Origin of the sequence: Streptomyces sp. NPDC007264 (assembly GCF_042869095.1) — a bacterium.
Taxonomy (GTDB): domain Bacteria; phylum Actinomycetota; class Actinomycetes; order Streptomycetales; family Streptomycetaceae; genus Streptomyces.
Window position 1 is genome coordinate 1 of the sequence record NZ_JBIAFD010000004.1, and the last position, 230686, is coordinate 230686.

General features: G+C 72.5%; 189 protein-coding genes, 4 tRNA genes, 4 pseudogenes and 1 riboswitch. Of the genes and pseudogenes, 94 read left to right on the forward strand and 103 right to left on the reverse strand.

What is annotated here, in order from left to right; genetic code table 11:
* Positions 1–90: 90 nt before the first annotated feature.
* Positions 91–348 (reverse strand): annotated as a pseudogene (locus tag ACFYMU_RS07235) (helix-turn-helix domain-containing protein); the annotation flags it as partial.
* A 116-nt stretch (positions 349–464) separates the two neighbouring features.
* Here ACFYMU_RS07235 and ACFYMU_RS07240 point away from each other — a divergent pair.
* Both ACFYMU_RS07240 and ACFYMU_RS07245 read left to right on the forward strand, forming a co-directional pair.
* Positions 465–683, forward strand: coding sequence for a hypothetical protein (locus ACFYMU_RS07240; protein ID WP_388369182.1), 219 nt, complete (start codon positions 465–467; stop codon positions 681–683).
* Complete coding sequence (locus tag ACFYMU_RS07245) at positions 683–898, forward strand: hypothetical protein (RefSeq protein WP_388369185.1); 216 nt, start codon at positions 683–685, stop codon at positions 896–898. Before ACFYMU_RS07240 ends, ACFYMU_RS07245 begins: the two co-directional genes overlap by 1 nt.
* A 31-nt stretch (positions 899–929) precedes the next feature.
* Here ACFYMU_RS07245 and ACFYMU_RS07250 read toward each other — a convergent pair whose 3' ends face one another.
* Positions 930–2393 carry an MFS transporter gene (locus ACFYMU_RS07250; RefSeq protein WP_388369189.1) on the reverse strand — a complete coding sequence of 488 codons (1464 nt, stop codon included), beginning with the start codon at positions 2391–2393 and terminating at the stop codon, positions 930–932.
* An 86-nt stretch (positions 2394–2479) separates the two neighbouring features.
* Between ACFYMU_RS07250 and recO the strand changes: the two genes are divergently transcribed.
* Positions 2480–3226: a DNA repair protein RecO gene (gene recO, locus ACFYMU_RS07255; protein ID WP_388369192.1), complete on the forward strand. Its 747-nt coding sequence runs from the start codon at positions 2480–2482 to the stop codon at positions 3224–3226.
* Between the two features lie 44 nt (positions 3227–3270).
* On the forward strand, positions 3271–4104 hold the full coding sequence (locus ACFYMU_RS07260; RefSeq protein WP_388369195.1) for an isoprenyl transferase: 834 nt from the start codon (positions 3271–3273) through the stop codon (positions 4102–4104).
* A gap of 46 nt (positions 4105–4150) precedes the next feature.
* On the opposite strand, the gene ACFYMU_RS07265 is transcribed toward ACFYMU_RS07260, so the two are convergent.
* The 4 genes from ACFYMU_RS07265 to ACFYMU_RS07280 all read right to left on the reverse strand — a co-directional run bounded on the left by ACFYMU_RS07265 (position 4151) and on the right by ACFYMU_RS07280 (position 7392).
* Positions 4151–4573 carry a Fur family transcriptional regulator gene (locus ACFYMU_RS07265; RefSeq protein WP_388369198.1) on the reverse strand — a complete coding sequence of 141 codons (423 nt, stop codon included), beginning with the start codon at positions 4571–4573 and terminating at the stop codon, positions 4151–4153.
* Positions 4574–4745: 172 nt separating this feature from the next.
* Complete coding sequence (locus ACFYMU_RS07270; RefSeq protein ID WP_388369200.1) at positions 4746–5648, reverse strand: metal ABC transporter permease; 903 nt, start codon at positions 5646–5648, stop codon at positions 4746–4748.
* Positions 5648–6415: a metal ABC transporter ATP-binding protein gene (locus tag ACFYMU_RS07275; RefSeq protein WP_388369203.1), complete on the reverse strand. Its 768-nt coding sequence runs from the start codon at positions 6413–6415 to the stop codon at positions 5648–5650. The genes ACFYMU_RS07270 and ACFYMU_RS07275 overlap by 1 nt, the downstream gene beginning before the upstream one ends.
* A gap of 17 nt (positions 6416–6432) precedes the next feature.
* On the reverse strand, positions 6433–7392 hold the full coding sequence (locus ACFYMU_RS07280) for a metal ABC transporter substrate-binding protein (protein ID WP_388369206.1): 960 nt from the start codon (positions 7390–7392) through the stop codon (positions 6433–6435).
* 197 nt (positions 7393–7589) lie between these two features.
* Here ACFYMU_RS07280 and ACFYMU_RS07285 point away from each other — a divergent pair, with 197 nt between their 5' ends.
* Complete coding sequence (locus ACFYMU_RS07285; protein ID WP_388369209.1) at positions 7590–8972, forward strand: glycine--tRNA ligase; 1383 nt, start codon at positions 7590–7592, stop codon at positions 8970–8972.
* Positions 8973–9110: 138 nt separating this feature from the next.
* Here the strand turns inward: ACFYMU_RS07285 and ACFYMU_RS07290 are convergent, their stop codons facing one another.
* A complete protein-coding gene (locus ACFYMU_RS07290) occupies positions 9111–9323 on the reverse strand; it encodes a hypothetical protein (protein ID WP_388369212.1) in 213 nt (70 codons plus the stop codon).
* A gap of 467 nt (positions 9324–9790) precedes the next feature.
* The gene (locus ACFYMU_RS07295) at positions 9791–11218 is read right to left on the reverse strand and encodes an MFS transporter (RefSeq protein WP_388369215.1); all 1428 of its coding nucleotides are present in this window, start codon (positions 11216–11218) and stop codon (positions 9791–9793) included.
* A gap of 111 nt (positions 11219–11329) precedes the next feature.
* On the opposite strand from ACFYMU_RS07295, the gene ACFYMU_RS07300 reads away from it, so the two are divergent.
* The gene (locus ACFYMU_RS07300) at positions 11330–12232 is read left to right on the forward strand and encodes a helix-turn-helix transcriptional regulator (RefSeq protein ID WP_388370301.1); all 903 of its coding nucleotides are present in this window, start codon (positions 11330–11332) and stop codon (positions 12230–12232) included.
* 52 nt (positions 12233–12284) lie between these two features.
* Here ACFYMU_RS07300 and ACFYMU_RS07305 read toward each other — a convergent pair whose 3' ends face one another.
* Positions 12285–13736 carry an MFS transporter gene (locus tag ACFYMU_RS07305; RefSeq protein WP_388369217.1) on the reverse strand — a complete coding sequence of 484 codons (1452 nt, stop codon included), beginning with the start codon at positions 13734–13736 and terminating at the stop codon, positions 12285–12287.
* Positions 13737–13856: 120 nt separating this feature from the next.
* Here ACFYMU_RS07305 and dusB point away from each other — a divergent pair, with 120 nt between their 5' ends.
* Positions 13857–15005 (forward strand): tRNA dihydrouridine synthase DusB, encoded by a 1149-nt coding sequence (dusB, locus tag ACFYMU_RS07310; protein ID WP_388369220.1) that lies wholly within the window; start codon positions 13857–13859, stop codon positions 15003–15005.
* A gap of 11 nt (positions 15006–15016) precedes the next feature.
* Here dusB and ACFYMU_RS07315 read toward each other — a convergent pair whose 3' ends face one another.
* From ACFYMU_RS07315 to ACFYMU_RS07325, 3 genes are all read right to left on the reverse strand, one after another.
* Complete coding sequence (locus ACFYMU_RS07315) at positions 15017–16675, reverse strand: CDP-alcohol phosphatidyltransferase (RefSeq protein ID WP_388370304.1); 1659 nt, start codon at positions 16673–16675, stop codon at positions 15017–15019.
* A gap of 1079 nt (positions 16676–17754) precedes the next feature.
* A complete protein-coding gene (locus ACFYMU_RS07320; protein WP_388369223.1) occupies positions 17755–18459 on the reverse strand; it encodes a response regulator in 705 nt (234 codons plus the stop codon).
* Positions 18456–19328 (reverse strand): sensor histidine kinase, encoded by an 873-nt coding sequence (locus ACFYMU_RS07325; RefSeq protein WP_388369226.1) that lies wholly within the window; start codon positions 19326–19328, stop codon positions 18456–18458. The genes ACFYMU_RS07320 and ACFYMU_RS07325 overlap by 4 nt, the downstream gene beginning before the upstream one ends.
* 139 nt (positions 19329–19467) lie before the next feature.
* On the opposite strand from ACFYMU_RS07325, the gene ACFYMU_RS07330 reads away from it, so the two are divergent.
* Together ACFYMU_RS07330 and ACFYMU_RS07335 are read left to right on the forward strand one after the other, a co-directional pair.
* Positions 19468–20172: an ABC transporter ATP-binding protein gene (locus ACFYMU_RS07330; protein WP_388369229.1), complete on the forward strand. Its 705-nt coding sequence runs from the start codon at positions 19468–19470 to the stop codon at positions 20170–20172.
* Positions 20169–22481 (forward strand): ABC transporter permease, encoded by a 2313-nt coding sequence (locus ACFYMU_RS07335; protein WP_388369231.1) that lies wholly within the window; start codon positions 20169–20171, stop codon positions 22479–22481. The genes ACFYMU_RS07330 and ACFYMU_RS07335 overlap by 4 nt, the downstream gene beginning before the upstream one ends.
* An 80-nt stretch (positions 22482–22561) precedes the next feature.
* Here ACFYMU_RS07335 and ACFYMU_RS07340 read toward each other — a convergent pair whose 3' ends face one another.
* A complete protein-coding gene (locus ACFYMU_RS07340) occupies positions 22562–24499 on the reverse strand; it encodes a glycogen debranching N-terminal domain-containing protein (RefSeq protein ID WP_388369234.1) in 1938 nt (645 codons plus the stop codon).
* Positions 24496–26052 carry a trehalase family glycosidase gene (locus ACFYMU_RS07345; RefSeq protein WP_388369236.1) on the reverse strand — a complete coding sequence of 519 codons (1557 nt, stop codon included), beginning with the start codon at positions 26050–26052 and terminating at the stop codon, positions 24496–24498. The genes ACFYMU_RS07340 and ACFYMU_RS07345 overlap by 4 nt, the downstream gene beginning before the upstream one ends.
* 120 nt (positions 26053–26172) lie before the next feature.
* Here ACFYMU_RS07345 and ACFYMU_RS07350 point away from each other — a divergent pair, with 120 nt between their 5' ends.
* Positions 26173–27393 (forward strand): ROK family protein, encoded by a 1221-nt coding sequence (locus ACFYMU_RS07350; RefSeq protein WP_388369238.1) that lies wholly within the window; start codon positions 26173–26175, stop codon positions 27391–27393.
* Positions 27394–27822: 429 nt separating this feature from the next.
* A complete protein-coding gene (ppdK, locus tag ACFYMU_RS07355; protein WP_388369241.1) occupies positions 27823–30564 on the forward strand; it encodes a pyruvate, phosphate dikinase in 2742 nt (913 codons plus the stop codon).
* Between the two features lie 103 nt (positions 30565–30667).
* Here ppdK and ACFYMU_RS07360 read toward each other — a convergent pair whose 3' ends face one another.
* The 6 genes from ACFYMU_RS07360 to ACFYMU_RS07385 form a co-directional block, all read right to left on the reverse strand.
* Positions 30668–31648, reverse strand: coding sequence for a hypothetical protein (locus ACFYMU_RS07360; protein WP_388369244.1), 981 nt, complete (start codon positions 31646–31648; stop codon positions 30668–30670).
* Positions 31649–31829: 181 nt separating this feature from the next.
* A complete protein-coding gene (locus ACFYMU_RS07365) occupies positions 31830–32594 on the reverse strand; it encodes an SDR family NAD(P)-dependent oxidoreductase (protein ID WP_388369246.1) in 765 nt (254 codons plus the stop codon).
* Between the two features lie 134 nt (positions 32595–32728).
* Positions 32729–33313 (reverse strand): TetR/AcrR family transcriptional regulator, encoded by a 585-nt coding sequence (locus ACFYMU_RS07370; RefSeq protein ID WP_388369249.1) that lies wholly within the window; start codon positions 33311–33313, stop codon positions 32729–32731.
* A 55-nt stretch (positions 33314–33368) separates the two neighbouring features.
* Positions 33369–33719 carry a nitrite reductase small subunit NirD gene (gene nirD / locus ACFYMU_RS07375; protein ID WP_388369251.1) on the reverse strand — a complete coding sequence of 117 codons (351 nt, stop codon included), beginning with the start codon at positions 33717–33719 and terminating at the stop codon, positions 33369–33371.
* Positions 33716–36325: a nitrite reductase large subunit NirB gene (gene nirB / locus ACFYMU_RS07380; RefSeq protein ID WP_388369254.1), complete on the reverse strand. Its 2610-nt coding sequence runs from the start codon at positions 36323–36325 to the stop codon at positions 33716–33718. Before nirB ends, nirD begins: the two co-directional genes overlap by 4 nt.
* Entirely contained in the window at positions 36325–37560 is a 1236-nt protein-coding gene (locus ACFYMU_RS07385; protein WP_388369257.1) for an NAD(P)/FAD-dependent oxidoreductase, read from the reverse strand. Before ACFYMU_RS07385 ends, nirB begins: the two co-directional genes overlap by 1 nt.
* 179 nt (positions 37561–37739) lie before the next feature.
* Here ACFYMU_RS07385 and ACFYMU_RS07390 point away from each other — a divergent pair, with 179 nt between their 5' ends.
* Positions 37740–38522 (forward strand): sulfite exporter TauE/SafE family protein, encoded by a 783-nt coding sequence (locus tag ACFYMU_RS07390; protein ID WP_388369259.1) that lies wholly within the window; start codon positions 37740–37742, stop codon positions 38520–38522.
* 122 nt (positions 38523–38644) lie between these two features.
* Here the strand turns inward: ACFYMU_RS07390 and ACFYMU_RS07395 are convergent, their stop codons facing one another.
* Complete coding sequence (locus ACFYMU_RS07395; protein WP_388369262.1) at positions 38645–39331, reverse strand: class F sortase; 687 nt, start codon at positions 39329–39331, stop codon at positions 38645–38647.
* A 110-nt stretch (positions 39332–39441) separates the two neighbouring features.
* Complete coding sequence (locus ACFYMU_RS07400; RefSeq protein ID WP_388369265.1) at positions 39442–39966, reverse strand: hypothetical protein; 525 nt, start codon at positions 39964–39966, stop codon at positions 39442–39444.
* Between the two features lie 328 nt (positions 39967–40294).
* On the opposite strand from ACFYMU_RS07400, the gene ACFYMU_RS07405 reads away from it, so the two are divergent.
* Positions 40295–40912, forward strand: coding sequence for an NADPH-dependent FMN reductase (locus ACFYMU_RS07405; protein WP_388369268.1), 618 nt, complete (start codon positions 40295–40297; stop codon positions 40910–40912).
* A gap of 204 nt (positions 40913–41116) precedes the next feature.
* Here the strand turns inward: ACFYMU_RS07405 and ACFYMU_RS07410 are convergent, their stop codons facing one another.
* On the reverse strand, positions 41117–42007 hold the full coding sequence (locus tag ACFYMU_RS07410; protein ID WP_388369271.1) for an aminoglycoside phosphotransferase family protein: 891 nt from the start codon (positions 42005–42007) through the stop codon (positions 41117–41119).
* Between the two features lie 183 nt (positions 42008–42190).
* Positions 42191–43840: a M4 family metallopeptidase gene (locus ACFYMU_RS07415; RefSeq protein WP_388369273.1), complete on the reverse strand. Its 1650-nt coding sequence runs from the start codon at positions 43838–43840 to the stop codon at positions 42191–42193.
* 231 nt (positions 43841–44071) lie between these two features.
* On the opposite strand from ACFYMU_RS07415, the gene ACFYMU_RS07420 reads away from it, so the two are divergent.
* Both ACFYMU_RS07420 and ACFYMU_RS07425 read left to right on the forward strand, forming a co-directional pair.
* Positions 44072–44482, forward strand: coding sequence for a gamma-glutamylcyclotransferase family protein (locus ACFYMU_RS07420; protein WP_388369276.1), 411 nt, complete (start codon positions 44072–44074; stop codon positions 44480–44482).
* A gap of 334 nt (positions 44483–44816) precedes the next feature.
* A complete protein-coding gene (locus ACFYMU_RS07425) occupies positions 44817–45782 on the forward strand; it encodes an intradiol ring-cleavage dioxygenase (protein ID WP_388369279.1) in 966 nt (321 codons plus the stop codon).
* Between the two features lie 33 nt (positions 45783–45815).
* Here the strand turns inward: ACFYMU_RS07425 and ACFYMU_RS07430 are convergent, their stop codons facing one another.
* From ACFYMU_RS07430 to ACFYMU_RS07440, 3 genes are all read right to left on the reverse strand, one after another.
* Positions 45816–47993 (reverse strand): molybdopterin oxidoreductase family protein, encoded by a 2178-nt coding sequence (locus ACFYMU_RS07430; RefSeq protein ID WP_388369281.1) that lies wholly within the window; start codon positions 47991–47993, stop codon positions 45816–45818.
* Positions 47994–48106: 113 nt separating this feature from the next.
* Entirely contained in the window at positions 48107–49576 is a 1470-nt protein-coding gene (locus ACFYMU_RS07435; protein ID WP_388369284.1) for a membrane-associated oxidoreductase, read from the reverse strand.
* Between the two features lie 2 nt (positions 49577–49578).
* Complete coding sequence (locus ACFYMU_RS07440) at positions 49579–50274, reverse strand: vancomycin high temperature exclusion protein (protein ID WP_388369286.1); 696 nt, start codon at positions 50272–50274, stop codon at positions 49579–49581.
* Between the two features lie 231 nt (positions 50275–50505).
* On the opposite strand from ACFYMU_RS07440, the gene ACFYMU_RS07445 reads away from it, so the two are divergent.
* From ACFYMU_RS07445 to ACFYMU_RS07465, 5 genes are all read left to right on the forward strand, one after another.
* Positions 50506–51399, forward strand: a complete 894-nt coding sequence (locus ACFYMU_RS07445; protein ID WP_388369288.1) for a sirohydrochlorin chelatase — start codon at positions 50506–50508, stop codon at positions 51397–51399.
* 84 nt (positions 51400–51483) lie between these two features.
* On the forward strand, positions 51484–52821 hold the full coding sequence (locus tag ACFYMU_RS07450; RefSeq protein ID WP_388369290.1) for a deoxyguanosinetriphosphate triphosphohydrolase: 1338 nt from the start codon (positions 51484–51486) through the stop codon (positions 52819–52821).
* Between the two features lie 121 nt (positions 52822–52942).
* Complete coding sequence (locus ACFYMU_RS07455; RefSeq protein ID WP_388369292.1) at positions 52943–54208, forward strand: NAD(P)/FAD-dependent oxidoreductase; 1266 nt, start codon at positions 52943–52945, stop codon at positions 54206–54208.
* 119 nt (positions 54209–54327) lie between these two features.
* The gene (dnaG, locus tag ACFYMU_RS07460; protein WP_388369295.1) at positions 54328–56235 is read left to right on the forward strand and encodes a DNA primase; all 1908 of its coding nucleotides are present in this window, start codon (positions 54328–54330) and stop codon (positions 56233–56235) included.
* Positions 56236–56426: 191 nt separating this feature from the next.
* Positions 56427–57725, forward strand: a complete 1299-nt coding sequence (locus ACFYMU_RS07465) for a sigma-70 family RNA polymerase sigma factor (protein WP_388369298.1) — start codon at positions 56427–56429, stop codon at positions 57723–57725.
* 44 nt (positions 57726–57769) lie between these two features.
* Here the strand turns inward: ACFYMU_RS07465 and ACFYMU_RS07470 are convergent, their stop codons facing one another.
* The 4 genes from ACFYMU_RS07470 to ACFYMU_RS07485 form a co-directional block, all read right to left on the reverse strand.
* Complete coding sequence (locus ACFYMU_RS07470) at positions 57770–59698, reverse strand: ABC transporter ATP-binding protein (protein WP_388369301.1); 1929 nt, start codon at positions 59696–59698, stop codon at positions 57770–57772.
* Entirely contained in the window at positions 59698–61431 is a 1734-nt protein-coding gene (locus ACFYMU_RS07475) for an ABC transporter ATP-binding protein (protein WP_388369304.1), read from the reverse strand. Before ACFYMU_RS07475 ends, ACFYMU_RS07470 begins: the two co-directional genes overlap by 1 nt.
* Before the next feature lie 316 nt (positions 61432–61747).
* On the reverse strand, positions 61748–63202 hold the full coding sequence (locus ACFYMU_RS07480) for an FGGY family carbohydrate kinase (RefSeq protein WP_388369307.1): 1455 nt from the start codon (positions 63200–63202) through the stop codon (positions 61748–61750).
* A 63-nt stretch (positions 63203–63265) separates the two neighbouring features.
* Positions 63266–63571, reverse strand: a complete 306-nt coding sequence (locus ACFYMU_RS07485; protein WP_388369310.1) for a YtxH domain-containing protein — start codon at positions 63569–63571, stop codon at positions 63266–63268.
* Between the two features lie 164 nt (positions 63572–63735).
* Here ACFYMU_RS07485 and ACFYMU_RS07490 point away from each other — a divergent pair.
* From ACFYMU_RS07490 to ACFYMU_RS07500, 3 genes are all read left to right on the forward strand, one after another.
* Positions 63736–63808: transfer RNA gene (locus ACFYMU_RS07490), tRNA-Asn, on the forward strand.
* Between the two features lie 5 nt (positions 63809–63813).
* Positions 63814–63886 (forward strand) — tRNA-Asn (locus ACFYMU_RS07495).
* Between the two features lie 169 nt (positions 63887–64055).
* A tRNA-Ile gene (locus ACFYMU_RS07500) sits at positions 64056–64132 on the forward strand.
* Between the two features lie 136 nt (positions 64133–64268).
* On the opposite strand, the gene ACFYMU_RS07505 is transcribed toward ACFYMU_RS07500, so the two are convergent.
* The gene (locus ACFYMU_RS07505) at positions 64269–67136 is read right to left on the reverse strand and encodes a BTAD domain-containing putative transcriptional regulator (RefSeq protein WP_388369313.1); all 2868 of its coding nucleotides are present in this window, start codon (positions 67134–67136) and stop codon (positions 64269–64271) included.
* Positions 67137–67278: 142 nt separating this feature from the next.
* Between ACFYMU_RS07505 and ACFYMU_RS07510 the strand changes: the two genes are divergently transcribed.
* From ACFYMU_RS07510 to ACFYMU_RS07525, 4 genes are all read left to right on the forward strand, one after another.
* Positions 67279–68529, forward strand: a complete 1251-nt coding sequence (locus ACFYMU_RS07510; protein ID WP_388369317.1) for an MFS transporter — start codon at positions 67279–67281, stop codon at positions 68527–68529.
* Between the two features lie 7 nt (positions 68530–68536).
* On the forward strand, positions 68537–70264 hold the full coding sequence (locus ACFYMU_RS07515) for a prolyl oligopeptidase family serine peptidase (RefSeq protein ID WP_388370306.1): 1728 nt from the start codon (positions 68537–68539) through the stop codon (positions 70262–70264).
* A gap of 276 nt (positions 70265–70540) precedes the next feature.
* On the forward strand, positions 70541–72460 hold the full coding sequence (locus ACFYMU_RS07520; RefSeq protein WP_388369320.1) for a RiPP maturation radical SAM C-methyltransferase: 1920 nt from the start codon (positions 70541–70543) through the stop codon (positions 72458–72460).
* 27 nt (positions 72461–72487) lie between these two features.
* Positions 72488–73153, forward strand: coding sequence for a DUF5825 family protein (locus ACFYMU_RS07525; RefSeq protein ID WP_388369323.1), 666 nt, complete (start codon positions 72488–72490; stop codon positions 73151–73153).
* A 143-nt stretch (positions 73154–73296) separates the two neighbouring features.
* On the opposite strand, the gene ACFYMU_RS07530 is transcribed toward ACFYMU_RS07525, so the two are convergent.
* Positions 73297–74388 (reverse strand): sensor histidine kinase, encoded by a 1092-nt coding sequence (locus ACFYMU_RS07530; RefSeq protein WP_388369326.1) that lies wholly within the window; start codon positions 74386–74388, stop codon positions 73297–73299.
* The gene (locus tag ACFYMU_RS07535; RefSeq protein ID WP_388369329.1) at positions 74378–75043 is read right to left on the reverse strand and encodes a response regulator transcription factor; all 666 of its coding nucleotides are present in this window, start codon (positions 75041–75043) and stop codon (positions 74378–74380) included. The genes ACFYMU_RS07530 and ACFYMU_RS07535 overlap by 11 nt, the downstream gene beginning before the upstream one ends.
* 447 nt (positions 75044–75490) lie before the next feature.
* On the opposite strand from ACFYMU_RS07535, the gene ACFYMU_RS07540 reads away from it, so the two are divergent.
* The 6 genes from ACFYMU_RS07540 (at position 75491) to ACFYMU_RS07565 (ending at position 85091) form a co-directional block, all read left to right on the forward strand.
* The gene (locus ACFYMU_RS07540) at positions 75491–80482 is read left to right on the forward strand and encodes a multicopper oxidase domain-containing protein (protein ID WP_388369332.1); all 4992 of its coding nucleotides are present in this window, start codon (positions 75491–75493) and stop codon (positions 80480–80482) included.
* Positions 80483–80622: 140 nt separating this feature from the next.
* Positions 80623–81174, forward strand: a complete 552-nt coding sequence (locus tag ACFYMU_RS07545; protein ID WP_388369335.1) for an RNA polymerase sigma factor — start codon at positions 80623–80625, stop codon at positions 81172–81174.
* Positions 81171–82025: a zf-HC2 domain-containing protein gene (locus ACFYMU_RS07550; protein WP_388369338.1), complete on the forward strand. Its 855-nt coding sequence runs from the start codon at positions 81171–81173 to the stop codon at positions 82023–82025. Before ACFYMU_RS07545 ends, ACFYMU_RS07550 begins: the two co-directional genes overlap by 4 nt.
* Positions 82022–82888, forward strand: coding sequence for an ABC transporter ATP-binding protein (locus ACFYMU_RS07555; protein ID WP_388369341.1), 867 nt, complete (start codon positions 82022–82024; stop codon positions 82886–82888). The genes ACFYMU_RS07550 and ACFYMU_RS07555 overlap by 4 nt, the downstream gene beginning before the upstream one ends.
* Complete coding sequence (locus tag ACFYMU_RS07560) at positions 82885–84411, forward strand: ABC transporter permease (protein ID WP_388369344.1); 1527 nt, start codon at positions 82885–82887, stop codon at positions 84409–84411. The genes ACFYMU_RS07555 and ACFYMU_RS07560 overlap by 4 nt, the downstream gene beginning before the upstream one ends.
* On the forward strand, positions 84408–85091 hold the full coding sequence (locus ACFYMU_RS07565) for an ABC transporter (RefSeq protein ID WP_388369347.1): 684 nt from the start codon (positions 84408–84410) through the stop codon (positions 85089–85091). The genes ACFYMU_RS07560 and ACFYMU_RS07565 overlap by 4 nt, the downstream gene beginning before the upstream one ends.
* 637 nt (positions 85092–85728) lie before the next feature.
* Here ACFYMU_RS07565 and ACFYMU_RS07570 read toward each other — a convergent pair.
* Positions 85729–86949 (reverse strand): MFS transporter, encoded by a 1221-nt coding sequence (locus tag ACFYMU_RS07570; RefSeq protein ID WP_388369349.1) that lies wholly within the window; start codon positions 86947–86949, stop codon positions 85729–85731.
* Positions 86950–87223: 274 nt separating this feature from the next.
* On the opposite strand from ACFYMU_RS07570, the gene ACFYMU_RS07575 reads away from it, so the two are divergent.
* From ACFYMU_RS07575 to ACFYMU_RS07620, 10 genes are all read left to right on the forward strand, one after another.
* The gene (locus ACFYMU_RS07575; RefSeq protein ID WP_388369352.1) at positions 87224–88798 is read left to right on the forward strand and encodes an amino acid adenylation domain-containing protein; all 1575 of its coding nucleotides are present in this window, start codon (positions 87224–87226) and stop codon (positions 88796–88798) included.
* A gap of 56 nt (positions 88799–88854) precedes the next feature.
* Entirely contained in the window at positions 88855–90327 is a 1473-nt protein-coding gene (locus ACFYMU_RS07580; RefSeq protein ID WP_388369355.1) for a citrate/2-methylcitrate synthase, read from the forward strand.
* Complete coding sequence (gene acnA / locus ACFYMU_RS07585) at positions 90324–92867, forward strand: aconitate hydratase AcnA (protein WP_388369357.1); 2544 nt, start codon at positions 90324–90326, stop codon at positions 92865–92867. Before ACFYMU_RS07580 ends, acnA begins: the two co-directional genes overlap by 4 nt.
* Positions 92864–94246, forward strand: a complete 1383-nt coding sequence (locus tag ACFYMU_RS07590) for a DUF6025 family protein (RefSeq protein ID WP_388369360.1) — start codon at positions 92864–92866, stop codon at positions 94244–94246. The genes acnA and ACFYMU_RS07590 overlap by 4 nt, the downstream gene beginning before the upstream one ends.
* Positions 94243–95250: a mandelate racemase/muconate lactonizing enzyme family protein gene (locus ACFYMU_RS07595; RefSeq protein WP_388369363.1), complete on the forward strand. Its 1008-nt coding sequence runs from the start codon at positions 94243–94245 to the stop codon at positions 95248–95250. The genes ACFYMU_RS07590 and ACFYMU_RS07595 overlap by 4 nt, the downstream gene beginning before the upstream one ends.
* 1 nt (position 95251) lies before the next feature.
* On the forward strand, positions 95252–96211 hold the full coding sequence (locus tag ACFYMU_RS07600; RefSeq protein ID WP_388369365.1) for a D-2-hydroxyacid dehydrogenase family protein: 960 nt from the start codon (positions 95252–95254) through the stop codon (positions 96209–96211).
* A gap of 78 nt (positions 96212–96289) precedes the next feature.
* Complete coding sequence (locus ACFYMU_RS07605; RefSeq protein WP_388369368.1) at positions 96290–97639, forward strand: LLM class flavin-dependent oxidoreductase; 1350 nt, start codon at positions 96290–96292, stop codon at positions 97637–97639.
* Positions 97636–98133 carry a flavin reductase family protein gene (locus tag ACFYMU_RS07610; RefSeq protein ID WP_388369371.1) on the forward strand — a complete coding sequence of 166 codons (498 nt, stop codon included), beginning with the start codon at positions 97636–97638 and terminating at the stop codon, positions 98131–98133. The genes ACFYMU_RS07605 and ACFYMU_RS07610 overlap by 4 nt, the downstream gene beginning before the upstream one ends.
* 5 nt (positions 98134–98138) lie before the next feature.
* Positions 98139–99395, forward strand: coding sequence for an acetyl-CoA carboxylase biotin carboxylase subunit family protein (locus ACFYMU_RS07615; protein WP_388369373.1), 1257 nt, complete (start codon positions 98139–98141; stop codon positions 99393–99395).
* 23 nt (positions 99396–99418) lie between these two features.
* Positions 99419–100672, forward strand: a complete 1254-nt coding sequence (locus ACFYMU_RS07620) for an ATP-grasp domain-containing protein (RefSeq protein WP_388369376.1) — start codon at positions 99419–99421, stop codon at positions 100670–100672.
* Positions 100673–100726: 54 nt separating this feature from the next.
* Here ACFYMU_RS07620 and ACFYMU_RS07625 read toward each other — a convergent pair whose 3' ends face one another.
* The 3 genes from ACFYMU_RS07625 to ACFYMU_RS07635 form a co-directional block, all read right to left on the reverse strand.
* Positions 100727–101395 carry a response regulator gene (locus ACFYMU_RS07625; protein ID WP_388369379.1) on the reverse strand — a complete coding sequence of 223 codons (669 nt, stop codon included), beginning with the start codon at positions 101393–101395 and terminating at the stop codon, positions 100727–100729.
* A complete protein-coding gene (locus ACFYMU_RS07630) occupies positions 101392–102024 on the reverse strand; it encodes a sensor histidine kinase (protein WP_388369382.1) in 633 nt (210 codons plus the stop codon). The genes ACFYMU_RS07625 and ACFYMU_RS07630 overlap by 4 nt, the downstream gene beginning before the upstream one ends.
* A 294-nt stretch (positions 102025–102318) precedes the next feature.
* Positions 102319–103959, reverse strand: coding sequence for an FAD-dependent oxidoreductase (locus tag ACFYMU_RS07635; protein WP_388369384.1), 1641 nt, complete (start codon positions 103957–103959; stop codon positions 102319–102321).
* A 321-nt stretch (positions 103960–104280) separates the two neighbouring features.
* On the opposite strand from ACFYMU_RS07635, the gene ACFYMU_RS07640 reads away from it, so the two are divergent.
* On the forward strand, positions 104281–106017 hold the full coding sequence (locus tag ACFYMU_RS07640; RefSeq protein WP_388369387.1) for an adenosine deaminase: 1737 nt from the start codon (positions 104281–104283) through the stop codon (positions 106015–106017).
* A gap of 79 nt (positions 106018–106096) precedes the next feature.
* Here the strand turns inward: ACFYMU_RS07640 and ACFYMU_RS07645 are convergent, their stop codons facing one another.
* From ACFYMU_RS07645 to ACFYMU_RS07655, 3 genes are all read right to left on the reverse strand, one after another.
* Positions 106097–107134 (reverse strand): rod shape-determining protein, encoded by a 1038-nt coding sequence (locus ACFYMU_RS07645; RefSeq protein WP_388369390.1) that lies wholly within the window; start codon positions 107132–107134, stop codon positions 106097–106099.
* Between the two features lie 244 nt (positions 107135–107378).
* A complete protein-coding gene (locus ACFYMU_RS07650; RefSeq protein ID WP_388369393.1) occupies positions 107379–108743 on the reverse strand; it encodes a carboxyl transferase domain-containing protein in 1365 nt (454 codons plus the stop codon).
* A complete protein-coding gene (locus ACFYMU_RS07655) occupies positions 108736–110184 on the reverse strand; it encodes an acyl-CoA synthetase (protein WP_388369396.1) in 1449 nt (482 codons plus the stop codon). The genes ACFYMU_RS07650 and ACFYMU_RS07655 overlap by 8 nt, the downstream gene beginning before the upstream one ends.
* Positions 110185–110623: 439 nt before the next feature.
* Between ACFYMU_RS07655 and ACFYMU_RS07660 the strand changes: the two genes are divergently transcribed.
* Entirely contained in the window at positions 110624–111352 is a 729-nt protein-coding gene (locus ACFYMU_RS07660; RefSeq protein ID WP_388369398.1) for an SDR family oxidoreductase, read from the forward strand.
* Between the two features lie 69 nt (positions 111353–111421).
* On the opposite strand, the gene ACFYMU_RS07665 is transcribed toward ACFYMU_RS07660, so the two are convergent.
* From ACFYMU_RS07665 to ACFYMU_RS07680, 4 genes and pseudogenes are all read right to left on the reverse strand, one after another.
* Positions 111422–112783: a hypothetical protein gene (locus ACFYMU_RS07665; protein ID WP_388369400.1), complete on the reverse strand. Its 1362-nt coding sequence runs from the start codon at positions 112781–112783 to the stop codon at positions 111422–111424.
* 47 nt (positions 112784–112830) lie between these two features.
* Positions 112831–113272: pseudogene (locus ACFYMU_RS07670) on the reverse strand (MerR family DNA-binding transcriptional regulator).
* A gap of 75 nt (positions 113273–113347) precedes the next feature.
* Positions 113348–114889 carry an MFS transporter gene (locus tag ACFYMU_RS07675; RefSeq protein WP_388369403.1) on the reverse strand — a complete coding sequence of 514 codons (1542 nt, stop codon included), beginning with the start codon at positions 114887–114889 and terminating at the stop codon, positions 113348–113350.
* 141 nt (positions 114890–115030) lie between these two features.
* On the reverse strand, positions 115031–115771 hold the full coding sequence (locus ACFYMU_RS07680; RefSeq protein WP_388369406.1) for a 2OG-Fe dioxygenase family protein: 741 nt from the start codon (positions 115769–115771) through the stop codon (positions 115031–115033).
* A 313-nt stretch (positions 115772–116084) separates the two neighbouring features.
* Between ACFYMU_RS07680 and ACFYMU_RS07685 the strand changes: the two genes are divergently transcribed.
* Positions 116085–116966: a RimK family alpha-L-glutamate ligase gene (locus ACFYMU_RS07685; protein ID WP_388369409.1), complete on the forward strand. Its 882-nt coding sequence runs from the start codon at positions 116085–116087 to the stop codon at positions 116964–116966.
* Here the strand turns inward: ACFYMU_RS07685 and ACFYMU_RS07690 are convergent.
* The gene (locus ACFYMU_RS07690; protein WP_388369412.1) at positions 116950–117555 is read right to left on the reverse strand and encodes a hypothetical protein; all 606 of its coding nucleotides are present in this window, start codon (positions 117553–117555) and stop codon (positions 116950–116952) included. The genes ACFYMU_RS07685 and ACFYMU_RS07690 overlap by 17 nt on opposite strands.
* A gap of 99 nt (positions 117556–117654) precedes the next feature.
* On the opposite strand from ACFYMU_RS07690, the gene ACFYMU_RS07695 reads away from it, so the two are divergent.
* From ACFYMU_RS07695 to ACFYMU_RS07710, 4 genes are all read left to right on the forward strand, one after another.
* Positions 117655–118428: an IclR family transcriptional regulator gene (locus ACFYMU_RS07695; protein WP_388369415.1), complete on the forward strand. Its 774-nt coding sequence runs from the start codon at positions 117655–117657 to the stop codon at positions 118426–118428.
* Entirely contained in the window at positions 118425–119270 is an 846-nt protein-coding gene (locus tag ACFYMU_RS07700; RefSeq protein ID WP_388369418.1) for an SMP-30/gluconolactonase/LRE family protein, read from the forward strand. Before ACFYMU_RS07695 ends, ACFYMU_RS07700 begins: the two co-directional genes overlap by 4 nt.
* Before the next feature lie 35 nt (positions 119271–119305).
* Positions 119306–120832: an alpha-N-arabinofuranosidase gene (locus ACFYMU_RS07705; protein WP_388369420.1), complete on the forward strand. Its 1527-nt coding sequence runs from the start codon at positions 119306–119308 to the stop codon at positions 120830–120832.
* A 161-nt stretch (positions 120833–120993) separates the two neighbouring features.
* On the forward strand, positions 120994–121725 hold the full coding sequence (locus ACFYMU_RS07710) for a hypothetical protein (RefSeq protein WP_388369423.1): 732 nt from the start codon (positions 120994–120996) through the stop codon (positions 121723–121725).
* 146 nt (positions 121726–121871) lie between these two features.
* On the opposite strand, the gene ACFYMU_RS07715 is transcribed toward ACFYMU_RS07710, so the two are convergent.
* The 4 genes and pseudogenes from ACFYMU_RS07715 to ACFYMU_RS07730 form a co-directional block, all read right to left on the reverse strand.
* Positions 121872–124820, reverse strand: a complete 2949-nt coding sequence (locus tag ACFYMU_RS07715; RefSeq protein WP_388369426.1) for a beta-galactosidase — start codon at positions 124818–124820, stop codon at positions 121872–121874.
* Between the two features lie 147 nt (positions 124821–124967).
* Entirely contained in the window at positions 124968–125216 is a 249-nt protein-coding gene (locus ACFYMU_RS07720; RefSeq protein WP_388370336.1) for a hypothetical protein, read from the reverse strand.
* Between the two features lie 58 nt (positions 125217–125274).
* Positions 125275–125553 (reverse strand): annotated as a pseudogene (locus ACFYMU_RS07725) (substrate-binding domain-containing protein); the annotation flags it as partial.
* A gap of 245 nt (positions 125554–125798) precedes the next feature.
* A pseudogene (locus tag ACFYMU_RS07730) lies at positions 125799–126053 on the reverse strand (multiprotein-bridging factor 1 family protein); the annotation flags it as partial.
* A 145-nt stretch (positions 126054–126198) separates the two neighbouring features.
* On the opposite strand from ACFYMU_RS07730, the gene ACFYMU_RS07735 reads away from it, so the two are divergent.
* A complete protein-coding gene (locus ACFYMU_RS07735; protein WP_388369429.1) occupies positions 126199–126681 on the forward strand; it encodes an ATP-binding protein in 483 nt (160 codons plus the stop codon).
* Between the two features lie 23 nt (positions 126682–126704).
* Here the strand turns inward: ACFYMU_RS07735 and ACFYMU_RS07740 are convergent, their stop codons facing one another.
* The 8 genes from ACFYMU_RS07740 to ACFYMU_RS07775 all read right to left on the reverse strand — a co-directional run bounded on the left by ACFYMU_RS07740 (position 126705) and on the right by ACFYMU_RS07775 (position 137113).
* A complete protein-coding gene (locus tag ACFYMU_RS07740) occupies positions 126705–128372 on the reverse strand; it encodes a pyridoxal phosphate-dependent aminotransferase (RefSeq protein ID WP_388369431.1) in 1668 nt (555 codons plus the stop codon).
* Between the two features lie 163 nt (positions 128373–128535).
* Positions 128536–129681, reverse strand: coding sequence for an aldose epimerase family protein (locus ACFYMU_RS07745; RefSeq protein ID WP_388369434.1), 1146 nt, complete (start codon positions 129679–129681; stop codon positions 128536–128538).
* A 184-nt stretch (positions 129682–129865) separates the two neighbouring features.
* Positions 129866–131110: a multiple monosaccharide ABC transporter permease gene (mmsB, locus tag ACFYMU_RS07750; RefSeq protein ID WP_388369437.1), complete on the reverse strand. Its 1245-nt coding sequence runs from the start codon at positions 131108–131110 to the stop codon at positions 129866–129868.
* A complete protein-coding gene (gene mmsA / locus ACFYMU_RS07755; RefSeq protein WP_388369440.1) occupies positions 131107–132657 on the reverse strand; it encodes a multiple monosaccharide ABC transporter ATP-binding protein in 1551 nt (516 codons plus the stop codon). Before mmsA ends, mmsB begins: the two co-directional genes overlap by 4 nt.
* Before the next feature lie 44 nt (positions 132658–132701).
* Complete coding sequence (gene chvE / locus ACFYMU_RS07760; protein WP_388369443.1) at positions 132702–133811, reverse strand: multiple monosaccharide ABC transporter substrate-binding protein; 1110 nt, start codon at positions 133809–133811, stop codon at positions 132702–132704.
* 57 nt (positions 133812–133868) lie between these two features.
* A complete protein-coding gene (locus ACFYMU_RS07765) occupies positions 133869–134834 on the reverse strand; it encodes a hypothetical protein (protein WP_388369446.1) in 966 nt (321 codons plus the stop codon).
* 120 nt (positions 134835–134954) lie between these two features.
* Complete coding sequence (locus ACFYMU_RS07770) at positions 134955–135959, reverse strand: zinc-binding dehydrogenase (protein ID WP_388369449.1); 1005 nt, start codon at positions 135957–135959, stop codon at positions 134955–134957.
* Entirely contained in the window at positions 135956–137113 is a 1158-nt protein-coding gene (locus tag ACFYMU_RS07775) for a mandelate racemase/muconate lactonizing enzyme family protein (RefSeq protein WP_388369452.1), read from the reverse strand. Before ACFYMU_RS07775 ends, ACFYMU_RS07770 begins: the two co-directional genes overlap by 4 nt.
* A gap of 268 nt (positions 137114–137381) precedes the next feature.
* Between ACFYMU_RS07775 and ACFYMU_RS07780 the strand changes: the two genes are divergently transcribed.
* Positions 137382–138173: a hypothetical protein gene (locus tag ACFYMU_RS07780; protein WP_388369454.1), complete on the forward strand. Its 792-nt coding sequence runs from the start codon at positions 137382–137384 to the stop codon at positions 138171–138173.
* Positions 138174–138213: 40 nt separating this feature from the next.
* Here the strand turns inward: ACFYMU_RS07780 and ACFYMU_RS07785 are convergent, their stop codons facing one another.
* Positions 138214–138648, reverse strand: a complete 435-nt coding sequence (locus ACFYMU_RS07785) for a MarR family winged helix-turn-helix transcriptional regulator (protein ID WP_388369457.1) — start codon at positions 138646–138648, stop codon at positions 138214–138216.
* Positions 138649–138753: 105 nt separating this feature from the next.
* On the opposite strand from ACFYMU_RS07785, the gene ACFYMU_RS07790 reads away from it, so the two are divergent.
* Positions 138754–139776, forward strand: coding sequence for an NADP-dependent oxidoreductase (locus ACFYMU_RS07790; protein WP_388369459.1), 1023 nt, complete (start codon positions 138754–138756; stop codon positions 139774–139776).
* A gap of 103 nt (positions 139777–139879) precedes the next feature.
* Here ACFYMU_RS07790 and ACFYMU_RS07795 read toward each other — a convergent pair whose 3' ends face one another.
* Complete coding sequence (locus ACFYMU_RS07795; RefSeq protein WP_388369461.1) at positions 139880–141040, reverse strand: serine hydrolase domain-containing protein; 1161 nt, start codon at positions 141038–141040, stop codon at positions 139880–139882.
* A gap of 100 nt (positions 141041–141140) precedes the next feature.
* Between ACFYMU_RS07795 and ACFYMU_RS07800 the strand changes: the two genes are divergently transcribed.
* Positions 141141–141938 carry an EI24 domain-containing protein gene (locus ACFYMU_RS07800; protein WP_388369464.1) on the forward strand — a complete coding sequence of 266 codons (798 nt, stop codon included), beginning with the start codon at positions 141141–141143 and terminating at the stop codon, positions 141936–141938.
* Positions 141939–141974: 36 nt separating this feature from the next.
* Here the strand turns inward: ACFYMU_RS07800 and ACFYMU_RS07805 are convergent, their stop codons facing one another.
* Positions 141975–143276 carry a pyroglutamyl peptidase gene (locus ACFYMU_RS07805; protein WP_388369467.1) on the reverse strand — a complete coding sequence of 434 codons (1302 nt, stop codon included), beginning with the start codon at positions 143274–143276 and terminating at the stop codon, positions 141975–141977.
* Positions 143277–143365: 89 nt separating this feature from the next.
* Positions 143366–144337: a LysR family transcriptional regulator gene (locus ACFYMU_RS07810; RefSeq protein WP_388369470.1), complete on the reverse strand. Its 972-nt coding sequence runs from the start codon at positions 144335–144337 to the stop codon at positions 143366–143368.
* 49 nt (positions 144338–144386) lie between these two features.
* On the opposite strand from ACFYMU_RS07810, the gene ACFYMU_RS07815 reads away from it, so the two are divergent.
* Together ACFYMU_RS07815 and ACFYMU_RS07820 are read left to right on the forward strand one after the other, a co-directional pair.
* On the forward strand, positions 144387–144773 hold the full coding sequence (locus ACFYMU_RS07815; RefSeq protein ID WP_388369473.1) for a RidA family protein: 387 nt from the start codon (positions 144387–144389) through the stop codon (positions 144771–144773).
* Positions 144774–145009: 236 nt separating this feature from the next.
* Complete coding sequence (locus tag ACFYMU_RS07820; RefSeq protein ID WP_388369476.1) at positions 145010–145966, forward strand: hypothetical protein; 957 nt, start codon at positions 145010–145012, stop codon at positions 145964–145966.
* Between the two features lie 35 nt (positions 145967–146001).
* Here the strand turns inward: ACFYMU_RS07820 and ACFYMU_RS07825 are convergent, their stop codons facing one another.
* On the reverse strand, positions 146002–146976 hold the full coding sequence (locus ACFYMU_RS07825; protein ID WP_388369478.1) for an aldose epimerase family protein: 975 nt from the start codon (positions 146974–146976) through the stop codon (positions 146002–146004).
* A gap of 9 nt (positions 146977–146985) precedes the next feature.
* On the reverse strand, positions 146986–147876 hold the full coding sequence (locus ACFYMU_RS07830; protein ID WP_388369481.1) for an SGNH/GDSL hydrolase family protein: 891 nt from the start codon (positions 147874–147876) through the stop codon (positions 146986–146988).
* 241 nt (positions 147877–148117) lie between these two features.
* On the opposite strand from ACFYMU_RS07830, the gene ACFYMU_RS07835 reads away from it, so the two are divergent.
* A complete protein-coding gene (locus tag ACFYMU_RS07835; RefSeq protein WP_388369483.1) occupies positions 148118–148612 on the forward strand; it encodes a DUF3145 domain-containing protein in 495 nt (164 codons plus the stop codon).
* A gap of 190 nt (positions 148613–148802) precedes the next feature.
* On the opposite strand, the gene fabF is transcribed toward ACFYMU_RS07835, so the two are convergent.
* The 5 genes from fabF to ACFYMU_RS07860 all read right to left on the reverse strand — a co-directional run bounded on the left by fabF (position 148803) and on the right by ACFYMU_RS07860 (position 153803).
* Positions 148803–150074: a beta-ketoacyl-ACP synthase II gene (gene fabF / locus ACFYMU_RS07840; RefSeq protein ID WP_388369485.1), complete on the reverse strand. Its 1272-nt coding sequence runs from the start codon at positions 150072–150074 to the stop codon at positions 148803–148805.
* A 120-nt stretch (positions 150075–150194) separates the two neighbouring features.
* Positions 150195–150443 (reverse strand): acyl carrier protein, encoded by a 249-nt coding sequence (locus ACFYMU_RS07845; RefSeq protein WP_381079638.1) that lies wholly within the window; start codon positions 150441–150443, stop codon positions 150195–150197.
* Positions 150444–150544: 101 nt separating this feature from the next.
* Entirely contained in the window at positions 150545–151576 is a 1032-nt protein-coding gene (locus ACFYMU_RS07850) for a ketoacyl-ACP synthase III (protein ID WP_388369488.1), read from the reverse strand.
* A 17-nt stretch (positions 151577–151593) separates the two neighbouring features.
* Positions 151594–152508, reverse strand: a complete 915-nt coding sequence (locus ACFYMU_RS07855; protein ID WP_388369490.1) for an ACP S-malonyltransferase — start codon at positions 152506–152508, stop codon at positions 151594–151596.
* A gap of 89 nt (positions 152509–152597) precedes the next feature.
* Positions 152598–153803, reverse strand: a complete 1206-nt coding sequence (locus ACFYMU_RS07860) for a PucR family transcriptional regulator (RefSeq protein WP_388369493.1) — start codon at positions 153801–153803, stop codon at positions 152598–152600.
* A gap of 84 nt (positions 153804–153887) precedes the next feature.
* On the opposite strand from ACFYMU_RS07860, the gene ACFYMU_RS07865 reads away from it, so the two are divergent.
* The 3 genes from ACFYMU_RS07865 (at position 153888) to ACFYMU_RS07875 (ending at position 157765) form a co-directional block, all read left to right on the forward strand.
* Positions 153888–154556, forward strand: a complete 669-nt coding sequence (locus ACFYMU_RS07865; RefSeq protein WP_388370309.1) for a pirin family protein — start codon at positions 153888–153890, stop codon at positions 154554–154556.
* A gap of 183 nt (positions 154557–154739) precedes the next feature.
* Positions 154740–157337 (forward strand): DUF6185 family protein, encoded by a 2598-nt coding sequence (locus tag ACFYMU_RS07870; RefSeq protein WP_388369496.1) that lies wholly within the window; start codon positions 154740–154742, stop codon positions 157335–157337.
* A 107-nt stretch (positions 157338–157444) separates the two neighbouring features.
* Positions 157445–157765: a hypothetical protein gene (locus tag ACFYMU_RS07875; protein ID WP_388370311.1), complete on the forward strand. Its 321-nt coding sequence runs from the start codon at positions 157445–157447 to the stop codon at positions 157763–157765.
* A 51-nt stretch (positions 157766–157816) separates the two neighbouring features.
* On the opposite strand, the gene ACFYMU_RS07880 is transcribed toward ACFYMU_RS07875, so the two are convergent.
* On the reverse strand, positions 157817–158035 hold the full coding sequence (locus ACFYMU_RS07880; protein ID WP_388369499.1) for a DUF397 domain-containing protein: 219 nt from the start codon (positions 158033–158035) through the stop codon (positions 157817–157819).
* A gap of 254 nt (positions 158036–158289) precedes the next feature.
* Between ACFYMU_RS07880 and ACFYMU_RS07885 the strand changes: the two genes are divergently transcribed.
* A complete protein-coding gene (locus tag ACFYMU_RS07885) occupies positions 158290–158457 on the forward strand; it encodes a hypothetical protein (RefSeq protein WP_388369502.1) in 168 nt (55 codons plus the stop codon).
* Complete coding sequence (locus ACFYMU_RS07890; RefSeq protein ID WP_388369505.1) at positions 158454–158597, forward strand: hypothetical protein; 144 nt, start codon at positions 158454–158456, stop codon at positions 158595–158597. Before ACFYMU_RS07885 ends, ACFYMU_RS07890 begins: the two co-directional genes overlap by 4 nt.
* A 29-nt stretch (positions 158598–158626) precedes the next feature.
* Here the strand turns inward: ACFYMU_RS07890 and ACFYMU_RS07895 are convergent, their stop codons facing one another.
* Together ACFYMU_RS07895 and ACFYMU_RS07900 are read right to left on the reverse strand one after the other, a co-directional pair.
* Positions 158627–159451, reverse strand: a complete 825-nt coding sequence (locus tag ACFYMU_RS07895; protein WP_388369508.1) for a serine hydrolase domain-containing protein — start codon at positions 159449–159451, stop codon at positions 158627–158629.
* A 10-nt stretch (positions 159452–159461) separates the two neighbouring features.
* The gene (locus tag ACFYMU_RS07900; RefSeq protein ID WP_388369510.1) at positions 159462–159941 is read right to left on the reverse strand and encodes a GNAT family N-acetyltransferase; all 480 of its coding nucleotides are present in this window, start codon (positions 159939–159941) and stop codon (positions 159462–159464) included.
* Between the two features lie 96 nt (positions 159942–160037).
* Here ACFYMU_RS07900 and ACFYMU_RS07905 point away from each other — a divergent pair, with 96 nt between their 5' ends.
* The gene (locus ACFYMU_RS07905; RefSeq protein ID WP_388369512.1) at positions 160038–160511 is read left to right on the forward strand and encodes a MerR family transcriptional regulator; all 474 of its coding nucleotides are present in this window, start codon (positions 160038–160040) and stop codon (positions 160509–160511) included.
* Positions 160511–161527, forward strand: a complete 1017-nt coding sequence (locus tag ACFYMU_RS07910) for an aldo/keto reductase (protein ID WP_388369515.1) — start codon at positions 160511–160513, stop codon at positions 161525–161527. The genes ACFYMU_RS07905 and ACFYMU_RS07910 overlap by 1 nt, the downstream gene beginning before the upstream one ends.
* 247 nt (positions 161528–161774) lie before the next feature.
* Here ACFYMU_RS07910 and ACFYMU_RS07915 read toward each other — a convergent pair whose 3' ends face one another.
* Complete coding sequence (locus tag ACFYMU_RS07915) at positions 161775–162968, reverse strand: MFS transporter (RefSeq protein WP_388369518.1); 1194 nt, start codon at positions 162966–162968, stop codon at positions 161775–161777.
* Between the two features lie 401 nt (positions 162969–163369).
* Between ACFYMU_RS07915 and ACFYMU_RS07920 the strand changes: the two genes are divergently transcribed.
* Positions 163370–164257, forward strand: coding sequence for a LysR family transcriptional regulator (locus ACFYMU_RS07920; RefSeq protein WP_388369520.1), 888 nt, complete (start codon positions 163370–163372; stop codon positions 164255–164257).
* 361 nt (positions 164258–164618) lie between these two features.
* Here ACFYMU_RS07920 and ACFYMU_RS07925 read toward each other — a convergent pair whose 3' ends face one another.
* From ACFYMU_RS07925 to ACFYMU_RS07935, 3 genes are all read right to left on the reverse strand, one after another.
* Complete coding sequence (locus ACFYMU_RS07925; protein WP_388369523.1) at positions 164619–165473, reverse strand: DUF4429 domain-containing protein; 855 nt, start codon at positions 165471–165473, stop codon at positions 164619–164621.
* A gap of 66 nt (positions 165474–165539) precedes the next feature.
* Positions 165540–166757: an alpha/beta hydrolase gene (locus tag ACFYMU_RS07930; RefSeq protein WP_388369526.1), complete on the reverse strand. Its 1218-nt coding sequence runs from the start codon at positions 166755–166757 to the stop codon at positions 165540–165542.
* Positions 166758–167010: 253 nt separating this feature from the next.
* On the reverse strand, positions 167011–167652 hold the full coding sequence (locus ACFYMU_RS07935; protein WP_388369529.1) for a TetR family transcriptional regulator: 642 nt from the start codon (positions 167650–167652) through the stop codon (positions 167011–167013).
* 253 nt (positions 167653–167905) lie between these two features.
* Between ACFYMU_RS07935 and ACFYMU_RS07940 the strand changes: the two genes are divergently transcribed.
* Positions 167906–169393: an MFS transporter gene (locus ACFYMU_RS07940; protein WP_388370314.1), complete on the forward strand. Its 1488-nt coding sequence runs from the start codon at positions 167906–167908 to the stop codon at positions 169391–169393.
* Positions 169394–169604: 211 nt separating this feature from the next.
* Here ACFYMU_RS07940 and ACFYMU_RS07945 read toward each other — a convergent pair whose 3' ends face one another.
* Positions 169605–170375, reverse strand: coding sequence for a potassium channel family protein (locus tag ACFYMU_RS07945; protein WP_388369532.1), 771 nt, complete (start codon positions 170373–170375; stop codon positions 169605–169607).
* Positions 170376–170457: 82 nt separating this feature from the next.
* The gene (gene aceE, locus ACFYMU_RS07950; protein WP_388369534.1) at positions 170458–173205 is read right to left on the reverse strand and encodes a pyruvate dehydrogenase (acetyl-transferring), homodimeric type; all 2748 of its coding nucleotides are present in this window, start codon (positions 173203–173205) and stop codon (positions 170458–170460) included.
* A 455-nt stretch (positions 173206–173660) separates the two neighbouring features.
* Between aceE and ACFYMU_RS07955 the strand changes: the two genes are divergently transcribed.
* From ACFYMU_RS07955 to ACFYMU_RS07980, 6 genes are all read left to right on the forward strand, one after another.
* Complete coding sequence (locus tag ACFYMU_RS07955; protein ID WP_388369537.1) at positions 173661–174098, forward strand: DUF3052 domain-containing protein; 438 nt, start codon at positions 173661–173663, stop codon at positions 174096–174098.
* Positions 174099–174270: 172 nt separating this feature from the next.
* Positions 174271–174729, forward strand: coding sequence for a peroxiredoxin (locus ACFYMU_RS07960; protein WP_388369540.1), 459 nt, complete (start codon positions 174271–174273; stop codon positions 174727–174729).
* A gap of 118 nt (positions 174730–174847) precedes the next feature.
* Positions 174848–175423: a TerD family protein gene (locus ACFYMU_RS07965; RefSeq protein ID WP_388369543.1), complete on the forward strand. Its 576-nt coding sequence runs from the start codon at positions 174848–174850 to the stop codon at positions 175421–175423.
* A 737-nt stretch (positions 175424–176160) separates the two neighbouring features.
* Complete coding sequence (locus ACFYMU_RS07970) at positions 176161–176736, forward strand: TerD family protein (RefSeq protein ID WP_388369547.1); 576 nt, start codon at positions 176161–176163, stop codon at positions 176734–176736.
* Positions 176737–176922: 186 nt separating this feature from the next.
* Positions 176923–178071 (forward strand): DUF475 domain-containing protein, encoded by a 1149-nt coding sequence (locus ACFYMU_RS07975; RefSeq protein ID WP_388369550.1) that lies wholly within the window; start codon positions 176923–176925, stop codon positions 178069–178071.
* A gap of 99 nt (positions 178072–178170) precedes the next feature.
* Entirely contained in the window at positions 178171–178905 is a 735-nt protein-coding gene (locus ACFYMU_RS07980) for a Tellurium resistance (RefSeq protein ID WP_388369553.1), read from the forward strand.
* A 17-nt stretch (positions 178906–178922) separates the two neighbouring features.
* Here the strand turns inward: ACFYMU_RS07980 and ACFYMU_RS07985 are convergent, their stop codons facing one another.
* Positions 178923–179789 (reverse strand): TerD family protein, encoded by an 867-nt coding sequence (locus tag ACFYMU_RS07985; protein ID WP_388369556.1) that lies wholly within the window; start codon positions 179787–179789, stop codon positions 178923–178925.
* Positions 179790–179984: 195 nt separating this feature from the next.
* Between ACFYMU_RS07985 and ACFYMU_RS07990 the strand changes: the two genes are divergently transcribed.
* The 3 genes from ACFYMU_RS07990 to ACFYMU_RS08000 all read left to right on the forward strand — a co-directional run bounded on the left by ACFYMU_RS07990 (position 179985) and on the right by ACFYMU_RS08000 (position 184532).
* Complete coding sequence (locus ACFYMU_RS07990) at positions 179985–181151, forward strand: HpcH/HpaI aldolase/citrate lyase family protein (protein WP_388369559.1); 1167 nt, start codon at positions 179985–179987, stop codon at positions 181149–181151.
* 127 nt (positions 181152–181278) lie between these two features.
* Positions 181279–183723 carry a phosphoribosyltransferase gene (locus tag ACFYMU_RS07995; protein ID WP_388369561.1) on the forward strand — a complete coding sequence of 815 codons (2445 nt, stop codon included), beginning with the start codon at positions 181279–181281 and terminating at the stop codon, positions 183721–183723.
* Entirely contained in the window at positions 183720–184532 is an 813-nt protein-coding gene (locus ACFYMU_RS08000) for an HAD family hydrolase (protein ID WP_388369564.1), read from the forward strand. Before ACFYMU_RS07995 ends, ACFYMU_RS08000 begins: the two co-directional genes overlap by 4 nt.
* A 48-nt stretch (positions 184533–184580) precedes the next feature.
* On the opposite strand, the gene ACFYMU_RS08005 is transcribed toward ACFYMU_RS08000, so the two are convergent.
* Entirely contained in the window at positions 184581–184808 is a 228-nt protein-coding gene (locus ACFYMU_RS08005) for a zinc ribbon domain-containing protein (protein WP_388369566.1), read from the reverse strand.
* A gap of 564 nt (positions 184809–185372) precedes the next feature.
* Here ACFYMU_RS08005 and ACFYMU_RS08010 point away from each other — a divergent pair.
* The 3 genes from ACFYMU_RS08010 (at position 185373) to ACFYMU_RS08020 (ending at position 190084) form a co-directional block, all read left to right on the forward strand.
* A complete protein-coding gene (locus ACFYMU_RS08010) occupies positions 185373–187703 on the forward strand; it encodes a transglycosylase domain-containing protein (protein ID WP_388370317.1) in 2331 nt (776 codons plus the stop codon).
* A complete protein-coding gene (locus ACFYMU_RS08015; protein WP_388369569.1) occupies positions 187594–188796 on the forward strand; it encodes a hypothetical protein in 1203 nt (400 codons plus the stop codon). The genes ACFYMU_RS08010 and ACFYMU_RS08015 overlap by 110 nt, the downstream gene beginning before the upstream one ends.
* Before the next feature lie 184 nt (positions 188797–188980).
* Positions 188981–190084, forward strand: coding sequence for an amidase domain-containing protein (locus ACFYMU_RS08020; RefSeq protein ID WP_388369572.1), 1104 nt, complete (start codon positions 188981–188983; stop codon positions 190082–190084).
* 31 nt (positions 190085–190115) lie between these two features.
* Here ACFYMU_RS08020 and ACFYMU_RS08025 read toward each other — a convergent pair whose 3' ends face one another.
* Together ACFYMU_RS08025 and ACFYMU_RS08030 are read right to left on the reverse strand one after the other, a co-directional pair.
* A complete protein-coding gene (locus ACFYMU_RS08025; protein ID WP_388369575.1) occupies positions 190116–191612 on the reverse strand; it encodes a hypothetical protein in 1497 nt (498 codons plus the stop codon).
* A gap of 145 nt (positions 191613–191757) precedes the next feature.
* Positions 191758–192579, reverse strand: coding sequence for a DUF4097 family beta strand repeat-containing protein (locus ACFYMU_RS08030; RefSeq protein ID WP_388369578.1), 822 nt, complete (start codon positions 192577–192579; stop codon positions 191758–191760).
* A gap of 215 nt (positions 192580–192794) precedes the next feature.
* Between ACFYMU_RS08030 and ACFYMU_RS08035 the strand changes: the two genes are divergently transcribed.
* Positions 192795–192869 (forward strand) — tRNA-Val (locus ACFYMU_RS08035).
* 231 nt (positions 192870–193100) lie between these two features.
* Here the strand turns inward: ACFYMU_RS08035 and ACFYMU_RS08040 are convergent.
* Positions 193101–193442, reverse strand: a complete 342-nt coding sequence (locus tag ACFYMU_RS08040; RefSeq protein WP_388369581.1) for a hypothetical protein — start codon at positions 193440–193442, stop codon at positions 193101–193103.
* Between the two features lie 409 nt (positions 193443–193851).
* Between ACFYMU_RS08040 and ACFYMU_RS08045 the strand changes: the two genes are divergently transcribed.
* Positions 193852–194919 (forward strand): LysR family transcriptional regulator, encoded by a 1068-nt coding sequence (locus ACFYMU_RS08045; protein WP_388369584.1) that lies wholly within the window; start codon positions 193852–193854, stop codon positions 194917–194919.
* On the opposite strand, the gene ACFYMU_RS08050 is transcribed toward ACFYMU_RS08045, so the two are convergent.
* Positions 194904–195815, reverse strand: coding sequence for a ketopantoate reductase family protein (locus tag ACFYMU_RS08050; RefSeq protein ID WP_388369587.1), 912 nt, complete (start codon positions 195813–195815; stop codon positions 194904–194906). The genes ACFYMU_RS08045 and ACFYMU_RS08050 overlap by 16 nt on opposite strands.
* Before the next feature lie 413 nt (positions 195816–196228).
* On the opposite strand from ACFYMU_RS08050, the gene ACFYMU_RS08055 reads away from it, so the two are divergent.
* From ACFYMU_RS08055 to ACFYMU_RS08065, 3 genes are all read left to right on the forward strand, one after another.
* Positions 196229–196876: an RNA polymerase sigma factor gene (locus ACFYMU_RS08055; protein WP_388369589.1), complete on the forward strand. Its 648-nt coding sequence runs from the start codon at positions 196229–196231 to the stop codon at positions 196874–196876.
* Entirely contained in the window at positions 196873–197955 is a 1083-nt protein-coding gene (locus ACFYMU_RS08060; RefSeq protein WP_388369592.1) for a CU044_5270 family protein, read from the forward strand. The genes ACFYMU_RS08055 and ACFYMU_RS08060 overlap by 4 nt, the downstream gene beginning before the upstream one ends.
* Positions 197956–198025: 70 nt before the next feature.
* Entirely contained in the window at positions 198026–198190 is a 165-nt protein-coding gene (locus ACFYMU_RS08065) for a Cys-every-fifth RiPP peptide CefA (RefSeq protein ID WP_388369596.1), read from the forward strand.
* Here the strand turns inward: ACFYMU_RS08065 and ACFYMU_RS08070 are convergent.
* A complete protein-coding gene (locus tag ACFYMU_RS08070) occupies positions 198174–198653 on the reverse strand; it encodes an SRPBCC domain-containing protein (protein ID WP_388369598.1) in 480 nt (159 codons plus the stop codon). The genes ACFYMU_RS08065 and ACFYMU_RS08070 overlap by 17 nt on opposite strands.
* Positions 198654–198755: 102 nt before the next feature.
* On the opposite strand from ACFYMU_RS08070, the gene ACFYMU_RS08075 reads away from it, so the two are divergent.
* Positions 198756–199463, forward strand: a complete 708-nt coding sequence (locus ACFYMU_RS08075; protein ID WP_388369601.1) for a TetR family transcriptional regulator — start codon at positions 198756–198758, stop codon at positions 199461–199463.
* Positions 199464–199517: 54 nt separating this feature from the next.
* On the opposite strand, the gene ACFYMU_RS08080 is transcribed toward ACFYMU_RS08075, so the two are convergent.
* Positions 199518–200315, reverse strand: coding sequence for an MBL fold metallo-hydrolase (locus tag ACFYMU_RS08080; protein WP_388369604.1), 798 nt, complete (start codon positions 200313–200315; stop codon positions 199518–199520).
* A gap of 89 nt (positions 200316–200404) precedes the next feature.
* On the opposite strand from ACFYMU_RS08080, the gene ACFYMU_RS08085 reads away from it, so the two are divergent.
* A complete protein-coding gene (locus tag ACFYMU_RS08085; RefSeq protein WP_388369607.1) occupies positions 200405–200626 on the forward strand; it encodes a DUF2277 family protein in 222 nt (73 codons plus the stop codon).
* A gap of 38 nt (positions 200627–200664) precedes the next feature.
* Here the strand turns inward: ACFYMU_RS08085 and ACFYMU_RS08090 are convergent, their stop codons facing one another.
* From ACFYMU_RS08090 to ACFYMU_RS08105, 4 genes are all read right to left on the reverse strand, one after another.
* The gene (locus ACFYMU_RS08090; RefSeq protein ID WP_388369610.1) at positions 200665–201267 is read right to left on the reverse strand and encodes a DedA family protein; all 603 of its coding nucleotides are present in this window, start codon (positions 201265–201267) and stop codon (positions 200665–200667) included.
* Between the two features lie 161 nt (positions 201268–201428).
* On the reverse strand, positions 201429–201875 hold the full coding sequence (locus ACFYMU_RS08095) for a DoxX family protein (protein ID WP_388369613.1): 447 nt from the start codon (positions 201873–201875) through the stop codon (positions 201429–201431).
* Between the two features lie 294 nt (positions 201876–202169).
* A complete protein-coding gene (locus ACFYMU_RS08100) occupies positions 202170–203819 on the reverse strand; it encodes an alkaline phosphatase D family protein (protein ID WP_388369616.1) in 1650 nt (549 codons plus the stop codon).
* Between the two features lie 69 nt (positions 203820–203888).
* Positions 203889–204533, reverse strand: a complete 645-nt coding sequence (locus tag ACFYMU_RS08105; protein WP_388369619.1) for an HNH endonuclease family protein — start codon at positions 204531–204533, stop codon at positions 203889–203891.
* Positions 204534–204983: 450 nt separating this feature from the next.
* Here ACFYMU_RS08105 and ACFYMU_RS08110 point away from each other — a divergent pair, with 450 nt between their 5' ends.
* A complete protein-coding gene (locus tag ACFYMU_RS08110; RefSeq protein ID WP_388369622.1) occupies positions 204984–205565 on the forward strand; it encodes a TMEM165/GDT1 family protein in 582 nt (193 codons plus the stop codon).
* Between the two features lie 189 nt (positions 205566–205754).
* Positions 205755–206414 carry an HAD-IA family hydrolase gene (locus tag ACFYMU_RS08115; protein ID WP_388369625.1) on the forward strand — a complete coding sequence of 220 codons (660 nt, stop codon included), beginning with the start codon at positions 205755–205757 and terminating at the stop codon, positions 206412–206414.
* A gap of 24 nt (positions 206415–206438) precedes the next feature.
* Here the strand turns inward: ACFYMU_RS08115 and ACFYMU_RS08120 are convergent, their stop codons facing one another.
* Positions 206439–207635 carry a peptidoglycan-binding protein gene (locus ACFYMU_RS08120; protein WP_388369628.1) on the reverse strand — a complete coding sequence of 399 codons (1197 nt, stop codon included), beginning with the start codon at positions 207633–207635 and terminating at the stop codon, positions 206439–206441.
* A gap of 234 nt (positions 207636–207869) precedes the next feature.
* Here ACFYMU_RS08120 and ACFYMU_RS08125 point away from each other — a divergent pair, with 234 nt between their 5' ends.
* Positions 207870–209966, forward strand: a complete 2097-nt coding sequence (locus ACFYMU_RS08125; protein WP_388369631.1) for an MDR family MFS transporter — start codon at positions 207870–207872, stop codon at positions 209964–209966.
* A gap of 100 nt (positions 209967–210066) precedes the next feature.
* Here the strand turns inward: ACFYMU_RS08125 and ACFYMU_RS08130 are convergent, their stop codons facing one another.
* Both ACFYMU_RS08130 and ACFYMU_RS08135 read right to left on the reverse strand, forming a co-directional pair.
* Positions 210067–210558 carry a GNAT family N-acetyltransferase gene (locus ACFYMU_RS08130; protein ID WP_388369634.1) on the reverse strand — a complete coding sequence of 164 codons (492 nt, stop codon included), beginning with the start codon at positions 210556–210558 and terminating at the stop codon, positions 210067–210069.
* A gap of 83 nt (positions 210559–210641) precedes the next feature.
* Complete coding sequence (locus tag ACFYMU_RS08135; protein ID WP_388369637.1) at positions 210642–211046, reverse strand: DUF1992 domain-containing protein; 405 nt, start codon at positions 211044–211046, stop codon at positions 210642–210644.
* Between the two features lie 118 nt (positions 211047–211164).
* On the opposite strand from ACFYMU_RS08135, the gene ACFYMU_RS08140 reads away from it, so the two are divergent.
* Positions 211165–211560, forward strand: a complete 396-nt coding sequence (locus ACFYMU_RS08140; protein WP_388369640.1) for a hypothetical protein — start codon at positions 211165–211167, stop codon at positions 211558–211560.
* 14 nt (positions 211561–211574) lie between these two features.
* Here ACFYMU_RS08140 and ACFYMU_RS08145 read toward each other — a convergent pair whose 3' ends face one another.
* Complete coding sequence (locus ACFYMU_RS08145; protein ID WP_388369643.1) at positions 211575–212249, reverse strand: O-methyltransferase; 675 nt, start codon at positions 212247–212249, stop codon at positions 211575–211577.
* 527 nt (positions 212250–212776) lie between these two features.
* On the opposite strand from ACFYMU_RS08145, the gene ACFYMU_RS08150 reads away from it, so the two are divergent.
* Positions 212777–214957, forward strand: a complete 2181-nt coding sequence (locus ACFYMU_RS08150; protein ID WP_388369645.1) for a bifunctional glycosyltransferase 87/phosphatase PAP2 family protein — start codon at positions 212777–212779, stop codon at positions 214955–214957.
* Positions 214958–215194: 237 nt separating this feature from the next.
* Here ACFYMU_RS08150 and ACFYMU_RS08155 read toward each other — a convergent pair whose 3' ends face one another.
* The gene (locus ACFYMU_RS08155; protein WP_388369648.1) at positions 215195–216430 is read right to left on the reverse strand and encodes a cytochrome P450; all 1236 of its coding nucleotides are present in this window, start codon (positions 216428–216430) and stop codon (positions 215195–215197) included.
* Positions 216431–216691: 261 nt separating this feature from the next.
* Here ACFYMU_RS08155 and ACFYMU_RS08160 point away from each other — a divergent pair, with 261 nt between their 5' ends.
* Positions 216692–217861 carry a steroid 3-ketoacyl-CoA thiolase gene (locus ACFYMU_RS08160; RefSeq protein WP_388369651.1) on the forward strand — a complete coding sequence of 390 codons (1170 nt, stop codon included), beginning with the start codon at positions 216692–216694 and terminating at the stop codon, positions 217859–217861.
* Between the two features lie 254 nt (positions 217862–218115).
* Here the strand turns inward: ACFYMU_RS08160 and ACFYMU_RS08165 are convergent, their stop codons facing one another.
* The 7 genes from ACFYMU_RS08165 to ACFYMU_RS08195 form a co-directional block, all read right to left on the reverse strand.
* Positions 218116–218529, reverse strand: a complete 414-nt coding sequence (locus ACFYMU_RS08165; RefSeq protein ID WP_388369654.1) for a transglycosylase SLT domain-containing protein — start codon at positions 218527–218529, stop codon at positions 218116–218118.
* Between the two features lie 525 nt (positions 218530–219054).
* Positions 219055–219930, reverse strand: coding sequence for an ECF transporter S component (locus ACFYMU_RS08170; protein ID WP_388369657.1), 876 nt, complete (start codon positions 219928–219930; stop codon positions 219055–219057).
* Positions 219927–221948: an ATP-binding cassette domain-containing protein gene (locus tag ACFYMU_RS08175; protein WP_388369659.1), complete on the reverse strand. Its 2022-nt coding sequence runs from the start codon at positions 221946–221948 to the stop codon at positions 219927–219929. The genes ACFYMU_RS08170 and ACFYMU_RS08175 overlap by 4 nt, the downstream gene beginning before the upstream one ends.
* A complete protein-coding gene (locus ACFYMU_RS08180; RefSeq protein ID WP_388369662.1) occupies positions 221945–223033 on the reverse strand; it encodes a CbiQ family ECF transporter T component in 1089 nt (362 codons plus the stop codon). The genes ACFYMU_RS08175 and ACFYMU_RS08180 overlap by 4 nt, the downstream gene beginning before the upstream one ends.
* A 2-nt stretch (positions 223034–223035) precedes the next feature.
* Entirely contained in the window at positions 223036–223692 is a 657-nt protein-coding gene (locus ACFYMU_RS08185) for an SCO2322 family protein (RefSeq protein WP_388369664.1), read from the reverse strand.
* Positions 223689–224927 carry a prenyltransferase/squalene oxidase repeat-containing protein gene (locus ACFYMU_RS08190; RefSeq protein ID WP_388369667.1) on the reverse strand — a complete coding sequence of 413 codons (1239 nt, stop codon included), beginning with the start codon at positions 224925–224927 and terminating at the stop codon, positions 223689–223691. Before ACFYMU_RS08190 ends, ACFYMU_RS08185 begins: the two co-directional genes overlap by 4 nt.
* 110 nt (positions 224928–225037) lie before the next feature.
* A riboswitch (cobalamin riboswitch) is annotated at positions 225038–225172 on the reverse strand.
* 95 nt (positions 225173–225267) lie between these two features.
* On the reverse strand, positions 225268–226380 hold the full coding sequence (locus tag ACFYMU_RS08195; RefSeq protein WP_388369670.1) for an ABC transporter substrate-binding protein: 1113 nt from the start codon (positions 226378–226380) through the stop codon (positions 225268–225270).
* A 289-nt stretch (positions 226381–226669) separates the two neighbouring features.
* Here ACFYMU_RS08195 and ACFYMU_RS08200 point away from each other — a divergent pair, with 289 nt between their 5' ends.
* Entirely contained in the window at positions 226670–227305 is a 636-nt protein-coding gene (locus tag ACFYMU_RS08200) for a hemerythrin domain-containing protein (protein WP_388369673.1), read from the forward strand.
* 126 nt (positions 227306–227431) lie between these two features.
* On the opposite strand, the gene ACFYMU_RS08205 is transcribed toward ACFYMU_RS08200, so the two are convergent.
* On the reverse strand, positions 227432–228460 hold the full coding sequence (locus ACFYMU_RS08205; protein WP_388369676.1) for an MBL fold metallo-hydrolase: 1029 nt from the start codon (positions 228458–228460) through the stop codon (positions 227432–227434).
* Positions 228461–228639: 179 nt separating this feature from the next.
* Here ACFYMU_RS08205 and ACFYMU_RS08210 point away from each other — a divergent pair, with 179 nt between their 5' ends.
* Together ACFYMU_RS08210 and ACFYMU_RS08215 are read left to right on the forward strand one after the other, a co-directional pair.
* A complete protein-coding gene (locus tag ACFYMU_RS08210; protein WP_388369679.1) occupies positions 228640–230100 on the forward strand; it encodes an aldehyde dehydrogenase in 1461 nt (486 codons plus the stop codon).
* A gap of 3 nt (positions 230101–230103) precedes the next feature.
* Complete coding sequence (locus ACFYMU_RS08215) at positions 230104–230337, forward strand: ferredoxin (protein WP_388369682.1); 234 nt, start codon at positions 230104–230106, stop codon at positions 230335–230337.
* Positions 230338–230686 lie beyond the last annotated feature (349 nt).

Below are 230686 nucleotides of genomic sequence, written 5' to 3' on the forward strand. Positions count from 1 at the left end.
CAGCCCGCCCCCTTGCGCGTACCGCATGAGACCGTCGTACCGCAGGGATCACACCCCGTCACCACCCCGGACATCGCGCATTCAACCTGAGTAATCCGCATACCGCTTGTCGTCGATCAGCTGTCGCCACGTGCGCTCGAAAAAACCCTCGGTTTGCAGGACGTCGTCGATCCGCTGGGCCACGTCCAACTGAGGTTTTCTGATTGCCTGTTCGAATTGACCGATGTAGCCGCCGGAGACGAAAACCCGGGTGCCCAGCTCCACTTGCGTCAATCCTGTGTTCTCCCGCCGCCGTTTCAGCTCCGCGCCGAAGAACTCCCACGCCGCTTGGCGCGAACCGTTGGCCATAGCGCAACGCCCCCTTACTGCCGCTCACCTGTAGTGCGTGAACATCTGCCGAAGTGTAGATGCAGAGCGTCACCATGGAGATGCGAAGCGTAAAACCTGGAAAGGAAGGGGAGCACATGTCTGCGGCACATTGCGTCGAAGAGGCGGAGGGCATCGTGGAGGAATTGCGGGCGGCGCTCGCGAGCGCCGGAATCCTGCTGCCGTCGCTCCGGCTCGACCCGGCGAGCCTTGCGCGTGAGGTGCCCTGTCCGCTGGTGGAACTGGGCGGCTGTTCCGTCGACGTCGCCGCCCGTCTCGCGGCGGCCCTGCGCACCGAGCGGGTCGCGGAGGTGTGATGAGGCCGCCGATCGGGTCGTACGCCGTCGACGTCCGTACCGGACGGGTGGGCGTGGTGATGGGCTACGAGGGGCCGTACGTGCAGCTGAGACCGTACGGCGGGGGCAGGGAGTGGGACGCGGAGCCGGGGGCGGTACGCATCGCGACCCCGGCGGAGCGCCTGAGCGCGGCGACCGCCTACGCCAACGCCCGCAGTCGGGGCGAGGTGCCGTGAACGCGCTCTTTCCGGGCGGGCTTCCCCGGTCTCAGCCGGCGCGGTGGCGGGCGACGGCCCGCAGCAGGGAAGCGACCGTCGCGATCAGGGTGACGAACACGGCCGTGACGGTCACCATCCCCGTGCCGGCCGAGCGCAGGTCGGGGCCGGCGGTGGCGAAGAAGAGCATGCCGAACACGGTGACCCCCAGGGAACTGGCGAACTGCTGAGTGGTGCTGAGCGTGCCGGAGGCGGACCCCGCCTCCGGCGGGTCGACCCGGGCCAGCGCGAAGCCGATCAGCGGCGGCAGCAGGAGGCCGTTGCCGAGGCCGATGAGGGCGAGCGCCGGCATCAGGGCGGGGCCGGTGACGTCGTGCCCGGCGACGACGAGGTGCGCGGCGAGGGCGGTCAGACCGGTGATGATCAGTGCGGCCCCGGTGGCGGGCACGGCCGTCCCGTACCGGGCCGTCAGTCGTCCGCTGAGCAGCGAGGCGGTGCTGAACAGCACGGCCTGGGGGACGAAGACCACGGCCGCCGTGACGGGGCGGGCGCCGAGCCCGCCCTGCAGGAGGAGGGCGAGGGTGAACAGGTAGGCGCCGAAGTAGGACTGGAAGAGGCCGATCGCGAGGAGCACGGTCGTGAACGGGCGGTTGCCGAGCAGCCCGGGATGCACCACGGGGTCGCCGCCGCGCTCCCGCAGGGTCCGCTGCCAGCGCAGTGTCAGCCGTCCGGCGGGGATGGCGGCGGCCGGGCAGACCCAGGTCCACACCGGCCAGCCCTCCTGGCGGCCCAGTGAGAGCGGCGCCAGGACCAGGGCCAGCGTGAGCGTGACGCCGACCGCGCCCAGCGGGTCGAACCGCCGGTCCGTCCGGTCCCGTGCGGGCGGCGGCAGTACGAGGAGGGCGAACCCGGCGGCGATCAGGCCGACCGGCACGTTCACCAGGAAGACGGTGCGCCAGCCCAGCCCGAGGACGTCCGCTTCCAGCAGCAGTCCGCCGAGCAACTGCCCGGTGACCGCGCCGATCCCGTTGACGGCGCCGTACCACGCGGTGGCCCGGCCCCGGTGCGCGGCCGGGAAGTGGGTCGTGACCAGCGAGAGCACCTGGGGCACCATGACGGCGGCCGCGAGGCCCTGCGCCAGCCGCGCGGCGATCAGTTGGGCGGGGGACTGGGCGAGCCCGCACAGCAACGAGGTCACCGTGAAGGCGGACAGTCCGGTGACGAACATCCGCCGGTACCCGTACCGGTCGCCGAGCCTGCCCCCGGTCACCAGGCCCGCCGCGTACGCGAACCCGTACCCGGCGACGACGAGTTCCAGCGCCGCGTCGCTCATGCGCAGATCGGTGCGGAGCGCCGCCGCGGCGATGTTGACCACGAAGAGGTCGAAGCTCGCCATGAAGGTGGCGCTCAGCGCGACGGCGAGCATGCGCCACGCGCGGGGATCCGGTACGGCGGCCGCCGCGGCGGCCGGTGACGGGGCGGCGGGCGGACCGGGGCGGGCGTGGGCTCGGGTCATGAAAAACATCGATATCACCGATATGTCCATACGGTGGTCTTCGGCTCGCCCGCCGGCCGGGCGCGCAGGAGGGCAGAATGGGCCCCATGAGTCTGTTCCGCGACGACGGCATCGTGCTGCGCACCCAGAAGCTGGGCGAGGCGGACCGGATCATCACCCTGCTCACGCGCGGTCACGGACGCGTACGCGCCGTGGCCCGCGGGGTGCGGCGGACCAAGTCGAAGTTCGGGGCCCGGCTGGAGCCCTTCTCCCATGTGGACGTGCAGTTCTTCGCGCGGGGGAGCGAGCTGGTGGGACGCGGGCTGCCCCTGTGCACACAGAGCGAGACCATCGCCCCCTACGGCGGCGGCATCGTGACCGACTACGCGCGCTACACGGCCGGTACGGCGATGCTGGAGACCGCCGAGCGGTTCACCGACCACGAGGGGGAGCCCGCGGTGCAGCAGTACCTGCTGCTGGTCGGCGGACTGCGCACCCTCGCCCGGGGCGAGCACGCGCCGCACCTGGTGCTGGACGCCTTCCTGCTGCGCTCCCTCGCCGTCAACGGCTACGCGCCCAGCTTCGGCGACTGCGCGAAGTGCGGCATACCCGGCCCGAACCGCTTCTTCTCCGTGGCGTCCGGCGGGGCCGTCTGCGGCGACTGCCGGGTGCCCGGCAGCGTCGTGCCCTCGCCGCAGGCCCTCGAACTGCTCGGCGCGCTGCTCACCGGAGACTGGGAGACCGCGGACGCGTGCGAGCCGCGGCACGTCCGGGAGGGCAGCGGACTGGTGTCGGCGTATCTCCACTGGCACCTGGAGCGCGGACTGCGCTCGCTCCGGTACGTGGAACAGTAGGCGGAACAGCAGAACAGCAGCAGATCGAGGGAGACGAGAAGCACATGGCCGTACGCGGGTTCCTGGGGCGCCAGCGCCGCGAGTACAAGACGCCGGAGCCGCACCCGTCCGGGGCCCGCCCGCCGAAGCTGCCCGGCGAGCTGGTGCCGAACCACGTGGCGATCGTCATGGACGGCAACGGCCGCTGGGCCAAGGAGCGCGGCCTGCCGCGCACGGAGGGGCACAAGGTCGGCGCCGAGCGCGTGCTGGACGTGCTGCAGGGCGCGGTCGAGATCGGCGTGCGGAACATCTCCCTGTACGCGTTCTCCACGGAGAACTGGAAGCGCTCGCCGGACGAGGTGCGCTTCCTGATGAACTTCAACCGTGACTTCATCCGCAGGACCCGCGACCAGCTCGACGGGCTCGGCATCCGGGTGCGCTGGGTGGGCCGGATGCCCAGGCTGTGGAAGTCGGTGGCCAAGGAGCTCCAGGTCGCCCAGGAGCAGACCAAGGGCAACGACCTGCTCACGCTGTACTTCTGCATGAACTACGGCGGCCGTGCCGAGATCGCCGACGCGGCGCAGGCCCTCGCGCAGGACGTGAAGGCGGGCAGGCTCGACCCGTCGAAGGTCACGGAGAAGATCCTCGCGAAGTACCTGTACTACCCGGACATGCCGGACGTGGACCTGTTCCTGCGGCCGAGCGGCGAGCAGCGCACCTCCAACTACCTGCTCTGGCAGAGCGCCTACGCCGAGATGGTGTTCCAGGACGTGCTGTGGCCGGACTTCGACCGGCGCGACCTGTGGCGGGCGTGCCTGGAGTTCGCCTCCCGCGACCGCCGCTTCGGCGGGGCGATCCCGAACGAGGAACTGCCGGCCATGGAGGGCAAGCAGGAATGACCCGGAGTGCGCCGTCGCACGCCGACGGCGCACGCCCTGCCGGGCGTCAGCCCTCGGTCGTGGCGCTCGCGCAGGCCGCGCACGTGCCGAAGATCTCCACCGTGTGCGCCACGTTGACGTAGCCGTGCTCGGCCGCGATCGCCTCGGCCCACTTCTCCACCGCCGGGCCCTCGACCTCGACCGCCTTGCCGCAGACGCGGCAGACCAGGTGGTGGTGGTGCTCGCCCGTCGAGCAGCGGCGGTACACCGACTCACCGTCGGACGTGCGCAGCACGTCGACCTCACCGGCGTCGGCGAGGGACTGCAGGGTGCGGTAGACGGTGGTGAGGCCGACGGAGTCGCCCTTGTGCTTGAGCATGTCGTGGAGTTCCTGCGCGCTGCGGAACTCGTCCACCTCGTCGAGCGCCGCCGCCACGGCGGCGCGCTGGCGGGTGGATCGTCCCCGTACGGGCGGGCCGGCGGTCGTCACCGTTGCCTCCTTCGTGCTGGCTCGCTCGCCTGTGGGCGCTGTGAGCCGGTGTCGAGAGCGCGAGCGCGCGGAGGCCCCAAGGGCCCTCCCGGCACCCGCGAGCCCCTTCGGCTCTCCCACGGCTCACGTCTGCGCCTTGCCGGGCCATTGTGCCAGCCCGGCCGCTGCGGGGTCAGACTCCGACCCCGTCGGCGGCCTCCCGGCCGGCCGGGATCGCACACTCCACGGGGTCCCCGGCCGTCTGCGCGGCGGCCAGTGCCCGCGCGCGCCGCCGGGCGAGCGGCGTCGCCAGCGCGGTGAGCGCGATGAACGCGGCGATCGTCAGCAGCACGATCGTCGCACCGGGCGGCACGTCCTGGTAGTACGACGTGATCGTGCCGCCGATGGTCACGGTCACCCCGATGGCGACCGCGAGGGCGAAGGTCGCGGCGAAGCTGCGGCCCAGCTGCTGCGCCGCCGCCACCGGGACCACCATCAGAGCGGACACCAGCAGCAGACCGACCACCCGCATCGCGACGGTCACCGTCACCGCCGCCGTGACCGCCGTCAGCAGGTTCAGCGCCCGCACCGGCAGGCCGGTCACCCGCGCGAACTCCTCGTCGTGGCTGACCGCGAAGAGCTGGCGGCGCAGTCCGACGGTCACCAGGACCACGAACGCCGCCAGCAGGCAGATCGCCACGACGTCCGAGGGGGAGACCGTCGACAGCGATCCGAAGAGGTACGACGTCAGGTTCGCGTTGGAGCCGCCCGGCGCGAGGTTGATGAACATCACACCGCCCGCCATGCCGCCGTAGAAGAGCATGGCGAGCGCGATGTCGCCGCGGGTCCTGCCGTACCAGCGGATCAGCTCCATCAGGACCGCGCCGAGCACCGAGACGGCGGTCGCCATCCACACCGGTGACGCCGACAGCAGGAAGCCCAGCCCGACGCCGGTCATCGCCACATGGCCGATGCCGTCGCCCATCAGGGCCTGGCGGCGCTGTACGAGGTAGATGCCGACGGCCGGCGCGGTGATGCCGACCAGGACGGCGGCGAGCAGGGCCCGCTGCATGAAGGCGTAGTTCAGGAGTTCCATCAGCTCAGCAGTCCCGTGCGCGTCGGTTCGGCGCCCGCCGTGGTGTGCGGGTGCACATGGTCGTGGCCGGGCAGCGCGTGCTGGCCCACGGCCTTGGGCGGCGGCCCGTCGTGCAGCACGCAGCCGTCGCGCAGCACGACCGCCCGGTCGATGAGCGGCTCCAGGGGGCCCAGCTCGTGCAGCACCAGCAGGACGGTCGTGCCGGCCGCCACCTGGCTCCGCAGGGTCCGGGCGAGCACCTCCTGGCTGGCCAGGTCGACACCCGCCATCGGCTCGTCCATGATCAGCAGCTCGGGTTCGCAGGCGAGCGCGCGGGCGATCAGCACGCGCTGGTGCTGGCCGCCGGAGAGCGCGTTCACGGAGTCCCTGGCCCGGTGCTCCATGCCGACGAGTTCCAGCGCCCGCCGTACGGCCTCGTGGTCGGCCCTGCGCAGGATGCCGAGGCGGGCGCGGGAGAGCCGGCCGGAGGAGACCACCTCGGTCACCGTGGCGGGCACGCCGCCCGCGGCGGTCGTGCGCTGCGGTACGTATCCGATGCGGTGCCAGTCGCGGAAGCGGCGCCGCGGCGTGCCGAACAGTTCGATCTCCCCGGCGTGGGTCTGCACCTGGCCGATGACGCTGCGCACGGCGGTCGACTTGCCCGAGCCGTTCGCGCCGAGCAGCGCGACGACCTCACCGCGGCGCACGGTGAGGTCGATGCCGCGCAGGACGGGGCGCGCGCCCAGGTCGGCGCGTACGCCGCGCAGGGATATGACGGACTCGCCCATCGCGTCCTCCGTAACGATCACTTGGTTCCCAGGGCCTTCCGCAGGGCGTTCAGGTTGGACTCCATGACCTGGAAGTAGTCGCGGCCGCGGGACTTGGCGGTGATGCCCTCGATCGGGTCGAGGACGTCCGTCGTCAGGCGTGCGTCCTTGGCGATGGTCTTCGCGGTCCTGTCGCTGACGAGCGTCTCGTAGAAGACCGTGGAGACGCCGTCGGCGCGCGCCATCTTCTCAAGGTCCTTGACCCGGGCGGCACTCGGCTCGGCCTCCGGGTCCAGGCCGCTGATGGCCTCCTCGGTGAGGCCGTAGCGCTCGGCGAGGTAGCCGAAGGCGGCGTGGGTGGTGATGAAGACCTTGGTGCGGGTGTTCCGCAGGCCCTCGGTGAACTGCGTGTCGAGGCCGCCGAGCCTCTTGACCAGCGCGTCGGTGTTCTTCCGGTAGGTGTCCGCGTGGTCCGGGTCCGCCTTCTCGAACGCCTTGCCGACGCCCTTGGCGACCTCGGCGTAGCGCACCGGGTCGAGCCAGATGTGCGGGTCCTTGCCGCCGCTCTCTTCGCTCGTGCCGTCGTCGTGGGCGGCGGCGTGCCCGCCGACCTCGTTGCCGTGGTTCTCCAGGCTGGTCAGGGAGGCGGCGTCGATCTTCGTCCCGATCCCGGACTGGGCCACCGCGTCGTCGATGGAGGGCTGGAGGCCCTTGAGGTAGAGCACCGCGTCGGACTCCTCGAGCTGCGCGGTCTGCCGGGCGCTGATCTCGAGGTCGTGCGGTTCCTGTCCGGGCTGGGTGAGACTGGTGACGTGGACGTACGTCCCGCCGATCCGCTCGGCGAGGAAGGCCATCGGGTAGAACGACGCGACGACGTCGAACTTGCCCGTGTCGCCGCCCGCGGCGCCGGCGGAGGAGCAGGCGGAGGTCGCTGCGAGGGTCAGGGCGGTGATCCCGGCGAGGGCGGCCCCGGGTATGAGGCGTCGGCGTGCGTTCATGACAGTCATTTTCAACAAATATGGAAACCGTTGTCAACAAGCCTCGGGGTCGAGGACTCCTCGGGCCCGGGTACCGGCTTCCGGTGCCGACCGATTTGATTGGAGGGGAGCCCCCGCCGGTAACCTGAAGCATTCGCTCTGAAGCAATGCTCTGAAGCAGTCGCTTCGTCGCCCGTCGTCGTAATGAAGAGAGCACCGTGGCCGCCGACAAGATCGACACCATCGTCAACCTGAGCAAGCGCCGTGGCTTCGTATTCCCCTGCAGCGAGATCTACGGCGGTCAGCGGGCCGCCTGGGACTACGGACCTCTGGGTGTCGAGCTCAAGGAGAACATCAAGCGCCAGTGGTGGCGCTACATGGTGACGTCACGCGAGGACGTCGTCGGTATCGACTCGTCGGTGATCCTGGCGACCGAGGTCTGGGTCGCCTCCGGCCACGTCGCCACCTTCACCGACCCGCTCACCGAGTGCACCTCCTGTCACAAGCGTTTCCGCGCGGACCACCTCGAGGAGGCGTACGAGGCCAAGCACGGCCGCCTCCCGCTCGGCGGCCTCGCGGACGTCAACTGCCCCAACTGCGGTACCAAGGGCCAGTTCACCGAGCCCAAGCAGTTCTCGGGTCTGCTCTCCACCCACCTCGGCCCGACGCAGGACAGCGGTTCCGTGGCCTACCTGCGCCCCGAGACCGCGCAGGGCATCTTCACCAACTTCCTCCAGACCCAGCAGACCTCGCGCCGCAAGCCGCCGTTCGGCATCGCGCAGATGGGCAAGTCGTTCCGCAACGAGATCACGCCGGGCAACTTCATCTTCCGCACCCGCGAGTTCGAGCAGATGGAGATGGAGTTCTTCGTCAAGCCGGGCGAGGACGAGAAGTGGCAGGAGTACTGGATGCAGGAGCGCTGGAACTGGTACACGGGCCTCGGCCTGCGCGAGGAGAACATGCGCTGGTACGAGCACCCGAAGGAGAAGCTCTCCCACTACTCCAAGCGCACGGCCGACATCGAGTACCGCTTCCAGTTCGGCGGCTCGGAGTGGGGCGAGCTGGAGGGCGTCGCCAACCGCACCGACTACGACCTCTCCGCGCACTCCAAGGCCTCCGGCCAGGACCTGTCCTACTTCGACCAGGAGGCGGGCGAGCGCTGGACGCCGTTCGTCATCGAGCCGGCGGCGGGCGTCGGCCGCACGATGCTGGCGTTCCTCCTGGACGCGTACGTCGAGGACGAGGCGCCGAACGCCAAGGGCAAGATGGAGAAGCGCACGGTGCTGCGCCTGGACCACCGTCTGGCGCCGGTGAAGGTGGCGGTGCTCCCGCTGTCGCGCAACCCCGAGCTGTCCCCGAAGGCCAAGGGCCTGGCCCAGGCCCTGCGCGGGCACTGGAACATCGAGTTCGACGACGCGGGCGCCATCGGCCGCCGCTACCGCCGTCAGGACGAGATCGGCACGCCGTACTGCGTGACCGTCGACTTCGACACGCTGGACGACAACGCGGTGACGGTGCGCGAGCGTGACTCGATGAAGCAGGAGCGGGTGTCCCTCGACCAGATCGAGGGCTACCTCGCGGGCCGCCTCGTCGGCTGCTAGTCGTCTCGCGGGGCCGTCTCGCGCGGACGCCGGTGCTCGAACGCCGGGTGAGCCGGAGCAGATCCGGCCCACCCGGCGTTCGCCGTCCGGGGCGACCCGCCCGTCCCGGGCGCGGCGGACCGGAGGGGCCGCCCGGGCTCAGCCCTTGTCGTCCGCCGGTTCCACCGTGGCCTGATGGGCCTCCGCGAGGTGTTCCTCGGCCTTCAGCCAGGGCAGGAACTGGGTGCTCCGGGACCAGCCGCACGTGTCGCAGCTGATCGTGCGCTGCGCGCCGGTCCGCTGCACCCGCACGACGTGTTCGCGCCCCTGCCGGTCCCGTCGGCTGACCTTGCTCCTGTCGATCTGCGGCATGACGCCTCCAGGCAGTACCCGTCCGCTCGCGCAGCAAGGAGTGTGCAGCAACGGGAAGATCAACAGGGCGTTCCGCGGCGACGAGTCGGCGGATCGGGCGCCGTGTGCCGTGCTCGGCGCCCGATTTCCGGTGCTCGGCTCCCGGCGTGCGGTGTCCGGCGCCCGGCTCCGGCTCCTGGTTTCGGCGTCCGGCGTCCGGCGTCCGGCTCTGGCTCCTGGTTTCGGCGTCCGGCGCCCGGTGTCCGGCGCCCGGCTCTGGCTCCTGGTTTCGGCGTCCGGCGTCCGGCGTCCGGCGTCCGGCGTCCGGCGCCCAGCGCCCAGCGCCCAGCGCCCAGCGCCCAGCGCCCAGCGCCCAGCGCCCAGCGCCCAGCGTCCGGTGGTCCCGCGTCGTGCCGGGCGGGGGCTCGGGCCCGCGGCGAGCGGTCTCGGGGAAGTGCGGCACGCGTCCGCGCCGCTTCCCGCGCCGCTCAGCCGACCGCGCGCGGCAGCCGCAGGCTCAGCGCCGTCGTCACGGCCACTCCCGCCAACTGGGCCAGGAGCGTGACGAGCAGCGCGTCCCGCATGCCCGTGCCGGGCACCAGCGCCAGGAAGAGCGAGCCGAGCGTCGCCACACCCAGCGCCAGCGCCGACTGCTGGATGGTGATCATGACTCCGCTCCCGACGCCCGCCCGGGCCGGCGGAACCTCGGAGAGGATGATCCGGAAGAGGACGGGAAGTTGCAGCGCCTGGCCCGCCCCGGCCACCGCCGCGCCCGGCAGCAGTTCCACCACGCCCAGGTCCGGCCACGCCCGCCACGCGGCCAGCGCGATCAGCGCCACTCCGACCGCCTGGATCAGGCCGCCGGCGGTCACCACCCGGGTGCCGTGGCGGGCGATCAGGCGCGGCCCGCACAGCGAGACGGCGAAGAAGACGATCGCCATGGGCGCCAGCGCCAGCCCCGCCGCCACCGGCCCCCTTCCGGCACCACGCTGCAACGCCACGGCGATGACGAACATGAAGCCGCTGAAGCCGATGGAGAACGGCACCACCATCACCAGGCCGCGGCGCAGCGACACCAGTGCGAACAGGCTCGGCGGCACCAGCGGCGTACGCCCCTCCCGGTCCGCGCGCCGCTCCACCGCGTAGAACGCCCATGCCGCGAACGGGAATGCGGCGAGCGACAGCCAGGTCCACCACGGCCAGCCCGCCGCCCGGCCCTCGGTCAGCGGCGCGAGCAGGGTCAGCAGGGAGGCGGCGAGCAGGACCGTGCCGGGCGCGTCCACCGGCTCCGGGCGGGGGGAGCGGGTCTCCGGCACGGCGCGCGCGGCCAGGACCAGGCCGACGAGCACCACCGGCACGTTGACGAGGAACACCGAGCGCCAGCCGGTGCCCAGGACGTCCGCGGCCACCAGCACGCCGCCGAGGATCTGCCCGGCCACCATCGACAGCCCGGCCGTCGCGCCGTACAGGCCCATGGCCCGGGCGCGGCGCTGTCCGCCCGTCGCCGCCTGGATGGTGGCGAGCACCTGCGGCAGCATCGCCGCGGCCGCCGCACCCTGGGCCACGCGCGCCGCCACCAGCGTCCAGGCGTTCGGGGCGAGCCCGCACGCCAGCGAGGTCAGCCCGAAGGCCGCCATCCCGCCGAGGAAGAACGTGCGCCGGCCGAAGAGGTCGCCCAGCCGGCCGCCGAGCACGAGCAGGACGGCGTACGAGAGCCCGTACCCGGCGACGACGAGTTCGAGGACGGCCTCGCTCGCGTGCAGGTCCCTGCCCATCGTCGGCAGGGCGACGTTGACGATGAAGAAGTCGATGAGGGGCAGTGCCGCCGCGAGCAGCACCGTGAAGAGTCCGAGCCCGCCCAACTGCGGTGCGGCCACCGGGGAGCGGACGGTACGGGAAGTGAGAGTCTCGGTCACGCACTCGAGCCTCCGACGGTTCCCAGCGTGGTACCAGAGTGTCTTTATCCTGGTACAAGCACTACCTGGAAACAGGTTCCGGCAGGCGGCAGGCTGGGGGGCATGGCGACCATGGTGCAGGAGACGGCGACGGCACGGGAGCCCCGGGACGCGGACGGCCCCGGGACGCGGGCGTCCGAGATCCGGCGGCACGAACTGGCCGCGTTCCTGCGGCACCGCCGCGAGCACATCACGCCCGAGCAGGTCGGGCTGCCCCGTGGCCGGCGCCGCCGCACTCCGGGGCTGCGACGCGAGGAGGTCGCACAGCTCTCCGCGGTCGGCGTGACGTGGTACACCTGGCTGGAACAGGCGCGGGACATCCAGGTCTCCGTACAGGTCCTCGACGCCCTCGCCCGCACCCTGCTGCTGGACTCCAGCGAGCGGGCGCACCTGTTCAACCTCGCCGGGGCCGTCGACCCCGTGCCCGGCACGAACTGCCCCTCGGCCACCAAGGCCCAGCGCATCCTCCTGGACCAGCTGGAGCCGATCCCCGCCTGCATCCAGAACAGCCGGTACGACATCATCGCCTACAACCGCACCTACGGGCTGCTGCTGGGCGACCTGGACGCCGTGCCGCCGGAGGACCGCAACGTCATGCTGCTGTGCTGCACGAACCCCGACTGGCGGACGGCGATCGTGCAGCTGGAGGAGACGATGCGGCTGATGGCCGCCAAGTTCCGCGCCTCGATGGCCGACCATCTGGCCGAACCCGCCTGGAAGATGCTGCTCGAGCGGCTGACCACCGAGTCGGCGGAGTTCCGTGCGGCATGGGAGCGGCACGAGGTGGTGAGCTCCCGCAGCAAGCGCAAGGAGTTCCGCAACGCCCATGTCGGGACGCTGGCGGTGGACCACACGGATCTGTGGCTGGGGCCGCACAACGGGGCGCGGATGGTGACGTACGCGCCGGCGGACGAGGACTCGCGGGAGAAGCTGGAGAAGCTGCACACGATCGCGCTGGAGCGGCGAGGGGCCTGAGCGGCAGGGGACCTGAGCGGACCGACGGGCGCCCCCGGGCGGTGCGGCGCGGCTAACCAGGTGTGCCGATGCCCGCCGCCTGCCGCACCTCCGCCTCCTCCAGCCGCTCCGCCGTGCGCTCGGCCGTCCGGCGGCCCCAGCGGCCCGTCGTCAGTGCGCCCAGGGACAGCACGGCGAGACCGCAGGCGGTGAGGATCCACCAGCCGTGGCGGGCGGCGGGGACGAAGGCGTCGCGGTAGGGCGACGAGCCCACGCCCGAGGCCAGCACGGCGCCGACCACCGCGACACCGAGGGTCTGGCCGAGCTGGCGGCTGGTGGAGGCGACGGCGGCGGCGACACCGGCCTGGGCGCGGGGCATGCCGGAGACGGCGGTGTTGGTGACGGGTGCGTTGAGGAAGCCGAAGCCGACGCCGAACAGGACGTATCCGAGGGCCAGCGTGGCGTCCGACGTCTCCGCCTCGAAGGCCGCGAACAGCACGGCGCTCGCGGTCATCGCGCAGCCGGCGATCAGCAGCGGCAGGCGGGGGCCGCGGGTGCCGACCAGGCGGCCGGACAAGGGCGCGCACAGGAAGGTCGGGGTCGCCATCGGGAGCATCCACAGACCCGCGTGCAGGGCGTCCAGACCGCGCACGCTCTGCAGGTAGAGCGTGGACAGGAACAGGAAGCCGCCGAGGGCCGCGAAGCCGCAGATCGCGATCACCGTGGCGCCGCTGAACGGGGCCGACCGGAAGAAGCGCAGGTCGATCAGGGGTTCGGCGCGACGGGGCTCGTAGCACAGCAGGCCGAGCAGGGCCATGAGCGCGATGCCCGCGAAGAGCAGGACCGTGGCGGGGCCGGCGTTCGGCGCCTCGATGATCGCGTAGGTCAGGGAGCCGAACAGGGCGACCACCAGCAACTGGCCGACCGGGTCGGGGCGGCGGGCCCGGGGGGCGCGGGACTCGGGGACGTAGCGGAGGGTGAGCAGCAGGGCGGCCAGCCCGACCGGCAGATTGAGCCAGAAGATCGAGCGCCAGCCCACGGACTCCACCAGCAGCCCGCCGACCAGCGGGCCCCCGGCCATGGATATCCCGACCACGGCACCCCACACGCCGATCGCGCGGGCCCGCTCCCGCGGATGCGTGAAGGTGTTGGTGATGATCGACATCGCGACCGGGTTGAGCATCGAACCGCCGACCGCCTGCACCATGCGGAACAGCACGAGCAGGTTCAGGTCAGGGGCGAGCGAGCACAGCAGCGAGCCGGCACTGAAGACGACCAGGCCCGCCATGAAGACGCGCTTGCGGCCGATCCGGTCGGCCGTGGAACCCGCGAGCATCAGCAGTGCGGCCAGGACCACGGTGTACCCGTCGATCGTCCACTGCAGGCCCGCCACGGTGGCGTGCAGCTCCTTCTGCATCGAGGGGAGCGCGACGTTCAGGACGGTGATGTCGAGACTCACGATCAGCAGGCTCATGCAGCAGATCGCGAGCACCAGCAGGCGCCGGCGGTGGCTGAGCTCGGACATGGTCGTCATCGTACGCCGATTTGAATAGTGCGTCTAACTAATTACCCATGCACGGTCACGTCCACCGGGTACCCCGAGCGTGCGTGACCCGGGTCCCCCGGCGTGCGTGACAATGGAGCAATGCCCACGCCCTCGATGACCCCGACGCTGCAGATCGGTCCGCACACCGTCCAGCCGCCCGTCGTGCTCGCGCCCATGGCCGGGATCACCAACGCGCCCTTCCGCACGCTGTGCCGAGAGTTCAGCGGGGGCAAGGGGCTGTTCGTCAGCGAGATGATCACGACCCGGGCGCTGGTCGAGCGCAACGAGAAGACCATGCAGCTGATCAGGTTCGACGAGAGCGAGCAGCCGCGCTCCATCCAGCTGTACGGCGTGGACCCGGCGACCGTCGGCAAGGCCGTCCGCATGATCGCCGAGGAGGACCTGGCCGACCACATCGACCTGAACTTCGGCTGCCCGGTGCCCAAGGTGACCCGCAAGGGCGGCGGGTCCGCCCTCCCGTACAAGCGGAACCTGCTGCGGGCGATCCTGCACGAGGCCGTCGGCGGCGCCGGCGACCTCCCGGTCACGATGAAGATGCGCAAGGGCATCGACGACGACCACCTCACCTACCTGGACGCCGGCCGGATCGCCGTCGAGGAGGGGGTGGCGGCCATCGCGCTGCACGGCCGCACGACCGCCCAGCACTACGGCGGCACGGCGGACTGGGACGCCGTCGCACGGCTGAAGGAGCACGTGCCGGAGATCCCGGTGCTCGGCAACGGCGACATCTGGTCGGCCGAGGACGCCCTGCGGATGGTGCGCGAGACGGGCTGTGACGGCGTCGTGGTCGGCCGCGGGTGCCTGGGCCGGCCGTGGCTGTTCGCTGACCTGGTGGCGGCCTTCGAGGGGCGGACCGGGGACCTCGTGCGTCCGGCGCTGCGCGAGGTCGCCGACGTCATGGTCCGGCACGCCACGCTGCTCGGCGAGTGGATCGGCGACGAGTCGCGCGGCGTGATCGACTTCCGCAAGCACGTGGCCTGGTACCTCAAGGGCTTCGCGGTCGGCTCGGAGATGCGCAAGCGGCTCGCGGTCACCTCCTCGCTGGAGGAACTGCGCTCCGGGCTCGACCGGTTGGACCTCGACCAGCCCTGGCCGTCCGGCGCCGACGGGCCCCGCGGCCGTACGTCCGGCAACAACCGGGTGGTGCTGCCGGACGGCTGGCTGAGGGACCCCTACGACTGCGCGGGGGTCGGCGAGGACGCGGAACTGGACACCTCCGGCGGCTGACCCCGCGCGGGTCAGCGCTTGGACGGGTGCGGGGTGGAGCCGTACGCCGTCAGGAAGCGGTCACGGAACGAACTCATCTTCCACACCGGGGCGTTGTGCGCGGGCCGCAGGCCGTCCGTCCACCCCCAGCCGGCGATCTTGTCGAGCACCTTCGGGTCCTTGGCGACGATCGCGCAGGGCACGTCACGGCTGGCGTGGTTGCCGCTGACCCGGGCGATCGGCTGGTGGTCGCCGAGGAAGACGAGCACCGTGTTGTCGTTGCCGTAACGCTCGAGCCACTGGGTCAGGGCGGTCAGCGAGTACTGGACGGACTTGCCGTACTCCTCCTTCGAGCGGGCGGAGTCGGTGATGATGTCCGCGGGGTTGTTGCCCGCCTTCTCGATGGCGTCGAAGACCGAGCCGTCGCCCAGCTGATCCCAGCCGACCATCTTGGGGATGGGGGCCCAGGGCTGGTGGCTGGAGGTCAGGATGATCTCCGACATCAGCGGCTTGTCGCGCTTCTTGCTGTGCTCAAGGCGCTGGAACGCCTCCAAGGCGTACTGGTCGGGCATCGTCGACCAGCTGAACTTCGGGCCCTTGTAGCCCACCTGGAAGGCGTTGTAGACCTTGTCCAGACCGTAGAACTTCTGCTCAGGCCAGCCCTTCTGCACACCGGGCATCACGCCGACGGTGTCCCAGGCACCCGTCTTCGCGAACGCCTTGGTGAGGGTGAGGTGGTCGCCGGCGGTCACGGTGCGGTAGCGGTTCTGGTTGTCGACCCACAGGCCCGACAGGAACGTGGAGTGGCCGAGCCAGCTGCCGCCGCCGTACGTCGCCGAGGTCAGCCAGCCGCTCTTGGCGTGGAACCCCGCCCCGGCGAGCGCGGCGGTGCTGTCCTTGAGGGTCCTGTCGACGCCGGGTGCCATGACCGGGTCCTCGATCGCACTGCGGCCGTAGCTCTCGATGAACGTGAAGATCATGTCCTTGCCGCGCAGATCGGGCACGAGCTGCGAGCCCGGCGTGGCGCCGAAGGCGTCGGCCTTGGCGGTCCGCGCGAACTCCCGCTCGTCGCGGAGGGTCTGGCGGAGGAGGACGGTGCGGTACTTGACCATCGTGACGGTGCCCTCGGAGGCGAGCGGCACGCCGCCGTTCTGGAGGCCGAGGGCCGTGCACATCATCCACACCATGCTGAGGACGAGCACCGCGCGGGTGGTGGCGGTCCGGTTCCGGACCAGGACGTTGCTGACCCGGACGACGGCGAGCGCCGAGAGGACGGGGACGAGGAGGACGATCGCGATCGCCGCGGCCACCACACCGAGGGCGCCCGCGTGGCCCAGCGTGTCCTCCAGATAGGACTCCGCGTCGTTGAAGAGGGGCCAGTCGAGGATGACGTTGAAGCCGCGGCCGAGGTACTGGTTGAAGCCGATGTCGAGCAGGTTGAGGAGGGTCAGCACACCGAGCGTGATCCCGCCGAGCCAGGCCGCGACCAGCCGCGACCGCCGTGGCAGCGCGGTCAGCACGACGGCGCCGATGAGCGCCTCCACCGGTATGCGCAGGAAGTAGGCGAGCCTGAGGTTCTCGGCCCTGTTGGGCAGCACGAGCGAGACGACGACGAGAACGCCGGCGAGGACGGTGACGGTGAGGGCGAGCACCCGCCCGGCACCCGGATGCCGGGCACGCCAGGCGCGCAGGCGGCGACGCGGGCGTTCGGAGCCGGCCGCGGCGACATCGGCGACATCGGTGGTGTCCGCGGCCTCCGCGGCCTCCGCGGCCTCCGCGGGTGCGGCGGCGTCCGTCGGCTCGGTGGCCTCGGACGCGGCGGGCTCGGCTCCGGCTCCGGCTTCGGCTTCCGCTCCGGCTTCCGCTTCGGCTTCCGGGGACTTCGTGGCCTCGGGGGCCGTGGGGGCGGCGGGTTCGGCTCCGGCCTCCGTGACCGGCGCGGGGGACTCGGCGTCGTCGTCGGCCGCGGTGCCGGTGCCGGTGCCGGTGTCAGTGTCGGCGTCGGGGGAGGCGGTCCTGTCGGCCGGGGCACTGTCGGCGGAGCTTTCGGCGTCCTGCGGGTCGTCGACGGAGCCCTCGGCGTCCTGCGGGTCGTCGGTCGGGCTTTCCGTGCCCTGCGGGTCGTCGGTCGGCGGGGCCGGGGCGCCGGCCGACTCGGGGGCCGCCGGCGCGGCGTCCGGGTCGGGGTGAGGCGTGGCGTCGTCGTCGGCGGGCTCGGTTCCGTCGGCCGCGCCGTGCGGCTCGTCGGACGCCGGTTCGGAGCCGTTCGCCGTCGGTTCGGAGCCGTTCGCCGTCGGCTCGGCGGGCTCGTCCGGGCCCGGCCGGGCCGTGGCGTCGGCAGACGCCGTTCCCTCGGCGGCCGCAGGGGCGGGGCTCGCCGGCTCCGGCGGCTCCTGCGCCGCCGCCGTCACGGCGACCCCGGTGTCCGGTTCCCGCTCCGCGGGACGCGTCCCCGCCGGCTCGGCGGTGGTCGGCGGTGCGGCGGCCGCTCGCTCCTCCGGCTCCGCCGGCGGGACCTCGTCCGTGGCCGCCCCGGGCTGGTCCGTCGTGTCTCGTGAGCGTGTGTTGAGAGGCAACCCGAAGGGTCCTTCCGTGCGAAGCCCGTGGCGGAGAGCGGCGGGCCACGCTGGGGGAGGCCGGGCCCGCCGCCATCCCGTACGCGCAGCCGGGTGCGTACGTTCAACAGCGAAGCGCCAGCACCCGGCAAACACCCGGCAAATCCCAGGTCAACCGGCTCCCCGCGCAGGCGTGGCACGGCCCTGGGAGAGCCTCACCGGTCCGGGGGCCCGTCCGCGTCGAAGTCGCCCGGCCTGACCAACCCGGTCTCGTACGCGAGCACGACGGCCTGGGCGCGGTCGCGGAGGGCCAGCTTGGCGAAGATCCGGGCCACGTGGGACTTCACCGTGGCTTCGCTCAGGATCAGTTCGGCGGCCAGTTCCGTGTTGGACAGCCCCCGGCCGAGCAGGCTCAGGACCTCCAGCTCGCGGGGCGTCAGGGCCGCCAGGTCCGCGTGCACGGCCGGCGGGCGGGTGCCGCCCGAGGCGAAGCGCTCCACCAGCCGTCGCGTGATCGACGGGGCCAGCAGGGCGTCGCCCGTGTCGACCAGCCGGACGGCGGCCGCCAGATGGTCCGGGGTGACGTCCTTCAGCAGGAAGCCGCTGGCCCCGACCGCCAGCGCCGTGTACACGTAGTGGTCCAGGTCGAAGGTGGTCAGGATGAGTACCCGGCAGTCCGGCAGCCGTTCCAGGATGCGGCGGGTGGCATCCAGGCCGTCCATGTTCGGCATGCGGATGTCCATCAGCACGACGTCCGGCCGCAGTTCGCGCGCGGCCGCCACCGCCTCCGCACCGTCGGCCGCCTCGCCCACCACCTCGATGCCGCGGGCGGTCAGGATCAGCCGGAAGCCGGTCCGGATCAGCGTCTGGTCGTCGGCGATGAGCACGCGGGGAGCCCTCTCGGTTCCGGGCGCCGTCACGGGCGGTCCAGGGGGATGCGCGCCCGGACCCGGTAGCCGCCGCCCAGCCGCCGCCGGGCGTCCAGGTCTCCTCCGTACACCGCGACCCGCTCACGCAGACCCAGCAGCCCGCGGCCCGCGCCCTCCCGGTGCCGCGGGACGGCCCGTGCCGGCTGTGGCGGGGCACCGCCGGTCAGCACGCTCCGGCCGGTGTTCAGCACCTCCACGCGCAACGCGTGGTCCGAGTACCGCACCGTCACCTCGGCCTTGCCGCCGTCACCGTGCCGGAGCGCGTTGGTCAGCGCCTCCTGGACGATGCGGTAGGCGGTCACGTCGACGCCCGGGGGCAGCGGGCGCGGTTCGCCGGAGATCCGCACCTCGACGGGCAGCCCGGCGAACGATATCCGGTCCACGAGCGTCCCCAGCCGGTCGAGGCCGGGCTGCGGTGGCTGCACCGCGGCGTCACCGCCGCCTCCGTCGGCCGCGCCCTCGGAGTCCGCGTCGTCGCCGTTCGGCGAGGGTGCCAGCAGACCCAGCAGGTGCCGCAGATCGGTCATCGCGCCACGCCCCGCGTCCTCGACGGCACGCAGCGCCGCCGCGGCCTCGTCCGGCATGGTGCCCAGCACCTCACGGGCGGCCCCGGCCTGCACGACCATGAGGCTGACGGTGTGGCTGACGATGTCGTGCAGTTCCCGGGCGATACGGTCGCGTTCGGCCGCCACCGCGGCGCGGGCCGCGCTCTCCCGCTCCCGCTCCAGCAGCCAGCCGCGTTCCCCCACGGCCGCCCGCCACCGGCGTTGCGTACGCACCAGCTCCGCCGTCAGCCACACGACGGCCGCGCACGCCGCCCCCAGCACCAGCACCGGCCCGCCCGGCCCCCACTCCCGCACGAGGCCACCTTCGCAGACCGCAGTCCGGTCCGCATCGACCCGTGGATGCAGCGCCCTGCATCCCGGGGATGAGGCGCGGGCCGGTTTGCCATCCGGGGACGGATGCCCGGGCCTCCGGTCCGCACCTACCGTCCTGGGCATGGTCACCGAGGACAGCAGGGAAGAAGCAGTCGTACGGCTCGACGGCGTACGCAAGGAGTACGGCGAGACGACGGCGCTGGACGGCGTGTCGCTGGAGATCCGGGCCGGGGAGGCGGTCGCGGTGATGGGACCCTCCGGGTGCGGCAAGTCCACCCTGCTCAACATGATCTCCGGCCTGGACCGTCCGACGCACGGCACGGTCGTCGTGCACGGCGAGAACGTGGGGGAGCTGAGCGAGAAGCGCCTCGCCCTGTACCGGCGCCGCCGCATCGGCATGATCTTCCAGTTCTTCAACCTCATCGACGACCTGTCCGCGCTGGACAACGTCGCCCTGGCCGCGCAGCTGACCGGCACCCCGGCCCGGCAGGCCCGCCGCCGCGCGCTGGAACTCTTCGACGAACTCGGCATCGCCGGCCGCAGGAACGCCTATCCCGCGGTGCTCAGCGGCGGCGAGCGGCAACGCGTCGCCGTGGCCCGGGCGCTGATGAACCGTCCCGCCCTGCTGCTGGCCGACGAGCCGACCGGCGCCCTCGACAGCCGTGCCGGCGAGCAGGTGATGGACCTGCTGCTCGACCTCAACCAGATCGGCCAGACGCTGGTCCTGGTGACGCACGACGACCACCTCGCGCGGCGCTGCGCCAGCCGGCTGGTCGAACTCGCCGACGGCCGGGTGACCGGCGAGCACACGCTGGAGTCCGCATGAGCGCGGTGTGGCGGGCCGCGCGGGCGGCCGTACGGCGGCGCAGGCTCCAGACGGCCGTCATCCTGCTGGTCACGCTGGTCTCGACCGGGGCGATGGTGGTCGCGCTCGGTCTGGTCGACTCGGCCTCGGCTCCCTTCGACAAGACCTTCGGCAGACAACGCGGTCCGCACGTGATCGCCGAGTTCGACCCCGCAAGGGTCTCGGAAGCACAGGTGGCGCGGGCAGCCAGGCAGCCCGGTGTGGAGGCGGTCGCCGGGCCCTTCGCCCAGGCGACGGTCGATCTGACGAGGGGGCGGGGAGACTACGGCCTCGGCGACCAGATCACGGTCGTGGGCCGCTCCGGACCCGGAGGCCCGGTGGACCGCGTGGACCTCTGGGCGGGCCGCTGGGCCACCCGGCCGGGCGAGATCGTCGTGAACCGTCAGCCGGACTGGACCGCGGACGACCTGGGCAAACGGATCCGGCTGCCCTCGGGGCCGACGCTCACCATCGTCGGGTTCGCCTTCGAACTCAGCGGTTCGGCCAACGCCTGGGTCGCGCCCGGCCAGATCCCGGCCCTGCACCCGACCGCCACCCAGGTGCTCTTCCGCTTCACGGACGCGTCGTCGCAGGCCCGGCTGCGCGCCCGGATGGCCGCCGTGACCCGGGCGCTGCCGAAGAACGCCCTGACCGCCTCCCAGTCGTACCTCACCCTCAAGCACCGCACGGGAGGGCTGGCCCGGGCCTACGCCGGCTACCTGCTGGCTTTCGGGATCCTCGGTGTCGTGGTGTCGGTGCTCATCGTGGCCAACGTGGTCAGCGGCGCCGTGATCTCGGGCTCCCGGCACATCGGGATCCTCAAGGCCCTGGGCTTCACCCCGGGACAGGTGGTCGCCGTCTACCTCACCATGGTCTGTCTCCCCGCGGTGGCCGGGTGCGCGCTCGGCACCGCCGTGGGCAACCTCGTGTCGCGTCCCTTCTTCGCCTTCGTGTTCACCGGGCCCGACTCGGGCGTCTTCCACCACGACGTGGGGGTCGCGCCCTGGGTGAACTCCCTGGCCCTGCTGGGCATGCCCGTCGTCTGCGCCCTCGCCGCGCTCGCACCCGCGGCGCGCGCGCACCGCCACTCCGCGGCCCGGGCGATCAGCGCGGGCAGCGCCCCGCGCGCCGGGCGGGCGCTCGGCGTCCAGCGCCGGCTGGCGAGCAGCAGGCTGCCGCGGCCGGTGAGCCTGGGAGTGGGCCTGCCCTTCGCCCGGCCGGGCCGCAGCGCCCTCACGCTCGCCGCCGTTCTGCTCGGGGTGACGACGGTGACGTTCGCGACCGGCCTGGCCACGACGATGATCCGGTTCGGGACTGCGGGGCAGGACGCCTTCCAGGTCACCGTGTACGCGAGCAGCATCAGAAACGGCGAGGAGATCGGGCCCGAGCACGGCGACCGGGAACTGCAGTCCCTGCTGCGCTCGTTGCCCGGGGCGCGTGAGGTCACCGCCAGGGCGGACGTCGAGGTCCACATGACCGGCGCGGCACAGAGCATCATGATCGAGGGCCGTCGGGGCGACCTGCCGCAGCTGGACAGTGTGCTCACCCGGGGCCGGTGGACGCACCGGGCGGGCGAGATCGTGGCCGGTTCGGCCTTCCTGCGCCGGTACGGCGTGCGGATCGGCGATCACCTCACCCTGCAGAAGAACGACCGCCGGGAGGTGGTGGTCGTCGTCGGAGAGGCCATGCAGGACAACGGCCGCGTGGTCGTGGGTGACTGGTCGACGATGACGGCCCTGTCCCCCGGGGAGAAGCCGATCGCCTACCACGTCAGGCTCCGTGACGGGGCGGACCCGGCCGCCTACGCGCGCGCGGTCAGGGCCGCCGACCGCGGGACCGGCCCCACGGTGCACACCCCCAACGCCGCCGTGCAGACCATCATCGGTTCCGCGGTGGTGCTCACCGTGATGCTGGCGGTGGTCGCCTCGCTCGGTGTCTTCAACACGGTCGTCCTCAACACCCGCGACCGCCGCCGCGATCTGGGCATGTTCAAGTCGATCGGTATGACGCCGGGCCAGGTCACGGTGATGATGGTGATGTCGATGGCCGTGCTCGGCGCGGTCGGCTCCCTGCTCGGTGTACCGCTGGGCATCGTGGGCTACCACCTGGTGGTGCCGCGGATGACGGATGCGGTGGACATCGCCCTGCCCTCGTACATGACGGACGTCTGGCAGGCCCGGGTGCTGGCCGGGCCGGCCCTGGCGGGCATCGCGATCGCGGTCCTGGGCGCGTTCGTCCCGGCACGGGGCGCGGCTCGGCTGACGGTCGCGGAGGCACTGCACAACGAGTGAGGCGGTCCGGGGCCGTGCGACCCCGGACCGCCGAGAGGGGAGGAGGATGCGGCGGCGCCGCTGCCCCGGGAGCGCAACGGCTACGCCCCGCCCACCGCCGTCAGCAGCGCGAGCGGTGTCGCCGCCGAGCGGGACTCGCGGACGCAGGCGTGCGGGTACGGCACCGGCTCGGGATGCGTGTCGCGGCCGTACCCGGCGAGCACCTCCGGCAGCCGGTGGCCCGTCGCCGTCGCGGCGTCGACCAGCGCGTGGGCCACCGTCCGGGCCTCGTCGTGCAGCCCGTATCGCGCCAGCCCCAGCGTGATCAGCGCGTTGTCGTGCGGCCAGACCGAACCGCGGTGGTACGACATCGGGTGGTACGCCGCCTGGTCCGCGGCCAGGGTGCGCACGCCCCAGCCGGAGAAGAAGTCGGGCTCCAGCAGGCGCCGGCCGACCAGTTCCCCGTACTCCTTGTCGAGCAGGCCCGACCACAGCAGATGGCCCGCGTCCGACGCGAGCGCGTCCACCTGGCGGCCCTCGCCGTCCAGCGCCAGCGCCGGGAAGGCGTGGTCGTCCATCCAGAAGTCCCGCTGGAAGCGGTCGCGCAGGTCCCCGGCCGCCTGCTCCAGCAGCGCCGCGTACACCTCGTCGCCCCACACCGTGCGGGCCAGGTGCGCGGTGCGGCGCAGCGCGTCGTACGCGTACCCCTGCGCGCCCGCCGCCATCACCGGCCCGGTGGGGCGGCTGCCGTCGGCGGAGCAGATCGCGCCGGGGGAGTCCTTCCAGTTCTGGTTGGCGAGACCGCCCTGGTCGGCGCGGTAGACGAGGTAGCCGCGGGAGGTGAGCCCGCCGTGGTCCAGCATCCAGCCGATCGCCCCGCGGGCGTGGGATTCGAGGCGCTGGGCCGTCGCCACGTCGCCGGTCTGCTCGACGTACGCCCCGAGCAGCACCAGGAAGAGGGGTGTCGCGTCGACCGAGCCGTAGTACCGCCCGTAGGGCACCTGCCCGAAGTGGGCCAGTTCCCCGTGCCGCACCTCGTGCACGATCTTCCCCGGCTGGGCCACGGACCGCGTGCCGACCTCGGTCGCCTGCGTCGCGGCGAGCGCGGCCAGCGTGGCCGCGGCCGGCCCGGGCCGGTAGGGCAGGGCGAAGAGCGAGGTGAGGAGAGCGTCGCGGCCCAGCAGCGTGAGGAACCAGGGGGCGCCGGCCGCGGGGACGCGCAGGCCCTCGCCGTCCGGACCCGTCGCCGGCACCTGGAGCGCGGCCAGGTCGGACAGGCCCCGCGCACAGGCCGCGGCCAGCTCGGGCCAGCCCATGGGGAACGCCACGCCCTCCATGAACTCGCCCTCCAGGGCGAGGAGCCGCTCGCCCGCGGCGGCGGGGGAGGACGGGACCACCGGGTCCTGCACCGCCCCGTGCGGCCGGGCGGCGACCCGCAGGGCCAGCTCCGCCGAGCCGTGCGGCTCCAGCTCCAGCGTCCACACGAGGCGGCGGGCGCCCGTCCCGGTCTCCTCCACGCCGTCCGGCGCGGGGTCGGCCGTGACCGTCGTACGGGAGTGCCACTCGCCGCGCCGGTAGCCGAACTCCACGCCGTCGTCGAGGACCCGGCGGGAGCGGACGGCACCCGTCTTGGCGTAGGTGCGGTGGTCGGAACGCAGCTCGAACTGGTCCGCGAAGTCGGCGTCCGCGGTGACCGCGACGCGGACCGTGGTAGGCACCGGACGGTTGTTGGTGACGTGCACCGACTCCACGAACGCGCTCTCGGCGACGGCCTGTTCACGGAAGACCGTGTAGGCGGGCGGCTCCTGCCGGCCGCCGCGCGGCACCAGCACGCAGCGGGCCGCGTCGCTGTCCGCGACCGGTGTGAGCGTCTCGGGCACGGCGCCGTCGACGGTGAGCTGCCACCGGCTCAGGTGCCGGGCGTCGCGTACGAACAGCCCGGCCGGAAAGCCGCCGCCCCGCACCCCGCTGATGTCCCCGCCGTCTCCCACGGCGGCGAACGTCGTGCCGTGTACGAGCAGATGATGCCGGTCCGTCATCGCCGGCCCCCTCCCTTGTCACTGCTGTCGAACGTGTCGGCGCCCCCTGGGGACACGCCGTGTCCGGGGCGCCGGTGGAGCAGGTCGAGCGTGAGCGCGGCGGTCCAGCTGAAGCCGAGCGTCCCGCACGCCTCGCCCGTGTACGGGTCGACGTACTCCGCGAAGTCCGTGGCCAGCGCCGTCCGGAGCAGCTCCGTGCGCAGCGCGTCGGCCCGCGCCCGCTCCCCGTGCGTGCGCAGGCCGCGCTCCACCAGCCAGCCGGTGTTGAACCAGGCGGGCCCGCGCCAGTACCGGTGCGGATCGAAGGCCCCGCCGAGCAGGTCGTAGCTCGGCACGAGCCGGGTGGCCCCGCCCAGCCCGAAGTGCGGCCCGTGCAGCGTGCGGACGAGCGCGGCCGCGACGTCACGGGGGAGCGCGGGCAGCAGCAGCGGAATCAGACCGGAGACGGTGCGCTCGGGGACGAGGGCGCCGCCGCGCACGTCCCGGCAGAAGAACAGGCCCTCGGCGGGGTCCCAGAGGCGGTCGACGAGGGCCGCGGTCAGGCGTTCGGCGCGGGCGTGCCGGGCGGTGCCCGTCGCGCCCAGCTCGTGCGCGATGCGGGCCAGCGCGTGCTCCGACGCGATCAGCAGCGCGTTGAACGAGGGGTCCTCCACCGCGAACCCGCCGTCGACCGAGGGGTCTTCCACCGCGAACCCGCCGTCGACCGAGGTTCTGCGGGTCACCCCGCCGTCGGCGTATCCGCGGTCGCGGTAGTCCGCCGCCAGCCGCACGTACCGCCCGTAGTCCAGGTCGGTCGGGCGGTCTTCGGGCGCACCGTGGTCGAGGTCGGCGCGGCGGAAGGAGCGGGCCGGGGCCGGGGCGATGCGGGACAGCGGCGCGTCCCAGGCGGGGCTGTTGTCCATGCCCTGCTCCCAGGGGTGCACCACCGAGGCGAGACCGCCGCCGCCCAGGTCGCGGCGGTGCAGCAGATAGCGGTGCCAGGCGGCGAGGCGCGGGTAGACCCGGGAGAGGAAACCGCGCGCCCGGGACAGCCCGGGGTCGGCGCGGTGCACCAGCCAGGCGGCGAGCGCGTGCACCGGTGGCTGGACGATGCCCGAGGTCTGTACGGTGCGCGGGGCGCCCGCAGCGCGCCCCGCGGTCGAGGAGCGCCAGAAGTCGGGGCTGGGGAAGTACGCGTCGAGCGGTACGGAGGGGTTGAAGACGATGTGCGGGACACGCCCGTCCGCCCACTGGGCGTCGAGCAGTGTCTCCAGCTCCGTCTGCGCCCGTAACGGTGACAGGTGGCGCAGCCCGATCGCGATGAACGCCGAGTCCCACGACCACTGGTGCGGGTACAGGCCGCGCGACGGCACCGTCGACGTCCCCGTCCAGTTGTCCTCCAGCACCCGCGCCGCCCTGACGTGTGGCTTTCCCGTCGCCGTGCCGACCGGATCGTATACGTCGCGCTCGGGGCGGACGGTCTCCCGCGGTCCGGGACGCGGCGGTGAGCCGGTGGTGCGCAGGGAACCCGCGAGTTCCGTGGGGCGGGCGGTGAGTTGGGTAGTGCGGTCCACTCAGGTCTCCCCGAAAGACGTCCGGCCGACCAGTTCGGCAGTAGGTACCGTAGGGTTACGTCTATTTAACACGCAAAACTCAATATGTAATGCAGGGTTGGTGAACGCAAGGGGGTGTGCATGACCGGACGAGCCGGGAGAGCGGGCGCGCAGGCCGGAGCCGGAGATCTGCTCCAACTGGTCCGCAGCGGCCGCGCCACGACCCGCGGCGCCCTCCAGCAGGCCACGGGGCTGTCCCGGGCCACGGTCGGCCAGCGCCTGGACCGCCTCTTCCGGGCCGGCTGGCTGCGGGAGGGCGCGGGCGGTCCGGTCGGCTCGCCCCTCGGCGGCCGTCCCTCGATCACCCTCGAGTTCGACGACGCCCACGCGGTGGTCCTCGCCGCCGACCTCGACACCCGGCACGCGCGCGCCGGGGTCCTCTCCCTGTCCGGCGAGATCCTGGCCGAGCGTGCCGGGACCCTGGTCGTCGAGGACGGGCCGGAGACCGTGCTCGGCGAACTGGGCGTCTGGTTCGCCGGGTTGCTGGAGAAGGCGGGCCACCGGGCGCACGAGGTGTGCGGGATCGGGCTCGCGGTGCCCGGCCCCGTCGACAGCGACACCGGCCGGGTCGTCCAGCCGCCGATCATGCCGGGCTGGGACGGCTACGACATCAGGGGGCGGCTGCGGCGGGCCTTCGCGGAGCATGCGCACGGTGCCGCGGACGTGCCGGTGCTGGTCGACAACGACGCGAACCTGATGGCGTACGGCGAACAGCGCACCGGGCACCCGGACTGCTCGGCGTTCGTGCTGGTCAAGGTCTCCACCGGCATCGGCGCGGGTGTGGTCGTCGGCGGCCGGGTCTACCGCGGCATCGACGGCGGCGCCGGGGACATCGGGCACATCCGGGTCCCCGGGGGAGCCGGCGCGCTGTGCCGGTGCGGTTCCTACGGCTGCCTGGCCGCGGTGGCGAGCGGAGGCGCCGTCGCACGCCGGCTCGCGGAGGCGGGGGTTCCGGCCGCCTCCGGCTCGGACGTACGGGACCTGCTGGCCGCCGGGCATCCGGAGGCGGTGGCGCTCGCACGGGAGGCCGGGCGGCAGGTCGGGGACGTCCTCGCGACCGTGGTGACGCTGCTGAACCCGGGGGTGCTGATGATCGCCGGGGATTTGGCCGGAACTCACTTCCTCACGGGGGTGCGGGAGCTGCTGTACCAACGGGCGCTGCCCCGCTCCACCGCGCACCTGGACGTGGTGACCTCGCGGCTCGGCGAGCGGTCGGGGCTGGTCGGGGCGGGTGCGTCGGTCGTCGAGTACCTGTACGCCCCGGAGCGGGCGGAGGAACGGCTGCTCGCGCTCGGTGTGTGAGGGGCGGGCGGCCTTGTCCGTGTGACGGCCGCGTTTCGGCCCGGTGGTGCGTCCGGATGGTGGAATCGGAAGCTTCCTCAGCGCGTGATTCTCGCCACCTCTGATAAGGGCTGCGCTCAGATGAGCGGATCTTGGGTGGATGCACTTCTCCAAGCAGTGGCACTCGGTGCCACCGTTTGATCGTTCATCGATCGAAATCAGACGTGCTCAATCCCGCTCACATGAGCGCCATGGGTCATGGCCCGGTCCTTGTTCGTTCAAGAAGTGAAAACATCCGCGCGTCATGAGTTGCAAAGCCTTGACTTTCAATCCAGTGGCGGACGGGTGGTTACGGGCGCATGACGCGCAAGTAGACGTACCCAGGCGCCTTCGATCTGGGTATGTTCCTCGCCGTCAGGGCAGCCATCGCGTCCTCGAGGAGTCGAGACCGTGTCGGAAAACAAAGATCCCCACGTAACGGAGAACGCCGTGGAAGGCGTGAAGTTCGTTTACGACTTCACCGAGGGCAACAAGGACCTCAAGGACCTTCTCGGTGGCAAGGGCGCGAACCTCGCGGAGATGACCAATCTGGGTCTCCCCGTCCCTCCCGGCTTCACCATCACCACCGAGGCGTGCAAGGTCTACCTCGGCAGCGGCGAGGAGCCGGCGGCACTGCGTGACGAGGTGAGTGCGCACCTCACCGCGCTCGAGGAGCGGATGGGCAAGAAGCTCGGCCAGGCCGACAACCCGCTGCTCGTCTCAGTCCGTTCCGGGGCGAAGTTCTCCATGCCCGGCATGATGGACACCGTCCTCAACATCGGCCTCTCCGACAGGTCCGTGCAGGGGCTGGCGAAGCAGGCCGGCGACGAGCGCTTCGCGTGGGACTCCTACCGCCGTCTCATCCAGATGTTCGGCAAGACGGTCCTCGGCGTCGAGGGCGAGCTCTTCGAGGACGCGCTCGACGCGGCCAAGAAGGCCAAGAAGGTCACGGTCGACACCGAGTTGGACGCCGCGGACCTCAAGAAGCTGGTCACCAAGTTCAAGAAGATCGTCAAGACCGAGGCCGGGCGCGACTTCCCGCAGGACCCGCGTGAGCAGATGGACCTCGCCATCAAGGCGGTCTTCGACTCGTGGAACGGCGACCGCGCGAAGCTCTACCGTCGCCAGGAGCGCATTCCGCACGACCTGGGCACCGCGGTCAACGTCTGCTCCATGGTCTTCGGCAACCTCGGCCCCGACTCCGGTACGGGCGTGGCGTTCACCCGCGACCCGGCCTCCGGCCACCAGGGCGTCTACGGCGACTACCTGCAGAACGCGCAGGGCGAGGACGTGGTCGCGGGCATCCGCAACACGGTCCCGCTCGCCGAGCTGGAGCAGATCGACAAGAAGTCGTACGACCAGCTGATGCAGATCATGGAGACGCTGGAGAACCACTACAAGGATCTCTGCGACATCGAGTTCACCATCGAGCGCGGCCAGTTGTGGATGCTGCAGACCCGTGTCGGCAAGCGCACGGCGGGCGCGGCCTTCCGCATCGCGACGCAGCTGGTGGACCAGGGCCTGATCGACGAGGCGGAGGCGCTGCAGCGGGTGACGGGCGCCCAGCTCGCGCAGCTGATGTTCCCGCGCTTCGACGAGCAGGCGAGGGTCGAACAGCTCGGCCGGGGCATCGCGGCGTCGCCGGGTGCGGCCGTCGGCAAGGCCGTCTTCGACTCGTACACGGCGGTCAAGTGGTCGCGTTCGGGCGAGAAGGTCATCCTCATCCGCCGCGAGACCAACCCCGACGACCTGGACGGCATGATCGCGGCGGAGGGCATCCTCACGTCCCGCGGCGGCAAGACCTCCCACGCCGCGGTCGTGGCGCGCGGCATGGGCAAGACCTGCGTGTGCGGCGCCGAGGAGCTGGAGGTCGACACCAAGCGGCGGCGCTTCACCGCACCGGGCGGGGTGGTGGTCGAGGAGGGCGACCTCATCTCCATCGACGGCTCGTCGGGCAAGGTGTACCTGGGCGAGGTCCCGGTCGTGCCGTCCCCGGTCGTCGAGTACTTCGAGGGCCGGATGCACGCGGGCGCGGACGACGCCGACGAACTGGTGGCGGCCGTGCACCGGATCATGGCCTTCGCGGACCGCAAGCGCCGGCTGCGGGTGCGGGCGAACGCGGACAACGCCGAGGACGCGCTGCGGGCACGCCGCTTCGGCGCCCAGGGCATCGGCCTGTGCCGCACGGAGCACATGTTCCTCGGTGACCGCCGTGAACTGGTGGAACGCCTGATCCTGGCGGACACGGAGGCGGAGCGGGAGGACTCCCTCAAGGAGCTGCTCCCCCTCCAGAAGAAGGACTTCGTGGAGCTGTTCGAGGCGATGGACGGGCTGCCGGTCACCATCCGGCTCCTCGACCCGCCGCTGCACGAGTTCCTGCCCGACATCACCGAGCTGTCGGTGCGCGTGGCGCTGGCGGAGGCCCGCCAGGAGCCGCACGAGAACGAGCTGCGCCTGCTGCAGGCCGTGCACCGCCTGCACGAGCAGAACCCGATGCTGGGCCTGCGCGGGGTGCGCCTCGGCCTGGTCATCCCGGGCCTGTTCACGATGCAGGTACGGGCGATCGCGGAGGCGGCCGCCGAGCGCAAGGCCGCCAAGGGCGACCCGCGTGCCGAGGTCATGATCCCGCTCGTCGGCACGGTCCAGGAGCTGGAGATCGTGCGCGAGGAGGCGGACCGGGTCATCGCGGAGGTCGAGGAGGCCACGGGGACGCGGCTGAAGCTGGCGATCGGCACGATGATCGAGCTGCCGCGCGCCGCGCTCACGGCGGGTCAGATCGCGGAGGCGGCCGAGTTCTTCTCCTTCGGCACCAACGACCTGACCCAGACGGTGTGGGGCTTCAGTCGGGACGACGTGGAGGCGAGCTTCTTCACGGCCTACCTGGAGAAGGGCATCTTCGGCGTCTCCCCCTTCGAGACGATCGACAAGGACGGCGTGGGCTCCCTGGTCAAGGCCGCCGCCCAGGCCGGCCGCGCCACCCGCCCCGACCTCAAGCTCGGCGTCTGCGGCGAGCACGGCGGCGACCCCGAGTCGGTGCACTTCTTCCACGAGGTCGGACTGGACTACGTCTCCTGCTCCCCCTTCCGGATCCCGGTGGCCCGCCTGGAAGCGGGACGCGCGGCCTCCTCCTCGGAGGGCAGCGACCACCGCTGACACAAGACCCCGGGACCGTTGCCGGCCAACCTGACCCTCGCCGACGCGGCGACGGTCCCGGCCTACCAGGAGGGGCGGCACCCTGTGCGGGGGTGCCGCCCTTTCACTCCGTCGGTGTGCCGTGCAGTCGGACCGTGCTGAGGATCTTCATGACGGTCGCCGTGGGAACCTCGTCACGGACGCCCTTGGCGCCGTAGAAGTTCCACGACACGAAGTCACCGGCCGAGTTCTTGAAGCCGAACGAGAGTGCCTTGCCGTCGCTCGCGCACTTGCCCCTCTGGGGCGTGTCGGTCGACCGGGCCCAGGCGATGCTCCCCCTGACTCCCGCAGCGGTCGTGTAAGGCTGGGCCTTCTCGTCGATGGTGAAGCTCTTCTTGTCCGGCTGCGTATAAGGGGCGTAGACCCACCAGCCCACCGTGTTCAGCGCCACCTGGTCGGTGTTCTTGGCGCCGCCCGCGCCCTTGGTGCCGGTCGCGGCCAGTGCCGTGTCCTCTGTCCGGCCGTCCTTGTCGTCGTCGGACGTGCACCACTTCGGCTTGTCATAGGCGATGCCCGACATGTACGCGATCGGCTTGCCCGTCTTCTGGTCCGCGTAACCGATGGCGGTGCTCGGGGGCTCCACCTCCCAGTCCGCCGGCACGTCGAAGGCGATCCCCCACTTGGCGTTGACGGTGACCTTCCAGCCGGGGACGGTCGGCTTCTCGGCCCCGACGCCTCGCGCGTCGTCGTCCGACCCGGATGCCGAAGCCGTCGGGCTCTGCGGTGCACTGGCCGACGTCTTGGGCTCGCCTCCACCGGCGGCGTCGTCCTTGTTGCCGCCCAGGACCAGGAAACCGGTGACGCCGGCGGCCACCACCACGACCGTGGCCGCCCCGATCGCGACCATCTTGGTCCGGTTCCCTCCGCCGCTCGGCGGCCGGGGCGCCCCCACGGGCGCGGGTGCGCCCCACTGCGGTTGCTGCCCTGGCTGCTGGTAGGGATTCGGCTGCTGATGGCCCGTGTACCGGTACGGGTTCGGCTGCTGGTAAGGGTTCTGGTTCTGCGGGTTCTGCTCGCCCCCGGGCGGCTGCTGTCCTGGCCACATGTGCGGTAACCCTAGCCCCGGCCCCACCAGGCCAGTTCGGCGGGGAAGCGGCCGTGGGCGCGCGGCGGCCGAGACGGAAACCGAGACGGAAACCGAGGCGGGCGCGGTCGAGGCGGCAGGCTTCTCCCCGCCATGTGAGAGCGGGACGCGCGGCCGGGTGGTGACCCGCGTGCGGTCCGGCTCAGAGCGCGGCGCCGCCGTCGATCACCAGGTCCGTGCCGACGAGCGGCGCGGCGTCGTCCGAGGCCAGGTACAGGATCGCGGCGGCCACCTCCGCCGGGTCGGAGAGGCGGCCGAGGGGCAGGGCGTCGCGTACGCGGTCGGCGCGTTCCGCCTCCGTCTCGCCGGGGCGCAGCGACATGGCCGTGGCGGTGGCGCCGGGACTGACCACGGTGATCCTGACGCCGTCGCGGACGTGGTCCAGGGCGGCGGCCCGGCTGAGCGCGGTGACGGCCGCCTTCGAGGCGGCGTACGCGGCGAGTCCGGGCACGTGGGTGTGCGCGCCGATGTTGGAGGCGACGTTCACGATCGCGCCGCCGGACGGCTGGGTGCGCATCTGCCGGATCTCGGCCTGGAGCGCCAGGAAGACGCCGGTGACGTTGATGTCGAGCTGGGCGCGCCAGTCCGTCTCGGGGAAGTCGGCCAGGGGGCCGCCGGCGCGCAGGACCCCCGCGTTGTTGACAGCCACGTCGAGCGAGCCGAAGCGGTCCACCGCGGCCCGGACGAGCGCCTCGGCGTCGTCGGCGCGCGAGATGTCGGCGCGCACCGCGAGCGCCTTGCCGCCCCGCCCCTCGATCAGCGCGACCGTCTCGTCGAGCGGGGCGGCCCGGCGCCCGGCGGCGACGACGTGCGCGCCCTCGGCGGCGAACGCCAGGGCGGTGGCCCGTCCGATGCCGGAGCCCGCGCCGGTGACGAGGGCGGTCCTGCCGGAGAAGCGGGTGGTCATGGGCTCCCCTGTTCTGGCCGTGGCGCCGACACCGGCCGCGTTCCTGAACGATGTGAACGATTTTCTGGACCGATCGATCTAATATCGCGGCATGTGGAAGGCGCCGTCCGCACGGCGTAGCCCGCCCGGGCCGCTCAGTCGAGCAGCGCCAGCGCCTGCTCCGCCGCGTCCCGTACGCGGGCCGGGTCCGGCGACGCCTTGCCGACCACCCGCAGGCCCTGCATCAGCACCAGCAGCATGCGGGCGAGCGCGCGCGGGTCGCGGCCGGCGGGCAGTTCGCCCTGGGCGCGGGCGCGGACGAGCGCGGAGTGCAGCAGGGTCTCGACGTGATCCCAGCTCAACTCGACCCGGCGGGCGGCGGCCGGGTCGTGCGGGGCCAGTTCGGCCGCCGTGTTGGTGACGAAGCAGCCGGTCAGCCGGGCGCCGTCGGTGGCCGCCTCGGCGGCGAACCGGCGCACCACCGCCCGTACGGCGGGCAGTGCGGGACCCGGCTGCGACAACTCGTGCAGCAGCAGCGGGTCCCGCGTCTCCCGGTAGCGGTCCAGTGCCCTCAGATACAGCTCGTGCTTGCTGCCGAAGGTCGCGTAGATGCTGGCCCGCCCGATGCCGAGGTGCGCGACGAGGTCGGCCATCGACGTCGCCTCGTAGCCGTGCCGCCAGAACAGCTCCAGGGCCGACTGCAGCGCGGCGTCCGGATCGAATTCCTTGGTCCTGGCCACGCGGGGAGCCTAGGCTTTTCCGGAATGATCGGTCAAGTTAGGTCGGGTGGTTCGGCTAGGCGGTCCGCACCTCGTGCACCGTCACCCGCACCGTCTCGTCGTCCAGGCACTGCCCCGTCTCCAGGTCGAAGCGCTGCTTGAGCAGCGGGGAGGCGACGAACGGGCGGCCCCGGTGGGTGCCGGTCAGGCCGCGGGAGAGCACGGCGGCACCGGTGAACGGGTCCCGGTTGTCGATCGCGTGGACACGGCCCGCACGGTCGAGGAAGACGGCGGCCTGGCGGCCGTCCGGCAGCAGGGCCGCGACCCCGCGGCCCGGGACCAGCCGGGACAGGTCACAGACCGTCAGCCAGCCGTTGTGCAACCGTAGTTCGATCCTCAGGTCGAGCTTCTCGGGTGCCAGCGTCATCGTGAGGCGCTTCCTTCCAGGGGACGGGTGCCGATGGTCAGCAGCGGCAGGTCGGGCTTGATCTGGTCGCGCTCGGGGACGAAGCCGACGACCGGATCGGGGGTGTCGGGGGCGTTGACGAAGGACACGAACCGGGCGAGCTTCTCGGGGTCGTCGATGGTCTCGGCCCACTCGTCGCGGTAGCCCGCGACATGGGCCGCCATCAGGGACTCCAGCTCCGCGCAGATGCCGAGCGAGTCATGGACGATCACGTCGCGCACATGGTCCAGGCCGCCCGGGATCCGCTCCAGCCACACCGAGGTGCGCTCCAGGCGGTCGGCCGTGCGGATGTAGAACATCAGGAACCGGTCGATCAGGCGGACGAGTTCGGCGTCGGACAGGTCCTGGGCCAGCAGGTCCGCGTGGCGCGGGGTGGCGCCGCCGTTGCCTCCGACGTACAGGTTCCAGCCGCCCGCCGTGGCGATCACCCCGAAGTCCTTCGACTGGGCCTCGGCGCACTCGCGGGCGCAGCCGGACACGGCCGACTTCAGCTTGTGCGGGGACCTCAGCCCCCGGTAGCGCAGCTCCAGGTCGATCGCCATGCGGACGGAGTCCTGGACGCCGTAGCGGCACCAGGTGTGGCCCACGCAGGACTTCACCGTGCGCAGCGCCTTGCCGTAGGCGTGGCCCGACTCGAAGCCCGCGTCCACCAGCCGCGTCCAGATCAGGGGGAGTTGCTCCACCCGGGCGCCGAACATGTCGATCCGCTGACCGCCGGTGATCTTCGTGTAGAGGCCGAAGTCCCGGGCGATCTCCCCGATCACGATCAGCTTCTCCGGGGTGATCTCACCGCCGGGGATGCGCGGCACGACCGAGTACGAGCCGTTCTTCTGCAGGTTGGCCAGGAAGTGGTCGTTGGTGTCCTGGAGGGCCGCCTGCTCGCCCTCCAGGACGTAGCCGTCGGCGCCGATCGCCGGGGCGAGCGAGGCGATGACCGAGGCGATCGCCGGCTTGCAGATCTCGCAGCCCTCACCGCCGCGCGCGTCCTCGCGCCCGTAGCGGTCGAGCAGTTGCCGGTAGGAGGTGATGCGCAGGGCGAGGACGATCTCGTACAGCTCCTCACGGGTCTGCGTGAAGCAGCCGCACAGGCCCTTGTCGACCTCGACTCCGCTCGCCTCCAGCTCGTCGTTGACCAACTGGGTGAGCACCTTGACGCAACTGCCGCAGCCCGTACCGGCCTTGGTGCACTTCTTCACCTCGGGCACGGTGGTGCAGCTGTGCTCGGTGACCGCGCCGCGGATCGTGCCCTTGGTGACGTTGTGGCAGGAGCAGATGACGGCCTCGTCCGGCAGCGCCGAGGGCCCGAGCTGCGCCGGGGCGCCGGCCCCCGCGGGCAGCACCAGCTGCTCGGGCGCGACGGGCGGTACGGACCCGGTGAGCGCGCGCAGCGTGCCGTAGGCGTCCGCGTCGCCGACCAGGATGCCGCCGAGCAGTTCGCCGTCGCGGCCGATGACGAGCTTCTTGTACGTGCCCGAGCGCGAGTCCGCGTAGACGACGTCGAGGCAGTCCGCGGTGGCGCCGTGCGCGTCGCCGAAGGAGGCCACGTCGACACCGAGCAGCTTCAGCTTGGTGGACAGGTCCGCGCCGGTGAACGCGGCCTCGTCGGCGGCGATCGTGGCCGCGGCCGTCTCGGCCATCTCGTAACCGGGTGCGACCAGGCCGTACACCCGCCCGTCCGACGCCAGCGCGCACTCGCCGATCGCGAAGACGTGCGGGTCGGAGACGGTGCGGCACTGCTCGTCCACCGTGACGCCGCCGCGCTCGCCGACGGCGAGCCCGCAGGCGCGGGCGAGTTGGTCGCGGGGGCGCACCCCGGCGGAGAAGACCACCATGTCCGTGGCGAGTTCGGACCCGTCGGACAGCTTCATGCCTGTCACCGCGCCGTCCCCGCCCGCGACGATCTCCTGGGTGCCGGTGCCGGTGTGCACGGTCAGGCCCATCTCCTCGATGGTGCGCAGCAGCGCCGCACCACCGCCCTCGTCGACCTGCACCGGCATCAGGCGCGGCGCGAACTCCACGATGTGCGTGGCCAGTCCGAGGCCCTTGAGCGCGCCGGCCGCCTCCAGCCCGAGCAGACCGCCGCCGACCACGGCGCCAGTGGCGGCCCGCGTCTTCGCGTACTCCTCGATGGCGAGCAGGTCCTCGATCGTGCGGTAGACGAAGCAGCCCGCGGCGTCCTTGCCGGGCACCGGCGGCACGAAGGGGTACGAGCCGGTGGCGAGCACGAGCGTGTCGTAGGCGACGGTGAGCCCGGAGCGCGCGGTCACCGTGCGGGCGTCCCGGTCGATCGTCTCCGCCGGGTCGCCGATGTGCAGTTCGATTCCCTGCGCCTTGATGAACTCCTCGTCCGTCATGGACAGTTCCTCGGGTGTGGTGCCCGAGAAGTACGAGGTGAGCCGGACCCGGTCGTAGGCGGGGCGCGGTTCCTCACAGAGCACGACCACGCGGTGCGTGGCGGTCAGGCCGCGCTCGGCGAGCGCTTCGAGGAAGCGCTGGCCGACCATGCCGTGGCCGACGAGCACGATCGTGGGGCGGGGGCCGGTCCCCACCAGTGCGGTCGTGGACATCAGGAGCCTCCATCGTTGGTGATCAGGTGGAGCAGCGGGGCACCGTCCACGGGGAGCGGCTCTGCTCCCTCCCAGGCGCGGGCGAGCGCGCCGACGGTGCCGAGTTCGCCGACGAGCACGCCGCCGACCAGGCGGTCCTCGCGCACGACGACCTTGCGGTAGGTGCCGCGGGTGGCGTCGGTGAGCTGCACGACGTCGTCGCCGGGGCGGGGGTCCGTCTCGCCGAAGGCGGCGAGGTCGAGGATGTCCTGCCCGGCGAGGGTGAGCCGGGTCAGGGACCGGGTTCCGGTGTAGCGGGCGGCGGGGTCGCCGACACCGCCGGCCTCGCTCGCGATCAGTTCGGCGAGCACGTCGGCCTGTTCCAGGGCCGGGGCGGCGAGCCCGTACACGGTGCCGGCGTACTGGGTGCAGTCGCCGATCGCCCGGATGCGCGGGTCCGAGGTGCGCAGTTCGTCGTCGACGAGGACGCCCTTGTGGACGGCCAGGCCGGCCTCGTGGGCCAGGCCCACCCGGGGGTGCACCCCGCAGGCCAGCACGACGAGGTCGGTGTCGAGGGCGTAGCCGTCGGCCATCTCCACGGACCGGACCGCGCCGCCGAGCGTGCGCACCCCGCGGACCCGGGTCTCGGTGTGGACCTCGACGCCCAGGCCGGTGAGGTGGCGGTGCACCAGCCGGGAGGCGGACGGGTCGAGCTGGCGCTCCATCAGGCGCTCGGCCTGCTGGGCGAGCACCACCTGGGCGCCGCGGGCGGCGAGCGCGCGGGCGGCGGAGACGCCGAGCAGTCCCCCGCCGATGACGACGGCGCGCACCCCCTCGCGGACCGCCTTGGCGAGGCCCAGGCAGTCGTCCATCGTGCGGAACGCGTGGACGCCTTCCGGCAGTTCGCGCCGGTCCGGGGTGAGCAGACCGCGCAGGGGCGGCAGCACCGGGTTCGAGCCGGTGGCCAGCACGAGCGTGTCGTATGCGATCAGCGAGCCGTCGTGGCAGTGGAGCGCGCGGGCCGCGCGGTCGATCCGGGTCACCCGGGCGCGCACGAGGCGCTCCGGGGCCGGGAGGGAGATCACCTCGGGGGCGTAGCGGCCGGCCAGGACGTCGGCGAGCAGGACACGGTTGTAGGGGGCGTGCTCCTCCTCCCCGACGAGCAGGGCGGGCCTACCGAGCTCGCCGAGCCGCCGGGCGAGACGGGCGCCCGCGAGTCCGGCGCCGATCACCACCACACGCGTATTCGAGGTCATGCAACGCAGCGTGCGATGCCGACGTTACCCGGCCGCATCACGACTGTTTCCCACGGGGAACGCTGCCCTCAGCCGACCCGGGGCCGGGGTGTGAGGACGGAGATCCGCGGTCCGCGCGAACCTCAGAAGACCCTCAGGTCGATGGACGGCGCATCCGTCCCCTCCCTAGGGTCGCGATCATGCCCGACATATCGCTGACCATGACTGTCGTCCTCTGCCTCACCGCTCTCGCGGCCGGCTGGATCGACGCCGTGGTGGGCGGCGGCGGGCTTGTGCTGCTGCCCGCGCTGCTGCTCGGCCTGCCCGGCGGCACCCCGGCGACGTACGCCCTCGGCACCAACAAGGCCGTCGCGATCGTCGGCACCACGGGCGCGGCCGTGACGTACGCGCGCAGGACACCGGTCGACGTGGGCACGGCGGTGCGGATCGGACTGGCGGCCCTCGCCGGGTCCACGGCCGGGGCGTTCGTGGCGGCGGGGATGAGCACGGACGTCCTCAAGCCGGTCGTCATGGTCGTACTGCTCGGGGTGGGCACCTTCGTGATCCTGCGGCCCGCGTTCGGCACCGCCCCCTCGACCGCGCCGGTCTCCGCGCGGCGTGTGCTCGCCGCGATCGGGCTCGCCGGTCTCGGCATCGGCTTCTACGACGGTCTCGTCGGCCCCGGCACGGGCACGTTCCTCGTGCTGGCGCTCACCGCCGTCCTGCACCTCGACCTGGTGACGGCCTCCGCCACCGCCAAGATCGTCAACTGCTGCACCAACGCCGGCGCCCTCGCCACCTTCGCCTGGAAGGGCACCGTCTTCTGGCAGCTGGCCGTGCTGATGGCCCTCTTCAACCTGGCCGGCGGCACCGTCGGGGCGCGCACCGCGCTGAAGAAGGGCAGCGGGTTCGTCCGCATCGTGCTGCTGACGGTGGTCTTCGCGCTGGTCGCGAACCTGGCCTACCAGCAGTGGGTGGCCTGAGAGGGGAGCGGCGCACCGGGGAGCGGGGCGGCGTCCGGGGCCGCGGGTCGGGGGGCGGCCGGTCGGCGTACGGCGGGTCAGGGTGCGGCGGGTCAAGGTGCGGCCGGCCGGTGTACGGCGGGTCAGGGTGCGGCGGGTAGGCGTACGGCGGTGAGGTGCGCGAAGACGACCACGTTGCCCTGGTAGCCCGTCGCCTTCGAATAGCCGCCCCCACAGGTGATCACCCGTAGTTCGGGGCGGTGCGCCGCCCCGTAGACCCTGTCGTTGGGAAAGCTCTTCGCCTCGTAGACCTCCACCGCGTCCACCGTGAACACGGCCGTCGAGCGGTCACGGCGGTCGACCTCGACGGTGCTGCCCTTCGCCAGGGCGCCGAGGTCGTAGAACACGGCCGGGCCCCTGTCGTTGTCCACATGCCCGGCGACGATCGCGGTGCCCGTCTCGCCGGGCTTGGTGCCGGCCTCGTACCAGCCCGCCAGGTTCGTCTCCTCCGTGGGCGGGGCATCCAGGCCGCCGCTGTCGGTCAGGCCCAGCCCGGTCAGGGGGGCGTCGACGCGGATCGCGGGTATCCGGATCCGGACGGGCGGCGAGGGCGGCAGCGGGGAGGTGGCGGACCCCTCGCGATCGGGGTCCGAGGCCGCCTGAGCGGCCGACGGCTGCGGTGGCGGATGCGACGGTGAGCCGCTGCCGAGCAGCCACCCGCCGGAACACAGGGCGACCACGGTGACGGACGCTATGGCGGCGTCGCCGACGGTGCCGGGCCTGCCGGCCTTGCGCACGTGAGCCTCCTTCGTGGATGCCGGGCCCGGCATCCCAGGCCCGGCCGGGGGCGCCTTCCGGACCCCCTCCGGGCCGCGAGGGGCATCGGACCCGGAGGGGGAGGGGACGGCGGTACCGGCGGACGGACGGCGGAGGACGTCCGTCACATCCCGTCGCCTCTCGCACGGCGATGCAGGAGCCAGGTACCGCCCGCGGCGGCGACGGCGAGAGCCGCCACACCGGCCGCGGTCCGCACGGGGTCGGGGCCGAGTGCGCCACCGACCCCCGTCTTCACGCTTCCTCGCGGCCGCGTCCGGTCGTCGGCCGCGGCGAGGGTCACCTTCAGGTCGCCCGTCACCTTCGTGTGCCGGCCGCCGGAGCACTTCGCGACGATCTCGTAGGTGCCCGGCTGTGCGCCCGGCGGCACCCGGAACCGCCCGATCGCGTCCTGTTCATGCGTGCTGGGGGCGAGCGCGAAGGCGCCGGCGCCGACCGCGGTGGCGTCGCCCGCCGCCGAGCCGTCCGACCCGCACGCCGCCGTGTTGACGGTGACCTCGCTCCCGGGTGCGACGGTGGCGGGGAAGACCTCCAGCCCTCGGGTGTCACCGGCGTGCGCGGGTACGGCCGCCACGAGGCCCGCCGCGACGGCGAGCGCGGCATCGGTCAGCAGACGGGACGTACGTCGCATGGGGTGCACCTCCGGGAGGGCACGGCCCGCGGCACCCCCAGTGTGCCGCTGCGTCGGTCGTGCCCCTGCTCTGTCGAGGTAAGTGGCAAGCGGGCGCGCCCGCTTGCCGACATGCCGTCGGACGTACGGTGAACGGGTGTCCCGGGACTGGCCCGTCCGGGCGGTCCCGACGGCCTTTCAGCAGGTCATCGCCGTACGGGCGTCGGGGGGCGCGGGAGGGGGCCCGAAGGGGGGAGCCGCGGGCCGTGAACGGGTGACCGGGGCGGCGCGGCGGAAGCGCGGGACACGACTTGACCTCAACAAAGGTTGAGGTATGAGGCTGTGCGTCATGACCACAGCCACGGATGTCTCCGCTTCCGCCCCCGCCGCCGCCCTCACCGCCGTGCGCGTCGCCGTCGTGATCGGCAGCAACCGGCACGGCCGCTTCGGCCCCGTCGTCGCCGAGTGGCTGCTCGATCGCCTCCGCGAACGGGACGACCTCGTGCCCGTCGTCGTGGACGTGGCCGAGATCCCGCTGCCCACGACCCTGGCCCCGTCACCGGAGGCGACGGCCGCGCTCGCCGGGGTCAGCCCGAAACTCGCCGGCGCCGACGCGTTCGTCGTCCTCACCCCCGAGTACAACCACTCCTTCCCGGCCGGCCTGAAGAACCTCATCGACTGGCACTACACCGAGTGGCGCGCCAAGCCCGTCGCCCTCGTCTCCTACGGCGGCATGTCCGGCGGCCTGCGCGCGGTGGAACACCTCCGCCAGGTCTTCGCGGAGCTCCACGCGGTGACGGTGCGGGACACGGTGTCCTTCCACGGCGGCCGCGCCGCCTTCGACGAGGCGGGCCACCCGCGCGACACGTCCGGCCCCACCGCGGCGGCCAAGGTGATGCTGGACCAACTGGTCTGGTGGGCACAGGCGTTGCGCGAGGCGAAGGAGAGGCGGCCGTACGGGGGGTAGCCGGCGCGGCGGTCACGGCGTCGCCGCCGGGCCGGTGCGGGAAGGCGCCCGTGAGGGGCGGATCCGTCCCACGCGGACCCTTGGCAGGACCTCGCCACGGCCCCCGGACGTGGGACGGACACGCCGACCGTCGTCGTTCCGGGGGCAGCAGCCGCAGCCGCAGCCGCAGCCGCAGCCGCCGCCGCAGCCGCGGCCGTCCCGGCCTCAGTCGGCGAGTGCCTCCGTGACCGCGCGGTGGCCCACCGCGGCCAGGACCGGATTCGTCTCCCGGTAGTAGTGCTCCGCCGTCAGGCCGAAGCACAGCGCCCAGCCCCGCCCCCGCGCCCATGTCGCGTCGTCGACCTCGACCGCCTCGCGGAACGGTTCACGCGTGCCGGACGTGAGGACCGTCCACGCGGCCAGCGTGTCGGCCGCCGGGTCGCCCACTCCCAGGCCACCGAAGTCGATCACCGCGGTGAGCCGGCCCGCCTCGGTGAGCAGGTTCCCGGGCAGCAGGTCGCCGTGCAGCCAGACCGGCTCGCCGTCCCACTGGGGAAGCCGGACGACCTCCTCCCAGAGTGCGGTCGCGGCGGCCGCGTCCACGGTGCCGTCCGCGCCGAGGTCGCGGATCGCGGCGCGGACGTACGGGTCGTTCGCCGCCACCGGGCCGCCGCGCCAGGACGCCGGACCGCCGGTGGCGTCGGCTCCGCGCAGCGCCACCACGAAGCGGCCCAGGTCCACGGCGGCGCGGGCGGGATCGGCGACGGGTGCGTCGTAGGCGTTCTCACCGGGCAGCCAGCGCAGCACCGACCACGGCTGTTCGTACCCGGGTGCCGGCTCGCCCCTGCCGAGCGGCACCGGGACGGCCAGCGGCAGCCGTGGGGCGAGCCGCGGCAGCCAGCGCTGCTCCTTGGCCACCTGCCGGGCCCCGTCGGGCCGCCTGGGCAGGCGCACGACCATGTCGTCGCCCAGCCGGAACATGGCGTTGTCCGTCCCCGCGGAGGGCACCTCGGTGACGGGCAGCCCGGCCCACCGCGGGAACTGCTCCGCGATCAGCCGGCGCACCAGCGCGCTGTCGACGTCCAGTTCGTCGGGGTGCATCTTCGCGGTGGGCATGGACCTCTGTGCGTCGGTCCGGCGCCGGGGCCGGGCGGGTGAGTCGGGCGGCCGGACAGCCGGACAGCTGGACAGTCAAACAGCCGGATGGCCGGATGGCCGGATGGCCGGACAGCTGGACCGTCAAACAGCCGGGTGCCGGAGCCTAGGCGCCCCGGCACCCGCATCGCCACGGCTTTTCGCTCAGCCGACGTTCACCGCGCTCCACGCCGCCGCCACGGCGTTGTACTCCGCGCTGCCCGCGCCGTAGAGGTCCTTCGCGGCGTTCAGCGTCGCCGTCCGCGCGCCCGCGTAGTTCGTCGACGAGGTCATGTAGACCGTCAGGGCCCGGTACCAGATCTTGCCGAGCTTGTCGCGGCCGATGCCCGTCACCGTGGAGCCGTTGCAGGTGGGGGAGTTGTAGGAGACCCCGTTGAGCGTCTTCGCGCCGCTGCCCTCCGCGAGCAGGTACGCGAAGTGGTTGGCGACGCCCGACGAGTAGTGGACGTCGAGGTTCCCGACCGACGAACTCCAGCAGTCCGCCGAGTTCCCGTCCCTGGAGGGCTGGTCCATGTACCGCAGCGCCGGCTCGCCGAAGCCCGAGCGGACGATCCTCTCGCCGATGAGGTAGTCACCCGGGTCCGAGGGGTTGTTCGCGTACCACTCGACCAGCGTCCCGAAGACGTCCGAGGTCGCCTCGTTCAGACCGCCGGACTCACCGGAGTACGTCAGCGCCGCGGTCGTCGAGGTCACGCCGTGGGACATCTCGTGGCCGGCCACGTCCAGCGCCACCAGCGGGCCGAACGTCGTCCCGTCGCCGTCGCCGTACGTCATGCAGAAGCAGCTGTCGTCCCAGAAGGCGTTGTTGTAGTTGTTCCCGTAGTGCACGCGGTTGTACGAGCCCTTGCCGTCGCCCGCGATGCCGGTGCGGCCGTGGACGTTCTTGTAGTAGTCCCACGTCTCGTCGGTCCCGTACTGCGCGTCCACCGCCGCCGAGGAGCGGTCCGCGGTCGTGCCGGTGCCCCAGTGGTTGTCGGCGTCGGTGAACAGGGTGGCGGGTGCGCGGCTGAAGCAGATCCCGAAGATGCACAGGTCCGTCTTGTTCTCGGCGTCGCCCGTGTACGTGTTCCCGCGGGTGGGGTCCTTGAGCTGGTACGTGGACCCGGACTGCGTGGTCTCCAGCGGGACCGTGCCGCCGTACAGGGACTTCCCGTCCCCGGTCGCCGTCTCGATGCTGTCCCACGCGTCGATCTGGCGGCCGGTGCGGGCGTCCGTGAGGACGGTGCGGGCGACCGGGTTGCCCAGCGAGTCCTGCCCCACCGCGTCGGTGCGCCAGGCCAGCCGGGGCGCGCCGTGCAGGGCGTCGACGACGAGCTGCGGCTTGGCGGTCACGCGCTTCAGCAGTTCTCCGGCGTTCGCGGCGCGCAGCGCGGCGGCGGCCAGATCGGCCGCCCGGGGTGCCTTGACCGTGGGGGTGGTCGTGGGCACGGAGACGGCGCGCCTGGTGGCCCGGTCCGCGCCGCGGTAGGAACCGCCCGGGGCGAGGTGGACGACGAAGTCGCCGCCCAGGACGGGGAGCTGACGGTACGTCCGGTCGTAGCGCACGTGCTGGCCGCCGTCCGCGTCGACGACGACGTCACGGACGGTCGTGCCCTGCGCGGAGGACAGGCCCAGCAGGGTGGCCTGCTGCCGCAGCACGGCGGTGGCGTTGGCGATCGCGGTGGCCCGGCTGGGTCTCGCGGCCGCGCCGGCGGCGGGTGCGGGGGCGAGGGCGGCGGCCAGCAGGGCCGCGGTGGCCACGGCGGTACCGGCCGCGGCGAGACGGGAATCTCGGATGTGCCGTATCCGACTCATCGGTCTCCTCGGAGAGGCGCCTGGGAGCGCGTGGGGGGAATCGGGGGCGACGGCCCCGACGTCGCTTCGATTTAAGGGTTCATGACATGTCATGTCCATAGCGCATTCACGAAGATGTGTGTGGGGTGAGAATCGTTTCTGCAAGGCTTCGGTGAGGGGTGAGGGGCGGATGAGCTCGACCATGACTGCGGTGAACGGTGGGACCGTCCGGACCACCGGAGGAGCAGGCGCGTGAGACTGCCGTTCTTCGTGTACGGGACCCTGCGCCCCGGCGAGCACAACCACGACCTCTTCCTGCGCGGCCGCACCCGGTCCGAGGAACCGGGGCTGCTGCAGGGCGCCGTGCTCTACGACGGTCCCGGATACCCGTACGCCGTCGAGCAGGCCGGCGGCACGATCAGCGGCGAGATCGTCACCGCGCGGCCGGAGGCGTACGGGGAACTGCTCGCCGCCCTCGACCTGCTGGAGGACTGTGTGCCGGGCGATCCGCGCAGCCTGTACGAGCGGGTGGCCCGGGACGTGACGGCGGCGGACGGCGGCACGGTACGGGCGTGGGTGTACGTCGCCGCGCCCGCCGTGGCGGCGCGGCTGCGGGCGCACGGCCGGCTGATCGAGGGCGGGGACTGGCTCGCCCACCGCTGAGGCCGCGCCGCACGGACACGTCCCGCATCGCGTGCGGCATGGTCGTGTGCCGTGTGCCGTGTGCCGTGTGCGGCCTACCGCGTGTCGTGCGTCGCGTGCGGTGCGTCGCGTTCAGCGTGTCGCGCGTTCCGCCTCGTGCGTCGCGGTCGGCGTGCCGCGCGGTCACCCTCGTGCTGCGCGGTCAGCCTCGTGCTGCGCGTTCCGCCTCGTGCTGCGCGTCGTCCTGCCGAACCCGGCGCCGTGGGCGGGCGGTCGGCCGCCCGTGTCGCCCGTGCGGGCGACCGCCCCGTGCGCCCCCGTCCCCGGTCGCCCCACCGCGCCTAGGGTCCCGCCCATGACGGACAGCGACATCACCCGGCGGCGTGCGCTCGCCCTGGGGGGCGCCGCGGCCGGAGTCGTCGTGGGACTCGGCGTCGGCTCCTGCTCCTTCCCGGGCCGCGGCCCCCGGGGGCCGGACGCGGGCAAGGCCCCGGACGCGGCCCGCGGCGCCGAGCTGTGCGTGCTCGGCCCGAGCGTCTCGGAAGGGCCCTACTACCTGGAGGGCGCGCCCCTGCGCAAGGACGTCACCGAGGGCAAGAAGGGCGTCCCGCTCACGGTGCGCCTGACCGTGCGCGACCAGCCCCACGCCTGCGCCCTCCTCCCGGACGCGGCCGTGGAGATCTGGCACTGCGACGCCTGGGGGTACTACTCGGGCTACACGTCACTGCCCCCCGGCGGCAGGGCGCCCTTCGCGGACAGCGACACCAGCGGTGCCGACCCCCGCACGTTTCTGCGCGGCTACCAGACGACCGGTGCCGACGGCGTCGCCGAGTTCACGACCGTCTTCCCCGGCTGGCACGGCTCCCGCGCCCCCCACATCCACGTGAAGGTGCGCACCGGCGGTGCCAGGACCGGCCGCACCTACGGAGGCGGCCGGCTCAACTGGACCGGCCGGCTCTACGTCCCCGACCGATACGCCGACGCCGTGTACGCGACCGCCCCGTACACCGGGCACACCGGGAAGCGCACCCCTCTCGCCGAGGACAGGGAGTACCGCGGGGACGGCGCGCCGGACGGGCTCATGGACGTCACCGGGGACGTGGTCCGCGGACTCGTCGCCACACTGACGGTCGGCATCGACCCGACCAGGGAGAGCACCGGGGCGGGCACGGGCGGCGAGACCTCGCTGCCGCCGCCGGGCGCGGCGCCGCCGAAGGGGCTCCCCGAGACGCCGTCGCCGGGCCCTCCGCCCGGCGGCGCGACCCCGTACACACCGCCGCCGGACAGTGCGGCGAGCGCCTCGCGGACCGCCGCTCGGTAGCCGCCCCCGCGATGGAAGCGCCCGCGGCCGGGTTCACGGCCGCCGTTCCCGCCCGGCCGCCGCCTCCTGCCCGACGCGCTCCAGCCGCACCGCGCACACCTTGAACTCCGGCATGCGGGAGGTGGGGTCGAGGGCCGGGTTGGTGACGGTGTTGGCGCGGCCTGCGCCCGGCCAGTGGAACGGCATGAAGACGGTGTCGGGCCGGATGGCGCGGCTGATCCGCGCGGGCGCGACGGCCCGCCCGCGCCGCGACACCACGGCGACCGCGTCCCCGTCCGCCGCGCCCAGCCGCTCGGCCAGCCGCGGGTGCATCTCCACGTACGGCCCGGGGGCGGCGGCGTTGAGTTCCTCGACGCGCCGCGTCTGAGCACCGGACTGGTACTGCGCGACGACCCGCCCGGTGGTCAGCAGCACCGGGTACGTGGCGTCGGGTTCCTCGGCGGCGGTCCGGTACGACACGGCGGCAAACCGCGCCCGGCCGTCCTCGGTGGCGAACCGGTCGAGGAAGAGGCGCGGGGTGCCCGGATGGACCGGCCCGGCGGAGGGCGGTCCGGCGGAGGGCGGCCCGGCGTCGCCCGACGGGTCGTCGGGCCGGTCGTCGTCCGTCGTCCCCGGGCACGGCCAGAACACCCCGTTCTCCTCCGCCAGCCGCCGGTAGGTGACGCCCGAGTAGTCCGCCGGGCCCCCGGCGCTGGCGCGGCGGAGTTCGCCGAAGACCTCCTCCGGGTCCGTGGGGAAGCCCTTCTCCACGCCCAGGCGGGCGGCCAGTCCGTGCAGTACCTCCAGGTCGCTGCGGACCCCTTCCGGAGGGCTGATCGCCCGGCGGCGCAGCAGGACCCGGCCCTCCAGGCTGGTCGTCGTGCCGGTCTCCTCCGCCCACTGCGTGACCGGAAGGACGACGTCGGCCAGCGCCGCCGTCTCGGAGAGGACCACGTCGCACACCGCCAGGAAGTCCAGCGCGCGCAGCCGCTCCTCGACATGGGCGGCGCGCGGGGCCGACACCACCGGGTTGGACCCCATCAGCAGCAGCGAGCGGATGTCCCCGCCCAGCGCGTCGAGGAGTTCGTACGCGCTCCTGCCCGGCCCCGGCAGCGTGTCCGGGTCGACCCCCCACACCCGGGCCACGTGCCGCCGTGCCGCGGGATCCGTCAGCTTGCGGTAGCCGGGCAACTGGTCGGCCTTCTGGCCGTGCTCGCGACCGCCCTGTCCGTTGCCCTGGCCGGTGAGGCAGCCGTAGCCGGAGAGCGGACGGCCCGCCCGGCCGGTCGCCAGGCACAGGTTGATCCACGCGCCCACCGTGTCCGTACCCTTGGACTGCTGCTCGGGCCCGCGGGCGGTCAGCACCATCGCGGTCTCCGGCTCGCAGAACAGCCGCACCGTCTCCCGCAGCTGCGGAACGGACACCCCCGTGATCCGCTCCACGTACTCGGGCCAGTACGCCATCGCCGCCGCCCGTGCCTCCTCCCAGCCGCTGGTGCGCTCCTGGAGGTACGCCTCGTCGGTGCGTCCCTCGGCGACGATCAGGTGCAGCAGGCCGAGCGCCAGCGCGAGGTCCGTGCCGGGCCGGGGCGCCAGATGCAGGTCCGCCTGCTCGGCGGTCCGGGTGCGGCGCGGGTCCACGACGACCAGCGTGCCGCCGTTCTCCTTGAGCTCCGTCAGGTACCGCAGCGCCGGCGGCATCGTCTCGGCGAGGTTGGAGCCGACGAGGATCACGCACCCGGTGCGCGGAACGTCCTCCAGCGGGAACGGCAGCCCCCGGTCGAGGCCGAACGCCTTGACCCCCGCGGCCGCCGCGGACGACATGCAGAACCGCCCGTTGTAGTCGATCTGCGAGGTGCCGAGGACCACGCGGGCGAACTTCCCCAGCGCGTACGCCTTCTCATTGGTGAGGCCGCCCCCGCCGAACACCCCCAGGGCGTCGGGACCGTGCTCGGCGCGCGTGCGGGCGAGCCCCTCGGCGACGCGGTCCAGGGCCTCGTCCCAGCCCGCCGGCCTGAGCACGCCGTCCGAGCGCACCCAGGGCGAGGTCAGCCGCACCCGTGACGACAGCAGTGCCGGCGCGGTACGGCCCTTGCCGCACAGCGCGCCCCGGTTGACGGGGAAGTCCGTGCGCTCGGTCACCTCGACGCCCCCCTCCGGCGCGGGCGACAGGTTCATCCCGCACTGCAGGGCGCAGTACGGGCAGTGGGTGGGCGTCGAGGTGGTCTTCATGCAGATCAGCGTGATTCGGCCGTGTTACGTGCCGTGACCGGTCCCTGTTACACGGCCGGGACGGTGACCTCCCCGCCGCCCGCCGGCCGTCGTGAGGCCGCCGGGCGCCCCGCCTACTGGCGGTTCAGCGAGCGTGTGATGCCCGCCGCGATCGTTGTTGCCAGCACCCAGCCGGTGGCGATCAGCAGATACGACAGCCACTGGTACCAGCCGCGCGGCGCGAACGCCCCCTCCTGGCCGAAGCCGATGATCGGCAGCAGCAGGTCGAGCGTGTAGAAGGGCGGGTTGAAGGCGGGCGCCTCGCCGGGCTTGAGCGCCGGCGGATGGTGCAGGGCGAAGGCCAGGGTGCCCACGCACAGCAGCAACAGCAGCCAGCCGGCGGCCCGCATCGGGCGGAAGCCGTAGCCGACCGCCGCGTCCTGCACATGGCCCCACAGCCGGGCGTACCACGGCAGGGTGCGGCGGTGCCGGCGCAGCTTGGCCAGCTGGACGGTGCGTGCCCCGGCGTCGTCTCCCGCCGTGCGGTAGGCCGCGGCCAACTGCTCGTACGCGTACGGGAGGTAGCCCTCCGCCTCCCGCTCCAGCAGCGGGAGACGCTGCTCGGCGGGGAGGTGGGGGGTCAGCGCGCGGTAGCTGAGCCCGTCGAGGCTGACCCGCTCGGGCCACACCTCGGGCGGCACGTGCAACAGGTCCACCTGGGCGCGGCGCATGTTGACGACGCCCTCGACCGGCGCGGCGCCCCGCAGCCACAGTTCGCCGATCACGCAGCTGCTCAGGCGCAGGGCCTGGCCGCCCGGGTTGGACAGGCCCGCGTGGGCGAACTCGAGCTGGCGGGGAATGCGGGCGCCACTGAGGTTGACCCGGCCACGGGCCCGCAACCGCATGGCGTGCAGGTCGGTGCCCACCACCAGGGTCTCGGCGTGCAGGGCGGTCGCACCGGGCGCGTGCAGTTCCGCCTCGTTCAGGTTCACCTGCCCGCCGACCGTGGCCCCACCGAGCAGGACCGTGCCGTGGGTGACGAGCCCCACGGCCCACACGTCGGTGCCCACCTCCGCGTGGTTGAGCTGCAGGGCCGGTTCCCCGGCGGCCCCGCCGGGGACGCCGAGCCGCGCCCCGTCGGCGAACAACGCGCCGGACAGCCGCGCGCCCTGGAGCCGTACGGGACCGGTGACGCGGCAGCGGCTGATGCGTACGACGCCCTCCGCACGCAGCGTGCCCGCCGTGAGCCCGGGCAGCACCGAGTCGCTCAGGACCAGGGCGCGGACCTGGGCCCCGTACAGGTCCGGTGCCTCCTCGAAGTGGCAGGACCGCAGCCGGACGGGGTGCGCCACCGTCCCGTACTTGAGGTCGAGCCGCCCCGTGACGCGGGCCCCGGTCACCTTCAGCCCGGCGATCCGCCCCTCCCGCACCGGACCGTCCAGCAGCAGCGCCCGCAGCACCTCGGCGCGCACGGTCCGCTCCGGGCCCCAGGCCGCGCCCGCCGCCGGGTCGTCGTCGGCGCCGTCGCGGAGGTCGACGCCCTCGCCCAGCGGGAACGCCGCCAGGACGCGCCGCTCGGCCGGCGTCGGATCCGTGATCTCCATCCTCACTCCCGTGCCGCCGCGAGCGCTTTCACGACGCCTTGTTCCTTCGGGCCGAGGAAGGTCGGGTCCGGGTGGAACAGCGCGTCCAGGGCGGCCTTGCCCGCGGCGAACACCTCCCGGGTGCCGCCGTAGTACCAGGTCACGTCGTGCTCGGCGTCGACCCCGACGCCGTACGAGGTCACGCCCGCCGCCTGGCACAGGGCGACCGCGCGGCGGATGTGGAAGCCCTGGCTGATCAGCACGGCCCGGTCCACGCCGAAGATCTTCTTCGCGCGGACGCAGGAGTCCCAGGTGTCGAAGCCCGCGTAGTCGCTCACGATCCGCCCGTCCGGCACGCCGTGCCTGGTCAGGTAGGCGCGCATCACGTCCGGCTCGTCGTAGTCCCGGCGGCTGTTGTCGCCGGTGACGAGGACGACCTCGATGCGGCCCGCCCGGTACAGCCGGGCCGCCGCGTCCAGGCGGCGGGCGAGGTACGGCGAGGGCTCGCCGTCCCACAGACCGGCTCCGAAGACGACGGCGACCTGCGTGCGCGGCACGTCCGACGCCGTGCGCAGCCGGCCGTCCGTGGCCACGAACATCCATGTGGCCGGCAGCAGCGCCAGCACGCACAGCAGCATCAGCCCCTGCACGGCCCTGCGCTGCCCGGCGCGCGTGCGCGGCAGTCTCGGTCGGCGGATCCTCAGGCGCGGCAGGCCCATCGGGACGCGTCCCCCAGGTCGGTGGCTTCGATGGTTCCGGCGGCACGGGTGCCGTCGGCGTCGTCAGTGAGGACGCCGTGCGTGGTGATCCGGTTCGCGGGGAACGGGCGGGGGCGCGCGAAACGACCCCCGCGCCCCCTCACACCCCCCGCCCCCCTGCCGTGAAACCCCGGAAAACACCCGTCACGGTCGCGCAACGGCGCGGCAATCTCGCCCCGTCAGGATCGGTTCATGACGGCGTCGAACCCTCCTCGCGACGAGCCCCACCCCCGCCCCGGCGGCCGGCCCCCCGGCGGCGCCCACCTCGACAGTACGGCGCAACTCATGAACCGGATCACCAGCCAGCTCGGCAGGCAGCTCAGCCTCGTCTCCCGCAACGGCGCCCGGCGCCCCGCCCCGCCCTCGCTGGTCCTCGTCGCGCACGGCAGCCGCGACCCGCGCGCCCCGGCCACCGTGCGCGCCCTGCTGGAAACCGTCCGCGACCTGCGCCCGCACCTGTCCGTGCACCTCGGCCACATCGAGCTCGACGATCCCCTGCTGCCCGACACCCTGGCCTCCCTGGGCGACGGCCGCGCCGTCCTCGTGCCGCTGCTCCTCGGCCGCGGTCACCACGTCAAGCGGGACATCCCCGAAGCCGCCGCGGCGGCCCGGGCGGACACGAGCGTGGCCGCCCCGCTCGGGCCGCACCCGCTGCTCGTGGACACCCTCCACGACCGCCTCGTCGAGGCCGGCTGGCGCACCCGGCCGGGCGAGGTCCGGCACCGAGCCGACGCGGTCGTGCTCGCCGCCGCCGGGTCCCGCGACCCGGACTCCGCCCTCGACACCCGCCGCACCGCCCGGCTCCTGGCCGAACGCCTCGGCGTCCCCGTCCTCCCGGCCTACGCCTCCGCCGCCGCACCCACCGTGGCGGACGCGGTGCGCGCGCTCACCGCCCGCGGCCACCACCGGGTCGCCGTCGCGTCGTACTTCACCGCGCCCGGCCGCTTCGCCGCCGAGTGCGCGGCGGCCGCCCCCTGGATCGCGGCGGCCCCGCTCGGCGCCCATCCGGCCGTGGCCCGTCTCGTCCTGCACCGGTACGACCAGGCGGTGGCGGCCCGGGAGGCGGGGGCCCTGGCCTCGGCCTGAGCGGGCGGCGGGCGGCGCGAAACGCACCGCCGGGAAGGGGACGCGGACATCCCGATCGTCATCCGCTGCGTTTACTGTCGGGTCATGGAAGGGACCGCACCACAGGCACACGAGGCCCCCGCGCGGTGGGAGAGCGGCGCGCCGGGCCCTTCGGCGTACGACGCGTCCGACGTCGAGCGCTGGGCGGTCGAGCCCGACAAGCGTCCGGGCCGCACCGCCTTCCAGCGCGACCGGGCGCGCGTGCTGCACTCGGCCGCCCTGCGCCGTCTGGCGGGCAAGACCCAGGTCGTCACCCCGGGCACCCGGAGCCAGGCGTGGGACGCCAGTCCCCGCACCCGGCTCACGCACTCCCTGGAGTGCGCCCAGGTGGGCCGCGAGCTGGGCGCCGCGCTCGGCTGCGACCCCGACCTCGTCGAGGCCGCCTGCCTCTCCCACGACCTCGGCCACCCGCCGTTCGGGCACAACGGCGAACAGGCGCTGAACGAGTTCGCGCGGGACTGCGGCGGATTCGAGGGCAACGCCCAGTCGCTGCGCCTGCTCACCCGCATCGAGCCCAAGCGTTTCGTCCGGTCCGGACGGACGGGCGAACCCGTCAGCGTGGGCCTGAACCTGACGCGTGCCGTCCTCGACGCCGCCACCAAGTACCCCTGGCCGCGCGGCGCCCACCCCACCGACCCCGCGTCCCCGAAATTCGGGGTCTACGAGGACGACCGCCCCGTCTTCGACTGGGTCCGCAAGGGCGCTCCCGGCCACCGCACCTGCTTCGAGGCCCAGGTCATGGACTGGTCCGACGACGTGGCCTACTCGGTGCACGACGTGGAGGACGGCCTGCACGCCGGTCACATCGACCCCGACCTCCTGCGCGTCGGGTCCGAACGCCGGGAGGTCTTCGCCGTCGCCGTCGGGCGGTACGTCCCGGCGGACACCGACCCCGACGAACTCGCCGAGGCGCTCGACCGGCTCCTCGGCCACGAGTGGTGGCCGCACGGGTACGACGGCTCGGCCGTCGCCCAGGCCCGGCTGAAGGACGCCACCAGCCAGCTCATCGGCCGCTTCTGCCTGGCCGCCGAGGGCGCCACCCGGGCGGCGTACGGCAGCGGGCGGCTGACCCGGTACGCCGCCGAACTCGTGGTACCGCGAAGCACCCGCATGGAGTGCGCGGTCCTCAAGGCGGTCGCCGACCGGTACGTGATGCAGCGCGCCGAGCAGGAGCGCCTGCGCGCCGACCAGCGCGTCGTCGTCGCCGAGCTGGCCGACGCCCTCACCGCCCGCGCGCCCGACGGGCTAGACCCCCAGTTCAGGGCACTGTTCGAGGAGGCGGCCGACGACCGCGCCCGCAAGCGCGTCCTCGTCGACCAGATCGCCTCCCTCACGGACGCCTCGGCGCGCTCCCTGCACGCACGGCTGACGGGGCCCGGATGACCGATGACACGGAGGGACCCGGAGGTGACCCGGCGTGGCCTGATCGGGCCACTCCCCCTTCCCGCACCACGTTCCGTGCGGGACGCTCGCATGTGGCGACATCCTTACGAGGAGGCATCAAGTGGTCGACGCGGATCAGACATTCGTCATCGTCGGGGGAGGGCTCGCCGGCGCCAAGGCGGCCGAGACGCTGCGAGCGGAGGGCTTCACCGGCCGGGTGATACTGATCTGCGACGAGCGGGACCATCCGTACGAGCGACCTCCCCTCTCCAAGGGCTATCTGCTCGGCAAGGAGGAGCGCGACAGCGTGTTCGTCCACGAGCCCGCCTGGTACGCGCAGAACGACATCGAGCTGCACCTCGGCCAGACCGTCGACGCCATCGACCGGGAGGCGAAGACGGTCCACTTCGGGGACGACGGCACACTCGTCCACTACGACAAGCTGCTCCTCGCCACCGGCGCCGAGCCGCGCCGTCTCAACATCCCGGGCACGGACCTCGCCGGCGTCCACCATCTGCGCCGCCTCGCCCACGCCGAGCGCCTCAAGGGCGTGCTCGGCGCACTGGGCCGGGACAACGGGCATCTCGTGATCGCCGGGGCCGGCTGGATCGGTCTGGAGGTCGCGGCGGCGGCCCGGGAGTACGGCGCGGAGGTCACCGTCGTCGAGCCCGAACCGACCCCGCTGCACGCCGTCCTCGGCCCCGAGCTGGGCAACCTCTTCGCCGAGCTGCACAGCGAGCACGGCGTCCGCTTCCGCTTCGGCGTCCGGCTCGCCGAGATCGTCGGCCAGGACGGCATGGTGCTGGCCGCCCGCACCGACGACGGCGAGGAGCACCCCGCGCACGACGTGCTCGCCGCGATCGGCGCGGCCCCGCGCACCGGGCTCGCCGAGGCGGCGGGCCTCGAGATCGCCGACCGCGCGCAGGGCGGGGGGATCGTGGTCGACGAGCGGCTGCGCACCTCCGACCCCGACATCTACGCGGCCGGCGACATCGCCTCCTTCCACCACCCCCTCTTCGGCACCCGGCTGCGCGTGGAGCACTGGGCGAACGCGCTGAACGGCGGCCCGGCGGCGGCCCGCGCCATGCTCGGCCGTGAGGTGACGTACGACCGGGTGCCGTACTTCTTCTCCGACCAGTACGACGTGGGGATGGAGTACTCGGGGTGGGCTCCGCCCGGGTCGTACGACGAGGTGGTGATCCGGGGCGATGTCGGCAAGCGGCACTTCATCGCGTTCTGGACGAAGGAGGGCAGGGTGCTGGCCGGGATGAACGTGAACGTGTGGGACGTCACGGAGCGGATCCAGTCCCTGATCCGGGCCAGGACGGCGCTGGACCCGGAGGCGCTGGCGGACCCCGGAGTGCCGCTGGAGGACCTGTCGGCCTAGGCGCGCGCGGAGCGGCGGGCGTGGGCTTGAGCCGCAGGTGCGGGCGGAGCCGCGCCCGTGCCGCGGCCCCACGCCGCTTCGGGCGCGGGGCTGTCGGCGTGCCACCGTAGAATTCACGCGTGGCCGGACGGATCAACGACGAGGACGTGAAGGCGGTACGGGACGCGGTCCCGATCGACTCCGTCGTGTCCGAGTACCTCCAGCTGCGCAACGCGGGCGGCGGCAACCTGAAGGGCCTGTGCCCCTTCCACGACGAGAAGTCCCCGTCCTTCCAGGTCAGCCCGGCCAAGGGGCTGTTCCACTGCTTCGGCTGCCAGGAGGGCGGCGACACCATCACCTTCGTGATGAAGGTCGACCACCTCTCCTTCTCGGAGTCGGTCGAGCGCCTGGCCGCCCGCGCCGGCATCACGCTGCGCTACGAGGAGGGCGGGTACAACCCCACCCACCAGCGGGGCGAGCGCATCCGCCTGGTCGAGGCCCACAAGCTGGCGGCGCAGTGGTACGCGGAGCAGCTCGACACCAGCCCCGAGGCCGGCACGGGACGGATGTTCCTGGCCGAGCGCGGCTTCGACCACGCCGCCGCGCTCCACTTCGGCGTCGGCTACAGCCCCCAGGGTTGGGACCACCTCACCCGCCACCTCCGCGGCAAGGGCTTCTCCGACAAGGAGCTGCTGCTGTCGGGCCTGTCCCAGGAGGGCCGCCGCGGGCCCATCGACCGCTTCCGGGGCCGGCTGATGTGGCCGATCCGCGACATCGGGGGCGATGTCGTCGGCTTCGGTGCGCGCAAGCTGTACGAGGCGGACACCGGCCCCAAGTACCTGAACACCCCCGACACCGCGATCTACCGGAAGTCGCAGGTCCTCTACGGCATCGACCTGGCGAAGAAGGAGATCGCGAAGACGAGCCGCGCCGTGGTGGTCGAGGGCTACACCGACGTCATGGCCTGCCATCTGGCGGGGGTCACCACCGCCATCGCGACGTGCGGGACGGCCTTCGGCGGCGAGCACATCAAGATCCTGCGGCGGCTGCTGATGGACAACGGCTCGGCGCGGGTGATCTTCACCTTCGACGGTGACGCGGCCGGCCAGAAGGCGGCCCTGCGTGCCTTCGAGGACGACCAGAAGTTCGCGGCCGAGACGTACATCGCGATCGCGCCGGACGGCATGGACCCGTGCGAGCTGCGGCTCGCCAAGGGCGACGACGCGGTCGCCGACCTGGCCGAACCCCGCACGCCCCTCTTCGAGTTCGCGCTGCGCCAGATCGTCGGCCGCTACGACCTGGAGACCCCCGCGGGCCGCGCCGCCGCCCTGGACGAGGCGGCCCCGATCGTCGCCCGCATCAAGAACAGCGGCGCCCAGCACGAGGTCGCGGTCCAGCTGGCGGGCATGCTCGGCATCCTCGACACGCAGTTCGTGGTCAAACGGGTGGCACAGCTGGCCCGTTGGGCCCGCGACCGCGGCGGCAGGGGCCCGGCGCCGGCCGGGCAGCGCCCCCCGCAGCCGTATCAGGCGGCCCCCCGCCCGGCCGCCTCCGGCCCGGCGCTCAACCTCCGCAACCCGGTCTACGCGACCGAGCGGGAGCTGCTCAAACTGGCCCTTCAGCGGCCGGAGCTGGTGTCCCCGGCGTTCGACGCCTACGGAGTCGACGAGTTCACCGCGGCGCCGTACGCGGCCGTGCGCCAGGCGATCATGGACGCGGGCGGCGCGGAGTACGGCGCCCACGACCCGCAGGAGTATCTGATCCGGGTCCGCGAGGTAGCCCCCGACGACACGGTCCGCGCCATGGTCACGGAGCTGGCGGTCGAGGCGATCATGCTGCGCAAGGAGGTGGACGAGACCTACGCCGGCGCCCAGCTGGTGACGGTCCGCCGCCGCGCGGTCGAGCGCCGTGTCCGCGACGTCCAGAGCACCCTGACCCGCCTGGGCTCCCACGCGGACCCGGCCCACGTCTCCGCGGTCCAGAACGAGCTGTGGGTACTGCAGCAGTACGACCAGGCGCTGCGGGAACGCGGGGCGGCGGCGCTGTGAGAGCCGCCGCTCGTGCGGCTACGCCTCCGGGGGCGTTTCGGGCGGCCTGATCCGGAGGCGGTTCAGCACCGCGCGCCGCCCGGAGACCACGTGGTCAAACGAGCTGAGTAACCGCCCGGTCACGGACCGGACCCAAAAAGTGGCCGCACGCCCCTCGTGGCGGCGATGTGTCGTACCCCACACTGGGGGCGGTGCCTGAGTCCTCGGAGCGCGGCCGGACCGCCCACGGCGGGTCCGACACCCCCGCGGTTCCGCTCAATGACTACGGGATGGCCGGCGGGCGGACCGCCGACCCCATCCCCGACGTACCGCTGCCGCATGCCTCAGCAGCGACACTCCTGGAGGTCGCCCCCGTGCAGACCCAGACCCTCACTCAGACCGAGACCGCCGCCGGTGAGCCGGACACGGAGCCCGGCGTCCTGCAGGCCATGCCCCCGCAGGGCCGGCTCCCGCACCACCCGGAGGCGGACGCGGAGCCGGAGGGCGCCGCGGAACCGGTGGAGCCGCCGGCGGGCGAGATGGAGGCCACCGAGGCGCCCGAGCCCGTCGAACCGCTCCGCGCCCGCATCGACACCGGCAGCCCCTCCGCGGACCTGTTCCGCCAGTACCTGCGCGAGATCGGCCGCATCCCCCTGCTGACGGCCGCCGAGGAGGTCGAACTCGCCCGCCGTGTGGAGGCCGGACTGTTCGCGGAGGAGAAGCTCGGCAACGCCCCCGACCTGGACACCGAACTCGCGCTCGACCTGGACCGGCTGGTGGTCATGGGCCGGATGGCCAAGCGGCGGCTGATCGAGGCCAACCTGCGGCTCGTCGTCTCCGTCGCCAAGCGCTACGTCGGCCGCGGCCTGACCATGCTCGACCTCGTCCAGGAGGGAAACCTGGGCCTGATCAGGGCCGTCGAGAAGTTCGACTACGCGCGCGGCTACAAGTTCTCGACGTACGCGACCTGGTGGATCCGCCAGGCCATGTCCCGTGCCCTGGCCGACCAGGCCCGCACCATCCGCGTCCCGGTCCATGTCGTCGAGCTCATCAACCGCGTCGTCCGCGTCCAGCGCCGCATGCTGCAGGAACGCGGCTACGAACCGACACCGGAAGAAGTCGCCGCCCACCTGGACCTGCCCCCCGAGCGGGTCGGCGAGGTGCTGCGGCTGGCCCAGGAGCCCGTCTCGCTGCACGCGCCCGTGGGCGAGGAGGAGGACGTGGCCCTCGGCGACCTCATCGAGGACGGCGACGCCACGAGCCCCGTCGAGTCCGCCGCCTTCCTGCTGCTCAAGGAGCACCTGGAAGCGGTCCTGTCCACCCTCGGGGAACGGGAGCGGAAGGTCGTGCAACTGCGCTACGGCCTGGTCGACGGCCGTCCCCGCACGCTGGAGGAGATCGGCCGCATCTTCGGCGTGACCCGCGAGCGGATCAGGCAGATCGAGTCGAAGACCCTGAACAAGCTGAGGGACCACGCGTTCGCCGACCAGTTGCGGGGATACCTCGACTGACGGGGAGGGGCCGCCCACCGCCCTTCGGGAGCGGCCCCGCCGGCTCAGTCGACCTCGGCCACGGCCTGCGCGAACTGCGCCTTGTACAGACGGGCGTACGCCCCGTCGGCCGCGAGCAGTTCCGCGTGCGCGCCCTGCTCGACGATGGCGCCGTTCTCCATCACCAGGATCGTGTCCGCGTCCCGGATCGTCGACAGCCGGTGGGCGATGACGAACGACGTCCGCCCGTGCGCCAGCTTGGCCATCGCCTTCTGGATCAGCACCTCGGTGCGGGTGTCGACCGAACTCGTCGCCTCGTCGAGGACCAGGATCACCGGGTCGGACAGGAACGCCCGGGCGATCGTGATGAGCTGCTTCTCACCCGCGCTCACCCCGGTGCCCTCGTCGTCGATCACGGTGTCGTAGCCGTCCGGCAGCGTACGGATGAACCGGTCCGCGTGCGCCGCGCGCGCCGCCTCCTCGATCTCCCCGCGCGTCACCTTCCGCGCGGCCCCGTACGCGATGTTCTCCGCGATCGTGCCCCCGAACAGCCAGGTGTCCTGGAGCACCATCCCTATCGCGGCCCGCAGCTCGTCCCGGGACATCTTGGCGATGTCGACCCCGTCGAGGGTGATCCGCCCGCCGGTGACCTCGTAGAACCGCATCAGCAGGTTCACGAGCGTGGTCTTGCCCGCTCCCGTCGGACCGACGATCGCCACCGTGTGGCCCGGCTCCGCCTTCAGCGACAGGTTCTCGATGAGCGGCTTGTCCGGCTCGTACCGGAACGACACGTTCTCCAGTGCGACCCGGCCGCGCAGCGCCTCCGGCCGCAGCCCCGGCTCGGGATCCGTCTCCTGCTCCTCGGCGTCGAGCAGGTCGAAGACGCGCTCCGCCGAGGCGACGGCCGACTGCACCAGGTTGGCCATCGACGCGACCTGCGTCAGCGGCATCGAGAACTGCCGCGAGTACTGGATGAACGCCTGGACGTCACCGATGGACAGCGTGCCGGACGCCACCCGCAGACCGCCGACCACCGCGACGAGCACATAGTTCAGGTTCGACACGAACATCATCAGCGGCTGCATGACCCCGCTGTTGAACTGCGCCCGGAACCCGGCCTCGTACAGCGCGTCGTTCTGCTCCGCGAACTGCCTCGCGGACTCCTTCTGCCGACCGAACACCCTCACCAGCGTGTGCCCGGTGTACATCTCCTCGATGTGCGCGTTGAGCTTGCCGGTGGTGCGCCACTGCTGCACGAACTGCGGCTGCGACCGCTTGCCGACGCGGGTGGCCACGACGAAGGAGAGCGGCACGGTCACCAGCGCGACCAGGGCCAGCAGCCACGACACCCAGAACATCATGGCCAGCACGCCCACGATCGTCAGCAGCGAGTTGACGAGCTGGCCCAGCGACTGCTGCAGCGTCTGGCCGATGTTGTCGATGTCGTTGGTCGCGCGGCTGAGCACCTCGCCGCGCTGCCGCTTGTCGAAGTACGACAGCGGGAGCCGCGACAGCTTCCCCTGCACGTCCTCCCGCAGGCGGTAGACCGTCTTGTTGATGGCCCTGTTGGACAGCCGGGTGGCCACCGCCATCAGCAGGCCGGCCACCAGGAACGTGGTCAGCGCGAACAGCAGGACGCCGCCGACGGCACCGAAGTCGATGCCCTTGCCGGGGGTGAAGTCCGTACCGGAGAGCATGTCGGCGACGCCCCCCTCGCCGTGCTCGCGCATGGACCGAAGGACCTGCTCCTTGCTCGGTCCCGCAGGCATCCCGCGGCCGACGATCCCGGCGAAGACGAGGTCGGTCGCCCGGCCGAGGATCTTCGGTCCGGCCACGGACAGGCCGACACTGAGCACACCGAAGGCCAGCATCCCCGTCATGGTGGTGCGTTCGGGCTTGAACTGGGCGAGCAGCCGCTTCCCGGACCCCTTGAAGTCCATCGAGCGCTGGTCGGGGCCGCCGCCGGCCATCATGCGTCCCATGGGCCCGGCCATCAGGCAGCCTCCGCTTCCGTCAGCTGGGAGAGCACGATCTCCCGATAGGTCTCGTTGTCCGCCATCAGGTCGCGGTGGCGTCCGGTGCCGACGACACGGCCCTCGTCCAGGACCACGATCCGGTCGGCGTCCCGGATCGTCGCCACACGCTGCGCGACGATCACCACGGTCGCCTCGGCGGTCTCCCGCGACAGCGCCGCGCGCAGCGCCGCGTCGGTGGCGTAGTCGAGCGCGGAGAAGGAGTCGTCGAAGAGGTAGATCTCCGGGCGCTGCACCAGGGTGCGGGCGATGGCCAGCCGTTGCCGCTGGCCGCCGGAGACATTGGTGCCGCCCTGGGCGATGGGGGAGTCGAGCCCGTTCTCCAGCGCCTCGACGAACTCCTTGGCCTGCGCCACCTCCAGCGCGTGCCACAGTTCCTCGTCGGTCGCGTCGGGATTGCCGTAGCGCAGGTTGGTGGCGACCGTCCCCGCGAACAGGTACGGCTTCTGCGGGACGAGCCCGACCGTCCTCGCCAGCAGCTTCGGTTCGACCTCGTGGACGGGCACGCCGTCCACGAGCACCTCGCCCTCGGTGGCGTCGAAGAGGCGGGGGATCAGCCCGAGCAGGGTCGACTTGCCGCTGCCGGTCGACCCGATGACGGCCGTGGTCTCGCCGGGCCGCGCCACCAGGTCGATGGCCTTGAGCACCGGTTCCTCGGCACCGGGATAGCGGAACCCGGCACCGCGGACCTCCAGGTGGCCGTGGCGCCGCAGCTCCACGACGGGCGCGGTGGGCGGCACGACGCTGGACTCGGTGTCGAGCACCTCCTGGATGCGCTCGGCGCACACCTCCGCGCGCGGCACCATCATGAACATGAAGGTGGCCATCATCACGGACATCACGATCTGCATGAGGTAGGCGAGGAACGCGGTCAGGTCGCCGATCTGCATGCCGCCGCTGTCGATGCGGTGCGCGCCGAACCAGACCACGGCGATCGACGAGAGGTTCACCACGGTCATCACCAGGGGGAACATCAGCGCCAGGGTGCGGCCGGTGTTGAGGGACACCTCCGTCAGATCGGTGTTCGCCTCCCGGAACCGGCCCTTCTCGTAGTCGTCGCGCACGAAGGCGCGGATGACGCGGTTGCCGGAGATCTGCTCGCGCAGCACCCGGTTGACCGTGTCGAGCCGGACCTGCATGGCGCGGAACAGCGGCCGCAGCCGCCGCACGATCAGCGTCACGCAGATGCCGAGCACGGGCACCACGGCGACCAGGACGCCGGACAGCGGCACATCCAGGCCGAGCGCCATGACGATGCCGCCCACGCACATGATCGGCGCCGACACCATCAGGGTGAACGTCATCAGGGTGAGCATCTGGATCTGCTGCACGTCGTTCGTGGTGCGGGTGATCAGCGACGGTGCCCCGAAGTGACCCATCTCACGCGAGGAGAAGGACTGCACCCGGTCGAAGACGGCCGCCCGCAGGTCCCGGCCGATGGCCGAGGAGGTGCGGGCACCGAAGTAGACGGCGCCCATGTTGCACACGACCTGGCCCAGCGAGACCGCGATCATGAGGCCGCCGAAGGCCAGGATGTAGCCCGTGTCCCCCTTCACGACACCGTTGTCGATGATGTGCGCGTTGAGAGTGGGCAGGTAGAGCGTGGCGCAGGTCTGCAGGAACTGCAGCAGCACCAGCAGCGCGACGGGTTTGGTGTACGGGCCCAGATGGGCCCTCAGAAGTCGTATGAGCACGCGTGATCTCTCGGAGTCGGCGACGGCGGGGGCGGTCGGTGGTGCACCAGCCCCTATCGTCGGACACTCCACCCGCGTTACCTCAAGCGATTAAGCCGATGACGGACCAAGTGCGGACATGGATTCAGCCTCGCGACGTAGGCCGACGACCACCTAGTGCTGTGACCGGGAAGGTTCACCGGCTCGCGACGCCCGGCACGGCACCTCGCCGCGTTGTCGCATCACCCGCGTACATCCAGTACGCGGGCGACACTCCGCCTTGCGATGCACCGCACCGGACGCCGCGAGCTTCCGGCAAACCTTCCCGGCCACAGCACTAGACCCTGAACGCCCCCGGATGCGTCTGCTCGCGCACCGACACGTACTGCTGGCGCACGGCCTGGCCCACCGCCAGTTCCTCGCCCGGCTCCAGGACCTGCACGGCCGCGCCCTGCCAGACGGGCGGGGTGCGCGGGTCGAGGGTGCCCCGGGAGGCCCCGAGCGACCAGGCCGCCTGCCGGGCCGCGCCGATCGCCGCGTAGTCGGCGGGCTGCGGGACCATCACCTGCACGCCGAACAGCGCCGGCGCCACCGCCTGCACGGCCGGCAGCTCCGCGGCGGCGCCGAGCAGGAAGATCCGCCGGACCTCGACCCCGCGTCCGCGCAGCACGTCCAGGGCGTCCGCGAGCCCGCACAGCATGCCCTCGAACGCGGCCCGCGCCAGGTGCTCGGGCCTCATCGACTCGCGCCGCAGCCCGGACAGGGTGCCCGCGGTGTGCGGCAGGTTCGGGGTCCGCTCGCCCTCCAGGTACGGCAGCATGACGAGCCCGTGCGAGCCCGGCGTCGACTTCATCGCCAGGTCGGAGAGGGACTCCAGGTCGGGCAGCCCGAGCAGTTCGGCGGCGCCGCGCAGGGTGCGCACCGCGTTGAGGGTCGTCACCACCGGCAGGTGCAGCCCCGTGGCGTCCGCGAGCGAGGTGATCATCCCGGTGGAGTCGACGAGCGCCTCGGGGTGCACGGCCATCACGGACCCGGAGGCGCCGAGCGAGACGACCGCGTCCCCCAGCCCGATGCCCAGGCCCAGGGCGGCCGCCATGGTCTCACCGGTGCCCGCGGAGATCAGCAGCCCCTCCGGCGTCGTCCCCGCGGCCTCGGACGGGCCGAGCACCTCGGGCACCATGACCTGGTGCCCCAGCGCCAGCTCGACGAGGTCGCCGCGGTACATCCCGGTCGCCGCCGACCAGTACCCGGTCGCCGAGGCGCCGCCGCGGTCGGTGGTCCGGCGCATGGGCCGCCCGAGCAGCTGCCACACGATCCAGTCGTGCGCCTGCATCAGCACCGCGGTGCGCAGCGCGTTGTCGGGCTCGGTCCTGGCCAGCCAGCGCAGCTTGGTCACGGGCAGCGCGGCCTGCGGCACGCAGCCGACGGCCTCGGCCCACGCCTGCCGCCCGCCGAGCGCGTCGATGAGGTCGGCCGCCGCGACCTGCGCCCGCTTGTCGCCGCCCACCAGCGCGGGCCGCACGGTGGCGCCCTGGGTGTCGAGCGGGATCAGCGCGTTCTGCTGCGCGGAGACGCCGATGGCCTGCACGCCCTCGAGGAGACCGCCGCCGGCCGCCTCCCCCAGGGACAGCAGCCATGCCTGCGGATCGACGTCGGAGGGGCGGCCGCCCCCCTCGGGGCCCTCCACCGGATGCGGCGCATACCCCTGCCTGAGCACGGCCCCCGTGTCCGTGTCACAGACGACGATGCGAGTGAAATCGGGCGAACTGTCCAACCCGGCGACTATCCCCATGGCGGAATTCTGCCGCACGGCGGGCGGTGGCCGCGTCGCCGAGGGCGGGCCGTCGAGGCGGGGTCAGGTGTTGCTGGTGCCCCAGTCGTCCTCGCCGCTGCCGTTCGTGTTCCGTTCCCGCAGCGAGCGGACCCGGACGGCGACCGAGTCGGGCATCCGGTCGCCGACCTTGGTGCTCATCGCGTGGAAGGCCCGGCCCGCGTATTCGCGCCCCTGCTGGGCGGCCGACTCGGCGGTGTTGCGCACCGCGGGGTTCTCGGCGATCTGCCGGGCCGACTTCTTCAGCTGCTCGTACCGCTCGCGTCCGGCCCGTGTGCCCAGCACATAGCCCAGAAGAAGACCGGCGACGAACGTGAGCCGATAGCGCATGGCGGCCACCCTTCCCTTGCGTCTGCATCGTCCCTTGCGTGGGCGTCGGTCGCGGCGCGAACCGATTGGCGGAGCACCCCCCTGCTTGCGCTAATGTATGTGTCGCAGCGAGCGCGCGCCCCCTGGCGGATACCCAGGTAGGTACGTTCGATGCAACGAGACGTTCCTCCGTAGCTCAATTGGCAGAGCAGCCGGCTGTTAACCGGCAGGTTACTGGTTCGAGTCCAGTCGGGGGAGCTCGGTCCTCCGTAGCTCAATTGGCAGAGCAGCCGGCTGTTAACCGGCAGGTTACTGGTTCGAGTCCAGTCGGGGGAGCACGCTGAACGAGGACCCCGCCGGGGTCCTTTTTCATGTGCCCGGGAACCGCCCGCGCCCACGACGGAGTCCCCGAGGTCGGACGAAGCCGGCCACGCGAAGCAGGAGATCGTATGAGCGGCTATGCTGCGGCAGACGGCGCGCACACATGTGCGCGACGCGCCGTAACGGGGCGGTAGCTCAGCCGGTTAGAGCAGCGGACTCATAATCCGTCGGCCGTGGGTTCGAGTCCCACCCGCCCCACCAGTGCAGGTCCCGCCGGCTGCGAGTAGGCGGACAGCAGCGTACGCCACGGCATGTGCCACGTCTCCGGCGCGCACCGAAGAGTCTGAGTCGCACACCTGCGAAATCGTCATGGATCGGCGTTGATCGGCAAGGGCCGTCAAGATCCTCCAGGCGCTCGGCCGCCGCCGGGTGACGGACCGGCGGCTCGGAGGGATGTCCCGCTCGCCTCGTCCGGCAGGGCGAGCAGGTTCAGGCCGTTCAGGACTGCCGCGCGCAGCGGATCGGTGTCGGGCAGGCCGAGCTGGTCGGTCAGGGCCAGGGCGTGGTCCAAGGCGTCGCGGGCGGCGTCGGGGTGTGCGGAGCGCCGGCAGGCCTCGGCCAGACAGGTGAGCCCCCTGACCGCGCTCAGCCGGTCGCCGGTCTGGCGGAACAGGCCGACGGCCCATCGGTAGTGGGCCGCCGCCGCCTCGTACGCCCCGAGCCGCAGGTGCACGTACCCGAGACTGTCCTGGATGTGCGCCTGCCCGTTGAGGTCACCCGCGTCCTCTGCCAGGGCCAGCGATGCGCGGCAGTGGACCAACGCCCGGTGGTGATCGCCGAGCTGCGCGAGGAGCCAGCCGATGTGGTTGAGGGCGGCGGACTCCCCGGCGACGTCCTTGTCCGCCCGGTAGTGGTTCAGACTGCGCCGTGCGTGGGTGAGCGCCCGCCGGTGGAGGCCTTCGGACTCGAAGAGCCGGGACAGGTGCTGATGCACCCGGGCCCGGCCCGAGTGGCTGCCGAGTTCGCGGTAGAGGGCGAGCGCCCGGAGGTAGTGGTCGTGGGCCTCGGCGCGGTGTGCCAGCCGGTCGAGGGCGAGTCCCAGGCCTCGGTGCGCGTCGGCCACGGCCGCGGTGTTCCCCTGCTGTCGGGCGGCTTCGAGCGCCGTCGTCTGGGCGGTCGCCAGGGCCTGCCAGTGCCCGTTGCGGTCGAGGAAGGTGACGAGCGTCGAGGCCAGTTCCCAGGTGTCCGGAGCGGGGGACCCGGCCACGAGGGCGAGCATGATCGGGTACTCGGCCGTGAACCAGTCCTGCGCGTCCTGGTGGTCCACGAGTGGCTGCGCCGTGGCCTCGGCCGGGGCGGCCCGGGGCGTCAGCAGGGCGTCGGCTCTTCGGGCCGTGGCGAGATAGTGGTCGCGCATTCGGCGGGTGGCCCGCTCGCGGTCGGTGTCCTGGGCCTGGGCGAGCTCGGCGGCGTAGGCGCGCAGGAGGTCGTGCGCGGTGTAGCGGCCGGGTATGTGCTCGGTGAGCAGGTGCACGCGGGTCAGGTCGGCCAGCCGGGACCGGGCCGTGGGCACGGGGACGTCGGCCAGCGCGGCGGCCGCCTGAACCGCGAGGTCGGGCCCGGGATGAAGTCCCAGCAGGCGGAACATGCGGGCCGTGTCGGCGTCCAGGGCGCGATACGACCAGAAGAACACGGCGCGCACCTGGGTGGCCGGGTCGCCCGCGTCCAGGGCGTCGAGGCGGCCACCGTCGGCGCGCAGTTCCTCCGCCAGCAGGGCGAGCGGGAAGTGCGGCCGTGCGGCGGCGCGGGCGGCCACCACCGCCAGCGCGAAGGGCAGCCCCGCGCAGCGGGCGGTGATCTCCCGCACGGCCGTCGGCTCGGCGGCGATCCGGGGACCGCCGAGCCGGGCCGTGAGCAGCGCGCGGGCCTGGTCGGAGGTGAGCGGGTCGACGGTGAGGAGCCGCGCGTCCTCGGTCACGGCCAGGCTCGTGAGGCGGTTGCGGCTGGTCACCAGCGTGAAGGTGCCGGGGACGCCGGGCAGCAGGGGGCGCACCTGCTCCGCGTCGCGGGCGTTGTCGAGGAGGATCAGGACCTTCCGGCCGGCCAGCAGACTCCGGTACAGGCCGGTCTGCTCCTCCAGGCCGGCCGGCACGCGGTCCGGCCGGACTCCGAGGGCGACGAGAAAGCCTCGTACCGCCTCCGCCGGATCCGTCACGGTCGCCGACGGGTCGAACCCACGCAGGTTCGCGTACAGCTGCCCGTCGGGGAAGGCATGGCGTGCCCGGTGCGCCCAGTACACGGCCAGCGTGGTCTTGCCGACACCCGCGATGCCGGACAGAGCGGCGATGCCGGACGTGCCGGCCAGTTCGTCGAGTCGGGCCAGTTCGCGGTGGCGACCGGTGAACGCGGTCATGGGCGCCGGAAGGTGGGCCGGTGGGGTGCCCGCCCCCTCGAGCCGGGCGGTCGTCGCCGGCGCCGGCGACGGGGCGGACCGGTCCGGTACCGGAGCGGACGTCCGCCTCATGGGCGGTGCGGGGGCCGGGCCCAGGACGGTGGCCTGGATCCGCTGCAGCGCCGGTCCCGGTTCGATGCCCAGTTCACGGGCCAGCCGGCGTCGTACGTGCTGGTAGTGGGCGAGGGCCTCGGCGGTGCGGCCACTGCGGTGCAGGGCGAGCATCATCTGTCCGGCGAGACGTTCGTCCAGGGGGTGCGCGGCGGAGCGTGCCCGCAGGCCGGGGAGCGACTCGGCGTGCCGCCCCAGGCGTAATCGAAGGTCGTCGAGGTCCAGTTGGGCCGCGAACCGTTCCTGGTCGAGGGTGTCGCGCACCGAGTTGAACCAGGGTGTGTCGAGCGAGCCGAAGGCTTCGCCGGTCCACCGGGCCAGGGCGTCCTCCAGCAGGGCCACGGCCTTCGGGTCGTCGGTCTCGCGGGCCTCGGTGACCAGGCGGCGGAAGTCGTGCACGTCCACCGTGGCCGTGGCGGCCAGGGCGAGGACGTAGCCGCCCGCCTGCCGGGTGATCGCCACCTCGGCGGTGTCGGAGAAGGCCTGCCGCAGGCGGGAGACGTAGCCGTGGAGGGTGGCGCGGGCCTGCCGTGGCCGGTCCTCGCCCCAGACGCGTTCGACGAGTTCCCCGGTGGTGACAGGCCGCCCGGTGTCCACGAGGAGCGCGGCGAGGACGCTGCGTTGCCGGGAGTGGCCGAGCGGCGCGGGCCTGCCGTCGACATACGACTCGATACCGCCGAGCACCGTGAGATACACCGCCATGACCACCAACCTGCCAAATGTCGGGTCCGCCCCCTTGTCCTACCTGCCCGGCAAGACCGATTCAAGGTTCGTCCCAGGGTTTCCCTGGACCCGTCGGACACAGTGAGGGGCCCTGGAGCCGACGTCGTGATCGGGGGACGCGTTGAGCAGGCCACGAGCTGGGGAACCGCAGCGACGCCGTGACTTCCGCCTGTACTGGCTGGCCGGCGTGACGGACCGGCTGGGTACGCACGCCGCCGATCTGACACTCGTACTGCTCGTGCTGACGGTCGGCGGGAGTCCGGCGATCGCGGGCCTGGTGGGGACGGTCGCGCTGGCCGTCCCGACCGCGCTCGGGCCGGTCGCGGGCGTGCTGGCCGACCGTTGGTCACGGCGGCGGCTCATGCTCTCCTCGGCGGCGGTCGCGTTCGTCGCGTTCGGGGTGCTGACCTCGGCGGTGTTCCTCGACCTGGTCACGCTGCCGCTGCTGTTCGCCGTGACCGTGGTGGAGAGCGCCGCGGGGGCGGTCTATGCGGCGGCGGCCCGCGGCGCGATCCGGGCGGTGCTGCCGCCGGACGATCCGAGCGGCGCGGTGGCGGCGCTCCAGGCCCGCGATCAGGGGGCCGCGCTGCTGGGCCCGTTCCTGGGCGGAGTGCTCTATCAGCTGGCCCGATGGGCGCCGTTCGCCGCGAACACCCTGTCGTACGCCGGGGCCGCGCTGTGCGTCCGTGCGATCCGTACGGAGCTGTCGGCGCCGGACGGTCCGGACCGGGCGACATCGTTCCGGGACTCCGCCCGGGAGGGGCTGAGCTTCCTGTGGCACCAGCCGTTCCTGCGGTTCGCCCTGGTGTGGGGCGCAGGCGTCAACGCCGTGTTCACCGCCGCGTACTACTTCGTGCTCATCACGGCCCGGACGCACGGCGCCTCGCCCGCGTCGGTCGGGCTGATGCTCGGCCTGGCCAGCGGGTGCGGTCTGGTGGGCGCTCTGGTGACGCCCCGGGTGCTGCGCCGGGTGCCCGCGGGACGGCTCGTCGTCGGCTGTTCGCTGGCCATGGTGGTGCTGGTCGCGCCGCTCGGCGCGGTGCGCTCCGTCTGGGCGTACGGCGTGCTGTTCGGCGCCGCGCTGTTCGTCGGGCCGGTGCTGAGCGTGCTGTTCCAGACGCGGGCGATCGCGCTCGTCCCGTCCGAGCTCCAGGGCCGCAGCGGTGCCGCGCTGGAGAGCGTCGCGAACGCCGTCCAGCTCGTCGCGCCCGTCACGGCGGGCCTGTTGACCGGACTGCTCGCCCCGGCGGCCGTCGGAGTGCTGCTCGCGGCACTCCTGCTGGTCCTGGCCGGATACGCGCACGGCGGCCGCAGGCACCTCGACGACATGCCGCCCGCACCGGTTCCGACCCCCGTGTCACAAGGAGACTGACGTGGAGATGCAGTTGCTCGTGGCGCCGTGCACGCTCCCCTCGATCGCCGAACTCGCCCCGGACCGGGGGTGTTTCACAGGCGCGGCCGACGACCGGTGTGAGATCTTCGCCTGGGACGTGGCGCGGGGTACGGCACGGCGGGTGACCGACCGGCCGGGGCTCGGCACCGACGTCGCGGACGTGGAACCGGGCGGCGAGTTCCTGTGGTGGTTCGACGACGACCGTGCAGGACGCGGGAGTTGGCGGATACAGCCCTGGGCGGGCGGCGCGGACCGGCCGGCGCTGCCGGGCACGGCGCCCGCACTGAACGCGGGGCTGGCGATGGCCGCCGACGGCACCGCCGCCGTCGGGCTGATCGACGAGCGCGGGTTCTCCGTCCACCTGCGTTCGCCGGGCGGGAAGGCGCGCACCGTCCTGGCGGCGGAGGGCGGCGGCGAGCTGATCGACCTGTCGCCGGACGGCTCGCTGCTGGCGGTGGAGCAGGAGACGTCCGTCCGCGTGCTGGACCGCTCGGGGACCACGGTCGCCGAACTCCCCGGCCCCCTCTGGTCGCCGGGCTTCCGGCCGGCCGCCGGCCCACCCCTGCTCCTGCTGCTGGCCGAGGACGACGACGGCTATGTGCTGCGGACCTGGACGCCGGAAGAGGGACCGCGGCCGGTCGAGTGGTGCCGGTTCGAGTCGGAGGTGTCGGCCGGCTGGTCTCCCGACGGCCGGGTGCTGGTCCGGCAGGACCGCCGGGGTCGCAGCGATCTCTTCCTGGTCGATCTCGCCCGACAGCGCTGCGCCGCGCTGCCCGTGCCGGCCGGGACCGTGCTCGACGCCAGGATGCAGCCGGGCGACGACCTGCACCTCGTGTGGACGGACACCAGGACACCGCCCGCGCTGCGGACCTCGTCCGGCCGCCGGCCGCCCAGCACGCCTGAACTCCCGCCCATGGAACTGCCGTTGACACTCGGCGACCGGTGGACCGAAGGACCCGGGGGGCGAATCCACACCCTCCTCACCACCCCGACGGACCGGCCGGGGCCGTGGCCGACGGTGTTCCTGGTGCACGGCGGCCCGTTCCAGCACGACCGGGACGCCTACGACCCGGCCGTGGTCCTGCTGACGGCCGCCGGGTTCGCGGTCGCGCGGGTCAACTACCGCGGTTCGACGGGATACGGGCCGGCCTGGCGCAACGCCTTCGACGCCGGCGTGGGCCTGCCCCAGGTCGCGGACCTCGCGGCGGTCCGCGCCGACCTCGTCCGCGAGGGCCTCGCCGAGCCGGCCCGGACCGGGCTGGCTGGCTGGTCCTGGGGCGGCTATCTCACCCTCCTCGCCCTCGGCACCCAGCCCGAGCTGTGGCGGGCGGGAGCGGCGGTGTACCCCGTCGCGGACAGCGCCGCCGCGTTCCGGGCGGGCACACCCGCGCTCCGGTCCCTGGACGCCCGGCTCTTCGGCGGTACCCCCGACGAGCAGCCGCACCGTTACGCGGAGGCCTCCCCGATGACGTACGTCGACGCGGTGCGCGCCCCGGTGCTGCTGGTGGCCGGCGGCAGCGACGTCAAGTGCCCGCCGGAGCAGGTGGTCCGGTACGCGCGGGCGCTGCGCGCACGGGGGCTCGCCCCCCAGCTGCTGGAACTGGACACCGGGCACGAGAGCCGCCTGGCGGACGAGCAGGCGACGGTGCTCACCACCGTCGTGTCCTTCCTCGGCGCGCAGCTGGGCGGCCACGTCGGCGCCCGGGCCGTGTGACCCGTCCGAGACTCCGCCGGGCCACGGCCCGGCGGCCATTCCCGAGCCGATCCGGAGAGGAGGTGAACAACGTGCGTAAAGCCGTCGTCCACAACGACCCGCTCGACCTCAAGAACCAGGCACGGGCCAACCGGCCGATCATCGTCATCATCGTCAGCTCCTGACACGCGGACGCCGGGACGGCCCTCGGGCCGCCCCGGCAGTCCTCGGCCCCGACCGCTCGACGCTCTCCAACCTCCCCCCTTTCCAACGGCCTTCGGTCACCCGGGAGTCACTGTGAACATCGTCCTCGTCACCATGCCCTGGGCACTGCTCGACGTGCCCTCCCTCGCGGTGGGCATCCTGCGCCGCAGTGCGAAGAACGCCTTTCCGGATGCCGAGGTGACCGTCGTCCACGGGAATCTCGACTACGTCGACTGGCTCCTCGAACGGCGCGAGTTCACCCTGGCCCAGTTCAACCTCCTCGCTCTGGACAGCTACTTCAGCGGCCTCGGCGACTGGGTCTTCTCCTCCGCGCTCTACCCCGACGACGATCCCGAGCGGCGGATCCAGCAGATGACCGAACAGCTCCCGCTGTCCGACGAGGATCGCGACATGGCCATCGGTCTGCACCGGTCTGCACCGGAGTTCGTCACCGAGCTGGCCCGGCGAATCCTCGCCCTCGAACCGGACGTGGTCGGGTTCACCTCGACCTTCCAGCAGAACACCGCCTCCCTGGCCACGGCGCGCGCCATCAAACTCGCCGCACCCCGGGTGCGCACGGTGTTCGGCGGCGCGAACTGCGACGGGCCCCAAGGGGCGGCCCTGCACCGCAACTTCGGCTTCGTCGACTATGTGGTCCGGGGCGAGGGCGAGCACGCCTTCCCCGCCCTGCTGAAGGAGCTGGCGAAGGACACTCCCGATCCCGAGGCGCTCGCCGGCATCCCGGGGCTGTGTCTGCGCGACGGCGACACCGTGGGGGCCAACCCCATGAGTGCGAGGCCACTGCTCCCGGCCGACATCGTCTCGCCCGACTACGACGGGTACTTCGAGCGCCTGGAGGCGTCCAGGGTGCGCGACTGGGTGGAGCCGAAGCTCGTGGTCGAGGGGTCGCGCGGATGCTGGTGGGGCGAGAAGCACCACTGCACGTTCTGCGGGCTGAACGGTTCGTTCATGGAGTTCCGCAGCAAGAGCCCGGACGCCTTCTACGACGAGGTGGTCGGCCAGGTCCGACGCCACCAGGTGCTCGACATGTACGTGGTCGACAACATCCTCGACATGAAGTACCTGTCCACCGTGCTGCCCAGGCTCGAACGGAGCGGCTACGACCTGCGGCTGCAGTTCGAGATCAAGTCGAATCTGCGGCGCGAGCAGCTGGCGACCCTCTACCGGGCCGGCCTGGTCAACGTCCAGCCGGGCATCGAGAGTCTGAGCAGCCGGGTGCTGAAGCTGATGGACAAGGGCGTCACCGGCTGCCTGAACGTACGCATGCTGCGGGACGCCGAGACCGTGGGGCTCTCGGTCTCCTGGAACTATCTGTACGGCTTCCCCGGCGAGCGTCCCGAGGACTATCTGCCGCTCGTGGCGCAGTTCCCCGCCCTGCATCACCTGGCGCCGATGGAAGGGGTGGCCCGGATCGTCACGGAACGGTTCAGCCCCAACTTCGACCGGCCCGAGTTCGGGTTCCAGCCGCTCAGGCCGGACGCCCAGTACCGGCGCAACTACAACCTGCCCGAGTCCGAACTGCGCGACCTGGCCTACCTGTTCACCAGCCCGCACCGCGGCATCGAGGAGCCGGTCAACGATCTGCTCAAGGCAGCCGGCGACCGCTGGCAGGAGGAGTACGTCCACAGCAGGCTCAGCGGGGTGGACCTCGGCGACCGGATCGTCCTGGTCAGCCGGCGCAAGGACTTCGACTGGACCACGATGACCCTTCAGGACCCGTTCGAGCTGGCCGTGTTCCGCCTTCTCGACCAGCCGCACTCCGTGCCGTCGCTGCTCCGCAAGCTGGCCGGGGACACCTCCGCGACGACGCTGGAGGCGCTGCTGGCCGACTGGCTGCGGCTCGGCCTGGTCTTCACCGACGACGAGCAGTGGGTGCACGTCGTGCCGACGGCCACCAACCAGGAACTCCTGCGCTTCGAGCGGATCTTCGACACCCGGCGCAAGGGCACCACCGACGACGAACCGGAACCCGAGCCGAGTCTCGCGGGCTGACCCGAGGAGTACGAAGGAGTACGCGCGATGCCGACCACGACCCCGCTCACCCTGACCACCTGGCGCGACCACGACGAGGAGGTGCTCCAACTGCCCGCGATGCGACCACGGGCGACGGTGGTGGCAGAGTCCGCCACCCCGGCCGGGACCGCCGCGGAGCTGTACGGGAAGGGCGTACGGCGGGTCGCCCTGGACCGCCCCGCCGACCTGACCGGGGCCACCGGAGCCCAGGCGATCGTCTCGACGATGCTGCTGGTGGGCGAACTGACCAGCTGGGGCATCGTCGTCGACTGGGACGTGGCGTTCGGAGCGGACCCGGAGATCTGGCGGTCGTTCAACCACCTCCATCCGCCGCGGCAGGTCCTGGACACGGAGGACGCGAAGGAGGCGGAGGACATCCGCCAGGAGTGGCGGTCGACCTTCTACGTCGGCAAGTGCGTCTACCGAAGAGGTCCCGGCTTCGTACAGGTCCGCGACCGTCGTGCCGGGGGCTCGCTGGCCCGCTACACCCTGGACGACCCCGCCTATCTGGAAGCCGTCGACCGGCTGGCGCACGGCTGCCCCGCCGACGCCGTGGCCCCCGACGTGCTGGATCACCTGGTCGGCGAGAGCCTCGCCGGACGGGCCGGACGCCTCGCCTGGTGGCTTCCGTACCGGGTCCGGCGCTGGCCATGGCCCTCGTTCGCGGTCTGATCCGGCCCGCGTCCGCCTCTGAGGCCGTCACCGGTCGTGGGGTACGTCATGGCACGTCCCCGGCGCCGCCCTCAGGTCGGCCGGTGTCCGCCGTCCGCCGGGCGCGGCGCACGTCGTCGACCACGACCGGGGTGCGGCGGAACTCAGCCGGACTCCCCGGAGGGTGTCCCCGGCCGATGCCGCCGAGCCGGCGGATCCGGCGGCGCCGGCCTCGGCCCGGTCGCCGGTGGGCGCAGCGGCAGCGTCATCCGCAGCAGTGCGCCGCTCGGCCGGTCGGACACCGTGGTGAGGCGGCCGCCGTGGCCCTCGACGACGGCGCGCACGATCGCCAGGCCGAGCCCCGTGCCGGGGCGTCCGGACGAGCGTGGGGGGCCGCTGCCGTCGTCGGCCCGGGAGCGTGCGAAGCCGATGCCCGTGTCCTCCACCTCGACCACGGCACCGCTGCGGTTCCCCCGGCAGCGCAGCACGATGGCGTCGCCCTCCGCGGTGAACTTCACGGCGTTCTCCACCAGGGCGTCGAGGGCGGCCTCCAGCCGGGACTCGTCGCCCTCGACCAGCACGGAGGGCGCGTCCCAGTGCCAGTCACGGTCCGAGGCCGGCCGCCACCGCTGGACCGTCCGCCGCAGGAGGGAGCCGAGGTCGACCGGGCCCCACTCGAACGCCGTGGACTCGTAGGCGTCGGCCAGGACGAGGAGGCGCCCGGCGAGGCCGCCGAGCTTGTCCAGCTCGTCCACCACGACATCGAGGTCCTCCCTGCTCCGCGGGGTCGGCAGCGCGTCACGGACCATCTCCGCGTAGCAGCGGGCCACCGTGATCGGCGTACGCATCTCGTGCGAGCAGTTGCGGACGAACAACTCCTTGACCTCCTGCGCGCGGCGCTCGCGCTCGACGAGGCTCTGTGTCTGAGCGAGGGCGGCCGCCCGCCGGCGTACGTGCCAGACCATGGCGAGGAACACCAGCGCCATCAGCGGCACTTCGGCGAGTTCGTCCCACTCCGCGTGGCCCCGCGCCACGAACCCGCCCAGCACCGTGCCCGTGACCAGGACGGTCACGGTCAGCACGACGGCCATGCGGCGGACCGACCAGCCCTGGAAGCCGTAGACGATGGACATGCTGATCCACACCAGGTGGAAGGCCACGGTCTCCAGGTGGGGTACGACGAACAGCAGCAGCTGGCTGCACACGGCGAACAGCACCCAGCCGGCGAAGACGAGACGGGGGTGCTCAGCCGGCACTGAACGCGTACCCGACATTGCGCACCGTCTCGATGACCGGCCGGGGCACCTTGCCGCGGATCCGGCGGACCGTCGCGTCGACCACGTTGCTGCCCGGGCCGTCGGCGTAGCCCCAGACGCTCGCGAGGAGTTCGCTCCGGCTGCACACCTCCCCGGCCCGCCGCATGAGGTGGCCGAGCAGCATGAACTCGCGGTGCGACAGGGGCACGTCCTTGCCGCCCACGCTGAGCGCCTGCCGTTCGAGGTCGAGGGTGGCCTCCCCGACGCGGAGCCATCGCTGGGAGACGCCGGTGGCGGGCGTACGGAGCCGGGTGCGGACCCGCTCCACCAGCTCCGCGGTCGCGAAGGGCTTGCCGAGGAAGTCGACGGCCCCGATCCGCAGGCAGCGGACCCGGGTCGCGACGTCGACCACGGCGGACAGGACGAGCACGCGCTGGTCGGGCCGCCGGTCGAAGGCGCGCCGCATCACCTCGAAGCCGTCGTACCCCGGCAGCATGAGGTCGAGCACCACGAGGTCGAACTCGCCGTCGCGCAGGCGGTCCACGGCGTCCGGTCCGGACCCCGTGCCGTCGACGACGTGACCGTCCGCCTCGAGTGTGCGGGTGAGGTAGGCGCGCAGCCGCGCCTCGTCCTCGACGACCAGCAACCGGGCCATGATGGCCACCGTCCTCCCCCCCGCCGCACATGCGACAGCGCCCCCTGGGCTGTCATCCGCGGCTGTCCCCGGATCTTTTATAGGTGTCGCTCCGGTGTTCGGCAGGCGGTCTTCCGAATGTGGCGGGATCGGCCTGGTCGGGCGCCCGTTCCAGGAGAGGGGGATGGCGCTGCGTGAGCGTGTGTTCACATGGTGTGGCGATCCGGCCCCTGTGGTGACGTCCCGTTCGGCCCGCCCCACGACGCCCCGTCATGACAGATGGATGAAAGGCGTGTCATCTTCGCGCACGCTCTCGGCGGCCGGCCGCAGGGTGGTCGCGCGACCCCAGCGGGTCGTGCCACCGGCCGGTGGCAGGGGCGTGCGCCCTCGTTCTCCCGCCCCGGTGGCCAAGGGCCGGACCCGGGCGTGCCGGCGGCCGCGGCAGGTCGGCAAGGGGAGGGGGAAGGCATGGTCACCGAACAGGCGAGAAGACGGTTCGGGAAGAGGGTGCGGCGAACCGTCGCGTTGATCGGCTCCGGGGCGTTGCTGGCGGGTCTTGCGGTCCTGGCGGGTCTGCCGCCCGCACCGGTGCGGCAGGCGCAGGCGGCGGCCGCCGACGGGCCGAGCGGTCCGACGGACGAGACGAAGGTCCCGCACTACTTCGGCCCGTGGCCGAACTGGGCCAACAGCCCGCTGACGCAGTCGAAGGCGCGGGTGGCCATCAGGTCCACCGCGATGCGGGTGGGGAACCCGTTGACCGACCGGGCGTTCGCGACCGACTACGCGACGCCGCCGGGCGAACTCGGGCCGGTGCTCGTCGTCCTGGGCGGCTCCCCGCTCCCCGACGGCACCCTCAAGAGCTTCCAGACCTGGAACCAGGCCACGACCGGCGGGAGTCCCACGGCGTCCGAGGGCGGCCTCTTCCACGCCTACGTCCTCAGGCCGGCGGGCGCGGCGGACACGTACACCGTGGTGTCCGACAGCGGGCCGCGGGCGGTGCCCGCGCCGGCCGCCGCGGCCGGAGAGGTCACGACGTACGACGTCCCCGACGTCGCCGTGCGGGCCGGGGACGTCATCGGTTTCTACGGTGAGGGCGTCCCGGTCGACACGGGTGTCGCCTCCCGCACGGACACCTTCGTCTATCCGGCCGGTGTCGACACCTCCACCACGCCGCAGACCAACGTGCCTCCGAAGGAGGGCGGCACGGTGGCGGTGGGCTCGGCCGACTACCCGCGTTACCCGATCCAGGACCGGCAGTACTCCTTCGGGGCGCAGGTGGTCCCCGACGGGACCGGCGCCGAGGCGACGGCCACGGTGGACCCGCAGACCGGAGGCATCGCCTCGGTCGAGGTGACCGCCCCGGGGCACGGCTACGTCGCGGGCGCGACATCCGTCACCGTCGACGGCGGCACCACGGCGGCGACCGCGGAGGCCGCCGTCAAGGCGACGGGGGCCGTGGTCGGCCTCACGGTCGGCGCGGGCGGCAGCGGCTACGGCGGCTTCGCGGTCGGCATCACCGGCGGTGGCGGCAGCGGTGCCGCCGCCACGGCCTCCGGTGGGGTGGACGCCGTGGCGGTCGCGGACGGCGGGTCGGGCTACACCATGCCCACGGTGGACTTCGACCTTCCCGACGACCCGAACGGCACCGTGGCGAAGGGACATGTGGAGCCGGCCGACCTCGCGGCCGACGGCAGCGTCACCAAGGTGACCGTCGACGATCCCGGCAGCGGCTACAGCGGTGCTCCCGGCGTCGCGGTCCACAACGGGACCCTGGCCGACCCGATCCCCGGCGCGACGGAGGCGAAGGTCTCCAGCAGCCTGAGACTCGTCGGCCTGACGGTGGACACGATCGGCTCCGGCTACGGCGGAACGCCCGATGTCACCATCACCGACCCGACCGGCAAGGGCGGCACCGGGGCCACCGCGAAGGCCGTGACGGACACCGGCGCGATCAGCGCGGTCAAGGTCACCGACCCGGGGGCCGGCTATCTCTCGGCCGGGATGAAGAAGTTCCAGGACGACCTGCCGCTCACCTGCGACCCCAAGGCGGACGGCACGGGCTGCCCCGACGTCGCCCAGCTGCAGGCGCCGTCGGCGAAGCCGTCGGAGAAGTTCGTCCCGCTGGCGGTGCCGGAGACCGTCACCACCGGCGGCAAGCAGGCCGACGCATACGTGATCGGTCTCGTGCAGTACCTCACCCGGTTCTCCTCGGACCTGCCGCCGACCCTGGTACGGGGCTACGTCCAGCTGTCGACGGACGCGGTGCCCGGACGGAAGGTCCCGCTCTACAACGAGCTGATGGACGGGACCCGGCAGCCACTGCCGTACACGGGTGTGACCTCACCGCAGTGGATGGGCCCCCTCGTCGCCGCGACCAAGGACCGGCCGGTGCGGATCGTGTTCCGCAACCTGCTCCCCAAGGGCGCCGACGGCGACCTGTTCCTGCCGGTCGACAGCACCGGCATGGGCTCGGGCATGGGCCCGATGGCGATGCCCGCACCGAAGAACGACGGCACCGTCACCGACGAGGTGCGCAACCCGGCGTGCACGAACGACAAGACCGGCTGCTTCCCGGACAACCGGGCCACCCTGCACCTGCACGGCGGCATCACGCCCTGGATCAGCGACGGCACCCCGCACCAGTGGATCACCCCGGCCGGCGAGAACACGGAGTGGCCGCAGGGCGTCAGCGTGCAGAACGTGCCGGACATGACGGACGGCACCGGGGCGACCCTCTGCGCCGCGAAGGACGACGGCTGCTCGACGTTCTACTACGCCAACCAGCAGAGCGCGCGGCTGATGTTCTACCACGACCACTCCTACGGCATCACCCGGCTGAACGTGTACGCGGGTGAGGCCGCCGGCTACACCGTCACCGACGACACGGAGAAGGCGCTGATCGGCAGCGGCACCATCCCCGACGCGGGCGACACCGTGCCGCTGCTCGTCCAGGACCGCACCTTCGTGCCGGACGACGCGCAGCTCAAGGACCAGAAGGACGCCGACGGCAAGACCGTCTCCCACGGTCAGGACCCGACGTGGAACACCAGGCGCTGGGGCACCAAGGGCAGCTTTTGGTACCACCACGTCTACATGCCCGCGCAGAACCCGGGCGACCCGTCGGGCATGAGCGCGTACGGCCGCTGGATGTACGGGCCGTGGTTCTGGCCGCCCGCCGGCACCGCCAGGAACGGGCCCATCGCCAACCCCTACTACGACCCGAAGTGCAAGCTGGACGTCCCCTCGACCTGGCAGTACCGGACCGACCCGTTCTGCGAGCCGGAGCAGATCCCGGGCACGCCGAACATCTCGATGGGCATGGAGCAGTTCAACGACACGCCCGTCGTCAACGGGGTCGCCTACCCCAAGGTGACGCTCCAGCCGAAGACCTACCGGATGCGGCTGCTCAACGCGGCGAACGACCGGTTCTTCAACTTCCAGTGGTACGCGGCCGATCCGAAGCAGGGCGACGGCACGACCGAGGTGGCGCTGAAGCCGGGGGAGCTGGCGGCGGCGCAGACCGACCCGACCGTGTCGCCCACCCCGGTGGACGCCAACAACGACGCCGCCGGGCCGGACTGGATCCAGATCGCCAACGAGGGCGGCTTCCTGCCCGCCCCGGCCGTCATCGACGGTCAGCAGCCGACGACCTGGATCACGGACCCGACACGCTTCGACGTCGGCAACGTGGACAAGCACTCGCTGGCCCTCGCCCCTGCCGAGCGGGCCGATGTCCTGGTGGACTTCTCGAAGTTCGCCGGCAAGACGCTCATCCTGTACAACGACGCCCCCGCGGCCTACCCGGCGCGCGTCCCCTCGTACGACTACTACACGGGCGCACCGGACCTCAGCCCGACCGGCGCACCGACGATCCTGCCGGGGTACGGGCCCAACACCCGTACCGTGATGCAGGTGACCGTCGCGGACACGGCACCCGCTCCGGCGTTCGACCTGACGAAGCTGCGGGCCGCCTTCCGGCACCACGCGGACGGCTCCGGCGTCTTCGAGTCCGGGCAGAACCCGGTGGTCGTCGGGCAGGCGGCCTACAACTCGGCGTACGGCACCAACTTCGCCGCCGGCAGCAACTGCAACGTCGCCAACACGTCCGTGAACACCTGTGACGGCCTGGTCCGGGTGAACGACACGTCGGCGTTCGGCTTCAACACGCTCAAGGCGCCGAACGCCAAGACGACGATTCCGCTGCAACCGAAGGCCATCCACGACGAGATGAACGCGACCGCGTTCGACGACTACGGCAGGATGCAGGCCAACCTCGGCATCGAGGCGCAGCCACCGACGCCGGGGGCGCAGAACGTCACGTTGTACCCGTACATCAACCCGCAGACCGAGCTGATCGACGGCACCGACCTGCCCAAGGGCGACATGAAGGTCACGCCCCTCGGCACCAGCCCGGACGGCACCCAGATCTGGCGGTTCACCCACAACGGGGTGGACACGCACCCGATCCACTTCCACCTGTACGACGTCCAGGTCCTCAACCGGGTGACCTGGGACAACATCGTCATCCGGCCGGACGCCAACGAGCTGGGGTGGAAGGACACGGTGCGGATGAGCCCGCTGGAGGACACGATCGTCGCACTGCGGCCGGTCGTGCCGACGGTGCCCTTCGAAGTTCCGAACTCCGTCCGGCCGCTGAACCCGGCGATGCCACCGGGCGACACGTCGATGTTCAACAACGTCGATCCGCAGGGCAATCCGACGGCCGCCATCACCAACAAGCTGGTGAACTTCGGCTGGGAGTACGTCATCCACTGCCACATCCTCAGCCACGAGGAGATGGACATGATGCGCCCCGAGTCGCTGGCGCTGCCGCCGCTGAAGGCGAGCGGGCTCTCCTCGGACGTCGTGGGCACCGGCGACAGCGCCCGGATCCGGCTGTCCTGGCAGGACAACTCGATCAACGAGACGTCCTTCGTGGTCCAGCGGTCCGGCGACGGCACCGCATGGGCCGACGTGGGCACGGTCGCCTCGCCACTGGACCGGCCGAACATCCACGAGGCCCGCTCCTTCGTCGATCCGACGGCCTCGGTGGCCACGCCGTACCTGTACCGGGTCGTCGCGCTCAACAGGGTCGGATACGGCAGCGAGTTCCCGAGCATGACGGTGAGGTCGGTGTCGGACCCGCTCGGCGTCAACGGTCCGCAGCCTCCCACCGGCCTGGCCGCGGGGCTGCGGAGCGGGCCGAGGCTCAGCCTCACCTGGCGGGACAACGCGACCAACGAGTCCGGGTTCGTCATCGAGCGGTCCGCCGACAACGGTGCGACGTTCCAGCAGGTCGGCACGGCCCCGGCCCGCAGCAGGACCGGGAAGGTCCGGTTCGTGGACGGCACCGTCACCCTCGGGTCGACCTACCGGTACCGGGTCTCGGCGGCCAACGTCGCCGGACGCAGGACGACCCGCCCCCTCACGGTTCGGCTGACGGTGCGCTCACCGTGGTGACCACGGGCCGCTGAGCGGGGACCACGACAGGAGGGCGGGCTGCGGCCCGCCCTCCGCGCACGTCCGCCACGGCCGTGCCCGGCGCCGAAGTGGCGAGCCGCCGAGTGAACCGCCAGGCATGCCTCGTCCGATGAAGAGGTGTGAACGAAACCAACCGGGGGAGTCCGGGCGACGCCGAGCTGTTGCGGGCCGTCGCGGACGGGGACCGCCGCGCCTTCGAGGAGCTGTACCGCCGCTACGCGCCGTGGCTGGTGCTGCGGCTGCGCGGGCGGTGCCCCGATCCCGCGCTGGTCGACGACGTCGTGCAGGAGACGTTCCTGGACGTGTGGCGGGGAGCGGCCCGCTACCGCCGTGACGGTGACGTGGCGGGCTGGCTGTGGCGGATCGGGTCGCGCCGCCTGGTGGACGGGCTGCGCCGCGACGGGGCCCGGGGCCGGCTGCGCCAGGCACTGTCGCGGCTGCGTCATCGCGACGAGGCGTCCGCCGAGGAGCAGGTGCTGGCCCTGGTACGGCACGGCGACCTGGCGGCCTCGCTGGCCGGGCTCTCGCCGGAGCTGCGGGCGGTGCTGCAGGCCACGGTGATCGACGGCCTGACGACGCGTGAGGCGGCCGTCCTGCTCGGCATCCCGCCGGGCACGGTCAAGACGCGGGCCATGCGCGCCCGGAGGCACCTGCGGGAGGGGCTGGCATGAGCTGGCATGTGGACGACGCGGACGTGCGGGAGTACGCCCACGGGGATCTGGCGCCGCCCCGGCTGTGGTCCGTCGAAACCCACCTCGCGGCCTGCGCGGACTGCCGGGCGGCGCTCTCGGCGCACGTCGCGCCCGCCGAGATCGACGCGGGCTGGGCCCGTCTGGACGCCGAGCTCGATGCCCCGAGGCCCGGCCCGGCCGAGTCGCTGCTGATCCGGATGGGGGTCGCCGACCACACCGCGCGGCTGCTCGCCGCGACCCCGGTGCTGCGCCGGTCCTGGCTCGGCGCCGTGGCGCTCACCCTGCTGCTGGCCGTCGGCGCGGGACTGGCCGCGTCGCCGCTGATGCTGCTGGCCACCGCGCCGCTGCTGCCGCTGGCGGGGGTGGCCGTGTCGTTCGGGCCCGGACTGGACCCGACGTACGAGACGGCGGTGGTCGCGCCGATGCACACCTTCCGCCTGTTGATGGTGCGCACGGTCGCGGTGCTGTCGACGACGACCGCGCTGAGCGGGTTGGCGAGCCTGGCGCTGCCCTCGTTCGGCCTGGCCGTGCTCGGCTGGCTGCTGCCGGCGCTCGCCCTGACCGCGACGGGCGTCGCCTTGACGGCCCGGCTGGGGCCGGTCCTCGCGCCGGCGCTCGTCGGCGGTGGCTGGATCGCCCTGGTGGCGCTGAACGTCGTGCTGTCGTCCGGGACGCCGGTGCCGTTCACCGCTGCCGGTCAGGGCACGGCGGCGGCGGTCGCGGTCACGGCGACGGCGCTGCTGGCGGTGGTGCGGGACCGCTTCGACAGCGGTCGCCCGCTCGGCCCTTCCCTTCGATCTCTCCCCTTCACGGCAAGGAGGCTGTCATGACAGCGCCCACGGTCTCGGCCGTCGGACTGACCCTGAGCCATCGCGGTACGCGAGCGGTGGACGAGGTGACGCTGCGGCTCGGCGAAGGCGTCACCGGCCTGCTCGGGCGCAACGGCGCGGGCAAGACGACGCTGCTGCGGATCCTGGCGACGGCGACGCCACCGGACTCCGGGGCGCTCACCGTGCTCGGGCACGACCCGAGCACGGTCCGCGGGCGCCTGGAGGCGCGCAGGGTGCTGGGCTATCTGCCGCAGAATCCGGGGTTCCACCCGGAGTTCACCGCCTTCGAGTTCGTCGACTACGTGGCGATCCTCAAGGAGCTGACGGACCGGCGGGCCCGGCACGCGGAGGTCCGGCGGGTCCTCGACGCGGTCGGTCTGGCGGAGGTGCGCGGCAAGCGGATCAGAAGACTCTCCGGCGGCATGCGGCAGCGGGTGGCCCTCGCGGCGGCCATGGTCGGCGATCCGGGGTTCCTGGTCCTGGACGAGCCCACGGTCGGCCTCGACCCGGAGCAGCGGATGAGGTTCAGGGAGCTGATCGCACAGGCCGGGGAGGGCCGCACGGTGCTGCTGTCCACCCACCAGACGGAGGACGTGGCGATGCTGTGCCGCCGGGTCGTGGTGATGGACAAGGGCCGGGTGCGGTTCGACGGCACGCCCGCGGAGCTGACGGCGGTGGCCGACGGCCGGGTGTGGAGCAGCGCGGAGCGGCATCCGGGCGCCCGGGCCGGATGGCGCACGGGGGCGGGTGAGTTCCGCAACGTCGGGGATCCGCCGGCGGGCGCCCGGCTGGTCGAACCGACGCTGGAGGACGGCTACCTCCTCGCGCTCGGCGGCGACCCGGCGCACCGGGCGGCGGCATGACCGCCGCGACGCGGACCCCGGTCACGGCGCCGCCCCCGGCGCCGCGTGCGGCCGGGCGACGGGCGGTGACGGCGCTGGCCCGGTCGGAGGCGCGGCGCCTGCTGCTGCATCCCCTGGTGCTGGCCGCCGTGGCGGTGTACGTGGCGGTTCTGCTGTGGGCGGGCGGGGGGACGGGGGGCTCCTATCCGGTGCTGCAGGACGTCGACCGCGAGGCACATCTGGGACAGCTGATGCTGGGGCTGGCGGTGCTGGTCGCCGCGAACCTGGCGGTACTGCGGTCGCACCGGCACGGCACGGACGGGCACTTCGCGGTGCTGGTACTGCCGCCGTGGCAGCGCACCGTCGCCCATGTGCTGTCGGTGCTGCCGGCGGTGGCGGTGGGAGCGCTGCTGGTGGCCGGGCAGTTCACGGCGGCGGCGCTCGAGCCCGGGGCGGTGGGCCACGGATCGGTGTTCGAACTCCTGACCGGGCCGCTGCTGGTGCTGCTGCCCGCGGTCCTGGGGGTGCTGCTCGGCCGGGCGGTCCTGTCACCGTTCATGGCTCCCCTGGCCGCGATCGCCCTCCTGGCGCTCACCTTCGTCTTCCCGCCCTCCCCGCACGCCGACGCCTGGCTGGGCAGGATGGCCCCGGTGCTGTTCGACCAGGGCCTGCGCCCGCTTCCGTCCGACCTGCTGGGGCGGCCCGCCGGATGGCACGCGCTGTATCTGCTGGCGCTCTCGGTGCTGGCGGCGGCCGGGGCGGTACGGGTGAGCGGCGGCCGGACGCGGGCCGTGCGGGCCACCGCCCTGGGGGCGCTCGGCGTGATCGTGACCGCCGTCGTGCTCCAGGGCCTGGCGCCGTCGAAGGCGGTGGTCGAGGCGCGCGAGGTGGCGACCCGTCATCCGGCGGCGGTGCAGCACTGCGAGCGGCGCGGGACGACGACGTACTGCGCCTTCCCCGAGTTCACCCCCTGGATCGGCGAGTGGGCCCGGGTGACGGACAGGGTGCGGTCGCTGGCCGGCACACCGCAGGCGACGCGGGCCCTGACCGTGCGGCAGCAGGTCGCCGCCCTCGACGGGCCGTCGGGCCAGGCGGAACCGTCACCCGCCGCGCCGGGCGAGGCGACGGCCGGCACGGCGTGGGGCGGTGAGTGGGAGCTGGAGTTCGCGGCGAGCGTCGCCCGGGGCCTGGTGGTGGGCGACGAGCGCCACCGCGGAGCGCACTGCGACGCGCAGGGCGTCCTGATGGCGTGGCTGGCGATCCACGCCACCCCGGACGGCGCGGCGACGTCCGCCGCGACCGGGCGCGGCCGCGCCAGCCGTGGGCTGATCCCGGCGCCGGTCGAACCGATCTCCTTGCGGGACCGCGAGTTCGCCGTGCTCCAGCGGCTGCTCGCCGAGCCGCAGGGGGAGGTGGAACGCCGGGTGAAGGCGTCCTGGGCGGAGCTCTCCGCCCGCGGCACCACCACCGACCGCGCGGCCGCCCTGCTGGGCGTCACCGCTCCGGCGGAGACGGCCGCGGACCGCGAGTGGAGCTGCGCATGAGGCGGCGGGGCCTGGTGACGGCCCTGGTGCGCCCCACCGTGCGGTCCCTGCCGTGGCCCCGGCTCGCCGCCGGCTGGGGGCTGGGGCTGGTCGTCGCCGCCGTACCGGTGCTGTTCTCGACGGGGTACTCGGCGCAGACGCTGGTCGATGTGGTGCGGGGGTCCGCGTGGTGCGGGGCGGTGGGGACGGCGTTCGTCCTGGACGATCCGGCCCGGCACACCGTCGGCACGCTTCCCGTGCCGCGCCCGCTGCGGCAGGCGTTGCGCGTGGCCGCGGTGCTGCCGGCGATCGCGGTGTGGTGGACGGCGGTGCTGGCCGCCGCACGGGCCGGCGCCGGCGCCGGGCAGTGGGCCGCGGTCCCGGTGGCGGCGGTGACGGTGGAGGCCGGCGCACTGTCCGGGCTCGCGCTCGCACTGGCCGCGGCGGTGGTGCGGTTCAGTGAGGTACGGATGCCGGGAGCGGGCGTGGCGGGCGCCGTGCTGGCGCTGCCGGTCACGGCCGCGGTGCTGCTCTCGTCCGACGCCACGCCCTTCGTGCCGCTGGGCGACCCGCGCTGGGCGGACGCCCACGTGCTGTGGTGCGGCATTCTGGCCGCCGTGCTGGCCGCCTGGCTGGTGTGCGCGCCGGAGCCGTGCCGCCGACTCGGGGGCCTGCGCCCCCGGCGCGGCGCAGGCGGGTGACTCGGCTCCGGGGCGCGGCCGCGGCGGCCGCCACGGCGAAACGCACGGCGTCTGGGCTCCGGGCCGTGCCGCCGTCGCCGCTGACGGTGGCGGGGACGGGCGCGGCCGTCCCCGGGGACCGGTCCGCGGACGGGAGCCGCACGGCGTCAGAACTCCGAGCCGTGCCGCCGTCGCCGACGGCCCACCCGACGGGCGTCCCCGCTGGGCGGCCCCGGTCGACATCCCCGGTGGGTGGCCCCGGCGGGTGACCTCGGTCGACGTCCCCGGTGGGCGACTTCGGCGGACGGCCCCGGCGGGCGACCCCGGTCGACGGCCCCGGTGGGTGTTCCCGGCGGGCGACTCCGGTGGGCATCAGTCGACATCCCCGGCGGGTGACCTCGGTCGACGTCCCCGGTGGGCGACTTCGGCGGACGGCCCCGGCGGGTGACCCTCGTCGACGGCCCCGGTGGGTGTTCCCGGCGGGCGACTCCGGTGGGCATCACCCGGCCGTCGTCACCGGGGGCCGTCACCGGGGGCCGTCACCGGCCGTCGTCACCGGGGGCCGTCACCGGCGGCCGTCACCGGGGGCCGTCACCGGCCGTCGTCACCGGGGGCCGTCACCAGCCGTCGTCACTCGGCTGTCGTCGCCCGGTGGGCGTCACCCGGTCGGTGTCACCTCGCCGGTGGCGGAGCGCGTGCGCAGTCCGCGGGCCACGACCGGTGGCATGGCCGTGCCCAGAGCGGCGAACGCCACGGCCAGGGCCGCCCAGCCGAGCGCCCCATGACCGAGCACCAGCCAGGTGAAGACCGCGGGGGCGATCATCTTGCCCATGTCGGCGCCCATCGCGTGCGTGGCCTGGTACTGGCCCTGGGCGTGGTCCGGGGCCAGGTCGAAGGCGATGCCCCAGCTGCCGGCCGCCTGCCGTACCTCGCCGAGGGCGTGGGCGACGGCGCCCACCGCGAGCAGCAGACAGGCGGGCAGCACTGCCGCCTTGTCGCTCAGCGCGAACACCAGGCAGGCGGCCGCGACACAGCCCGCGCCCTGGAGGCTGGCCCGCGCGGCGGCCGTCGGGTCGTCCACGCCCCGGGCGGCCCGGGTCTGGACGGCCACCACCAGGACGGTGTTGAGCAGCAGGATGGCCGCGCTCATCCAGCGGGGCGCCCCCGTGTGCCGCAGCACCCACAGGGGCAGCACCACGTCGAGCAGCACGGTGTGCGTGGTCAGCAGCCCGTCCAGGGCGGCGAAGGTGAGGTACGGCACGTCGCGCAGCACCCCGAGCGCGGGGCCCGCCGAGGCCGGGACCGGGGGCACGGACGGTTCCTTCACCGTGAGCAGGCCCGTGATCAGGAAGGTGACGGCGACGAAGCCCACCGCCGCCTGGTACGCCTCGCGGGATCCCACGGCCAGGACGAGACCGGCGAGGCAGGCCCCCACCGAGACGCTCGCGTTGGAGGCCGCGCGAATCTGGGCGAGCACGGCCACCCGGTTCGCCGAGGGGATCAGCCCCGCGATCATGGCCTTGCGGGCGCTGCGTCCCGCCCGGTAGGCGATGCCCTGGGCGGAGACGACGACCAGGTACGGCCAGAAGTCGGTGACGAACAGCAGACCGCACGTCAGCACGGTCAGCACCAGGAACGACCATATCTGCACGGTGCGCGGGCCGGCCCGGTCGGCCAGATGCCCGAGCGGGATGCTGGACAGCAGGACGATCGCGGCGGCGATGCTGACGCTCACGCCGAGTTGACCGGACGTCAGGTGCAGTACGGTCACCGCGTAGATCGCGCTGAGCGCCATCCACAGCCCCTGGCCCAGCGTCATCACCATCACGATGACCGTCAGCAGCCGCGCGGGTCCGGGTGGAGGCAGGAGGGATCTCATGTGGCCGGCACTCCTCGCTCGTTTCGCTCCCGCTCGGTACTCCCGGCGAGGCTAGGCCACGCCCCGACGGCCCGGCCCTTGGGCCCACAAAGGGAGTTGAGCGCGAAAATCCCGTTCTGCTCGTTGAGTTCACCGCCCTGCGCGAGACCAGGCACGAGACCAATGGGCAGAACGGGATTTACTCGTTAAACAAGCAGTGCGCTCGCAACGGCACAGCCCGTGCGGGGCACCGCTAGCGTCGATCCGGCTTCCCCTCACCGGAGTTCGGACCGACATGACCACAGCACTCGACCGGCGTCTGGGCGCCGGTCTGCTCCACCACGCGGGCGTCCGTCCCGACCGCGTCGCCCTGACCGTCGGGCGCCGTGACTACACCTACGAGGAGACCGCGGCCACCGCGCGGCGCTGGGCGGCCGCCCTCGTCGAGACGGCGGCAGGCCCGCCCCGCCGGGTCGCGGTGTTCGCCCACCGCGGCGAGGTCGCCTACCTGGGCGTGGCCGCCGCGCTGTTCGCCGGCGCCGCCTTCGTACCGCTGAACCGGAAGTTCCCGGTGGCCCGCACGCGCACCATGCTGGAGCGCGCCGACGTCGACGCCGTCCTCGCGGACGCCGCGTCGGCCGCCCAACTCCCCGAACTGCTGCGGCAGCTGCCCCACCGGCCGGTCGTCCTGCTGCCCGACGCCCGGCGGTCCGAGGTGCCGGGCCTCGACGGGCACCGGGTGCTGGACGCCACCGACCTCGCGGGGTTCACGGCGCCGGCGACACTGCCCGAGCCCGCCGCCGACGACCCGGCGTACCTGCTGTTCACCTCGGGCAGCACGGGCGTGCCCAAGGGGGTGCCCGTCACCCACGCCAACGTGCGCGCGTTCCTCGACGCCAACCAGGACCGCTACCGGCTGACCCCCGACGACCGGCTCACCCAGACCTTCGACCAGACCTTCGACCTGTCGGTGTTCGACCTCTTCATGGCCTGGGAGAACGGCGCCCGCGTCTGCTCCATGGACCCCATCGAACTGCTCGCGCCCTTCACGTACCTGGAGCGCAACGGCATCACCGTCTGGTTCTCGGTGCCCTCGGTCGCGGCCGTGCTGCGCCGGCGCGGGGTGCTGCGGCCGGGCACGATGCCGACGCTGCGCTGGAGCCTGTTCTGCGGGGAGGCGCTGCCCCGGGCCACCGCCGAGGAGTGGCAGGCGGCGGCGCCGCACTCCACGGTGGAGAACCTGTACGGACCGACCGAACTCACCATCGCCTGCACCGCCTACCGCTGGGACCCGGCGACCAGTCCCGCCGAATGCGTCCACGACAACGTGCCCATCGGACGGCCCTACCCGGGCCTCGACGCCCTGGTCGTCGACGAGCGGCTGGCCGACGTCCCCGAGGGCGAACCGGGCGAGCTGTGCCTGGCCGGACCGCAGACCACGCCGGGCTACTGGCGGGCGCCGGAGCTGACCGCGCAGCGGTACTTCGAGCGCGCCGGGCGGACCTACTACCGCACCGGCGACCTGGTGCGCCTCCTGAACGGGCAGTACGTCTGCCTCGGCCGCAACGACCAGCAGGTCAAGATCGGCGGTCACCGCGTCGAACTGGGCGAGATCGAGGCCGTGCTGCGCCGCGCCGGGGCCCTGGAGGCGGTGGCACTGCAGTGGCCGGACGCCGGCACGATCACCGCCGTGGTGTCCGGTGCCGGCGACCCCGAGGCCCTGGCCGACGCCTGCGCGGCCGGTCTGCCCGCCTACATGGTGCCGAGGTCCGTGCAGGTCGTCGAGGAGATGCCGGTCAACGCCAACGGAAAGGTGGACCGCGCCGCGCTGCGCCGCCACCTGGAGCAGCGGACACCCGGCTCCCGCTGACAGCCCGCCGGACCGCCCTACGCCATCCGCACCCGACCGACCGCAGAAGGGGAACCATGAGCAGTGTCGACGCCCTCGTCGCCCGCGCCCTGGGCATCACCGAGGACCGGGTCACCGACACCCTGGAGTACCAGTCGATCCGGCAGTGGGACTCGCTCGGCCACATCTCGCTGATGGTGGCGCTCGAAGAGGCGTACGGCGTGCCGGTCGACGACGAACTCACGCTCGCCCTGCGCTCGGTGACGGCGATCCGGGAGTTCGCCGAGGGACGCGCCGCGGACCGGACACCCTCCACCGCGCCCGGTCCCGGCGCTCCCGCGGGACAGCCCCCCGCCGGACAGCCCCCTGCCCAACAGCCCCCCGCCGGACAGCCCCCCGCCGGGCAGCGGCACACCGTGCACCGCGGCCTGGACGGCGTCAGCTTCGACCGGACCACCATCACCCACATCGACGGCGCCGAGGGCGTCCTGGAGTACCGCGGCTACAGCATCCACGACCTGGCCGAGCACGCCTCCTTCGAGGAGGTGGCCCACCTCCTCGTGCACGGCGAACTCCCCGACGCCGCCGGCCTCCTGGCCTTCGAGAAGGAGCTGCGGGCCGCCCGCGAACTGCCCGCCCCGGTGCTCGACCTGGCCCGCTCGCTGGCCCACGCCCACCCCATGGACGCCCTGCGCACCTGCGTCTCCGCGCTCGAGGCGTTCGGGCCCCGGCGCGACGCGGGCACGGACGAGACGTACGAACAGGCCCGCGACACCGGCATCGCGCTGATCGCCCGGATCCCCATGCTGGTCGCCGCGCACCACGCCTTCCGCAGCGGCCGCGAGCCGTCCGTCCCGGCCGAGGAGACCTCCTCCGCGGACGCCTTCCTCACCGCCCTGCTCGGCGAGCGGCCCACACCGGCCGCGGTCCGGTTCCTGAACAAGGGGCTCATCGTGCACGCCGACCACAGCTCCAACGCGTCGGCGTTCGCCGCCCGCGTCGCCGTCGGCTCCCGGGCCGGGATGACGGCCGCGGTCACCGCAGCCGTCGCCACCTTCGCGGGCTCCGTGCACGGCGGCGCCGCCGAGCGCGTCATGCGGCTCGTCGACGAGGTGGCGGCCCCCGAGCGGGCCGCGGAGTACGTGGCACAGCTGCGCGGCCGGGGCGAGCCGGTGATGGGCTTCGGCCACCGGGTCTACCGCACCGAGGATCCGCGGGTACGCCATCTGCGGGCCACCGTCGTCGAGTTGAGCCGGGAGCGGGGCGACGGCCGCGGCCTGGAGATCCTGGACGCGGTCGCCGAGGCCATGCGGCCCTACGGCCGGCACGGCCTCGCCCCCAACGTGGACCTCTACGCCGGCCTCGCCTACCGGCTGCTCGGTCTGCCCGACGACCTCGCGGTCCCGCTGTTCGTCGTCGGCCGCACCGCCGGCTGGGTCGCGCAGGCCCTGGAGCAGCAGGCCAACAACGTCCTCATCCGGCCGCTCCTCGACTATGTCGGGCCGCGCGGACGCGCGTTCCCGGCGGCCCGGGAGGCGGACGCCCGATGACCGCGCCGATCAGGACACGCCTCGCCGGCCGGCCGGCCGTGCTGTGGGGCCTGCCGGAGTTCGCCGAGGAGAGCGGCTTCGACCTCGGGGCCGTCCCGTACACCGGCCGGGTGCTGCTGGAGTCCCTGCTGCGGGCGGGCGACGACACGGCGGCCGCCGGGCTCGGCAAGCGGCTGGCGGCGGGGGAGGAGCCCGGCCTGGAGATGCCGCTGCGGCCCGCCCGCATCCTCGTCCAGGACTACACCGGCATCCCCCTGCTGGTGGACCTCGCGGTCCTGCGCGACCGGGTGTCCGAGCCGGGGCGCGTCAACCCCGCGCTGCCCGTCGACGTGGTCGTCGACCACTCCGTGCAGGCCGACGTCGCGGGACGGCCGGACGCCCTCGCCCGCAACGAGGCCCTGGAGCTGGAGCGCAACCGGGAGCGTTACGCGTTCCTGAAGTGGGCCGAGGGCGCCTTCGACGGGCTGCGGGTCGTCCCGCCGGGCAGCGGCATCGTCCACCAGGTCAACCTGGAGCGCCTGGCGACCGTCGTCGCCCGTGGACGCGGCGACGTGCTCCACCCGGACACCGTGATCGGCACCGACAGCCACACCACCATGGTGAACGGGCTCGGCGTCCTCGGCTGGGGCGTCGGCGGCCTGGAGGCCGAGGCCCTCATGCTGGGGCTCGCCCAGCCCATCCGCGTCCCGGCCCTGGCCGGCGTGCGCCTGACCGGCGCCGTGCGCCCGGGCACCTCCCCCACCGACGTGGTCCTCGCGCTCACCGAGCGGCTGCGCCGGGAGAACGTGCGCGGACTGATGCTGGAGTTCACCGGCCCCGCGGTCGCCGCCCTGTCGGCCCCCGACCGCTGCACCATCGCCAACATGGCGCCCGAGTACGGGGCCATGTCCGCGTTCTTCCCGGTGGACGCCGAGACCCTGGAATACCTGCGGCGCACCGGGCGCACGGAGCGGGACACGGCCCTGGTGGCGGAGTACTGCCGGCGCCAGCGCCTGCTGCGCGAGGGCGACGAGCCCCGCTTCGCGCGGGTGATCGAGTTCGACCTCGGCGAGGTCGGGCCGAACCTGGCCGGGCCCAGCCGTCCCGACCAGCGGATCCCGCTCGCCGGCCTGCCCGGCTCCTTCGCCGCGCTCCACCCCGCCGAGCCCCGGACCGAGGGCGGTGTCACCGACGGCGACCTCGTCATCGCGTCCATCACCTCCTGCACCAGCACCTCCAACCCGAAGGCGATGCTGGCGGCCGGACTGCTCGCCCGCCGCGCCGTGCAGCGGGGCCTGACCGTTCCCCGGCACGTCAAGACGAGCCTGTCGCCCGGCTCCCGGGCCGTGACCCGCTACCTGCGGGACGCGGGCCTCCTCGACGACCTGGAGGAACTCGGCTTCCACGTCGCCGGGTACGGCTGCATGACCTGCAACGGCGGCAGCGGCCCGCTCCACGACGGCGTCGGCGACGCCGTCGACCGCGCCGGGCTCACCGTCGCCGCCGTGCTCAGCGGCAACCGCAACTTCGAGGCCCGTGTGCACGCGCAGGTGCGGGCCGGATACCTGGCCTCGCCCGCCCTCGTCGTCGCCCTGGCCCTCGTCGGCCACGTCCGCGTCGACCTGGACCGCGACCCCCTGGGCGCCGACGCCGACGGCGCGCCCGTCTTCCTGCGTGACCTGTGGCCGCATGACGTCGAACTGCGGGCCCTCGAAGCGGAGTTCGTCACCCCGGAGGTGTTCGCGGACGACCCGGCCCCGCAGGAGGGCTGGGCGGCCGTCACCGCACCGGACTCCGCGGTCTTCGCCTGGGACGAGAACTCCACCTACATCCGGCCCCCCGCCTACGCCGACGCCCGCCCCCGCTCCGGCCCGCTCGTCGGCGCCCGGGCGCTCCTCGCGCTCGGCGACGACGTCAGCACCGACCACATCTCCCCGGTCGGCGCCATCCCGGCCGACTCGCCGGCCGGCCGCCACCTGCGCGAGCGCGGGGTGCGCGACTTCAACTCCTACGGATCGCGGCGCGGCAACCACGAGGTGATGGCCCGCGGCACCTTCAGCAACCCGCGGCTGCGCAACCGCCTGACCGGCGACGGCGACAGCGGCGGCAGGACGCTGCACCTGCCGAGCGGTGAGCGGCTGCCGGTGTACGAGGCCGCGTGCCGGTACGCCGCCGAGGGCACCCCGCTGATCGTGCTGGCCGGCCGCTCCTACGGCATGGGCTCCTCCCGGGACTGGGCGGCCAAGGGCCCCTGGCTGCTGGGGGTACGGGCGGTCCTCGCCGAGAGCTTCGAGCGCATCCACCGCGCCAACCTGTGCGCCATGGGCATCCTGCCGCTGCTGCTGCCGGCGAGCTGGCCGGAGCTGGGCCTGAGCGGCCGGGAGGAGTTCCACCTGGCGCTCGACGCGGTACGGGAGACCGGCGAGGCGCGGGTGACCGCCGGCGGGACCTCGTTCACCGTGCGCGCCGACGTGCAGTCCGCGGGGGAGTGGGACGTGCTGCTGGCCGGCGGCACCCTGCCGTACCTGCTGGGCCGGCTGCGGGACGGGGAGGGGCGATGAGCGGGCAGCTCCTGGACGAGCTGGGCCTGGCGTCGGCCGTGTCGGCCGACGCCCTCGCCACCGGGGCCAAGACCTTCGCCCCGGTGCACGTCGGCACCCACGACGTCCCCATCGGCACCCTGCTCGACCTGCTCCACCGGGACGAGGACCTGCTGCCGCCGCGCACCGGGCACCTCGGCAACTGGGAGGACATCGCGCTCGGCCGGTCCGGGCCGATGGACTTCAACACCGCGATCTGCGGCGGCGGCCACGGCTATCCGCTGATCTACGGCTTCACCCGCACCGAGGCCGACACGGAGGGCGGCGACGAGGCGTACCAGCCCGGCTCGCTGATCGGGCAGGGCAAGCGGGACACCCTGGCGCTGTACACCTGGGACGGGCGGGCCATGGTCCGGCGGGACCGCGGCCGTCCGCTGTTCTGCCCGCTGACCCAGGCCGAGGTGGACGGCGAGCTCGTCCCGCTCGTCGACCTGCACTGGCGGCGGATGCGGGAGATCCCCGGCTTCCGCTTCACCCAGTGGGCGGCCGTCCTCGTCGACAACGGGCCGCTGGTCACCGACATGCTGACCCTGCTGATCGAACAGGCCGACGCCACCGCGAAACAGGGCACCCGCCTGTCCGAGCTGATCAGCCACGCGGCCCGGCCGGACGGCGCGGTGGACCGCTGCGACCCGCGGCGGGACGGCGCGGGCTACGTCCTCGAAGGGCACCGCTACCCCTCGGCCCGCGCGCTCGCCGAGGCGGCCATGGCGCTGGTGCGCGCCCTGGTCGAACCCGCCGGTTTCTTCGAGCGGCTGCCGACGCTGCCGCCGGTGCTCCCGGTGATGTCGCTGCAGCTGACGAACGTGCTGTTCGCCCTGCTCGGCACCCACCGCCCGGGCCGCCCGCCCGGCACCCCCGAGCGCCCCTTCGTCACCCATCTGCACTGGGGGGCACGCGCCATGGCGGGCTGCCCGCCCCGCCGCGGCGGCTATCTGGCGCGCCGGTCCACCGTCCGCTCCCTGCGGGCGATCACCGCCCCCCTGGTGCGCCACTTCGACGCGGCGAGCCCGGTGGCCTTCGTGCTGCTGCCGGCCCAGGTCTTCATGCTCTGCCCGCCCGGCACCGAACCCGCCGACGCCGGGCTGCTGGCGGACCTTTTCGGGCACCTGAGGGCCGCCCGCCCCGACGACTCCTACGACACCGCGCTCGCCTGGCTCGCGGAGCACGGCGGGCGGCTGTCGCCGTATCTGCGCGGCCGCTTCCGGGACGGCAGCGGAGTGCCCGCGGGCGGCGAGACCCGCGAGGCGACGGCACCCGTGGAGCCGGAGGGCTTCCGGGAGCTGACGTTCCGCCAGGCGTGCGCCGCCGTCGCCGCGTGCGAGGAGGTGCTGGGATGAGGTTCGTCCACCGCACCGTCCGCGTCGCCCTCAAGGAGCCGTTCGTCAGCAACACCGGCGTCACCACCGAGGTGCGCCAGAGCGTCGTCGAGCTGACCTGGGAGGGCCTGACGGGCTACGGCACCGCGCGGGGCGCCGACCCCGCGGACGTCGACGCCTGCGCGCCCGTACTCGCGGACGCCGCCACACCGTACGAACTGCGGGCCGTCCTCGCCCGGCTGGCCGCGGCGGGCGTCGGAGCCGCCGCCCGCTGCGCCGTCGACATGGCGCTGCACGACCTGCTCGGCAAGGCGTGCGGACAGCCGCTGCACCGGCTGCTGGGCCTGGAAGGACTGCCGATCGCGCCGACCGCCCTGTCCATCGGCGCCTGCCCGGACGACGAACTCCTCGACAAGGGGCGGGCACTGGCCGACTGGCCGGTGCTGAAGCTGAAGTTCACCCCGGACGACGACGGCAGCCGCGCCGGGCTGCTGCGCTCGGTGTACGGCGGGCGGATCCGGGTCGACGGCAACGGCTCCTGGAGCCCCGACCGGGCCCTGCGCGTCGCCCGCACCCTGCACCGGTACGGCGTCGAACTCCTCGAACAGCCCGTCCCGCCGGGCGACCCGGACGCGCTGCGGTACGTCCACGAGAACGCGCCGCTGCCCGTCTACGCCGACGAGGACTGCGCCGGCCCCGACGATGTGCTGCGGCTGACCGGCCGGGTCGGCGGTGTCAACGTCAAGCTGGTCAAGTGCGGCGGGCTCCTCGCGGCCCGCGAGACCGTCGCGCTCGCCCGGCGCGCCGGACTGCGGGTCATGCTCGGCTGCAAGCTGGAGAGCGCCCTCGGGGTGACGGCCATGACCCAACTGGCCCCGCTCGCCGACGAACTGGACCTCGACGGCCATCTCGGCCTGATCGGCGACCCGTTCACCGGAGCGACCGTCGACCGTGGTGTGATCGGGATGCCGACGGCCCCCGGCCTCGGCGCCACCCAGACCGGCACGACCTACGGAGACAACTGACATGCGACTGCGCTGTGCCGTGCTCGACGACTTCCAGGACGCCGCGCTGCGATCCGCCGACTGGACCCCGGTCCAGGACCGGGTCGAGGTCGTGGTCCTGCGCGAGCACATCGCCGACGAGGACGAACTCGCCGCCCGCCTCGCCGACTTCGACATCGTGGTCACCCTGCGTGAGCGGGTGCCCTTCCCGGCCTCGCTGCTGGAGCGCCTGCCCCGGCTGAAGCTGCTCGTCGCGTCCGGGATGCGCAACTCGGTCATCGACTTCGCCGCCGCACAGCGGTGCGGGGTGACGGTCTGCGGCACCGCCAGTTCCTCCACCCCGCCGGTGGAGCTGACCTGGGCGCTGCTGCTCGGCCTCGCCCGCTGCGTCGTGACCGAGAACAACGCGCTGCGCGAGGGCGGCCCCTGGCAGTCCACCGTCGGCGCGGACCTGCACGGCCGCCGCCTGGGCCTGCTCGGTCTGGGCAAGATCGGCAGCCGGGTCGCCCAGGTGGGCCTGGCCTTCGGGATGCAGGTCGCCGCCTGGAGCCAGAACCTCACCGGGGAACGCGCCGACGAGGTCGGCGTCGAACTCGCCGCGTCCAAGGAGGAGCTGCTGCGAAGCAGCGACTTCGTCTCCGTCCACCTCGCGCTGAGCGACCGCACCCGCGGCCTGCTCGGCGCGCGCGAACTCGCCCTGCTCAAGCCCACCGCCTACCTGGTCAACACCTCGCGGGCGGCCGTCGTCGACCAGGACGCGCTGCTGGCCGCCCTGCGCGAGGGCCGCATCGCCGGCGCCGGAGTGGACGTCTACGGCACCGAGCCGCTCCCCGCCGACCACCCGATGCGCACCGCCCCCCGTCTGCTCGCCACCCCGCACCTCGGATACGTCTCGCAGGCCAACTACACGACGTACTACGGCCATGCCGTGGAGGACATCCAGGCGTTCCTGGCGGGCGAGCCGGTACGCCGCCTCGGCTGACCGGCCGCCGGCCGGCCGCCCGGCGGCCGGCCACGGCAGCCCCTGCCCATGTCCGCATCTGCCCCCTTGGAGGTCCCTGTGAGCCCGCAACGCCGCATGATGAAGCTCGGTGCCTTCCTGCCCGCACCGGGCCACCACGTGGCCGCCTGGCGCCACCCCAACGCCCGTCCCGACGGCGGGCTCGACTTCGGCTACTACCGCTCGCTGGTGCAGACCGCCGAGCGGGGCCTGTTCGACATGGTCTTCCTCTCCGACGGGGCCGGGGTGCGCACCAAGTACCGGGACGCCGACGAGCTGAGCCGGCAGGGCCGCATGGTGCACTTCGAGCCGCTGACGCTGCTGTCCGCGCTCGCCGTGCACACCACGCACATCGGCCTGACGGCCACCATGTCGACGACGTACAACGAACCCTTCAACGTGGCACGCCAGTTCGCCTCCCTGGACCACCTCAGCGCGGGCCGCTCCGGCTGGAACGTGGTCACCTCGGCGACCGACGCCGAGGCCCGCAACTTCAACCTGGACCGGCAGCCGGAGCACGCGGCGCGCTACCACCGGGCGCGGGAGTTCATGGAGGTGGTCACCGGGCTGTGGGACAGCTGGGAGGACGACGCGTTCCTGTACGACAAGGAGGGCGGGCGCTTCTTCGACCCGGACAAGCTGCACATCCTGGGGCACCAGGGGGAGCACTTCCGGGTGCGGGGGCCGCTGAACGTGGCGCGGCCGCCGCAGGGACACCCGGTCATCGTGCAGGCCGGTTCCTCGCCGGACGGGCAGGACTTCGCCGCCCGCTGGGCCGAGGTCGTCTTCACCGTGCAGCAGACCCTGGACGGGGCACAGACCTACTACCGCGGGCTGAAGAAGCAGGTCGCCGACCACGGCCGCGACCCGGACCAGACGAAGATCCTGCCCGGCGCGTTCGTCGTCGTCGGCCGCACCCGGGCGGAGGCCGAGGACAAGTACGCCACCCTGCAGGACCTGGTCGACCCGGTCGTCGGCCTCGGCATGCTGTCGTACCAGCTCGGCATGGTCGACATCTCCGGCTTCCCGCTGGACGGCCCGCTGCCCGAACTGCCGCCCACCGAGGGCTCCACCAGCAAGCAGCAGCTGATCTACGAGAAGGCCCGCAGGGAGGGCCTGACCATCCGCGAGCTGTATCTGTCCGTGGCGGCCGGGCGCGGCCACCGCTTCCTGCTCGGCACCCCCGAGAGCATCGCGGACGAACTGGAGGAGTGGTTCGTCGCCGAGGCCTGCGACGGCTACAACATCATGCCCGACTACCTGCCCGACGGCCTCGACGCGATCGTCGAGCTGCTCGTGCCCGAGCTGCAGCGGCGCGGACTGGTGCGGACCGAGTACGAGGGCACCACCCTGCGGGAGAACCTCGGGCTGCGCCGGCCTGCGTTCAGCAGCACCTCGGGGACCAGGTGACCGTCGAGGAGCCGGCCCTGCGCGCGGTGCTGCGCCCGCACGCCTCGGGCGTCGCGGTGCTCACCGCCCGGGGCGAGGCCGGACCGGCCGGCGTGACCATCACGTCGTTCACCTCGCTCAGCGCCCGCCCCGCCCTCGTCTCGTTCGCGCTGGCCGACACCTCCGGCACCTGGGCCCTGGTCCGGGACGCGGAGTGGTTCGGCATCCAGCTGCTGGGCGCCCACCAGACGGAGCTGGCCGAGCGGTTCGCGACGCGGGGCGCCGACCGGTTCGCCCCGCCGACCGGCTGGCACACCGGTCCGCACGGCGTGCCGCTGCTCGACGGCTGCCTGGGCTGGCTGGTGTGCGCACGGCAGCAGCGGAGCAGGGTCGGCGACCACCACCTGGTGGTGGCCTCCGTCGAGCACGTGCGTGAAGGGGCGCCGGGACAGAGCCTGGTGCACCTCCACGGCCGGCTGCGGCCCGTCACCTCCACCCCCGCGTCAAGGATCTGAGAGCCATGCCGAAAGTCCTGCTGTTCTCCCGCCAGCCGCTCACCGGACGCCCGTTGCAGCAGTGGCTGGACGACACCGCCGACAGCGTCGTCCTGATCACCACGCCCAAGGCCGTCCGGGGCGCCGAGGACGTCCTCGCCGAGCACTTCCCGATGCACCGCCTGGTGCCCGACTACCACTCCTGGGCCACCGAGGAGATCGCGGAGGAGGCCGCGCGCGCCCACGGCGTGGACCTGGTCGCCAGCACCAGCGAGAGCGATGTGCTGCGGGCCGCCCGGCTGCGCGCCCGGCTCGGCCTGCCCGGCCAGGGCACCGCCTCCGCGACCGCCTACCGCGACAAGGTCGTCATGAAGCGGATCGCCCGCGACGCCGGGATACGGGTGCCGGCCTTCGCCCCGGTCGACAGCCCGGCGGACCTGCTCGACCTCCTCGACGCCCAGGGCTTCCCGGCCGTGGTCAAGCCCCGCTTCGGCGCCGGCTCGGAGGGGGTCGCCGTGCTGCGCGGCCCGGCGGACGTCACCGCCTTCCTGGCCCGGCAGCGCGCCTCCGACGTGCCCTACCTGCCCGGGCAGTGGATGGCGGAGAGCTTCGTCGTGGGGGACTTCTGCCACGTGGACGGCATCATGCGGGACGGGCGCGTCCTGCACGCCTGGCCGTCCCGGTACGACTCCGGCGGGATCGCCCAGCGCCTGGAGGACCATTCGCACCTCAGCAGCGCCATGCTCGGCCCGGACGACCCGTGGTTCGGCCCGCTGACGGGGATGACGCACGATGTGATCGCCGCGCTGCCCGCTTCCCCGACCCCGCTCGCCTTCCACCTGGAGGCGTGGATCGGCGCCGACGGCGAGCCGGTGCTGTGCGAGATCGCCAGCCGGGCCGGCGGCGGGCTGATCGCCGAGGCGTACGAGCGGGTCTTCGGCGTGCACCTGGCCAAGGAGGGACTGCGGGCGCAGTGCGGCAGCGACCTCACCCTGACCGAGCAGCCGACGGACCCCGCCGAACTCGCCGGCTGGACCCTGCTCCCGCCGGGCCACGGCGCCTTCGTCCCGCCCTCGGCGCCCTGCCCCGTGCCGGCGGCCGACCTGACCGTGCGGCTGGCGCCGGGCGCGGTGGGGCGCGGTGTGGAGCACCTCACGCAGTCGGCCGCCGACGCGCTGGTGACGGCGGGGACCGCGGCGCAGGTGCGCAAGCACCAGGAGGAACTGGCGCAGTGGTGGTACGCCGCCACCGACTGGGTCCCGACCGCGTCGGCGACGTCCTGACGCCCTAGCCGAAATGAGCTGTCATGCCTGAGCACGTACTCGTCGTCGGAACGGGCCGCGACTTCCCGGCCCGGCTGCGCGCCGCCCGGCCCGGTACCGAGACCTCGGTGATCGTGCAGCTGGACTACATCGGCAAGGTCCGCGAACCGGGCGGCAACGCCCGGGTGATCGGGGTGCGCGGTGACGCCCCCGACGAGGAGTGGATCGCGCTGGCCGCCGCCGCGCACGCCCGGCACCCCTTCACCCGGATCGCCACCTTCGGCGAACGGGACCAGGACCGCTACGCCGCGATCGGTCAGGCCCTCGGCCTGGCCTGCCACAGCGTCAGGACGGTCTCCCTGGCGCACGACAAGGAGGCCATGCGCGCCCGGCTGGCCGAGGCCGGCGTCGACACGACCGCCTACGCCCGGGTCGCCGACGTGGACGCCCTGCGGGACTTCGTGTGGGAGCACGGGACCTGTGTGGTCAAGCCGGTCTCGGGTGCGGGCAGCGCAGGAGTCGCCAGGGTGACCGCCGGCAGCGACCTGGCCGGCGCCTTCGACCGCGCGGGCGGCAGCTATCTGGGCCTGGCCAACCCGGGTGTGCTGGTCGAGGAGTTCATCGAGGGCACCCAGTTCAGCGTCGAGGCGGTCTCCGAGCGGGGCGAGCACGAGGTGGTCGCGATCACGCGCAAGTACTCCGATCCGGCGACGTTCGTCGAGCTCGGCCATGTCTCGCCCGCCGAACTGCCCGAGGAGCGACGGAGGGAGATCCACGCGTGCGTCGCGAGCGTCCTGGACGCGCTGGGCGTGACGTTCGGCGTCACCCACACCGAGGTGGTGCTGGCGTCGGCGGGCCCGCGGGTGATCGAGACGCATGTGCGGATGGGCGGTGACGAGATCCCGGCGCTGACGCTGGACGCGACCGGGGTGGACCTCGACGAGTGTGCGCTGCGGCAGACGCTGGGGGAGCGGGTGCTGCCCGGCGTCCGGGCCGCTCTGGCCGCCCGCCGTGAGCCGCGCAGCTCGGCGATCTGGTTCGCGGTGCTCGGCACCCGCGGTGTGCTGGGCGACGTCGCCGGTCTCGACGAGGCCCGCGCGGTGCCCGGCGTGACCGGGGTCGAGGTGACCGCCCGGCCGGGCAAGGAGGCCGGCGGTCTGACCTCCTCCGAGTCACGGGTGGCGTACGCCCGCGCCCTCGGCGCCAGTGCCGGGGAGGCGGTCGACGCGGCCCGGCGGGCCGTCGGCCGCCTGGAGTTCCAGCTCCGGGTGCGCGACGCGGGCGGTCCGGTGGTGTGATCCGCGGGACCGCCCGCACCGGTGCCGCCCGCCGGGCCGCGGCGGGCGGCACCGTCATGCGGTGGAGTAGTGGTGCTCGGGCCGTCCGCTGTCCCCGTACTTCAGGGTGAGGCGCAACCGTCCTTGTTCCTCCAGGTACTTCAGGTACCGCTGGGCCGTGGAGCGGCTCACCCTGGCCTGCGCGGAGACCTCGTGCGCGGACACCGGCCCGCCGGCCCGGCAGACGATCTGCCGGATCAGCTCGGCCGTCCGCTCCGTGTACCCCTTGGGCATGGCGCTGGCGGCGGCCGAGGCGCGCAGGGTGCCCAGGACCCGGTCGATCTTGTCCTGGTCCAGTTCGCTGTCGCCGAGGGCGGCGTGCAGTTGCGCGTAGCCCTCCAACTTGCCCCGCAGCGCCTCGAACGTGAACGGTTTGACGATGTACTGAAGGACGCCGGCCCGCAGGGCCTCCTGGACGGAGGTGGGCCGGTTGTCCGCGGTGACCATGATGACGTCGACGTCCGGGCCCTCCCGGCGCAGCCGCCGGGTGAGGGACAGCCCGCTCTCGTCCGGCAGGTAGTGGTCGAGCAGCACCAGGTCGATGCCCCCGCGCTGCACGGCCGCGAACGCCGAGGCGGCGTCGTAGGCCCGTCCCACCACCCGGAAGCCGGGCACCCGGGAGACGTAGCGTTCGTTGATCCCGGCGACGTGGAAGTCGTCGTCCACCACGAGAACGTCGATCACGGCGCCTCCCCTTCGCCGCCGGGCACCGTCGCGGGCAGCAGGACGGTGAACACCGCGCCGCCGCCCTCCCGTTCGCCCACCGTCACGGTGCCGCCCCGCTCCCGCAGGAGGTCGGCGACGAGGGCCAGGCCCAGGCCCCGGCGGCGGTCGTCCGCGTGCCGTTTGGTGGAGGCGCCCTCGACGAAGATCCACCGCCGTCTCTCCGGCGGCACCCCGGGCCCGTTGTCGGTCACGCGCAGTTCGGTGACGGACCCCCGCTCGCACAGGTCCACCTCGATCCACGGTCCGTCCGGGGCGGTCGGCCGGTGGCCGAGGAGCGCGTCGACCGCGTTGTCGATCAGGTTGCCCAGAATCGTGACCAGGTCGTCCGCCCGGTCATGACACCCGCGCAGTGAAGAGCTCTCACCGACCGACAGCCGTACCCCGCGTTCCGAGGCCATGACCGACTTCCCCACCAGCATGGCCGCCACGAGCGGGTCGCGCACCCGGTCGGTGACGGTCGCCCAGTCCTGCCCGGCCAGTTCCAGCAAGCCGAGGAGTGTGTGCAGTGCGTTGCGCCGCTGGTGTGTGCGTACGTCCTCCTCCCGTCTTCGTACCGGCGTGGAGAGCACAGGCGTGCTTTCGGACAACGAAACCCCCGTTCCCGTCACTCTGATGCGTCGGTACCGGTCGGTGCGACCGGTTCGCGCGCGGCTCATCAGGCGGGTGTGGAGCGGTCGTTGGCGGTACCACACCCGGGGCGCGGTTTTCGGCCGTCACCCGGGAGTCATTGATTCGGATGGGCGGTGACGGCAGCAAGCATTCTTTTGGCAAAGAGATCCCTTGGTGAAATCTTTACCCAAGGTCGGGTGCCGCGGGACCGTCCCTGGTGAGAGCCGGGAGACCGGCCGGCACGGGCGCCGCGCGCCGGTGCGCGGCGCCGCTCATGACGCAGGCCGCGGGGCCTGTCCCGCCTGCCAGGTGAGCCAGCCGCCGTCGAGGTTGCGCACGCCGCGCCCGTGCTGGCTCAGGATGCGGGCCGCCGTGTGGCCCCGCAGGCCGGCGTGGCAGTAGACGACCGTGGGGCGGTCCGGGGGGATCTCGTCGAGGCGGTCGCGCAGTTCGTCGACCGGGACGTGCCGGGAGCCGGGGATGCCGCCCGCCTCGTGCTCGGCGCGGGTGCGGACGTCGACGAGCACGGCCCCCTCGCGTACCGCCTGGTCGAGTTCGTGCCACTGGAGGGTGGCGCTCGTTCCGTCGGCGAGGTTGTCGGCGACGTATCCGAGCATGTTGACGGGGTCCTTGGCCGAACCGAAGGGCGGGGCGTAGGCGAGCTGCAGGTCGGCCAGGTCCGGCGCGGTCAGGCCGCAGGTGATGGCGGTGGCGAGGACGTCGATGCGCTTGTCGACGCCCTCGCCGCCGACGACCTGCGCGCCCAGGATGCGCTCGTCGGCCGGGTCGGTGAGCAGCTTGAGGGCCAGCGGCCGGGCGCCCGGGTAGTAGCCGGCGTGGGACGCCGGGTGGATGTGCACGACGCGGTGGGGGCGGCCGGCGGCGCGCAGGCGCTTCTCGTTCCAGCCGGTGGCGGCCGCCGTGAGGCCGAAGACCTTGACGATGGCGGTGCCCACGACGGGCCGGCTGCGCACGGGGCGTCCGGCGATGGCGTCGGCGACGAGCCGGCCGTGCCGGTTGGCGAGGTTGGCCAGCGGGACGAGGGTGCCGTCGCCGGTGAGGCGGTCGCGCTTCTCCGCCGCGTCGCCCACGGCGAACACGCGCGGGTCGCTGGTGCGTTGCCGGTCGTCCACCGCGATACCGCCGCAGGGGCCGATCTCCAGGGAGGCCGCGCGGGCCAGTGCGGTGTCGGGGCGCACCCCGATGGCGAAGACGACCACGTCGGCGGGGACGACGGTGCCGTCGGCGAGCTCCACCGTGTCGGGCAGCACCTTGTGCAACCGCGCGGACAGGCGCAGTTCGACGCCGCCTCGGACGAGTTCGTCGGCGAGGGGGCGGGCCATCTCCGGGTCGAGGGGCGACAGGACCTGGTCGGCCAGTTCCACCAGGGTGACGGCGAGACCCCGATGGCGGAGGTTCTCCGCGAGTTCGACCCCTATGAAGCCGCCGCCGACGACGACGGCGCTGCGGGCACCCGCGCGCACCGCGTCCAGGATGCGGTCGGTGTCGGTGACGTCCCGCAGCGTCAGACCGCGCTCCACCCCCGGCAGCGGCGGCACGACGGGTTCGGCTCCGGGGCTGAGCACGAGATGGTCGTAGCCCTCGGTGTAGGCGCGGCCGGTGCCGAGGTCGCGGATCCGGACGGTGCGTGCCGCACGGTCGATGCCGAGCACCTCGTGGCGGACGCGGACGTCGAGACGGAAGCGGGCGCGCAGCGACTCGGGCGTCTGCAGCAGCAGATCGGAGCGTTCGGGGATGACCCCGCCGACGTGGTACGGCAGGCCGCAGTTGGCGTACGACACATGCGGACCGCGCTCGACGACGACGATCTCGGCGTGCTCTTCCAGGCGGCGCAGCCGGGTGGCGGCCGACATACCACCCGCGACCCCGCCGACGACGATGACCTTCACCATGCTCTCCGTCCTTGCTCCCGGTTCCCGCGGTCCGTGGGGTCCGCGGCGCTCGGATACCCCCCACCGTATGTGGGAGGTGGGGTGCGGAAGGGGGCGAAAGGTCCCTGGGTCGAGGGACCAATGGCCCCGTTCGCCGGGTGACGGCCGGTGACGACGGGTGACGCCGGGAGGGCGGCCGGAGGGCGGGAGGGCGTGGCGGCCGGGGCGCCGGGCGTGCGCCGCAGCCCCATGACGGGCCGTCGCGTCCCGCATGCGCCGGACGAGGGACATCCGGCAGGTCGCACGCCCACGCCCGGGTCCGGCTGCCACAGGATGATCGCCATGTCTGTGCCATCCGGATCCGTCGCACGGCGCCTCACCGTCCGTCTCGCGGCACTGATCAGCGCCGTACTGGCCCTCGGCCTGATGCCGCCTCAGACGTCCCACGCCTCCGGCGGGAACGGCGGCGGCCCCACCCGCGCCGAGGCCCGTGTGTCCGCCCAGCTGCGGAGCGTTCGCGACCGGCCCACGGCACTGGCCGAGTTCTTCCGGGCACTGCCCAAGGGGGCGGACCTCCACAACCACCTGTCCGGTGCGGCGACCACCGAACTGCTACTGAGCCTCGCCGTGGACGACGGCTACTGCATCGACCGGACCACCCTCACCGCGAGCGCGCCGCCCTGCACGGGGAACACCCGCCCGGCGGCGGACACCGTCACCGACCCCGTCTTCCGGCAGCAGGTCATCGCGGCCTGGTCCATGCAGGACTTCGTCCCCGGCAGGGGCGAGAGCGGGCACGACCACTTCTTCGCCACGTTCGGGAAGTTCGGCGCGATCAGCGGGCGGCACTCCGGGCAGCTGCTGGCCGAGGTCGCCACCTCGGCCGCGGAGCAGCACCAGTTCTACCTGGAGACCATGGTGACGCCCGCCTCCTCCGCCGCCGCCGACCTCGCCCGCCGGGTCGGGTACGACAGCGACCTGTCCCGGCTGCGGGCCCGGCTGGTGGCGGGCGGCCTGGACGCCGTGGTCCGCCAGGCGATGAGCGAGACGGACGCGATGATCGCCGACTTCCGCGCCGCCGCGCACTGCGACACCGCTCACCCCGACGCCGGCTGCGCACTGCCGGTGCGGTTCATCTCCCAGGTGCTGCGCGGCGGGCCCCCCGCGCAGGTCTTCACCCAGATGCTGGTCGGCATGGAGCTGGCCCGGCGCGACCCCCGCTTCGTCTCGCTGAACCTCGTACAGCCCGAGGACGGCCCGGTGGCGACCGCCGACTACCGGCTGCACATGAGCATGCTGGAGTACCTGCGCGGCGTGTATCCCGGTGTTCCCCTCACCCTGCACGCGGGGGAACTGGTCCCCGGCCTGGTCAAGCCCGAGGACCTGCGCTTCCACATCCGTGCCGCCGTGCTGACCGCCCGCGCCGAACGCATCGGCCACGGCGTCGACATCCGCTACGAGGACGACTACCGCAACCTGCTGCGTCTGATGGCCCGCCGTCGTGTGCTGGTGGAGATCCTGCTCACCAGCAACGAGCAGATCCTGGGGGTGACGGGCCAGGACCACCCCTTCCCGCTGTACCGGAGGTACGGGGTGCCCGTCGCCCTGGCCACCGACGACCCCGGTGTCGAACGGACCGACATCAGCCGCGAGTACCAGCGGGCGGCGCTGACCTACGGACTGGACTACCGGGCGCTGAAGGACCTGGCCCGTACGTCCCTGGAGTACGGCTTCCTGGCCGGCGAGAGCCTGTGGCGGACCCGTGACCACCGCGCGGTCGTCCGGCAGTGCGCCGGGGACCGCCTCGGTGACCCCACCCCCGGCCGCCGCTGCGCGCGCTTCCTCGCCTCCAGTGCCAAGGCGTCCCTGGAGTGGAGGCAGGAGGACGCGTTCCGTGCCTTCGAACGGGCCTACGGCGCCAGGTCCCCGCGGGCCGTGTCCGGCCCCGGCATCCCCGCGGGCGTGTCCGGCCCCGGCATCTACGCGGGCGTGTCCGGCCCCGGTATCCCGGCGGCCGTGTCCGGCCCCGGCATCTCCGCGCCGTGGCGCGCGGAGGGTACGGGCCGGCGGGTGCCGTAGGCCCTGTCGTGTGGATCATCCCGGCGTCGGCTGGAAGGCGCCGGGACCGACAGCCGGCCTGATCCGAAACAGGGCCCGGTCAGGCGGCCAGCGGGTCCAGCGTCAGCGGCTGGATCCTCCCCTCCAGCATGGCGCCCAGCCCCTGGACGGCGCAGATGTCGGGCCGCTCGGCGATGTGCACCGGCATCCCGGTCGCGTGCCGCAGCATCTGGTCGAGGCCCGGCAGCAGCGCGCTGCCGCCCACCATCATGATCCCGCGGTCGGCGAGGTCGGCCACCAGGTCGGGCGGGCAGTCCCGCAGCACCTTGCCGATACCGTCGAGGACGGCGGTCAGCGGGGTCTGGATGGCGTTGCGCACGGCCGCCGTGTCGACCTTCACGGACCGTGCGAGCCCGGTGGCCACGTCCCGGCCCTGGATCTCGGTGGAGGCGGGCCCGTGCGGGGTCAGGCCGTTGCCGGAGAGGGCGAGCTGCAGGGGCCGTACCGACTGGCTCGGCAGCATCAGCGCGTGCTCGTGCCGCAGGTGCTGCACGATCGCGTGGTCGACGGCCTCGCCGCCCACCGGGATCCGCTCGGCGGTCACGATGTTGCCCAGCGACAGCACGGCGATCTGGGTGGCGGCGGCCCCGCACACCATGATCATGGACGCCTCGGGCTGCTCGACCGGCAGCCCGCACCCCACGGCGGCGGCGACGAGGGTGTCGACCAGCTCGACCCTGCGCGCCCCCAGCCCGACCAGGGTCTCGATGGCCGCTCGCTGGGCGAGCGGATCCGCGTCGTGCGGGGTGCAGGCGGCGGCCCGCAGCCGGGGCTTGCGGCGCAGGGAGCGGCGGAGCTTCTCGCCGAGCAGATGGCGCAGCATGCGCTGGGCCATCTCGATGTCGACGACGGTGCCGCCGGAGACGGGCCGTGCGACCCGGATGTACGCGGGCGTGCGCCCGGTCATCTTCTCGGCGAACTCACCGACCGCGATCAGCGCGCCGGTCCGGGTGTTCACGGCGGCGACGCTGGGCTGGTCCACCACCAGCCCGGACCCCTTCACATACACACGGGTCCTGGCCGCCCCCAGGTCCACGGCGACGTGGCAGCGGCGCAACTGGTCCAGGCAGACGGTCATGGCGGTACCTCCCGAGAAAGACCGCGGACGGCCGCCGGGCGGCGGGCCTCTTCTCCTGAATCGTCCGCCCGGGCGGGCCCCGGCGCCCTTCGGAGTGGGCCGGGCGGGGTGCGGCCGGGCGGGTGGTTCCGGGCGCGTCGCACCCCGAGGAGCTTGTGCCGCGACCTCTTGCCGTGCCGCACACCCGCCCCGTCCGCCCGTCCGCCCCGGTGAGCGGTCACCGGGGGCGGACGGGGCCAGGGGATCACCCGGGCGGTGGGGGCGAGGCGGCGCCGCCCCCGACGATCCCCCGGACGACCCCCAGGGCCACCAGGTCCTGGGGGCGTACGCGGAGCTGGTCCGCCGTCGCCCGCACCTGGTCGGCCGGGCGCTTGAGGATCGCGGCGGCCGACTCCGGCCCGATGACGGAGAAGTAGCTGTCCGGTGTGACCCAGGTGTTGCCGGGTGCGGCCAGGGCCAGGGCCCCGCCGGAACCGCCCTCTCCGATCACCAGGCTGGTCAGGGGCGTCCGGGCGGTGGCGACCGCGGTGAACAGGTCCGCGATCGCGGCGCCCACGCCCTGCCGCTCGGCCTCGGCGTCGTTGGCGGCGCCCGGCGTGTCCACCAGCGTCAGGACGGGCACGGACAGGGCGTCCGCCAGACGGATCAGCCGGGCGGCCGTGCGGTACCCCGCGGGCCGCGTCGGGGTGCCGTCCTGGGCCGCGTACGCGATCGTCCGCCCGGCGTGACGGCCGAAGCCGCACAGCACACCCCCGCCCCGGCCGCCGCAGCGGTCGCCGCCGATCTCCGCCCGGCGTGTGAAGTACGCGTCCAGATAGGCCGCCGCGCGCGGGCGCCCAGGATCGCGGGCGCGCCGGACGGCGTCCCAGCCGGTGGCGGGCAGGCCCTCCGCCGTCGTCGCCCCGGGCACGGGCGCGGGTTCGGCGGACGGCGCCGCCAGCAGCCCCAGCCACCGGCCCACCGCCTCCCGCAGCTCCCTCGGCCGTACGATCGCGTCGACCGTGCCCGCCGCCAGCTGGGCCTGAGCCGTGTAGGCCGCCGGGTCCGCGTCCGTCGGGCGCACCCGGGAGCCCGCGAAGGCGACCTGTGCGCCCGGCAGGGCCAGCACCACATCGGCGCCCGCGCCCAGCGTGGCCCAGCCGCCGCCGGTCGTCGGGTCGCGCGCCACCGCCAGCTGCGGCAGCCCGGCCGCGCGGGTGAGTGCCGACTGCCGCGCCATCCGCTGGAGCTGGGTCAGTGCGAGCATGCCCTCCTGCATCCGGCTGCCGCCCGTCGCGACCAGCGAGACGACCGGCAGCCGGTGCGCCCGGGCCCAGGCGTGCGCCGCCTCCAGCCGGTCACCGGTGCGCTCCCCGAGGGAACCGCCGAGATAGCCGAACTCGAACGCGATCAGCACGGCCGGAACACCGCCGACGGTCGCGCGGCCGCACACCACGGACTCCTGCTCGCCGGTGCGGGCGGCGGCGAGGGCCCGCGCGGCTCCGTACCCCGCCCACTCCAGCGGGCCGTCGGGCCCGTACGCGCCCTCCGCGCCCTCGGGGTGGGGGAGTTCGGCGAAGTCGGGGGTGAGGAGGGCGATGAACTGCCGCGCGGTCAGCCGCTCAGGCATCGCCCAGGGCCCGCTTCATGATCTTCCCCATGTCGTTGCGGGGGAGGGCCGTGAGACGGCGTACCACGCGCGGGCGCTTGTGCGGGGCCAGCCGGCGCGCCACATGGTCGGCCAGTTCGTCGGCGCCGGGCGGCGCCGCGGGATCCGCCGGCACGATCCAGGCGACGATCCGCTCGCCCAGATCGGCGTCGGGCTCCCCGGTGACGGCGGCCTCCCGCACGCCCGGGTGCTCCAGCAGGGCGTTCTCGATCTCGCCCGCCCCGATCTTGTACCCGCCGCTCTTGATGAGGTCGGTGGCCTTGCGGCCGACGATGCGTACATATCCGTCGGCCTCGCGCACCGCCATGTCCCCGGTGCGGAACCAGCCGTCGTCGGTGAACGCGGCGGCCGTGGCGTCGGGCCGGTTGAGGTACCCGGTGAACAGGTTCGGGCCGCGGACCTGGATCTCGCCGACCGTCTCCCCGTCCCACGCGGAGATCGGCGAGCCGTCCTCCTCGACGAGCCGCAGCCCGACACCGGGCAGCGGCACGCCGACCGTGCCCGGGCGCGCCTCCCCGTCCGCGCGCACGCTCGTGTTCATCAGCGTCTCGGTCATCCCGTACCGCTCGATGACCCGGCGGCCGGTCGCGGCGGCGATCCGCTCGTGGTCGTGCACCGGCAGCGCCGCGGAACCGGACACCAGCAGCCGGGCCCCGCCCAGCGCCTCGGCCAGCCCCGGGTCGCCGGGCAGTGCCTCGGCGATGCGGTGGTACATCGTGGGCACGCCGAACAGCATGGTCGCGCCGTCACCCAGCTCGCGCGCCACTCCCGCGGTGTCGAAGCGGCCGAGGTGGCGCACCGATCCGCCACGGCGCAGCGGGCCGAGGACGCCGAGGACCAGCCCGTGCACATGGAACAGCGGCAGACCGTGCACGAGCACGTCGTCGGCGGTCCACTGCCAGGCGTCCGCGAGCGCGTCGAGCGTGGCGGCCAGGGCGCGGCGGGGGATGACGGCGCCCTTGGGCGGCCCGGTGGTCCCGGAGGTGTAGACGACGAGGGCCGGGTCCTCGTCGGCGGCCCCGGCCGGCGTGAACGCCGCCGTGCCGTGCACGTCCACGTCGACGCGCTCCAGCTTCCGTACCGGGGAGGGGAGTTCGTCGGCCGGGGCGGCCAGCACGAGCGACGGCGCGCTGTCGGAGAGGATGTGCCCCAGCTCGCCCTCCCCGGACTTCGGATTGAGCGGGACGACGGTGACACCCGCGCTCAGGGCGGCCACCGCACCGACGGCGGTCTCCAGGGAGGGCGTGGCCCACAGGGCGACCCTCCCCGCACCGCCGATCCGCGCGGCGAGCGCACCGGCCGCAGCGGCCAGGCCGCCGTACGTCAGGGCCCGCTCACCGAACCGCAGGGCCGGGCGCCCCCCGGCCGAGGGGTCGGTCAGGACCGGAAAAAGGGGGGACACGCGGGCACTCCTTGCGTCGAGGCGGACGGACTCACGGGACTCACGGGACTCACGGACCGTTCCTACACCACGGTCGGTGATACCCGCCCGAGGACGAGATCGATCTCGACCACCCGGACGTCCGGCTTCCCCCTCCGCAGGCCGGACCCCGCCGATCCCGTCCCGCCGCACCAGCCCCTCGATCCCGTCGGCCACGCGCACCGACACCCCGATTCGGCACCTCTCTCGTCACCGGCCCGTGCACCGCCCGCGGGGCGACCGCACTCTTCCAGCTCGCCACCGGGATTTCCGCCGTGATCCTCGCCCGCACCTTGGGCATCAACACCGATGTCGCTGTCGCCCGGCGACGACCCTCCGCCGACGATCGGGCCGACTACGCCGCCGCAGTCAGCCGACGCACCGCACCGCGACAACCGATCCACGAACCCGGAGCGACACCATGAGATTCGACAACCACCGCGTCGTCATCACAGCCGCCGGCCGCGACTTCGGCCGAACCCTGGCGATCCGGCTCGCGGACCTCGGAGCCGAGGTCTTCCTCTCCGCTCGCAGTCTCGATGCCGCCGAACGTGTCCGTGACGAGATGCGCGACCGGGGCCATCAGCGGGTGCACGCCTTCCCCTGCGACCTGACGGACCCCGCCTCGATCCGCGACTTCGCCTCCGGCGTCGCGCGGCACACGGACCGTGTCGACCTGCTCGTCAACAACGGCTCCCGCTGGCTCGAAGGGCCGGACCTGCTGTCCGCAACGGACACCGACATCGTCGACACCATCACCTCCGGTGCCACCGGCACGGTCCTGACCGTGAAGAACTTCCTCCCTCTCCTGCTCAACTCGGACAAGCCGGACGTCGTGACGATGGTCTCCGCCTGCGGAACGGCGGGCCATCACCGCTCGGACGCCCACGACGCCTTCTACACGGCCAAGAGTGCCCAGGCAGGATTCACCGAGATCCTCTCCAAGCGCCTGCGACCCCGAGGAATTCGGGTGATATCGCTCTACCCACCCGACTTCGACAACGCCGACCCGCTCTCCGAGGAGTGGGAAACAACTCCACGCGGATCCAGGGACGCCCTCACCTCGCACTCCCTCGTGGAATGCGTCCTCTTCGCAGTCGCCCAGCCCCGCGACTGCTTCATCAAGGCGTTCCACTTCGAACAAGTCTGATCGACGCCGGGCCGTTGCCTCCTCGAGCACCGGAGGAATACGGGCCCTGGGCCCAAGCCTCTCGTGGAGTCACAAGCCGGCGGCGGCGAGGATTCGATACATCCGGGCCGGCCGCAGCGCAGGGTTGGCGGCAGCATCGTCGGCCACCTGGGGGTCCGGGTCGGAGAGCAGCTGTTCCAGCAACGCGTCCGTGATGTTGGGGTGACCGGCGACCCCGCGGCGTAGGAAGGACTCGGAGGCCGCTGCGAGTTGTTGAAGGGATGCCACAGGCAGTCCTGGGTCTTGCAGGGCGACGTAGCGCACGTTCGGATCCGGTTCGTCGACGAACGTACGCAGCGTCTGGCGGGGGAAGTTGGGGTGGTCGACGAGGAGCGGTCGGACGTGGAATACGTCGCCGTGGGCTCGGACCAGCCCCTCCAAGACCTCTGGCGGTGCGTCTGGCCGACGGGCGGCAGTACGACGGACCACGAGCTCTGGGTCATTGTCCAGGCGACGCCATGCCTCTTCAGGCAGGTCGGGGCAGGAAGCCAGTACGCGCCGGAATGTCGTGTACCGGCAGTCCAGGTAGATCATCCGCTCATCGAGAGGTGCATCGCGCAGCCAGTCCGGTTCGGCGACGTTCCAGGTCAGAGCCACCTCGGCGTCGATGCTTCCGGCCGCGCGCTCGGCTTCTACGCGTGCATACAGCCGGTCCCGGGTCTCGGCGTCCACATGGCGGCTCTGAGCCACCGCGACCCGCACGAACGGGTCGTCGATGTCCAGCAGCGCGGCAATCATCTCTGCCGACAGATGCGGGTTGTCGGCGACAGCCCGATGGACCTCCTCTTCCTCGCTCCGCATGAGCTGTGCGAACTGGTCCGACGTCAGGGGGACGTAGCGCGCCACGTTGGCTCGCACAGCAGGGTCGGCAAGACAACGACCCCTCCACTCGGGCGGGACACCCGGATGCCTGTGCACCGTGGCGGCTGCACGGACCTGCGGATCCGCGTCGGCGAGCAGCCCCACTTGCACGGCGAGAGGCCGGTCGTACCAGGCTCGCGCGACCGCGGCACGCAGCCTCGGACTCTGCGCGCCGGCGAGCGTCATCCGAGGCCGGCCGTAGGCTTCCTCCAGGTCGTCGATGCCCATCGGCACCTCGCGGTCGACCATGTCGCGGACAAAGTCCGTGTACGCGTCACGGATCGCCGGATCGGGATGCTCGGCAATCCTTCGGCGCATCTCCGGGGAGATCCGGTCCCCGTGAAGGCCCACCGCGGTGTCGCCGTCGCCGTGCGTCAGCAGAGCCTCGACAACGGCGTCCGCCAGCCGCCCGCGACGCCGCGATATCCCGCGTCGGCCGGCCCTGTGTGTGGCCAGGCGCACCAGGACGTCCTGAGGAGCTGCCGGGTTGCGCCCCAACCCGGAGAGTCGGGGGTGTTCGAGGCTCGCCATACGCTCAACCTAGTGCCGGCCGCTGCGTGCCGGCCTTCCAGCGGTCCTCAGTCCGGACAGGCGGCCTCCACCACGTCCGCCACCACACAGCTCACGTTGTCCGGCCCGCCGGCGGTGTTCGCCGCGGCCACCAGCGCGCGTGCCGCGTCGGCCGGTGTGGGCGCCGAGGAGAGCGCAGCGCGGATCTCTCCGTCCGGTACGACCCCGGACAGACCGTCCGAACACATCAGGTACCGGTCGCCTGGCCGCGCGTCGTGCAGCCGCAGATCGGGTACGGCACTGTCCTCACCGCCCGTCAGCGCCTTCAGCAGCGCGGAGCCGCCGCAGCCATGCCACCAGTCGGGCCCGCTTCAACTGCCCGGCGGCGTAGTAGCGGTAACCGGTGTCCGGGTCGACCCGGGCCGGGCGCAGCAGATCCAGCTCGTCGTAGAGCCGCAGCGCCTTCGGCGACAGCCGGCACGCCTTCGCGAAGGCCCCGATCGTCAGCATCTCCACGGCCCGCACCCCGTCCTTTGGCCGTTCCTCGTTTCGCCACCGATGCTGTGGCTTCACCGAGGGTGAAGGTCAACACGGAGGCCGTGGTTCCCTGCGGCGGGGCACCAGCACACGCGCCGCCAGCGCCACCACCAGCGGCAGGGCGGTGACGGTCAGCATGGTGAGCCGCAGCGCGTCGGCGAAGTCGAGGCCGAGGTCCAGACCGCCAGCCTGCCGGAGCAGGTTCGGGTCGTATCCCACACCACCGGGGCTGTACGCCATCCCGCCGCGCACGGCGTCCACGGCCTGCTCGGCCCGGGTCTCCGACACACCGCGTGAGGCCGCGTCCGCCAGCCACCGGTGTTGGAAGAAGACGTTCAGGAGCAGCAGGTAGACGGTGGGCCCGAGCGCGTAGCCGGTCATCCCGAAGGCCATCTGCACGGAGGCCACCGTGCCGGAGCGTCCGGCCGGCGCATGGGAGAGGACCGTCTCGGACACCGACGCCGAGGTGACCAGGGAGCCCAGGTTGCTCAGCCAGGTGGCCAGGATGAGCAGCCACACCGCCATCGTGGGGCTGACGGTGCCCGCCATCAGCAGCCCGCTCGCCGCCATCAGCAGCAGTCCCGCGACCATCACCGGCCGCGGGCCGTGCGTCCCCACCAGGCGCCCGGCCTGGATCACGGCCGTGGAGATCAGCAGGGTGCCCGGCAGGTACAGCAGTCCGATGTCCTCGGGGGGCAGCGAGAGCACCACGCTGCCGAACTGCCCGAGAGCGACGCCGAGTCCGGCGGCGAGGAAGTTCAGGGTGAGGTTCGCCGCCAGGGCCGCGTCGAACGGGCGGCTGCGGAACAGCGCCAGGTCCAGGGCCGGTTCGGGGGTGCGGCGTTCATGCAGCACGAACAGTACGGCGGCGGCCGCGCCGACCGCCAGCGGCACCCAGGTCCGGGGCCGGGAGACGCCGCTCTGCGCCGAGGCCAGGCCGACGACGAGGGCCAGCAGGACCACTCCGACCAGGGCGACACCGGCCATGTCGAGCCGGCGGCGCGGACCGGTGGGGGGATGCGGCACATGCCGGACGGTCAGCCGCAGCGAGACCAGGCACAGCAGCGGCGCCACCAGGAACAGGAACCGCCAGCCGACGGTCGCCACCGCCCAGCCCGCGAACGCGGGGGTCAGCCCGAACAGGACCATCTCGACGGCGGTGAAGACCCCGATGGCCGCCGGCCGTCTCTCCGGCGCCACCGATGCCTTCAGCAGGGCCAGCGGCACTCCCAGCAGCGCGGTCATGCCGAGTCCGTTCACCAGGCGCATCGCCAGCAGGAAGCCGTAGCCGGGGGAGAGGGCGCACAGCAGGTCCGCCACCGTGACGACGAGGAGTCCCAGCACCAGCAGCCGCTTGAGTCCGAAGACGTCCCCGAGACGGCCCGCGGCGAGGACGGCGGTGGCCATCACCAGTGTCGACGCGCCGCCGAGCAGCCCGAGGAACTCCGGCGGCATCTGGAGGGCCCGGCTCACCTGCGGCAGGTTCAGGCTCAGCACCAGCGGGTCGACGACCGTGACCGCGAAGGCGATGGCGAGTCCGAGGACGGCCGGCAGGTCCGCCGCGTCGACACGTGACCGGGACGTCGGCACCGCACCCACCTCCGTGCCCCGCGTCGTACGCCCTCCGACGGTGGCGACGTTAACCCGGCCGACGCGTCGTCCCGGGCTTTCCGGACGCAACGCGCCGGGGATCCGACCCGCCTCCGGGCCGTCCGGCCTCTTCGGGCGTCCTCAGCCCGGTGTCAACGTCACGACCAGCACATCGCGGTAGGCGGGGCGGCTGCGGTCCACCGGGCGGACCGGGGACACGCTGTGCAGGGTGCGACGGTCGTCCCCCAGCAGCAGGGTTCCCGGCTCGTCGAGGGTGACCGCCAGCAGCCGCCGCCCGTCCGGGCCGAAGACGGAGCTCTCCCCGCCGGCGGCGTTCTGCCGGCCGACCAGGAGCGAGGACACCAACGTCACCCCGTCGCGGTGCCGGCCCTCCGGTGTGGGCAGCCCTTTCGTGTCCGCCGACGCCACGACACGGAACGGATGCACCTTCGCGTCCCACACCGCCGGCTCCTCCAACGCCGTCGCGACCCGTCCGAGCAGGCGCAGTACGGCCCGGAACACCGGGTCGGCCACGAAGGAGCCGGTCAGGGGCTCGAAGGTGCGGTCCACGCCCACATACAGGGGATTGCTGTCCTCGGGCTGCACGAAGGGCGCCCGCGGCAGCACCCCGATCCGGCCCGTCGCCGGGGCGAGCGAGAACTGTCCGTAGCGGCGCAGCCGGCGCGCGCCACGGGCGGAGGCGTAACGGTCGGTGCTCAGCGCCTCCCAGTGGGTGCGGAAGCGTTCCCAGGCCCCGCCCTCCGCGCCGACGCACCAGGTGGTGACGGCGGCGGGCATGACGTGAGCACCGCGGGAGACCAGCGCCTCGCGGGCGGCCTCCACCGGGTGGTCCTGCACGGCCCCCACGGGATGGTCCTGCACGGCGGCCTGCCTTCCTCCGGCTTGCACCGGACGCTTTCCAGCGACTTCCCCCGAGATGCCGAACGAAACGGGTGAATCCGGCAGAACGGTGGATAAGGGGTTGCCGGTCCTGGTCGACGGCGGGCCCACCGCCGTCGACCGCCTCACTCCGCCGTCGACCGGTTCAATCCGCCGCCTGCCGCCTGCCGCCTGCCGCCTGCCGCCTGCCGCCTGCCGCCTGCCGCCCGCCGCCGCACCCGCCCCCTCCGGCCGCTCCCCGTGGGGCCGTTGTTAGCCTGCGCGCTGGAATCGTCGTCCGAACAGGAGTCCAGCCGTGGCCCACCCCGCCGCCCGCGTGGCGCTCGTCACCTGTCGTCCCGGGCCGGATGTCGCGGTGGACCACGATCTGCCGTCGCTCCTGCGCGAGTTGAGGGCGGCCGGGGCCGAGGCCGAGGCCGTGCGCTGGGACGACACGGACGCCGACTGGGCCGCCTACGACCTGGCCGTGATCCGCTCCACCTGGGACTACAGCTGGCGGGCCGCGGAGTTCACCGCCTGGGCCGAGCGCTGCGGCACGGCCACCCGGCTGGCCAATCCGGCGGACGTGGTCCGCTGGAACGCGGACAAGCGCTACCTCGGGGACCTGGCCGCCTCGGGCGTCCCGGTCGTCCCCACGCGGTACATCGCCCCGGGCGACCCCGTCGACCTGCCCCGCGACCACGAGTACGTCGTCAAGCCCACCGCGGGCGCGGGCGCCCGCTTCGCCGCCCGGTACCTGCCCGGGGAGCACGCCACCGCCGTACGGCAGCTCGCGCGGATGCACGCGGAGGGGTTCACCGCGATGGTGCAGCCCTACGCGAAGGGGATCGACGCCACCGGGGAACGGGCGCTGCAGTTCTTCGGCGGGCGGTTGCTGCACGCCAGCCGGAAGGGGGCGGTCCTCGAGCCCGGCACCCCCTACGACCGGCGCAAGGTGGCCCACCCCCGCCTGGAGCCGTGGACCCCGGCCCCGGCCGAACTCGCCGTCGCCGAGAGCGCCCTGGCCGCCGTGCCCGGCACGCCGGAACTGCTCTACGCCCGCGTCGACCTGGTGGACGACGCCGACGGGCGGCCGTGCGTGATGGAGCTGGAGCTCATCGAGCCGAACCTGTTTCTCGCGCTGCACCCGGAGTCGGTGCCCGCGGTCGCGTCCGCGATCATCACGGCTGCCCGCTGACCGCCACCCGCTGCAACAGCCCCCAGGTGAACTCCGCCGCGCACGCGTGCCGCACGCCCGACGCGTCCGGAGCGGTGAAGGCCAGACCCCACCTGGTGGGGGCCGTGCCCTCCAGCGGCCGGGCCGGGGCGAAGGCGCGGGCGGCCTCGTCGACCGTGCAGGACCACGGGGTCAGGTCCTCGACGGTCGCCGGTCTCCGGACGGGCGCGCCCGGCGCCCGGACCAGCCACTCGTTCCACACCACCCCGTTCGGCGCCACCAGCACCTCGAAGCGCAGGTCCGGCCAGAGCGGGACCGGCCACAGCAGGGCCTCGCAGTCCAGATCGCCGATCCGGCGGGGCGTCACCGACTCGGGCTCGCCCAGGACCGAGCGGTAGCGCGAGACGGCGGAGCGGGCGCGCGGGGCGCGCAGCATGGCCTGCCAGCGGCGGTTCGCCTCACGCATCCGGGAGACCGGCACCCCCAGCTCGCGCCGGGCCTCGTCGACGAGGCCCGGATTGTGGTCGGCCATGCGGCGCAGCAGCACCAACTGGAAGTCGAGGGGGGTGAAGGGGCCGGTGGGGCGTTCGGCGGGCGGCATGCGGTCCATCCTCCACGACCATTGCCCGGCGCGAGCCACTGTGACTAGCCTGTGTTCGCCATGCCGATCGTGAGTTGAAATTTCGAACATATAGAGAGGGGACCGGTCGTGGGACGCCTCGTACCTGCCGTGACCCGGGCTCTCGACATCCTGGAGCTCTTCCTCGACGGGGACGGGACGCTCTCCGCCCCCGACATCGTGCGCAGACTCCGGCTGCCGCGCACCACCGTGCACGAACTGGTCACCACGCTCGCCGCACGCTCGTACATCGTCCAGGTGCCGGGGCAGCCGGGACGCTACCGCCTCGGCGTGCGCCCCTACCAGCTCGGCAGCCGCTACGCCGAACAACTGGACCTCGCCGCCGAGGGCCAGCAGGTCGCCCGGTCCGTCGCCGAGACCTGCGACGAGACCGTGCACGTGGCCATCCTCGAGGGCACCGACGTCATCTACATCGCCAAGGTCGACTCCACCCACGCCGTGCGGATGGTGTCGGCCGCCGGGCGCCGGCTGCCCGCCCACTGCACCTCGGTCGGCAAGATGCTCCTCGCGTCCCTGCCCGAGCAGGAACTCGCCGCGCGCATCCCCGACGGCACCGAACTGGCCGCGATGACCCCCAACAGCATCACCGACCCGTCGGCCCTGCGGGAGGCCCTGGCCGGGATCCGCGGCCGCGGCGTCGCCGTGGAGAACCGCGAGTCCAACCCCGACGTCAGCTGCGTCGCCGCCCCCGTGCGCGACCGCACCGGGCAGGTCGTCGCCGCGCTCTCCGTCTCCGTACCGATGATCCGCTGGAGCGACGAGCGCCGCGCCGAGCTGGAACAGCTCGCCGTCAAGGGCGCCGGCGAACTGTCGGAGCGCCTCGGCCACCGGAGTGCGGGATGACCCGGTACGAGATCGCGGTACGGGAGCACGCCGCCCTCGGCGAGGGCCCGACCTGGGACCCGGAGGCCCGGCGGCTGATCTGGATCGACATCCTGGGCTCCCGGGTGCACACCTACGATCCCGCCTCCGGACGCCGCACCGTCATGGCGACCGAGCAGCACGTGGGCGCCGCCAAACCGCGCGCGGGCGGCGGCCTGGTCGTCAACCTCCGTGACGGCGTGGGCCTGTACGGCCCCGGCGGCGCCGACTTCCGCTGGCTGCACCGCGAGCCCGTACCCGGCCGCCGAGGCAACGACGCGGCCGTCGCCCCCGACGGCTCGCTGTGGGCCGGCACCATGCGCTACGACGAGGCGCCGGGCGGCGGCACCCTGTCCCGGATCGGCGCCGACGGCACGGTCCGCACCGTGCTGGACGACGTCGCGGTCAGCAACGGCACGGGCTGGAGCCCCGACGGACGGCTCATGTACTACATCGACTCCCCGACCCGGCGGGTGGACGTCCTCGACGTGGGCGACGACGGGCTGCCCGTGGGCCGGCGCCCGCTGGCGCACGTCGAACGCGGCTTCCCGGACGGGCTGACCGTGGACGCCGACGGCTGCGTCTGGGTGGCGCTGTGGGACGGGGGCGCGATCCACCGCTACACCCCCTCCGGCGGCCTCGACCGGGTCCTCGACCTGCCCGTGCGCCGCCCCACCGCCTGCGCCTTCGGCGGCACGGGCCTGACCGACCTGTACATCACCACGGCCCGTACGGGCCTGGACGCGCCGCATCCGCTCGCCGGCTCCGTGCTGGTGGTCCCCGACGCGGGAAAGGGCCTGCCGCAGCCCCCGTTCCCCGGCTGACGCCGCTGACCCCGCCCCGGAACCGAGAGGACGCCATGTCCCGCACCGCGCAGGCCGCCCGGTTCACCCTCGACCCCGCCTTCACCGTCGGCACGGTCGACCCCCGGCTCTTCGGCTCCTTCGTCGAGCACCTCGGCCGCTGCGTCTACACCGGGATCTTCGAACCGGACCACCCCGCGGCCGACGAGGCCGGCCTGCGCACCGACGTGCTGGAGCTGGTGCGCGAACTCGGTGTCACGGCCGTGCGCTACCCCGGCGGCAACTTCGTCTCCGGCTACAAGTGGGAGGACTCGGTCGGACCGGTCGACCGCCGCCCCCGCCGCCTGGACCTCGCCTGGCACTCCACGGAGACCAACCGCTTCGGGCTCGGTGAGTACATCGCCTTCCTGAGGAGACTCGGCCCCCACACGGAGCCGATGATGGCCGTCAACCTCGGCACCCGCGGCGTCGCGGAGGCCCTGGAACTCCAGGAGTACGCCAACCATCCCTCCGGCACGGCCCTGTCGGACCTGCGGGCCGCGCACGGCCACCGGGACCCGTTCGGGATCCGGCTGTGGTGCCTGGGCAACGAGATGGACGGCCCCTGGCAGACGGGCCACAAGACCGCGGCGGAATACGGCCGCCTTGCCGCCGAGACCGCCCGCGCCATGCGCCAGATCGACCCGTCCGTGCAACTGGTCGCCTGCGGCTCCTCCCACCGGTCCATGCCCACCTTCGCCGCCTGGGAGGCGACGGTGCTGGCCGAGACGTACGACCTCGTCGACCACATCTCCCTGCACGCCTACTACGAACCCACCGACGGGGACGTCGACTCCTTCCTCGCCTCCGCCGTGGACATGGAGTCCTTCATCGAGAGCGTGATCGCCACCTGCGACCACGTCGGCGCGAGGCTGAAGTCGACGAAGCGGATCAACCTCTCCTTCGACGAGTGGAACGTCTGGTACCGGTCCCGCAGGCAGGAGCACGCCCGCTCCGCCGACCCGGGCGACTGGCCCGAGGCCCCGCGCCTGCTGGAGGACGCCTACAGCGTGACCGACGCCGTCGTCGTCGGCTCGCTCCTCATCGCGCTGCTCCGGCACGCCGACCGGGTCACCGTCGCCTGCCTGGCCCAGCTCGTCAATGTCATCGCCCCGATCATGACGGAGCCGGGCGGCCCGGCGTGGCGGCAGACCACGTTCTTCCCCTTCGCGCACGCCTCGGCGTACGGCCGCGGCACGGTCCTCGACGTGCGGGTGGACTCGCCGACGTACGAGACGCGCCGCTACGGCGAGGCCGACCTGCTGCACGCCACCGCCGTGCGCGTCGACGACGGTTCCGTCACCCTCTTCGCCGTCAACCGCGGCCGCACCGGGCCCCTGCCCCTCGAAGTCGCCCTGGGCGGCCTCGGCCTGACGTCGGTCGTCGAGCACATCGCGCTCGCCGACACCGACCCGGACGCGGGCAACACCCTCGCCGACCCCCAGCGGGTGACACCCCACCAGGTGTCCGGCACCCGCCTGCGGAACGGCGCGCTGAGCGCCGTCCTGGAACCGCTGTCCTGGAACGTGATCCGGCTCCGGTGAGCCGGGCCGACGCGGGTCGGCGAGGTCGGGTGCGGTGCGGCGGCGCCCTGGACGCGCTGGGAGGAGGGACGCTCCCGCGGTCCGCGACGGTGCGCCCGGGGCGCTGTCAGTGGCGGGTGCCATGCTGACACCTGTTCCGAGCAAGGGCCCAGGAGGGTTTCATGTCCGACGACGAACTGCAGCTCACCATGTCGCCGACCGGTTTCCAGGCCGCGTGGTACGCCACCGACCTCGGCAGGTTCCGTCCGTGCCGCGGTACCTACGAGGTCTACCCCTACGAGAGCATCCCGCCGCTGGACCCCGGCAGGTTCACGGGCTCCTTCGACTGGCTCGGCGGCGTCGGCGACCTCGACCCGGAGCAGGCCGACCGGCTCGGCCGCCTGGCCGAGAGCCTGTCCGCCCTCGGTGTCACGCTGCCCGGCGACTTCGTGGCCTTCCAGACGGCGGCAAACCTGCACAACCGCCTGGGCTGGGTCTCGGTCACCGGGTGTCGGAGGGACATATCCGACCCGCTGCCCAGCCCGGTGGAGGACGGCGCCTACCTCGTCCGCTTCCTGCGCGACCAGCAGGACTGTGTGTTCTGGTACCTCTACCTCCGCCCTTCGGGCGAGGCGTTCGTGGTGTTCTCCGGCGTCGACTACGAGGAGTACGCCGCCCGGAAGGAGGAAGGGGAGAAGGAGAGCGGCGACGAGGTGAGTCACCGCGAGGCGCACCGGCGCGGGATCGGCTGGTGCGCGCCGACGTTCGAGGAGTTCGCCTACCGTTTCTGGGTGGAGAACCGGCTCTGGTACGCGACCGATGACGACGACACGTCCGGGCTGGAGCCCGAGCTGTGGGACTACCTGCGCCACTACGCCCCGCCCGAGGCGGCGTCGGTGGACGGCACGCGCTGAAGGCACCGCGTGCACCACGGGTACCGCAGGTGCCGCACGAGGGTGCGGCGCAGTGCGGCCATCGCTGCGATCGCCCCGTGCCCACCCGGACCGGGCAACCGCTCGCCGCGGCGTGCGGTCCGCGCCGACAGTCACCACCGCGCCGGTCAGGTCGAGCGGACCGGAGACACCGGAACTCCCCCTGCCGCCCGGCCCAGCAGCGTCAACTCGACCCTTCCGGGCCCTGAGGCGGTGGTCCCGTCGGCGAGGATCGCGAGGGCGAGCGTGTTGGTGCCCCGGGTGTCGAGCACCCCGTTCGGCAGGACGAAAGTGTGCTGCGGGCCCACGTCGTTGATGTACTGGCCCATGTTCCAGCCGTTGAGGAAGATCTGCACCCGGTAGGCGCGGTCCGGGTCGTCCGTGAGGGTCAGCCCGATCGACGCGTCCGTGCCGGGATCGACGGCCGGCCGGAACCGCGTCCGGTACCAGACCACGCCCTGCCGCCGGTCCGCGCGCGGCAGGACCGCCGGCTGCCAGTCGCCGTCCGCGAACCCGGGCAGATGCCAGCCGTGCCGCTCCCCGTACAGGCCACCGGTGTTGAGCGGGCCGCGCACCGGGTCGGCGGTCGTGGCGCCCTGGAGGCGCCAGCGCACCGCGGGCGGCGCGCCGTCGACGTCGAAGGTGACGGAGGCCAGCCCCCGCCCCGCCTTGTGGGTGTCGTTCGCCCGCCCGTCCTCGTCGTGCTGCATCCGGCGCACGAGGACGGACAGCACGTGGGGTCCGGGCGCCCGGGCGGCCACCGGGAACGTCGCCGTCGCCGACCAGGTCCCCTTGCGCACGGTGTCCTTGTCCGGCACGGGCATCCGGTGGGTGCCCAGCGGCTGCCCGTCGAGCCACGCCATCAACAGCCCCTGCGTGCCCGTGACGTACGCGAGCGAGACGGCCCCGGCTCCGGCCGCGCCCTCGAAGCGGCCCCGGTACCAGACGTCCCCGTAGTGGAAGCCGTAGTCGTCGGCGAACAGGACGGGCCCGGCGGCGGGCACGGGAGTCGTGCTGTGCGACGACGTCAGGTCCGCCGCCCGCCATGCCGAGTCGTCGAAGCCGGCGGCGGACTCCGGGTTCTCCTCCTTGCGGCGCCACCCGGTCAGCGCGGGCAGCCGGACCGGTCCCGCGCCCGGCAGTCGGCGCACGGCGCGCAGACCGCCGCAGCGGGTGGGGCGCATCGGCCGCGCCACCCCGTTCCAGACGACCTCGCCGACGCCGCGCGGCGCCCACACCTCCAGGTCCGCATCCTCGACCGTGTCGCCGGTCAGGTGCGCGGTCGTGCCGCGCAGGGCGGCGGTGCGCAGCAGCGCCGGGCCGTACACCAGCACCGCGCCGGACGGGGTGTCGCGCCGCCACAGCCGCACGGACGTCTCGTCGTCCGCGAGCAGGAGCAGCAGCGGCCGTGTCACGCCGCCGCCCTCGATCAGCACCCGGGTGAGCCCGCCGAGGCGGGCGTCCACGCGCAGGGCGCCGTCCTCGTACGCGTGCCGCGCGCTTCCCCCCAGCACCGTGACGGCAGGCCGGTCCGCGCACTCCAGCACGGTCCGCGTCGCCTCGCCCGCGCGCCCGGTGAACACCGCGATGTCCTGGCGCCCGGCGGTCAGCCGCAGCATGGGCTGCGCGGAGGAGTACCGCAGCGTCCGCTCCCCGAGGGAGATCCCGGTGGCCAGCAGCCGGGCGTCGCGTCCGGGGACGGGCACGCGGACGGTCGTCCCGGCGAGCGGGACGGCGGCGGTGATCTCGGCGGCCGTGTCGTTGCGCAGCACACAGACATGGGCCCGGGTGTCCGGATGGACGAGGTGGTAGGCCCGCAGCCCCGGTCCGCCGCCGGCGTCGATGTCCTCCGCCCGGTCCAGCGCGGCCAGTTCGGGCAGGCACTGCAGCAGGTGCCCGATCTGGTGCATCGGGACCAGCTTGGCGGTGGGCCGGCGGGCCTCGTCGAGGGCGGCCCCGTAGTCGTACGACGTGTAGACGACCGGGGCGGGCAGCCAGCCCCAGGAGGTGCCGCCGAAGGTCATGTAGACGTTGTGGATCTTGATGCCGTTGGCGAGGTTGGTCAGGTAGAAGCGCCGCTCGTACGCCGCGTCCCGGGTGCGGCGCGACTCCGCGTACCCCTTGCCGCCGAACTCCACGCCGCCCCACGGGTCGAACCAGCCGCCCCCGAACTCGGCCAGGAAACCCGGCGTGCCGGGGCTCGCGGTCGACCCGCCCTTCGTCCCCCCGGGGCCGAAGTACCCCCAGTCCGGGGGCGTTTCGGAAGGCGAGGGATAACCGTCGAAGCCGTACAGCCAACGCCCGTGCTCGCCGCCCGTGTCGAAGGAGCCGGGGGTCCAGTGGCCGTTCCTGCCCTTGTCGTTGTGGAAGAGCGGCACGTCGATGCCGTCGGCGCGGACCTTGGCGTACAGGTGCGCCATGTAGGCGCGGCCCTCCGGTGCGGTGACATGGTTCGCGTACTCGTTCTCCAGTTGGTAGAGGACGACGGTGCCGGTGCCCCTGGTGTACAGGTGCCGCACCGCGATCCGGTTCACGGCGGTCAGCCACTCGTCCACGTACGACAGATACGTCGGATCGGAGGTGCGGGCCGTGCCCGGGGTGGCCGTCAGCCAGCCGGGGAAGCCGCCCGCGTCGACCTCGGCGTTGATGTACGGGCCGGGGCGCAGGATCACATACAGGCCCGTCTCGGCGGCCGTGCGCAGGAACAGGTCCAGGTCCCGCACGCCCGTGAAGTCGTAGGCGCCCGGGGCGGGGGAGTGGTAGTTCCAGGCGACGTAGACGCTGACCGTGTTGTAGCCGTACGCGCGCAGTTTCTCCAGGACGTCCCGCCACAGGGACGGGCTCGGCAGCCGGAACGGGTGCACCTCCCCGGACCACAGCACGACCCGCCCGCCGTCGACGAGCAGCGAGTACCGGTCGAAGCCGACCGTGTGCGCCCGGCCGTCCGGGACCGGCGGTCCGGGGGCGGGCCCGGTCGGGGCGGTGGCCGCGGCGCACACCGCGCCGCTCCCACCGAGCGAGAGGCCGAGCGCGGCGCTGCCGGCGATCGCGCCGAACGTACGTCTGTTCAACACCAAGACAGGCTCCTCGGGGCGCGGGTGCCGTCATTGTTGCCCCGGTGGGGCCCGGCGACGGCGGCATGAGGTCCGCGCCACGGGCGGATTACCCGATACGGGCGTGCCCCGGGTGTGTCTGCGGGGTTCCGGCGCGGTAATGACGGGCCGTCAGTCCGGGTCGGCCCGGCTGGGGCGGCACAGGAGCGGTTTGGCCAGTTCGGCGCAGGGGCGGTCGCCGTGGGCGCGGACGATGTCCTTGCCGACCTCGTTGGCCAGGTAGCGCAGGAAGCCGGCGGCCAGGGAGTCCGCGGGCGGCTCGCCGTACGTGTACGCGTACTCGGTCTGCCAGTACGGGTAGGCGCCTTCGTCGGCGCCCGCGAGCGTGGCCGGGTAGCCGTATGCGCACCAGCCTGACACCGGTGTGCGCGGTGGCGGCGCCGACCTCGCTGTGGCCGAGGGCGCCGCGGGTCGAGGCCACGGTGTCCAGCAGGGTCGTGGTGTCGTCGGCCTCGCAGCGGCCGGGCCTGGCGGCGTCCAGGGCCGCGCAGTCGTTCACGGTGACCGAGGGCAGCGTCCGGCCCGCCAGGACCTGGCGTTCGAGGGTGGTGCGGGTGCCGGAGCCGGGGTGGCGGCTGACCAGGTGGATGGGGACATCGTTCCCCTTCACCTGCCTCCAGTTGGTGATCTTCCCGGCGTAGATGTCCCTGACCTGTTTCAGGGACAGGTCCTGAACCTCCGCGTCCTCGCTCACCACGAGAGTGAACAGCTGCCGTCTCCAGCCGCGCCCACTGCCGGAACCAGGCCGCCAACCCCGGCTGCCGCGACCGGCAGGTCTTCTCGTACTGCTTCGCGGCCTCCCGCAGTATCGGCGCGAACGCGGTCGAGCCGGAGAGCGTGAGCGTCCCCTTGGCGCAGTCGAGCGGGGCGGCCTCGGCGTCGTCCCTGGGGACGACTACCTGGCGCCCGCCGGGGCCCGGTGGGCATCCGGATCAGATGCCGGGGCCGCCGCGTCGTCGGCAACGCCGCCCTCCGCAACGCCCCCGCGTTCCCCAGCGCCTCCTCCGCCCGCTCCACGAACGCCGGGTCCGGCATGCGGCGCCCGAGCTCCACCGATGCCACCGTGTGCTTGGAGTACCGCACCAGCTCGCCGAACTCCTCACGGCTCAGTCCGGCGTGCTCCCGCAGGGCCTGGACCACCGCCCCGAACGTCCGCAGACTGTCCGAGGACTCGGGTTCGCCGCCGCCCGTTCCCATCCCACCATCGACCACCGTCGGCCACCTCCCGCACCCATGGTCACGGCACGTGACGGGTACCGTCCAGTCCGTGATCGCGTACGCCGCGGCAGCGTACGCGGCGCCGACCTGGTGAAGTGGGCCTCCGGACCGTCAGATTGGGCGCATGACCGCACCACCCACCCCCCAACCTCCGGTTACCGTACGTGTGTTCACCCAGCGCTTCAGCGCCACCCCGCGCGGCGCCCGGCTCGCCCGCCACCTCGCCCTGAACCAGCTCCACTCCTGGGGCATCCCGCACGGCACGGACGCCTCCGACAGGGTCGCCGTGATCGTCGCGGAGCTGGCGGTCAATGCGGTCACTCACGGCCGCGTACCCGGGCGGGACTTCGAGCTGCGGCTCTCCCTGGTCACGGGAAGCGTCCGCATCGAGGTCGGCGACAGCCGCGGCGGGCCGCCGCACCCGCCGGGCCCCGGCGAGGCGCGGCAACCGCCGCCCCTGGCCGAGACCGGACACGGGCTGCTCCTCGTCGACGCGCTGGCCGCCCGCTGGGAGATGGTGGAGCGGGACCCGCCGCCCGGCAAGACCGTGCGCGCCGAGGTCGACGTACCGGGCCGGCTGTCCCTCCTCCGGGCCCGCCCGGTGTGACCCCTCGGCGCGACGCGGTCGGCTCAGCCCACCTGGTTGTACATCGCGCCCGCCGCCGGCCACCCCGTGGGCTCGGGGGTAGGTTCCGGCTGGGTGCGGCCGCGGACCTGGGCCGCCGTGAGGCCGCCCGCGGCGGGCATGCCGCGCCGGTTCTGCGCGGCCGCCGCGAGTCCGGGCAGGCCGGTCTGTGGGACGGGCTGCAGGGCGGCGGCGGGGGCGTACTCCGGGGCGTACTCCGGGGCGTACCCGGGGGGCGCCATGGGGACCGCAGGAGCCGCGGCCGCCGCGGCGGGCATCGGAGCGGGCATCGGGGCGGGCGCCGGCATCGGCATGGGGGCGGGGGCGGGTGGCGCCGGCAGCGGGGTCGGCATGGGGGCCGCCGGGGCAGGCAGCGGGGTCGGCGCGGGCACGGGGGCCGGGGCCGGGGCCGAGCCCGGGGCCAGGGGCATCGCCGCGGCCTGGGACGCCAGTCCCGTCATGCCCGCCCCGTTGGTCTGGCTGACCAGCCGGTCGACGGCCGCCGTACCCGAGCTGTAGCTGGTCCCTGTGCCCAGCTCGGGTACGGCGGCTCCCCTCCTGGTCCCGTAGAGCACCTGTTCCAGGGCGGACACCAGGCGACGCACGTCCACCTCGGGGCGCACCACGAGCCGCAGGAAGCGGCTGGATGAACCGATCTTGTTGCCGCACTCGCGGACCAGGATCCGGTGCTCGGTCAGCAGCCGGTCACGGACCACGGTGCCCTCCGCGCCCACGGGCAGACGCACGAAGAGGAAGTTGCCCTGCGACGGGTAGACCGTCAGACCGGGGAGCTGGGCGAGCTGGCGGGCCATGTCCAGGCGGTCGCGGCGGACCTGGTGCAGGCTCTCCATGTACTCGGCGCCGTGCTCCTTGAGCATGAACACCACGTGCTCGGCGAAGGAGTTCAGGTTCCACTTCGGCAGCATGGAGCGGACCTTGCCGGCGAGCGCCGGGTTGGCGACCAGATAGCCGAAGCGGATGCCGTGCAGACCGAAGTTCTTGCCCAGGCTGCGCAGCACGATGACGTTGGGCCGCATCACCGCGTCCTGGACGACGCTCGGCTCGTTCTCCGCGTCGGCGAACTCCAGGAACGACTCGTCGATCACGATGAGGTCCAGGTCCGCCATCGCGTCCATGAACTGCACGAGCGCCTGGCGGTGCACGAACCCGCCGTCGGGGTTGTTCGGATTGCAGACGACGGCGACGCGGGTGCCCCGCTTGCGGATGAACTCCGCGTACTGGGCCAGGTCCAGGGCGAAGCCGGTGGACTCCTGGAGCGGGAACATGTCGACGCGCTTGCCGGTCTCCATCGGCTGGTCGGTCCAGCGGCCGAAGGTGGGGACGGGGACGGCGAGGGACTCGTGGACCAGCAGATGGTCGATCCAGGTGATCAGCTCCGTCGAGCCGTTGCCCATCGCGACGCACTGCGGCGGGAGCTGGAGCAGACTGCACAGCTCGGACGTGATCGTGTCGGCGCTGCTCGGGTAGTAGGTGACGATCTCGCGCAGCCGGCCCGCCATCTCCTCGAACATGGCGGGGGTGGGGAAGTAGGGGTTGCACGGAATACAGAAGTCCACGGGCCCCGTCCCGTCGCCGCCCTCCCGCGTCAGCGCCGCCATCGACGGGCTGTGTGCTCCGTTGCCGCGGAACAGCGAGGTGACGTTGTCGGCCATGGAACCTCCGTATGGGGCGGACCCGGTGGGCAGGCGGGTCCGTCGTCTGTGGGTGGCCCGCGCGGGGGAGCACGGGCCACCCGGTCATACGGATACGGTGGCGGCACTGTTCAACGAGTGTGAAAACGGTGTGACTTCGGGAACCGGCAGCACCGGGGACGCGTCAGACGCCGAACGAGTGGATCGTCGTCGTGCGGTACGTCTGCCCCGGCCGCAGCACGGTCGACGGGAACGACGGCTCGTTCGGCGAGTCCGGGAAGTGCTGCGTCTCCAGGCACAGGCCGTCGCCCTGCCGGTAGGTGCGCCCGGAGGTGCCCACCAGTGTGCCGTCCAGGAAGTTGCCGGAGTAGAACTGCAGGCCCGGCTGGTCGGTGGCGATCCTCAGGGTGCGCCCCGAGTGCGGGTCCCGCAGCGTCGCGATGTGCTCCGGCCGGGCCGTGACGCCCTTGTCGAGGACCCAGTTGTGGTCGTAGCCCTTCGCCGTGACCTGCTGGGGGTGGCCCGCGCGGATGTCCCGGCCGATCGGCTTGGCCCTGCGGAAGTCGAAGGGGGTGCCCGCGACCGGGGCCAGTTCGCCGGTGGGGATCAGGCCCGTGTCGGTGGGTGTGTAGCGGCGGGCGGCGATCGTGAGTTCGTGGTCGTGGATGTCGCCGCTGCCCTCGCCCGCTAGGTTCCAGTACACGTGGTTGGTGAGGTTGACGACGGTCGGTCTGTCGGTCGTGGCCTCGTAGTCGATGCGCCAGTCGCCGTGCCGGTCGAGGGTGAAGGCCACCTTCGTCCTGAGGGTGCCCGGGTAGCCCATCTCGCCGTCGACGCTGGTGTAGTGCAGGACGAGACCGACGTCGGGGCCCTCGGCGAACGGTTCGACGTCCCAGATCCGCTTGTCGAAGCCCTTGGCCCCGCCGTGCAGGCTGTTGGCGCCGTCGTTGACGGACAGCTGGTGGGTCGTGCCGTCCAGGGTGAACCGGCCGTCGGCTATGCGGTTGCCGTAGCGGCCGATGGTGGCGCCGAAGTACGGGCTCTTCGCCACGTAGTCGTCGACGGCGGCGAAGCCCAGCGAGACATTGGCGTGCCGGCCGTGCCGGTCCGGGATCTCCAGCGACTGCACGATGCCGCCGTAGCTGAGGACCTTCAGGCGCGTGCCGCCGTTCTGCAGCGACCAGCGGTGCACCTTCGTGCCGTCGGCGAGCGTGCCGAAGAGCTCCTTCACCGGCGCCCGGCCGCCCGAGGCTGCCTGTGCCGTGCCGAGGGTGGCGGCGGTGACGCCCGCCGCCGTACCCGCGATGACCGTGCGTCTGCTCAGTTCCATGTGCGGCTCCCCTTTTCTTGAGGCTCGGTTCGCCTCCGGGGCGCCTGATCCGGTGTCGAGAGACCGACCGTGCTCAGCCCTGCGGGCCCCGCGTGCTCGCCCTCTCGACACCGGCGCGCCCCTTCGGCTCACTCGCCCGATGGAGGTTGAAGGACCCCGCCGGTGCGGTGGGGCCCGAGCTGGCCTACGAACCGGACTTGCGCTTGTTCCACACGTCGAAGCCGACCGCCACCAGCAGGGCCAGGCCCTTGATGACCTGCTGCCAGTCGGTGCCGACGCTGAGGAGGTTCATGCCGTTGTTCAGCACGCCGAGGACGAGACCGCCGATGATCGCGCCGAGGACGGTGCCCACACCGCCGCTCATGGACGCGCCACCGATGAACGACGAGGCGATCGCCTCGAGTTCGAAGTTCACACCCGCCTTCGGCGAGGCCGCGTTGAGGCGGGCGGCGACCACCAGACCCGCCAGGGCCGCGAGCACGCCCATGTTCAGGAACACCTGGAAGGTGACCCGCTTGTCCTTGACCCCGGACAGCTTGGCCGCCGGCAGGTTCCCGCCGATCGCGTAGATGTGGCGGCCGAAGACGGCGTTGCGCATGACATAGCCGTAGCCGACCACCAGGACGCCGAGGACGATGAGCACGATCGGCGCGCCCTTGTAGCTGGCGAGCAGCAGGGTGAGGGCGAGGATCGCGGCGACCAGGGCGACCAGCTTCAGCAGGAAGAGCCGGCCGGGCAGCACATCGAGCGCGAACTCCTGCTGCCGGCGCCGGTCCCGCACCTCCTGCCACACCACGGCGGCGATCAGGACGAGGCCGAGGAGCAGCGTGAGGTTGTGGTAATTGGTGTTCGGGCCGGCCTCGGGCAGGAAGCTGTTGCCGATCTTCTGCAGGCCGTCGGGGAACGGGCCGAGGGTCTGCCCCTTGAGGAGGATCTCGGTCAGACCGCGGAACAGCAGCATCCCGGCGAGCGTGACGATGAAGGACGGTATGCCGAGATACGCGATCAGGAAGCCCTGCGCCGAGCCGGCCACCGCGCCCACCAGCAGGCACAGCACCAGGGCGATCGGCCAGGCCACCCCGTGCTGCACCGTCAGCACGGCCGCGAAGGCGCCCACGAACGCGGTCAGCGAGCCGACCGACAGGTCGATGTGGCCCGCGATGATCACCAGCATCATGCCGATCGCGAGGATCAGGATGTAGCTGTTCTGCAGCACCAGGTTGGAGACGTTGCGCGGCAGCAGCAGGTCCCCGTCGGTCCAGATCGCGAAGAGCACGACGATCAGGCCGAGCGCGATCAGCATGCCGTACTGCCGCATGTTGCGCCGCAGTCCGTTCAGCATCAGCCGGAGCAGGCCCTCGCCGGAGGCCGATCCGCTCCTGCCCGGCGGCGCGGAGGCCGGGATCTTGTCGGTCACGTCGGTGCTCATCTCGTTACCTCTTTGTCCTTCGTCATATGACGCATCAGCACTTCCTGCGTGGCCTCGGCCCGTGGCACCTCGCCGGTCAGCCGGCCCTCGGCCATCGTGTAGATGCGGTCGCACATGCCGAGCAGCTCGGGCAGCTCGGAGGAGATGAAGACGACCGCCTTGCCCTGGGCGGCCAGTTGGTCGATGACCGTGTAGATCTCGTACTTGGCGCCCACGTCGATGCCGCGCGTGGGCTCGTCCAGGATCAGCACGTCCGGACCCGCGAAGATCCACTTGCTGAGGACGACCTTCTGCTGGTTGCCGCCGGACAGCTTGCCCACCGGTTCGAAGACGGTCGGCGCCTTGATGTTCATGGAGGTGCGGAAGCCCTCGGCGACCTGCCGCTCCTCGTGCTCGTCGACGATCCCCCGCTTCGCGACCTTGCCGAGCGCGGTCAGTGAGATGTTGCGGTTGATGGTGTCGATGAGGTTGAGGCCGTAGTGCTTGCGGTCCTCGGTGACGTACGCGATGCCGTGGCCGACCGCCTCCGCGACGGTCCTGGTGCGGATCTCCTTGCCGTCCTTGACGACCTGGCCGCCCGCGTGGCGGCCGTAGGCCCGCCCGAAGACGCTCATCGCGAGCTCGGTGCGGCCGGCGCCCATCAGGCCGGCGATGCCGACGATCTCTCCGCGCCGCACGTGGATCGACACGTCGTCGACCACCTTGCGCTGCTGGTCGATGGGGTGGTGCACGGTCCAGTTGCGGACCTCCAGGGCCGGGGCGGCCCCTTCCTCCGCCTGGTGCGGGGTGCGCTCGGGGAAGCGGTGGTCCAGGTCGCGGCCCACCATGCCGGCGATGATCCGTTCCTCGGTCGTCTCCCTCGCCTTCACGTCGAGCGTCTCGACGGAACGCCCGTCGCGGATGATCGTGACCGAGTCGGCGACCCGGCGGATCTCGTTGAGCTTGTGGGAGATGATGATCGAGGTGATGCCCTGGCTCTTCAACTCCAGTATCAGGGACAGGAGTTTGCCGCTGTCCTCGTCGTTCAGAGCCGCCGTCGGCTCGTCGAGGATGAGCAGTTTCACCGACTTCGACAGCGCCTTGGCGATCTCCACGAGCTGCTGTTTGCCGACGCCGATGTCGGCGACCCGGGTCTCGGGATGCTCGTCGAGGCCGACGCGGCGCAGCAACTCGGTGGCGTGCTTGAGGGTCTCGTTCCAGTCGATGAGCCCGCGCCGGGCGTGCTCGTTGCCGAGGAAGATGTTCTCCGCGATGGAGAGGTACGGCACCAGCGCCAGCTCCTGGTGGATGATGACGATGCCGTGCTGCTCGCTCGCCCGGATGTCCTTGAAGCGGCAGACCTCTGACTCGAAGAGGATCTCACCGTCGTACGTGCCGTGCGGATGGACGCCGGAGAGCACCTTCATCAGGGTGGACTTCCCGGCGCCGTTCTCACCGCAGATGGCGTGGACCTCGCCCTGCCGGACCGTCAACGTGACGTCCGACAGCGCCTTGACACCGGGAAAGGTCTTGACGATCGAGCGCATTTCCAGGACGGGTCCCGCCATGGTCGTGCCTTCCAATCAGTGTGGGGTCGGTCGGTGGGCGGGGACTACTTCAGCTGCGCGTCGGTGTAGTAGCCCGTCTTGACCAGCGCGTCCGCGTAGTTGGTCTTGTCGACGCTCACCGGCTGGAGCAGGTAGGCGGGGACGACCTTGGTGCCGTTGTCGTACGACTTGGTGTCGTTGACCTCGGGCTTCTTGTCGTTGAGCACGTCGTCGACCATGGTCGCGGCGACCTTGGCGAGCTGGCGGATGTCCTTGTAGACCGTCTGCGTCTGCTCGCCGGCGATGATCGATTTGACGGAGGCCAGCTCGGCGTCCTGGCCGGTGACGACCGGCAGCGGCTTGCTCTTGGTGCCGTAGCCGTCGGACTTCAGCGAGGACAGCACACCGATGGAGATGCCGTCGTACGGTGACAGGACCGCGTCGACCCTCTCGCTCTTGTACGAGGACGTCAGGATGTCGTCCATGCGCCTCTGCGCGGTCGCGCCGTCCCAGCGCAGGGTGGTGATCTTGTTGAGCGCGGTCTGGCCGGACCGGACGACCAACTGCTTCTTGTCCATGTACGGCTTCAGGACGCTCATCGCGCCGTTGAAGAAGTACCGGGTGTTGTTGTCGTCGTTCGATCCGGCGAACAGCTCGATGTTGAACGGGCCCGTCCTGCCGCTGTCCAGACCGAGCTTGTGCACGATGTACGTGCCCTGCAGCCTGCCGACCTTCTCGTTGTCGAAGGACGCGTAGTAGTCGACGTTCTTGGTGCCGAGGATCAGGCGGTCGTAGGAGATGACCGGGATGTCGGCGTCCGCGGCCTCCTGGAGCACGTTGTTCAGGGACTTGTTGTCGATGGCCGCGATGATCAGGCCCTTGACGCCCTGCGTGATCAGGTTCTCGATCTGGGAGACCTGGGTGTCCGGGTTGTCCTCGCCGTAGACGAGCTTGGTCTTGTAGCCCTTGGCCTGAAGGTCCTTGACGACGTTGTTGCCGTCGGCGATCCAGCGCTCGGAGGACTTGGTCGGCATCGAGATGCCGATGGTGCCGCCCTTGACGGTGCTCTTCTTCTCCTTGCTGCCGCCCTCGCCGTTCTGGCCGCAGGCGGACAGGGCGAGGGCGAGGGAGGCGGCTCCGGCTATCGCGGTGAGGGCGACTCTGCGGTTGCGCATGGTGATCAGTCCTTGTTCGTCTCGTCGTTGAGAGGGGCGGGGTGCTCCCGGCGGCCGTCAGTCGCCGGTGGGGAAGCGGTTGAGGGGGCCGGGCAGCCGGGAGCCGAGTGGCGCCATGTCGCCGGCCGCGCCGTGCCGGGCGAGCAGGTCGAGGGCGAGCCGGCCGCGCCGCACCCGCTCCCGGGCCGTGTCCAGGGTCAGATCCCGCAGATGCGCGCCGTACGGATAGATCCCGGGAGCCTTGGACAGGCCGAACTTCAGATAGAGCGGTGCGCCGCGCCGGATCAGCTCGGCGACCTCGTACATCCGCACGTACCCGCCGAGGTCGTCGGGGGCCTCGATGTACATGTCCATGGGGGCGGCGGAGACCCGCCGTATCTCGGTGAGGTGCTGGAGCGTCAGGTCGCTGGGCACGTTGACCGAGTCGGCGCCCAGGCGCTCGTGGACCGAGTACGACGCCGGGTTCACCGGACCGACGAGCGCGGACACCTTGAGGGTGGTGTCCGCCGGGATGATGCCCTTCTCCCGGGCCCGGTGCAGGGTCCACAGCACGCCCTCGTCGGCGACGAGCAGGCAGGTGACACCCAGCTCCGTGGCCCGTACGGCGTCCTCGACGCAGCCGGCGACGGCGTCGTGGCCGCGGGCCCGAAGCCCGGCGCCGCGGGAGTCGGAGCGCACGGAACCGCCGATGTCCCAGGTGCCGCGCGGCCCGGTGAACAGGCACAGTTCGATGTCGCGCTCGCCGGCCGCCCCGACCATCTCGGTGATCTCGGAGTCGGTCAGCATCCACACACCGCTGCCCTGGCTGATCCGGTGGATCGGCACGTCGAGCCGCGAGGACTCCTTGAGGACCACGGCCAGCGCCTCGGGGCCCTCGCAGGAGGGGATCTCGGTGCGCCAGCGGCCGCCTCCGGGGAACGTGTGGGGCGAGGCGTCGGCGGGGGAGAGGGCGGGCGCGCCCAGGCCGAGGGCGGCGAGCGCCTGCTCGCCGGGCCTGCGGGCTGCCGTCACGGAGTCGGTCACGAGGTGTCCTTCATGTTCGGTATTTCGGACGAGGTTCGCGGCTCGGGATGTGGAGGGGTGAGGTGGTACGCCGGTACGGAACGGTCAGGTCACTCCGCACCGGCGTACGACTAGGAGGTGTCAGGGCCGCAGCAGGACCTTCCCGACCTTCGGATCGCCCGCCCCCACCAGCTCGATGGCCTGCGGGAACTCGGAGAGCGGCAGCTCGTGCGTGACCAGCGGCAGGGGATCGAGCAGTCCCGCGCCGAAGACCCGCACCGCGTGCGCCCAGGCTTCCGGCGGTGCCCCGAACACGGTGTGCACCTCCAGCTGCCGCACGACCAGGTCGGTCGGGTCGAGGCCCGCGGCGCCCGGCGCCGGGATGCCCGTGAGGACGAGGCGCCCGCCGCGCCTGAGCAGCGAGGCGGCGGTGCGCGCGGCGGACGCCGACCCGGCGGTCTCGACGACGACGTCGACATCGTCGGGAAGGTCCTCGTCGCGGGTGCGGAAGCCGGTGGCGCCGAACCGGCGGGACAGTGCCTCGCGGTCGCGGCGCGTCCCCACGACCAGCAGGTCCAGGGGGGAGACCGCCTTCAGGAACTGCACGGCGAACATGCCGAGCGTGCCGGTGCCGACGACCGCGACCCGCTCGCCGGGCCGTGCGTCCGCCTTCAGCGCGGCCGCCGCGATGCAGGCGGCGGGCTCCAGGAGGGCCGCCGCCGTCAGGTCCGCGCCGTCCGGCAGGACGTGCAGCAGACGGGCCGGGAGGGTGAGCGTGGGGGCCATCGCGCCCGGCCGGGTGAAACCGGTCTCCTCGTACCCGGCCGTGCACAGGGTCGTCTCGCCCGCGTGACAGCGGTCGCAGACCTGGCAGTTGCGGAAGCCCTCCCCGACGACCTTGCGGCCGGCGAGCGTCCCGGGCACTCCCGCGCCGACCGCCGCCACCGTGCCGGACCACTCGTGGCCGGGGGTGAGCGGGTAGCGCACGTACCCCTCGGGCCGGTTGCCCTGGTAGACCTCGCGGTCGCTGCCGCAGATGCCGACGGCGTGGACGCGGACGAGCGCCTCGCCGGGACCGGGCGCCACCGGCTCGTGCGGCACCAGACGGTGCCTGCCCGGCGCGTCGACGACGACCGCGCCGCTCACTTCGTCCCCTCCGGCCTGCGCTGTTCCCAGCCCTCGGCCCACAGGTCGAAGCGGGCCTGCTGCTGCGGGAACTCGGCCGCCGCGTCCGCGTCCAGCTCCACACCGAGGCCCGGTGCGTCGGAGAGCTGGAAGTAGCCGTCGACGACCTCCGGCGCGCCCTTGACCACCTTCTTGATCTCGGCGTCCGCGAAGTCGTTGAAGTGCTCCAGGACCTTGAAGTTCGGGGTGGTGAAGCCGACCTGGAGGGAGGCGGCGGTCAGGACGGACCCGCCCACGTTGTGCGGCGCGACGAGCATGTAGTGCGTCTCGGCGGTCGCGGCCAGCTTCCTGGTCTCCCAGATGCCGCCGATGTGGCCGACGTCGGGCTGCAGGATGTCCACCGCCTGGTTGTCGAAGAGCTCGCGGAACTCGATGCGGTCGTGGATCCGCTCGCCCGTGGCGAGAGGGATGTCGGTCTTCGCGGCGACCTTCTGCAGCGCCTTGAGGTTCTCCGGCGGGACCGGCTCCTCCAGCCAGGCCGGCTCGAAGGGCGCGAGCTCCCGGGCGAGCCGGACGGCGGTGGCCGGGGAGAAGCGGCCGTGCATCTCCAGCATCAGCTCGGTGTCCGGGCCGATGGCGTCACGGACGGCCTCGATGAGGGAGACGGCATAGCAGGTCTGCTCGTGGTCCAGCTCGAAGTGCCCGGTGCCGAAGGGGTCGATCTTCAGGGCCCGGTAGCCGCGGGCGACGACCTGCCGGGCGGCCCGGTGGTACGCCTCCGGGGTGCGCTCGGTGGTGTACCAGCCGTTGGCGTACGCCTTCACCCTGTCGGTGACCTTCCCGCCCAGCAGCTGCCAGACGGGGACGCCGAGGGCCTTGCCCTTGATGTCCCAGCAGGCCGTCTCCACGACCGCGATGCCGGACATGACGATCTCGCCCGCACGGCCGAAGTCGCCGTACTTCATCCGGCGTACGAGGTCTTCCACCGCGAACGGGTCGGAGCCGACGATGTGGTTGGCCTCCGCCTCGTGCAGGTAGCCGATCAGCGCGTCGGTGTGGCCCAGCATCCGGGTCTCGCCGACGCCGGTGACGCCCTCGTCGGTGTGCACCTGGACGTAGGTCAGGTTGCGCCACGGCGTCCCGACCACATGTGTGCTGATTCCGGTGATGCGCACGGCAGTTGCCCCTTGTTGCTTCGTTGTGTGCTGCGTCGGACCAGAGGGATTGTTCGATATTTCGTCACACGTTCGAAATGCTGGCGTGACAGTAAGGAGGGGTCGGTGGGGGTGTCAATGGGTCGAACGCATAACGGTTTCGGCAAGGATGCCGGGGCCGTTCCCCGGGCCGCGCTCAACTCGCCGCACCGTGACGCGCGGTTCCCCACACAATTTTCACAGCAGCCACTAGGAACGTTACCGGCGGGGAACTTACCCTTCCCGCGTCATGGACTACTGCCACTCGTGCCGACGGCACCTCAACGGCGCCCTCGCGTGCCCGGGGTGCGGCTCGTCGGCCGAAGAACTGCGCGCGTACGCGGACCACGGCGACGCGCGCGTCGCCGGTGACGGCTGCGACGGGACCGGTGCCCCCGGCGGCTTCGACGGATCTGGTGGCTCCGAGGGAACCGGGACGGCGGACGAGGACGAGCCCGCTCGGCCCGGTCGCGCGCAGAACCGGCGGCGGGCCAAGGGGCGTGGGGCCCCGGCCCGCAGCGACCCGGCCGCCGGGGGGCGGGCCGCGCGTCGCGACCGCAAGGCGGCGGCGCACCGGCGGCGCCGGCGGCGGGCGCTGTTCGTCGGGGCCGGGCTGTTGCTGGCGGCCGGTGGGCTGAGCCTGGCCGAACTCGGCATCGAGGTACCGGGATCCACCCCGAAGACGGCCACCGCCGGGAGCGAGTCGGCGGACGGTTCCGCCACCGCCGGGGACACGGCCGACCCGTCGGCCGGCGACGGGAGTGCGGGGACCGCCGGGTCGGCCCGCCCGGCATCGGCCACGACGTCCGCGTCACCGTCGGCGTCCGCGTCCCCCAAGGCCACCGGGCCCGACGCCTCGAAGAGCCCGCAGACACCGTCGGCCACCGCCACCGGCCTGCCGGGCTCCTCGGCCCCGGCGCCGACGGCGACGTCGACCGGGACGGCGGGCACGCCTCCATCGGCGGACCCGACGCCCAGCACCCCGCCTCCTGCACCGTCACCCACGAACACCTGCAACCGGTTCCTGTGGTGGTGCACCTAGGAAGGCGGGAGGCTGCCCCGTCCCTGGCGAACAGCCGACACTAGCTCTCCAGCATGCGGACCAGCAGGTCCCGCAGGGACAGGCGTTGCTCGCGGGAGAGGCCGGCCAGTGGCTCACGGGCGAAGTTCAGGGAGTCCCGCAGGCCGCGGGCCACCCGGCGGCCCTCCTCCGTCGCCGCCGCCAGCTTCACGCGGCGGTCGGCCGGGTCCGGGCGGCGTTCCACCAGGCCCCGCGTCTCCAGCCGGTCCACTATGCCGGTGACGTTGGACGGCTCGCACTTCAGCTTCTGCGCCAGCCGCCGCATCGGCAGCGGCTCCAGCGACAGCAGGCTCAGCAGGCGTGCCTGCGCGCCGGTCAGCGCGTGCTCGGCCGCCGCTTCCTCGTACTCCTCGTGGTAGCGGGCCACGACGGTGCCGATGAGTTCCACGACCTCCAGGGTCAGCGGGTCGATGCGGGATGTCCTCTGCGGGGCCATGGCGTCCAGGCTACCGCTCCACTTGACATGCTGAAATATTCAGGCGCATGGTTGTTTCAGGTACTGAAATATTTGAGCCGTCGCAGCACGTGAGGAAAGGCCGCCATGTCCAACGCCCCCACGCTTCCCGCCGTCAGCCGCGAATGGCACCTCCTCAGCCGGCCCGTCGGCTGGCCCGAGCCGGGGGACTTCGCCCTCGTCGAGGCGGAGATCCGGCAGCCGGGTGAGGGCCAGGTGCTCGTGCGGAACGTGTACGTCTCCGTCGACCCGTACATGCGCGGCCGCATGAGCGCCGCCAAGTCCTACGTCGCTCCCTTCGAGCTGAACAAGCCGATGCAGGGCGGCGCGGTCGGCGAGGTCGTCGTCTCCCACGCCGAGGGCATCGAGCCCGGCGACCACATCCTGCACTTCTTCGGCTGGCGCGAGTACGCGGTCGTGGACGCCAGGAACGCCGTCAAGGTGGACCCGGAGGCGGCGCCGCTGTCCGCGTACCTGGGCGTGCTGGGCATGACCGGGCTCACGGCCTACGCCGGACTGCTGCGCACCGCCGCCTTCAAGGAGGGCGACTCCGTCTTCGTGTCGGGCGCCGCCGGGGCCGTCGGCAGCCAGGTCGGGCAGATCGCCCGGCTGAAGGGCGCCTCGCGGGTCGTCGGCTCCGCGGGTTCCGACGAGAAGGTCAAGCTGCTGGTCGAGGAGTACGGCTTCGACGCGGCCTTCAACTACCGCAACGGCCCCGTGGGCAAGCAACTGCGCGCGGCCGCCCCCGACGGGATCGACGTGTACTTCGACAACGTGGGCGGGGAGCACCTGGAGGCCGCCATCGGCTCCCTCAACCGCGGTGGCCGCATCGCCGTGTGCGGCATGATCTCCGTCTACAACGACACCGAGCCCGCCCCGGGCCCGAAGAACCTGGCCCGCCTGATCCAGACCCGTGGCCGGATCGAGGGCTTCCTCGTCAACGACCACCACGACCTGCAGCCGCAGTTCGTCGAGGAGGTCGGCGCCTGGGTGCGCTCCGGCGCACTCAAGTACCGCGAGACCGTCGTGGAGGGCATCGAGAACAACCTGGAGGCGTTCCTCGGCGTCCTGCGCGGCGAGAACATCGGGAAGATGGTCGTCCGGCTCTGACACCCTCTCCCACGGGGCCGCCGACCCGGTGACGATCACCGGGCCGACGACGCTGTGTACGACGAGGGCCGCACTTCTGGACGTGGGGTGCGGCCTTCGGTCCTCAGCGGGCCAGTGCCGCCGTGTGCACCGCCCGCACCAGCCGCTCGTTCTCCGGGGCCGCGCCGCCCGGGAAGGCGAACCGGCGGCGGGTGTACCCGTACGCCAGGCCGCTGCGGGGATCGGCGAAGCCCTGGGAGCCGCTCGCCCCGCCGTGCCCGAACGCCCCCGCGCCGAGGAACGGGTACCACGTCTCCGACGTGGCCTGGAAGCCGAGCGCGAACGACTTGTGGGTGCGGGCCACCAGGTCGTACCCGGTGGACTGTATCTGCCCGACCTCGCCGATCGTGTCCGGTGCCAGCAGCGGCGGCCGCCCGTCCACCTCGCTCGTCGCCGCCGCGTACATCCCGGCGAGACCGCGCGCGGAGCCGACACCGCCCACCGACGCCGGCCCCTTCGCCCGCACGACGCGGGCGTTGGGGATGTCGGCCAGGGGGACCGGGTCCGGCACGTGCTCGTTGAAGGCGATCGACCCCAGGGTGTGCGGGCCGGACGGCGCGGCGTCCAGGAGCACCTGCTGCTCCGGCGTCGGGGCCATCGGCTGGACGGACCGGAAGCGTGGCTCGTGCTCCTCGGGCAGCCCCAGGAAGAAGTCCAGGCCGTACGGCGCCCGCACCCGCTCCTCGTACAGCTCCTGGAGCGAGCGGCCCGTCACCCGCCGCACCACCTCGCCCGTGAGCGCTCCGATCACCAGCGCGTGATAGCCGAAGGCCGCGCCCGGCCGCCAGAACGGGCGCCGGCCGGCGAGCCGCCGCGCGATCGCCCGGTCGTCGGCGAGTTCGTCGAGCGTGAACCCTGGGTCGGCGCCGACGACGCCCGCCCGGTGCGCGAGCAGCTCGCGCAGGGTCAGCGCGCCCTTGCCCTCGGCGGCGAACTCCGGCCAGTAGTAAGCCACTTCGCGGTCCAGATGCAGCGTCCCGTCCTGCACGAGGAGCGCGACGACGAGATGGGCGGCACCCTTGGTGGAGGAGAACACGCCGTAGAGCGAGTCCGCGCCCGCGTCCTCCGGGCCTGCCCACAGGTCCACCACCCGGCGGCCGTCGACGTACGCGCTCAACTGGCCCTCGTAGTCGGGCCGCTCCTCGGCGACCACGGCGGCGAACTCCTCGCGCACCGTCTCGAAGCCCTCGGCGACCGTGCCGTGGATGGTGATCTCGTGGGTCATCGCGCTCCTTCGTGCTTCGGGGAAAACGGTTCGGCAACGCTCGCCCCCGTACGGGAGTTCCCCGGGCCGCGGTGCCGACCGGCGGCGATAGGGTTCCCCCATGCGCGATCTTGGGACGGGATTCGGCCATCTGCTGAAGGGGCAGCGCTGGATGGCCCGGCACGGCGGGCAGTACCGCTTCGGTCTGCTGCCCGGCCTGGTCACCCTCGTGCTCTACGCCGCCGCCCTCACCGCCCTGGCCCTGTGGGGCGCCGACCTCGTCGCCTGGGCCACCCCCTTCGCCGACTCCTGGCCGAGCCCCTGGCCCGGCCTCTTCCGCGGCTTCCTGACCGCCGTGCTGTTCGCCCTCGCCCTGCTCCTCACCGTGCTCTCCTTCACCGCCGTCACCCTCGTCGTCGGCCAGCCCTTCTACGAGAACCTCTCGGAGCGGGTCGACCGCGACGTGTCCCCGGACGGCACGGCCCCGCGGTCGGACCTGCCCCTGATCCGCGAACTGTGGATCTCGCTCCGCGACAGCCTGCGCGTCCTGGTCCGGGCCGTGCTGTGGGGTGTCCTGCTCTTCGCGCTCGGCTTCCTCCCGTTCGTCGGCCAGACCGTCGTCCCCGTCGTCGGCTTCTTCGTCACGGGTTTCTTCCTCACCGAGGAACTGGCCGCCGTCGCCCTCCAGCGCCGGGGCGTCGCGCTCCGCGAGCGCCTCGTCCTGCTGCGCTCCCGCCGGCTTCTGGTCTGGGGTTTCGGCACCCCCCTCGGCCTCGCCTTCCTCGTGCCCTTCGTGGCCGTCTTCCTGATGCCGGGCGCGGTCGCGGGCGCCACGCTGCTGGCCCGCGACCTGATGGGGGAGGAGACCGCCGAGGACGGCCCCGACCGCTCCCCGGCCTCCGAGGAGGCCGCGTCGTGACCCGGCTGCCCGCCGCCGCCCCGGCCTGCCCCGGCGTCAGCCTCCCGTCCGCTCCGCCGCACTGACGCCGGACGTCGCGTTCGCCGCCGCCACCACGATCGCCCGCACCTGCGCGATGATGTCGAGCCGGTTGCGGACGAACTCCGGGTCGGTGACCGCCCCCGTCGCCGGGTCCGTGTTCCCCGCGCCGAACTGCAGCACCGGCGTGTGCACATGCCCGCCGGGCAGGGTGTCGTGCAGTCCGAGCCGGTCCCGCAGCAGCGTCGCCCGGTACGCGATCTCGTTGGACAGATAGTCGCCGCCGCCCCCGGCCCGGGCCGTCGACCCCGGGGTCGGCCCGTCCGGCCGGACGACGGGACCGGTGCCGCCCGCCGGGATCTCGGTCACCTCGGTGTGGTCGTACACGGGGAAGCGCCCGGTGTCCGCTGCCGTGATCGCCCGGTACGGGAGGGTCGTGGACGTCCACTGCGGCTGGGTGGCCGGGTCGCGGACCGGGACGGTCCCGGTGCTGCCCAGGTTGTCGTTGTCCGCGAAGCCGCCCCGCCAGGCCCCGTTGGTCCGCTCGATGTCGAAGCGGCCGACCCGTCCCTGGCTCACGGTCGTGAACAGGTCCACGTCCGGCAGCCGCCGCCGCAGCGTGCGCTCCACGGTTCCGTCGGCGAAGTCCCGCCAGCGCACCGGGAACACGGCGGCCTCGATGCGCGCCGGGCCGTCCGCCGTCCGCACCGTGGTGCCGTCCAGTGCCAGTGCGGCGGCCCCGGACGGATTGGAGATCCGGATGTCCCGGTCCAGCGTGAACGGGTCGAACCCGGTGACCAGGATCCGCCGCACCCCGTGCGGGTACCGGATCGCGTCCTGGCCGCGTGAGGTGGTCTCGAGCGCCGAGAGAAGCCTGCCGCGCTGGGCGTCGGACATCGCGAAACCGGGCTGCCAGCCGCGCAGTTCCCGCGTCATGCCGAGCCGCGCCCAGTACAGCGGCCGGTCGTCGTCCCGGCTCAGGCCGCCGCCGCCACCGCACGCGGGCGCTTCGCGTCCCTCGCAGTCCGCCGGCCCCCGCCCCTGCGCCCGGTCGACGGCCCGGCGCCACAGCCGCGACCCCTGCCATGTGACGACGCGTTCCGCCTGTGCGTACGACCGGGTCCGCGCCAGCGCCCGCGCGAACCGCGGTGCCACGGAGTCGAATCCGGAAAGCTCGAGGATCTCCTGCGGGGCGGCCCGGTCGAGGCGTCGCTCCTCGACGGTCGAGGTGGGCGCCGGGTCCGCCGCCGCCGGTGGCGCCGCGAGTCCCGCGAGCAGCGCCAGCCCCAGGATGCCAGTCCGAACACGTATGGGAGGCAAGGGAGTTCATGTCCTTCCGTCGCAGTGGGTGTGCTGCCGGACGGCCGCAGTATCGCGTGACGGAAGGGGCGCGGGCCATGGTGCCCGGATCAGCCGGCACCCTCCCGCGCCGGTGCGGGCACATGGGCCGCCGCGTCCCGCAGGGCCCCGACGAACGCCTCGGCGGCCGGTGACAGGGCCCGTCCGCGCGCCGTCGCCGCGTACACCGCCCGGGCCGGCGCGTCCTCGTCCAGCACCGCGAGCAGCGCCACATCGGGGCGTACGGACTCGGCGGCGAGCGCCGGCACCAGGGTCACCCCGAGGCCCGCGGCGACGTATCCGAGCTTGGCGGTCCACTCGGCGACGACGTGCGCGATGCGCGGGCGGAAGCCCTGACGCACCGCCGCGTCGAGCAGGGTGCCCTCGGGGCGGGCGGCGCCGGAGATCCAGTCGTCGTCGGCGAGCCGGCCGAGCCGCACGGGCCCCGGGTGGTCCGCGAGGGGATGACCGGCGGGGACGGCGACGTACAGGCACTCGTCGAGGAGGTGGTGGAGGTCGTGGGCGTCCAACGGGGGCCGGCCCGTCGAGGAGACGACCGCCAGGTCGAGGTGGCCCGCGGTCAGCCGGTCGAGCAGGACGGGTGTCAGGCCCTCCTCGCGGGAGACCCGGACGCGGGGGTGGCGGGCGCGGAAGGCGGCCAGGGCACGCGGAACCAGCGCCGCGTCGGCGGTGGCGAACGCCCCGAAACGCAGCCGCCCGCCGGTCAGTTCGCGCAGTGCCGCGAACTCGCGCGCCGCCGAGTGCAGCGAGTCCGCGACGGCCTCCGCGTGCGGCACCAGGATCCGGCCCGCCTCGGTGAGCCGCACACCCCGCGGCAGCCGGTCGAACAGCCGCGCACCGCCCAGCGCCGACTCCAGCGCGGAGATCTGCCGGGACACCGCGGACTGCGTCCAGCCGAGCGACCGCGCCGCCAGGGTGAACGAGCCCCGCCGGGCGACCTCCAGGAACACCCGCAGCCACACGGTGGACAGATCGGGGACACCGGACACCGTCGTGCCATGTGAGGTCGACATGGCAGCCATGCTAGACATTCGCTTGTCGCATCCCGGACGCGGTCATAGCGTCGGCACCATGCAGATCACCCTGGGCAACCCCGCCTCCGCACCCCAGCCGCTCAGCCCGTACTACTCGCAGGTCGCGCGCGTCGAACAGGCCGACGGCAGCGCGCTGTTGTTCCTGTCCGGGCAGATCGCCGAGGGCGCGACACTCGCCGAGCAGACCCGCGGTGTCTTCGAGACGATCGACGCCCTGCTCAGGGCGCACGGCGCCACCTTCGCCGACGTCATCAACATCCGCACCTGTCTGACCGACATCGGCAGGCTCGAGGAATACGGCGCCGTGCGCCGCACGTTCCTCACCGGAACCCCGCCCACCAGCATGACCTTCGAGGTGCCCCGCCTCTTCCGGCCCGAGGCGCAGGTCGAGGTCGAGGTCGTCGCGGCGGTGCCCGCCGCCTGACACCCGACGTCGCTCCGGAAGGCCGACTCCCGGGCGCTTGTGAAGAGTGCGTACGAGATGCGGGCCCATCGGCGCATGGCGGACCGCCGGGTGACGGCGACGATTACCGTCGGACCGGGACGAGTTCCCTCCGCGGCGGCCTCCGGTCCGTGTCCTGACCTCCGGGCCGGGGCTCGTCGCCTTCGGCCGGGTGTGCAAGACTCGCGGGCCGGAATTCGCCGTTCGGGGGAGAACGCATGCACCCAGGCCAGCCCCAAGGGCCGTACCAGCCCCAAGGGCCGTACCAGCCCCAGGGCCCGTACCAGCCCCCGCCGCAGGGCCCGTACCCGCCGCAGGGCCCGTACCCGCCGCAGGGTCCCTACCCGCCTCAGGGCGGCCCCTACCCGCCGCAGGGTCCGTACGGACAGCAGCCGCCGTACCATCCGCCCCAGCAGGGCGGCCACCCGCAGCAGCCGTACCCGCCGCAGCAGCCTCAGGCGCCGCAGCAGCGGATGGGTGAGGGACACATGCGGCTCGACCCGAACCTGACCGCGGATCAGCGGCAACTGGTGTTCCAGATCCAGCAGAAGTCGAAGACCTACGCGGTCTCCTTCGTCCTGGGCATCCCGCTGACCTTCGGCGGCGTCCACTACGGCATCACGCAGAAGCCGTCCGGCTTCGTCGCCGCGGCCGTCGGCCTGGCCCTCGTGACCGTCGGTGCCGTCACGATGATGAGGATGAACGCCCTCCGGCGGCAGTTGCGCCTGATCACCCCGGACGCCTGGCGCTCGTCGGCCGCGCATCTGCCGAGCGCCCGCAAGGCCGCCACGCAGGCCGCGTACATCAACGGTCTGCTGGCCCTGCTGTCCTTCGGCGCGGCGGGCTATCTGCTCGTCAAGGGCATCGGCTGGGGCGCCTACGGCAACTCCTTCGGGTTCGGCGCGCTCGTCCTCGGCGCGTTCATCCCGTTCGCCATGGGCCTCGCCGCCGCGACGACCGTCCCGCAGCTGCTCCAGGTGATTCCGGCCGGTGCCAAGGTCGGCACGGCCCTGTACTCGATCATCCTCGTGCTGGCCACGACGGTGACGGGCAACGGGATCAAGGACGGCGATCCGGCGCCGCTGGCGGTCGGGGGCTCGGTCCTGCTGGTGTGCCTGGGGGCGATGACCCTGCTCGGCCGGGCGGCGAAGCGGATGCGCGGCGAGGGCGGCTGACCCCGCCCGCTGACCCCGCCCGCTGACTCCGCACGCTAAGCCCGCACGCCGAAGCCGTACACCGTCCGCGAGCGGTACACCGCGCCCGGCCGCAGCAGCGTGCTCGGGAAGTCCGGCCGGTTCGGGGAGTCCGGGAAGTGCTGCGTCTCCAGGGCGATCCCGGGGCCGGGCGGGAACGGGTCGCCGAGGTGGTCCGGGGTGTACAGCTGCAGCCCCGGCTCCGTGGTGGCCACGGTGAGGACCCGCCCGGACACCGGATCGTGCAGCTCGGCGACCGCGACCGGCGTGGCGGTGACGCCCTTGTCGAGCACGAAGTTGTGGTCGTACCCCGAGCCGGTGGTCCGGGCCGTCCGGAAGTCGAAGCGCGTGCCGTGCACGTCCCGCGGCGCGCCCGCCGGGATCAGGTCCCCGTCCACGGCGGTGAACCGCGAGGCGGCGATCCGCAGCTCGTGTCCGCCCGCGTTCCCCGAGCCGGCCAGGTTCCAGTAGGAGTGGTTCGTCAGGTTCACCACGGTCGGCGCGTCCGTGACCGCCTCGTACGCGATCCGCAGCGCGCCGTCCGGGCCGAGCGAGTACGTCGCCGACACCTCCAGCCGGCCCGGGAAACCCTCCTCGCCGTGCGGGCTCACCCGCGACAGCCGTATGCCGTGCTCGATCGCTTCCCCGTCCCACACCCGCTTGTCGAAGCCCCGTGCGCCCCCGTGCAGGGAGTTCGGTCCGTCGTTCGGTTCGAGCGCGCACGTCCGGCCGTCGAGCGGGAAGCGCGCGCCCGCGATGCGGTTGGCGTACCGCCCGATCACCGCGCCGAGGAACGGCCCCGGGTTGCCCAGGTAGCCCTCCAGGTCCGGCAGCCCCAGCACCACGTCCGCCGGGCGCCCCTCCCGGTCGGGGACCTCCACGGACTGCACGATCCCGCCGTACGACAGGACGCGCACCCGCGTCCCGCCGCGCTCCAGGGTCCAGCGGTGGACCGGTGTGCCGTCGGAAAGTGTGCCGAAACGTTGACGCATGGGGAAACCCTAGGTCAAGGGTTCCTTGGCCGTGACCGCGCGGTAGGCGATCTCAGCGAGCCGGGCCTGACCGTTCCGGCTCGGATGGAACCAGTCCCACTGGCTCAGCTGCTCGGTCCCGAAGCGGAAGTCGAAGACCGCGTCGCCGTCGAAGCGGCACCGCCGGTCCTTCGCGCACACCTCCCTCAGGACCCGGTTGTACCCCTCCACACGGGCCTGCACCTTGTCCCGCCTCCTGGTCGCCGCGGCGTCCAGCGCGTCCGCGTCGCCCAGCATCGAGGGGCAGATGCCCAGCTTCCACACCTGCTTGCCCAGCGGGCTGGCACGGCCCTCGGACCACAGCCGCTTCAGGTTGGGCACGCTGGAGACATACACCTGCGCCTTGGGCAGCGACGCGCGCAGCACGTCCATCGCGTCCTGGAACTGGTCGCGGAAGTCGTCGACCGACGTCATCGCGGAGGTGGTGGAGCGGCAGGCGTCGTTGGCGCCGACCATCACCGTCACCAGCTCCGGCCGCTTCGCCACGGCCTGTGCGATCTGCCCGGCCAGATCGGACATCCGGGCCCCCGTCACCGCGTAGTTCCAGCTGCGCTCCGTGGCCCCGGCCGCCCCGAGCAGCCGCACGGCGAGGCTGTCGACCCCGGCGTCGCTGCCGGTGGCCCACGACACCTCGGGGCAGTCCGACAGCACGGCGCAGGCGTCGAAGCCGCGCGTGATGGAGTCGCCGACGGCGGCGATCGAGCGGGGGGAGGGGTTCCAGACCGGGGTGGGTCTCGCGGTGGGGGCCGCGGTGCTCCGTGTCGCGGTCCCGCCGCCGGAGGCGTCGCATCCGGCGAGCCCCAGGACGGTCGCGGCGGCGATCGCGACGGCGGCCCGCGAACGGTGGCCTGGCTTTCGCATCCCGTGGTCCCCTCGTTCGTCGTGCACGGTGGTCGGTCCGCGCACGCAGTCGTTCGGGCAGCGTTTCGAACACGCTGGGTCAGCCCCGCGTCCCCTTGGGTGAAACCTCGGAGTTTGCGGGCACCTGGACCGACGGTACGTCACACTCCTTGCCCCCACGCACGGTAGCCTCGCCCCGTGGCCGCCCCGCCACGCCCGTTCCGTTGAGTTACAAGATGTCGCGGTCTGCCCGGAGGTTCAGGTGACGACACGTGGAGTCCTGTACGTGCACTCCGCGCCACGCGCACTGTGCCCGCACGTCGAGTGGGCCGTCGCGGGCGTGCTGGGGACACGCGTCAACCTCGACTGGATCCGGCAGCCCGCCGCCCCCGGCACCTGGAGATCCGAGTTCTCCTGGCAGGGCGAGGCCGGCACCGCCTCCAAGCTCGCCTCCGCGCTGCGCGGCTGGCAGCTGCTGCGTTTCGAGGTCACCGCGGAACCGTGCCCGACGGCCGAGGGCGAGCGCTACAGCTGCACCCCCGACCTCGGCATCTTCCACGCCGTCACCGGCATCCACGGGGACATCCTGATCCCGGAGGACCGGCTGCGTGCCGCCCTGCTGCGCTCCCAGCGCGACGAGACGGACCTGGAGGCCGAACTCGCCAGGCTGCTCGGCAAGCCGTGGGACGACGAGCTGGAGCCCTTCCGCTACGCGGGCGAGGGAGCGCCGGTCCGCTGGCTCCACCAGGTCGTCTAGACGCCGCCCGCGAGGCATCCGGCCGTCCGGACGCGCCCGCGAAACATCCGGCCGTCCGGACGCGCCCGCGAAACATCCGGCCGTCCGGACGCGCCCGCGAGGCATCCGGCCGGCAACGGCGTGTGGCCCGGACTCCCTGGGGAGTCCGGGCCACAGGCCGTTCGACGGGACGTCCGAACCCGTCGGACCGTCAGATGCTGCGGAACGCCAGCACCACGTTGTGCCCGCCGAAGCCGAACGAGTCGTTCAGTGCCGCGATGCGGCCCTCCACGGGCAGCTTGCGGGCCTCGCCGACGACGACGTCGGCGTTGGCCTCGGCCTCCGGGTCGAGGTTCTCGACGTTGATCGTCGGCGGGGCGATGCGGTGGTAGAGCGCGAGGACGGTCGCCACCGACTCCACACCGCCGGCGCCGCCGAGCAGATGACCCGTCATCGACTTGGTCGCGGAGACCGCCATGTGGTCCGCGTCGTCGCCGAAGACCTTGCGCAGCGCCTTGAGCTCGGCCACGTCACCGGCCGGCGTCGAGGTGGCGTGCGCGTTCACGTGCACGATCTCGGCCGGGTCCAGGTCGGTGTTGTCGAGCAGGTTCTGCAGGGCGTGCGAGATGCCGCGGCCCTCGGGCTCCGGCTGCACGATGTCGTGGGCGTCGGCGGAGATGCCCTGGCCGACCGCCTCCGCGTAGACGCGGGCACCGCGCCCCGCGGCGTGCTCGGCCGACTCCAGGACGACGACGCCCGCGCCCTCGCCGAGGACGAAGCCGTCGCGGGCCGTGTCGTAGGGGCGCGAGGCGCCCTGCGGGTCGTCGTTGTTCTTGGACATCGCCATCATGTTGCCGAACGCGGCGATCGGCAGCGGGTGGATCGCCGCCTCCGTGCCGCCGGCGACCACCACGTCGGCGCGGCCGCTGCGGATCATCTCGATGGCGTAGCCGATGGCCTCGGCGCCCGACGCGCAGGCGGAGACCGGGGTGTGCACACCGGCGCGCGCGCCCACGGCGAGGCCCACGTTGGCGGACGGGCCGTTCGGCATCAGCATCGGCACGGTGTGCGGGGAGACGCGACGGACGCCCTTCTCCTTGAGCACGTCGTACTGGTCGAGGAGGGTCGTCACACCGCCGATGCCGGAGGCGATGACCGCGCCCAGCCGGTCGGGGTCGATGCTGCCGTCCTCGCCCGCCCTGCCGGTGAAACCGGCGTCCGCCCACGCCTCCTTGGCCGCGATCAGCGCGAACTGCGCCGAGCGGTCCAGGCGCCGGGCCTGGGGCCGCGGGATGACCTCGGACGGTTCCACGGCGATCTGCGCGGCGATGCGGACCGCCTGATCGGCGGCCCAGTCCTGCTCCAGGGCGCGGACACCGGACTTGCCGGCGAGCAGGCCCTCCCAGGTAGAGGCTGCGTCGCCACCCAGCGGTGTGGTTGCGCCGATACCGGTGACGACCACGGTGCGATTGGTCGAGCTCACGGGAATTCTTTCTCCAACGGATACGAGGATTCGACGGCGCCACCGCCGGGTGGCGGGGCAACGGCCCGACGACCGGGCCACGGGCCCGGCGCCTGGCTGTCAGCCCAGGTGATCGGTCGATCAGCCCTGGTGCTTGAGGATGTAGTCGGCAGCGTCGCCGACCGTCTTGAGGTTCTTGACGTCGTCGTCGGGGATCTTGACGTCGAAGCGCTCCTCGGCGGCGACGACGACCTCGACCATGGACAGCGAGTCGACGTCCAGGTCGTCGGTGAAGGACTTGTCCAGCTGGACGTCCTCCACCGGGATGCCGGCGATCTCGTTCACGATGTCGGCGAGACCGGCGACGATCTCTTCCTGCGTGGCGGCCATGTCAGGCGCTCCTTCGTAGATATCCAGAGATGTGGCGCCCACCGCGTGAGCGGCAGGTGCGTGCGGCGCCCGTGCCGGACCCGAGATCCGGCACGGAGTGCCTAGGGGAGGGTAACGACCGTCGCGGCGTACACGAGACCCGCCCCAAAGCCGATGACGAGCGCGGTGTCGCCGCTCTTCGCCTCGCCGGTCGCCAGGAGCCGCTCCATCGCGAGCGGGATCGAGGCGGCCGAGGTGTTGCCGGTGGTGCGGATGTCACGGGCGACCGTGACGTGCTCCGGCAGCTTGAGAGTCTTCACCATCGAGTCGATGATCCGCACGTTCGCCTGGTGCGGAATGAAGACGTCCAGGTCGTTCACGGTGATCCCGGCCGCGTCCAGCGCCTGCTGGGCGACCTTCGCCATCTCGAACACGGCCCAGCGGAAGACCGCCTGGCCCTCCTGCGTGATCGCGGGGAACCTGATGTTGCCCTGGTCGTCGAGCGGGAGCTGGGAGGCGTCGCCGACCCGGTACGCGTTCCACGGCACGGTCTGCTTGATCGTTTCGGCCTTGTCGCCCTCCGAGCCCCACACGGTCGGGCCGATGTGCGGCTCGTCGGACGGGCCCACGACGACCGCTCCCGCGCCGTCACCGAACAGGAAGGCGGTGGCCCGGTCCTCCAGGTCGGTCAGGTCGGACAGCCGCTCCACGCCGATGACCACGACGTACTCCGCGGATCCCTCGACGACCATGCCCTTGGCGAGCGTGAGGCCGTAGCCGAAGCCCGCGCAGCCCGCGGAGATGTCGAAGGCGGCGGCCCTGTCGGTACCGAGCTTGTCGGCGATCTCGGTGGCGATGGCCGGGGTCTGGCTGAAGTGCGAGACCGTGGAGACGACGACCGCGCCGATCCGCTCGGCCGGGATCCCGGCGTCGGCGATCGCCTTGCCGGCCGCCTCCACCGACATGGCGGCGACGGTCTCCTCGTCGTTCGCCCAGTGCCGCGTCTCGATGCCGGAGCGGGAGCGGATCCACTCGTCGGAGGAGTCGATCGTCTCCAGGATCACTTCGTTGGGCACCACGCGGACGGGACGGTAACCGCCCACGCCGAGGATGCGCGCGTACGGAGCGCCCTTCCGTGCCTTGATCTTCGACATGCTCTCGGGCTCCTCCATCAGACGCTGTGCTCGGCGATCAGATCGCGAGCCGCGGCGAGGTCGTCGGGGGTCTTCAGGGCCAGGGTCTTGACGCCCGGCAGCGCGCGCTTGGCGATGCCGGTGAGGGTGCCGCCGGGGCTGACCTCGATCAGCGCGGTCGCGCCCAGCTTCTCGAAGGTCTCCATGCACAGGTCCCAGCGGACCGGGCTGGCGACCTGGCCGACCAGGCGCTGAAGCACCTCGGCGCCGGTGTCGACCGTCTGCCCGTCCTTGTTCGAGACGTAGGCGACCTTGGGGTCCGCGGGCCTCAGCGCCTCGGCGGCCTGCGCCAGGGCGTCGACCGCGGGGGCCATGTGGTGCGTGTGGAACGCTCCCGCCACCTTCAGCGGGACGACGCGCCGCACGCCCTCGGGCTTGTCCTCCTGCAGGGCGGCGAGCTGCTCCAGGGTGCCGGCGGCGACGATCTGTCCGGCGCCGTTGACGTTGGCCGGGGTCAGGCCCAGCTTGTCCAGGTGCGGAAGCGTCGTCGTGGGCTCGCCGCCCAGCAGCGCCGACATGCCCGTCGGCGTGATGGCGGCGGCGTCGGCCATGGCCAGGCCCCGCTTGCGTACGAGGGTCAGCGCGGCCGTGTCGTCCAGGATGCCCGCCAAGACGGCCGCGGTGATCTCGCCGACGCTGTGGCCGGCGACGGCGCCGGGAACGATGTCACCCAGTGCCACGGCGGAGAGCAGACCGGCGGCCACCAGCAGCGGCTGGGCGACGGCGGTGTCCCGGATGGCGTCCGCGTCCGCCTGGGTGCCGTAGTGGGCGAGATCGAGCCCGATGGCTTCCGACCAGGCGGCGATGCGGTCGGCGGCGCCGGGGAGTTCGAGCCAGGGGGTCAGGAAGCCTGGCGTCTGGGCGCCTTGGCCGGGAGCGACGAGTACGAGCACTCTCACACTCTCTCTTGGGGACGGCCGGGGCCGCCCGTGAGGACAGGGACGAAGAACCGCGGGGGGTTTTGTGGGCCCTCGACAAAAGGTCAGGTCTGGAGATCTCCCTCGACGAGACGGCCCAGGATCAGCGCGATCCGCAGGGTGAACGCGGAGCGTACATCAGAGGGCGACCAGCCGGTGACGTCAGTCACACGTCGGAGCCGGTAGCGCACGGTGTTCGGGTGAACGAAGAGCATGCGGGCCGCGCCCTCGAGGCTGGACGCCTGTTCCAGATACACGCTGAGGGTCTCCAGGAGCGCGGAGCCCGCCTCCTCCAGCGGTCTGTAGATCTCCTCCACCAACTGCTCCCGCGCGCTCGGATCACCGGCGATCGCGCGCTCCGGCAGCAGATCGTCCGCCAGCACCGGGCGCGGCGCGTCCTGCCAGGCGGTGCACGCCTTGAGGCCCGCCGCGGCGGCCTGCGCGGAACGGGTCGCGGCGAGCAGATCGGGCACGATCGGCCCGGCGACCACGGGACCCGCGGCGAACGGCCCGATGAGCGACTTGGCGACGGCGAGCGGATTGTCACTGCCTCCGGCGATCACCACGAGCCGGTCCCCGAGCACACCCGTGAGCACCTGCAGCTTGGCGTGCCGGGCGGCCCGGCGGATGGCCTCGACCGTCAGTTCGCTGTCACCGTCCGGTGCCGTACCCAGCACCACGCACACGTGTTCCGGCGCGTTCCAGCCGAGTGCCGCGGCCCGGCTGACGGCCCCCTCGTCGGCCTCCCCGCTGAGCACGGCGTTGACGACGAGCGACTCCAGCCGCGCGTCCCACGCGCCGCGCGCCTCGGCGGCCTGGGCGTAGACCTGGGCGGTGGCGAAGGCGATCTCACGGGCGTACACGAGGAGCGCCTCGCGCAGCACGGACTCGTCGCCGGGAGCGGCCACCTCGTCGATGGCGGACTCCATGACCTCGATGGTCGTCCGCACCATCTCCACGGTCTGCCGCAGGGTGATGGCCCGGGTCAGCTCCCGGGGAGCCGTGCCGAACACATCGGTGGAGATGGCCTGAGGGGTGTCCGGATGCCGGAACCACTCGGTGAACGCCGCGATACCCGCCTGGGCCACCAGGCCGATCCAGGAGCGGTTCTCCGGAGGCATCGCCCTGTACCAGGGCAGCGTCTCGTCCATGCGCGCGATGGCCTGCGCGGCAAGGCTTCCGGACGACCTCTCCAGCCGCTTCAGGGTCGCGGCATGCGGATGGACGGAATGCACTGGGGTCTCGGTGTGACGGGCTTCGGGTCGGGGCACGGGGACAAGACTGCCTTATCGGGACGGGACCGTGCGGCGCGGGTCCCAAGGGGTGGACGGTGCGGGTCTACGGTGGGGACCGTGATGGACGTACGGCGCGCCGGCGAGCGCTACCGCGGAGGGGACCCGGCCGCCGGGATCGAGTCCTTCCACGCCTTCAGCTTCGGCCCCCACTACGACCCGGAGAACCTCCGGTTCGGCGCGGTGATCGCCTGCAACGAGGAGCGGCTGGCACCGGGCGCCGGCTTCGACGAGCATCCGCACAGCCACACGGAGATCGTCACATGGGTGGTGGAGGGAGAGCTGACCCACCGCGACTCCACCGGCCGCACCTCCGTGATCCGCCCCGGCGACGTGCAGCGCCTGAGCGCGGCGGGCGGCGTCCGGCACGTGGAACGCAATGCGGCCGACGTCCCGTTGGTCTTCGTCCAGATGTGGCTGGTCCCCCTGGAACCGGGCGGCGAGCCCGGCTACGAGGTGGTCCACGGCATCGCGGACTCCACACCGTACGCGGTGCCCGAGGCCGGCGCGATGCTGCACGTACGGCGCCTCGGGGCGGGGGAGCGCACGGCGGTACCGGACGCGGCGTACGCGTACGTGCACGTGGTACGCGGCGAAGTGGGCCTGGACGGGCGGCAACTGGGGCCGGGGGACGCGGCGCGGATCACGGACGCGAAGGAGCTGGAGGCGGTGGGGCTGACCTCCGCGGAGCTGCTGATCTGGGAGATGACGGACACCTCAGGCCGGGGGTGACCTCCCCTCGGGCGCCGTCCGCGGTCCTCCGCCTGCGGCCGATGGGGTGGGGTTTGCGTTGCCCTGCAGTGTGTCTGTCCATGACACGCAGAACGACATGGCTGAATCTCCGCGGGCCGTGCCGGACGCTGCGACACGGATGAGGAGGCCGTGTGCGCGCGCCCGGGAAGAGGTGTCGACGGTATGGCGGAGAGCCGGTGGTGGCGAGCGCTGTCACTGGTGATCATGGCGGTCGTGTGGTGGGGGTGCGCACCTGCCGCGCAGGCGGGGCAGAAGCCCCGGGAGGACTGCCACGCGGATCAACTCCGGTCCAGTGTCGTGGAGGCCGAGATCCGGTTCGAGCAGCGTGGCCGGGACTATGCCATGGTGTACTCGGATATGACCGTCGAAGTTCCTGTGAAGGATTGGGCTCTCGCTAGACAACTGACGTTCAGCGATAAATCGTCTGAGTATCGTACGGCGATGCGCTGTCTGCTGCGAGGAGGGGACAATTCCAAACGTGATGGCGAATGGCGCTTCCGTGTCCCGTCGGTGACTGCGCGGGGTGGCAAGGTCACGGTGCAGTACGACGCCCTCGCCCCGATCAGGAATTACGACCCGGTCCAGCTCGGACCCTGGGAGATTGAAAGCGCAGGGAAAGACCGCCTGCGATTCACCCTCCAGCCCCCGCGGACACTGCAGGAAGTGCACTGGAAGAAGATCAGGGCTTCGTTGGGCGGCCTCAATTACAATGATCGCTCCGAACTGGCATCGTCTGCCGACGAGAACGGTCTGGAGTGGAACAATCAGCTGCCCCAGAAGATCCAGGTCGACGTCGATCTACCCTGGCAGCGCTCCTTTGGTCTGAGCCTGGATCGGTCTTTCTTGAGTTCTGCAGGTATTGCCGCATGGTGGGTGTGCGCCTCTTTCGTGATCGCCTGGGCGGCGATCAGGGCCCAGCGTGCGTACCCCGCCGCCCCTTTGGGAGCGGCGAAGGGCTACGCACAGGATAAGAACCAGAGGGTCAGCGACACTGACGACAGGCACAGCGAAAGCATCGCGCGGACAGTTCTGCAATGGGCCGTGCTTAGTGCAGCAGTCGCCGTGACGCTGATTCTGTTCATCCAGCGACAGGTCCTGCCGATACGGTGGCGCACCATCATCTTTGTTGCTGCGGGCTTTGCCCTGGTCCTCGTGGCCCGCCCCTGGCGTCGTGGCGTGTCACCTGCCGTCCCCCAAGCGTCCGGACCCGCCGGTGCCCAGCGCCGCCAGGCTTGTGCCGTGATGGCGTTCGCTGCTGCGGCGGCGGGGATCGGCCTGCTGGTAGTGCTGGCTCCTGAGCTCTTCGGCCTGCCGGCGGATTTCGATCCGAAAGCGACGCCGACCGCTCTGGGGCGGTTCGGTCTTGCGCTGATGGGCCTGACGACGGTGTGGCTGTGGCTGGTCGCCATGGCTGCTTGGGCATGGCGCTTCGCGCGGGAGGGGGGACTGGTCCCCGTATCCTGGTCGGTCAAGTGGGACAAGGGTCCCGTCCGCTGGACAGCGACCGTAGCGGTGATGCTGGCTGTGGTCGCCGGACTCCTGTTCGTGTGCCTGTGGTTGTCGAACAAGCGTCAGTGGGAGCGCGTCACCTGGCTGACCGACCAGCCTGACTCGACAGGCCACGACAGATACATCAGTGAATTCTTGGCGGGTTTTTCGTTCACTGATCTGCTGTGGATTTTCGCCCATAGTTGGGTGCTCACAGGAATCGCACTTTTCGCTCTGCTGCACTTTCGTATCCAGACTCGGCGGGCGCAAACGGATCGCAACCAGGAACGGCTCTCCTTGGCGCCAGAAAAGCCGGATCGGCTGTTGACGGTCGCACTGTTCGCCTTCCTTGTCGGTCAGCGGATCGGCTCATTCGCCGCCGCTGCCACACCGTTCGCCATCTGGCTCCTGCTGAGTATTTGCTCACTCTTCATGGTTCTTTCCGTTGGGCGCTGGTTGTCCGTACTGGGCCAGATGGGAGATCGTTTCTATGTGCAGAGACTGAGCACCAAGAAACGGCGACACGAATTACTGGGAAAAGCCCATCAATACCGCAACGTGATCCGCCAGCTGCACTTGGCTGACCAAGGTCACGCAGGCGACATCACGCGTGAGCAGTTGGAGGATCAGTTGCACGGGTTGCACCAGTGGCTGGTTGCCGCATGCGGCAGGAATCCGCCCGAACAGATCTCCGTGCTGGACGTGGCCCTGGCCTGGGGGCCGGAAGGCCACTGGTGGTCCAATGGGCTGTATGCTGCACGCGTGGCGTTCTGCTTCGGTATTCCGGCCAGTGTCGCCCTTGTTTGGCTTGATCTGAAGGATCCCTGGCTTTGGCAGAAATTCCTTCATGAACCCACGGGGATTCCGGACACCGTTGCGAAATTCATTGCGTCTCAAGTGGCCTGGGCGACCGCCGGCTTTGTCCTCGGTGCGCTGTGGCGTCTGCTGCCCGGCCGTCGTAGTGCCGTCCGTGCGTGGAGCCTGACCGCGGGGTATGCCCTTCCTGCCCTGATGGCTGCGTTGCTCATCCGGATCATCGATGCGGACTTCGGCCTTCTGTTCCTTTATCTGTTGTTCGTGCTCACCGTCCTGACGCTCACCAGCATCTGGATGGACACGGTGACCTTCAAGGAGGAGCGGCAGTTCTGGCCCGGCCGTTTCGCCTTGCTGCTGTCGATCTACCAAGTGCGGGGCGTTTCGGGGCAGGTCACGTGGATTCTTGTTCAAGTCGGGGCTGCCGTAGAGATCTGGCATCAGTTGACCCGCGGCTAGCACGGTCGCCGCAACTGATCGTTATCTCGTTGCCGGACCCGGAGGCCCGGCCATAGGGTCCCGGTATGTCCCTCCGTGTTCGTATGCGTCAGGCCCTTCCCGAAGCGATGCGCGCCCGTGACAAGGCCGCGGTGAGTGCGCTGCGTGCGACGCTCGCCGCGCTGGACAACGCGGAGGCGGTGCCCGCGGGTGAAGCCGAGCTGCGCGGACTGGCCCTGGAGCAGGCACCGGTCGGTGCCGGTGCCACCGAGGCGGAGCGGCGTGAGCTGAGCGAGCGTGGGGTGGCGGACATCGTGCGCGCCGAGGCCACGGAACGGCTGGACGTCGCGGCGCGGTTGACGGCGCCCGCGCACGCCGACCGAGCCGCGCGGCTCCGTGCGGAGGCCGCCGTGCTGCTGCGCCTCCTCGACGGCCACGGCACCGCGTAGAGCTTTGGCAGCGAGGCTTCCGGTGGTTCGCTGCCGTGCACGTTCGTACGGCTACCGCAGGCCGTCGACGAACGCCTGCCAGGCGGGTGCGCCGACGGTCACGACGGGGCCGGACAGGTTCTTGCTGTCGCGGACCGGGACGGCGCCGGTGGGGCAGGCGGCGGCGACCGCTACGCACTCCCCGCCATTGCTCCCGCTGTACGAGGACGTACGCCAAGTCGCGCCACCGGTGATGGTGCACTCCACCTGGGCGAGCACTCGGCCCGGCACCTGCGCCGCATCATGCCCGCGATTGCCCGTGCGGGTGGGTGGAGACCTGTTCGGCGACGACGGGCGCGGCCTGCTTCTTGCCGAGGCGGCGACCGACCGGTGGGGCGTGACGCCGTGCCCGGACGGACGTGGGAAGACCGTGTGGTTTCGAGTGCCTGGCCAAGAGGCCGGACTCACGTTGAGTCCGTGCCGCGGGACCGGAAGGGTGCTGCCTGCGTGGCCCGGCGTGCCGGACTCTTCCGGAGACAGAAGTCATGGGGCCGCCCCGGCAAGCCGACTGGACGAAGGAAGCCGAGGGCAACCGGGCGGCCCTTCCCGCGGAGGCGCGTGCCCTGGTCGACGCCGCCCGTGCCGAACTCGTCACCGCGAAAGACCCGTACTTCCGGGGCATCGACAGCGACCGCGATCTGTCGCCGGAATGAGCGTCGAACCCGTCCAGTCCACCCGCCCGGGCGGTGAGCATGTCATCTACTTCGATCACGGGCGCGGACGGCTGCGGTATCATTTCACGCCCCGCACCGCCGACCCGCAGATCGTGATCGACGAGTGCTTCTGGCGGTAGGCCGGGCCACGGCATGGCTCACGCCGCTCTCACCAGCCCCGCAGCTCCGCCAGTACCGCGTCCGTGAACACCGGCCACGCCTCGATCGCCCACGGCCCGAACGCCCGGTCCGTCAGCGCGACGCAGGCCGCCCCGGCGTCGGGGTCGATCCACAGGAACGTGCCGGACTGGCCGAAGTGGCCGAACGTCCGGGGCGAGGAGGAACGCCCCGTCCAGTGTGGCGACTTGGCGTCGCGGATCTCGAAGCCGAGGCCCCAGTCGTTGGGGTTCTGGTGGCCGTAGCCGGGCAGGACGCCCTTCGTCCCGGCGTACTGCACCGTCATCGCCTCGGCCACCGTGCGCGGATCCAGCAGGCGCGGCGCCTGCACCTCGGCCGCGAACCGGGCGAGGTCCGCGACCGTCGAGACGCCGTCCTTGGCGGGGGAGCCGTTGAGGCTGGTGGCGGTCATGCCCAGCGGCTCCAGGACGGCCTGGCGGGCGTACTCGCCGAACGGGATGTCCGGTGCCTTCGCCACATGGTCGCCGAGCGCCTCGAACCCGGCGTTCGAGTACAGGCGCCGCTCCCCGGGCGCCGACGTCACCCGGGGTTCGTCGAAGGCCAGGCCGGAGGTGTGCGCGAGCAGATGGCGGACCGTGGAGCCGGGCGGGCCGGCGGGCTCGTCCAGCTCGATCGCTCCCTCCTCGTACGCGACGAGCACGGCGTACGCGGCGAGCGGCTTGGTGACCGAGGCCAGCGGAAAGCGACGGCCGACCGGGCCGCGGGTGCCGGGGACGGTGCCGTCCGCACGGACGACCGCCGCGGCGGCGGTGGGGACGGGCCAGTTCTCGATCAGCGCCAGGCTCTGCAGGGACATGGGTATGAGGCTATGCGTTCCCCAGCTGGAGCCGCATCGAGGGGTCCGGCTTGCGGACGAAGCCCAGGGACGCGTACAGCGGCTCGGCCTGGGCCGAGGCGTTCAGATCGACCTGCCGGGCGTCCTGCTCCCGGAACCAGTCGAGCAGGGCCTCCATGCAGGCGCGGGCGTAGCCGCGGCGACGGGCGTCGGGATCGGTGGCGACGCTGAAGACGTACCCCACCCGCCCGTGCGGATTGTCCTTCCCGCCGATCCGGTAGTCGATCGTGCCGGCCGCGAGCGCCGCCAGCGCCCCCGGCCGTTCCGGGTGGTCGACCACGAAGGCCACGAAGCCGCCGTCCCGGTCGGCGAGCCGGCGGCGTACCGTCGGCAGCGACTCGGCGTGCCACTCCGTGGAGGAGCCGGCGGAGAACACCGAATCCAGCATGATCTGCCGCAGCCGCAGCACTTCCCCGGCGTCCTCGGGCACTGCCCGTCGTACGAGACTCATGGACCGCACGCTAGTCAGCCGTACCGCGCCGGGTCTCGGCATTTTCACCTGATTCCGCTTGCTTGGAGTGCACTCGAAGGTCTTAGCGTGGTGCCCATGACGGTGATCGAGACCTTGGCCGAGGAGGCCGAACAAGGAACCGACATCTGCTCCGCGGCGCCCGCGCGGCACCCCCGTCCCGACGGCCGGGACAGCTACACGATCAGCGAGGTCGTCGCCTTCACCGGCCTGACCGCGCACACCCTGCGCTGGTACGAGCGGATCGGGCTGATGCCGCACATCGACCGCTCGCACACCGGCCAGCGCCGCTACTGCAACGCGGACCTGGACTGGCTCGACCTGGTGGGCAAGCTGCGGCTCACCGGCATGCCCGTCGCCGACATGGTGCGCTACGCGGGACTGGTGCGGGAGGGCGCCCACACCTACGCCGAGCGCCACGAACTGCTGGAGGCGACCCGCCGGGACGTGCTCGCCCGGATCGCGGAGCTCCAGGACACGCTCTCGGTGCTCAACCGCAAGATCGATTTCTACGCGGACGCCGGCCGCGCCCTGGCGTCGGAGAGGCCCTGATGACGGACAGCAGGATCACGACGGTGCGGCTCGGCGGCGAGGGCCCCGAGGTGGGGGTCCAAGGGCTCGGCTGCATGGGGATGAGCTGGGCGTACGGCCCCGCGGACGCCGGGGAGGCGCGGGCCGCCCTGGAGCGGGCGCTGGAGTTGGGCGTCACGCTCTTCGACACCGCGGACGCGTACGGCGCGGGTGAGAACGAGACGTTCCTGTCGCCGTTCTTCAAGGCGCACCGGGACGAGGTCGTGATCGCCACCAAGTTCGGGATCTCCTCCCCGCCCGACGAGCCGTTCAAGCGGATCATCCGCAACGATCCCCCGTACATCCGCCAGTGCGTCGAGGCGAGCCTGAGGCGCCTGGACGTCGACGTGATCGACCTGTACTACATGCACCGCCGCGACGTGAACGTGCCGGTCGAGGAGACCGTCGCGGCCATGGCCGAGTTGGTGCGCGAGGGCAAGGTGAAGCACCTCGGGCTGAGCGAGGTCACGGCGGGCGAACTGCGCGCGGCCGCGGCGGTTCACCCGATCGCCGCAGTGCAGTCCGAGTGGTCGCTGTTCAGCCGGGACATCGAGGCGCACGTGGTGCCGGCCGCCGAGGAACTGGGTGTGGCCCTGGTGCCGTACTCGCCGCTCGGGCGCGGCTTCCTCACCGGCTCCTTCTCGAACGCCGACACCGACCTCACGGACCAGGACTTCCGCCGCACGATGCCCCGCTTCACGGGGGAGAACGCGAGCGCCAACGTGGCGCTCCTGGAGCCGGTACGGTCGGTCGCCGAGGCCCACGGCGTGTCGCCCGCGCAGATCGCGCTGGCCTGGGTGCAGCGGCAGGCGGTGGTGCACGGCCTGCCCGTGGTGCCGATCCCGGGGACGACCAGGCGTTCGCGCGTCGAGGAGAACACGGCGGCGACACGGATCGTGCTGAGCGACCGTGAACTGGCCCTGCTGGAGCCGATCGCCTCCAAGGTGGCGGGCGACCGCTACCCGGACATGACGTTCGCGTCGGCGGGACGGGAGTAGGGGCGCCCGCCCGCCCGCCCGGCCAGCGGTCGGCGGTCGGCCGGCAGGCACCTGGGGGCGGCCGGAGGCGTCGTGCCGGACGTGCTCACCGCGTCCCGCCGGCTGCCGCCTGCCGCGGGATCCCCGCGGCAGCGCACTGCCTTCGCTTCCTCGTCGGCCGACCGTGCCCCGTCCCGTGGGAAGGGCGGTGGAATTCCTGCGGGGCGCACGCCGGCGTCGGCGCGCCCCGCTCCCTCGTGCGGACGGCTCATCCAGTGGTGGGGGCCGCCAGGTCGTCCTCGGCGACGGCGTTCGAGGTCTTTCCCCTCCGGCCGGTGCCCAGCCTGAGGAGCAGCGATGTCCCCGCCAGGATCACACCGAACCAGATGACGCTCGTGACACCCAGGTGATCGACGAACAGGCCACCGAACAACGCTCCGAGCGCGATGGACGTGTTGTACGCCATGGTGTTGAGCGACATCGCGGCTTCGAAGGTTTCGGGCGCGGCGGCGAGCGTCATGTTGACCTGGGACAACTGCACGGCGCCGAAGGAGAGCCCCCACAGGATCAGCGCGACGACGACGCCGGCCTCCCCGCCACCGACGACACGAAGCAGCAGCAGGGCCGCCAGGAGTCCCACGAGCCCGGCGACGAAGGTGGCTCGCAGGCTCTTGTCCACCGTGTGTCCGGCGATGAAGTTCCCGGCGGCACCGCCGACACCGAAGATGATCAGCACGACCGTGATGAAGGTGGACGTGGCGGATGCGTTGTCCTCCAGGTAGGGGCGCACGAAGGCGTAGGCACCGAAGTGGCCGAGCACGAAGAAGACGACGATGAACAGCACCGTGCGCAGTTGCCCGTTCTTGACCGGTAGCCCGAAGACCTCCCGGACCGACACCGCGTTCTCCGAGGGCAGCGACGGAACGATCGACGCGACCGCGAGGAGCACCAGCAGGCTGAGGCCGGCCCAGACGGCGAAGGTGATCCGCCAGTTCGTGTGGGCTTCGGCGATGGTGCCCAGCGGAATGCCCACGACCGTGGCGATGGAGATGCCGGACATCACCACCGCGGCCGCCCGGCTCGCGTGACGCTCGGGGACGATCCGCATGGCCATGCTTACGCCGATGGCCCAGAAGACGCCGCTGGCGAACCCCATGCACAGCCGCGTCCCGAGGATCAGCGGATAGTTCGGCGAGACGGAGGTGATGAGGTTTCCCAGGGCCAGTACCGCGAGCAGCGCGGACAGGAGAAGACGTCGGTTGACGCGCCTGGTCCAGGCCACGATGAAAGGTACGCCCAGGCCGGCCGCGACACCCTGCGCGGTCACCATGAGGCCGGCGACACCGACCGAGATGTGCAGGCTCTTGCTCAGCGGAGTGAGCAGACCCACCGGCATCAGCTCAGTGGTGAGGAAGACGAACAGACTGGCGGTGATGGAAGCAACACCGAGCCACGCCTTCAAGGTTGAGGACGAGCGTTCTTTTTCCTTTAAGGACATTACTTCTCTCCCGCGATGTGCTCACGTGTGGGTGCAGGTGACGCGGCCGTGCCGGCCGCCTGCTCCTGCCGACTGGACGGCGTGCCGGTCATGGTGGGGCGTCCTTCCGGTTGACATCCGATTGCCGCTGCTCGGATCGATTCGCCGACGACGAAGGTCGGCGGTGGCGGCGGGATTTGTGCTCACGTCACGAGAGCGCTGCCGGAAACGATGCGAGACGGATTTCCCGGGCCGACACCTTTGCCGACTTCCGTCAGAAAATCCGTGCGGTGCCGGAAGCGGCACGCTCAGATCCTGGCCCGGCACACATCAATGAGTCCAACGCATGTTCGTCATCTGATTCATCTTGATACAAGATGGATTCCATGGAGCTTCAGCAGATGCGCTACGTGGTCGCCGTGGCGGAGACGAACAGCTTCACCCGTGCCGCCGAGCGCTGTCTGGTCGTCCAGTCCGCCCTCAGCCACCAGATCGCGCGTCTGGAGCGTGAGTTGGGAGCACGGCTGTTCGAGCGCACCACCCGCCGGGTGCGGTTGACGCCGGCCGGTGCGGCGTTCCTGCCCGCCGCCCGCCAATGCCTGGACGCCGCCGAGCGCGCGGCCGCCGAGGTCGCCGCCGCGGTCGGCGAGGTGCGCGGGCGGCTCTCCGTCGGTCTGATTCCGTCCGTCGCGGCCGTCGACATCCCGCGCGCGCTGCGCGACTTTCGCCGGCAGTACCCGAAGGTGCGCATCAGCCTGCGCGTGGGCGCGAGCGACGATCTCGTCGAGCAGGTCGAGCAGGGAGCCGTCGAAGTCGCCTTCCTCGGGCTGCCGACCACAGTGCGGCCCGAGGGGGTCGGCGTCCGTGAACTCGCCCGTGACCGGCTCGTCGCCGTGGTCGCGCCCGATCACCCCCTCGCCGACGAACCAGCGGTGGACCTTCGAAGGCTCTCCTCGGAGGTGTTCGTGGATCTGCCGGCCAAGACCGCCGGTCGCGCCCAATCCGACCTGGCCTTCTCAGCCGCTGGTCTCACCCGCGATGTCGCGTTCGAAGTGACCAACGCGGACTTCCTGGCCCGCATGGTCGGGCAGGGCCTCGGCGTGGCGATGCTCCCCTCCGCGTACGTGGCTCAACTCAGCGGCGTGACCACCGTCGAGGTCACCGACGCGCCCACCCGCGTCGAGTACGTCATCTGGAGTCCGGGCAGCCGCACACCTGCGGCGACCGCCTTCCTCCGCATACTCGACATCCCGGACGCGCACGGTGCGCAATGAGGCCGACACGGCTCGCGGTGCCGTGGTCGGCCGCGGGTGCAGCGGCCGTGAACCTTCGCCCGGTGTGGTGACCTGACCGTGCTGGTCGGCCGGACGGGGCTGCCCGGTCAGGCGCGGCGGCGGACAGCCGCTCCGGGCGTCCGCCGGAGACGATCTGCCGACTGGGTCTCGCGCCCGCACCACGCCCGGAGACACGGGGGTTCTCGACCATGTCGGCGGTCGCCGATGCCGGCGCCCTGGGTTCGCGGACGCCGACGCTCCAACCGGTGCAGACGCCACCAGGCAACAGCCCGACGCCGCCCCTACCGGCGACAAACCGCAGACGAACCCACCGGATACATCACGAAACCGCACCGGAGTCCTAGAGCTCCGCCAGCAGTTCCGCCTTCTTCGTGGAGAACTCCTCGTCCGTCACGAGCCCGGCCTCGTGGAGTTCCCCCAGGTGCCGGATCCGCTCGGCGATGTCCGCGGGATCGCGGCGGGCGGCGTGCGCGGCGGCCGGGGCGGGGCCCGCCGCCCGTACGGCCGCGAGCACCGAGGCGGCGAACGGCAGCGACTCGTGCACCGGCCCGTAGCCGAGCCCGAAGATCACGGCCGCGGGGTCCTGGTCCGGCTGGGCCGACTGCGCGGCGCCCGCCGGGTGGCGGTGCAGCAGCCGCAGATGGCCCTCGAAGACCTCGGGGGAGCGCCACTCGACCCCGCTCAGGCCGGTGACCGGGAAGCTCTGGTCGCCGGCCTTCCACTTGGCCGAGGACGCACCCGTCCAGGACCAGCGGAAGGACACCGCCTTGCCGTCGAAGGACGCCTTCCCGTCGTACGCCTTGAACTGCAGGGGCACCTCGGGCGGCGTGACGAGGAAGCGCTCGGCCGGCCCGGCGTCCTCGGAGAGCAGGGCGCGCAGTTCGTCCGCGTAGTACTCGGCGAGGGTCTCGCGGTCGGCGGGCAGCACCAGCCGGTAGGGGTCGGAGGTCTCCTTGAGCTGTCCGGCCGCCGCCTCCATCAGCGGGTCGGCCCCGGGCCTCGGCACCGCGTGCAGGACGACCGTCCCGCGCTTCCCCGGAGCGAGCGTCACCCCCGCGATCGCCTCCAGCGGGATGCGGCGTTCGCCGAGCGCCTGGAACAGCTTCGGCGTCCGGATTCCCCGTTCGAAGCGGATGAGCACGGAGTCGGACTCGAACTCCCAGGCGGCATGAAATCCGGCCAGTACGTCACCCATGCGGCTCATCGTATGCGGCACGCGCTCCTCCGTCGCCTCCCCTGGCAGACCGCAATTCCTGGTCCTCTACGCGCGTCCGGCCGAGACGGTGCCGGACAAACCGGTCCGGCAGCCGTCGTCGTCGTGGGCGCAGAGCACCGAACCGTACGCGCCGGTGCCGATGTCGGCGAAGTTGCGCAGGCTCGCGGTGCCCGGCTCGAAATAGCCGGCGTGACCCTTCGCGCCCCCCGCGGACAGCACCCGCGCCCCGAAACCCCGGGAGACCGGGTCGGCGCCGTGTCCGAGGCCGCCCACCTCCAGGTAGGGCACGTCCTGGATCCAGTCGTCGGCGTCCCGCATGGCCCACACGCGCGCCGTGGTGTGCAGGCCCTCGGCCGTGTCGGCCCGCATGCCGGGGCTGCCCGCCACCGCTATGTCGGACACGCGGGCCGGGAGCCGGTGCGCCGCCACCCCGCACAGCACCGACCCGTAGCTGTGGCAGTACAGCTGGACCGGTGCGCGGCCGGGCAGGGCACGCAGCAGGGCGTTGAGCCGGACGGCGCCCTCCGCGGCGCGCATCGCGGTCGCCGCCTCCATGCCGAGCCCGCTGGGCGAGGTGTAGTCGGCCCAGGCGATCACGGCCGTGCGGGTGCCCGGGTCGCTCTCGCGCTCCGCCGCGTACAGCGCCTCGGCCATGCCGACCGGTGCCGAGTACTTGCGGAAGGTGCGCTGGAAGGTGAGCAGGTCGGTGTCGACGCCGGGGACCACGACCGAGATCCGCTCGGCCCGGTCCAGGTTGCCGAAGACCTCGGCGATACGGCCCGAGCCCTCCGGGTCGAAGGCGAGGATCTGGCGGCCCTTGCGCATCAGCGCCCCGAAGCGGTTCATGAGGCGGCCGGCCTCCTGCTGGCCCACCGACGACAGTCGGTCGTCGTGCATCCGGGCGCGCTCGACCTTGCGCTGCCGGGCGAGGGCGATGCGGTTGGCGTCGTAGCGCAGCCGTACCGGGGCCCCGTTCATGTTGCCGACCGCGAGCGGGAAGCGGTGGGCGAGCCGGGAGCGCTGGCGGTCGCTGAGCGAGGCGAAGAAGGCGGTGAGCCGGGCCGGGGGTTCGTCGAGGTCCGGCAGCTGACGGCCGGCGAGCCTGCCGTGTTCCCACGCGGAGCGCGACGCCTGCAGCGGGGTGAGGCCGCGGTGGCTGCGCACGGCGGTCCAGCCGGTCGTCGCGAGCATCACGAAGACCACGGCCAGCGCGAGCAGCGCGCGCCAGACGTTGAGTTGCGGGGAGGTGTCGAAGGAAGTCACTGGAAGGACACACTAGGAGAACGAGAGTGTCTCGCGTTAACCGAGTGACGCGTCTCACGTTTCTGGTGCACCAATTGCGGCAAAACGGATGCACCTTACGTCCGATCATCACGCTGAGCCGATGAAGTACGCGTCATCCGGCACGGCGTGTGACCAGGGGTTCACCTCGTCGGCCGCGGCCCGGGGCCCGGGGGCGGGAATTCACTTGACCCGTGCGGAACCGATGCGGAATCAGCACGGAATCGGTACGGCATCACTCCGCCCGCCACTTCTCGGCCAAAGCGGGACCCACGGCGTCGAGGTAAGAGGCCGTCAGTTCGCGGATGGCGGCGACGCTGAGGTCCCCCCGTGCGCTCCACAGCCGTTCCGTCACGCGCATCACCCCGCCGAACACGGCCACCGCGACGCGCGGCCGCGGGTCCGTGTCCAGGTCGAGTCCCTCGCGCTCGGCGATCGCACGGGCGATCTCCTCCTCCAACTCCGCCGAGCGGCGCAGATGGGTGGCGAACAGGGCGGGCGTCGACTCGATCAACCGATATGTGCGCAAATGCAGTTCGATCGGGATGAACCGGCCGACGGCCTCCTCGATGCCGTCCCAGCCCTCCAGTACGGCCTGGCGCAGCGCCTCCAGCGGCGCCTCGTGGTGCGGCCGCCCGCGCACCGCGTCCAGGAAGGACGACTCCGCCACGGAGTGCACGAAGAAGACGGCCTCCTCCTTGCCGGCGAAGTAGCGGAAGAAGGTGCGCTGCGAGACGTCCACGGCCTCGGTGATCTCGTCGACGGTCGTCCGCTCGTACCCCTGGGTGAGGAACAGCTCGAGGGCGGCGCGCAGCAGCGCGTCCCGGGTGCGACGTTTCTTGCGCTCACGCAGTCCCGGCCGCGGGGCCGTCTCCATGGGTCCTCATTTCGTTCATCCGCCCGGTTCACCCTATCCGTGAGTGGCGTGACAGTTACCGACTTGTGAACTGGTTTGTCAATTGTCAGAGGCTGTCATTAGCCTCGACCGCATGACTAGTCAGACCACCGTCGACGCGACGGAACCGGGGGACAAGACGTCCAGTACGTCGGTGGCCCCGCCGGATGGCGCGCCGGGGCGAGGGCTGCGCGGGCATCCGTGGCTCACCCTTGTCGCCGTCGCCATCGGCGTGATGATGGTCGCCCTCGACGGCACCATCGTGGCCATCGCCAACCCGGCCATCGCCAAGGACCTGGGCGCGAGCTTCGCCGACGTCCAGTGGATCACCAACGCCTACTTCCTCGCCCTCGCGGTCACCCTGATCACCGCGGGCAAGCTCGGCGACCGCTTCGGCCACCGGCAGACCTTCCTGATCGGTGTGGTGGGCTTCGCCGCCTCCTCCGGTGCCATCGGCCTCTCCGACAGCATCGCCCTCGTCATCACCTTCCGTGTCTTCCAGGGACTGTTCGGCGCGCTGCTGATGCCGGCCGCGCTCGGCCTGCTGCGGGCCACCTTCCCCGCCGAGAAGCTGAACATGGCCATCGGCATCTGGGGCATGGTCATCGGCGCCTCCACCGCGGGCGGCCCCATCCTCGGCGGTCTGCTCGTCCAGCACGTCAGCTGGCAGTCCGTCTTCTTCATCAACGTGCCGGTCGGCGCCCTCGCCCTCGTCCTCGGCCTGCTGATCCTCACCGACCACCGCGCCGAGAACGCGCCGCGCTCCTTCGACCTGCCCGGCATCGCGCTGCTGTCGGCCGCCATGTTCTGTCTGGTCTGGGCGCTCATCAAGGCCCCGTCCTGGGGCTGGGGCGACGGCAGGACGTGGCTGTTCATCGGCACGTCCGTGGTGTGCTTCGCCCTCTTCTCCTTCTGGGAGACGAAGGTGAAGGAGCCGCTGATCCCGCTGGCGCTGTTCCGCTCGGTGCCGCTGTCGGCGGGCGTCGTCCTGATGGTCCTCATGGCGATCGCCTTCATGGGCGGCCTGTTCTTCGTCACCTTCTACCTGCAGAACGTGCACGGCATGAGCCCGGTCGACGCGGGCCTGCACCTCCTGCCGCTGACCGGCATGATGATCGTCGGCTCCCCGCTCGCGGGCGCCGTGATCACCAAGGCCGGCCCGCGCATCCCGCTGGCCGGCGGCATGGTGCTCACCACGGTCGCCATGTTCGGCATGTCCCGGCTGGAGGCCGGCACCGGCAGCGCCGTCATGTCGATCTGGTTCGCCCTGCTCGGCCTCGGCCTCGCCCCGGTGATGGTGGGCGCCACCGAGGTCATTGTGGGCAACGCGCCGATGGAGCTCTCCGGCGTCGCCGGCGGCCTCCAGCAGGCCGCGATGCAGATCGGCGGCAGCCTCGGCACGGCCGTGCTGGGCGCGGTGATGGCCTCCCGCGTCGACAACGACCTGCCGGGCAACTGGGCCGCCGCCCAGCTGCCGCCGCTCACCCCCGCCCAGCTCGACCAGGCGTCGCAGGCGGTCCAGGTGGGTGTCGCCCCGGTGCCGAAGGGCGTTCCGGCCGCGGTCGCCGAGAAGATCACGGGCGTCGCGCACGACACGTTCATCTCCGGTATGAGCCTGGCCTGCCTGGTCGCCGCGGGCGTCGCGGCGGTCGCCGTACTGGTCGCGCTCTTCACCAAGCGCGGCGAGAACGCGGAGGCGGGTGCCGGGGCCGCGCACATCTGACGCCGGACGGGCCCGTTCGCTCATCAGGGTGAAGGCGCTCAAGATCCCTCCCTGCTCGCGCGCGCCGCAGGTCACAGTGGTCGCGTCCTTCTCACGGCGGGGTCGTGGGACCCGGAGGACGGCCGGACTGCGGCGCGCTGCCGGAGGGGGGCGGCGCGCAGGCAGGTCCGGCCCGGGCGACGGGGTGCTCCGCGTGCGCGAGCGCCCCCGTCTACGGCCGGGGGCCGGTCTCCTCCGGGGCGTGGGGATGCGGCAGGGACGGCCCGGACAGCGCGGCGACCTCCGCCCGCAGGGCCCGCACCTCCTCCGTCAGGGCCTCGATCGCCGCCGTCTGCCGCCGCTCGACCGCATCGTCCTGCTCGAACCGCGCGATGAACCAGGCGGCGATGTTCGCCGTCACCACACCGAGCAGCGCGATCCCGGAGAGCATCAGCCCGACCGCGAGTACCCGCCCGAGCCCGGTGGTCGGCGCGTGGTCCCCGTATCCCACGGTCGTCATCGTCGTGAACGACCACCACACGGCGTCGCCCAGCGTCCTGATGTTCCCGTTGGGCGAGTCCCGTTCCACCGACAGCACGGCCAGCGACCCGAACATCAGCAGCCCGACGACCGCCCCGCCGACGTACGTCGTCAGCCGGATCTGCGACGCCATCCTGGCCCGCTGTCCCACGAGGGTGAGCGTGGCCACTATCCGCAGCAGCCGGAGCGGCTGGAGCATCGGCAGGACCACCGCGAACAGGTCCGGCCAGTGGGTACGGACGAATTCCAGGCGCCTCCGGCTGAGCCCGAGCCGCGCCAGATAGTCGGCGGCGAACGAGGCCCACACCACCCACTCCACCACGGTGCACGCGCTCGTCAGCCTGGGACTCGCGTGGGGGTGCACGATCGGCACGCCGTACGCGACGGCGAACGCGACCGCCAGTACGAGCAGGGGCCGCCCGGTGTAGTGCTCCCAGCGGGCCTGTGCCGATGTCTCCTTCATGGGGGCATCGTAGAAAAGCCGGCAGGGCGGCGGGGACCGTCGCCCTGCCGCCCTGCCGGGACCAACCGCAGGTCAGGTCAGGTCAGGCGTCGCCGCCCGCGACGCCCGGGTCGGCCGCCGCCACGTCGAGCAGCTGGTAGCGGTCGATCGCCTGCTTCAGCATCGAGCGGTCGATGCCGCCCGCCTTCGCCAGCTCGGTGAGCACCGCGACCACGATCGACTGCGCGTCGATGTGGAAGAAGCGGCGGGCCCCACCGCGGGTGTCCGCGAAGCCGAAGCCGTCCGCACCCAGGGACTGGTAGGGGCCGGGCACCCAGCGCGCGATCTGGTCAGGAACCGATCGCATCCAGTCGGACACGGCCACGAACGGACCCTCGGCCCCGTTCAGCTTCCGCGTCACGTACGGGACGCGCTGCTCCTCCTCCGGGTGCAGCAGGTTGTTCCGCTCCACCTCGACGGCCTCGCGCCGCAGCTCGTTCCAGGAGGTCGCCGACCAGACGTCGGCGCGCACGTTCCACTCCTCGGCGAGGATCCGCTGGGCCTCGATCGCCCACGGCACGGCGACGCCGGAGGCCATGATCTGCGCCGGGACGGTGCCCGAGGTGCCCTCGCTGATGCGGTGGATGCCCTTGAGGATGCCCTCGACGTCCACGTTCCCCGGCTCGGCCGGGTGCCGGATGGGCTCGTTGTAGACGGTGAGGTAGTAGAAGACGTCCTCGCCGTGCGGGTGCTCGGGAGAGGAGCCGTACATCCGTCGCAGACCGTCCTGCACGATGTGCGCGATCTCGTAGCTGTAGGCCGGGTCGTACGCCACGCACGCCGGGTTGGTCGAGGCGAGCAGCTGGGAGTGGCCGTCCGCGTGCTGCAGGCCCTCACCGGTCAGCGTCGTGCGCCCGGCGGTCGCACCCAGCACGAACCCACGGGCCAGCTGGTCGGCCATCTGCCAGAACTGGTCGCCGGTGCGCTGGAAACCGAACATCGAGTAGAAGACGTAGACCGGGATGAGCGGCTCGCCGTGGGTGGCGTACGCCGAGCCCGCCGCGATCAGGGACGCCGTGCAGCCCGCCTCCGAGATGCCGTCGTGCAGCAGCTGGCCGGTCGGGGACTCCTTGTACGCGAGGAGCAGATCGCGGTCCACGGACTCGTACTGCTGTCCGAGCGGGTTGTAGATCTTGGCGCTCGGGAAGAACGAGTCCATGCCGAAGGTGCGGTACTCGTCGGGCGCGATCAGCACGAACCGCCTGCCGAGCTCCTTGTCCCGCATGAGGTCCTTCAGCAGGCGGACGAAGGCCATGGTGGTGGCGATCGACTGCTGACCGGAGCCCTTCTTGACGGTCGCGTACACCTTGTCCTCGGGCAGCGCGAGCGGCTTCGAGCGCACCACACGGGTGGGGACGTAACCGCCGAGCCCCTTGCGGCGGTCGTGCATGTACTGGATCTCGTCCGAGTTGCGGCCCGGGTGGTAGTACGGCGGCAGGCCGGACTCCAGCTCCTTGTCGGAGATCGGCAGGTGCAGGCGGTCCCGGAAGCGCTTGAGGTCGTCGACCGTGAGCTTCTTCATCTGGTGGGTCGCGTTGCGGCCCTCGAAGTTCGGACCGAGCGTCCAGCCCTTGATCGTCTTGGCCAGGATCACCGTCGGCTGGCCCTTGTGCGCCTTGGCCGCCGAGAACGCCGCGAAGATCTTCCGGTGGTCGTGACCGCCGCGGCCCAGGTGCAGGATCTGGTCGTCGGTCATGTTCTCGACCATGGCGCGCAGCCGCTGGTCGTCGCCGAAGAAGTGGTCGCGGATGTAGGCGCCGGACTCGGTGGCGTACGTCTGGAACTGGCCGTCCGGCGTGGTGTTCATCCTGTTGACCAGGAGGCCGTCCCGGTCCTGGGCCAGCAGCGGGTCCCAGGAGCGGTCCCAGATCAGCTTGATCACGTTCCAGCCGGCGCCGCGGAAGACCGACTCCAGCTCCTGGATGATCTTGCCGTTGCCGCGGACCGGGCCGTCGAGGCGCTGCAGGTTGCAGTTGACGACGAAGGTCAGGTTGTCCAGCCCCTCGCGGGCGGCGAGGGTCAGCTGTCCGAGCGACTCCGGTTCGTCCATCTCGCCGTCGCCGAGGAACGCCCACACCTGGGACCTGGAGGTGTCCGCGATGCCGCGCGCCTCCATGTAGCGGTTCATGCGGGCCTGGTAGATCGCGGCGATCGGGCCGAGGCCCATGGAGACCGTCGGGAACTCCCAGAAGTCCGGCATGGAGCGCGGGTGCGGGTAGCTGGAGAGGCCGTAGGGGGCCTTCGACTTCTCCTGGCGGAATCCGTCCAGGTGCTGCTCGGTGAGCCGGTCCAGGAGATAGGCGCGGGCGTAGATGCCCGGCGAGGCGTGGCCCTGGAAGAAGACCTGGTCGCCGCCGTCCCCCTCGTCCTTGCCGCGGAAGAAGTGGTTGAAGCCCACGTCGTACAGCGAGGCGGAGGAGGCGAAGGTGGCGATGTGGCCGCCGACCCCGATGCCGGGGCGCTGGGCGCGCGAGACCATGACCGCGGCGTTCCACCGGGTGGCGTTGAGGATCTTGCGCTCGATCTCCTCGTTGCCGGGGAAGAACGGCTCGTCCTTGGTGGCGATGGTGTTGACGTAGTCCGTGCTGCGCATCTCGGGCACGGCCACACGCCGCTCGCGGGCCCGCTCGATCAGACGGAGCATCAGGTAGCGGGCCCGCTCGCGGCCGCGCTGGTCCACGGCGGCGTCGAGGGAGTCCAGCCACTCCTGGGTCTCTTCGGGGTCGAAGTCAGGAACCTGACTCGGAAGGCCGCCAATGATGATCGGATTGCGATCGGATCCGGAAGCCACGCTGTTCCTTACCTGTCAGAGGGCTACTTCTGCCTGTGCCGGCACCGGTCCCCATCGTGTACCTGGGGGGAGCGAAACGTCATCTCTACCGAGTGGTAACCATGGTGGCGGACCGGTCTTGCGGGATGAGCCCGACCAAAACGCAACGATACGCCCAAGGTGTGGCACCCCTGGAAGGGCCGTTCGACTCTCGTACCGGTGGAGGATTTCGGCATGCGCAAACCGGGCAGAACGGTGTGGTGTGGATCACTCCTGGGCGCGATACCGTGACAGGAGTTGCGGCGACACGGCCAGGATCGTCACCGTTTCGGCGGTCTGAACCGCCGGGTACTTGCGCGATCCGTCCCGCCCGTGTGGACTACGGCCAATGCTTCGCGTACGCGCGTGGCTGAGATTCCCCCAAGCTCTCGACGAGCAGGGGGTACCCCATCCAAGACATGATCAGGAGGCAACCCGTGAGCGCGACCGCGGACCACGCGGAGGAGCGGACGAACCCTGCCGCGAGGCTGGGATTCCAGCCCGAGCAGGTGGTCCAGGAGATCGGCTACGACGACGACGTCGACCAGGAGCTCCGCGAGGCCATCGAGGAAGCCGTCGGCGGCGAGCTCGTGGACGAGGAATACGACGACGTCGCCGATGCCGTGGTGCTGTGGTTCCGCGACGACGACGGCGACCTGACGGATGCGCTGGTGGACGCCACCACGTACATCGAGGAGGGCGGCTCCATCCTGCTCCTCACGCCGAAGACCGGCCGTGCGGGCTACGTGGAGCCGAGCGACATCTCCGAAGCCGCGACGACGGCGGGTCTGTCGGCGTCCAAGAGCGTGAGTGTGGGCAAGGACTGGAGCGGGAGCCGGCTGGTGACGCCGAAGGCGGCCAAGCCCAAGAAGTGATCCCCGCCCGATGACCGTCCCCGGAGGTCCGGCCCCGGACCTCCGCAGGGGCTGGACGGCCTGCTTCCCGGAGCCCGGACGGGCTGAAACCCTCAGCCCGTCCGCCGGCTCGCGGTGATCGCTGCGTAGGGTGGTCCCACCCCGTACAGCCCACCGGAAGGAATGCAGGACCATGGCGATCCAGGTCGGAGACAAGGCCCCTGACTTCGAGCTCAAGGACAACCACGGCCGGACCGTGAAGCTCTCGGACTTCCGCGGCGACAAGAACGTGGTGCTGCTCTTCTACCCCTTCGCCTTCACCGGCGTGTGCACCGGCGAGCTGTGCGAGCTGCGCGACAACCTGCCGACGTTCGTCAACGACGACACCCAGCTGCTCGCCGTCTCCAACGACTCCGTCCCCACCCTGCGCGTCTTCGCCGAGCAGGAGGGCCTGGAATACCCCCTGCTGTCGGATTTCTGGCCGCACGGCAACATTTCGCGCGCGTACGGCGTCTTTGCCGAGGACAAGGGTTGCGCGGTGCGCGGGACCTTCATCATCGACAAGGAGGGCGTGGTGCGCTGGACCGTCGTCAACGGCCTGCCGGACGCGCGCGACCTGAACGAGTACGTGAAGGCGCTCGACACCCTGTGATTCTTCGGTTCCAAGCCCTGCGGGGCGCGGGAACCGCTCACTAGGATCGACTCGTTGATCCGATACCCGACACCGGCACCACGGGGCTCCCCGCCCCTGGACATCAATGGGAGGACTCGTGGGAGTCAGCCTCAGCAAGGGCGGCAACGTATCACTGACCAAGGAGGCCCCCGGCCTGACCGCGGTCCTCGTCGGTCTGGGCTGGGACGTCCGCACCACGACCGGCACCGACTTCGACCTGGACGCCAGCGCTCTGCTGCTGAACTCCTCGGGCAAGGTCGGCAGCGACCAGAACTTCGTGTTCTTCAACAACCTCAAGAGCCCGGACGGCTCCGTGGAGCACACCGGCGACAACCTCACCGGTGAGGGCGAGGGCGACGACGAGGTGGTCAAGGTCAACCTCGCCGCGGTCCCGCTCGACGTCGAGAAGATCGTCTTCCCGGTCTCGATCTACGACGCCGAGAACCGCCAGCAGTCCTTCGGCCAGGTGCGCAACGCGTTCATCCGCGTCGTCAACCAGGCCAACCACCAGGAGATCGCGCGGTACGACCTGAGCGAGGACGCCTCCACCGAGACCGCCATGGTCTTCGGCGAGCTGTACCGCCACGGGAGCGAGTGGAAGTTCCGTGCCATCGGCCAGGGCTACGCGTCGGGGCTGCGCGGCATCGCGCAGGACTTCGGTGTGAACGTCTGAGCCGAAGCGCTCGCGCGGTCACGCCACCGTCACCACCCTCCGGCGCCGCACCGCACGAACCGCGGACGCCGGCCGCGCGGGCCCTCGCGGGAGCCCGGACCCATCGGGGCCGGGCTCCCGGCTCCGGCAGGCCCGGGCTCGCGTCGGCGGGCCGGACTTCCGGGCTCCTGGGCCGGGCTCCCAGGCGGCGGAGAGCCGGACTCCCGGCCTCGGGACTCCGGCCTCAGGACTCCGGGCTCGCCTCGGCGAGGCCCGGCTTCCCGGGGCCGGGCGCCCGGGCTTCCGACAGCGGGAGTCCCGGCCACCCGCGTTCCGGGGTTCCCGGGGCGGAGGCTCCCGGGCTTCGGGTTCTCGGGCTCCGGGTTCCCAGGGCGAAGGCTCCTGGGTCCTCGGGCTTCGGGTTCCCGGGCGGAGGCTTCCTGGCTTCGGGTTCTCGGGCTCCGGGTTCCCAGGGCGGAGGCTCCAGGGTCCCGGGGCGGAGGCTTCCGGGCGTCCGGCTTCGGGTTTCCGGGGCGGAGGCTTCCGGGTCCGTGGGGCCGGGGCGTACGGGTCTCGGGGGTTCGGCTTCCGGAGCGGCGGGGATGTGGCCTTCGGGACACCGGGGGCGCGGGTCCCGGCCGGCGGGGCCGGTCTTCGACCACCGGGGGTCCGGCCCCCGGACCACCGGGGGAGCCACCCCCGGACCGCCGGGGGGACCGCCCCCGGTACGACGCAGTACCTCGGGGAGGACCAGCATCATGGGCGTCACGCTCGCCAAGGGAGGCAACGTCTCCCTCTCCAAGGCCGCACCCAACCTCACACAGGTGATGATCGGGCTCGGCTGGGACGCGCGCTCCACCACCGGAGCGCCCTTCGACCTCGACGCCAGCGCACTGCTGTGCAGCGGCGGCCGGGTGCTCGGTGACGAGTGGTTCGTCTTCTACAACCAGCTCAAGAGCCCGGACGGCTCCGTGGAGCACACCGGCGACAACCTCACCGGCGAGGGTGAGGGCGACGACGAGACGATCCTCATCGACCTCGCCAAGGTGCCGCCCCAGTGCGACAAGATCGTCTTCCCGGTCTCCATCCACCTGGCCGACGAGCGCGGCCAGACCTTCGGCCAGGTCAGCAACGCCTACATCAGGGTCCTCAACCAGGCCGACGGTCAGGAACTCGCCCGCTACGACCTCAGCGAGGACGCCTCCACGGAGACGGCCATGATCTTCGGCGAGGTCTACCGCTACGGCGGAGAGTGGAAGTTCCGCGCCGTCGGACAGGGGTACGCGTCGGGTCTGCGCGGCATCGCCCTGGACTTCGGGGTCAACGTCGGGTAGAGGCCACGTCGTGCCTTGTCCGTGAGCGGCGAGGGGGCCGGTCCACGCTCCCCGACCTGCGGCTGAGAGGTCCGGCCGAACCAAATGGCCCGGTCGGCCCGCTCCCCCTCTAGACTCGTGGTCAACATTAGGCAAAGCCGGGTACGGCAACGGGGGAGACCCGTACAGATACGGATTGGGTAGCCAGTGCTTCTGAAAACCTTCGGTTGGTCGTTCGTGGTCACCGCGGTCGGCCTGGCCGCCGCGGTCCTCTACGGGGGGTGGACCGCCTTCGGCATCGTGGCGATCCTGTCCGTCCTCGAGATCTCGCTGTCGTTCGACAACGCGGTGGTCAACGCCGGGATCCTCAAGAAGATGAATGCCTTCTGGCAGAAGATCTTCCTCACGGTCGGTGTGCTCATCGCCGTCTTCGGCATGCGGCTGGTCTTCCCGGTGGTGATCGTCGCCGTCACCGCGAAGAAGAGCCCCATAGACGCGGTCAATCTGGCGCTGACGGACAAGGACCAGTACCAGCAGCTGGTCACCGACGCCCATCCGGCGATCGCGGCCTTCGGCGGCATGTTCCTGCTGATGATCTTCCTGGACTTCATCTTCGAGGACCGGGACATCCAGTGGCTGCGCTGGATCGAGCGTCCGCTCGCCAAGCTCGGCAAGGTCGACATGCTGTCGGTCTGCATCGCGCTGATCGTCCTGCTGATCTCCTCCATGACCTTCGCGGCCCACGCCCACCAGCACGGCGGCGCCCATGTCGACAAGGCGCAGACGGTGCTGATCGCGGGCATCGCCGGCCTGATCACCTACATGATCGTCGGTGGTCTGTCCGGCTACTTCGAGGACCGGCTCGAGGAAGAGGAGGAGCGGGAACACGAGGAGGAGGAAGAGGCCAGGCGCGCCGGCAAGCAGCGCTCGGCGATCCTCCTGGCGGGCAAGGCCGCGTTCTTCATGTTCCTCTACCTGGAGGTCCTGGACGCGTCCTTCTCCTTCGACGGTGTGATCGGTGCCTTCGCCATCACCAACGACATCGTGCTGATGGCGCTCGGCCTCGGTATCGGCGCGATGTACGTCCGGTCGCTGACGGTCTACCTGGTGCGCCAGGGCACCCTCGACGACTACGTCTACCTGGAGCACGGCGCGCACTACGCGATCGGCGCCCTGGCCGTGATCCTCCTCGTCACCATCCAGTACGAGATCAACGAGGTCGTCACCGGTCTCGTCGGCGTCGTCCTGATCGCCTGGTCCTTCTGGTCCTCCGTGCGCCGCAACCGCGCGCTCGCTGGAACCGAGGGAAACGGCGAGGGCTCGGACGAGAGGACTGAGGTCTCGTCCGGGGTGTGATACGCCTCAGGGCGAGGAACGCTCTGTTTCGGGGCGGCCGCGAGGACTCGTCCTCGCGGCCGCCCCGCGGCTGTGGAACTGTGAGTACAGGGGGCGGGCATGGGCTTGTTGTGGGACGGCGTGTGGCGCGGGCGGGCCGCGCAGTTCGACTCGGGCAGCGCGGCGAGCAACGCGATCGAGCTGACCAAGCGGCACCAACGGGTGTCCCTGACCAAACAGGGCGCGGCGACCGGCAACCTGCGCATCAACCTGTCGTGGCGGATGCGCACCTCGGACATCGGCGCCCCGGAGCGCGGCAGCCTGCTGCGCCGTCCTCTCCGGCTGTTCACCCCGGAGGTCGTGCAGGCGCACACCCAGAGCATGGTCAACGTCGACCTCGACCTGGGATGCCTGTACGAGCTGAGCGACGGCACCAAGGGCGTGGTGCAGCCCCTGGGCAGCTTCTTCGGAGAGCTCAACGACCCGCCGTACATCAAGCTCAGCGGCGACGACCGGTTCGGCTCCGGATCGGGCGAGACGATCTTCGTCAACCTCGACCACCGGGACGACTTCAAGCGGCTGCTGATCTTCGTCTACATATACGACCAGACGCCTGCGTTCGACCGTACGCACGCCATCGTGACCATGTTCCCCAGCAACGGTCCACGCATCGAGATCGGCCTCGACGAACGCCACCCGCAGGCCCGCTCCTGCGCGGTCGTCCTGATCGAGAACGTGAAGGGCGAGATCGTCGTCCAACGCGAGGTGAAGTTCGTCTACGGCTTCCAGGCCGAGTTGGACCGGCTGTACGGGTGGGGCCTGCAGTGGGGCCGGGGGTACAAGACGAAGGCGTGATCCGCGCGGGGCGGCCCCTACCGCCCGATGAACTGCGGCCCCTGCGGGGGCAGCGTGAAGTCCGGGTCGGGGATCGGGGCGGCCGTCGGCGGGTAGCCGTACGCCGGTGCGGGAGCCGCCGCCGTCTGCGGCTGCGGGTAGCCGTACGCGGGCCGGCTCGTCGGCTGCGGATAGCCGTACGCCGGCCGCGCGGCGGTCGGGGGAGCCGGCTGCGTGGGCACCGCCGGATAGCCGTACGAGGGCTGCGCCGGAAACGGTTGCTCCGGCGGCAGCGGCGCCGACACCTCGGGCCCGGCGGCGGGGACCGAACCCGCCGTTCCGGCCGCCGCGGGCGGTGTCTCCGACTCGTCCACCGAGATGCCGAAGTCGTTCGCGAGCCCCTTGAGCCCGTTGGAGTAGCCCTCGCCGAGCGCCCGGAACTTCCAGCCGTCGCCGCGCCGGTACAGCTCCCCGCAGATCAGCGCCGTCTCCGCGCCCGTCTCCGGTTTGATGTCGAAGTACGCCAGTGGCTCCGCGTCGGGGGCGGCCGCGTCGTACAGCAGGATGCGCAGCGCGCGTACGCGGTCGAACGTGACGTCGTCCGCCGAGGCGACCAGCAGGATCTGCCCCACGCCGGGCTCGATGCCCGCGAGGTCCGTCTGGATCGTTTCGGTCAGCCCGTCCGCCTCCCGCTTCTTGCCGAGCAGCCGGACCTTCCCGGACGGATGCCGGGGCTGGTTGTAGAAGACGAAGTCCTCGTCGGAACGCACCCGCCCGCCGGGACCGAGGAGCAGCGCCGAGGCGTCGACCTCCGGGACGCCCTGTCCCGGCGCCCAGCGCAGCACCGCCCGTACGGCCGTGGCCTCGAGCGGGACGTTCGACCCCTTCAGCATCGCGTGCGTCATGGCGTCATCCTGCCTTCTGGGGCCTGCTCACGACAACGCGGGGTGGCTTCCCCGGAGTGGCGCAGACCGCCCCCGACACTGTCGAGTTACCTGAACTTCACGCCCCGTGGGAACCCCCGACATGGGGTTCTACGTACTATTACCGGCCACATCTTTTCGGGTCGTCCAGGTCGTCCGGTACCACGGGGGAGTCTTATGCGTCATTTCGGGCACATCGCCCCTGAGGAGCGGCAGCGCCTCTTCCACCGGGAGCCTGCGGTGTTCACCGCCGACTCGCCCGCGCGGGTGCTCGCGGCGGCCCTCGGCGCCACCCTGTACAGTCCCGCGACCCGTCCGCACCTCGCCGACGACGTGGTCAAGCAGGCGGGCCGCGGGGTGGTCTCCATGGTGCTGTGCCTGGAGGACTCCATCGACGACGCGGACGTGGTGGACGCCGAGGAGAACCTGGTCCGGCAGTTCGCCGACCTCGCATCGCGGCCGGACGTCGAGCTGCCCCTGCTCTTCGTCCGGGTCCGCACGCCGGAGCAGATCCCGGACCTGGTGGGCCGTCTCGGCCCGGCGGTGCGACTGCTGTCGGGTTTCGTGCTGCCGAAGTTCACGGAGGAGCGGGGCGTTCCCTTCCTGGAGGCGCTGACGGCGGCCGAGACGGCGAGCGGGCGCCGGCTGTTCGCCATGCCCGTCCTCGAATCACCCGGCCTGCTCTACCTGGAGTCGCGCAGGGAGACCCTGGACGGCATCTCCCGCACGGTCGACAAGTACCGCGACCGGGTCCTCGCGCTGCGCCTCGGCGTCACCGACTTCTGCTCCTCGTACGGACTGCGCAGGGCGCCCGACATGACGGCGTACGACATTCAGATCGTGGCCTCCGTCATCGCCGACGTGGTCAACGTCCTGGGACGCGCCGACGGCACCGGGTTCACGGTGACGGGTCCGGTGTGGGAGTACTTCCGGGTCCAGGAGCGGATGTTCAAGCCGCAGCTGCGGCGCAGCCCCTTCCTGGCGGGCGAGGTCGAGGAGCTGCGCGAGGCGCTCATCGAGCACGACATGGACGGGCTGCTGCGCGAGATCTCCCTCGACCGTGCCAACGGCCTGCTCGGCAAGACCTGTATCCACCCCTCGCACGTGATGCCGGTGCACGCGCTGTCGGTGGTCAGCCACGAGGAGTTCAGCGACGCGCAGGACATCCTGCGGCCCGAGCGCCTCGGCGGCGGTGTGCTGCGCTCCGCGTACACCAACAAGATGAACGAGGTGAAGCCGCACCGCGCCTGGGCCGAGCGCACCCTCCAGCGCGCGGAGGTCTTCGGTGTCGCGGGCGAGGGCGTCGGCTTCGTGGAGCTGCTGGCCGCGGGCCTCCCCGGCTGAGCGCTCGGCGGCCGTGCGGTTGTGCGTGCGTGCGTCCGCGCGGTTGTGCGGACGTGGGAGCGTGGGGACGTGGCGACCTGGCGATGTGGTGAGGCAGTGACGTAGTGACCGTAGTGACAAGGAATCGATGAAGAACGTGGTCTGGTCCGGGACATGGGTGGCCGAACGGCTCGGTGTCGAACTCGTCGGCGACGAGCAGCTGACCGGTCTGCTGGGGCTCGCGCTGCGGCGCAACCCCCGGCGGGCGCATCTGCTCGTCTCCAACGTGCTGGGCAAACACGTCCCGCAGTCCCCCTCCGTCGTCTACGGCCACGGGTTCGCGCTCGGCCGCCGGGTGCGCGACCTGCTGGACGCCGACGGCGTGGAGGGCGGGGCCGACGGGCCGGTCGTCCTCGGATACGCGGAGACGGCCACGGGCCTCGGCCACTCCGTCGCCGACGGCATGGGCGCCGTGCCCTGTCTGCACTCCACCCGCCGTCCCGTCCAGGGCGTGGCGCGGGCCGGCGGCTTCGAGGAGTCCCACTCGCACGCCACCTCGCATCTGCTGCTGCCCGAGGATCCGCACCTGCTGGCGGGCGACGGCCCGCTGGTCCTGGTCGACGACGAGTTCTCGACCGGCAACACGGTCATGAACACCATCCGCGACCTGCACCGGCGCCATCCGCGGAGGCGGTACGTGGTGGTCGCGCTGGTCGATATGCGCTCGGCCGCCGACCTGGGGCGCCTGACGGAGTTCGGGCGGGAGATCGACGCGCGGATCGACCTGGTGGCGGCCGCGGCGGGCACCGTCCGGCTGCCGGCGGACGTCCTGGAGAAGGGCCGGGAACTGGTCGCCCGGCACGAGTCGCCCGCACCCGACCGGGAGCGCCACGGGACGATCGACCGCGTCGCGCTCGGCTGGCCCCACGGTCTGCCCGACGGCGGGCGGCACGGCTTCACCCCCGCCCACCGGGCCCGTCTGGAGGCGGCGCTGCCCGCGATGGCGGCGCGGCTGGCCGAGGCGATACCCGAGGGGGCCCGGCGCGTGCTCGTGCTCGGCTTCGAGGAGCTGATGTACGCACCGCTGCGGCTGGCCCGTGAACTGGAGCAGGTGGTGGCCGCCGAGGTCCGCTTCTCCACGACCACCCGCTCGCCCGTGCTCGCCGTCGACGACCCCGGCTACGCGATACGCAGCCGCATCGTCTTCCCCGCCCACGACGACCCGGCCGACGGGCCCGGCGAGCGCTACGCGTACAACGTCGCCGACGCCGGCTTCGACACCGTCGTCGCGGTCGTGGACTCCGTGGCGGACACCCCGGCCCTGCACGCCCCGGGCGGCCTGCTCGACCGGCTCGCCGCCCACACCCCGCACGTTCTGCTCGCGGTCGTCCCCAGTTACGTCCCCGAGTCCCGGCACGTTCCCGAAAGGCCCGCCATGCTGCCCGAGCCCCTCCGCGGCCCAGCCTTCTCCTCGTACGCGCCCGATGAGGTCGGCTGGCTGCTGCAGGACCTCTCGGACGTCACCCTGGAGGCGCCGACCGAGGAGCGCGAGGAGGCCATCCAGAGCGGCGGCGCGCACTACGCCGAGTCGCTGCCGGTGGAGTACCAGCCCAGCGAGCAGTACCAGGAGCTGTTCCACACGGCGCTGGAGGCGTCCGCCGCGCGGCTCGCGCAGGCCGTCGGCGCGGTCACCGAGACCGTGCTCGCCGAGCGGTCACCGCGGCCGGTCCTGGTCTCCCTCGCCCGCGCCGGCACCCCCGTCGGCGTCCTGATGCGCCGCTGGGCCCGCCACCGGCACGGGCTCGACCTGCCGCACTACGCGGTGTCGATCGTGCGCGGCCGCGGCATCGACGCCAACGCGCTGCGCTACCTGGCCGACCGGTACGACCCCGCCGACATCGTCTTCGTCGACGGCTGGACCGGCAAGGGCGCCATCACCCGGGAACTCGCCGAGGCCGTGCGGGAGTTCGAGGCATCCGACGGCATCTCCGGCTTCGACCCCGAGATCGCGGTCCTCGCCGACCCGGGATCGTGCGTACGCACCTATGGCACCCGGGAGGACTTCCTCATCCCGTCCGCCTGCCTCAACTCCACGGTCTCCGGGCTGATCTCACGGACGGTGCTGCGCGCCGACCTGGTGGGCCCGCGTGACTACCACGGCGCGAAGTTCTACCGCGAGCTCGCCGGGGCGGACGTGTCCGTGGCCTTTCTCGACGCCGTGTCCGCCCGCTTCACCGAGGTCGAGGAGACCGTCGCCGCGCGGACCAAGGAGCTGCTGTCCGCCGACCGCACCCCGACCTGGGAGGGCTGGGCGGCGGTGGAACGCATCAGCGAGGAGTACGGCATCCACGACGTGAACCTCGTCAAGCCGGGCGTCGGCGAGACCACGCGGGTGCTGCTGCGCCGGGTGCCCTGGAAGATCCTGGCGCGCGCCGGGGCGGGCGCCGACCTCGACCATGTGCGCCTGCTGGCCGCGCAGCGCGGCGTGCCCGTCGAGGAGGTCGCCACGCTTCCGTACACCTGCGTGGGCCTGATCCATCCCCGGTACACCCGGGGCGCCACCGGCGCCGACGGCCGGGCGGTGGCCGCATGAACCCCGTCCTGGTCGCCAGTGACCTCGACCGCACGCTGATCTACTCCGCCGCGGCGCTCGCGCTGACCATGCCCGACGCCCGGGCACCCCGGCTGCTGTGCGTCGAGGTGCACGAGAGCCGGCCGCTGTCGTACATGACCGAGACCGCGGCCGGGCTGCTCACCGATCTGGGGGACCGGGCGGTGTTCGTGCCGACCACGACCCGCACCCGCAAGCAGTACCAGCGCATCAACCTGCCGGGTCCCGCCCCGGCGTACGCGATCTGTGCGAACGGCGGCCATCTGCTCGTCGACGGTGTCTCCGACCCCGACTGGCACGCGGCGGTGCTCGCGCGGCTCGCCGAGGAGTGCGCTCCCCTGGCCGAGGTGCAGGACCAATTGGTGGCCACCGCGGACCCGTTGTGGGTGCGCAAGCAGCGGGTGGCCGAGGACCTGTTCGCCTACCTCGTCGTCGAGCGTGAACTGCTGCCCGGGGAATGGGTGAAGGAACTGGCCGTGTGGGCGGAGAACCGCGGCTGGACGGTGTCGTTGCAGGGCCGCAAGGTCTACGCCGTGCCGAAGCCGCTCACCAAGAGCGCGGCCGTGCGCGAGGTCGCCCGGCGCTGCGGTGCCGTACTCACGCTCGCCGCCGGGGACTCGCTGCTCGACGCGGACCTGCTGCTCGCCGCGGACCGCGGCTGGCGCCCGGCCCATGGCGAACTGGCCGACGCCGACTGGACGGCACCCGGGATCAGCGCCGTGCCGGAGCGGGGCGTGGCGGCGGGGGAGCGCATCCTGCGGGAGTTCCTGAAGGCGGCGCGGGAGGCGTAGCAGGGCGCGGGTGGCGTAGCAGGGTGCGGGCGGCCACCCGGGCGGCGCTCAGCCGCAGCAGCCTCCGCCGCAGCAACCGCCTCCGCCTCCGCCTGCGCCCGCGCGGGGTGTCGGCGCGGGGGCGGACGCCGTGCCGCCGACGGCGACGGTCGACAGGAGCTTCACCGTGTCGTCGTGGCCCGAGGGGCAGGAGGCGGGCGCGGAGGATTCGGCCATCGGACGGCTCAGTTCGAACGTGTCGCCGCACGTACGGCAGCGGTACTCATAGCGAGGCATGCCCATAGATTAACGGGCGGTTCCGGGAGATCACGGGAGATCCCGGGACGGCCGAGCACCCGGGTGACGCTCTCCGAACCACGCCAAATCTCCTTAATATCTCCGCAATCTTTTCGCCTCCATCAACTTCTGTCCGGTCTTCGGCGAAGAGATCACAAGAGGCACTGATAATTTATGAAGGCCGCGATGAGCCGCATGGTCGGGGACGGGGCTCGCAGCCACATGCGTGGCCGCTGCATACACCCGGCACGCAAACCGGGAGTGCGGAGGGAGACGCAGTCGTGACCGAGGTCTGGTTTCGAATAGGTGGCCGACAGCCGCTGGACCGTCCGTGCCCCGGAGCCCGTCGTGGCTGACGAGCGCGGCGGAGGCCGCCCCCACCGCCGCCGGGCGGCACCCAAGCGCCCCCAGCCGCATCGTGCGGAGGACGACGCCCGGGCGGAGGAGCCCCTGGCGCCCGACGTCACCATGCAGTTGCGCGTCGGGCAGCTCCCGGAGCCGGACGTCACCATGCAGTTGAGGGTCCCGGAGCAGCTGGAGCCGGACGCCACGATGCAGCTGCGGATGATTCGCCCGGAGGAGTCCGGCGCGGGGCGGGAGGAGGTCGCGCGGCGTTCCGTCCTCACCCGTGTCACGGCCCGCCTCGTGCCGTACACGCGGCCGCTGGCCCCCTACGCACGCAAACTCGCCCCGTACGCCCGCAAGTTGAAGCCGGTGTACCCGCGGCCCGGCCGCACCGGCTGGCGGCGCTGGATACCCTCGTGGCGCCAGTGGCTGGGTGCCGTACTGGCCTCCTTCGGCCTCACCACCACGTTCCTGGTCGTCGCGTACGCCGCCACGGACATACCGGAGAACCTGAACTCGTACGCCACCCAGCAGGACAACGTCTACTTCTGGTCCGACGGCACGCCCATGGCCCGCACCGGCTGGGTGCAGCGGCAGGCGATGCCGCTGAAGGACATACCCCCCAAGGTCCGGTGGGCCGTGCTGGCGGCGGAGAACGAGAACTTCTACTCCGACCCGGGCGTGTCCGTCTCGGGCATCACCCGAGCCCTGTGGCGCACGGTCGGCGAGGGGGACACCCAGGGCGGCTCGACCATCACCCAGCAGTACGTCAAGAACGTCTACCTGAACCAGAACCAGACGGTGAGCCGCAAGTTCACCGAGGCGATGATCGCCCTCAAGCTCGACAACAGGATGAGCAAGGACAAGATCCTCGAGGGGTATCTGAACACGAGCTGGTTCGGCCGCGGCACCTACGGCATCCAGCGCGCCGCCCAGGCCTACTACGGCAAGGACGTGAGCCGGCTCAACGCCAGCGAGGCCGCCTTCCTCGCCTCCCTGCTGAAGGGCGCGGGCCTCTACGACCCCACGCTGAGCGAGGCGAACCACCGGCGGGCCGCGGAGCGCTGGTCCTGGACCCTCGACCGGATGGTGAAGATCGGCAAGCTGTCGAAGGCCGAGCGCGCGAAGTACCGCACGTTCCCCGAGCCGCTGAAGCAGAACCCGCTCTACGACACCGGTGAGCAGAGCGACTATCTGGTCGAACTGGCGGCGCAGTACGCCAAGAAGGCCGGGCATATCTCGGACAAACAGTTCGACCTGGGCGGCTACCAGATCTACACGACCTTCGACCGCACGCGGGAGGCCACGCTCACCAGCGCGGTGACCAAGGCCCGCAAGCAGGCGAAGAGGGACCACCCGGGCCCGGCGGCGACCGCGCACTACGGCGCCGCCTCCGTGGCCACCGACGGCCGGATCCTCGCCGTCTACGGCGGCCCCGACCACCGCAAGCAGGGCTACAACGAGTCCAACGCGAGCACCGTCCCGGCCGGTTCGGCGTTCCTCCCGTTCGTCTACGCCGCCGGCCTGGAACACGGTGTGCACAAGACCCGCGGCGGACCCGCGACACCGGTCACCCCCGAGTCCGTCTACGACGGTGACGACGGCATCCCCGTCACCACGCCGGAGGGGCCGTACTGGGACCGCAGCGGCAAGAAGGTCAGCTCCCACAACGAAGGCAACAGGTCCTACGGACCGATCAGCCTCCGGCGGGCCCTCGTCCGGTCCGTGAACACACCGTTCATGCAACTCGGCATGGACACCGGCCTGGCCCAGGTGCGCGGGACCGCGGAGGCGGCCGGGCTGCTCCCCTCCACCATGGGCCCGCAGGTTCCCACCCTGTCCCTGGGCAGCTCCACGCCCAGCGCGATCCGGATGGCGAGCGCGTACGTCACGTTCGCCGCGAACGGGACGCACACCGAGCCGTACTCGGTGTGGCGGGTCACCCGCAACGGTTCCAGGGTCCCCCTCACGACGCCGGAGTCCCGCAGGGCCGTCGGCAGTGCGGTGGCCCGCGACGTCACCGAGGCCCTCACGGAGTCCTTCCGCAACGCCCACCCCGACGGCGCCCCCGCCTCCCTGCAGGTGGCCGGAAAGGCGGGAACCACACAGGGCGACACCGCCTCTTGGTACGTGGGGACGGCCACGTCCGTGTCCACCGCGGTCGTCGTCTACCGCATGGATCTGTCCAAGAGCCTGGAACCGCTGCCACTCGAGGGCGTCGCCGGCACCGCAGCGGACAGTGTCCCTTACGGCATCTGGTCCAAGGCCATGACGCAGTCCGGCCGGTCCCAGACGGCCGAGAAGCCCCACGTGTCCACTCCCCTCTCGGAACGAGCCGCCCATGACCAAGCGAACCGGCCGACGTCGCCGGACCCGTCCTCCTCGCACCGCCCGTCTGAACAGCCGGGCGGGATTCCTGACGCTGGCGACGTTCCTGGTCGTGGCGTCGGTGACGGCGACCTTCCTGGCACTGACCCGCCCGGGCAACACGGCTCCGACGGCGTCGACGGAGGGGGGCAGGAATTCCCAGGGCAAGGACTCCACGACTGACGCGGCGGGAGAACCCGCCTGGGACGGCAGGACGAAGGTGATCGGCGACGGCTCCACCTCCTACACCGGCCCGCCCACGGGGCAGCTGAAGGCCGAGCCGCTCAAGCCGGGTGAGAAGCCGCCCCAGTTCGTCGTCTTCTCGTGGGACGGCGGCCTGGAGGGCGACGACCACCTCTTCTCGCACTACCGCGAGCTGGCCAAGCAGTACGACGCCCACATGACGTTCTTCCTCACGGGCATCTACCTGCTGCCCAAGAGCGAGAAGGACCTCTACCACCCGCCGCAGCACTCCGTGGGCTCCGCGGCGATCAGCTTCCCCACCGACGAGCACATCCGCACCACACTGGGGCAGCTCGCGGAGGCGTGGAAGGACGGCAACGAGATAGGCACCCACTTCAACGGCCACTTCTGCGGCGCCAAGGGCGGCGGCGACTGGAGCGTGCAGGAGTGGAAGAGCGAGATCGACCAGTTCTTCTCCTTCGTGGAGAAGTGGAAGACCAACACGGGCTACAAGGACATCGCCCCCCTGCCCTTCGACTTCAGGAAGGAGGTCACCGGCGGGCGCGCGCCCTGCCTGGAGGGCCAGAAGAACCTGCTGACGGCCGGCAAGAGCTACGGCTGGCGCTACGACGCCAGTTCCGCGGGCGACTTCCAGATATGGCCGACGAAGAAGAACGGCATCTGGGACTTCCCGCTGCAGATGCTCCCGTACGAGGGCGGCAAGTACCAGGGCCTGTCCATGGACTTCAACTTCCTCTACAACCAGTCCGGCGGCGAGACCCAGGGCGATCCGGCCAAGTTCCCCGAGTGGGAGCAGGAGACCGTCCGGTCCTACATGGACGGCTTCAACCGCGTGTACTACGGCAGCCGCGCACCCCTGTTCATCGGCAACCACTTCGAGGACTGGAACGGCGGCATCTACATGAAGGCCATCGACCAAGTCGTGAAGAACGTGTGCACGAAACAGGGAGTCAAGTGCGTGTCCTTCAGGGAACTCACGGCCTGGCTCGACGCCCAGAAACCCGAGACGCTGGAGCGGCTGCGCAGCCTGGATCCGGCCCAGTCGCCCGACTGGTCGACCGTGGTGAAGTGAGGCCGCGTCCCTCGGTATCGCTTCTGCAACCCCCTTCACGAGAGCCACACATGCCATGCGAAGATGCGGCTCCCGGTATCGAGTACCGGCGTAGAGGGGAACATCATTGAAATCACGAAAACTGAGCCATAAGCGGCGTCGCACAACGATAGTCACGGCCGCGGCCGCCTCGGTCGTCGCCGGTGTGGCGCTGGTGCCCAACTGGAGCGCGGGCGCGGCGAGTGTCGCCGACCCCACGGTGGACCCGTCGACCAGGGCCACCTTCCAGCGACTGGCGGACGCGGTCTTCACCGACCGCACGGACGCCCTGGTGGACAACGGGAAGAACACCGGCGACAAGCCGCTGGCGTCGCGGTTCTCCGGCGACGTGCGGCTGTCCTCGACCCTGTCGCGCGACGAGAAGTCCGCGCTGTCGCAGCTGCGGGGCCGCAAGTCCCGACTCGCGTCGCTCGGCGAGGAGTACAGCGCGGCCGCCACGAGCGTCTCGCTGGACCGCACGCGGGTGAAGGGCCGTCACGCCACGGTCGACGTCACCGAGAGCACGACGCTGACCTACGAGAAGGCGCGCGGCAACGAGCCGAAGACCACCGGCTTCCAGGCCCACCACCGGCTGACGTTCAAGGCCGACAGCAACGGCGACTGGCAGCTGACCGGTATCCGCGACACCGATGACGGCTACCTCGCGGTGAACCAGGTCGCCAAGCCGGCCGTCGCCGCACCGGCCACCGCGGCCGACGACGCCCCGCCCGAGGCGACCCGCTCGGCCACCACGCGGCCCGCGCCGGCCAAGCCGAAGGACTTCTCCTCCAGCGGCTACGACTACAAGGCCATGGCGGCGTACGCGGCCAAGTACTGGAAGAGCTACAACCCGGACTACCCGGACTTCAACGGGCAGGGCGCGGGCGGCGACTGCACCAACTTCGTCAGCCAGTCCCTGAAGGCGGGCGGCTGGAAGCACGTTCCCGGTTACACGAACGACTTCCACAAGTGGTTCGGCAACTCCGAGATCCAGTCCGACTCGTTCGTCGGCGTCAACGAGTTCTCCTGGTTCGCCCTGTCCTCCAAGCGGGTCACCAGCCTCGCCAACGTCTACCAGATGGACGTGGGCGACGTGCTGCAGATGGACTTCAACAAGGACGGGTCCAAGGACCACTCCATGATCGTCACCTCCCGCAGCGCGCAGGGCGTGCCGTATGTGACGTACCACTCCACCAACACCTACAACAGGTCGGTGGCCAGCATCATCGCGTCGTACCCGAACGCGGCGTACTACGCCTACCGCACCTGAGCGGTGCCCTCCGGGGCGGGGAGGCCGGGCCTCAGTGCCCGGTCCCCCGCTCCTCCCGGATCCGCGCCACCACTCCCGCGACCGCCCGCCGCACCGCCTCGGCCTCCGTCAGGAAGTGCCAGTAGTCCGGATGACGGCCCTCCAGAGTGCCGATCGCGCGCTCCAGCCGGGTCACGGAGTCGTCGAGCGGCCCGGCGTGCCGCGGGTCGGGCGTCGTACGCCCTGCCATGGCCAGCCGCTGCGCGTCCCGGATCGCGAACCGGGTCCGCTCGATCTCCTGCTGCGGGTCCTTCTGCACGGCGTTGAGCCGACGCAGCCGGTCGCCGGCGGCGGACACGGCCTCGTCCGTCGTGTTCAGCAGCGCCCGTACGGTCGACAGCAGCGAGGTCGCGTCCGGCCAGCGCTGTGCGTCGCGCGCGGTCTGCGCCTCCTTCATTTTCACCTCGGCCTGCCGCACGGTCTCGGCGGCCTGCTCCGGCACATGCTGCAGGTCCTGCCAGCAGGCGGCCGCGAACCGCCGCCGCAGCTCGCTCAGCACGGGCTCGACCTGACCGGCACGCGTGGTCAGCGCCTGCGCCCGGGTGCGCAGGGACACCAGCCGGTGGTCGATCTCGGCGGCGCGCTCCGGCAGCCGCTCGGCCTCCGTACGCACCGCCTCGGCCTCCCGGGCGACCCGCTCGGCGCGCTCCAGGGTCTGGGCCACGCCGTGCCGGCCCGCCCCCTGGTTGAGCCTGGTCAGCTCGGGAGCGAGGGCGGCCAAGCGGGCGGCGAGGTCGTCCGCAGCGAGTCCCGTGGCCCGCACGGCGTCCAGGGCGTTGCTGGCGGCGAGCAGGGACTGGCGGGCGCGCTCCACTGCCGGGGCGAGCCGGGCCAGCTGCGTCTCGGCCTTTCCCAGCAGCGGCCCGAGCCCTTCTCCGAAACGGTCCAGTTCCTGTCGGACTCGGGTCAGTTCGTCCTTGGCGGCGGTCAGGTCCGCGCGGGCCCGGGAGGCGGCGGGGGCGTCCAGATCGACCCGGTCCAGGTCATGCGCGTCCACCGCCTGGATGTACCGGTGGCTGACCTCGTCGATGCGCCGCCCGAGCGCCTCGAAGTCACTCACCGCGCGGCGGGCGGCGGGGGAGTCGTCGACCGCGGCGATGGTCTCTATCGAGATCCTCAGGTCGCGCTGGGCGGTGTCGAGCTCGTAGAACGCGGCCGCGGCGGCGTCCTTCGCCGCCTGCGCCTCGGCCCGCTGCCCCTCGCCCCGCCCGCCGAACCACCGGCGCGTCCCGCCCCCGGCGAACGCCGCGGGAAGCAGCAGCGCGGCGACGAGGGGGACGGCGAGCAGGACGAGGGCATCACGCACGGGGCCGGGAGTCCGCGGCGACCGGGGGGCGGGAACCCGCCGCGACGCCCGGCCGTCCCGTCGGCCGTCGCGCCCGACCGGTGCCGGACTCGGGGTGGGCGCGGGGTCCGGGCGGCGGCTCGACGAGCGGTGATGCGCGCATGGCGCAAACGGCGTGTACGGCTGCGATGGTGTCGCCGTCACATCCCTCTCCCGTGCTGTCATCCGCCCTGCCCGGTGTCATTCTCCCACCGGTTGAGGACGAACACACGGGGCAGTCGGTTCGCCGTGCCGTGCCGTGGCCGTGGCCGTGGCCGTGGCTGAGTCCGCGCCCCGGCGCCCGCGCGGTCTACCCCGCCGTCCGCACCGTGACCGACCCGTCCCGCGTCCGGGCGTCGACCACATGGGAGCTGTTCGGGTCCCTGGGGACGGAGACATGGACCGAGCCGTCGTCGGAGCGGGCGGACACACGGTAGGAGTCGTGCGGCAGCGTGATCGTCACCGAGCCGTCCTCGCTGCTCGACTCCACGAGGTCGGGGACGGCACCGAGTTCGAGGCGCACCGAACCGTCCCGGGTCCCGGCGTGCACATGGCGCCCGCGCACGCCCGTCGCGTGGATCGACCCGTCGCCGCTGTCCAGCGTCAGGGGCCCGGTCGAGTCGGTCACCCGCACCGAACCGTCCCCGGTCCGTATGCTCAGCGCCTCCTCGAAACCCCGCGCCCGCACGCTTCCGTCGCCGTCCTCGACCTTGACGGCGACTCCGCGCGGCACCTCGATCCGGTGCTTGGCGGAGCAGTCCGCGACCAGGCCGGAGCACCTCAGCCGCAGCACCAGCCGGTCGTCCTTCATGGCCCAGGTCACCCGGGGATTCCCGCCGGCCACCACCGACCCCTTGAACCACCGTGTGACCTCGACCTTGTCCACATCCGCCGGAACGATCTCCAGCGCCGAGTCGTCGGAGTCCACGGTGAGCATGCGGCCGTGCAGCGCGAAGGAACGGTGGTCGGGATGCCGGTCGTCCGCGGCGTCGTTCCCACAGCCGGCGGCGGTGGCGACGAGCACCGCGACGACTCCGGCGCCGACGACGGCCCGGACGCGCCGCGCGCCTTTGCCGCGCGCGGTACCCGGGGTCCCCCGGGTACCCGCGGTGCTCGACCCCGTACGATCCATGACATCCTCCTGAGAGCCGGCCGCCCGAAGCTCCGGAAGCGACCTGGGAGCCGGACGGCGTGAATGAGCGAAGCTGTCCTTCGACCGTACGCATCCACGCCCTCCGAGAGGATCCGGCCCGCTCCCGGAACGAGGGTGGGGTTAACCCCCCGCCGTCCCCCCGATACGGGTTTGCGGGGCACACCCTCGGGCAATGTAGGCTGTCGACTCGTCCTGGGCGCGTAGCTCAGCGGTAGAGCGCCGCCCTTACAAGGCGGATGTCGGCGGTTCGAAACCGTCCGCGCCCACCAGTGGCAGGACATGAGGAAGGCCCAGGTCGGCGGGTGGGTACCCGCGGTGACCTGGGCCTTTCGATCAAGGGGGCGATGGCGTCCGGCTGTTGGACGGCGGGAAGGCGGCCGGTCTTCGGGACGGTCGCGAGCCGGCCGGGGCCGAAGGCGTCGGCGAGCGCGCATCGTGGCCATGTCGACGTGTTGCCCGGGCCGGCGGCGGTCCGCTCCCGCGCTGCCCGCGAGGCGCGGCTACCTCTCCCGTGGCGGTTCCTCGGCCACGTGCTTCAGGCGCATCCGTGCGTCCACCTTCTCCTCCTTCGCCACCTGTGACCAGAAGCGGTGGCCGGAGACGAACACCGCGAGCTCGCGCTCGCGTCGGCGGAGCTTCTCCACCTCGGCCTGCTCGTCCTCGGTCCAGCCCGGGGAGGCGGGGCGCTCCACCTTGCGCCAGGCGGTGTCGTCGCTGAATCCTTCCAGCGGTTCGACCGACCAGGGAAGCCGCTTCAGCAGGGCCAGGAGCTCCGCCCGGACCTGATGCAGCTCCTCCTGACCGGCGAGGAGGTCACTCGGAAAGTCGTAGGTCGCAGCCACGCCGCAATGCTACGCCTGTTCGATTTTTGGATGCGAGTCGCTTCTCTCGCTTCACCCGAACGATGGGGCTGCGCGCCTCAGCCGCCCGCCGCGGAGCACTTCCGCGGGCCGGGACCGTGCTCAGTGGCTGGTCGAGCGGCACGGGGTGAGGGGCGTCGGAGCCCGCTGACCGTGCCCCCGCCACGCGCGCTGCGGAGGTATGGGTGAGCGTCCGGGCTGCGGTACGTGCGGCTTCGTGGGGGAGAACGCCGTCCGTCGCCTTCGGCCCGTTCGGAGCCGCGGTCCGCGACCGGCTCGAGCATCTGCGGGCCGGCCCCGGGGGCCCTCCTCGACGGGATTCGCCTCACGCGCCCCGCCCGGCTCCCACCCCCCGCCGTCCGCCCGCGCGCGGCCGATACCTTTGGTGCCCGTGACCCTCGATGATCTGCGTGTCTTCGTCGCCGTCTGCCGGGCCGGCAGCCTCAGTGCCGTGGCCCGGGAGCTGGGTTGCACCCAGTCCGCCGTCAGCCAGCACGTACGGCGGCTGGAGCGCGAGGTGGGGGTCGGGCTGGTGGAGCGGCAGTCTCGCGGGGTCGTGCCCACCCGGGCCGGGCGCGTGCTCCACCAGGCCGCGGAGGAGGGCATGTCGGGGCTCGACCTGGCACTGCGCAGGCTGGCGGAGATCGCACGGGGGGACGGCGGCGTCGTACGGATCGCCACCGGGAGTGTCACCGTGCGGCACTTCATGGCCGCGGCGGTGGCCGAGTTCCGGCGGCAACACCCTGCGGTCAGCCTGGAGTTCCGTACCGAGAGCTCCAGCCGCAGCTGTGTGGACGCGCTGTGGGAACCGGGCATCGATCTGGCCTGGGTGACCCTGGGGGCTCCCGTACGCGGGGTGGAGCAGCGGCCCGTCGTCCGGCTGTCCTGGGTGCTCGCGGTACCCGCCGCCGACGAACTCGCCGCGCGGGAGCGGGCCGAGGCCGCCGACCTGGCGGGGCTGCGGCTCATCGGGCTGCCCGAGGGCTCCACCTCGCGCATCCAACTCGACGCCGCCTGCGCCCGGCTGGGAATACCGGCGGCCGCCTCCGACACCAGCGTCGCCGACTGGGACACCGCCATCCTGCTCGCCGAACTCGGCGTCGGCCACGCGATCGTGCCGGACCTGCCCGGTTGGCGCGACCACGGTCGGCCCGGGCTGCGGTTCATCCCCGTGCCCGAACTGCCGCCGCTCACCGTGGGCTGGGCGGCGCGCCGTTGGGACACGCTGTCCCCGTCGGCCCGTGCCTTCGCCGACACGGTCGTCCGGCACAACGCCCTGCCCGACTCCTCGCACAACGCCCTGCCCGACGCCTCGTCCGACGCCTCGTCCGACTCCTCGTCCGACGCCTCGCCCAACGCCTCACCCAGCGTCCCGTCCGGCCTCCCGTCCGACCTCCCGTCCTGGAACGGCGTCGGTCCTCCGGAAGTTAGGGGCCGGGGTGGTCAGGAGCCCGGGTAGGACCGGCCCAACTCCGCCACGAGCCGCGCGGCAACCGGCGCCTCCACCCCGTACCGCTCGGCCGCCCGCAGCAACGCCCCGCCGATCGCGTCGAGTTCGAGGGGGCGTTCCGCCTCCGCGTCGCGCTGCATCGACGACTTCATCTCGGGCGGGAAGGAGTCGTAGCGGGCGAGCGCGGCCGCCGCGTCCGTGGCCGCACCGCTCGCCCGGCCCACCGCGGCCGTCTCCTCCACCAGCGACACCAACTCCTCGCGGTGATCGGTGCGGATGACGCCGAGCGGCGCCCCGTACCGGGTGGTCAGCAGTGCGAACGGCGCGAGGAACGCCATCTTCGACCACAGGGCCGACGCCTCCCCGTCCAGCACTCGCACCTGAACCCCGGCCCACTCCAGGGCCCCGGTGAGCCGGTCGAGCCGGTCGTGCGCGACCGCGTCCCCGGTCAGGTCGACCTCCACGAACGGGCTGCCGTGCTCGATCACGCCCGGCGCCAGGCGGGTCGACTCCACCCGGATGACGGCGGGGGCCACCCGGGCGTCGCCGTAGCGCCCGCGCAGGGCCCCCGGGTGTTCCACGCCGTTCAACAGCGGTACGACCAGGGTGTCCTCGGCCAGCGCGGTGACCGGCACCCGTTCCAGCGCCGCGTCGAGCGCGGTGTGCTTGACGGCGACGAGCACGACATCGGCTGGCTCGCGCAGCTCCGTGTCCGTCTCGACCCGCGCCGTGAACTCGCCGAACCTGTCGCTGCGCACGTGGATGCCCCGCTCCCGCAACGTCCGTGCCGATGCGTCGCCCGCCAGGCAGATCACCCGGTGCCCGGCCCGGGCGAGCAGTGCGGCGAGCAGACCGCCGACACCGCCGGGTCCCAGGACCGCCACCGTGAGGCCGTCATCCGTCATGTTCCATCCCCGATCTTCGTCCCCGACTCATGTCGCCGACTCATGTCCCCGACCGGCGTCCGCGCTCACGCCCCGGCCTTTGGGGTCGTGGTGCCGGGGCACCGGTCCGGGACCCTCGGAGATGATCACAAGGGCCCAGGTTCCAGTCAATCCTCCATGAACCTTGCCCATCCCCAAGGGATTTCTTGGGTACTGGCCGCCCTCGAAGGCGGGGCCGCCGCGAGCTTCCGGCAGACTCCCATGGGTGTTCGTCACGCCGACCGAGCGGGTCACCCGAGGCGCCCGCCTCTACCGCTGGATCTGTCCCTGACCCCCGGCAGGACCGCGGAGCTCCTTGCCGCCACCCCGATCACGCCGGAGAACGTGTGACGGCGGACACAGGAACCCGACCGGGGCGGCGGAGGGAAACAAGTGTGACGCATACACAACCAGCAGAGTCATCGCGTGGGCGAATACGGGCAGGAGACCGTGGCGCGTTCGCAGACTTGTACGAACAAAACGCGAGGGCGGTCTACAACCACGCTCTGCGGCTGACCGGAAGCTGGTCGGAGGCCGAGGACGTCATGGCCGAGACCTTCCTCGCTGCCTGGCGCGCGCGGGAGACCGTGGAGCCGGAGGGCGGCTCCCTCACCCCGTGGCTGCTCGGCATCGCGACGTACAAGGCGCACAACGCCAACCGTGGACGGTGGCGCAAGCTCGCCTTCCTGGCGCGCAGCCCGGATCCTCGCCCCGTCGAGGACTTCGCGGACGAGACGGTCGGCCGCATCGACGACGCCCGCCGCCTGGCCGTCGTCCATGACACACTGCGCCGGCTGCGCCGCCAGGACAGGGAAGTGATCGCCCTGTGCGTGGCGGCCGGGCTGGACTACCAGCAAGCCGCCGAGGCCCTGAACATCCCGGTCGGCACCGTGCGTTCGCGGCTCTCGCGCGCCCGGAGCCGACTGGCCGGGCTGAGTGCCGCGCAGGCGCGTGACGTGAGGGTGGAACCGGACGGCGCTCGCGGAGAGACAGGGAGCGAGGCCGCGTTCGCGGCGCTCTTTCTGCAGGAGGAAGCCCGATGAACGCCGACACCCCGCACTGCACCGGCCCGGCCGAGAGCGAGGCGGAAGCACTGCTGGCGAGCTCGGCCGCCTGGGACCTCCCGCGGAGCCGTCATCTCCACCACAAGGAAGTCCTCATGCAACAGATCGACCGGGACCGCATCTCCGAGACCCTGGGGTCGTCGACGGCACAGCCGCGCCGTCGGCTGCTGCGGCCCGCGATGGTCCTGCCTGTGGCAGCCGTACTGACCGGCGTGCTGGTCGTCACCGCGTCCGGCGGTGACCACGACTCCGCCTCGCGGCGGCCCGCCTCCGCGGCCGGGCTGGCCGCGGACAACGGCGCGTCCGCCACCCTCGACCGGATCGCCGCCGCCGCCCTGTCGCGGGACGTGAAGCCGGTGGAGGACAGCCAGTTCGTGTATGCCGAGCTCCTGATCCGCGAGAACGCGGGCACCTTCGACGGCCCGGTCCGGCTCGGGGCGCTGCACAAGAAGGAAGTCTGGACCGTCCAGGGCCCGGGACCCACGACCACAACGGGCTGGATCCGCGAAACGGGCAAGGACGCGGTGATGCCCGGCGAGCGGATCCCCGTGGTCGACCGGACTCCCGTGCGCGCCGGCCTGGACCACCCCACCTACAAGTGGCTGGCCACACTGCCCACGGATCCCGAGGCCCTGCGCACCCTGCTCTACGCGCAGACCAAGTCGTGGGACGGGCTTTCGAAGGACGAGACCGTCTTCAGGTCCGTCGGAGAGCTGCTGGGCTCGACGATCATGCCGCCCGCCACCGCCTCGGCTCTGTACAAGGTCGTCGAGAAGATCCCCGGCGTCACCGTGACACCCGACACGGTCGACGCCGCAGGCCGTCACGGCATCGGCATCTCCCGCAAGGATCCCGCATCCACCACCCGCGACGAGTGGATCTTCAACAAGGACACCCTCGCCTATCTGGGCTCACGGTCGTACCTGACCGCGCACCAGGGCGAGGGCAAGGGGGAGGGCGAGGGCGTCACCGCCGACACGTTGTACGGCATCGACGCCGTCATGGAGCGCGGGGTCGTCGACACGCCTGGCGAAACCCCCGCGAGCCCCGAGGGCTGAACCCGACGGCAGGTCCGCAGGTCCTGCGGCCACCGCTTGATCTCCGGTCTTCACACACCGGTGATCGGCGGTGGCCGTCCCCGTCTCCCGGCAGCCCCTGTCGGGATTCCGGTGGGAACCCGGCCCCGCGTCACCCGCTTGCGGGTCCGACGCTTGCGGGTCCGATGCCTGCGGGTCCGATGCCTGCGGGTCCGATGCCTGCGGGTCCGACGGGAGAGTCAGGTCCTGGGCTTGAGGGTGCTCTCGGGGCGCAGCCTGCCGTCCTCGTCCAGATCGTTCAGCACGGCGGACAGGCCGACGCGCAGCATCTTCCGCCGGACGTGACCGAGGATCTGGGTCATCAGGAGCCCGCCGGTACCCGTGAAGCCCGTGTGGTCGTAGGTGAAGCGCGTCCCCGTGCCATGGGGTTCGATGCGGTAGGCGACCTCGGTGGTGTCGCTGGTGCCATGGTCGGTCCACGTGTAGCGCAGCAGCCGGGGCTCGTCCACCTCCAGTACGACGCAGTCGACGATGCCGCTCCAGCCGGGCTTGGGCTTGGCGATGAACTGGAACCGGGCGCCGACGGTGGTGGTGAATCCTTCCGGGCGTGCCCCGGCCCCGGTGGCTGTCCACAGCGGTATGAGCCGGGGGTCGGTGACGGCGTGCCAGACCTTGGTGGGGGAGTGCGGGTAGTCGCGGACGATGTGGATGGCACTCATGAGGGCTCCCGAAGCCGAAGCGGTCGAGCGAAGGACAGAATATACAGTCGCTGAAAATTTACAGTAGCAGTAAATAATCCGTCGCTGCACTACTCTGTCGTCATGAGCACGGTGGACTGGACGGCATGGCGTCCGCAGACCGCGGAGCCCGCGGCCGAAGGGCTGCGGGAGCGGAAGAAGCGCCTGTTGCGGCAACGCCTGTCCGACACCGCGACCGAGATGTTCCTGGAGCGCGGCTTCGACGCCGTCCGAGTGGCGGAGATCGCCCAGGCATGCGAGGTCTCGGAGAAGACGGTCTTCAACTACTTCCCGACCAAGGAATCACTCGTCCTGGACCTCGGTGAGACCACGATGGCCGCTCTGCGCGCGGGCCTGGCCGACACGGACCACTCCGCGGTCGAGGTGGCGCTGCGGATCCTCTCCGACGAGTTGCGGGCCCTGACCTCCTGGATCGCCGCGCAGGACGATCCCGGGCAGGCCGCCGCCATGATCAGGCGCTTCGGCGCGCTGACCAGGTCCACGCCCTCACTGAGGGCCTACCACCGGGACATGACCGACCGGCTCGTCACCGTCGCAGCCGAGGTGCTGGCCCGGCGCGTCCACAGGAGCCCGGACGATCCGGAACCGCAGATCGCGGCGACCGCCCTGCTCGGACTGTGGTCCATCCAGTTCCAGAGCCTGGGGAAGCATCTGGACGGCACCCGCACGGCGACGCAGATCCATGAGGCGGTGACCGCCGACGTCCGTCGCGCGGCCGAGCTCATCGCTGCGGGCCTGAACTCGTTCGAGGGCGCCGCTCCTGCCCGCTGACGGGCTCGGCCGCAGACGGTGTGAGAACTGAGAACCGGTCCGGTCGCCCGACCTTCAGGAAGCGCGTCCCTCGGCGCGCCGAGCCAGCCGTACCGAGGAGCCCGGTTCCAGCAGGTGCAGACGGTCCGTCAGGCCCGCCTCGGCGAACGCCTTCCTGAGCGTGGCGCCGTCCTGGGTGAAATGGGCCCAGTGCTCGAAGTGCAGCGGGACGACATGGCCGGCGCCGAGGATCCGGGCCGCCTCGGCGGCCGCCTCGCTCGTGAGCGTCAGCGGGGCGTCCGGGACCAGGGGGGTGCGGGCGGCACCGGCGAACAGGACGGCCACATCGACGGGGCCGACGCGGTCGGCGACGGTGCGGACCACGTCGAGGGAGGCGTTGTCGCCGCTGACGTACACCGTGGGCAGATCCGCGCCCGACAGGACGAAGCCGGTGACCTCGCCGACGAGCGGCTCGCTGCCCTCCGGGCCGTGCAGGGCGGGCACGGCGGTCACCCGCAGCACTCCGCCCGCCGGGCGCGGCAGTTCCACGTGCTCCCAGGACGGCAGGGCCCGGACGGGGGCGCCGATGCGCTCGTACGCCGAGGCCGTGGACAGGGTCAGCGGGGCCTCGGCGAGCCGGTCGCGGCCCGCCGCGTCGAGATTGTCGGGGTGCTGGTCGTGCGAGAGGAGAACCGCGTCGACGGGGGCGATCTCCGTCGCCGGGACCGCGGGACCCGCGGTCTTCACCAGGGTGCGCGCGCCGATGGGGTACTCCCCCGGGGGGTCGAACGTCGGGTCCGTGAGCAGGCGTACGCCGCCCAGCTCGATGACGGCGGTGGGGCCGCCCACATACAGAAGGTCGACAGAGCTCATGCCGTGCACAATCCGGCGGGCGACCGGGCTTATTCCCGGGATCTCCGTAAGAGCGGGCGAACACGGGCCGGCAGCGCGAGACTGGACCCATGTGCCGCAGCATCAAGACGCTCCGCCCGCCCGCGATCCCCGAGGAGGCCACGGAGGAGGAGATCCGCGCCGCCGCGCTCCAGTTCGTCCGCAAGGTCTCCGGTTTCCGCGCTCCGGCCGCGCACAACCGCGAGGTGTTCGATCAGGCGGTGGACGCGGTCGCCGCGGCGACCGCCGACCTGCTCGCGGGCCTGCGGGTGCGGGGAGCGGCCCGGTCCTAGGACCCCTCTGCCGTATCTCCGCGGGTGTCGCCAGGGCCCTACCGGTCCCGCGGGGCCGGGCGGCGCATGAGGTAGGCCGCGCCCGCACCCGCCGCGAACAGCGCCGTCACCGAGACGCCCGTGGCCAGCCAGGTCGCGCCCAGCCACTGGCCGCCGAAGTAACCGAGGGCCACGCTGTAGCCCGCCCACGTGAGGCCGGCCAGTGCCGACCAGGGCAGGAAGTCCCGGGCGCGGCGGCGGGCGGCGCCCGCGCCGAGGGAGACGACGGAGCGGCCGGCGGGCGCGAACCGCGCCAGGATCACCAGCGCACCTCCTCCGCGCGCGAGCGCCGCACCGAGACGTTCGTGTGCCCGCGTCAGCCGGCGCGAACGGGCGATCGCGCGGTCCAGGCGGGCGCCGCCGCGCCAGGCCAGGCGGTACGCCACCAGATCGCCCAGGACCGAGGCCGTCGCCGCGCACGCCACGAGCCAGAGGACGTCCGGGACCCGTGTGACGGCGGAGCCCGCCGCTGCCGCGGTTGCCGCCGCGATGACCAGGACACCGCTCGGCAGCAGCGGCAGGAAGACGTCCAGCAGGACCGATGTGGCCACCACGGGGTAGATCCAGGCGCTGCCGGCCAGCGACCCCACACTCTCGAACACCCGCATCTCCCCGTCCGACTCCCCAGAGGCACCTGCGTGCCGTGATGTCACGGGGAGCGGCAGGAGCGCCTTCGACAGCCGTACAGCGTACGCGGCCGGGACAGGAGATGCACCGGGGACCGGTGAGGTGGCCGGGACGCCTGCCGCCGTGGCCCGGGCGGTCAGGCCGTGACGGGCTCCGAGGACTGCTTGTCCACGGCGGTCGAGCGGGCGGCGAGCACGCGGTCGAGGCCGAACGCACCGGAGCCCGTGAAGGTCAGCAGCAGGAAGGACCAGCAGAACAGCACCGGCAGCTCACCGCCGTTCTGGATCGGCCACAGGGCCACGGGCTGGTGCATGTCGAAGTACGCGTACGCCATCGAGCCCGAGGCCACGAACGCGGCGCCGCGGGTGCCGAGGCCGAGCAGCACCAGGCCGCCGGTGACGAGTTCGATCACGGCCGCGTACCAGTCGGGCCAGGTGCCGGCGGGGATGGCCCCGCCCTCACCCGTCGCGCCGCCCAGGACACCGAACAGCCAGGCGACGCCGTGGCAGGTGAAGAGGAAGCCGATCACCATGCGGAAGAGGCCGATGGCGTACGGCTGTGCGTTGTTGAAGCGTGGGGGCATGTGGGGGCTCCTTCGGTCTGGTCCGGTCCACGGGCGGACCGGTCGTGGGGGCGGAAACCGAGTCGGCCACCAACGTAGGCAGACCTTCGGGAGGTCCGCAGTTCGGCACAGGCCCGAATGGCGGTGGGCGCCGGGCCCTTGACGGTGGATCAGGCGGGGGCGGGCGCGGTGCCGGAACGGACCGCGGTGCCCGGCGGGCGCCGGACGTCATCCGGACGGCCCGGCGGTACGTCGGCGGTGCGCCGGGACGGCGTCTTCGGGTTCGACTTCGTCGAGCGCGGCCGGACGAGTGCCTCACGGGTCGGTGAGGTGGGGTTCCGCCACGGTCGTCAGCCGGGCCGGGCCCGTGCCGTCCGGGCGTGCGCGGAGTACTCGCAGCGATGCGGAACGGCCGCGCAGGGTCAGGGTCATCAGCTGGTTGCCGAACCACGGGCCGCCCGTCCGGCGCCAGTCGATACCGGGGTGCGCGCCGCGACCGTGCCGGGCGAAGCGGCGGCCCAGAGCGCGCCCCGGGCCGCTCCAGCCGAAGCGGAAGCCCAGCCGTATGGACAGCGGGACGGAGTTGTGGACGGGGGAGCAGGTCAGCTGGAGGACGCGGGCGTCCGGTCCGGTGGCCGGCCACTCGGGCTCCGCGATGTACGCGTGGTGCACATCGCCGGACAGCAGGCACACGCTCGCCGGCGCGCCCGGCCCCGTACCGGCCTCGGCGACGAGGTCCGCCAGCGCCCGGAACGACTCGGGGAAGGCCGCCCAGTGCTCCAAGTCGGCCAGGCGGCGCAGGCGTTCGCCGTAGCGGGCCCAGCGCTCGCCGCGCTCGCCGCGGCACAGGGCGGCGCTCCACGCCTCGGCGTCGTGCACGAGGTGGGGGAGCAGCCAGGGCAGGGAGGTGCCGATCAGCAGGTGGTCGCAGGTGTCGCGCGCGCCGAGCGCCTGCCGCCGCAGCCACCGGGCCTCACCGGGATCGAGCATCGACCGGCCGCCCTCGTCGAGGACCCGCGCCGCGCGGGTGTCGAGCATGACGACCCGGACGCGGCCGAAGTCGCGGCGGTAGCTCCAGCGGACCGAGGAGGGGTCGGCGTCGGCCTGGGCGGCGTAGGCGCGCAGCACGTCCGTGCCGTCCGGGGTCCTGCGCACGGCGGCGTACAGCGGGTCCTCGGCCAGCTGGGCGGGGGACAGATTGCCGAGGTGCTGGTGGACCCAGTACGCCATCAGGCCGCTCAGCAGCCGCTCGCGCCACCAGGAGGTGGCACGCATGTCGGCGAGCCAGGACGCGCTGGTGTTCCAGTCGTCGATGATGTCGTGGTCGTCGAAGATCATGCAGCTGGGCACGGTGGACAGCAGCCAGCGGACCTCGGGGTCCAGCCAGGACTCGCGGTAGAGCCAGGTGTACTCCTCGTAGTCGGCCACCTGGCCGCCCGGCAGGTGGGTGAGACCGCGGCGGGCGGCGATCCGGTCACGGATCGCCGCGGACGTCTCGTCCGCGTACACCTGGTCGCCCAACAGCAGCAGCACATCGGGACGTTCGGCGTCCGGATCGGCGGCGAGGCCCGCCGCGAGGGTGTCCAGCGCGTCCGGGCCGACCCGGTCCCTCTTGCCGACGGGCGGGGCGGCCCAGCGGCAGGAGCCGAAGGTGACGCGGACCACCTCGGGGTGGGACGTACGGATCACGGAGGGCGGGAAGGGCGAGTCCGGCAGCGGCCACACGGGCGTCCCGTCCAGCAGCACCTCGTACGCCTCCGTGCTGCCCGGTGCGAGGCCGGCCACCGGCACGATCGCGTAGTGGTGCCCGGCGATCTGGAAGGTGCGGGCCGTGCCGCGGGCACCACCGGCGCAGCGCACCTCGGCGGCGCACGGGCGGCTCGCCTCGACCCAGACGGTCGCGGACGATTCGTCCACGTATCTCAGCAGCGGCCCCAGGCGCAGGCTCGTCGTCACGGCGATCACTCCCCTCCGTCGCCCCGTACGGTACGGGGCGACGGAGGGGAGCGGGGAGGGTCCGGAGAAGCAGGAGTCTCAGCAGTTCGCCAGGTGGCTCTGGAGCGCGCTCTTCTCGGCCGAGTCGACGGAGAGGTCGTAGTAGTACTTCACCTGCACCCAGGCGCGGACGTACGTGCAGACGTACGCCGACCGGGACGGGACCCAGGTGGCGGGGTCCTGGTCGCCCTTCGCCTGGTTGACGTTGTCCGTGACGGCGATGAGCTGCGGGCGGGTCAGGTCGTTGGCGAACGCCTGGCGCCGGGACGTCGTCCACGCGCTCGCGCCGGAGTCCCATGCCTCGGCGAGCGGCACGAGGTGGTCGATGTCCAGGTCGGAGGCGGCGGTCCAGGTGGCGCCGTCGTAGGGGGAGTACCAGCTGCCGCTGGTGGCGGCGCAGGAGGAGTTGGTGACGACGTTCGTGCCGTCGCGCTTGAGGACGGTCTCGCGGGTGTTGCAGGTGCCGCTGATGGTGATCCAGTGGGGGAAGAGGTCGCGGCTGTAGCCGGTGCGGTCCTCCGTCGCCACGGTGAGCGAGGCGAGGTAGCTGCGGGCGGTGGCGGCGCTCACGGGGGTGGGGAGAGCGGCCTGGGCGGTCGGACCGTTGAGCAGCCCGACGCCGGCTATGAGTCCGGTGAGGGCGGCCAGGACGCCGAGGCGTCGACGCGCGTAGACCTTGGACATGCGAACTCCCTTGTGGGGTGGGGATGGTGCTTGCGGGCTGGGTTCCGTCGTCGCATGCGCGTCGCGCGGCGGACGGGACTGCGACGACAGGACCTGGGGAATGCTCGCGAGGGGGTGTTGCCGGAAGGTGTGCCTGCGGTAAGAAACTAATGACGCGTACATGACGCTACAAGGGGTGCGGCGTGACTTTCCTCGCACGGGGAGCGTCCGGCGGTCCCGTACCATGGGGGACGCAGAAGGGGAGTAGCTCTTCGCCGGACCGTCGACATACTGCTCAGCTCGCCTGAGCCGGCGCCCGGAGGCGGACCCGTACGGGTCGGCCAGCGAGACCTTCGGCCAGCAGTGCACACCCGTGCCCACGGCACGGGTGACCCATGTGCTGCCGTGCCGAGGTGTGTCGCACCAGATCACAGCACTCTCGGCGGGGCGGCCCCGACCGATTGAGGAACCTTGATCAGCATCACCGTCCTGGCGCTCGCCTTCGGTGTCGTCTTCCTGGCCGAGCTGCCGGACAAGACGGCCCTGGCCGGACTCGTCCTCGGCACCCGCTACCGCGCCTCGTACGTCTTCGCCGGTGTCGCCGCCGCCTTCCTGCTGCACGTCACGCTCGCCGTCGCGGCGGGCAGCGTGCTGACCCTGCTGCCGCAGCGGATCGTGCACGCGCTCACCGGCGTGCTCTTCCTCGGCGGCGCCGCCGTGCTCCTCATGAAGAAGGACGACGGCGAGGAGGAGATCCGGCGGCCCGAGAACCAGAGCTTCTGGAAGGTGTCGGCGGCCGGTTTCATGCTCATCCTGATCGCCGAGTTCGGTGACCTGACCCAGATCATGACGGCGAACCTCGCGGCCCGTTACGACTCCCCGCTGTCCGTGGGCCTCGGGGCGGTCCTCGCCCTGTGGGCGGTCGCGGGCCTCGGCATCGTGGGCGGCAGGGCGCTGATGAGGAAGGTGCCGCTGCGGCTGATCACGAAGATCGCGGTGCTGCTGATGTCGGGGCTCGGGGCCTGGAGCCTGTACGAGGCCGTGGCCGCGTGACGTGATCCGACGTCACGAGGTGCGGGTGCGGGTGCGGGTGCGGGTGCGGGGGAGGTGGCGGGAACGGCCACTGTTTTGTATCGTGGAGAAACAAAGTGGCTCCCGCCCGCTCCTCCCTGACCGGCGGGCGGGGCCGCCTTGTCCCCATCGGGCCCCACCGGTCCCTTCCCGCGCCCTGGAGCCAAGCCGATGACGGCCACGACCGTTCTCACCGCCCGCGCCCTGCTGCTGGACATGGACGGCACCCTCGTCAACTCCGATGCCGTCGTGGAGCGGTGCTGGCGCCGCTGGGCCGAACGGCACGGGCTGGACGCCGGCGAGGTGCTGAAGGTCGTGCACGGCCGGCAGGGCCACGCCTCGATGGCCGTGCTGCTGCCCGACCGCCCCATGGAGCAGAACCACGCCGACAACGCCCGCATGCTCGCCGAGGAGACCACCGACACGGACGGCGTGGTCGAGATCCCCGGTGCCGCCGCGTTCCTCGCCTCCCTCGCCGGGCTGCCGCACGCCCTGGTCACCTCGGCGGACGTGGCGCTGGCCGCCGCGCGCATGGCCGCCGCGGGGCTGACACCGCCGGACGTGCGGATCACCGCCGAGTGCGTGGGCGCGAGCAAGCCCGACCCCGAGGGCTTCCTCAAGGGCGCCGCCGAACTGGGCGTCGCCCCGGAGGACTGCGTCGTCTTCGAGGACTCCGGCGTGGGCATCGCCGCGGGGCGCGCCGCCGGGATGCGGGTGGTGGGCGTCGGCCCGCGGGCCCGTGCACACCGCCCCGACGCCCTCGTCCGAGACCTCGCACAGGTGCGTGCGGCGGGCGCGGCGGACGGCGGGATCACCCTGCACATCGGCTGACCGGGCGCGACGTCCCGCCGGTCCTCAGGGCTCGGTCGTCTCCGACTCCAGCCTCGCCCTCGTCGCCGCCCCGTACACCCCCGGCTCGTCCTGTCTGATGCCCCGGCTGTACTGGTAGTAGCGGACGGCGTACCCCAACGGGTCGCCGTAGACGCCGTCCACGGGCCCGAAGTACATGCCCACCTGGCGCAGGCGGAGCTGCAGTTCGCCGACCTCGGGGCCCCTGTCGCCGACGCGCAGGACCGGGGCGCGGTCACCGCCCGTCGGCGATGCCGTGGGGGTGGCCGGCACGGTGGGCGGGGCATGGCTCGCCGTGGCCGAGGGGGACGGGCTCGCCGACGCCGTCGACGCCGATGCCGAGGGTGAGGGGCTGGAACGGGGTGACGGCGTCGCGCTCGTCGCGGAGGTGGTCGCCGAGTCCGTCGCCGAGTCCGTGGGCCGCGGCTCCGTCGTCGCGTCCGACGGTTTCTCCGGCACGCTCGCCCGTACGCCCTCGGGCAGTGCCCCGTCCCGTTTCGGCGAAGCGTACGAGAACAGCCCGCCGGCGACCCCCACGGCCACCGCCGCGGCGACGGCCCCGCCGGTGACCAGCAGCACGGTGGTGCGCCGCCCGCGCCGGGGCGGCGTGTCGTCCGACCGTCCGGAGGCGGCGCGCCCGGCGGGCACGGCGGCGAGCCGCATGGTCGCGTCCGGTGCGGCCGCGGGGGGCGCACTCCCGGCAGGTGCGGCGGAGAGCGGCGCCGTCCCCTCCGGTGCGGCGGAGAGCGGCGCCGTCCCGTCCGTCACGGCGGCAAGGCGCATCGTCTCCTCTGCGGGTGCGGCGGCCCGCTCGGACCCCTCCCGCACGGCGGCGAGCCGCATGGTCCGGTCGGCGGGCGCAGCGGCCGCCTCGGACCCGTCCATGGCGGGTGCCGCGGCCTCGGACCCGTCCATCCGTACGGCGGCGAGCCGCATGGTCGCGTCCGGTGCCGCCCCGCTCCCGGCCGGCTCCTGCGCCGCCGGTCCCGCCGGTGCCGCGGCCCCCGTCCCCTCGGCGGCGACGTCCAGTTCCACGTACGGCCGGATCCGCAGCGGATCGAAGTCCTCGGCCGCCGCCGCGTCCGCCGTGCGCGCGTCCCGGAGCGCGTCGGACGCCCGCAGGGTGCAGGCACACGACGGTGTGCCGTCGGGCCGCCGTGGTGCCGCGCACTCCGGGCAGGCCCGACCGTTCGTTCCGCTCACGCGTGGATCCCCTCCCGCTGAATGTGCAGAGATTATGCAGATCGCCCGCACACAATCTCCCGGGAACCCCCGGAATCACCGCCTCCCCCCGGGACTCAACAGGCCATAACCGGTCACACCGATCAGGATGAGAGAGCAGAAGGAGCAGGATGGACGAGTGATCCCGGGCGTGCGGGCGAGGTGCCCGGGCCCCGGGTGCACCAGGGCCGTGCGGCCCGTGCACGGGAGGTCCCGATGACCGACGACACGCAGGGCGGGGCGGGGGCGGCCGGGGCACCGGCCGCGGGGGCGGCCGTCACGCGGCAGCACGCGGCGCCCGAGCGGGAAGAGGTGCACGGCGGTGTCCTCGTCTCCATCGGCGCCCTGCTGCTGGGCATGCTGCTCGCCGCCCTCGACCAGACGATCGTGTCGACCGCGCTGCCCACCATCGTCAGCGACCTCGGCGGCCTCGAACACCTGTCATGGGTGGTCACCGCCTACCTGCTCGCCTCCACCGTGGCCACCCCCCTGTGGGGCAAACTCGGCGACCAGTACGGCCGCAAGAGGCTGTTCCAGGCCGCCGTCGTACTCTTCCTGGTCGGCTCCGCACTGTGCGGCATGGCACGGAACATGCCGCAGCTCATCGCCTTCCGCGCCGTCCAGGGCCTCGGCGGCGGCGGGCTCATGGTGCTGTCGATGGCGATCGTCGGCGATATCGTCCCGCCGCGGGAGCGAGGCCGCTACCAGGGGCTCTTCGGGGCCGTCTTCGGCACGACCAGCGTGCTCGGGCCGCTGCTCGGCGGGCTGTTCACCGAGCACCTCAGCTGGCGCTGGGTGTTCTACGTCAACCTGCCCGTCGGCGTCGTCGCCCTCGCCGTGATCGCGGCCGTGCTGCGCATCCCGAGGAAGGCCGAGCGACACGTCATCGACTACCTCGGCACCGTCCTCATCGCCGCCGTCGCCACCTGCCTGGTGCTGGTCGCCTCTCTCGGCGGCACCACCTGGGACTGGGGATCGCCGCAGATCATCGGCCTCGTGGCCCTCGGCGCCGTTCTGCTGCTGGCCTTCGTGCCGGTCGAGCGCGCGGCGGCCGAGCCCGTCCTGCCGCTGAAGCTCTTCGGCATCCGCACGTTCACGCTCTCCGCCGTCATCAGCTTCATCGTCGGTTTCGCCATGTTCGGGGCGATGACCTATCTGCCGACCTTCCTCCAGGTCGTCCAGCGGGTGAGCCCGACCATGTCCGGCGTGCACATGCTGCCGATGGTGGCGGGCATGCTGCTGTCCTCGACCGCCTCGGGCCAGATCGTCAGCCGCACCGGCCGGTGGAAGGTCTTCCCGGTCACGGGCACCGCCGTCACCACGATCGGGCTGCTCCTGCTCCACCGGCTCGACGAGCACAGCAGCACCGTGGAGATGAGCGGCTACTTCTTCGTCTTCGGGCTGGGCCTCGGCCTCGTGATGCAGGTCCTGGTGCTGATCGTGCAGAACGCCGTGGCCTACGGGGACCTCGGCGTGGCCACCTCAGGCGCCACCTTCTTCCGCTCCATCGGCGCCTCGTTCGGCGTGGCCGTCTTCGGCGCGGTCTTCGCGAGCCGCCTCGGCGGCCGGCTCACGGAGGCGCTCGCCGGGCGGCCGCTCCCGGCGGGCGTCACCGCGGACACCCTGAAGGCCGACCCGCGCGGCCTCGCGGCCCTGCCCGCAGCCCTGCGGCCCGCCGTGCTGCACGCGTTCGCGTCGTCGATCACCGATGTCTTCCTCTACGCGGCCCCGGTCGCCCTCCTCGGCTTCGTGCTGGCCTGGTTCCTGCGCGAGGACAGGCTGCGCGGCTCGGTGACGGCGCCGGACGTGACGGAGACGCTGGCGAGCAACCCGGTGCAGCGTTCGTCGTACGAGGAGGTGTGCCGGGCACTGTCCGTCCTCGGCTCACGGGAGGGGCGGCACGAGATCTACCAGAAGATCACCCGCCGGGCCGGGTACGACCTGCTGCCCGCGGCGAGTTGGCTGCTGCTGCGGATGAAGAAGTACGGCTGGGCCGAGCCGGGCATGCTCGCCGAGCGCAGCGCGGTCCCGCTGGACGTCGTCCTCGCCGCCGAACGGCAGGTGGAGGAGCGGCACCTGGCCGTGCGTGAGGGGCTCGACCTCGTCCTCACCGAGGAGGGCCTCGAGGTCGCCGAGCGCCTGGCCGCCGCCCGCGAGGAATCCCTGGCCGAGCTGCTCGGGGACTGGTGGGGGCCGGACCGCCCGACCGATCTGATCAAGCTGGTCCAGGAACTGAACGCGGAGTTGTGCGGCTCGGACGCGGAACGCCCGCACGAGGGCGCGAACCCACGCTCACCCCGGCGCCCGGCCTAGCTAGGCCCTGTCGTTCGGATCAGGCCGACTGTGGGGCCCGGCGCCACCCCGCGACGCCGGGATGATCCAAACGACAGGGCCTAGGGTTGCCCCTGGGGCGCTACGACAGCTGTTTGCCGAACCAGTGTTCCGCGTACGGCTGGTCGTTGTGCGGGTCGGTCTCCGCATAGCCGAGGCGGGCGTACAGGGCGCGGGCCTCCACCAGGTCGTGGCGGGTGTCGAGCACCATCCGCCGCGCGCCGAGCGCCCGGGCCGCGTCCTCGGCGGCGGACACGAGGAGCGGGGCGCCGCCCTTGCCGCGCCACTCCCGGTGCACGAAGACCCGCTTGAGTTCTGCGGTGTCCTGGTCCGTCAGACGGACGCCCGCGGTGCCCGCCGGCTTGCCCTCGTACCGCGCCACCATGAGCACCCCGCACGGCGGGGCCAGAGAGGCGCCGGTGTCCGCGGCGATCTCGCGCTCCAGTTCCGCGGGGTCGGTGCGGCGCCCCTCGTGCAGGAGGTACCAGCGGTCGCTGACCTCCGTGTAGTACGCCCGCCAGAGGGCGGCGGCGACGGGGGAATCGTAGGGCTCCGGGGCAACGGTCCAGGTCATGGCGGACATTGTCGGAAGGGACCGGGCGGGGAACGCAACCGGATATCGGGGGCGCGGCTGTGCGAGGACGGGGGCGGGCGTCCTCACCCCTGTCGGCGTTCGTGCCAGTCCCGGACGATCTCCTCGACGTCGTACGGCTTCAGGCCCAGCGGCGGGCCGGGCGGCGGCTGGAACATCATGGCGCGGATCTTCGCGTTGAGGGTCTCGACCAGCCGGCGCACCACCTGCTCGGAGGGCGCCGCCGCGGCCGCCGCCAGGGTGTCCTCCGCCTCCTTGCGCAGCGCCAGTGTCGGCGGCAGCACCGCGATCCCTTCGCGGGCCATCTTCCGCTTGATCCACCACAGTTCGTCGTATTCCGTCTCCGCGAGGGCCGGTGACGGCTTGCCCGCGCCGGGGAGGTTCGAGAACTCCCCGCGCGCCTCGGCGTCGCGGATCTGCTGGTCGGCATAGGACTCGAAGCTGACGCCGGGTGGCTTGCGCTCGGTCATGGATCCATTGTGCCGGATGTCACCCGACGGGGTGATCGGGCGAATTATCATTCCGCAGGCGGTACACCGTACGGGCCGCCCGCGGACCACTTGACCGCCGCACTCAGGAGGAGCGCACGTGCTCGAACTCACCATGGCCTCGGTGTCCGGGGAGGACGCCGGGGCGACGGCCGGGATGCTGATGGCCGACGCCCCCAGCGACCCGGGCTCTGTGCTGCGGGTGGGCAGGGACAAGTCCGTGTGCCGGCTGGCCACTCCGGACGACTGGCTGTTCGTCTCGCGCGTCCACCTCGAGTTCCAGTGCGGGCCCGACGGGGGCTGGCAGGTCACCTGGCTGCGCGGCTCGCACGCCGAGCCCTCCTCCGAGGTACTGCTGACCCTGGCCGGCCTCGCCGCCCAGCCCCTGCCGTACGGCGGCACCGCCAAGCTCCCGCGCGGCGGCTCGGGCGAGCTGATCATCCAGGACCGCACGGCCCCCCGCAGCGTCAACGTGGGCTTCTTCCACGAGGTGTAGCGGGGCCCGGCGGGTCAGTCCAGGACGCGCGCCAGGGCGAACCCGTCGTGCCCCTTGGTGCCCACCGTCTGGACCGCCGTGCCGCTCAGCCGCGGGTGCGTGGCGATCAGTTCGAGCGCGGCCCGGGTGCCCCGCACGCTGGGGTCCTCGCTGCCGGCGTCGGTGACCCGGCCGCCGCGCACCACGTTGTCGAGCACGATCAGGCTGCCGGGGCGGGTGAGCTTCAGGGCCCATTCCACGTAGCGCGCGTTGTTGGCCTTGTCCGCGTCGATGAAGACCAGGTCGAACGGCTCCTGCCGCTCCTCGGCGAGCTTCGGCAGCGACTCCAGCGCGGGGCCGACGCGCACCTCGGTGATCCCCTCCAGGCCCGCCCGCGCGAGGTTGCGGCGGGCGACCTCCGCGTGCCCGGCGTCGTACTCGAGCGTGATCAGCCGGCCGTCCTCGGGCAGGGCGCGGCCCAGCCAGATCGTGCTGTAGCCGCCGAGCGTGCCGATCTCCAGGACGCGGCGCGCGCCCTGGAGCCGGGCGAGGAGCTGGAGCAGCTTGCCCTGGTTCGGCGCGACGCTGATGGCCGGGAGTCCGGCCGCGTCGCTGTCCCGCAGGGCCGCGGTGAGCACCTCGTCGGTGGGGCAGAGCAGCGAGGTGAAGTAGGCGTCGACGTCGTCCCAGAGCTGTTGTGCCGTGCTCATGCATCATGCCTTTCCGGCGTGTCCGGACAGAGAGCAGTTAGAGAGGCTAAGTAGGGCCGCTAACGAATATAGCCGGGGTGAGGCACCGCGGGCGCGGAGATCACCCGATCGAGGGGCGTCAGCCGATCGGGCGAGGTGATGGCGACCCTCGCGCGCCGCGCGGGCGCCCGGCGTGCAGGGCAGGGGCGGCGGAGGCGCCACCCCGTGCCACCCCTGCCACCCCGTGCCGCCCTGTGCCGCCCCGCGCCACCCCGCGCCACCCCGTGCCGCCCGTGTGACGCCGCAGCGCGGCCGTCAGGGCCCCGGCGGCCGGCACCGCGGCACCCGGCGCCGTCGGCTGTCGGGCCGCGGTGAGTGCGGCCGGTGGGCCGGACCCGGCGCCGGTGCGACGGTCGGAACGCGCCCCCGTGAGCACCCGTGGTGGTCGCGACGGTCGCCCGCGTCTCGCGCCGAGGGTCCCGCCGAACTCATAAGGTTCGGACAACTGATGACATAGGGGACGCACGGGGCGGGAGGGTCGACGGGGCGTGGCGAAGGTGGAACACGGCGGGCGGACGGGCAGTGTCTTGGCAGCGGGGGCCACGGGTACGGCGACATCGAGGCTGGCTGCGGTCCGCCTCGGCATGTGGCTGCTCGCCGCACTCCTCGCGGCCCGGCAGGTCGCCGCCGTCCTGCGCACCCCCAGGGGCGACCGCCTCACCGATCCGGAGACCTGGGTCGGAGCCGGCGGCGTGCTGCACCTCAACGGCTCGCTGTACGACTCGACCCGTTTCACCGGTACCCCTTTCGGGGGACTGGTCCTCACCCCGCTCGTCCGATCGGCCGAGCAGGCCCTCGGCTGGGCCTGGACCTTCGGCACGCTCCTGCTGGTCGTGGCGCTGGGCCTGGTCGCCGCGCGGGCCCTGCCGCAGCCCGTGAGCCGGCGGACCTCGCTGCTCGCCGCTCCCGTGGCGATCAGCCTGCTGATGCTGTCGCTCCCGGTGCGCGACACCATCCACTTGGGACAGACCAGCATCATCCCGGTCCTGCTGGTCCTGCTCGGCTGTCTCGTGGCGCGCGGGGAGCGCCGGAGCGGCGTACTGATCGGGGTGGGAGCGGCGCTGCAGCCGACCCTGCTGCTGTTCGCGCCGCTGCCGTGGTTCACCGGCCGCCGCCGGGCCGCCGCCTCCACCGCCGTCACCTTCGCGCTGTGCACGGCCCTCGCCTGGGCGGCGATGCCGCACGACTCGTACACCTACTGGGCGCACCATCCGGTGGGCGTGGGCCTCGGCGGCAAGGCGGACGACCACGCCAACCAGTCCCTGCACGGCGCGCTGCTGCGGCTGGGTCTCACCGGACCGCTGGAGATCGGCCTCTTCCTGGTGCTGGGTGCGGCCGTCGCCGCCGTGGGCCTGCGCCGTGCCGTGCGGTACGCGCGCGACGGCCAACCGCTGCTGGCCGTGGCCGTGACCGGCTGTGTGGCGGTGGCCGTGTCGCCGACGACCTGGCAGCACCAGCTGCTGTGGGTGCTGCCTGCGGTGGTCGGGAGGGTGGGCGGCCGCACCTCCGACCGGTACGTGTGGCCGCTGGCCGTGGTCCTGGTGATGACGCTGCCGGCGAAGACCCTGATCCCGAACACGGCGGCGCTGCACCCGCTGCGCGACAACGTCATCCTGCTGGCGGCGCTGGCCGCCGCCTGCGCCGTGCCGTTCCTGGAGCGCGCGTCCCCCGCCTACCGGTCGCCGCGGCCCGCCGTGTACGCCCCGCCCGTGCCGGCCCGGCCCTCCCGGGTGCCGTCGGCGCGGCTGTGGCGGCGTGTGCTCAGCCGCCCCAACCTGCTGTTCGAGCTGCTGCTGATCCGGCTCTGCTACGCCGCCTACTCCTGGGTGCGGCTGACCGCGACCGGCAGCCGGGCCACCGCGGAGGCGCACGGGCACGAGATCCACGCGATCGAGAAGGCCCTGTCCATCGACGTCGAGCACTGGGCCAACCGGACGGTGGTGACGGTGCCGCGGCTGGAGCACTTCCTCGGCTTCTACTACGAGTCGTTCCACTTCGTGGTCCCGCTGGCCGTCCTCGGTGTGCTCTACGCCCGTCGGCCGGCGGACTACCGGTGGGCGCGCACCTCGCTCGGCTTCGCCACGCTGCTCGGTCTCCTCGGCTTCTGGCTCTACCCGCTCGCCCCGCCGCGGCTGATGCCGGGATTCGGCTTCATCGACACCGTGCACGGCGTGCAGGATTTCGCGCGGCCCGACTACGGGGTGATGACGGCGGTCACCAACCAGTACGCCGCCATGCCGTCCCTGCACTTCGGCTGGTCCCTGTGGTGCGGCGTCGTGATCGCGGCGCTGGCCCCCCGACGGCGGGTGAAGGCGCTGGGCCTGCTCCATCCGCTGTGCACGGTCTCCGCGATCGTGGCCACCGCCAACCACTGGGTGCTGGACGCGGCGGGCGGCGCGGCCGTGGTGGGCGCGGGCTTCGCGCTCACACGGCTGCTGTCGGGGCCGCGGGCGGTGCTCGCGCCCTGCCGGGAGAGCGAGCACGGGCCCGTCGCCGGACGGCCGCGGGGCGACGGGTGTGCGAGGGCTCCGGGGCTTCCCGGGCAGTGGCACCGCCCCGACACCTCCCGCCCGACGGGCGGACTGTCGGCACAGCCCGGACCGACGTGCGCGAGGGGGACCACCTCGGCCTCTCGGGAGGACATCATCGGCCCGAACGGCAGCACATGAGCGCGTCCGGACGCGCGGCGGCAGTGGGGTGTCCTGCCGGCGCACACCCGGAGCCGACCGTCTGGTTGCCCGCGGACGCTGCCTGTCGGCCGGTCGCCGCCGTCCGGTCGCCGTCCGGTCGTCGTCCGGTCGCCGCGCGCCGTCATGGCCGGGGGAGGCAGGGGCGGGGCGCAGGGGGTGCCCCTGCCCCCCCCCGGGACGGGCCGACGGCGCCGGGATGCCGGCGGCCCGAGCGTGTCAGCCGGCCGTCACCCGCAGTTCCTTGACACCGTTGATCCAGGCGGAGCGCAGACGGCGCGGGTCGCCGGCCGGCCTGAGGTCCGGCATCGTGTCGGCGATGGCGTTGAAGATGAGGTCGATCTCCAGCACCGCCAGGGACTTGCCGAGGCAGTAGTGCGGGCCTCCGCCGCCGAAGCCGAGGTGCGGGTTGGGGTCGCGGGTGATGTCGAACCGGCCCGGGTCGTCGAAGACCTCGGGGTCGTGGTTGGCGGAGGAGTAGAACAGGCCGACCCGGTCGCCCTTCCTGATCTGCCGGCCGCCCAGCTCGGTGTCCTGGGTGGCCGTGCGCTGGAAGGACACCACCGGGGTGGCCCAGCGGACGATCTCCTCGGCCGTGGTCGAGGGACGCTCCCGCTTGTAGAGGTCCCACTGGTCGGGGTGGGTGAGGAAGGCGTGCATGCCGTGCGTGATCGCGTTGCGGGTGGTCTCGTTGCCGGCGACGGCCAGCATCAGCACGAAGAACCCGAACTCGTCGGAGGTGAGGTTGCCCTCGTCCTCCGCGGCCACCAGGGTGGTGACGATGTCCTTGGCCGGGCACTGCTTGCGGTCGGCGGCCATGTTCATCGCGTAGGCGATGATCTCGATGGCCGACTCGGCCCCGACCTCCTCCGTGATGGCGTACTCGGGGTCGTCGTAGGCGACCATCTTGTTGGACCAGTCGAAGATCTTCGTCCGGTCCTCCTGCGGGACCCCGATCAGCTCGGCGATGGCCTGGAGGGGGAGTTCGCAGGCGACCTCGGTGACGAAGTCGAAGGGTCCCCGGTGGGCGAGGGCGCCCCGCGCGATGGCGTACGCGCGGGCGCGCAGCCTCTCCTCCAGGGCCCGGATGGAGCGCGGGGTGAAGCCGCGCTGCACGATCTGGCGCACCCGGGTGTGCTCGGGCGGGTCCATGTTCAGCATGATCAGGCGCTGGGCGTCGATCGCGTCGCGCTCGATGTGCTCGTTGAAGCGGATGATCGCGGTGTTGAGGTACGAGGAGAAGATCTCCGGGTGCGTGGAGACGTACTTGACGTCCGCGTGCCGGGTGACGGCCCAGTACCCCTCGTCCTGGAAGCCGGCGAGGCCGGCTCGCTGGGGTATCCAGTGCACGGGTTCGACCCGGCGCAGCTCGGCGAACTCCGGGAGGGGGACGCGGTGGTGCAGCACATCGGGGTCGGTGAAGTCGAACCCGTCGGGCAGCGCGGGACAGGGCATCGGCGACTCCCACCATTCTGACGGACCATCAGGAAGTTTCCGTGAAGGTAGTAACGGGTTCTACAAGTCGCAAGGGGTGCGACGTCCCGAATTGCGTGGGGGATTCGTGCAGATCACGACTTCCGAGGCTGCAAGACCCTTGCGGTTGCGGACGCAGTGTCAGCAGACTGCACGCATAACTAGAACGCGTACTAGTTCTGCGTGGCGGGTGGGCCGGGACGCCCGCGCCGCGCGGGTGACCGAGGAGAGGACGAGCCCCCCATGGCCGCGGAACCCGTGATCGTCGAAGCCGTACGCACTCCCATCGGCAAGCGCGGTGGCGCGCTCGCCAATCTGCATCCCGCCTATCTGCTGGGCGAGACCTACCGTGAACTGCTCGGCCGCACCGGCATCCATGCCGACTGCGTCGAACAGATCGTCGGCGGCACGGTGACGCATGCCGGCGAACAGTCCATGAATCCGGCGCGCACGGCCTGGCTGGCCATGGGACTGCCGTACGAGACCGCGGCGACGACCGTGGACTGCCAGTGCGGCTCCTCGCAGCAGGCGTCCCACATGGTGGCCAACATGGTCGCGGCGGGCGTCATCGACATCGGGATCAGCTGCGGCGTCGAGGCCATGTCGCGGGTGCCGCTCGGCTCGGGGTCCAAGCACGGGCCGGGCAAGCCGTTCCCGGACGAGTGGAACGTGGACCTGCCGAACCAGTTCGAGGCGGCGGAGCGGATCGCCCGGCGCCGGGGTCTGACCCGCGAGAACGTGGACTCCCTCGGGCTCGTCTCGCAGGAGCGGGCGGCGATCGCCTGGTCGGAGGAGCGCTTCAAGCGCGAGACGTTCGCGGTGCAGGTGCCGACGACCGAGGAGGAGCAGCGGGCCGGACAGGGCATGTGGCGGCTCGTGGACCGGGACGAGGGGCTGCGGGACACCTCGATGGAGGGTCTTGCCGCACTCAAGTCGATCATGCCGACGGCCGTGCACACGGCGGGCAACTCCTCCCAGATATCCGACGGCGCGGCGGCGGTCATGTGGGCGTCGAAGCGGATGGCGCGGGCGCTGAAGCTGCGCCCGCGGGCACGGATCGTCGCGCAGGCGCTGGTCGGCGCCGACCCGCACTTCCACCTGGACGGGCCGGTCGACGCGACCCGCGCGGTGCTCGGGAAGGCGGGCATGACGCTGAAGGACATCGACCTCGTCGAGATCAACGAGGCGTTCGCGTCGGTGGTGCTGAGCTGGGCGCAGGTCTTCGAACAGGACCTGGAGAAGGTGAACGTCAACGGCGGCGCGATCGCGCTCGGACACCCGGTCGGAGCGACGGGCGCCCGGCTCATCACGACGGCGCTGCACGAACTGGAGCGCACCGGCAAGGAGTTCGCCCTGATCACGATGTGCGCGGGCGGCGCCCTGGCCACCGGCACGATCATCCAGCGCCTCTAGTGCCCCGGCAGGCAACGTTCGCCCGCCAAGGAGCGGCGTCCGGTGCGTGCTCTCGGTGTGCCGGGTGCAAGTCCTCGTACTGGATGTACGTGGGCTTGTGCCCGGTGCGGCGAGAGTGCGTGCCGGACGCCGCGACGGGGCGAACGTTGCCTGTTGGGGCACTAGCCACCCCACCCCTTCCGGAGGTGGAGCGCCCGAAGGCGGCGGTCCGGGGGGACCGCCGCCTTCGGGGCTGTTCCGGGGTGTGGGCCCGATCAGTACCAGTGGTGGGTCTGCCAGAAGTTCCACGCCTTGGCGGGGCTGCCGTAGCGGGAGTTCATGTAGTCCAGGCCCCACTTGATCTGGGTGGCCGGGTTGTGCTTCCAGTCGGAGCCGGCGGACGCCATCTTCGAGCCGGGCAGCGCCTGGACCAGGCCGTAGGCGCCGGACGACGAGTTGGTGGCGTGGACGTTCCAGCCGCTCTCGTGAGAGACGATCTTGTTGAATGCCTCGTACTGCGCGGCGTCCGGGATCATCTTGTGCGCGATCGCCTGTGCAGAGGAAGCCGAGGTGGTGGCGGCCTGAGCGGGGGCCGAGGTGAGGACCATGCCGGTCGTGGCGGCGGCGATGGCGGCGGCGGCAATGGCCTTCTTCGGGGAGGCGATGCGACGGATGAAGGAGACGGACACGGGGCACCTTTTCGGTCGGGGACGGGGGTGTCGCGGCATGCCGGAACCACGCGAAGGTGGTGGGGGCTTGCCTGGGCGTCGGGCCCGGTGGGCTTGTCGGCGCCTGTCGACGAGATCCAGAGAAGCAGCTGAACGAAACGTCCGCAATGACCCCTTTTACTAGTGGTGGCCGCATTCGCGGTGAGCGCCGCTCGTGTGACGTGGCTCTCATTGCCCAGGTCAGAGGGCAGATTGACGCGGACATGTCATGAACTTGGATCTACGACCCCACCTCGTAGGTGACCCCCGTCACGTGGGGCTCCTCACGGTTTCGGTCACGGATCGCCGTCGAAGCACTGCGCACCGCAGCGAAGCGGTGTGACCCCGGTCGCAGGCGGGCCGGTCACGGTGTGACCCAGGTCTCGGCCCGGCTGTGGCCGGGGTCACGCCATGGACGGGTACGGATGTGACCGGCGCCGCACGCGCGGGAGTTGGGCGGTGGCCGGGGTCACAGGCGGGAGGCGGACAGGTGACCGACGGCACGCGCTACCGCGGTTCGAAGGTGACCGGGCTCTCGAAGGCCGCACGCCGGGTCGCCCGGCGCAGCGCCTTGAGCACGGCGGGGCCGAGGGAGCACGTCAGCACGACCGTGACCACGGCACGGCCCAGGTCCCAGCCCAGCGACGTGGCCGTGCAGTACGCGAGGAAGCGGGCGAGGTTGGCGGCGAGCCCGGCGTGCGGGTCGTAGGCGATGCCCGAGGCGAGCGCGCCCATGAAGGGCCAGCCCGCCAGGTTCATCACCGTGCCGTACACGAACGCGGCCCCGAACCCGTAGCCGGCGAGCATGACCAGCTCGCCCCGCCCCCGCAGCCGGTCGGCACCCGGCAGCAGCCCCGCGCCCAGCGTGAACCAGCCCATGGCCAGCATCTGGAACGGCAGCCACGGACCGACCCCGCCCGTCAGCAGCGCCGACGCGAACATCGTCACGGCGCCGAGCACGAAGCCGAACCCCGGCCCGAGCACCCGCCCGCTCAGCACCATCAGGAAGAACATCGGCTCGATGCCGGCGGTCCCGGCGCCGATCGGCCGCAGGGCCGCGCCCGTCGCGGCCAGCACGCCGAGCATGGCCACGGCCTTCGCGCCGAGTCCCGACTCGGAGATCGTCGCCGCCACGACCGCGACGAGCAGCAGGAGCAGCCCCGCGAACAACCAGGGAGCGTCCTGGGTGTGCGTCCCGAGCTGTGAGGAGGGATCGGCGAACAGCGGCCAGAGGAAACCCGCGGCCCCGACCGCGCTCACCAGGGCCAGGGCGGCGAGGGAACGGGGACCGAGACGGACGGCACGGGCCTGGGCGACGGTGCCCGGACGCGGCCGGGAGCGCTCGGACGGCGGGGCGGCGGGGCGGGGGCGGCGGGACGTCATGACGACAGCGCCTGACGGACCTGGGCCACCGTGAGCCACCGCTGCGGCGCCAGCACCTTCGTCACCTGCGGCGCGAAGGCGGGCGAGCCGACGACCACCTCGGCGGTGGCACCGTCGGCGACGACCTCGCCGTCCGCCAGGATCACCACACGGTGGGCGAGCTCGGCGGCCAGCTCCACGTCGTGGGTGGCCAGCACGATGGCGTGCCCCTCGGCGGCCAGCCCGCGCAGCACGGCCACGAGGCGGGCCTTCGCCGCGTAGTCCAGCCCTCGCGTCGGCTCGTCCAGGAGCAGCAGCGGGGGCCGGGCGGTGAGGACGACGGCGAGCGCGAGGGCCAGCCGCTGCCCCTCCGACAGGTCCCGGGGATGCGCGTCGTCCGCCACGCCCGGCAGCAGCTCGGCCACCAGCGCCCGGCAGCTGCCGGGGGCGGCGGCCGCGTCCTGGTCCGCAGCCGCGCATTCGGCGGCCACCGTGTCCGCGTACAGCAGGTCCCTCGGCTCCTGCGGTACGAGGCCCACGCGCCGCACCAGGTCGCGGGGTGCGGTGCCGTGCGGCGCCGCCCCGCCGACGCGGACGGACCCGCGGGCCGGTTCGACGAGCCCGACGAGTGCGGCGAGCAGCGTGGACTTCCCGGCGCCGTTGCGCCCCATCAGCGCCACGGTCTCGCCCGGCGCGACGGCGAGGTCGACGTGGCGCAGGGCCTCGACGCGGCCGCGGCGGACGGCGAGGGCCGTCACGACCGCGGGAGGACAGGGCGTCGAGGGAGCCGGGGCGGCGCTGCGCCGGCGCAGGAACCGACGGCGGACGGGAGCCCCGGCGCTGCACGAACGCCCGCCCTCGTCCGGCCGGGATCCCGGGTCGCCGGCGGGCGCGGGGCCCGCGGGCGCGGGGGCCGCGGGGGTCGGCTCCTGCGGGTCCGCGGGTGTGGTGTCCGTGGGGCGCGGCTGTCGTCGGTCGTCGGGTGTGGTGCGCGCGGAGCCCGGTTGCTGCGGGTTCGCGGGTGTGGCGTCCGTGGGGCCCGGTTGCCGCCGGTCGTCGGGTGTGGGGCCCGCGGAGCCCGGTTGCTGGGCGTCCGCGGGTGTGGTGTCCGGGGGGCCCGGCTGCCGCCCGCCGGCGGGCGCGGGGCCCGCGGGGGTCGGCTCCTGCGGGTTCGCGGGTGTTTGGTTCGCGGGTCGTGGCCGCTGCGGGTCCGCTGGTGTGGGGTTCGCGAGCCGTTCGCGCAGGGACTGCGCGCGGCGGCGGGCGTCGCGGACGGTCAGGGGCAGCGGCGACCAGCCAGCCAGTCGGCCCAGGTCCACCACCGGCGGGTACACCGGGGAGACGGCCATCACCTCCGCCGGGGTGCCGAGGACGGGACGGGCGCCGGGGGCCGGCAGCAGAACGACCCGGTCGGCGTACTGGACGACCCGTTCCAGCCGGTGCTCGGCCAGCAGGACCGTCGTGCCGAGGTCGTGGACGAGCCGTTGCAGCACGGCCAGGACCTCCTCGGCCGCCGCCGGGTCCAGCGCGGACGTGGGCTCGTCCAGGACGAGGACCTTCGGGTGCGGAGTGAGCACCGAGCCGATCGCGACGCGTTGCTGCTGCCCACCGGACAGATCGGCGATCGGCCGGTCCCGCAGGGCGGCCAGCCCGAGCAGGTCCAGGGTCTCCTCGACCCGCCGCCGCATGACGTCCGGGGCGAGCCCCAGCGACTCCATGCCGTAGGCGAGTTCGTCCTCCACCGTGTCGGTCACGAAGTGCGACAGCGGGTCCTGCCCCACCGTGCCCACCACGTCCGCCAGTTCCCGCGGCTTGTGGGTACGGGTGTCGCGCCCGGCCACCGTGACCCGGCCGCGCAGGGTACCGCCCGTGAAGTGCGGGACCAGCCCGCTCACCGCCCCGAGCACCGTCGACTTGCCGACCCCGGAGGGTCCGACGAGCAGCACCAGTTCGCCTTCCGGGACCGTGAGGTCGACGCCCTGGACCGCGGGTTCGGCCGACCCCTCGTACCGCACGGAGACGTTCTCGAAGCGGATCACGCGGGCTCCTCGGGGGCAGGGGTGACGAACGCGGGCAGCAGACCGAGCAGCACCGCCGCGGCGGGGAGCAGGGGAAGCGCCGGGGCGGTGAGGGGAATGACACCGGGATGCAGGGCGGCCGGGTCGGTGGCCGCGGACACCGCCAGCAGCGCCGCCGCCGCGCCACCCGACCCGGCGACCAGCCACGCCCGTGCGTCCCACACGTCCGGCCGGTAGCGCGTGCGCGGCGACCGGCGGCCCCCGAGCCGCAGCCCGGCGAGCGCGGCGATCAGCCCGGCGAGCAGGACGGGCAGGCCGTAGCCGCCCCCTTCCGCGGTGAGCAGCCCGTACGTGCCCGCGCACACCCCGAGCAGGCCGCCCAGCGTGAGCGCGGTGGTGGTGCGGCGGACACCGGGCGGGACGTCGGCGGTGCGGCCGTAGCCGCGTGCGTCCATCGCGGCGGCGAGCGCGACCGAACGCTCCAACGCGCCCTCCAGCACCGGCAGTCCGACCTGCAGCAGCCCGCGCAGCCCCCGGTCGGGACGGCCGCGCAGCCGGCGGGCCGCACGCAGGCGCCGTACGTCGGCGACGAGATGCGGGGCGAAGGTGAGCGCGACGACGACCGCGACCCCCGCCTCGTACAGGGCGCCCGGAAGGGACTTCAGCAGCCGGGCCGGGTTGGCGAGGGCGTTCGCGGCGCCGACGCAGACGAGCAGGGTCGCGAGCCTGAGACCGTCGTACAGGGCGAAGACGAGGGCCTCGGCGGTGACCCGGCCGCCGATGCGGATGCCCTGCGCCCAGTGCGGCAGGGGGACTTCGGGGAGGGTGAGGACGGTGTGGGTGCCCGGCAGGGGCGAGCCGAGGACCACGGCGAACAGGAGGCGGACGGCCAGGACGGCGAGACCGAGCCGGGCGAAGGCCGCGTAGGAGCGGGACCAGGGGGCGGCGGTGCGGCGCGCCGCGACGACGTAGGCGGACACGGCGACGAGGAGGCCCAGCAGGAGGGGGTTGGTGGTGCGGGTGGCGGCCGTGGCGAGACCGAGCGCCCACAGCCACCAGGCGCCCGCGTGCAGCGTCGGCCGGGCGCGGCGGGGACGGGATGCCATCGTCAGCTCCGGCGGCGGCGGGCCTGCCATATCGCGGCCGCGGCCAGGGCGGCCACGGCGGCGGCGCCCACGAGGACCCCCACGGACGGGCCGTGGCGCGGCGTGCCCGGATCCGTCCGCGGGGACGCCGTCCCCCGCGGCGCCGTCGACCGGGGCGCCGTGTCCCGTACCTGCTCGCCGCACCCCCGGGCCGGGTATCCGGCGATCGCGCACAGCAGGGCGTTGGTGTCGTAGCGGAGCGGCTCGGCCACCGCCGCCAGCGCGTCCGCCGTCGTCGCGTCCTCGGGGACGCGGGCGCAGACCGTGCGCGGGGCCGGCGGGGCCTCGTCCGAAGGGGCGTCCGCCGCGGTGCCGAAGTCGATGACCAGCGCCACCCGCTTGTGGCCGTCCCGCGCGGGCGTCGCCGCGCAGACGGCGGCGAAGTCCGCCCTCCCGCGCGGCTTCTCGGCGTCCTGGGAGTCCTGGCTGACGGCGAACCGGAAGCCCTGGACGTCCCCGTCGGCGGGGCGCGCGGTCGACGGGCCCTGGGTGGCGTACGTCCACGCCTGCCCCTGCCGCTCCCAGAAGGACCAGTACCGGTAGCCGACGGCGTGCGCCGGGCCCCCGGCCAGCAGTACCAGCAGGGCCACGACCGCGGCGGTCGCACCGCGGCGGATCACGGCTGCCGCCGCTTCCTGGTGCGGCCGGACAACAGGAAGCCGACGCCGATGCCGGCGACGAGGCCGACGCCGACGATCCACCAGACGGCGGGCCCCGAGTCCGAGCCGGACCGGGCGTTCCTGCCGGTGCCGTCGCTCCGCTCGGCCGCCTGCGGGGCAGGACCCGTCCCGTTGAGCGCGGTGACCAGGTCCGTGCCGCCGAAGCGGTGGGGGTCGGCGCCCATCGCGTGCGCGGCGAGGATCAGCTGGGCGTACGCGGCCGGTCCGCTCTGCCGCGCCCACTGCGCGGAGTTCTTCTCGAGCCAGGCGTAGGGCTTCTGCGCGGCCTCGGTCCGGCCCTGCGCGGCGAGCGCGACCACCGCGTCCGCCGTGTTGCCGTAGTCGGGCTGGTCACCGGCGCCGGGCAGTGCGGAGGTGAGGTGGCCGGTCGCGGCCGTGGCCCCGGCCAGGTAGGCGGCGCCGTTGGCCGCCACCTCGCGCGAGGTGAGCGGCTTGCCGGAGCCGGCGCAGCCGGACTCCTGCCGCGGTGCCTTCCCGGCCGACGCCACGAATCCCTTGCCGAGGGCGGCCAGCACACCGGCCGCCGTCGCGTCCGCGTTGGGCGCCAGCTTCCCGTGCTTGTCCGGCTGGTAGGCGAGCGCGCCCCCGCCGTGTCCGCCGCACGGTACGGACCACGACGCGAGCAGCTGCTGCGGTGTCGTGCCGTCGCCGCCGTCCGCGTGGACCTGTGCGGGATTCGCGCCCGCGGCCGCGAGCGCACCGATCACGACGGACGTGGAGTTGGCGTCGCTGGCGCCGCCCGGCGTGTATCCCCAGCCGCCGTCCTTGTTCTGCACGGACTTCAGCCAGGCGACGGCCTTGCCGGTCGCCGCGTCGTGTCCGCCGAGCGCGGTGAGGGCCTGGACGGCGGCGGCCGTGCTGTTGGTGTCGACCATGAGCTTGGCGTCGCAGGGCGTGCCCGGGTTCGCGCGGAACGCCGCGAACGCCCCGTTCGCGCACTGCTGTCCGGCCAGCCAGTCCACGGCCCGGGCGGCGGGCCGCACACCCGTCGTGTGCTGTGCGAGCAGGGCGAGGGACTGGCGCCAGACGCCGTCGTACGTCGGGTCGGTGCTGCCGTACAGACCCGACGGGATCACCGGTGACGGCGACGGCGACGGACCGGTGGCGGCGGCGGGCGCGGCGGCGCCGATCACTGCGGTGGCGGCCAGGGCCACGGCGCTGCGGCGGACGTTCATGATCGGCGGGTGCCTCTCCCTGCGGGGAGCCGGGCAGCACGGGACACCCCGGGCGGCTCGGCTCCGTAGACCTCGACGGTGCCGTGCACCGGCGGCTGCCGGTGTGCGTGAGCCAGTCACGATCCCGTGCGAGGTGTTCCGGCTCACCGCCGAAGCGGCTCACGGTTGCGGGTCAGCGCCGGATTCGCACCGGCTTCCCCTCGTACGGGTAGTGAGACGACCCGCTCACTCTAGCGGCCGGTACGGACGACCCCCAGACCGCCCGTCCCCCATGGCGGGACGGGCGTCGGACAGGGGCCGGGCGTGCGGCGGATCCGGGCGGCCGGGCCCGGGTGCTCCCTCAGCCGGTGTGCAGGATCCGGAAGCGACCGGGGCTTGCCGGATCCCGGTCGACGACCTGGACCGGCGCCCAGGCCCATTGCCGCACGCCGACGCCCGGCACCCGGGAGAACCGGATCGGCCCGCGGGTGCCCTCGACGGCGACGCGCGGCCAGGATGCGGCGATGCGCGCCCGGTCCGTGCCGTGGGAACGCAGCACGTCGGCGAGGACGGTGACCGTGTCGTAGCCCTCGAAGGCGACGAAGGAGGGCCCTTCGCCCAGCCGCTCGCGAAGGGTCGTCCCGACTCGCGCACCGAGGGGGGTGAGGCGCTCCGGCAGGTAGCGCAAGAACGGGATCGCCGAGCCGTCCTCGCCCAGCGAGGCCGCCCATCGGGCGAACTCCGGCTGCCCGGCCGGAGCGCCGATCATGATCTCGGCGAGGCGGTGGTCGCCGCGGACGGACCTGACGATCGGCACGGCCGGCTCCGGGTGGCCGACCAGAAGGAGGAGGGCCGTCGCGCGACGGTCGACGAGCGCGTCGCGGACGGCCGCGGGGGCGAGCGCGGCCGCGTCGAGTTCGACGACGGTGCCGCCGTGCGGGGCAAGACACTCCCGCAGAATGCGGGTCCCCGACGCCCAGTAGACGCTCGGCTGAGTCACCACGGCGATGCGGCTGTGGCCCGCCTCGAGGAGGAAGTCCGCGTAGATCCGCCAGCCGTGGGACTGCGCCGGGCAGAGGCGCGCGACCCACTCCGTCGGCTGTTCGGTGAGCGCGTCGAGCACCGCCGACGAGCAGAGGAACGGCAGGCCGAGGGCGTCGGCCCTGGCGGCGGCGGCGCGAGCGACGACGCTGTGGTACTCCCCGGCCAGGGCGGCCACGCCCAGGCGGGCCAGTTCGTCCACCGCTGCCGCGGCCCGCTGCGGATCGGCCGCGGTGTCCCGGACCACCAGCTCCAGCGGTCTTCCGGCGATCCCCCCGGCGCCGTTGACGTCGCGAACGGCCAGCTCGAGTCCGGCAAGCAGGTGCCGGCCCGCCTCGACCCAGCCGGGCCGGGTCAGCGGAACGAGAGCGCCGATCTGCACGGACGGCCCGTCAGCCCGCTCCGCTCCGGATGACGACGGTGAGGTGTTCATACGTGGGCGTCTCCCGCGTGACGATGGGGTGGCAGGTCCGCGTCGCCGAGGGGCGGGCCCGGGGGCACGTGTCCGTCCCGTCCCGCCGTGGCGGGCGGCGCCTGCGTGAGCATGCAGGACATTGCATCCACCGCCGTCCCCGACGGGCAAGCGTTCAGCCGTCCTTGCCCATCGCGCACGGTCACCGCCCCGGATGGAGCAGCGTCGTCCCGCACCTCGCGCGCTGTTCGGACAGGATGGGAGTGGCCTTCCGTTTCCGTCACGCAGTGCGGTCCGCAGGAGTCGCGCCATGAGAGCACATCGGGTCAACGCCGTCACAGCCTCCGCAGCAGCCCTCGCCCTGGGTGTCGCGGCCTGGGCATGGGCCGGCGCGGGAAGCGGCGCGGAGCCGCAGCCGAGCGGCGGCACGGTCACCGAGCCGCTGCGCGCCGAGCATCGCGAGCTGGTCCCGTCGATCGAAGCGCTCGCCGCGGCGGCCGAGGCGGTCGGCACCGCCTCGCCGGACGAGCAGCGCAAGCGGGCCGACTCCTCGTACGCGTTCCTCACGACACGGCTGATCCCGCACGCCGTGGCCGAGGACCGGGTGCTGTACGCGACGGTGGACTCCCTCCTCGCCGGCAGGGGGAAGACGCGCGCGACGGACACCATGCGTCGCGACCACGCCCAGGTCGGCACCCTGACCGCCGAACTCGGCAGGCTCCGCGGCCGGCTGGACCGGGCCGCCCCGGGCCCGGACGTCCGCGAGGACCTGCGCCGCGTTCTGTACTCCCTCCATGCGATCGTCGCGCTGCACTTCGCGAAGGAGGAAGAGGTCTATCTGCCCCTCCTCGACCGCGAACTCCCGCCCGAGCGGGCCCGGGAGATGTTCCAGCGGATGGAAGCGGCCGAGAAGCAGGCGCGCGGCGGCGGCAAGGCCCCGCACTGACCCCTGGCCGCTGGCCCCTGGCCCCTGACCGCGGGAGCGCCACCGCCGCGGCCCCGGTGGCGTGGGCGGCTGGGACCGCGGCTGGGACCGCGGCTGGGACCGTCCCCGGCAGGTGTCGCGCGCCGGTCAAACCGCCACGTACGTCAGGGGATCGCTGCCCGCCACCGCCTCCGCCCGCCCCAGCTTGACCAGCCGGCGCAGATGGGCCTCGGCCTCGGAGACCGCGATGTTCCGCGAGCCGTACGGGATGCGGTCCCAGGGGCGGTTCCACTCCATGCGCTCGGCGACCTGCCAGGGGGTGAGCGGGGTGGTCAGCAGGGCCAGGAGGCCGGTCAGCCGGTCCTCGTGGTGCGCCAGCAGCTCGTTCACGCGGGCCGGCGCGTCGGTGAACGGGTGCTGGTGGGCCGGGAGCACCTCCGCGGGCCGGAGGCGGCCGATGCGTTCCAGGGAGTCGAGGTAGTCGCCCAGAGGATCGGTCACCGTGGTGTCGTCCGGGTCCTCGTACAGGCCGATGTGCGGGGTGATCTCCGGGAGCAGGTGGTCGCCGGAGAACAGGCGGCCGTGGCCCGGGAGCCCGGCGGGATGGTCCTCCTCCAGGTGCAGGCAGACATGACCGGGCGTGTGCCCGGGGGTCCAGACCGCGCGCAGGCGGCGGCCGGGCAGGTCGAGGAGTTCGCCGGGGACGATCTCGCGGTCGGGCAGCGCGGGGGCGAGGCCCGGCAGGCTCGCGCGGCCACGGGCGGCGCGCAGCGGGGCGAGGTGTTCCTCGGGGGCGCCGGCCGTGGCGAGTTTGTCGGCCATGTACGCGAACCAGCGCTCGGGCCGGTTCTCCCGGGTGCGCCGCACCACGGAGATGTCGGCGGCGTGCATGGCGATCCATGCCCCGGACGCCTCGCGGACGGCGCCGGACAGGCCGTGGTGGTCGGGGTGGTGGTGGGTGACGACGACCCCGTGGATCTCCGCGGGTGAGGTGCCGCACTCCGCCAGCCCCTCGCTGAGGGCGTCCCAGGAGCCCGGATCGTCCCAGCCGGTGTCGACCAGCACCGGACCCCGGTCGGTGTCGACGACGTACACCAGGGTGTGCCCGAGGGGGTTGTCCGGAATGGGAACCCTGAGGGACCGCACGCCCCCGCCGTGATCGGCCGTCTGTGCCATGGGCTCCCCAATCGCCGTGTTCCGGTCAACTATAACTAGAACACGTTCCGAAGGTAGCCCCGGTCGACCTTCAACTGGCGCACTCCGCCTCCGTCCCGCCCGTGGACTGTGCCGACTGGAACTGGTATCAGTTTCGGTATCTGATGGATCGTCAGAGAAGTCCCGGGAGGCAGTCGGCCATGACCGAGCTTGTGGAACACGGACAGCTGTTCATCGGCGGGGAGTTGACCGACCCCCTGGGCACGGATGTCATCGAGGTGGTCTCGCCGCACACCGAGGAGGTCATCGGCCGGGTGCCGCACGCCGCCCGGGGTGACGTCGACCGGGCCGTCGCCGCCGCGCGCCGGGCCTTCGACGAGGGGCCCTGGCCGCGGATGACGCTGGACGAGCGGATCGAGGTCGTCACCCGGATCAAGGACGCGATCGCCGTGCGGCACGAGGAGATCGCCCGCGTGATCTCCTCCGAGAACGGCTCCCCGTACTCATGGAGCGTCCTCGCGCAGGCGCTGGGCGCGATGATGGTCTGGGACGCGGCCATCACGGTCGCACGGAACTTCACCTACGAGGAGCGGCGCGACGGCGTCCTCGGGAAGATCCTCGTGCGGCGCGAGCCCGTCGGGGTCGTCGCGGCCGTCGTGCCGTGGAACGTGCCGCAGTTCGTGGCCGCCGCGAAGCTCGCGCCCGCGCTGCTCACCGGCTGCGCGGTCGTCCTCAAGCCGTCGCCCGAGTCGCCCCTGGACGCCTACATCCTCGGCGAGATCGCACGCGAGGCCGGGCTGCCGGAGGGTGTGCTGTCGATCCTGCCCGCGGACCGCGAGGTGAGCGAGTACCTCGTCGGACACCCCGGGGTCGACAAGATCTCCTTCACCGGCTCGGTCGCGGCCGGGAAGCGCGTCATGGAGGTCGCCTCCCGCAATCTGACACGCGTGACGCTGGAGTTGGGCGGCAAGTCGGCGGCCGTGGTGCTGCCGGACGCGGACCTCGCCACCGCCGTGCCCGGGATCGTCCAGGCCGCCTGGATGAACAACGGCCAGGCGTGCGTGGCCCAGACCCGCATCCTGGTGCCGCGCTCGCGCTACGACGAGTTCGCCGACGCCTTCGCCGCCGCGGCGAGCGCGCTGGCGGTCGGCGACCCGCTGGACCCGGCGACCCAGGTCGGCCCGCTGGTGGCCCGGCGCCAGCAGCAGCGCAACCTCGACTACATCCGCATCGGCCAGGAGGAGGGCGCCAAGATCCTCGCCGGCGGCGGGCGTCCGGCGGGCCTGGACCGCGGCTGGTACGTGGAGCCGACCCTCTTCGGCGGCGTCGACAACTCCATGCGGATCGCCCGTGAGGAGATCTTCGGGCCGGTCATCTGCCTGCTTCCGTACGGCGACGAGAGCGAGGCCGTGAAGATCGCGAACGACTCCGACTACGGGCTCAGCGGCAGCGTGTGGACGGCGGACGTGGAGCACGGCGTCGAGGTGGCCCGGCGGGTGCGCACCGGCACGTACTCGGTGAACACCTTCAGCCTCGACATGCTCGGCCCCTTCGGCGGCTACAAGAACTCCGGCCTGGGCCGGGAGTTCGGGCCCGAGGGGTACGGCGAGTACCTGGAGCACAAGATGATCCACCTGCCGGCCGGGTACGGGGAGGCGTAGCGCATGGGCGACCGCTGGCACATCGAGGTGGACCGCTCGGTCTGCATCGGCTCCGCGCAGTGCGTCAACCACGCCCCGGATGCCTTCCGTCTGGACTCCGCGCGCCAGTCCCATCCCCTGGAGCCGGACACCGACGCGGGCGAGCAGGTGCTGGCGGCGGCGGAGAACTGCCCGGTGGAGGCGATCGTGATCACGGTGCTGGGGAGCGGGGAGCCGGTCTTTCCCCCCGAGGAGTAGTCGCGAAAAAAATCATGGTCTGGGGGCTTCCGTCCTGCTTTGGAAGGGATATCCTGGTAAGTGCCTACGGGGCGAGAAAGGCACCTCAACCGGAGTTGCCGACTTTGGCGAGAAGCTTCGGCTTCCGCTGGGGCCGACATCGACGGTCGAGAAGGTCGGAAGGTCGAAAGACCTGAAGATCATCCGATCTCGTCTCGTAGGTCTTTTCGTGTGCGTGGGCGGAGGGCGTAACGGGAGTCGCCATGCCGAGTGACCTCACCGACCTGGACTCGGACGCCGCGCGACGACTGCTGGACCGGACGTTCGTCGACACGATCCGGCGTCTGGGCGCGCAGGGGGGTGGCGTCTA

Coding starts and splice junctions, on each gene's coding strand:
- ACFYMU_RS07240 (WP_388369182.1), top strand. CDS start 465: ATGTCTGCGGCACATTGCGTCGAAGAGGCGGAGGGCATCGTGGAGGAA.
- ACFYMU_RS07245 (WP_388369185.1), top strand. CDS start 683: ATGAGGCCGCCGATCGGGTCGTACGCCGTCGACGTCCGTACCGGACGG.
- ACFYMU_RS07250 (WP_388369189.1), bottom strand. CDS start 2,393: ATGACCCGAGCCCACGCCCGCCCCGGTCCGCCCGCCGCCCCGTCACCG.
- recO (WP_388369192.1), top strand. CDS start 2,480: ATGAGTCTGTTCCGCGACGACGGCATCGTGCTGCGCACCCAGAAGCTG.
- ACFYMU_RS07260 (WP_388369195.1), top strand. CDS start 3,271: ATGGCCGTACGCGGGTTCCTGGGGCGCCAGCGCCGCGAGTACAAGACG.
- ACFYMU_RS07270 (WP_388369200.1), bottom strand. CDS start 5,648: ATGGAACTCCTGAACTACGCCTTCATGCAGCGGGCCCTGCTCGCCGCC.
- ACFYMU_RS07275 (WP_388369203.1), bottom strand. CDS start 6,415: ATGGGCGAGTCCGTCATATCCCTGCGCGGCGTACGCGCCGACCTGGGC.
- ACFYMU_RS07280 (WP_388369206.1), bottom strand. CDS start 7,392: ATGAACGCACGCCGACGCCTCATACCCGGGGCCGCCCTCGCCGGGATC.
- ACFYMU_RS07290 (WP_388369212.1), bottom strand. CDS start 9,323: ATGCCGCAGATCGACAGGAGCAAGGTCAGCCGACGGGACCGGCAGGGG.
- ACFYMU_RS07300 (WP_388370301.1), top strand. CDS start 11,330: ATGGTGCAGGAGACGGCGACGGCACGGGAGCCCCGGGACGCGGACGGC.
- ACFYMU_RS07305 (WP_388369217.1), bottom strand. CDS start 13,736: ATGTCCGAGCTCAGCCACCGCCGGCGCCTGCTGGTGCTCGCGATCTGC.
- dusB (WP_388369220.1), top strand. CDS start 13,857: ATGCCCACGCCCTCGATGACCCCGACGCTGCAGATCGGTCCGCACACC.
- ACFYMU_RS07330 (WP_388369229.1), top strand. CDS start 19,468: ATGGTCACCGAGGACAGCAGGGAAGAAGCAGTCGTACGGCTCGACGGC.
- ACFYMU_RS07335 (WP_388369231.1), top strand. CDS start 20,169: ATGAGCGCGGTGTGGCGGGCCGCGCGGGCGGCCGTACGGCGGCGCAGG.
- ACFYMU_RS07340 (WP_388369234.1), bottom strand. CDS start 24,499: ATGACGGACCGGCATCATCTGCTCGTACACGGCACGACGTTCGCCGCC.
- ACFYMU_RS07350 (WP_388369238.1), top strand. CDS start 26,173: ATGACCGGACGAGCCGGGAGAGCGGGCGCGCAGGCCGGAGCCGGAGAT.
- ACFYMU_RS07360 (WP_388369244.1), bottom strand. CDS start 31,648: ATGTGGCCAGGACAGCAGCCGCCCGGGGGCGAGCAGAACCCGCAGAAC.
- ACFYMU_RS07365 (WP_388369246.1), bottom strand. CDS start 32,594: ATGACCACCCGCTTCTCCGGCAGGACCGCCCTCGTCACCGGCGCGGGC.
- nirD (WP_388369251.1), bottom strand. CDS start 33,719: ATGACGCTGGCACCCGAGAAGCTCGACCTGAGGATCGAACTACGGTTG.
- nirB (WP_388369254.1), bottom strand. CDS start 36,325: ATGTCCACGACCGCACTGGTGGGGACCGGCCCCCGCCCCACGATCGTG.
- ACFYMU_RS07385 (WP_388369257.1), bottom strand. CDS start 37,560: ATGACCTCGAATACGCGTGTGGTGGTGATCGGCGCCGGACTCGCGGGC.
- ACFYMU_RS07390 (WP_388369259.1), top strand. CDS start 37,740: ATGCCCGACATATCGCTGACCATGACTGTCGTCCTCTGCCTCACCGCT.
- ACFYMU_RS07395 (WP_388369262.1), bottom strand. CDS start 39,331: ATGCCGGGCCCGGCATCCACGAAGGAGGCTCACGTGCGCAAGGCCGGC.
- ACFYMU_RS07400 (WP_388369265.1), bottom strand. CDS start 39,966: ATGCGACGTACGTCCCGTCTGCTGACCGATGCCGCGCTCGCCGTCGCG.
- ACFYMU_RS07405 (WP_388369268.1), top strand. CDS start 40,295: ATGACCACAGCCACGGATGTCTCCGCTTCCGCCCCCGCCGCCGCCCTC.
- ACFYMU_RS07410 (WP_388369271.1), bottom strand. CDS start 42,007: ATGCCCACCGCGAAGATGCACCCCGACGAACTGGACGTCGACAGCGCG.
- ACFYMU_RS07415 (WP_388369273.1), bottom strand. CDS start 43,840: ATGAGTCGGATACGGCACATCCGAGATTCCCGTCTCGCCGCGGCCGGT.
- ACFYMU_RS07425 (WP_388369279.1), top strand. CDS start 44,817: ATGACGGACAGCGACATCACCCGGCGGCGTGCGCTCGCCCTGGGGGGC.
- ACFYMU_RS07430 (WP_388369281.1), bottom strand. CDS start 47,993: ATGAAGACCACCTCGACGCCCACCCACTGCCCGTACTGCGCCCTGCAG.
- ACFYMU_RS07435 (WP_388369284.1), bottom strand. CDS start 49,576: ATGGAGATCACGGATCCGACGCCGGCCGAGCGGCGCGTCCTGGCGGCG.
- ACFYMU_RS07440 (WP_388369286.1), bottom strand. CDS start 50,274: ATGGGCCTGCCGCGCCTGAGGATCCGCCGACCGAGACTGCCGCGCACG.
- ACFYMU_RS07445 (WP_388369288.1), top strand. CDS start 50,506: ATGACGGCGTCGAACCCTCCTCGCGACGAGCCCCACCCCCGCCCCGGC.
- ACFYMU_RS07450 (WP_388369290.1), top strand. CDS start 51,484: ATGGAAGGGACCGCACCACAGGCACACGAGGCCCCCGCGCGGTGGGAG.
- ACFYMU_RS07470 (WP_388369301.1), bottom strand. CDS start 59,698: ATGGCCGGGCCCATGGGACGCATGATGGCCGGCGGCGGCCCCGACCAG.
- ACFYMU_RS07480 (WP_388369307.1), bottom strand. CDS start 63,202: ATGGGGATAGTCGCCGGGTTGGACAGTTCGCCCGATTTCACTCGCATC.
- ACFYMU_RS07485 (WP_388369310.1), bottom strand. CDS start 63,571: ATGCGCTATCGGCTCACGTTCGTCGCCGGTCTTCTTCTGGGCTATGTG.
- ACFYMU_RS07505 (WP_388369313.1), bottom strand. CDS start 67,136: ATGGCGGTGTATCTCACGGTGCTCGGCGGTATCGAGTCGTATGTCGAC.
- ACFYMU_RS07515 (WP_388370306.1), top strand. CDS start 68,537: ATGCAGTTGCTCGTGGCGCCGTGCACGCTCCCCTCGATCGCCGAACTC.
- ACFYMU_RS07525 (WP_388369323.1), top strand. CDS start 72,488: ATGCCGACCACGACCCCGCTCACCCTGACCACCTGGCGCGACCACGAC.
- ACFYMU_RS07535 (WP_388369329.1), bottom strand. CDS start 75,043: ATGGCCCGGTTGCTGGTCGTCGAGGACGAGGCGCGGCTGCGCGCCTAC.
- ACFYMU_RS07540 (WP_388369332.1), top strand. CDS start 75,491: ATGGTCACCGAACAGGCGAGAAGACGGTTCGGGAAGAGGGTGCGGCGA.
- ACFYMU_RS07550 (WP_388369338.1), top strand. CDS start 81,171: ATGAGCTGGCATGTGGACGACGCGGACGTGCGGGAGTACGCCCACGGG.
- ACFYMU_RS07555 (WP_388369341.1), top strand. CDS start 82,022: ATGACAGCGCCCACGGTCTCGGCCGTCGGACTGACCCTGAGCCATCGC.
- ACFYMU_RS07560 (WP_388369344.1), top strand. CDS start 82,885: ATGACCGCCGCGACGCGGACCCCGGTCACGGCGCCGCCCCCGGCGCCG.
- ACFYMU_RS07565 (WP_388369347.1), top strand. CDS start 84,408: ATGAGGCGGCGGGGCCTGGTGACGGCCCTGGTGCGCCCCACCGTGCGG.
- ACFYMU_RS07570 (WP_388369349.1), bottom strand. CDS start 86,949: ATGAGATCCCTCCTGCCTCCACCCGGACCCGCGCGGCTGCTGACGGTC.
- ACFYMU_RS07575 (WP_388369352.1), top strand. CDS start 87,224: ATGACCACAGCACTCGACCGGCGTCTGGGCGCCGGTCTGCTCCACCAC.
- ACFYMU_RS07580 (WP_388369355.1), top strand. CDS start 88,855: ATGAGCAGTGTCGACGCCCTCGTCGCCCGCGCCCTGGGCATCACCGAG.
- acnA (WP_388369357.1), top strand. CDS start 90,324: ATGACCGCGCCGATCAGGACACGCCTCGCCGGCCGGCCGGCCGTGCTG.
- ACFYMU_RS07590 (WP_388369360.1), top strand. CDS start 92,864: ATGAGCGGGCAGCTCCTGGACGAGCTGGGCCTGGCGTCGGCCGTGTCG.
- ACFYMU_RS07595 (WP_388369363.1), top strand. CDS start 94,243: ATGAGGTTCGTCCACCGCACCGTCCGCGTCGCCCTCAAGGAGCCGTTC.
- ACFYMU_RS07600 (WP_388369365.1), top strand. CDS start 95,252: ATGCGACTGCGCTGTGCCGTGCTCGACGACTTCCAGGACGCCGCGCTG.
- ACFYMU_RS07615 (WP_388369373.1), top strand. CDS start 98,139: ATGCCGAAAGTCCTGCTGTTCTCCCGCCAGCCGCTCACCGGACGCCCG.
- ACFYMU_RS07620 (WP_388369376.1), top strand. CDS start 99,419: ATGCCTGAGCACGTACTCGTCGTCGGAACGGGCCGCGACTTCCCGGCC.
- ACFYMU_RS07635 (WP_388369384.1), bottom strand. CDS start 103,959: ATGGTGAAGGTCATCGTCGTCGGCGGGGTCGCGGGTGGTATGTCGGCC.
- ACFYMU_RS07640 (WP_388369387.1), top strand. CDS start 104,281: ATGTCTGTGCCATCCGGATCCGTCGCACGGCGCCTCACCGTCCGTCTC.
- ACFYMU_RS07645 (WP_388369390.1), bottom strand. CDS start 107,134: ATGACCGTCTGCCTGGACCAGTTGCGCCGCTGCCACGTCGCCGTGGAC.
- ACFYMU_RS07650 (WP_388369393.1), bottom strand. CDS start 108,743: ATGCCTGAGCGGCTGACCGCGCGGCAGTTCATCGCCCTCCTCACCCCC.
- ACFYMU_RS07660 (WP_388369398.1), top strand. CDS start 110,624: ATGAGATTCGACAACCACCGCGTCGTCATCACAGCCGCCGGCCGCGAC.
- ACFYMU_RS07665 (WP_388369400.1), bottom strand. CDS start 112,783: ATGGCGAGCCTCGAACACCCCCGACTCTCCGGGTTGGGGCGCAACCCG.
- ACFYMU_RS07690 (WP_388369412.1), bottom strand. CDS start 117,555: ATGGACCGCATGCCGCCCGCCGAACGCCCCACCGGCCCCTTCACCCCC.
- ACFYMU_RS07700 (WP_388369418.1), top strand. CDS start 118,425: ATGACCCGGTACGAGATCGCGGTACGGGAGCACGCCGCCCTCGGCGAG.
- ACFYMU_RS07705 (WP_388369420.1), top strand. CDS start 119,306: ATGTCCCGCACCGCGCAGGCCGCCCGGTTCACCCTCGACCCCGCCTTC.
- ACFYMU_RS07710 (WP_388369423.1), top strand. CDS start 120,994: ATGTCCGACGACGAACTGCAGCTCACCATGTCGCCGACCGGTTTCCAG.
- ACFYMU_RS07735 (WP_388369429.1), top strand. CDS start 126,199: ATGACCGCACCACCCACCCCCCAACCTCCGGTTACCGTACGTGTGTTC.
- ACFYMU_RS07740 (WP_388369431.1), bottom strand. CDS start 128,372: ATGGCCGACAACGTCACCTCGCTGTTCCGCGGCAACGGAGCACACAGC.
- ACFYMU_RS07745 (WP_388369434.1), bottom strand. CDS start 129,681: ATGGAACTGAGCAGACGCACGGTCATCGCGGGTACGGCGGCGGGCGTC.
- mmsB (WP_388369437.1), bottom strand. CDS start 131,110: ATGAGCACCGACGTGACCGACAAGATCCCGGCCTCCGCGCCGCCGGGC.
- mmsA (WP_388369440.1), bottom strand. CDS start 132,657: ATGGCGGGACCCGTCCTGGAAATGCGCTCGATCGTCAAGACCTTTCCC.
- chvE (WP_388369443.1), bottom strand. CDS start 133,811: ATGCGCAACCGCAGAGTCGCCCTCACCGCGATAGCCGGAGCCGCCTCC.
- ACFYMU_RS07780 (WP_388369454.1), top strand. CDS start 137,382: ATGGACTACTGCCACTCGTGCCGACGGCACCTCAACGGCGCCCTCGCG.
- ACFYMU_RS07785 (WP_388369457.1), bottom strand. CDS start 138,648: ATGGCCCCGCAGAGGACATCCCGCATCGACCCGCTGACCCTGGAGGTC.
- ACFYMU_RS07790 (WP_388369459.1), top strand. CDS start 138,754: ATGTCCAACGCCCCCACGCTTCCCGCCGTCAGCCGCGAATGGCACCTC.
- ACFYMU_RS07795 (WP_388369461.1), bottom strand. CDS start 141,040: ATGACCCACGAGATCACCATCCACGGCACGGTCGCCGAGGGCTTCGAG.
- ACFYMU_RS07800 (WP_388369464.1), top strand. CDS start 141,141: ATGCGCGATCTTGGGACGGGATTCGGCCATCTGCTGAAGGGGCAGCGC.
- ACFYMU_RS07810 (WP_388369470.1), bottom strand. CDS start 144,337: ATGGCTGCCATGTCGACCTCACATGGCACGACGGTGTCCGGTGTCCCC.
- ACFYMU_RS07815 (WP_388369473.1), top strand. CDS start 144,387: ATGCAGATCACCCTGGGCAACCCCGCCTCCGCACCCCAGCCGCTCAGC.
- ACFYMU_RS07820 (WP_388369476.1), top strand. CDS start 145,010: ATGCACCCAGGCCAGCCCCAAGGGCCGTACCAGCCCCAAGGGCCGTAC.
- ACFYMU_RS07825 (WP_388369478.1), bottom strand. CDS start 146,976: ATGCGTCAACGTTTCGGCACACTTTCCGACGGCACACCGGTCCACCGC.
- ACFYMU_RS07830 (WP_388369481.1), bottom strand. CDS start 147,876: ATGCGAAAGCCAGGCCACCGTTCGCGGGCCGCCGTCGCGATCGCCGCC.
- ACFYMU_RS07845 (WP_381079638.1), bottom strand. CDS start 150,443: ATGGCCGCCACGCAGGAAGAGATCGTCGCCGGTCTCGCCGACATCGTG.
- ACFYMU_RS07850 (WP_388369488.1), bottom strand. CDS start 151,576: ATGTCGAAGATCAAGGCACGGAAGGGCGCTCCGTACGCGCGCATCCTC.
- ACFYMU_RS07865 (WP_388370309.1), top strand. CDS start 153,888: ATGGACGTACGGCGCGCCGGCGAGCGCTACCGCGGAGGGGACCCGGCC.
- ACFYMU_RS07870 (WP_388369496.1), top strand. CDS start 154,740: ATGGCGGAGAGCCGGTGGTGGCGAGCGCTGTCACTGGTGATCATGGCG.
- ACFYMU_RS07875 (WP_388370311.1), top strand. CDS start 157,445: ATGCGCGCCCGTGACAAGGCCGCGGTGAGTGCGCTGCGTGCGACGCTC.
- ACFYMU_RS07885 (WP_388369502.1), top strand. CDS start 158,290: ATGGGGCCGCCCCGGCAAGCCGACTGGACGAAGGAAGCCGAGGGCAAC.
- ACFYMU_RS07890 (WP_388369505.1), top strand. CDS start 158,454: ATGAGCGTCGAACCCGTCCAGTCCACCCGCCCGGGCGGTGAGCATGTC.
- ACFYMU_RS07895 (WP_388369508.1), bottom strand. CDS start 159,451: ATGTCCCTGCAGAGCCTGGCGCTGATCGAGAACTGGCCCGTCCCCACC.
- ACFYMU_RS07900 (WP_388369510.1), bottom strand. CDS start 159,941: ATGAGTCTCGTACGACGGGCAGTGCCCGAGGACGCCGGGGAAGTGCTG.
- ACFYMU_RS07905 (WP_388369512.1), top strand. CDS start 160,038: ATGACGGTGATCGAGACCTTGGCCGAGGAGGCCGAACAAGGAACCGAC.
- ACFYMU_RS07910 (WP_388369515.1), top strand. CDS start 160,511: ATGACGGACAGCAGGATCACGACGGTGCGGCTCGGCGGCGAGGGCCCC.
- ACFYMU_RS07920 (WP_388369520.1), top strand. CDS start 163,370: ATGGAGCTTCAGCAGATGCGCTACGTGGTCGCCGTGGCGGAGACGAAC.
- ACFYMU_RS07925 (WP_388369523.1), bottom strand. CDS start 165,473: ATGGGTGACGTACTGGCCGGATTTCATGCCGCCTGGGAGTTCGAGTCC.
- ACFYMU_RS07935 (WP_388369529.1), bottom strand. CDS start 167,652: ATGGAGACGGCCCCGCGGCCGGGACTGCGTGAGCGCAAGAAACGTCGC.
- ACFYMU_RS07940 (WP_388370314.1), top strand. CDS start 167,906: ATGATGGTCGCCCTCGACGGCACCATCGTGGCCATCGCCAACCCGGCC.
- ACFYMU_RS07945 (WP_388369532.1), bottom strand. CDS start 170,375: ATGAAGGAGACATCGGCACAGGCCCGCTGGGAGCACTACACCGGGCGG.
- ACFYMU_RS07960 (WP_388369540.1), top strand. CDS start 174,271: ATGGCGATCCAGGTCGGAGACAAGGCCCCTGACTTCGAGCTCAAGGAC.
- ACFYMU_RS07970 (WP_388369547.1), top strand. CDS start 176,161: ATGGGCGTCACGCTCGCCAAGGGAGGCAACGTCTCCCTCTCCAAGGCC.
- ACFYMU_RS07980 (WP_388369553.1), top strand. CDS start 178,171: ATGGGCTTGTTGTGGGACGGCGTGTGGCGCGGGCGGGCCGCGCAGTTC.
- ACFYMU_RS07985 (WP_388369556.1), bottom strand. CDS start 179,789: ATGACGCACGCGATGCTGAAGGGGTCGAACGTCCCGCTCGAGGCCACG.
- ACFYMU_RS07990 (WP_388369559.1), top strand. CDS start 179,985: ATGCGTCATTTCGGGCACATCGCCCCTGAGGAGCGGCAGCGCCTCTTC.
- ACFYMU_RS07995 (WP_388369561.1), top strand. CDS start 181,279: ATGAAGAACGTGGTCTGGTCCGGGACATGGGTGGCCGAACGGCTCGGT.
- ACFYMU_RS08000 (WP_388369564.1), top strand. CDS start 183,720: ATGAACCCCGTCCTGGTCGCCAGTGACCTCGACCGCACGCTGATCTAC.
- ACFYMU_RS08005 (WP_388369566.1), bottom strand. CDS start 184,808: ATGCCTCGCTATGAGTACCGCTGCCGTACGTGCGGCGACACGTTCGAA.
- ACFYMU_RS08010 (WP_388370317.1), top strand. CDS start 185,373: ATGATTCGCCCGGAGGAGTCCGGCGCGGGGCGGGAGGAGGTCGCGCGG.
- ACFYMU_RS08030 (WP_388369578.1), bottom strand. CDS start 192,579: ATGGATCGTACGGGGTCGAGCACCGCGGGTACCCGGGGGACCCCGGGT.
- ACFYMU_RS08050 (WP_388369587.1), bottom strand. CDS start 195,815: ATGACGGATGACGGCCTCACGGTGGCGGTCCTGGGACCCGGCGGTGTC.
- ACFYMU_RS08060 (WP_388369592.1), top strand. CDS start 196,873: ATGAACGCCGACACCCCGCACTGCACCGGCCCGGCCGAGAGCGAGGCG.
- ACFYMU_RS08070 (WP_388369598.1), bottom strand. CDS start 198,653: ATGAGTGCCATCCACATCGTCCGCGACTACCCGCACTCCCCCACCAAG.
- ACFYMU_RS08075 (WP_388369601.1), top strand. CDS start 198,756: ATGAGCACGGTGGACTGGACGGCATGGCGTCCGCAGACCGCGGAGCCC.
- ACFYMU_RS08080 (WP_388369604.1), bottom strand. CDS start 200,315: ATGAGCTCTGTCGACCTTCTGTATGTGGGCGGCCCCACCGCCGTCATC.
- ACFYMU_RS08085 (WP_388369607.1), top strand. CDS start 200,405: ATGTGCCGCAGCATCAAGACGCTCCGCCCGCCCGCGATCCCCGAGGAG.
- ACFYMU_RS08095 (WP_388369613.1), bottom strand. CDS start 201,875: ATGCCCCCACGCTTCAACAACGCACAGCCGTACGCCATCGGCCTCTTC.
- ACFYMU_RS08105 (WP_388369619.1), bottom strand. CDS start 204,533: ATGTCCAAGGTCTACGCGCGTCGACGCCTCGGCGTCCTGGCCGCCCTC.
- ACFYMU_RS08115 (WP_388369625.1), top strand. CDS start 205,755: ATGACGGCCACGACCGTTCTCACCGCCCGCGCCCTGCTGCTGGACATG.
- ACFYMU_RS08125 (WP_388369631.1), top strand. CDS start 207,870: ATGACCGACGACACGCAGGGCGGGGCGGGGGCGGCCGGGGCACCGGCC.
- ACFYMU_RS08130 (WP_388369634.1), bottom strand. CDS start 210,558: ATGACCTGGACCGTTGCCCCGGAGCCCTACGATTCCCCCGTCGCCGCC.
- ACFYMU_RS08135 (WP_388369637.1), bottom strand. CDS start 211,046: ATGACCGAGCGCAAGCCACCCGGCGTCAGCTTCGAGTCCTATGCCGAC.
- ACFYMU_RS08145 (WP_388369643.1), bottom strand. CDS start 212,249: ATGAGCACGGCACAACAGCTCTGGGACGACGTCGACGCCTACTTCACC.
- ACFYMU_RS08155 (WP_388369648.1), bottom strand. CDS start 216,430: ATGCCCTGTCCCGCGCTGCCCGACGGGTTCGACTTCACCGACCCCGAT.
- ACFYMU_RS08160 (WP_388369651.1), top strand. CDS start 216,692: ATGGCCGCGGAACCCGTGATCGTCGAAGCCGTACGCACTCCCATCGGC.
- ACFYMU_RS08170 (WP_388369657.1), bottom strand. CDS start 219,930: ATGACGTCCCGCCGCCCCCGCCCCGCCGCCCCGCCGTCCGAGCGCTCC.
- ACFYMU_RS08180 (WP_388369662.1), bottom strand. CDS start 223,033: ATGGCATCCCGTCCCCGCCGCGCCCGGCCGACGCTGCACGCGGGCGCC.
- ACFYMU_RS08190 (WP_388369667.1), bottom strand. CDS start 224,927: ATGAACGTCCGCCGCAGCGCCGTGGCCCTGGCCGCCACCGCAGTGATC.
- ACFYMU_RS08195 (WP_388369670.1), bottom strand. CDS start 226,380: ATGAACACCTCACCGTCGTCATCCGGAGCGGAGCGGGCTGACGGGCCG.
- ACFYMU_RS08200 (WP_388369673.1), top strand. CDS start 226,670: ATGAGAGCACATCGGGTCAACGCCGTCACAGCCTCCGCAGCAGCCCTC.
- ACFYMU_RS08205 (WP_388369676.1), bottom strand. CDS start 228,460: ATGGCACAGACGGCCGATCACGGCGGGGGCGTGCGGTCCCTCAGGGTT.
- ACFYMU_RS08210 (WP_388369679.1), top strand. CDS start 228,640: ATGACCGAGCTTGTGGAACACGGACAGCTGTTCATCGGCGGGGAGTTG.
- ACFYMU_RS08215 (WP_388369682.1), top strand. CDS start 230,104: ATGGGCGACCGCTGGCACATCGAGGTGGACCGCTCGGTCTGCATCGGC.